The 192,375-nt window shown below is 56.5% G+C and carries 178 protein-coding genes, 2 tRNA genes, 1 pseudogene and 1 riboswitch (1 of these 182 running past the window's edge); of the genes and pseudogenes, 109 read left to right on the top strand and 72 right to left on the bottom strand.

What is annotated here, in order from left to right; genetic code table 11:
- Positions 1 to 510 precede the first annotated feature (510 nt).
- Positions 511 to 2,130 (top strand): GMC family oxidoreductase, encoded by a 1,620-nt coding sequence (locus GS646_RS17530; RefSeq protein ID WP_171184786.1) that lies wholly within the window; start codon positions 511 to 513, stop codon positions 2,128 to 2,130.
- Positions 2,131 to 2,134: 4 nt separating this feature from the next.
- Here the strand turns inward: GS646_RS17530 and GS646_RS17525 are convergent, their stop codons facing one another.
- On the bottom strand, positions 2,135 to 2,980 hold the full coding sequence (locus GS646_RS17525) for an SDR family oxidoreductase (RefSeq protein WP_171184784.1): 846 nt from the start codon (positions 2,978 to 2,980) through the stop codon (positions 2,135 to 2,137).
- Positions 2,981 to 3,068: 88 nt separating this feature from the next.
- Here GS646_RS17525 and GS646_RS17520 point away from each other — a divergent pair, with 88 nt between their 5' ends.
- Positions 3,069 to 3,701: a class I SAM-dependent methyltransferase gene (locus GS646_RS17520; protein ID WP_171184782.1), complete on the top strand. Its 633-nt coding sequence runs from the start codon at positions 3,069 to 3,071 to the stop codon at positions 3,699 to 3,701.
- Positions 3,702 to 3,725: 24 nt separating this feature from the next.
- Here the strand turns inward: GS646_RS17520 and GS646_RS17515 are convergent, their stop codons facing one another.
- Positions 3,726 to 4,715 carry a sterol desaturase family protein gene (locus GS646_RS17515; RefSeq protein ID WP_171648146.1) on the bottom strand — a complete coding sequence of 330 codons (990 nt, stop codon included), beginning with the start codon at positions 4,713 to 4,715 and terminating at the stop codon, positions 3,726 to 3,728.
- Between the two features lie 23 nt (positions 4,716 to 4,738).
- Positions 4,739 to 5,494 (bottom strand): class II aldolase and adducin N-terminal domain-containing protein, encoded by a 756-nt coding sequence (locus tag GS646_RS17510; RefSeq protein WP_171184778.1) that lies wholly within the window; start codon positions 5,492 to 5,494, stop codon positions 4,739 to 4,741.
- A gap of 114 nt (positions 5,495 to 5,608) precedes the next feature.
- On the opposite strand from GS646_RS17510, the gene GS646_RS17505 reads away from it, so the two are divergent.
- The 4 genes from GS646_RS17505 (at position 5,609) to GS646_RS17490 (ending at position 10,323) form a co-directional block, all read left to right on the top strand.
- On the top strand, positions 5,609 to 6,478 hold the full coding sequence (locus GS646_RS17505; protein WP_171648148.1) for a LysR family transcriptional regulator: 870 nt from the start codon (positions 5,609 to 5,611) through the stop codon (positions 6,476 to 6,478).
- 164 nt (positions 6,479 to 6,642) lie between these two features.
- Positions 6,643 to 8,445 carry an adenine deaminase gene (gene ade, locus GS646_RS17500; RefSeq protein ID WP_171648150.1) on the top strand — a complete coding sequence of 601 codons (1,803 nt, stop codon included), beginning with the start codon at positions 6,643 to 6,645 and terminating at the stop codon, positions 8,443 to 8,445.
- Entirely contained in the window at positions 8,442 to 9,905 is a 1,464-nt protein-coding gene (locus GS646_RS17495; RefSeq protein ID WP_171648152.1) for an AMP nucleosidase, read from the top strand. The genes ade and GS646_RS17495 overlap by 4 nt, the downstream gene beginning before the upstream one ends.
- Before the next feature lie 130 nt (positions 9,906 to 10,035).
- Positions 10,036 to 10,323, top strand: a complete 288-nt coding sequence (locus GS646_RS17490; RefSeq protein WP_068347305.1) for an HU family DNA-binding protein — start codon at positions 10,036 to 10,038, stop codon at positions 10,321 to 10,323.
- 57 nt (positions 10,324 to 10,380) lie between these two features.
- Here the strand turns inward: GS646_RS17490 and GS646_RS17485 are convergent, their stop codons facing one another.
- Positions 10,381 to 10,614, bottom strand: a complete 234-nt coding sequence (locus GS646_RS17485; protein ID WP_171092684.1) for a hypothetical protein — start codon at positions 10,612 to 10,614, stop codon at positions 10,381 to 10,383.
- Positions 10,615 to 10,729: 115 nt separating this feature from the next.
- Entirely contained in the window at positions 10,730 to 11,926 is a 1,197-nt protein-coding gene (locus tag GS646_RS17480) for a BCCT family transporter (protein ID WP_171093338.1), read from the bottom strand.
- 182 nt (positions 11,927 to 12,108) lie between these two features.
- On the opposite strand from GS646_RS17480, the gene GS646_RS17475 reads away from it, so the two are divergent.
- The gene (locus tag GS646_RS17475; protein WP_171184772.1) at positions 12,109 to 12,996 is read left to right on the top strand and encodes a DMT family transporter; all 888 of its coding nucleotides are present in this window, start codon (positions 12,109 to 12,111) and stop codon (positions 12,994 to 12,996) included.
- Here GS646_RS17475 and GS646_RS17470 read toward each other — a convergent pair.
- Positions 12,972 to 13,493 carry a glutathione peroxidase gene (locus GS646_RS17470; RefSeq protein WP_171648154.1) on the bottom strand — a complete coding sequence of 174 codons (522 nt, stop codon included), beginning with the start codon at positions 13,491 to 13,493 and terminating at the stop codon, positions 12,972 to 12,974. The two genes, GS646_RS17475 and GS646_RS17470, sit on opposite strands and share 25 nt — an antisense overlap.
- Positions 13,494 to 13,637: 144 nt before the next feature.
- Between GS646_RS17470 and msrB the strand changes: the two genes are divergently transcribed.
- Complete coding sequence (gene msrB, locus GS646_RS17465; protein ID WP_171184768.1) at positions 13,638 to 14,084, top strand: peptide-methionine (R)-S-oxide reductase MsrB; 447 nt, start codon at positions 13,638 to 13,640, stop codon at positions 14,082 to 14,084.
- The gene (msrA, locus tag GS646_RS17460; RefSeq protein WP_171092693.1) at positions 14,084 to 14,596 is read left to right on the top strand and encodes a peptide-methionine (S)-S-oxide reductase MsrA; all 513 of its coding nucleotides are present in this window, start codon (positions 14,084 to 14,086) and stop codon (positions 14,594 to 14,596) included. The genes msrB and msrA (GS646_RS17460) overlap by 1 nt, the downstream gene beginning before the upstream one ends.
- A 39-nt stretch (positions 14,597 to 14,635) precedes the next feature.
- Here the strand turns inward: msrA (GS646_RS17460) and GS646_RS17455 are convergent, their stop codons facing one another.
- The 7 genes from GS646_RS17455 to GS646_RS17425 all read right to left on the bottom strand — a co-directional run bounded on the left by GS646_RS17455 (position 14,636) and on the right by GS646_RS17425 (position 26,460).
- Positions 14,636 to 16,639 carry a hydantoinase/oxoprolinase family protein gene (locus GS646_RS17455; protein ID WP_171184766.1) on the bottom strand — a complete coding sequence of 668 codons (2,004 nt, stop codon included), beginning with the start codon at positions 16,637 to 16,639 and terminating at the stop codon, positions 14,636 to 14,638.
- 72 nt (positions 16,640 to 16,711) lie between these two features.
- Positions 16,712 to 17,749: a tRNA epoxyqueuosine(34) reductase QueG gene (gene queG, locus GS646_RS17450; protein ID WP_171184764.1), complete on the bottom strand. Its 1,038-nt coding sequence runs from the start codon at positions 17,747 to 17,749 to the stop codon at positions 16,712 to 16,714.
- Positions 17,750 to 17,820: 71 nt separating this feature from the next.
- The gene (locus GS646_RS17445) at positions 17,821 to 18,486 is read right to left on the bottom strand and encodes a glutathione S-transferase family protein (protein WP_171093340.1); all 666 of its coding nucleotides are present in this window, start codon (positions 18,484 to 18,486) and stop codon (positions 17,821 to 17,823) included.
- A 58-nt stretch (positions 18,487 to 18,544) separates the two neighbouring features.
- Complete coding sequence (gene mtgA, locus GS646_RS17440; RefSeq protein WP_171184762.1) at positions 18,545 to 19,279, bottom strand: monofunctional biosynthetic peptidoglycan transglycosylase; 735 nt, start codon at positions 19,277 to 19,279, stop codon at positions 18,545 to 18,547.
- A 39-nt stretch (positions 19,280 to 19,318) separates the two neighbouring features.
- Complete coding sequence (locus tag GS646_RS17435; RefSeq protein WP_171184760.1) at positions 19,319 to 20,233, bottom strand: Hint domain-containing protein; 915 nt, start codon at positions 20,231 to 20,233, stop codon at positions 19,319 to 19,321.
- A 202-nt stretch (positions 20,234 to 20,435) separates the two neighbouring features.
- Entirely contained in the window at positions 20,436 to 24,968 is a 4,533-nt protein-coding gene (gltB, locus tag GS646_RS17430) for a glutamate synthase large subunit (RefSeq protein WP_171184758.1), read from the bottom strand.
- A 58-nt stretch (positions 24,969 to 25,026) separates the two neighbouring features.
- On the bottom strand, positions 25,027 to 26,460 hold the full coding sequence (locus GS646_RS17425; RefSeq protein ID WP_171648156.1) for an FAD-dependent oxidoreductase: 1,434 nt from the start codon (positions 26,458 to 26,460) through the stop codon (positions 25,027 to 25,029).
- Between the two features lie 229 nt (positions 26,461 to 26,689).
- Here GS646_RS17425 and GS646_RS17420 point away from each other — a divergent pair, with 229 nt between their 5' ends.
- The gene (locus GS646_RS17420) at positions 26,690 to 27,493 is read left to right on the top strand and encodes an undecaprenyl-diphosphate phosphatase (RefSeq protein WP_171184754.1); all 804 of its coding nucleotides are present in this window, start codon (positions 26,690 to 26,692) and stop codon (positions 27,491 to 27,493) included.
- On the opposite strand, the gene GS646_RS17415 is transcribed toward GS646_RS17420, so the two are convergent.
- Complete coding sequence (locus tag GS646_RS17415) at positions 27,484 to 28,476, bottom strand: complex I NDUFA9 subunit family protein (protein WP_171184752.1); 993 nt, start codon at positions 28,474 to 28,476, stop codon at positions 27,484 to 27,486. The two genes, GS646_RS17420 and GS646_RS17415, sit on opposite strands and share 10 nt — an antisense overlap.
- 201 nt (positions 28,477 to 28,677) lie before the next feature.
- Here GS646_RS17415 and GS646_RS17410 point away from each other — a divergent pair.
- Positions 28,678 to 28,764, top strand: a tRNA-Leu gene (locus GS646_RS17410).
- A 297-nt stretch (positions 28,765 to 29,061) separates the two neighbouring features.
- On the opposite strand, the gene GS646_RS17405 is transcribed toward GS646_RS17410, so the two are convergent.
- The gene (locus tag GS646_RS17405; protein WP_171184750.1) at positions 29,062 to 30,555 is read right to left on the bottom strand and encodes a heme biosynthesis protein HemY; all 1,494 of its coding nucleotides are present in this window, start codon (positions 30,553 to 30,555) and stop codon (positions 29,062 to 29,064) included.
- Between the two features lie 10 nt (positions 30,556 to 30,565).
- The gene (locus GS646_RS17400) at positions 30,566 to 31,543 is read right to left on the bottom strand and encodes a COG4223 family protein (protein ID WP_171679260.1); all 978 of its coding nucleotides are present in this window, start codon (positions 31,541 to 31,543) and stop codon (positions 30,566 to 30,568) included.
- Positions 31,544 to 31,565: 22 nt separating this feature from the next.
- On the opposite strand from GS646_RS17400, the gene GS646_RS22965 reads away from it, so the two are divergent.
- On the top strand, positions 31,566 to 32,003 hold the full coding sequence (locus tag GS646_RS22965) for a hypothetical protein (RefSeq protein ID WP_253759614.1): 438 nt from the start codon (positions 31,566 to 31,568) through the stop codon (positions 32,001 to 32,003).
- 18 nt (positions 32,004 to 32,021) lie between these two features.
- Here the strand turns inward: GS646_RS22965 and GS646_RS17390 are convergent, their stop codons facing one another.
- Positions 32,022 to 32,735 (bottom strand): uroporphyrinogen-III synthase, encoded by a 714-nt coding sequence (locus GS646_RS17390; protein WP_171184746.1) that lies wholly within the window; start codon positions 32,733 to 32,735, stop codon positions 32,022 to 32,024.
- Positions 32,736 to 32,834: 99 nt separating this feature from the next.
- Between GS646_RS17390 and tsaD the strand changes: the two genes are divergently transcribed.
- The 5 genes from tsaD to GS646_RS17365 all read left to right on the top strand — a co-directional run bounded on the left by tsaD (position 32,835) and on the right by GS646_RS17365 (position 36,921).
- The gene (tsaD, locus tag GS646_RS17385; RefSeq protein ID WP_171184744.1) at positions 32,835 to 33,932 is read left to right on the top strand and encodes a tRNA (adenosine(37)-N6)-threonylcarbamoyltransferase complex transferase subunit TsaD; all 1,098 of its coding nucleotides are present in this window, start codon (positions 32,835 to 32,837) and stop codon (positions 33,930 to 33,932) included.
- Positions 33,929 to 34,891: an NAD(P)H-dependent glycerol-3-phosphate dehydrogenase gene (locus tag GS646_RS17380; protein ID WP_171184743.1), complete on the top strand. Its 963-nt coding sequence runs from the start codon at positions 33,929 to 33,931 to the stop codon at positions 34,889 to 34,891. Before tsaD ends, GS646_RS17380 begins: the two co-directional genes overlap by 4 nt.
- A complete protein-coding gene (locus GS646_RS17375) occupies positions 34,892 to 35,161 on the top strand; it encodes a YciI family protein (protein WP_171184741.1) in 270 nt (89 codons plus the stop codon).
- Positions 35,161 to 35,583, top strand: a complete 423-nt coding sequence (locus tag GS646_RS17370; protein ID WP_171184807.1) for an EVE domain-containing protein — start codon at positions 35,161 to 35,163, stop codon at positions 35,581 to 35,583. The genes GS646_RS17375 and GS646_RS17370 overlap by 1 nt, the downstream gene beginning before the upstream one ends.
- A gap of 162 nt (positions 35,584 to 35,745) precedes the next feature.
- Positions 35,746 to 36,921, top strand: a complete 1,176-nt coding sequence (locus GS646_RS17365) for a hypothetical protein (protein ID WP_171184739.1) — start codon at positions 35,746 to 35,748, stop codon at positions 36,919 to 36,921.
- Between the two features lie 217 nt (positions 36,922 to 37,138).
- On the opposite strand, the gene GS646_RS17360 is transcribed toward GS646_RS17365, so the two are convergent.
- The 4 genes from GS646_RS17360 to GS646_RS17345 form a co-directional block, all read right to left on the bottom strand.
- Positions 37,139 to 37,480, bottom strand: a complete 342-nt coding sequence (locus tag GS646_RS17360) for a DUF2853 family protein (protein ID WP_171184737.1) — start codon at positions 37,478 to 37,480, stop codon at positions 37,139 to 37,141.
- Positions 37,481 to 37,621: 141 nt separating this feature from the next.
- Positions 37,622 to 38,371 (bottom strand): extensin family protein, encoded by a 750-nt coding sequence (locus GS646_RS17355; RefSeq protein ID WP_171184735.1) that lies wholly within the window; start codon positions 38,369 to 38,371, stop codon positions 37,622 to 37,624.
- A 13-nt stretch (positions 38,372 to 38,384) separates the two neighbouring features.
- Positions 38,385 to 39,773 (bottom strand): adenosylhomocysteinase, encoded by a 1,389-nt coding sequence (gene ahcY, locus GS646_RS17350; protein WP_171093342.1) that lies wholly within the window; start codon positions 39,771 to 39,773, stop codon positions 38,385 to 38,387.
- Between the two features lie 104 nt (positions 39,774 to 39,877).
- Entirely contained in the window at positions 39,878 to 40,192 is a 315-nt protein-coding gene (locus tag GS646_RS17345) for a hypothetical protein (RefSeq protein ID WP_171092729.1), read from the bottom strand.
- A 206-nt stretch (positions 40,193 to 40,398) separates the two neighbouring features.
- Here GS646_RS17345 and GS646_RS17340 point away from each other — a divergent pair, with 206 nt between their 5' ends.
- Both GS646_RS17340 and GS646_RS17335 read left to right on the top strand, forming a co-directional pair.
- A complete protein-coding gene (locus GS646_RS17340; protein WP_171184731.1) occupies positions 40,399 to 40,992 on the top strand; it encodes an HD domain-containing protein in 594 nt (197 codons plus the stop codon).
- Between the two features lie 33 nt (positions 40,993 to 41,025).
- Entirely contained in the window at positions 41,026 to 41,748 is a 723-nt protein-coding gene (locus GS646_RS17335; protein WP_171184729.1) for a GDSL-type esterase/lipase family protein, read from the top strand.
- A gap of 47 nt (positions 41,749 to 41,795) precedes the next feature.
- Here GS646_RS17335 and GS646_RS17330 read toward each other — a convergent pair.
- Positions 41,796 to 41,870, bottom strand: a pseudogene (locus tag GS646_RS17330) (two-component system response regulator); the annotation flags it as partial.
- A 250-nt stretch (positions 41,871 to 42,120) separates the two neighbouring features.
- Here GS646_RS17330 and GS646_RS17325 point away from each other — a divergent pair.
- The gene (locus GS646_RS17325) at positions 42,121 to 42,615 is read left to right on the top strand and encodes a CHAP domain-containing protein (protein WP_371732110.1); all 495 of its coding nucleotides are present in this window, start codon (positions 42,121 to 42,123) and stop codon (positions 42,613 to 42,615) included.
- Positions 42,616 to 42,666: 51 nt separating this feature from the next.
- Here the strand turns inward: GS646_RS17325 and GS646_RS17320 are convergent, their stop codons facing one another.
- Positions 42,667 to 43,221, bottom strand: coding sequence for an ActR/PrrA/RegA family redox response regulator transcription factor (locus tag GS646_RS17320; protein WP_050604676.1), 555 nt, complete (start codon positions 43,219 to 43,221; stop codon positions 42,667 to 42,669).
- An 80-nt stretch (positions 43,222 to 43,301) separates the two neighbouring features.
- On the bottom strand, positions 43,302 to 43,928 hold the full coding sequence (locus tag GS646_RS17315; protein WP_171184727.1) for an SCO family protein: 627 nt from the start codon (positions 43,926 to 43,928) through the stop codon (positions 43,302 to 43,304).
- A 91-nt stretch (positions 43,929 to 44,019) separates the two neighbouring features.
- Here GS646_RS17315 and regB point away from each other — a divergent pair, with 91 nt between their 5' ends.
- The 10 genes from regB to GS646_RS17265 all read left to right on the top strand — a co-directional run bounded on the left by regB (position 44,020) and on the right by GS646_RS17265 (position 56,622).
- Positions 44,020 to 45,417 carry a sensor histidine kinase RegB gene (gene regB, locus GS646_RS17310; protein WP_171092738.1) on the top strand — a complete coding sequence of 466 codons (1,398 nt, stop codon included), beginning with the start codon at positions 44,020 to 44,022 and terminating at the stop codon, positions 45,415 to 45,417.
- A 66-nt stretch (positions 45,418 to 45,483) separates the two neighbouring features.
- Positions 45,484 to 46,989, top strand: a complete 1,506-nt coding sequence (locus GS646_RS17305) for a PAS-domain containing protein (protein WP_171184725.1) — start codon at positions 45,484 to 45,486, stop codon at positions 46,987 to 46,989.
- 41 nt (positions 46,990 to 47,030) lie between these two features.
- The gene (gene tsaE / locus GS646_RS17300) at positions 47,031 to 47,504 is read left to right on the top strand and encodes a tRNA (adenosine(37)-N6)-threonylcarbamoyltransferase complex ATPase subunit type 1 TsaE (RefSeq protein WP_171648158.1); all 474 of its coding nucleotides are present in this window, start codon (positions 47,031 to 47,033) and stop codon (positions 47,502 to 47,504) included.
- A complete protein-coding gene (locus GS646_RS17295) occupies positions 47,501 to 48,505 on the top strand; it encodes an aminoglycoside phosphotransferase family protein (RefSeq protein WP_171184720.1) in 1,005 nt (334 codons plus the stop codon). Before tsaE ends, GS646_RS17295 begins: the two co-directional genes overlap by 4 nt.
- Positions 48,502 to 49,188, top strand: a complete 687-nt coding sequence (locus tag GS646_RS17290) for a nucleotidyltransferase family protein (protein WP_171184718.1) — start codon at positions 48,502 to 48,504, stop codon at positions 49,186 to 49,188. Before GS646_RS17295 ends, GS646_RS17290 begins: the two co-directional genes overlap by 4 nt.
- The gene (gene addB, locus GS646_RS17285) at positions 49,181 to 52,105 is read left to right on the top strand and encodes a double-strand break repair protein AddB (protein WP_171184716.1); all 2,925 of its coding nucleotides are present in this window, start codon (positions 49,181 to 49,183) and stop codon (positions 52,103 to 52,105) included. Before GS646_RS17290 ends, addB begins: the two co-directional genes overlap by 8 nt.
- Positions 52,102 to 55,458, top strand: coding sequence for a double-strand break repair helicase AddA (gene addA / locus GS646_RS17280; RefSeq protein ID WP_171648160.1), 3,357 nt, complete (start codon positions 52,102 to 52,104; stop codon positions 55,456 to 55,458). The genes addB and addA overlap by 4 nt, the downstream gene beginning before the upstream one ends.
- 59 nt (positions 55,459 to 55,517) lie before the next feature.
- Complete coding sequence (trxA, locus tag GS646_RS17275; RefSeq protein WP_152459632.1) at positions 55,518 to 55,838, top strand: thioredoxin; 321 nt, start codon at positions 55,518 to 55,520, stop codon at positions 55,836 to 55,838.
- Positions 55,839 to 55,912: 74 nt separating this feature from the next.
- Positions 55,913 to 56,263, top strand: a complete 351-nt coding sequence (locus tag GS646_RS17270) for a Lin0512 family protein (protein ID WP_171648162.1) — start codon at positions 55,913 to 55,915, stop codon at positions 56,261 to 56,263.
- The gene (locus tag GS646_RS17265) at positions 56,260 to 56,622 is read left to right on the top strand and encodes a Lin0512 family protein (protein ID WP_171184710.1); all 363 of its coding nucleotides are present in this window, start codon (positions 56,260 to 56,262) and stop codon (positions 56,620 to 56,622) included. Before GS646_RS17270 ends, GS646_RS17265 begins: the two co-directional genes overlap by 4 nt.
- A 61-nt stretch (positions 56,623 to 56,683) precedes the next feature.
- Here GS646_RS17265 and GS646_RS17260 read toward each other — a convergent pair whose 3' ends face one another.
- Positions 56,684 to 56,878 (bottom strand): DUF1127 domain-containing protein, encoded by a 195-nt coding sequence (locus tag GS646_RS17260; protein ID WP_171092756.1) that lies wholly within the window; start codon positions 56,876 to 56,878, stop codon positions 56,684 to 56,686.
- A gap of 197 nt (positions 56,879 to 57,075) precedes the next feature.
- Here GS646_RS17260 and hslV point away from each other — a divergent pair, with 197 nt between their 5' ends.
- Positions 57,076 to 57,633, top strand: coding sequence for an ATP-dependent protease subunit HslV (hslV, locus tag GS646_RS17255; RefSeq protein ID WP_171184709.1), 558 nt, complete (start codon positions 57,076 to 57,078; stop codon positions 57,631 to 57,633).
- Here hslV and GS646_RS17250 read toward each other — a convergent pair.
- Positions 57,625 to 58,866 (bottom strand): MFS transporter, encoded by a 1,242-nt coding sequence (locus GS646_RS17250; protein WP_171184707.1) that lies wholly within the window; start codon positions 58,864 to 58,866, stop codon positions 57,625 to 57,627. The genes hslV and GS646_RS17250 overlap by 9 nt on opposite strands.
- Before the next feature lie 209 nt (positions 58,867 to 59,075).
- Positions 59,076 to 59,477, bottom strand: a complete 402-nt coding sequence (locus GS646_RS17245) for a DM13 domain-containing protein (protein ID WP_171092762.1) — start codon at positions 59,475 to 59,477, stop codon at positions 59,076 to 59,078.
- A gap of 198 nt (positions 59,478 to 59,675) precedes the next feature.
- Between GS646_RS17245 and hslU the strand changes: the two genes are divergently transcribed.
- The 3 genes from hslU (at position 59,676) to GS646_RS17230 (ending at position 63,399) form a co-directional block, all read left to right on the top strand.
- Positions 59,676 to 60,983 carry an ATP-dependent protease ATPase subunit HslU gene (gene hslU / locus GS646_RS17240; protein WP_171184706.1) on the top strand — a complete coding sequence of 436 codons (1,308 nt, stop codon included), beginning with the start codon at positions 59,676 to 59,678 and terminating at the stop codon, positions 60,981 to 60,983.
- A 98-nt stretch (positions 60,984 to 61,081) separates the two neighbouring features.
- Positions 61,082 to 62,182: an alpha/beta fold hydrolase gene (locus GS646_RS17235; RefSeq protein ID WP_171184703.1), complete on the top strand. Its 1,101-nt coding sequence runs from the start codon at positions 61,082 to 61,084 to the stop codon at positions 62,180 to 62,182.
- Positions 62,179 to 63,399, top strand: a complete 1,221-nt coding sequence (locus GS646_RS17230; protein ID WP_171184701.1) for an MFS transporter — start codon at positions 62,179 to 62,181, stop codon at positions 63,397 to 63,399. Before GS646_RS17235 ends, GS646_RS17230 begins: the two co-directional genes overlap by 4 nt.
- Here GS646_RS17230 and GS646_RS17225 read toward each other — a convergent pair.
- Genes GS646_RS17225 through GS646_RS17215 form a run of 3 tightly spaced genes read right to left on the bottom strand, consistent with a single transcriptional unit; the run spans position 63,396 to position 65,676 of the window.
- Complete coding sequence (locus GS646_RS17225; RefSeq protein WP_171092771.1) at positions 63,396 to 63,983, bottom strand: Smr/MutS family protein; 588 nt, start codon at positions 63,981 to 63,983, stop codon at positions 63,396 to 63,398. The genes GS646_RS17230 and GS646_RS17225 overlap by 4 nt on opposite strands.
- Complete coding sequence (locus GS646_RS17220; RefSeq protein WP_171648164.1) at positions 63,983 to 65,020, bottom strand: murein transglycosylase A; 1,038 nt, start codon at positions 65,018 to 65,020, stop codon at positions 63,983 to 63,985. Before GS646_RS17220 ends, GS646_RS17225 begins: the two co-directional genes overlap by 1 nt.
- Positions 65,017 to 65,676: a Tim44/TimA family putative adaptor protein gene (locus GS646_RS17215; protein ID WP_171092775.1), complete on the bottom strand. Its 660-nt coding sequence runs from the start codon at positions 65,674 to 65,676 to the stop codon at positions 65,017 to 65,019. The genes GS646_RS17220 and GS646_RS17215 overlap by 4 nt, the downstream gene beginning before the upstream one ends.
- Before the next feature lie 108 nt (positions 65,677 to 65,784).
- On the opposite strand from GS646_RS17215, the gene GS646_RS17210 reads away from it, so the two are divergent.
- Positions 65,785 to 66,285, top strand: a complete 501-nt coding sequence (locus GS646_RS17210) for an FxsA family protein (RefSeq protein WP_171184697.1) — start codon at positions 65,785 to 65,787, stop codon at positions 66,283 to 66,285.
- A gap of 54 nt (positions 66,286 to 66,339) precedes the next feature.
- Positions 66,340 to 66,840, top strand: coding sequence for a protein-export chaperone SecB (secB, locus tag GS646_RS17205; RefSeq protein WP_171184696.1), 501 nt, complete (start codon positions 66,340 to 66,342; stop codon positions 66,838 to 66,840).
- Positions 66,841 to 66,864: 24 nt separating this feature from the next.
- Here secB and dnaQ read toward each other — a convergent pair whose 3' ends face one another.
- Genes dnaQ through GS646_RS17185 form a run of 4 tightly spaced genes read right to left on the bottom strand, consistent with a single transcriptional unit; the run spans position 66,865 to position 69,599 of the window.
- Complete coding sequence (gene dnaQ / locus GS646_RS17200; RefSeq protein WP_171184694.1) at positions 66,865 to 67,587, bottom strand: DNA polymerase III subunit epsilon; 723 nt, start codon at positions 67,585 to 67,587, stop codon at positions 66,865 to 66,867.
- A complete protein-coding gene (gene coaE, locus GS646_RS17195) occupies positions 67,580 to 68,173 on the bottom strand; it encodes a dephospho-CoA kinase (protein WP_171184693.1) in 594 nt (197 codons plus the stop codon). Before coaE ends, dnaQ begins: the two co-directional genes overlap by 8 nt.
- The gene (locus GS646_RS17190; RefSeq protein WP_171184691.1) at positions 68,170 to 69,003 is read right to left on the bottom strand and encodes a shikimate dehydrogenase; all 834 of its coding nucleotides are present in this window, start codon (positions 69,001 to 69,003) and stop codon (positions 68,170 to 68,172) included. The genes coaE and GS646_RS17190 overlap by 4 nt, the downstream gene beginning before the upstream one ends.
- The gene (locus tag GS646_RS17185) at positions 69,000 to 69,599 is read right to left on the bottom strand and encodes a nucleoside triphosphate pyrophosphatase (RefSeq protein WP_171648166.1); all 600 of its coding nucleotides are present in this window, start codon (positions 69,597 to 69,599) and stop codon (positions 69,000 to 69,002) included. Before GS646_RS17185 ends, GS646_RS17190 begins: the two co-directional genes overlap by 4 nt.
- 407 nt (positions 69,600 to 70,006) lie before the next feature.
- Here GS646_RS17185 and GS646_RS17180 point away from each other — a divergent pair, with 407 nt between their 5' ends.
- From GS646_RS17180 to GS646_RS17150, 7 genes are all read left to right on the top strand, one after another.
- Positions 70,007 to 70,456, top strand: coding sequence for a CopD family protein (locus GS646_RS17180; RefSeq protein WP_171184687.1), 450 nt, complete (start codon positions 70,007 to 70,009; stop codon positions 70,454 to 70,456).
- Positions 70,457 to 70,578: 122 nt separating this feature from the next.
- Complete coding sequence (gene rho / locus GS646_RS17175) at positions 70,579 to 71,850, top strand: transcription termination factor Rho (protein WP_171648168.1); 1,272 nt, start codon at positions 70,579 to 70,581, stop codon at positions 71,848 to 71,850.
- A gap of 31 nt (positions 71,851 to 71,881) precedes the next feature.
- Positions 71,882 to 73,168 carry a tRNA uridine-5-carboxymethylaminomethyl(34) synthesis GTPase MnmE gene (mnmE, locus tag GS646_RS17170; protein ID WP_171648171.1) on the top strand — a complete coding sequence of 429 codons (1,287 nt, stop codon included), beginning with the start codon at positions 71,882 to 71,884 and terminating at the stop codon, positions 73,166 to 73,168.
- A gap of 12 nt (positions 73,169 to 73,180) precedes the next feature.
- Complete coding sequence (gene mnmG / locus GS646_RS17165; protein ID WP_171184683.1) at positions 73,181 to 75,049, top strand: tRNA uridine-5-carboxymethylaminomethyl(34) synthesis enzyme MnmG; 1,869 nt, start codon at positions 73,181 to 73,183, stop codon at positions 75,047 to 75,049.
- Complete coding sequence (gene rsmG, locus GS646_RS17160) at positions 75,046 to 75,666, top strand: 16S rRNA (guanine(527)-N(7))-methyltransferase RsmG (protein ID WP_171184681.1); 621 nt, start codon at positions 75,046 to 75,048, stop codon at positions 75,664 to 75,666. The genes mnmG and rsmG overlap by 4 nt, the downstream gene beginning before the upstream one ends.
- Complete coding sequence (locus tag GS646_RS17155) at positions 75,659 to 76,462, top strand: AAA family ATPase (protein WP_171184679.1); 804 nt, start codon at positions 75,659 to 75,661, stop codon at positions 76,460 to 76,462. Before rsmG ends, GS646_RS17155 begins: the two co-directional genes overlap by 8 nt.
- A gap of 20 nt (positions 76,463 to 76,482) precedes the next feature.
- The gene (locus GS646_RS17150) at positions 76,483 to 77,379 is read left to right on the top strand and encodes a ParB/RepB/Spo0J family partition protein (RefSeq protein WP_171184677.1); all 897 of its coding nucleotides are present in this window, start codon (positions 76,483 to 76,485) and stop codon (positions 77,377 to 77,379) included.
- Here GS646_RS17150 and GS646_RS17145 read toward each other — a convergent pair.
- The 4 genes from GS646_RS17145 to rph are packed head-to-tail and all read right to left on the bottom strand — an operon-like array spanning position 77,369 to position 80,193.
- The gene (locus GS646_RS17145; RefSeq protein ID WP_171184675.1) at positions 77,369 to 77,722 is read right to left on the bottom strand and encodes a YbaN family protein; all 354 of its coding nucleotides are present in this window, start codon (positions 77,720 to 77,722) and stop codon (positions 77,369 to 77,371) included. The genes GS646_RS17150 and GS646_RS17145 overlap by 11 nt on opposite strands.
- 2 nt (positions 77,723 to 77,724) lie before the next feature.
- Positions 77,725 to 78,879 carry a radical SAM family heme chaperone HemW gene (gene hemW, locus GS646_RS17140; RefSeq protein ID WP_171648173.1) on the bottom strand — a complete coding sequence of 385 codons (1,155 nt, stop codon included), beginning with the start codon at positions 78,877 to 78,879 and terminating at the stop codon, positions 77,725 to 77,727.
- Entirely contained in the window at positions 78,869 to 79,483 is a 615-nt protein-coding gene (rdgB, locus tag GS646_RS17135; RefSeq protein ID WP_171184672.1) for an RdgB/HAM1 family non-canonical purine NTP pyrophosphatase, read from the bottom strand. The genes hemW and rdgB overlap by 11 nt, the downstream gene beginning before the upstream one ends.
- A complete protein-coding gene (rph, locus tag GS646_RS17130; RefSeq protein WP_171184670.1) occupies positions 79,480 to 80,193 on the bottom strand; it encodes a ribonuclease PH in 714 nt (237 codons plus the stop codon). Before rph ends, rdgB begins: the two co-directional genes overlap by 4 nt.
- A gap of 112 nt (positions 80,194 to 80,305) precedes the next feature.
- Here rph and hrcA point away from each other — a divergent pair, with 112 nt between their 5' ends.
- A complete protein-coding gene (hrcA, locus tag GS646_RS17125; protein WP_171184668.1) occupies positions 80,306 to 81,370 on the top strand; it encodes a heat-inducible transcriptional repressor HrcA in 1,065 nt (354 codons plus the stop codon).
- A gap of 10 nt (positions 81,371 to 81,380) precedes the next feature.
- Positions 81,381 to 81,944 (top strand): nucleotide exchange factor GrpE, encoded by a 564-nt coding sequence (locus GS646_RS17120; protein ID WP_171092810.1) that lies wholly within the window; start codon positions 81,381 to 81,383, stop codon positions 81,942 to 81,944.
- 58 nt (positions 81,945 to 82,002) lie between these two features.
- On the opposite strand, the gene mutS is transcribed toward GS646_RS17120, so the two are convergent.
- Complete coding sequence (mutS, locus tag GS646_RS17115; protein ID WP_171648243.1) at positions 82,003 to 84,618, bottom strand: DNA mismatch repair protein MutS; 2,616 nt, start codon at positions 84,616 to 84,618, stop codon at positions 82,003 to 82,005.
- 162 nt (positions 84,619 to 84,780) lie between these two features.
- Between mutS and GS646_RS17110 the strand changes: the two genes are divergently transcribed.
- Positions 84,781 to 87,036, top strand: coding sequence for an NADP-dependent malic enzyme (locus tag GS646_RS17110; protein ID WP_171092812.1), 2,256 nt, complete (start codon positions 84,781 to 84,783; stop codon positions 87,034 to 87,036).
- Positions 87,037 to 87,039: 3 nt separating this feature from the next.
- Positions 87,040 to 87,912 carry a ribokinase gene (locus GS646_RS17105; protein WP_171184666.1) on the top strand — a complete coding sequence of 291 codons (873 nt, stop codon included), beginning with the start codon at positions 87,040 to 87,042 and terminating at the stop codon, positions 87,910 to 87,912.
- On the opposite strand, the gene msrA (GS646_RS17100) is transcribed toward GS646_RS17105, so the two are convergent.
- Positions 87,909 to 88,580 carry a peptide-methionine (S)-S-oxide reductase MsrA gene (gene msrA, locus GS646_RS17100; RefSeq protein WP_171648175.1) on the bottom strand — a complete coding sequence of 224 codons (672 nt, stop codon included), beginning with the start codon at positions 88,578 to 88,580 and terminating at the stop codon, positions 87,909 to 87,911. The two genes, GS646_RS17105 and msrA (GS646_RS17100), sit on opposite strands and share 4 nt — an antisense overlap.
- Before the next feature lie 181 nt (positions 88,581 to 88,761).
- Between msrA (GS646_RS17100) and GS646_RS17095 the strand changes: the two genes are divergently transcribed.
- The 8 genes from GS646_RS17095 to GS646_RS17060 all read left to right on the top strand — a co-directional run bounded on the left by GS646_RS17095 (position 88,762) and on the right by GS646_RS17060 (position 97,403).
- Positions 88,762 to 89,778: a GlxA family transcriptional regulator gene (locus tag GS646_RS17095; RefSeq protein ID WP_171648177.1), complete on the top strand. Its 1,017-nt coding sequence runs from the start codon at positions 88,762 to 88,764 to the stop codon at positions 89,776 to 89,778.
- A gap of 140 nt (positions 89,779 to 89,918) precedes the next feature.
- Positions 89,919 to 91,058 carry an SRPBCC family protein gene (locus tag GS646_RS17090; RefSeq protein WP_171184660.1) on the top strand — a complete coding sequence of 380 codons (1,140 nt, stop codon included), beginning with the start codon at positions 89,919 to 89,921 and terminating at the stop codon, positions 91,056 to 91,058.
- Positions 91,055 to 92,590: a choline-sulfatase gene (gene betC / locus GS646_RS17085; protein WP_171184658.1), complete on the top strand. Its 1,536-nt coding sequence runs from the start codon at positions 91,055 to 91,057 to the stop codon at positions 92,588 to 92,590. The genes GS646_RS17090 and betC overlap by 4 nt, the downstream gene beginning before the upstream one ends.
- The gene (locus GS646_RS17080) at positions 92,587 to 93,381 is read left to right on the top strand and encodes an SDR family NAD(P)-dependent oxidoreductase (protein ID WP_171184656.1); all 795 of its coding nucleotides are present in this window, start codon (positions 92,587 to 92,589) and stop codon (positions 93,379 to 93,381) included. The genes betC and GS646_RS17080 overlap by 4 nt, the downstream gene beginning before the upstream one ends.
- Positions 93,378 to 94,307, top strand: coding sequence for a 3-keto-5-aminohexanoate cleavage protein (locus tag GS646_RS17075; RefSeq protein ID WP_171648179.1), 930 nt, complete (start codon positions 93,378 to 93,380; stop codon positions 94,305 to 94,307). The genes GS646_RS17080 and GS646_RS17075 overlap by 4 nt, the downstream gene beginning before the upstream one ends.
- A gap of 11 nt (positions 94,308 to 94,318) precedes the next feature.
- Positions 94,319 to 95,737: a gamma-aminobutyraldehyde dehydrogenase gene (locus GS646_RS17070; RefSeq protein ID WP_171648181.1), complete on the top strand. Its 1,419-nt coding sequence runs from the start codon at positions 94,319 to 94,321 to the stop codon at positions 95,735 to 95,737.
- A complete protein-coding gene (locus GS646_RS17065) occupies positions 95,737 to 96,477 on the top strand; it encodes an SDR family NAD(P)-dependent oxidoreductase (protein ID WP_171184650.1) in 741 nt (246 codons plus the stop codon). Before GS646_RS17070 ends, GS646_RS17065 begins: the two co-directional genes overlap by 1 nt.
- Positions 96,477 to 97,403 (top strand): 3-hydroxyacyl-CoA dehydrogenase NAD-binding domain-containing protein, encoded by a 927-nt coding sequence (locus GS646_RS17060; protein WP_171648183.1) that lies wholly within the window; start codon positions 96,477 to 96,479, stop codon positions 97,401 to 97,403. Before GS646_RS17065 ends, GS646_RS17060 begins: the two co-directional genes overlap by 1 nt.
- 2 nt (positions 97,404 to 97,405) lie before the next feature.
- Here GS646_RS17060 and GS646_RS17055 read toward each other — a convergent pair whose 3' ends face one another.
- From GS646_RS17055 to GS646_RS17045, 3 genes are all read right to left on the bottom strand, one after another.
- On the bottom strand, positions 97,406 to 97,687 hold the full coding sequence (locus tag GS646_RS17055) for an SCP2 sterol-binding domain-containing protein (protein WP_171648185.1): 282 nt from the start codon (positions 97,685 to 97,687) through the stop codon (positions 97,406 to 97,408).
- Between the two features lie 79 nt (positions 97,688 to 97,766).
- Entirely contained in the window at positions 97,767 to 98,171 is a 405-nt protein-coding gene (locus GS646_RS17050) for a DUF1810 domain-containing protein (protein WP_171184801.1), read from the bottom strand.
- A gap of 32 nt (positions 98,172 to 98,203) precedes the next feature.
- The gene (locus GS646_RS17045; RefSeq protein ID WP_171092834.1) at positions 98,204 to 99,430 is read right to left on the bottom strand and encodes an argininosuccinate synthase; all 1,227 of its coding nucleotides are present in this window, start codon (positions 99,428 to 99,430) and stop codon (positions 98,204 to 98,206) included.
- Positions 99,431 to 99,571: 141 nt separating this feature from the next.
- Between GS646_RS17045 and GS646_RS17040 the strand changes: the two genes are divergently transcribed.
- Positions 99,572 to 100,339 carry a hypothetical protein gene (locus GS646_RS17040; protein WP_171184644.1) on the top strand — a complete coding sequence of 256 codons (768 nt, stop codon included), beginning with the start codon at positions 99,572 to 99,574 and terminating at the stop codon, positions 100,337 to 100,339.
- 58 nt (positions 100,340 to 100,397) lie between these two features.
- Positions 100,398 to 101,624: a threonine ammonia-lyase IlvA gene (gene ilvA, locus GS646_RS17035; protein WP_171184643.1), complete on the top strand. Its 1,227-nt coding sequence runs from the start codon at positions 100,398 to 100,400 to the stop codon at positions 101,622 to 101,624.
- On the opposite strand, the gene GS646_RS17030 is transcribed toward ilvA, so the two are convergent.
- Positions 101,621 to 101,950, bottom strand: coding sequence for an Hpt domain-containing protein (locus tag GS646_RS17030; protein WP_171648187.1), 330 nt, complete (start codon positions 101,948 to 101,950; stop codon positions 101,621 to 101,623). The genes ilvA and GS646_RS17030 overlap by 4 nt on opposite strands.
- A gap of 163 nt (positions 101,951 to 102,113) precedes the next feature.
- Here GS646_RS17030 and GS646_RS17025 point away from each other — a divergent pair, with 163 nt between their 5' ends.
- Entirely contained in the window at positions 102,114 to 103,388 is a 1,275-nt protein-coding gene (locus GS646_RS17025) for a PP2C family protein-serine/threonine phosphatase (RefSeq protein WP_171092842.1), read from the top strand.
- Here GS646_RS17025 and GS646_RS17020 read toward each other — a convergent pair.
- The gene (locus tag GS646_RS17020) at positions 103,385 to 103,831 is read right to left on the bottom strand and encodes an NUDIX hydrolase (protein ID WP_171184639.1); all 447 of its coding nucleotides are present in this window, start codon (positions 103,829 to 103,831) and stop codon (positions 103,385 to 103,387) included. The genes GS646_RS17025 and GS646_RS17020 overlap by 4 nt on opposite strands.
- 76 nt (positions 103,832 to 103,907) lie before the next feature.
- On the opposite strand from GS646_RS17020, the gene GS646_RS17015 reads away from it, so the two are divergent.
- The 8 genes from GS646_RS17015 to GS646_RS16980 all read left to right on the top strand — a co-directional run bounded on the left by GS646_RS17015 (position 103,908) and on the right by GS646_RS16980 (position 113,250).
- The gene (locus GS646_RS17015) at positions 103,908 to 104,894 is read left to right on the top strand and encodes an Hsp33 family molecular chaperone HslO (protein WP_171184637.1); all 987 of its coding nucleotides are present in this window, start codon (positions 103,908 to 103,910) and stop codon (positions 104,892 to 104,894) included.
- Complete coding sequence (locus GS646_RS17010; protein WP_171184636.1) at positions 104,887 to 105,483, top strand: CoA pyrophosphatase; 597 nt, start codon at positions 104,887 to 104,889, stop codon at positions 105,481 to 105,483. Before GS646_RS17015 ends, GS646_RS17010 begins: the two co-directional genes overlap by 8 nt.
- Positions 105,480 to 106,634, top strand: a complete 1,155-nt coding sequence (locus GS646_RS17005; protein WP_171184634.1) for a CCA tRNA nucleotidyltransferase — start codon at positions 105,480 to 105,482, stop codon at positions 106,632 to 106,634. The genes GS646_RS17010 and GS646_RS17005 overlap by 4 nt, the downstream gene beginning before the upstream one ends.
- A 191-nt stretch (positions 106,635 to 106,825) precedes the next feature.
- Complete coding sequence (locus tag GS646_RS17000; RefSeq protein WP_171184631.1) at positions 106,826 to 108,664, top strand: ABC transporter ATP-binding protein; 1,839 nt, start codon at positions 106,826 to 106,828, stop codon at positions 108,662 to 108,664.
- Positions 108,661 to 110,493 carry an ABC transporter ATP-binding protein gene (locus GS646_RS16995; protein WP_171648189.1) on the top strand — a complete coding sequence of 611 codons (1,833 nt, stop codon included), beginning with the start codon at positions 108,661 to 108,663 and terminating at the stop codon, positions 110,491 to 110,493. Before GS646_RS17000 ends, GS646_RS16995 begins: the two co-directional genes overlap by 4 nt.
- 140 nt (positions 110,494 to 110,633) lie before the next feature.
- The gene (locus tag GS646_RS16990; RefSeq protein ID WP_171184627.1) at positions 110,634 to 111,863 is read left to right on the top strand and encodes a class I SAM-dependent RNA methyltransferase; all 1,230 of its coding nucleotides are present in this window, start codon (positions 110,634 to 110,636) and stop codon (positions 111,861 to 111,863) included.
- 21 nt (positions 111,864 to 111,884) lie between these two features.
- Positions 111,885 to 112,670 carry an ion transporter gene (locus GS646_RS16985; protein ID WP_171648191.1) on the top strand — a complete coding sequence of 262 codons (786 nt, stop codon included), beginning with the start codon at positions 111,885 to 111,887 and terminating at the stop codon, positions 112,668 to 112,670.
- Between the two features lie 61 nt (positions 112,671 to 112,731).
- A complete protein-coding gene (locus tag GS646_RS16980) occupies positions 112,732 to 113,250 on the top strand; it encodes a murein L,D-transpeptidase family protein (RefSeq protein WP_171092861.1) in 519 nt (172 codons plus the stop codon).
- On the opposite strand, the gene GS646_RS16975 is transcribed toward GS646_RS16980, so the two are convergent.
- From GS646_RS16975 to cysQ, 7 genes are all read right to left on the bottom strand, one after another.
- A complete protein-coding gene (locus GS646_RS16975) occupies positions 113,234 to 114,685 on the bottom strand; it encodes a nodulation protein NodH (protein ID WP_171184626.1) in 1,452 nt (483 codons plus the stop codon). The genes GS646_RS16980 and GS646_RS16975 overlap by 17 nt on opposite strands.
- Before the next feature lie 6 nt (positions 114,686 to 114,691).
- A complete protein-coding gene (locus tag GS646_RS16970; RefSeq protein ID WP_171184624.1) occupies positions 114,692 to 116,392 on the bottom strand; it encodes a beta-1,6-N-acetylglucosaminyltransferase in 1,701 nt (566 codons plus the stop codon).
- Positions 116,389 to 117,375 (bottom strand): glycosyltransferase family 2 protein, encoded by a 987-nt coding sequence (locus tag GS646_RS16965; protein WP_171184799.1) that lies wholly within the window; start codon positions 117,373 to 117,375, stop codon positions 116,389 to 116,391. The genes GS646_RS16970 and GS646_RS16965 overlap by 4 nt, the downstream gene beginning before the upstream one ends.
- Positions 117,376 to 117,556: 181 nt before the next feature.
- On the bottom strand, positions 117,557 to 118,603 hold the full coding sequence (locus GS646_RS16960; RefSeq protein WP_171648193.1) for a glycosyltransferase family 2 protein: 1,047 nt from the start codon (positions 118,601 to 118,603) through the stop codon (positions 117,557 to 117,559).
- A gap of 7 nt (positions 118,604 to 118,610) precedes the next feature.
- Positions 118,611 to 119,594, bottom strand: a complete 984-nt coding sequence (gene galE, locus GS646_RS16955; RefSeq protein ID WP_171092869.1) for a UDP-glucose 4-epimerase GalE — start codon at positions 119,592 to 119,594, stop codon at positions 118,611 to 118,613.
- A 71-nt stretch (positions 119,595 to 119,665) separates the two neighbouring features.
- Complete coding sequence (locus GS646_RS16950) at positions 119,666 to 120,466, bottom strand: manno-octulosonate cytidylyltransferase (RefSeq protein WP_171092871.1); 801 nt, start codon at positions 120,464 to 120,466, stop codon at positions 119,666 to 119,668.
- A complete protein-coding gene (cysQ, locus tag GS646_RS16945) occupies positions 120,466 to 121,263 on the bottom strand; it encodes a 3'(2'),5'-bisphosphate nucleotidase CysQ (RefSeq protein WP_171648195.1) in 798 nt (265 codons plus the stop codon). The genes GS646_RS16950 and cysQ overlap by 1 nt, the downstream gene beginning before the upstream one ends.
- A gap of 121 nt (positions 121,264 to 121,384) precedes the next feature.
- Between cysQ and GS646_RS16940 the strand changes: the two genes are divergently transcribed.
- Positions 121,385 to 122,209, top strand: a complete 825-nt coding sequence (locus tag GS646_RS16940) for an ABC transporter permease (RefSeq protein WP_171184616.1) — start codon at positions 121,385 to 121,387, stop codon at positions 122,207 to 122,209.
- Here GS646_RS16940 and GS646_RS16935 read toward each other — a convergent pair.
- Positions 122,206 to 122,808 (bottom strand): alpha-ketoglutarate-dependent dioxygenase AlkB, encoded by a 603-nt coding sequence (locus GS646_RS16935; RefSeq protein ID WP_171184614.1) that lies wholly within the window; start codon positions 122,806 to 122,808, stop codon positions 122,206 to 122,208. The genes GS646_RS16940 and GS646_RS16935 overlap by 4 nt on opposite strands.
- A gap of 212 nt (positions 122,809 to 123,020) precedes the next feature.
- Here GS646_RS16935 and dnaK point away from each other — a divergent pair, with 212 nt between their 5' ends.
- Complete coding sequence (gene dnaK, locus GS646_RS16930; protein ID WP_171092878.1) at positions 123,021 to 124,928, top strand: molecular chaperone DnaK; 1,908 nt, start codon at positions 123,021 to 123,023, stop codon at positions 124,926 to 124,928.
- A 74-nt stretch (positions 124,929 to 125,002) separates the two neighbouring features.
- On the top strand, positions 125,003 to 126,151 hold the full coding sequence (gene dnaJ, locus GS646_RS16925; protein ID WP_171092880.1) for a molecular chaperone DnaJ: 1,149 nt from the start codon (positions 125,003 to 125,005) through the stop codon (positions 126,149 to 126,151).
- Positions 126,152 to 126,226: 75 nt separating this feature from the next.
- Here the strand turns inward: dnaJ and GS646_RS16920 are convergent, their stop codons facing one another.
- On the bottom strand, positions 126,227 to 127,531 hold the full coding sequence (locus tag GS646_RS16920; protein ID WP_171184612.1) for an FAD-binding oxidoreductase: 1,305 nt from the start codon (positions 127,529 to 127,531) through the stop codon (positions 126,227 to 126,229).
- Positions 127,532 to 127,579: 48 nt separating this feature from the next.
- Positions 127,580 to 128,368, bottom strand: a complete 789-nt coding sequence (locus tag GS646_RS16915; protein ID WP_171184610.1) for an IclR family transcriptional regulator — start codon at positions 128,366 to 128,368, stop codon at positions 127,580 to 127,582.
- A gap of 291 nt (positions 128,369 to 128,659) precedes the next feature.
- On the opposite strand from GS646_RS16915, the gene GS646_RS16910 reads away from it, so the two are divergent.
- The 14 genes from GS646_RS16910 (at position 128,660) to radC (ending at position 140,344) form a co-directional block, all read left to right on the top strand.
- Positions 128,660 to 129,661, top strand: a complete 1,002-nt coding sequence (locus GS646_RS16910) for an ABC transporter substrate-binding protein (RefSeq protein WP_171184608.1) — start codon at positions 128,660 to 128,662, stop codon at positions 129,659 to 129,661.
- Between the two features lie 101 nt (positions 129,662 to 129,762).
- Positions 129,763 to 130,569 carry a taurine ABC transporter ATP-binding protein gene (locus GS646_RS16905; RefSeq protein ID WP_171092888.1) on the top strand — a complete coding sequence of 269 codons (807 nt, stop codon included), beginning with the start codon at positions 129,763 to 129,765 and terminating at the stop codon, positions 130,567 to 130,569.
- A complete protein-coding gene (locus tag GS646_RS16900; RefSeq protein WP_171648197.1) occupies positions 130,566 to 131,834 on the top strand; it encodes an ABC transporter permease subunit in 1,269 nt (422 codons plus the stop codon). The genes GS646_RS16905 and GS646_RS16900 overlap by 4 nt, the downstream gene beginning before the upstream one ends.
- 207 nt (positions 131,835 to 132,041) lie before the next feature.
- Positions 132,042 to 132,148, top strand: a riboswitch (TPP riboswitch).
- Between the two features lie 44 nt (positions 132,149 to 132,192).
- A complete protein-coding gene (gene thiD / locus GS646_RS16895) occupies positions 132,193 to 132,996 on the top strand; it encodes a bifunctional hydroxymethylpyrimidine kinase/phosphomethylpyrimidine kinase (RefSeq protein WP_171184605.1) in 804 nt (267 codons plus the stop codon).
- Complete coding sequence (gene thiO, locus GS646_RS16890) at positions 132,993 to 133,970, top strand: glycine oxidase ThiO (RefSeq protein ID WP_171184603.1); 978 nt, start codon at positions 132,993 to 132,995, stop codon at positions 133,968 to 133,970. The genes thiD and thiO overlap by 4 nt, the downstream gene beginning before the upstream one ends.
- Positions 133,954 to 134,148 carry a sulfur carrier protein ThiS gene (gene thiS, locus GS646_RS16885; protein WP_171184601.1) on the top strand — a complete coding sequence of 65 codons (195 nt, stop codon included), beginning with the start codon at positions 133,954 to 133,956 and terminating at the stop codon, positions 134,146 to 134,148. The genes thiO and thiS overlap by 17 nt, the downstream gene beginning before the upstream one ends.
- Positions 134,149 to 134,150: 2 nt before the next feature.
- Positions 134,151 to 134,915, top strand: a complete 765-nt coding sequence (locus GS646_RS16880) for a thiazole synthase (RefSeq protein ID WP_171184599.1) — start codon at positions 134,151 to 134,153, stop codon at positions 134,913 to 134,915.
- Positions 134,912 to 135,508, top strand: coding sequence for a thiamine phosphate synthase (locus GS646_RS16875; protein ID WP_171184597.1), 597 nt, complete (start codon positions 134,912 to 134,914; stop codon positions 135,506 to 135,508). Before GS646_RS16880 ends, GS646_RS16875 begins: the two co-directional genes overlap by 4 nt.
- A complete protein-coding gene (locus GS646_RS16870) occupies positions 135,505 to 136,470 on the top strand; it encodes a HesA/MoeB/ThiF family protein (RefSeq protein WP_171648199.1) in 966 nt (321 codons plus the stop codon). The genes GS646_RS16875 and GS646_RS16870 overlap by 4 nt, the downstream gene beginning before the upstream one ends.
- Positions 136,471 to 136,490: 20 nt before the next feature.
- Entirely contained in the window at positions 136,491 to 137,426 is a 936-nt protein-coding gene (locus tag GS646_RS16865; RefSeq protein ID WP_171092905.1) for an ABC transporter substrate-binding protein, read from the top strand.
- Positions 137,423 to 138,097, top strand: coding sequence for a thiaminase II (gene tenA / locus GS646_RS16860; protein WP_171184593.1), 675 nt, complete (start codon positions 137,423 to 137,425; stop codon positions 138,095 to 138,097). The genes GS646_RS16865 and tenA overlap by 4 nt, the downstream gene beginning before the upstream one ends.
- Complete coding sequence (locus GS646_RS16855) at positions 138,094 to 138,822, top strand: ATP-binding cassette domain-containing protein (RefSeq protein ID WP_171648201.1); 729 nt, start codon at positions 138,094 to 138,096, stop codon at positions 138,820 to 138,822. Before tenA ends, GS646_RS16855 begins: the two co-directional genes overlap by 4 nt.
- Positions 138,819 to 139,553, top strand: a complete 735-nt coding sequence (locus tag GS646_RS16850) for an ABC transporter permease (protein ID WP_171184589.1) — start codon at positions 138,819 to 138,821, stop codon at positions 139,551 to 139,553. Before GS646_RS16855 ends, GS646_RS16850 begins: the two co-directional genes overlap by 4 nt.
- 35 nt (positions 139,554 to 139,588) lie before the next feature.
- Positions 139,589 to 140,344, top strand: coding sequence for a DNA repair protein RadC (gene radC / locus GS646_RS16845; protein ID WP_171648203.1), 756 nt, complete (start codon positions 139,589 to 139,591; stop codon positions 140,342 to 140,344).
- A 3-nt stretch (positions 140,345 to 140,347) separates the two neighbouring features.
- Here radC and GS646_RS16840 read toward each other — a convergent pair whose 3' ends face one another.
- From GS646_RS16840 to secA, 3 genes are all read right to left on the bottom strand, one after another.
- The gene (locus GS646_RS16840; RefSeq protein ID WP_171648205.1) at positions 140,348 to 141,898 is read right to left on the bottom strand and encodes a phosphate ABC transporter substrate-binding/OmpA family protein; all 1,551 of its coding nucleotides are present in this window, start codon (positions 141,896 to 141,898) and stop codon (positions 140,348 to 140,350) included.
- A gap of 24 nt (positions 141,899 to 141,922) precedes the next feature.
- Positions 141,923 to 142,840, bottom strand: coding sequence for a hypothetical protein (locus GS646_RS16835; protein ID WP_171648207.1), 918 nt, complete (start codon positions 142,838 to 142,840; stop codon positions 141,923 to 141,925).
- Positions 142,841 to 142,940: 100 nt separating this feature from the next.
- Positions 142,941 to 145,658, bottom strand: coding sequence for a preprotein translocase subunit SecA (gene secA, locus GS646_RS16830; protein WP_171184581.1), 2,718 nt, complete (start codon positions 145,656 to 145,658; stop codon positions 142,941 to 142,943).
- Positions 145,659 to 145,834: 176 nt separating this feature from the next.
- Here secA and GS646_RS16825 point away from each other — a divergent pair, with 176 nt between their 5' ends.
- The 3 genes from GS646_RS16825 to mutT are packed head-to-tail and all read left to right on the top strand — an operon-like array spanning position 145,835 to position 148,311.
- Positions 145,835 to 146,683, top strand: coding sequence for a peptidylprolyl isomerase (locus GS646_RS16825; RefSeq protein ID WP_171648209.1), 849 nt, complete (start codon positions 145,835 to 145,837; stop codon positions 146,681 to 146,683).
- A gap of 6 nt (positions 146,684 to 146,689) precedes the next feature.
- Positions 146,690 to 147,916, top strand: coding sequence for a bifunctional glutamate N-acetyltransferase/amino-acid acetyltransferase ArgJ (argJ, locus tag GS646_RS16820; protein ID WP_171184577.1), 1,227 nt, complete (start codon positions 146,690 to 146,692; stop codon positions 147,914 to 147,916).
- Positions 147,913 to 148,311: an 8-oxo-dGTP diphosphatase MutT gene (mutT, locus tag GS646_RS16815; RefSeq protein ID WP_171184575.1), complete on the top strand. Its 399-nt coding sequence runs from the start codon at positions 147,913 to 147,915 to the stop codon at positions 148,309 to 148,311. The genes argJ and mutT overlap by 4 nt, the downstream gene beginning before the upstream one ends.
- Before the next feature lie 99 nt (positions 148,312 to 148,410).
- Here the strand turns inward: mutT and GS646_RS16810 are convergent, their stop codons facing one another.
- Complete coding sequence (locus GS646_RS16810; RefSeq protein WP_171648211.1) at positions 148,411 to 148,776, bottom strand: cupin; 366 nt, start codon at positions 148,774 to 148,776, stop codon at positions 148,411 to 148,413.
- 323 nt (positions 148,777 to 149,099) lie between these two features.
- On the opposite strand from GS646_RS16810, the gene GS646_RS16805 reads away from it, so the two are divergent.
- The 10 genes from GS646_RS16805 (at position 149,100) to GS646_RS16760 (ending at position 160,043) form a co-directional block, all read left to right on the top strand.
- The gene (locus GS646_RS16805) at positions 149,100 to 151,064 is read left to right on the top strand and encodes an AMP-binding protein (RefSeq protein WP_171184797.1); all 1,965 of its coding nucleotides are present in this window, start codon (positions 149,100 to 149,102) and stop codon (positions 151,062 to 151,064) included.
- Positions 151,065 to 151,116: 52 nt separating this feature from the next.
- Complete coding sequence (locus GS646_RS16800; protein WP_171184573.1) at positions 151,117 to 151,935, top strand: ABC transporter ATP-binding protein; 819 nt, start codon at positions 151,117 to 151,119, stop codon at positions 151,933 to 151,935.
- A 29-nt stretch (positions 151,936 to 151,964) separates the two neighbouring features.
- Complete coding sequence (locus GS646_RS16795; RefSeq protein WP_171092928.1) at positions 151,965 to 152,951, top strand: branched-chain amino acid ABC transporter permease; 987 nt, start codon at positions 151,965 to 151,967, stop codon at positions 152,949 to 152,951.
- 3 nt (positions 152,952 to 152,954) lie between these two features.
- The gene (locus GS646_RS16790; protein WP_171178538.1) at positions 152,955 to 153,212 is read left to right on the top strand and encodes a hypothetical protein; all 258 of its coding nucleotides are present in this window, start codon (positions 152,955 to 152,957) and stop codon (positions 153,210 to 153,212) included.
- A gap of 3 nt (positions 153,213 to 153,215) precedes the next feature.
- Positions 153,216 to 154,292 carry a branched-chain amino acid ABC transporter permease gene (locus tag GS646_RS16785; protein ID WP_171178536.1) on the top strand — a complete coding sequence of 359 codons (1,077 nt, stop codon included), beginning with the start codon at positions 153,216 to 153,218 and terminating at the stop codon, positions 154,290 to 154,292.
- Positions 154,293 to 154,366: 74 nt separating this feature from the next.
- Positions 154,367 to 155,650 carry an ABC transporter substrate-binding protein gene (locus GS646_RS16780; RefSeq protein ID WP_171092935.1) on the top strand — a complete coding sequence of 428 codons (1,284 nt, stop codon included), beginning with the start codon at positions 154,367 to 154,369 and terminating at the stop codon, positions 155,648 to 155,650.
- 111 nt (positions 155,651 to 155,761) lie between these two features.
- The gene (locus GS646_RS16775; RefSeq protein ID WP_171092937.1) at positions 155,762 to 156,595 is read left to right on the top strand and encodes an ABC transporter ATP-binding protein; all 834 of its coding nucleotides are present in this window, start codon (positions 155,762 to 155,764) and stop codon (positions 156,593 to 156,595) included.
- A 19-nt stretch (positions 156,596 to 156,614) separates the two neighbouring features.
- Positions 156,615 to 157,832 (top strand): phenylacetate--CoA ligase family protein, encoded by a 1,218-nt coding sequence (locus GS646_RS16770; RefSeq protein WP_171184571.1) that lies wholly within the window; start codon positions 156,615 to 156,617, stop codon positions 157,830 to 157,832.
- Between the two features lie 122 nt (positions 157,833 to 157,954).
- Complete coding sequence (locus GS646_RS16765) at positions 157,955 to 159,619, top strand: iron ABC transporter permease (protein WP_171648213.1); 1,665 nt, start codon at positions 157,955 to 157,957, stop codon at positions 159,617 to 159,619.
- Positions 159,620 to 159,692: 73 nt separating this feature from the next.
- Positions 159,693 to 160,043: a DUF2794 domain-containing protein gene (locus tag GS646_RS16760; RefSeq protein ID WP_171092942.1), complete on the top strand. Its 351-nt coding sequence runs from the start codon at positions 159,693 to 159,695 to the stop codon at positions 160,041 to 160,043.
- Here the strand turns inward: GS646_RS16760 and GS646_RS16755 are convergent.
- The 3 genes from GS646_RS16755 to GS646_RS16745 all read right to left on the bottom strand — a co-directional run bounded on the left by GS646_RS16755 (position 160,040) and on the right by GS646_RS16745 (position 162,609).
- Complete coding sequence (locus tag GS646_RS16755; protein WP_171184567.1) at positions 160,040 to 160,777, bottom strand: C40 family peptidase; 738 nt, start codon at positions 160,775 to 160,777, stop codon at positions 160,040 to 160,042. The genes GS646_RS16760 and GS646_RS16755 overlap by 4 nt on opposite strands.
- Positions 160,774 to 162,156, bottom strand: coding sequence for a M17 family metallopeptidase (locus tag GS646_RS16750; protein ID WP_171648215.1), 1,383 nt, complete (start codon positions 162,154 to 162,156; stop codon positions 160,774 to 160,776). Before GS646_RS16750 ends, GS646_RS16755 begins: the two co-directional genes overlap by 4 nt.
- A gap of 63 nt (positions 162,157 to 162,219) precedes the next feature.
- Positions 162,220 to 162,609, bottom strand: a complete 390-nt coding sequence (locus GS646_RS16745) for a hypothetical protein (RefSeq protein WP_171184563.1) — start codon at positions 162,607 to 162,609, stop codon at positions 162,220 to 162,222.
- 144 nt (positions 162,610 to 162,753) lie between these two features.
- On the opposite strand from GS646_RS16745, the gene GS646_RS16740 reads away from it, so the two are divergent.
- Both GS646_RS16740 and GS646_RS16735 read left to right on the top strand, forming a co-directional pair.
- Positions 162,754 to 163,404 carry a carbonic anhydrase gene (locus GS646_RS16740; protein ID WP_171092950.1) on the top strand — a complete coding sequence of 217 codons (651 nt, stop codon included), beginning with the start codon at positions 162,754 to 162,756 and terminating at the stop codon, positions 163,402 to 163,404.
- 99 nt (positions 163,405 to 163,503) lie between these two features.
- Positions 163,504 to 164,040, top strand: a complete 537-nt coding sequence (locus tag GS646_RS16735) for an SRPBCC family protein (RefSeq protein WP_171184561.1) — start codon at positions 163,504 to 163,506, stop codon at positions 164,038 to 164,040.
- Positions 164,041 to 164,081: 41 nt separating this feature from the next.
- Here GS646_RS16735 and GS646_RS16730 read toward each other — a convergent pair whose 3' ends face one another.
- Positions 164,082 to 164,999 (bottom strand): endonuclease/exonuclease/phosphatase family protein, encoded by a 918-nt coding sequence (locus tag GS646_RS16730; protein ID WP_171678564.1) that lies wholly within the window; start codon positions 164,997 to 164,999, stop codon positions 164,082 to 164,084.
- Between the two features lie 493 nt (positions 165,000 to 165,492).
- On the opposite strand from GS646_RS16730, the gene GS646_RS16725 reads away from it, so the two are divergent.
- The 3 genes from GS646_RS16725 (at position 165,493) to GS646_RS16715 (ending at position 167,214) form a co-directional block, all read left to right on the top strand.
- Complete coding sequence (locus GS646_RS16725) at positions 165,493 to 165,810, top strand: hypothetical protein (RefSeq protein ID WP_253758697.1); 318 nt, start codon at positions 165,493 to 165,495, stop codon at positions 165,808 to 165,810.
- A gap of 123 nt (positions 165,811 to 165,933) precedes the next feature.
- Positions 165,934 to 166,587: a HupE/UreJ family protein gene (locus GS646_RS16720; protein ID WP_253746717.1), complete on the top strand. Its 654-nt coding sequence runs from the start codon at positions 165,934 to 165,936 to the stop codon at positions 166,585 to 166,587.
- A 12-nt stretch (positions 166,588 to 166,599) separates the two neighbouring features.
- Entirely contained in the window at positions 166,600 to 167,214 is a 615-nt protein-coding gene (locus tag GS646_RS16715) for a transmembrane anchor protein (RefSeq protein ID WP_171184554.1), read from the top strand.
- Between the two features lie 272 nt (positions 167,215 to 167,486).
- On the opposite strand, the gene GS646_RS16710 is transcribed toward GS646_RS16715, so the two are convergent.
- The 3 genes from GS646_RS16710 to GS646_RS16700 form a co-directional block, all read right to left on the bottom strand.
- The gene (locus GS646_RS16710) at positions 167,487 to 168,509 is read right to left on the bottom strand and encodes an aspartate-semialdehyde dehydrogenase (RefSeq protein WP_171184551.1); all 1,023 of its coding nucleotides are present in this window, start codon (positions 168,507 to 168,509) and stop codon (positions 167,487 to 167,489) included.
- Between the two features lie 103 nt (positions 168,510 to 168,612).
- The gene (locus GS646_RS16705) at positions 168,613 to 169,644 is read right to left on the bottom strand and encodes a glycosyltransferase family 4 protein (protein WP_171184549.1); all 1,032 of its coding nucleotides are present in this window, start codon (positions 169,642 to 169,644) and stop codon (positions 168,613 to 168,615) included.
- Between the two features lie 21 nt (positions 169,645 to 169,665).
- The gene (locus GS646_RS16700; protein ID WP_171648219.1) at positions 169,666 to 170,838 is read right to left on the bottom strand and encodes an MFS transporter; all 1,173 of its coding nucleotides are present in this window, start codon (positions 170,836 to 170,838) and stop codon (positions 169,666 to 169,668) included.
- A gap of 139 nt (positions 170,839 to 170,977) precedes the next feature.
- Here GS646_RS16700 and GS646_RS16695 point away from each other — a divergent pair, with 139 nt between their 5' ends.
- Positions 170,978 to 172,120 carry a DUF3095 domain-containing protein gene (locus tag GS646_RS16695; protein ID WP_171648221.1) on the top strand — a complete coding sequence of 381 codons (1,143 nt, stop codon included), beginning with the start codon at positions 170,978 to 170,980 and terminating at the stop codon, positions 172,118 to 172,120.
- A 4-nt stretch (positions 172,121 to 172,124) separates the two neighbouring features.
- On the opposite strand, the gene GS646_RS16690 is transcribed toward GS646_RS16695, so the two are convergent.
- Positions 172,125 to 172,895 (bottom strand): HpcH/HpaI aldolase/citrate lyase family protein, encoded by a 771-nt coding sequence (locus tag GS646_RS16690; protein WP_171648223.1) that lies wholly within the window; start codon positions 172,893 to 172,895, stop codon positions 172,125 to 172,127.
- A 219-nt stretch (positions 172,896 to 173,114) separates the two neighbouring features.
- Between GS646_RS16690 and hpaR the strand changes: the two genes are divergently transcribed.
- Both hpaR and GS646_RS16680 read left to right on the top strand, forming a co-directional pair.
- Positions 173,115 to 173,549: a homoprotocatechuate degradation operon regulator HpaR gene (gene hpaR, locus GS646_RS16685; protein WP_171184541.1), complete on the top strand. Its 435-nt coding sequence runs from the start codon at positions 173,115 to 173,117 to the stop codon at positions 173,547 to 173,549.
- 578 nt (positions 173,550 to 174,127) lie between these two features.
- Positions 174,128 to 174,826 carry a fumarylacetoacetate hydrolase family protein gene (locus tag GS646_RS16680; RefSeq protein WP_171648225.1) on the top strand — a complete coding sequence of 233 codons (699 nt, stop codon included), beginning with the start codon at positions 174,128 to 174,130 and terminating at the stop codon, positions 174,824 to 174,826.
- Positions 174,827 to 174,829: 3 nt separating this feature from the next.
- On the opposite strand, the gene GS646_RS16675 is transcribed toward GS646_RS16680, so the two are convergent.
- On the bottom strand, positions 174,830 to 175,999 hold the full coding sequence (locus tag GS646_RS16675) for a winged helix-turn-helix domain-containing protein (RefSeq protein WP_253758700.1): 1,170 nt from the start codon (positions 175,997 to 175,999) through the stop codon (positions 174,830 to 174,832).
- A 47-nt stretch (positions 176,000 to 176,046) separates the two neighbouring features.
- The gene (locus tag GS646_RS16670) at positions 176,047 to 177,072 is read right to left on the bottom strand and encodes a LacI family DNA-binding transcriptional regulator (protein WP_171092978.1); all 1,026 of its coding nucleotides are present in this window, start codon (positions 177,070 to 177,072) and stop codon (positions 176,047 to 176,049) included.
- A gap of 115 nt (positions 177,073 to 177,187) precedes the next feature.
- Between GS646_RS16670 and GS646_RS16665 the strand changes: the two genes are divergently transcribed.
- Positions 177,188 to 177,264 (top strand) — tRNA-Arg (locus GS646_RS16665).
- Between the two features lie 97 nt (positions 177,265 to 177,361).
- Positions 177,362 to 178,723, top strand: coding sequence for a tyrosine-type recombinase/integrase (locus tag GS646_RS16660; protein ID WP_216602073.1), 1,362 nt, complete (start codon positions 177,362 to 177,364; stop codon positions 178,721 to 178,723).
- Between the two features lie 53 nt (positions 178,724 to 178,776).
- Here the strand turns inward: GS646_RS16660 and GS646_RS16655 are convergent, their stop codons facing one another.
- The 3 genes from GS646_RS16655 to GS646_RS16645 form a co-directional block, all read right to left on the bottom strand.
- The gene (locus tag GS646_RS16655; RefSeq protein WP_171648231.1) at positions 178,777 to 182,031 is read right to left on the bottom strand and encodes a BPTD_3080 family restriction endonuclease; all 3,255 of its coding nucleotides are present in this window, start codon (positions 182,029 to 182,031) and stop codon (positions 178,777 to 178,779) included.
- 1 nt (position 182,032) lies between these two features.
- Positions 182,033 to 184,873 (bottom strand): site-specific DNA-methyltransferase, encoded by a 2,841-nt coding sequence (locus GS646_RS16650; protein WP_253746713.1) that lies wholly within the window; start codon positions 184,871 to 184,873, stop codon positions 182,033 to 182,035.
- A gap of 280 nt (positions 184,874 to 185,153) precedes the next feature.
- Entirely contained in the window at positions 185,154 to 185,903 is a 750-nt protein-coding gene (locus GS646_RS16645) for a hypothetical protein (RefSeq protein ID WP_171648235.1), read from the bottom strand.
- Positions 185,904 to 186,079: 176 nt separating this feature from the next.
- Between GS646_RS16645 and GS646_RS16640 the strand changes: the two genes are divergently transcribed.
- The 3 genes from GS646_RS16640 to GS646_RS16630 form a co-directional block, all read left to right on the top strand.
- Positions 186,080 to 186,718 carry a recombinase family protein gene (locus tag GS646_RS16640; protein WP_171648237.1) on the top strand — a complete coding sequence of 213 codons (639 nt, stop codon included), beginning with the start codon at positions 186,080 to 186,082 and terminating at the stop codon, positions 186,716 to 186,718.
- Between the two features lie 858 nt (positions 186,719 to 187,576).
- A complete protein-coding gene (locus GS646_RS16635; RefSeq protein ID WP_171648239.1) occupies positions 187,577 to 188,461 on the top strand; it encodes a hypothetical protein in 885 nt (294 codons plus the stop codon).
- Positions 188,462 to 190,437: 1,976 nt separating this feature from the next.
- Positions 190,438 to 192,375 carry the 5' portion of an SEL1-like repeat protein gene (locus tag GS646_RS16630; protein WP_171679259.1) on the top strand. The gene runs 759 nt beyond the window's last position, so only the first 1,938 of its 2,697 coding nucleotides appear in the window; its start codon is at positions 190,438 to 190,440; the stop codon falls past the right edge of the window.

The raw sequence follows: 192,375 nt of genomic DNA, 5'->3' as shown, positions 1-192,375 counted from the left end.
CGTTGCGCCAATAACCTCAGCGCGCCCGCCTAACCACCTTCCCAAGATGCCCCCGGTCTCTCCCGAGCGTCACCGCCGCTTCCGCAGCGTCCCAGTGCCTCAGCAGCGCCGGTGAAGGGGTATTTACGGATTAGGTCTGGGACCTGCAACCCCCATTTTGAAAAAACTTCACATTTCCCATCGTTTTCTTCAGTTCATTAATTAAAACAACATATTACGTTAATAAATCAATCTCGCAGATGTACTTTGAGCGCTTAGGAAACCTGAGAAACTAGGCGAAACGAGCCTCAGAGGCGGAATCGCGGTGCGCAGAGGATCATCGACGCCCCAAAAGCCATTGCGAGCCCCGGTCCGCATCGGTCGAATATTGGAACAACAACTTAAAGGCCCTGGTAACTGACTTGGGGTTATAATTGTTTTTTTACTAAAATCCCGCAGTGTTCCCCAAACCGCTAGATCAGGACGCCAAAGACCCAGCGGCCACTGCTGAAAGAAGTTGGGAGCACAGTATTGCAATTCGACTATGTCATCGTTGGCGGAGGTTCTGCGGGATCTGTACTGGCACATCGCCTCAGCGAAGATCCCAGCATACGCGTGTGTGTGCTTGAGGCTGGAGGTCGCGGCGATGGCATGGTTGTCAGGGTACCGTCCGCTGTTGTTGCAGCTTTGCCGGGGCGTCCTCGAATTAACAACTGGGCCTTCGAGACCGTTCCGCAGCCCGGTTTGAATGGACGCAGGGGCTATCAACCACGTGGTAAGGCCCTGGGCGGTTCAAGTGCGATCAATGCGATGCTTTATATCCGGGGGCAACGACAAGACTATGATGGATGGGCGGACCTGGGGTGCGATGGGTGGGATTGGACCAGCGTATTGCCTTATTTTAAACGCGCTGAGAATAACGAGCAAGGCGCAGATGACATGCATGGCGATAGCGGACCTCTGCATGTCTCGCACCAAAAAGAACCGCGCCCTGTAACCCGCGCCTTTGTTGAAGCCGCTGAGCAATTGCAACACCACAGCACAGACGATTTCAATCGCGGTGATAATGAAGGCGTCGGGCTTTATCAGGTCACGCAGTTTCACGATCCGGCAAAGAATGGCGAGCGTTGCTCTGCGGCGGCGGCGTATCTGTTTCCAGCACTGAGCCGCCCCAACCTGACCGTCGTCACACATGCCCATGTCAAAGAACTGACGTTCGAAGGAAGACGTGCCAGCGGAGTGACCTATCAGAAAAAAGGCAAAGGCGCAGATTTCACTGTGACAGCCACGCGCGAAGTCTTGCTGTGCGCCGGTGCGTTGAAGTCGCCGCAACTGTTACAGCTATCCGGCATAGGTGCGGAAGCTGATCTGAAACCGCACGGAATCGCCATACGTCATGAGTTGCCGGGCGTTGGACAAAACCTGCAGGACCATCTGGACTTCATTCTCACGTACCGCAGCAAAGACACAAACACGTTCGGCATAGGACCTGTGGGGGCCGCCCGACTGCTTGGACATATTCACAGGTGGCGCAAGACAGGTGTATCCATGGCTGCCACCCCGTTTGCCGAAGGCGCGGCTTTTCTGAAAACCAGTCCAGATCTCGAGCGCCCGGATATTCAGCTGCATTTCACTATCGCAATGGTCGATGATCACGCTCGCAAACTGCACTACGGATACGGATATGGTTGCCATATCTGCAAGTTGCGCCCGGACAGCCGCGGAACAGTTGGGCTGCGCAGTGCTGACCCGATGGACACACCCAACATCGACCCGGCCTTTCTGTCAGACGACAGGGATATTGAGACCATGATCAAAGGGGCGCGTATGACACGGGACATCCTCGAAGCGCCCGCTTTGGCGAAATACCGACACAAAGAGATGTTCGGAACAGACACAGCCCAATCTGACGCGGATTGGGAAAAGCACATCCGCGCCCGCGCCGATACAATTTATCACCCGGTCGGCACCTGCAAAATGGGGCAGGACCCGATGGCGGTGGTGGATCCCGAACTGCGCGTACATGGCATAGAAGGGCTGCGCGTAGTCGACGCGTCGGTCATGCCAACACTTGTGTCTGGCAATACAAACGCGCCAACCATCATGATTGCGGAAAAAGCGGCGGACATGATCAAGGCAGCAGCGTGTTAAAGTGCTATTGGCCTTTCATCAAAGCGTCTAACCCGACCCTGTAGTTGGGGTAGATCAATCTCACGCCCAACTCGTCCTTGATCCGACTGTTCCGCACACGCTTGTTCTCATTATAGAAGCTGCGCGCCATTGGCGTCAGGTCGGCTTCTTCAAAGGATACCGCCGGCGGAAGGGGAAGACCTTGTAACTCAGCAGCGTAACCGATGACGTCCTGGGGCGGTACGGGTTCATCGTCACATACATTGTAGACGCGACCCGGGTTGGGGTTGGTCATCGAGGCGTCGAGGATTTGCGCGATGTCTTCCACGTGAATGCGCGAAAACACCTGCCCCGGCTTGATGATACGCCGCAACCCACCGCGTTTAAGCTTGGAAAAGGGGCCTCGGCCCGGGCCATAGATGCCAGCCAGCCGGAAGATATGTACCGGCAGGCCGGGAATAGATGACCATTGCTGCTCGGCCAGCATGCGCCATTTGCCGCGTTTGGCGGTCGGAGCCGGAGGCGTGTCTTCGTCAACCCATCCGCCTTGATGATCACCATAAACGGCAGTTGTCGACAAATACCCAACCCATGTGAATTGAGCCGCGCGGCGGGCAATTTCCTCACCCAGCGCCGCCAAAACCGGATCGCCTTCTGCATTCGGGGCGGTCGAAATCAGCAGATGCGTCACCCCATCCAGAGTCGGTTCCTGTCCAGGCCAGACCAACGGCTCGGCACCCGAGTCTCGGATGGCTGCCATGCCTTCGTTGTCACGTGTGGTGCCAAAAATGCGCCAGCCTTTCGGAGCAATATGTCGGGACAGGGCCTGTGCGGAATAACCATGGCCAAATGAGAAAAGCGTCTGAGTCATGCCCCTTTGATGGGCCTCAGTGCAAAGGGATGCAAGCGCTGCATGGACGCACTTGAATCGAATCTTTGGATGCGGCTTTCTGTTGGGTATGAGCGACAAGAAACCCGATTTGCATTCGGCCTATGCGCTGAACTCCCCAAATGAACACAAGCGCCTCTATGCGGAGTGGGCCGGGGATTATGATGATGGCTTCGCCGCGCGCGAGGATTACCAGCTTCACACCCACACCGCACGCGCATTCGTGGGTGCAGGCGGTCAGGGCCCGGTTCTGGATGTCGGCGCGGGCACAGGTCTTTGCGGCGCAGTGTTGTCCGGGCTCGGCGTTGGGCCTATTGATGCGACCGATATCAGCGCGGAAATGCTGGATCAGGCCATGCGCAAGGATATCTACCGCGACGCGATCGAAGCAGACTTGACCCAGGGCATTCCGGTACCGCGTGAAAGCTATTCCGGCATCGTCTCATCCGGGACCTTCACCCACGGCCATCTCGGCCCCGAGGTCTTTCCCGCGCTTTTGCGTGTCGCACGGCCTGGTGCGCAGTTCGCTCTTTCGATCAATGCCCGTCATTTCGAAAAACTGGGCTTCGCAGAAAAACTGCGTCAATTGGAACAGGGTCAGATTCGAAATCTGACACTGCCCAAAGTTCGTATTTATGGCGATCTTGCTGCTGGCCCCAACAAAGACGATACGGCGTTCATTGCTTTGTTTGAGCGGGTTTAAACTGAGGTAATCAGACCGAAACCATCAGGTGTACATCTGCTTTTTGTACGCGCGCGTACGCGTCGTCGCCTCAGCCGAGCCATCGTGGTAGGTGCCGAACCACTTGTCGAACGGGATTTCGGACGTGCCGTAGTTGCACTCGAAATACCTGTGGTGAAGCTGGTGGAAGAAATCCCCAGCTCGCGCGGCCTCGGTCTCGCCAGCTTTCAATTTTTCGAACCCTGAATGGGACAGAACCGGGCTGATCTGCTGGAATGAACTGTGAAACAGCAGATGCAGCGGATGAGACGGCACAATCAGGTGGATGAAGTAGGTGGTGAAATAAAGCAGGTTTTCATACCAGTGGTTCGAAATCCCAGACCAGGGCCCGATATTGACATTGCGGTGATGCACGGCGTGGACGTGTTTGTATAGCTTTGGGTGATGCTCTAGCCGGTGCACCCAGTAAAAGTGCAGGCCGGACCACATCGGAATGAACATCATCCACAATACGAACCAAACCGGAGCTTCAGCCCAGGTGATCGTCGGCGCCCAGCCATTGGCCATGGCCCAGTAGATGATCCACTGATAAACGGTGGCCACTGTCATGGCGCTGCCCAGCGTCCACCAGATATTGTCCCAAACCTGATTGCGGAAGGTAAACGTTCCGTTGTTCCGCGTCAGATCCCGCCGGTCGAACTTCTTATACATGCCCTGCCCTTTGCGCATGTAAAGCCACCAATGCAGCCCCCCAGCCACCAGGATTTGCGGCACCATGTTCAACAGCCAGATCCGAAACATCCAGCCGGGCGCAAAGCTCTGCATTGTCTCTAATGCAGGGAAAAAGAAGGCATAGGCAATTACCGCCAGGACCATGCACAAGGTCAGGGACGTGATTTGCAGCCACGCGCCGCTGTACCATTTCAGAACAGCCGCGGGGCGCGGTGGCCAGCTGAACAAAGGGTTCAGACCCACGGGGCCTTCGGGGTGATAGTGCCAGCGGGCGGTTTCGGGATCCGGGGCGATATCCGTCATGATGCTCTCTTTAGGATGTGCAGTCAGGTTGCGTAGTCTGATTCCTCTGCGTCGAGAATCGCCTTGATCTCACGCAGGTGGGCTTCGGCCTGGTCGGGGTAGTCGTCCAGTTCTTGTGCAGTTTTCTCGGCAATCTCATCCGAAAGCACACGCAGGGGCAGGCCCGTTTGCAATGCGCGGATATACGTCTCGGCCGCGCGTTCAAAGTAATACAGCCGGTTGAACGTATCTGCGGGATCGCTGCCGATGATCAGCACGCCATGATTGCCCATGATCATGACCTTTTTCTTTGGGTCCGTCAGCATCCCGGCACAGCGTTCGCCTTCGCTTTCGAAGGCTAGCCCGCCGAACTCTTGATCAATCACATAGCGATTGTAGAAGGTTGCCGTGTTCTGATCGATCGGCGGCAAGGTGCTGTCGGCCAACGAAGCCAGAACTGTCGCAAAGATCGAATGCACGTGCATGACGCAACGCGCATGCGGACAGTGGCGATGAATTGACCCATGCAACCCCCATGCGGTGGGGTCCGGCGCGCCGGGTTGGGACATCACGTCAGGATCGTTGGCATCCAACAACAACAAGTCTGACGCGCGAATGCGCGAGAAATGCGCCTGATTGGGATTCATCAGGAACTGCGTACCGTCCTCGTTCACTGCAAGGCTGAAATGGTTGGCGACGGCCTCGTGCATGTTCAGCCGCGCGGTCCAGCGGAACGCGGCAGCCATATCCACACGCTCGGACCAGTGATCGATATTGGGGCGAAGGTTGGTAACACTCATGCGGCGGCTCCTGTTGCGGTTGACCTTGGATAAAGCCTGCATTTGACTTGCGCGTTTGACCAACGAAAAAAACAAAGCTATCCCATTAGCTGAACTTATGTCGGGGTTATGTCGATGCAGAACAAACTGCCTCCGCTGGGCTGGCTGCGCACGTTTGAGGCCGCAGCACGGCATCTGTCTTTCACCGGCGCAGCGCGGGATCTGAACATGACGCAAAGCGCTGTCAGTCAGCAGATAAAATCGTTGGAAGGCCATCTGGGGCAGCCTTTATTCTTGCGCCGCCCCAAAGCGTTAGAACTGACCGAGGCCGGAATCACCTATTTGCCAGTAGTCCGAGAAGCGTTTCGGACGCTTATGCGCGGCACACAGGCTGTCACCGGTGCGCAGCCAAACGCTGTTCAGGTGCAATGCAACATCAGCTTTGCCGTCAATTGGCTGGCCCCGCGCCTGCCGATGTTTCAGGCCGAGCATCCTGATGTACAGTTAAATATCTTCACCGAACTCTGGGAACCGCGAGAGATGGCCGAAGGCGCTGCGGTTGAGATTCGTTTCTCGTTGCGCCCATCGGACACCACCCGGACCGAGATGCTGCGCACTGAACACTATTATCCGGTCTGTGCCCCAGGGTATCAGGTGAGTCTGGACGATCTTCAGGAAAAGCCATTGTTCGATTGCTCCAATCTGCTGTCCAATTGGTCAAGCTGGGCAGAAGAACAGGGTCTAACATGGGGAAACCCATCGATTACCTATGCAACAACCTATCTGGTTTGCCTTTCTGCAGCCATGGCGGGCGGGGGCCTGTGCCTTGCGCATGACGCCATTGCACACCACCTGATCGAACGCGGGCAGCTTGTCGCGCCGTTTGAACATCGCGCGCCGATGCCCGAGGCATATTATCTGCTGTTGTCCCCGCAGGCCGAGGACACGCCCGGAGCTGTGGCCTTTGCGAATTGGATTCGGCGCGAGATTGCGCCAGCCACGTAACCCGGCAAGCTTTCGCCTTTGCCCAAGGTCACTGCGCACCTGTCCAATGGCCGGGCGGCATGGGCGCGCTGCAAGTGGATGCAGGACAAGCAGGAATTTATGATCTGTTTGTGACAGCGCAGAACCGGGGTTGCACCCGCTGGCGCATTCGTGAAAGTTGAGCCATGGAATACACACCCTTCCCCAGCTGGCCCGACGTCGCCCCCAAATTGATCGCAGTTGCCGCCGGACGCGACGCCGCCGACACCGTAATTCAGGGCGGAATCTGGGTAAACGTACATACACGCGAACTGTTGCCGGATCATTCGGTTGCGATTGCAGCCGGGCGGATTGCTTTTGTCGGGCCCGACGCCTCGCACTGCATAGGCCCGGAAACACAGATCATCGAAGCGCGTGGCAGCTATATTCTGCCCGGCCTGTGCGACGCGCATATGCACATCGAATCTGGTATGCTCACCCCTGCCGAATTCGCACGCGCGGTCATCCCGCACGGTACGACCAGCATGTTCACCGATCCGCATGAGATCGCTAACGTGCTTGGTCTGGACGGTGTGCGCATGATGCATGACGAAGCCATGATGCAGCCGGTCAATATCTTCACCCAGATGCCGTCCTGCGCGCCATCTGCGCCGGGGCTGGAAACGACCGGTTATGAAATCACGCCCGAAGATGTGACGGAAGCCATGAACTGGCCCGGTATCATCGGGCTGGGTGAAATGATGAATTTTCCCGGCGTGATCCATGGCGACCCCAAAATGCTGGCCGAGATTGCAGCCACGCAACGGGCGGGTAAAACCGTGGGCGGACATTACGCTTCGCCCGATTTAGGGTCTGATTTTGCAGCCTATGTGGCCGGTGGACCAGCGGATGATCACGAAGGCACCTGCGAAGCCGACGCCATTGCCCGGGTGCGGCAGGGAATGCGGTCGATGATGCGTTTGGGATCAGCCTGGTATGATGTCGAAAGTCAGATCACCGCCGTGACCGAGAAAGGGCTGGATCCGCGTAACTTCATTCTGTGCACCGACGATTGCCACTCGGGCACGTTGGTCAATGACGGGCATATGAACCGTGTCGTGCGCCACGCCATTGCCTGTGGATGTGACCCTTTGATCGCGCTGCAAATGGCAACGATCAATACAGCCACACATTTCGGGCTGGAACGTGAAATCGGGTCTGTGACACCGGGGCGCAGGGCAGACATCCTTCTCAGCTCGGACCTGACGAGCTTGCCGATCGAAACAGTGATCGCCCGTGGGAAAGTGGTTGCGGAAAACGGTAAGATTGCGGTGGATTGCCCGCATTTGAACTGGCCCGAAAAGGCACGTAACACCGTTCACTTGGGGCACGATCTGAGCGCGACCGATTTTGAGATCAAGGCCCCGGACGGGGCGAACCGGGTGCAGGCTAATGTTATCGGTGTGGTGGAAAACCAGGCCCCGACCAAAGCGTTGAAATCTGAACTGCCGATCATAGGTGGGCTGGTCGAGGGCGAAGGTGATGTCTGCCAGATCGCTTTGGTCGAGCGGCACCGCGCGACAGGTGGTGTGACCAACGCATTTGTCTCGGGTTTCGGCTATCAGGTCAAGATGGCCATGGCCTCGACCGTGGCGCATGACAGTCATCATATGATTGTTGTCGGCACGGACCGGGAACAGATGGCCTTGGCCGCCAACCGTCTGGCCGAAGTGGGTGGTGGCATCACTCTGTTCCGTGACGGGCAGGAACTGGCTTTGGTGGAGTTACCCATCGCTGGCCTGATGTCCGACAGCCCCGCCGCCGAGGTCGCAGCCAAAGCCGATAGGATGGTGCAAGCCATGCAGGACTGCGGTTGTCATCTGAACAACGCGTATATGCAGCACTCACTACTGGCGCTGGTCGTGATTCCAGAGCTTCGAATCTCGGACCTCGGGCTGGTGGACGTACGCACCTTTGAAAAAATCGACCTTTTGGAACCTTCGGCATGACGACACTTCTGACCCCTGAATCACAAGCGCCAGAGCAATTCACCGATCCGGCAGCCGCCGTTGCTCGTCTGGAAGAGCTTTACACACAAGCCACGGAATTCCTGTGCGAAAGCTTTTCCAAGGCGATGCAGGAAGGTGCCCCATCCGCACGATACAGAGCCTATTACCCGGAAATTCGCATCCGAACGTCCACATACGCGCAGGTCGACAGCCGCCTGAGCTTTGGCCACGTTTCTGAACCCGGTGTCCATGCCACCACCGTGACACGGCCCGATCTGTTCCGGTCTTACTTAACCCAACAGATCGCTTTGTTGATCAAGAATCACGGCCAGCCGGTTACAATTTCAGCCTCGGACACACCAATCCCGGTGCATTTCGCAGTGGCGAACAACTCTGATCTGGTTGTGCCCCATCAGGGCGCGGCCGCGTTTACACTGCGCGATGTGTTTGACGTGCCGGATCTGAGCACCACCAACGACGACATCGTCAACGGTGTACACGATCACGAGGACGTCGTCGGTCCCTTGTCGCTGTTTACCGCCCAACGCGTGGATTATTCGCTGGCCCGTCTGGCGCATTACACGGCGACCGATGCAAGCCATTTCCAAAATCATGTGCTGTTCACGAACTACCAGTTCTATGTCTCAGAGTTCGAAAACTACGCCCGCGAGCAATTGGCAGATCCCGCCAGCGGTTATACCAGCTTTGTCTCAACCGGAAATGCAGAGATCACAGACCCAGAGGCAGCGATCGAACGACCGCTGAAACTGCCGCAGATGCCGACCTATCACCTCAAGCGGGAAGACGGTTCGGGGATCACTCTGGTTAATATCGGCGTTGGCCCGTCCAACGCAAAAACCGCAACAGACCATATCGCCGTTCTGCGCCCTCATGCCTGGTTGATGGTTGGCCATTGCGCCGGGTTGCGTAACACGCAAGCCTTGGGCGACTTTGTACTGGCCCATGCCTATCTGCGTGACGACAAGGTTCTGGACGACGATTTGCCTGTCTGGGTTCCGATTCCTCCGTTGGCCGAGGTTCAGGTGGCGCTGGAACGCGCCGTGGCTGAGGTAACTGAGTTGGAAGGGTATGAGCTGAAACGGATCATGCGGACAGGAACTGTGGCCTCGGTCGATAACCGCAACTGGGAATTGCGTGATCAAACCGGCCCGGTCCAGCGTCTCAGCCAATCGCGTGCAATTGCGCTGGATATGGAGAGCGCGACCATTGCTGCAAACGGCTATCGCTTCCGCGTACCCTACGGCACTTTGCTGTGCGTTTCGGACAAGCCGTTGCACGGTGAACTGAAATTGCCAGGTATGGCATCGTCCTTCTATACCACTCAGGTCAGCCGTCATCTGGCCATCGGTATCAAGGCGATGGAGCACTTGCGCGGCATGCCGCTTGAGCGGTTACACAGCCGGAAATTGCGTTCCTTTGACGAAACAGCCTTCCTCTGACGCAAAAAAGCAACGTTTTCCCCATATTTTTAGGGGTTTCAGCGCTACTATTCGTTGTGTTCGCCCACAATATCCCGTTACAGTTACGCGGTGAGGCCCTATAGATCGGGCACGTTAAGGAGACCAAGAAATGGCAAAGCCTATGACTAAGACTCAGCTGGTTGCTGCTCTCGCTGAGGAAATGGGAACCGACAAGAAATCCGCGAACGCGGCGCTGGAGGCCATCACCGGCCTGATCACCCGCGAAGTTTCTGCCGGTGGCGCAGTGACGCTGCCCGGCGTCGGCAAAATCTACTGCCGCGAGCGCCCCGAGCGTCAGGTCCGCAACCCGGCCACTGGTGAAACCTTCACCAAAGAAGCCGACAAGGTTGTGAAAATGACCATCGCGAAAGCGCTGAAGGACAGCGTGAACGGCTAAGTTCCGTTTTTTCGACATGATCAAGGGCCGCCAATTGGGGGCCCTTTTTCTTTGGCCTCAATGCAAGCTCAGCAAGACCTCCAGGTCACGGCGGCTCAACCGCTCCATCAGCGACCGTTCGTCAGACGTCAGCTTCGCGTCACCGCGAATATACTTTTCCAGATGCAAGGCAATGTCACTAGTCGGTCTGTAATACAGATCAGGATCAAGTTGGCTAAGTGCTTCGACCAGACGCATCAGAATTTTCTTCTGTTTCTCTGAGTCAAGATCTTTGCGTTTTTCTTCCAGCACTCTGCACACCTTTCGTCTTTCCCGGTGAAACATAGGGCAAACCTGATGGTCGCCAAGATGCAACGAAAAAGGGGCACCTTTGGGGTGCCCCTCAGATCAGTGATTTGATCGACGATTAGTGAACCGTCTCAACCTTATGGAAGTCCAGATCGCGGCCTTCAGGCATCGCATCGATGCTCAACACCTCTTTGCGCTTTGTGATCAGGATATAGACCACGCAGGCCAGATACAGACCAACAACCACCGCGCCGATCCACTGGATTTGAAGCCACTGGCTTTGGAAAAGCAAAGTCAGGACGAACAGCAGCACGACGTTGCCCGCCACATATGGGGCCTTACCGAACCGCTCAACCGTCATGTTCAGGTTGTCTGTGTAGAGGCGGATCAGCGAGTCGAGCGAGTTGATCACAAAGGTTACGCCAACGATCACCATCGCGATGTTGGTGATACCAGCGGTGCTGATGCCGTTGAGGTGGTAATAGTACAGAACCGTGAACCAGATACCCAGCGGGATGGACGGAAAGATCAACAGTGCCGCCAGCAATTGCCACGTGGTCAGACCGCCCACAAAGCGCGAGGTGAACTGACCGATCATGATCGACCAAGCGAACCACCAGAACAGGTAAAAGGCGTGATAGTCGGTCAGCGGCAGGACAAACTTGTGCAGGTTGGCGAAATAGGCACCAATATTGCTGCCGGTTTCCACAAACCCGGTTACGCCCATGCCTGCTGCGGCCCACATACCGATGATCAAAGCCAGGAACAGGAAGGTCGAACCCACCGACAGGATGCGTACGTATTTCAGGTCAGTCGACGAATAGGCCGCCGCCAGGATGACCACAAATACAATGATGTAGAACGTGGTTACGACCGATTCGCCGTCTCCGACCTCGGGCAGGTAGCCGGGCAGATAGATCAGGAACAGGCTGGCGGTGAAAGCGCAGGTGCCAATGATGACCACGTTGTTGATCAGCTTGACCAGTGGGATTTCAAAGAACTTCACGCGCGGCTCGATGACGCAGAAATAGAAGGCTGTCAGGAAGTAGAACGCCCAGATCAGAAAGCCCCAGAACCCAAACTCGATCGCCAGCGGATTGGCGAATGCATAAGCAGGGTCTTCGGCATAGCCGCCGAATTCGGTCAGCGGGAACATGATCAGGCCGACATCCAGACCGGATGTGAACAGGATCGCGATGAACGTGAACAGATGAACCGGTGTCACACCAACGCAACGCAGGTTCCACCATTTCACGACGAAGAAAGCGACCAGGCCCAATGCCAGCAGGACGCCAAAAGATAGTATGTACTCCAGAAGCACTGACAAACCTCCCTTGTTTGGTCAGATCGTCACGCCGTTATAGTTTATTGGCTGATCAATCAATAAAAACATGCACAAATCACACCGCATGTTACCTGCGTGTCTTTTTTGGCGCAGGCAACTTGCAGCGAGTGGGAAAATCGGGAACAGTCCGCCCAACATGACAGGGGGTCTCCATGGATCTGCGCGCCATAGCCATGGGGCTTACATTTGCTCTGATCTGGTCGTCTGCCTTTACCTCGGCGCGTATTATCGTTGCAGATGCCTCACCTTTGTTTTCGCTGGCCTTGCGGTTTCTGATCTCCGGTGTTCTGGGCGTGATGATTGCAAGGGCGATGGGCCAAAGCTGGCACCTGACCCGGAACCAGTGGCGCGCAACGATCCTGTTCGGAATTTGCCAAAATGCCCTTTATTTGGGTCTAAACTTCTATGCCATGCAAACGGTAGAAGCCTCGGTCGCCGCCATTATCGCATCCACAATGCCCTTGTTGGTGGCGCTGGCAGGGTGGTTGATTTTCAAGGAGAGGTTACGCCCGCTTGGCATACTTGGTTTGTTCGCAGGTTTCGCAGGTGTTGCGCTGATCATGAGCAGTCGGGTCAGTGCGGGTGTCGATATGTTCGGGGTCGCACTTTGCGGTATCGGAGCCCTAGCGTTGACATTTGCCACGCTCGCGGTTCGCGGCGCGACGTCTGGTGGGAACTTTATGATGGTGGTGGGGCTTCAAATGTTGGTTGGCTCAGCGGCCTTGTTTGTCGCAGCACCTATCTTTGAAACCATTTATATCCACCCGACTCTGCCACTGGCGCTGGCGTTCACTTATACCACTTTGTTCCCCGGGCTGCTCGCGACGCTGATTTGGTTCTTGCTGCTGGACCGCATTGGTGCCGTCAGGGCGGCAACATTTCATTTCCTCAACCCTGTATTCGGGGTCACAATCGCGGCGATCCTGCTGGGCGAAAAGTTAGGAGCCATGGATGCCGTTGGCGTGGGCGTCACAACACTTGGCATTCTTGCCGTCCAACTCTCGCGGCAACCCGCTCAGGGCAGCAAAGCTTCGACCTGAGACAACAGCTTGCGAGAATCGGGTTTGACGTTCGAACCATAGGTCGCAACCACTTCGCCCGCTGGATCGATCAGGATCTTGTTAAAGTTCCACTTGGGCGTGAACCCAGTCTGGGCGGCGACGGCTTTGTAAAACGGGTGGGCGTCTTTTCCCTTAACCGGCGTAATATCTGTCATCGGCAACGTCAGCCCATAGTTCATCTCGCAGAACTGTTTTACCTCTTCGGCGGACCCAAGTTCCTGATTGAACGAATCTGAGGGGACCGCGAGAACGACCAACCCTTTGTCGGAATAGGCGTCAAATACCTTTTGTAGGGCCTCATATTGCCCGGTGAAGCCACAGTGTGACGCGGTATTGACCACCAGTACCGGTTGGCCACGCCAATCTTCAATGGCCAATGTTCCCCCGTCGATCGAGGCGAACTCACCGGTCACCGGCGCGGCCTGAACGGCACGTCCCAGTAAGATCAGGGCAGTCAAAAGCAGCAATCTGAACATGTCTTGTCCTCCCTTTAAATCTGATACGCGGTTCGTCAGCAGTCAGATCACTTGCACGACTACGAGAGCCGGTTGAAATATCGCTTTGCTTTCCCCTCTGCAGTCCCCAAATTATGGCACAATACTTTACCAGCCGGAGGATCCATGACCCGCTATACCAAAGACCCCACGGCCATCGCTGCGCTTTCGCCCGAAGAGTTTCACGTCACTCAACGCAGTGGGACTGAACGTCCAGGCACCGGAAAATACCTGAACAACAAGGAACCGGGGATCTATGTGGACATCGTATCAGGTGAGCCGCTTTTCGCCTCGACCCACAAATACGAATCCGGGTGCGGCTGGCCCAGTTTTACCAAGCCGATCATCCATGAACATGTAGAAGAGTTTCGCGATACAACGCATGGTATGATCCGGACCGAGGTCCGCTCGAAACACGGCGACAGCCATCTGGGGCATGTCTTCCCCGACGGTCCACGCGAACATGGCGGGCTACGCTATTGCATCAACTCCGCCTCTCTTCGGTTCGTCCATCGCGATGAAATGGAAGCCGAAGGATATGGCGAATATCTGATTCATGTGGAGGACATCTGATGACCGAACAACGCGCTGTACTGGCCGGAGGCTGCTTTTGGGGCATGCAGGACCTGATCCGCAAAATGCCGGGCGTTTCACGCACCCGCGTCGGTTACACCGGCGGCGATGTGCCCAACGCGACCTATCGCAACCACGGTACCCACGCCGAAGGGATCGAGATCTGGTTTGATCCGTCGCAGATCAGCTATCGCGACCTGTTGGAGTTCTTTTTCCAAATCCACGATCCGACTACGATTAACCGTCAAGGCAACGATCGCGGCATGAGCTATCGCTCGGCAATCTATTATGTGGACGACGCTCAGCAGCAGGTTGCGGTCGATACCATCGCTGACGTGAACGCCAGTGGCCTGTGGCCCGGCAAGGTCGTGACCGAAGTTGAACCTGTCGGAGATTTCTGGGAGGCCGAGCCAGAGCATCAGGATTATCTGGAGCGCATTCCGAACGGCTATACCTGCCACTTCCCGCGCCCGGATTGGGTCCTTCCTAAACGCGCCAGCGCCGCAGAATAAAGCACCACCTGCCCGGCCCCTCTGAACTCTTCAGGGGGGCTAGCCTGTCGCCACCCTTGGTCGCCCGCTTGCCTCGACCGTAATCATGGCTTCGACAAAAACATCCTTGGCCTCGACCCGCGCCGTTTTGATATCGCGATCCACGATCACCCGGATATCTTCCGCGCCAGCTTCTCTGACTGCACTCTCGGCTTCGAATTTCAAAACCCGTTCCAACAACGCCAGCGCTTCATCCGATGCAGAAAAATCCTGTGGCCCGTCCTCAAGATGCACACGATACCGCCCTTCGGTCGGTGACGTGACCGTACCAGACCGCCGCAATGTCAGTCTTCCAACAACCGCGCCGATCGCATTCGCTACGCCAGCGTGCTCGGGCAGGATCATGCGACAATGCAACCGCTCGCCCACTGCGGGGTAATAGCTGGGGGCTGACGCTCCAAGGCCCACCACATCCACGTTCAACGCGGCATTTAACGACAACAACCCACGATGTTGCGCCAACCCACGCTGCGTCAACACATGCCGCGCCAATTCCTGGGGTGACAATCCGAAATCATCCTGCTCTTCATCAAAAGCAGCCTCTAACAAGGTCAAACTGGTCTGTTCCGTCAATTGATCCACGATCATCTGCGCCAATGCCTCTGGCGAATTTGCCAGCATGTCCCCGGATCCGACCCGTTTCCGGGCCACCAGTTCCAAGGCCTTGCGTGCAGCTTCAGAATCCCAAGCATCGACGCGGCCTAATACATGACTCGCGTCCGACGGCGTCACGCCCGAGACCTGAATGATCCCGCGGTCGACCAAGCGATTCATTGCGCCATTCTCCATCCGCGACCGCAGCAGTGCGCCAAGCGGAAGAACCTGATCGCCCAGACGTTCCAACAACATCTCTTCCCGAGCGCCGACACCATCCGCATGCACACCCGGCACGCGTCGTACAAATCGGGTGTCGTGCTCGCCCACCGTGGTCGCCCGCAATTGTTCGTCCAGAATGGCGTGCACAACCTCAGGCGCTTCCGCTGCGATCAATGACACAGGCAAAACGCGCCGGGGGCCCAGAAACACGCCGCCCTGCAACCCTTCGGTCACAACATGAACCTGGCTGTCCCCACCCAAACCATGTGTGCGCATCGCCACAGCCTCGACCATGGTTCGAAATCCACCGACTTGCGCGCCGCCCGGATCAATAGCTGGCTTGCCGTCCCGGATCAGCGCTACATCAGTTGTGGTGCCTCCGACATCCGACACCAGCGCATTGTCAGCCCCGGTCAGCCAGCGCGCGCCGACAATCGAAGCCGCCGGACCACTCAGGATGGTCTCAATCGGGCGCTGCCGCGCCTGTTCGGCGCTCATCAAAGCTCCATCGCCGCGAACCACCATCATCGGGGCCGAGATTCCCAGAACGCGCAATTGATCTTGCGCGCGTCCGATCAAGCGGTCGATCATTCCGATCAATCGCGCATTCAGTACCGCCGTCACAGCACGTTTCGGCCCGTTCAACTTGGCCGACAAATGATGCGAACATGTCACCGGCGCACCGGTCCTTTCAGATACGATCCGCGCCGCTTCCAGCTCATGCGCTGGGTTTCGGGTTGCGAACTGGGCCGCAATCGCAAAGCCAGAAATCCCTTTGTGAGTGTCTAAAAACTGCTCCAAACCGGCAGTATCCAGCGGCGCAGCCTCGCTGCCGGAATGTGTATGACCACCCGCAATCACAAGCGCCGGGTCATCTTTCAGCGCGTTCTTCAGACCATGCTTTACAAGATCACTCGTCTTGAACCCGATATAGATCAGCGCGACACGCCCACCCTGCCCTTCAACCAAAGCATTTGTGGCCAGTGTCGTGGACAAAGACGCCATCGCGATCTGATCCGGCGAGACCTGCGCGTCTTCCAACACGACAGAGATCGCCTTGCCCACACCGATGGCCAAATCCGCACGCGTGGTCAGCGACTTGGCCGAGGCGATCACCTCTTTCTCATCCCGGATCAACACCGCATCGGTATAGGTTCCGCCCGTATCCACCCCCAAAGACAGAGTCATCGGGTCCTCCTTACTTTTCGCTGCGAATGGGTGTAGCGGTTATGCGCGACGCGTCCAGCCTGTTTGCGGCATTTATGACAGCTGTTCCACCGCCCAGCGCGCCGCGTCGGCCACGGTTTCATCCGGGTCGCTTGTCAACACCTGTGCAACCGGCCTCAAGTTTGACTGCCCCGAGTTTCCAATGGCGTAAAGCACATTCCGGACGAACCGATCCCGCCCGATGCGCTTGATGGGCGAACCAGAGAACTTCGCACGAAAGGCCGCATCATCTAGCGCCGCCAGCTCTGCCAGCGACGGTGCTTTCAGATCAGCCCGGGCGGCATAGCGTATATCGCTGGCGGCGACAGCAAACTTGTTCCAGGGACAAGCCGCCAAGCAGTCATCGCAACCATAGATCCGATTGCCCATCTTATTGCGCAACTCGGGCTCCACTGGACCCTTGTGCTCAATGGTCAGGTACGAAATGCACCGCCGTGCATCCAATTGATACGGGGCCGGAAACGCATCGGTCGGGCAGCTGTCCAGACAGGCGCGACACGAACCACAGTGATCTACTTCCGGCGCATCCGACGGCAGCTCAATTGTGGTAAAAACAGAGCCTATAAAAGCCCAATTCCCCCATTCACGACCTACAAGGTTGGTATGCTTACCCTGCCAACCAAGGCCAGCAGCATGCCCCAAGGCTTTTTCCGGAACCGGAGCGGTGTCGACAAAAACCTTCACTTCGCCCCCCGCTTCAGCAATCAGCCATCGCGCCAATCGCTTGAGGCGTTTCTTGACCAGATCATGGTAATCCTTGTTCTGTGCATAAACGGAAATAGCGCCGCGATCCGGATGGTTCAGAACCTCTGTCGGGTTATGCTCTGGCGTGTAGCTTTCAGCCAACATGATCACAGACCGCGCCTCAGGCCACAGGGCGGCGGGATCACCGCGCCAATGCACCCGCTCAGCCATCCACCCCATCTGTCCGTGATACCCGGCCTCCAAAAACGCCCCAAGGCGCTCAGGCACTTGCGGAACATCCCATGGACGGCACACACGGCACGACACAAACCCCTCTGTCAGGGCCTGTTGCACCAGCTTTTCCTTCAGATCTGATCCGCTCTTCATCTGGCCAAAAATACCTTCGGGGGAATCGCGCCCGCGGCGCGATGGGGGCAGACAGCCCCCTGCTGAACCTATCAGAAATCCAGATCGGCGTAATGAGGCGGCGGCCGAAACCCTGGCACCTGATCCGCCAGAATGGACCGAAACGCCGGGCGCGACTTGATCTTCGCGTACCAATCTTTGACCACCTGGCTGCGGTTCCAGTCTACGTCCGAGATATAATCCAACGCCGACAAATGTGCCGCCGCCGCGAAATCGGCCAAAGTCATTTGATCCCCGGCCAGCCATCGGCGGTGATCCAGCAGCCAGGCCATATAGTCCAGATGATACTTGATCGCCTTGGCACCCTGTTTGACATTTTTACTGTCCGGGTATCCCTGACCGGTCACCTTCTTGTTCACCCGCTCATATAAAAGCTTCGATGTCACTTCGTGATGGAACTTGTCGTCAAACCATCCCACAAGGCGACGAACTTCAAACCGGGCTTCGGGGTTTTTCGGCATCAAGGGCGGTTCGGGGCGGGTTTCTTCGATATATTCGCAGATCGCCGCACTTTCCGACATGATTTGCCCATCCAGACGCAACACCGGCACTTTTCCCGCCGGATTTCGGCGCAGAAAGTCCGGATCCTGTTCCCAATATCGCTCCTCGACCAATTCAACTTCGATCTTCTTCTCGGCCAAAGACAATCGGACCTTTCGGCAATACGGAGAGAGGGGAACGTGAAACAGACGCGCCATGGGCTTCCAATCGAACCAGTGAATACCCGACTGATTTAGCCTTTGACCGCGGCTGGTTTCAATCCTCGAAACAATCTGCGCGACCATCTGCGCGGATGGTGGCCGCCCCGTCCAGAATCGAAGCCGCGCGCCGACGCGTGCGCACACTTGGGTCTGTGACCGAACGATTGCGAGGTGATGGCAGAATGGCAGCAATCCGGGCCGCCTGAACAGAAGTCAATTGCGCAGCACTTCGGTTGAAATAGCGCTGTGCCGCTGCTTCAACGCCAAACACGCCGTTACCGGTTTCTGCAACGTTCAGATAGACCTCGAGAATACGCTGCTTGCTCCAGAAGATCTCAACCACCGGGGTGATTGAGGTTTCCATCGCCTTCCTCACCCAGCTGCGCCCTTGCCAGAGAAACACGTTCTTTACCACCTGCTGCGTGATGGTCGACGCACCGCGATTGCCGCCGCCTTCCAATGCGTCACGTATGGCTTCAACATCGAATCCCCAGTGCTGGCAGAAATTCGCATCTTCCGCCGCGACGACCGATCGGGCCATGATCGGGGAAATCTCTTCTATCGGAACCCACTCGCGTTCAACTTTGCCCAACCGCCGCCACTCGGACCATATGGTGTGGGTTACCGGCGGGTTTACAACCGAATAGAACAAGACCAAGGCGACCACGAGGCCGGCAATCGCCAAAGCGGCACGTGTCGCCCAACGACGGACCGTTTGGGCCACAGTTGATTTCCGTTTGGTCGCCTTACTTTTTTTTCCGCCTGATTTGCGGGCTGCTTTCTTCGCCATATCTCAGCTATACGACGCGTCGCCGGGGTTTGAAACGGCCTAAATTCCCAAGGCGCGCGCCTCTCGCGGGTGGACGACCGGGCGCGCCGTTTCCAGCGACATCGGGTCCGCTCCGGCCAGTTCAGGAAACAGGTGCAACACTTCGCTTTGGGTCTCTCGGTTCGCGGCCGTCAAAGCATGACCCGGATAATAGCTTTCACTTTTTGCCCCATTGGCGATGACGATTTCATGCCTCTTGAACAGCAGGTGAACATATTCCACCTCCCCGCCTTCAACGCGGGTCACTGTATCGCCGTTGACAAGAACATGGGCCGCGATCAGCGCCTCGGCGTGTCCAAACAAGTAGGATGCGCGCCAATCCTCGATCAGCATTCTATGCTGCGGCGAGACAAGAAGCGGACAGTCCAGATCGAAAACGCCTGCCTCAAATCGGATTGGGGCCAGTTTCCCTTTGGCCTCGACCCTTGTGCGCCCAACCCAGATCAAGGGCTGAGGGCCATGGTCCAGTGTCGTGACCAGATCACCAGCTTTCAGGTCTTCCACCGCGCGGTCCCCGTCAGGGGTTGCAATCATAGTGCCCGGCGTGAAACAGGGCGGACCCAGAGTACCAACATCCAGCGGTCCCTGTGTGTTGACGAAACTTGTCGAAACCAACGTCCCTGGCTGTAAAACCTGACCGTCTGTCGGGGTGAACACCCGAGACCCATCGGCCAGATAGAACGTGGTTCCAACATAGGTGACATTGCCAACTCCGGTCACATTGATGGTGACCGTATCCCCTGGCCATGATGATGTGACGTCCTGCCCATTGACAGTATCACCACTGGGCGCATCGATTTCGTTGTCATCATTGACGTCCGTGAAATCGATACTGGCGACCGCAATTGCCGTTCCCACAGGCGGAGGGTTCGCCGGATCAAAGGTATAAAATTGGTCGCGATAATTTGTTGGCATTCTGCTGCCCCCGGTTTACGCCACGGGACATCTGAAGCAGCCCATGGTTTTCGCTCGAATTCCGGGGAAGATTGGCGAAATTCCGTTGCACAGGCAAGAATCCCGAAAAAACAGTGTAAACAAACCAGGCCCCGCGTGGTGCAAATGACACGCGAGGCCTGTTTTTTAGTGCTTTTCAGCCGGTAAAGCTTTGCAGCAGGCTTTATTCTGCTGGAACTGCGGTGGCTTCGATGCTCAGCGGATGGCTCAGCTTATTCAGCATCTCTTTGGGGCAAACTTGAAGGAAGTTGCCTTTTTCAACGTCCCAATGTTGCAAGATGTCTGCGGCTTTCCGGCTATAGGTCTCTTCTGCGTGGCGTATGATCAGCGACTTCAGCTGTTCTTCCCAATGCGCGACAGAAACCGGGCAGGTGACAAGGGTTTCCATGTTCATCAGCGCTTGGGCTTTGCCTTCGGGATCATACAGATAGGCCATGCCACCTGTCATGCCGGCACCAAAATTGGCACCGATGTCGCCAAGGATCACCGCAACACCACCTGTCATGTATTCACAGCCATTCGAGCCACAGCCCTCGATCACCACCTTGGCGCCCGAGTTGCGCACGGCGAACCGCTCGCCCGCTCGACCGGCAGCAAACAGATGGCCATCGGTTGCACCGTACAAAACGGTGTTGCCGATGATGGTGTTCTCGTCTGCTTTCAGTGGGCTGACCTGCGGTGGGCGTACAACGATCATGCCACCCGAAAGTCCCTTGCCGACATAGTCGTTGGCATCGCCCGAAACTTCCAGCTTCAGACCCGGCGCGGCAAATGCACCCAACGACTGACCGGCTGACCCTTGCAGTTTCACGTGCAGGTGGTCGTCCTGGAACGTATTCCGCATACCAAAATTCTGAACGATATGACTGGAGACACGAGTACCCACCGTCCGATGCGTGTTCTGCACCGCGTAAGACAGTTGCATCTTCTCGCCGTCCTTCAGGAACCGCGCCGCGTCGCGCACGATTTCGGCGTCCAGAGTATCGGGTACTGCATTCCGATCCTTGTCGCGGTTGTAGACGATGTTGTGTGCACCATCGACGGTGATCAGCAACGGGTTCAGGTCCAGATCATCCAGATGTGCAGACCCACGGCTGACCTGAGCCAGCAGGTCAGCACGGCCGATGATCTCATCCATCGAGCGTGCACCAAGGCTGGCCAAAAGCTCGCGCACTTCCTGCGCGTAGAAGGTGATCAGGTTCACCACCTTGTCCGCATTTCCGGTGAACTTGGCGCGCAGGCTTTCGTCTTGCGTACACACACCAACCGGACAGGTGTTCGATTGGCACTGACGCACCATGATACAGCCCATCGCAATCAGCGCAGCAGTGCCGATCCCGTATTCTTCGGCCCCCATCATCGCAGCCATGACAATGTCACGTCCAGTGCGCAGGCCACCATCGGTCCGCAAGGTCACGCGGTCGCGCAGGTTGTTCATCGCCAACACCTGGTGCGCCTCGGTCAGGCCCATCTCCCACGGTAGGCCCGCGTATTTGATCGAGGTCGCAGGTGACGCACCAGTTCCGCCATTGTGACCCGAAATAAGGATAATATCGGCTTTTGCCTTGGCCACACCGGCAGCAATTGTGCCAACGCCCGAAGATGCAACCAGCTTGACTGTCACCTTGCAACGCGGGTTGATCTGCTTGAGGTCATAGATCAACTGCGCCAGATCCTCGATCGAGTAGATATCGTGGTGCGGCGGCGGTGAGATCAGCGTCACGCCCTTGGTCGAATGGCGCAGACGCGCGATCAGGTCCGTGACCTTCATGCCCGGCAGCTGACCACCTTCACCCGGTTTGGCACCTTGCGCCACCTTGATCTCCAGCTCTTCGCACTGGTTCAGGTATTCGGCGGTTACGCCAAACCGGCCCGAAGCCACCTGTTTGATCTTGGCGGATGGGTTGTCGCCATTGGGCTCGGGCACGAAATGCGCCGGATCTTCGCCACCCTCGCCTGAATCAGACTTCGCACCAATCCGGTTCATCGCCACGTTCAACGTCTTATGCGCCTCGGGGCTGAGTGCACCCAAAGACATGCCCGGCGTGACAAAGCGCTTGCGGATCGAGGTGATCGATTCGACCTCTTCAATCGGGATTGGTTTGCTCATGGGCTTAAAGTCCATCAGGTCACGCAAGTGGATCGGCGGGTTCGATTGCATCTTGGCCGAATACTGCTTCCACAACTCATAGGAAGCGCGGTTACAGGCCATTTGCATCATGTGCATCGAGGTCGCTTCCCACGCGTGGGTTTCACCCGATTTCCTCGCCTTGTAGAAACCACCAATTGGCAGAACATCCAGACCGCTTTCCCAAGCCTTGGCGTGGATGTCTTCAAGCTTGGCTTGAATACCCGTCACACCGATACCTGAAATCCGACTGGTCATGCCCGGGAAATACTCGGCCACCATGGCGCGGCTGAGGCCCACGGCCTCAAAGTTCAGCCCGCCACGATACGACGAGATCACCGAAATACCCATCTTGGCCATAATCTTCAGCAGGCCCTGATCGATAGCTTCGCGATAACGGGCGACATTTTCGGTCAGGGTTCCGTCCAACAGACCGCGATCAATGCGATCGGACAGAGAGTCTTCGGCCAGATAAGCATTAACAACGGTCGCACCGCACCCGATCAGTACGGCAAAGTAATGCGGGTCGATACATTCAGCGGAACGCACGTTCAAAGAGCAGAACGTCCGCAGCCCTTGCCGGGTCAGGTGTGAGTGAATTGCACTGGTTGCCAAAATCATCGGCATCGCAATCCGGCCTTCGCCCGTGTTCATGTCAGACAACACGATATGTCCTGCACCGGACCGCACGGCTTCTTCTGATTCGGCTCTAACACGGGCCAAAGCGGCGCTCAGCGCACCACGGCCAGGTTTAAAGCTACAGTCGATTTCAACCAGGGGCGCGTCAAAATTCTCGACCAACTTGTCCCATTGCGCGTTTCCAACAAAGGGGCTTTCCAGAACGATGATCTCGGTCTGGCTGCTATCCTCATCCAACACGTTCTTGAGGTTGGCAAAGCGCGTTTTCAGCGACATCACCCGGTATTCGCGCAAACTGTCGATCGGTGGGTTGGTCACCTGACTAAAGTTCTGACGGAAGAAATGGCTAAGCGGGCGGTACTGTTTCGACAAAACAGCCGAGGGCGTGTCGTCCCCCATTGAAGCAAGTGCTTCTTTGCCATCCTCGGCCATCGGGGCAAGGATCTGCTCTAGCTCTTCGACCGAATACCCCGCAGCGATCTGACGCTTACGCAGCTCTTCGCCAGAAAAAATCGGGGCTTCGCTGACACCGGCCAACGTGTCGTCCAGATCGTTGATCTTGCCAACCCACTCACCAAAGGGCAACGCACGTGCCAGTTTGTCCTTGATCTGTCTGTCGCGGTACAGCTTGCCTTTCTTCATGTCCACGGCCAGCATCTGACCGGGGCCAAGCGCGCCTTTTTCAGTGACGCTTGCCTCGTCGATCGGAACCATTCCCGCCTCGGACCCTGCAATGACAAGCCCGTCACCGGTAACCACATAGCGCATCGGGCGCAGACCGTTCCGATCCAGACCGGCACAGACCCAACGACCATCGGTCATCGCCAGTGCAGCAGGTCCATCCCACGGCTCCATCACCGAGTTGCAGTAGGAATACATGTCGCGCCACGCCTGAGGCAGCTCTACCGCCTGTTTGGACCAGCTTTCCGGGACCAGCATGGTTTTCGCCATGGGCGCAGATCGGCCCGCACGCACTAAAACCTCGAAAACCGAGTCTAATGCGGCCGAATCCGACGATCCGCCAGCGATGATCGGCTTGATGTCTTCAGCGTAATCACCAAAAGAACCGCTGGCCATGCGGATCTCATGGCTTTTCATCCAATTTATATTGCCTTTCAGCGTGTTGATCTCGCCGTTATGGGCCAACATTCGGAAGGGTTGAGCCAGCCACCACTGCGGGAACGTATTGGTGGAGTAACGCTGGTGATAGATCGCAAAAGCGGACTCAAAACGCTCGTCCATCAGGTCGGGATAGAACACGGCGACCTGTTCGGCCAGCATCATGCCCTTGTAGATGATCGAACGGCAGGACAACGACGCCAGATAAAGCCCTGAAATACCCGCGGCAGTCGCGGCTTTTTCGATGCGGCGCCGGATCACGTATAGCTCACGCTCAAATGTCTCTTCGTCCACACCCTTGGAGTTCGAGATCAGAATCTGTTCGATCTCGGGGCGGGTCGCATTGGCTTTTTCGCCCAGGCAAGTCACATCGACCGGCACGTGACGCCAGCCATAGATGTAGTAGCCCATGCGCAGAACTTCGGTTTCCACGATGGTCCGGCAGCTTTCCTGTGCACCAAAATCTGTGCGCGGCAGGAATACCTGGCCCACAGCGATAAGCTCGTCCAGTTTGGGTTCGTGCCCCGTACGGCGAATTTGGTCATAAAAGAAGGGAACAGGGATCTGAACGTGAATACCCGCGCCGTCGCCGGTTTTACCGTCAGCGTCCACAGCACCACGGTGCCAAATCGCCTTTAGTGCATCAATCCCCGCGTCCACCACCTTGCGTGACGGCTTACCATCTACAGATACAACTAGGCCCACACCACACGATGAATGCTCTTCTTCCTTGGAATAGAGACCGTTTTCCGCCATCCATTCGCGTTTGGCTTCCTCGGCTCGGACCCAGTCGGCATCATATTTGGTCATTGGATGTTTCCTTCTTTCAAGGGGACGTCTTGGCGTCGAACCCTGATAATCCTTGAGCTTATTCGGCTGCGATGGCCGCTTTGGCATTGAAACGGTCGATGATCGCGTCGGCACAGTCGCGACCGTCGCGGATCGCCCAGACGACCAGCGATGCACCGCGCACGATATCACCAATGGCATAGACGCCATCCATTTCGGTCTCACCTGTCTGGAATGCAGCCTTAACGGTGCCCCAGCGTGTCACAGGCAAATCCGGTTGGCCGAACAGAGTGGGCAGGTCCTCAGGCTCAAAACCCAACGCCTTGATGACCAGATCGGCCTCTTCCACATAGTCCGCACCTTCGATGACTTCCGGAGCCTGACGGCCCGAAGCATCGGGTTGCCCCAGACGCATCTTCTGCACCATCACGCCGGTTACTTTGTCGTCACCGGTGAACCCTTTGGGCGCGCTGAGCCATTCAAAGACGACGCCTTCTTCCTCGGCATTTTGTGTTTCACGTTGCGAGCCAGGCATATTGGCACGGTCGCGTCGGTACAGACATTTGACCGAGGTCGCGCCCTGACGGATCGAGGTACGCACACAGTCCATTGCCGTGTCGCCGCCACCGATCACAACCACTTTCTTGCCTTCAGCATTCAGGCGGCCATTGTCGAAGTCTTCTACGTCGTCGCCAAAGCTTTTACGGTTCGAGGCGGTCAGGAAATCGATGGCTTTCTCGATTCCACCCAACCCACTTCCTGGCATGGACAAGTCACGCGATTTATAAACGCCAGTTGCAATGATAACCGCGTCATGCTTGGCATGGATTTCCGCAAATTTCTCGGCGTCGACGTCGCAGTTCAGCTCAAATGTCACGCCGCCTTCAAACAGCAGATCGTTGCGCCGTTGCACAACGTCCTTTTCAAGCTTGAAACCCGGAATACCATACATCAACAATCCACCCGCACGATCATAGCGGTCGTAGACAGTGACCTGAATTCCGGCGCGGCGCAGCATGTCTGCAGCAGCCAAGCCACCTGGGCCACCACCGATGATACCCACACTTTCGCTGCGCTCTGCGGTTGGCGCGACAGGCTTCACCCAGCCTTTGTCCCAAGCGGTGTCGGTGATGTATTTCTCGATCGTGCCGATGGTCACGGTGCCATGACCCGATTGTTCGATCACACAATTGCCTTCGCACAAACGGTCCTGCGGGCAGATACGGCCGCAGATCTCGGGGAAGGTATTGGTCGCCTGGCTGGTCTGATACGCCTCTTCCAGACGACCGGTGGCCGTTAGGTTCAGCCAGTCGGGGATGTTGTTGTGCAGCGGGCAGTGTGACTGGCAATAGGGCACGCCACATTGGCTGCACCGGCTGGCTTGTTCTTCCGCTTTGGCAGCGGCATATTCCGCATAGATCTCGTTGAAGTCTTCCTTGCGCACATCAGCGGCGCGTTTTTCCGGCATGTCCCGGTCGATCTGCACAAATTTCAGCATCGGTTGCTTGGCCACGGGTCAGACTCCATGAATTGGCTTGGTCCGGTCTCTTTACGAAATAGTCTTTCGGATTAAAAGTCAATTATACTGACCTAAATTGAGAAAATCGGCCATCTGCAAGTCAATTTCAGAAAAAGTAACCGAATTTTAGTTCCGCTTCGGACCTATTTGTGTGCTTTCTTTTCTTGCACCACCCTTATACCCATACAAGGAAAGCAATAGTGACCGTAACTCGGCAGGGCAGATGAGTCTTTTCCACCTGATTCTCGTAGCAATTATTCAGGGAATCACTGAGTTTTTGCCCATATCTTCATCAGGTCACCTGATCCTTTTGCCAAACCTGACGGGCCTGCAGGATCAGGGGCAAACCATAGACGTTGCGGTGCATGTGGGAACCCTTGGCGCGGTCGTTCTGTATTTCTGGCCGGACGTTAAACGCGCCATTTCGGGCCTACCGCATGCCTTGATTGGCCGTACTGACACAGAACAAGCACGCTTAGCCCTGGGCTTGATCATCGCAACAATCCCGACGGTGATCGCAGGCTTGATCCTGTATATGACCGGGCTGAGTGAGGCCATGCGTTCGATCACAGTAATTGGTTGGACCATGTTGGGTTTCGGTCTGTTGCTGTATTGGATGGACCAGAAAGCCCCACAAACCAAAGAAACCGCAGATTGGGGCGTACGCGACGCGTTCACTATGGGGTTGTGGCAGGTTCTTGCCCTGATTCCCGGCACGTCGCGGTCTGGAATAACCATCACTGGCGCGCGCCAGTTAGGCTATACCCGCGAAGACGGCGCGCGGATTGCCATGTTGATGTCGATCCCGACGATCCTTGCCTCTGGCACCTTGCTTTCTTTGGATGTGATAGGAAACGCCGACGCACAGTTGGCGCGCGACGGCGCCATTGCTGCGGTGTTTGCTTTTATCTCAGCTCTTTTGGCACTCAGCCTGATGATGCGGCTACTGCGCAGCGTCAGCTTCACACCCTACGTCATCTACCGCGTCATTCTTGGCGCGATCCTGCTGTTCATGGCCTACAGCTGATCAGTCCGCAGGTTCTTCGCCGAATTCTGAATCTCGTCATACTGACCCGAGGGGCGGAACTTCCACAAGTATTCCGGCAGCACAGATTCCAACGTGGTCGGCGTGATCTCAAGATCGGCGAAAGACCTTGCTCCATCTGACACCACATTGTCGTTCCGCAGGTTCTTCAGCTGATCGCGGGTCAGAATGTTGTTCGGGAACAACTGGAAACTGACAAACTTCACGACATCCAGAACACCCGCCATGATCCGCGCGGCAAAGAACGGCATACCGATGATAACGCGACGACGATGGATCACTTCCAGCATCTGCTGCATCAAAGCGCGGAAGGTTTTGACCTCGGGGCCACCCAGCTCATACACGCCAGGTTCGGCCTGCCCCAGAACGCCTTTGACCGCGGCCTTGGCCACATCATCCACAAAAACCGGCTGGAATTTGGTTTCGGCCCCAACCAATGGCAGGAACGGCCCCATGCGCGTCATACCGGCGAAGCGGTTGAAGAATTGATCCTCTGTGCCAAAAATCACGGAAGGCCGAAGGATCACCGCGTTCGGCATATGCTTCAACACGCCCTTTTCACCCTGCGCCTTGGTCTGAGAGTATTCGCTGGCGGCGTTGGCGTCAGCGCCAATGGCCGAGACATGAACCATCCGTTCAATCCCCTGCTCAGCCGCCAATCGCGCAATACGCTCGGCCCCTTCGGCCTGTACAGCACCAAAATCGTTTTTGCCCAGTTCGTTCAGAACACCAACGCAGTTGACCACAGCATCCGCACTGTGCATGGCCAACGCAACGGACGCGTCATCGCGGATGTTGCACAACACCGGTTCGACTTGGCCGACGACGCCATAGGGCTTCACGAACATCGCCTCGTTCGGGCGGCGCACTGCTACCCGTACACGCCACCCCTCACTTGCCATGCGCCGCGCGATGTAGCGACCGACAAATCCCGATCCGCCATAAATCGTCACCAGTTTCGACATGAGAGGGCTCCTGCTGAGAAATTGCGCCCTAGACCTAACGCCCGCAAGCCTTCCTAACAAGGCGCTAATTCGCCGCGTGAGGAGTGAAATGCGCCGAGCCAATTCAGCGGCCTAGAAGCAAATTCAAAAAACTTTCAAAAATCTCTGCGAATCTGGTTGACGCCCTCCGCCACTGGGCTTAAACGCCCCCTCACGACACCTGCCCAGGTGGCGGAATTGGTAGACGCGCTAGCTTCAGGTGCTAGTGTCCGTATGGACGTGGAGGTTCGAGTCCTCTCCTGGGCACCAAATTTCTTCCTAACATGCTGAAAATAAACGCGGTTGCGGTAAAGCGTGCCTGTCTACGTTAAGCTCTGTTTGCGTTGTGCGTCCTGTTCTGATCCCTGCTCCGGGTGCAAAGCAAAACGTCACGGCTTGCCCTTAAACACATCGCTAAAAGTCCGAAAATGAAGCGGATCAAGGTATTCGCAATTCGGAGGAGCTGACTGCGCCCTAGCTTTCAACGCAGAAAAGCCTCCGATCAGCGACCGGAGGCTCAAAGGCACACTGATTCAGATGTGATGACCAAATTGGTCTGAGTCAGGCTCAGGCCTGTTTCTGAACTTCGGTCTCTTCTGCAACTTCGACGGGCTCCGCAGTCGCTTCAACCGTTTCAGTCTCGTCCAGCGGCTCTGCCTCTTCCGGATCGTCCGTCTTGTCTTCAAGTGCACCCACGATCAGTGGCAACATGTGAACACCGGTCGCGCTTGCGATCTCGGGCGTCTGGGGCGTTTGCCAGCTGAGCGTATCGAAGCTGCCGCAATTCTGGCAAACCGGGGCCCATTCGGGTTGGATGTCATGACAATTGTCACACACCCACTGCGGACCACGCGGTGCGTTGAGCGCCTTTGCCAGCCAGCCCTGTACAACAGCGTCCGTAGCACCTTCGCCGCGCTCAATGGCGGCCATCAACGTGAAAGCACGCGCATCTCCTTGTTTTTCCACCACATCTCCCAGCGCACGGCGGGCTTCAGGGAAATCTTCGGCTACGATGTTCAACTCGGCAAGAATCAAACGGGTTTCCAAATTCTCGGGATGAATGCGGGTCAGCGCGGTAAAACGCTTGAGCCTTTCCGCAGGCGTTTCATCCGGCGCAATCTCGGCAAAGGCATGGGCCAAATCTGGATGAGGTTGCGCCTCCCAAGCCTTTTTCAGAATCTTGGTCGCGGGGCGGGGTTTGCCTTTGGCGATGTAAGCACGGGCGGCCATGGCCGCGGCAGGCACCAGATCAGGTGACAGTCGATTGGCCTCGATCGCGTGTTCCTGCTGTTCTACGCTCGCATCTTCGTTCAGAATATCCTTCGCTTCGGACAAAGCCAAAACCGCGTCGCGGCGCTTGAACACGTCTCGCGGCAGATAGCCCGCTTTCAATTTGGAAGACAGGGTCGAGCGTGCCCCGGCCCAGTCCTGGGCCTTGGTTTGCAGGTTCAGCAAAACGTCTTGCGTTTCTTCATGGCGCGGTTTGATTGCCAAAGCCTTTTCGGCCAGCTTGCGGGCCGTTTCATCATCACCTTCAGCCAGCTTCTGCTTCATGATCCCGCGTACGCCGACAAAACGGGTCGCGTTGTTGGTGACAAGTTTCTTGTAGGTTTCAGCCGCTTTCTTGGTGTCGCCCGTCATCTCGGCCGCCTGCGCCACCAACAGATTTGTCAGTTCCGGCTTGTTCAGCAGCTTCTCGGCCTTGTTGGCTTTGGTCATTGCTGCGCGCCCCTCACCCGAAGCCAGTGCCATCAGACCATCCGACAACGCCTGATACCCGCGCTGTTCGCGGCTGCGGTCGAAATATCGCGACAGGGCCGTTTCATCGCCGTTGAGGAACTTAAGCGTGGCAACCAAAAGGCTGAGCAGTTTGAAGAACAGCCAAACCGCAAATACCAGCACGCCCAGCGCAATCACGGACTGCAATGGCCCAAGCGTGAATTCCGTGCCCGCAACGGTGATCTGCACCCCACCGCTGGTTTGCATCAGGAACTGACCGCCCAGCGCCAGCAGGCCAATAATCGCAACAAAAACGAGGATCTTAAACAGTGACCACAGCATGGCAGGTCCTTCAGTTCGAGTTCAGGCCAGAAGCCAAAGTATTCGCCGCATCGACGGCAGCGACCCGTGTCTGAGCCGCCTGCTCCCAATCGGCCATCGCGGTCTGCGCCGCTTCGGGAAGTGATTTCAGCTCGCTCAACGCTTTGGACAGGTCTCCGTCCGCCAGCGCAGCCTGAGCGCGCGACAGAACGGCGTCCGGCCCATCCCCTTCTTGTGGCGTGACCGAACGCGCACCCGTTTGCCGTTGCAAAAAGGCAATCAGGCCGGTGCCCTTGTCCGCATCACGCGCGTTTGCCAAAGCATTTCGGGCTGCTGGCTCAAAAGAAGCCCGAAGTGACGACAAGGTTTCCACACCTTTGTCAGCCGGCGCGCTCAATGCGTCAGGCACATCGACACCACCCGCCTTCAATTCCGCAACCAGTTCGGAATAGGGTTGGCCCGCATCCAACTGCCCATGCACACGAGACAGAACCGCAGCATTTGATGCCGTCTGAGCTTCGGCAGATGCTTTCGCCTCGAGCGCTTGCGCGTCCGACACCATCTTTTCGACCTCAGCCCGTTGCGCCGCCAGCGAATCCTGAAGCTTTTTCAGCTCAGCCTCAAATGCGGCAGTGGCCTCGGGTGATGCGTTGGCTTCGATTGGGGCTTTCTCAAGCGTTGCGATCCGTTCCGATAAAGGCGTGACCTGACCGGACAGCGCATCAACTGATGATTTGACCGCGTTCAGGTCACCTTCGACCGGTGCCAGCTTGTCAGACAGGGCTTTGACCTGATCGGTCAGACCAGAAACGTCTGGAGTGTTTGCCAGCGTCTGAGACAGCTTCGCAATCTGATCCGACTGATCCGCCAGTTTCGATTCCAGTGCCGCCAGAGCGTCCGAGTTGTCGGTTCCACCCGGTAACAGCCCACCATTGCCCAGCGCAAATCCGACTACAGCGGCGACAGCACCGCCCAGCAAAGCGGGCACAAATCCACCGCGCTTTTCCACCACACGCTCGACAGTTTTTTCTTTGACCGGAGCGGTATCTTCCGGCGGTACTTCGGCTTCGGCTTCGGCTTCGGCTTCGGCTTCGGCTTCGGCTTCGGCTTCGGCTTCGGCTTCGGCTTCGGCTTCGGCTTCGGCTTCGGCTTCGGCTTTCGGCTTCGGCTTCGGCTTCGGCTTCGGCTTCGGCTTCGGCTTCGGCTTCGGCTTCGGCTTCGGCTTCGGCTTCGGCTTCGGCTTCGGCTTCGGCTTCGGCTTCGGCTTCGGCTTCGGCTTCGGCTTCGGCTTCGGCTTCGGCTTCGGAAAGGTCTTCTGCTACAGGTTCATCGGGGTCAACAGGCGTATCTTCCTGTTGCAGCTCGGATTCAACAACGTCGTCTGCCTTGGGGTCTTCCACCGGCTTTTCCTCGGATTTCTTCTTACCAGCCACCGCAATATTCCCCTTATCGAATCCAAATTCAGATGAATAACAGCCCAAGTTAAGTTAATCGGGGACCTCGCCTCCCTCAACCCGCAACACATGTTTTACAAGCTTTTTAACTGCCTTACGCATTTTCTTGGGTGTCGGCGCTTTGGCGATCTTTAGGTGCGCATAGTCCATGGAATAAAGGGGATCGGCCGTTGCCTGACTGATTGCGGCAAGCCAAAGCGGCGCTGAGCCGGACCAAATATCGGCAAAATGTCGCGCCGTGCGCGGCGAAAATAATGGGGCGATGACTGGCAAATTTCGGTCTGCGGCGTCTGCCGCCTCGGGTGTTAGCGGCAACAGAAGCTGCTGATAAACCGGCTGCTCGCGCACAGTCAGACCGGATTCGGTAAGTCGAGCCGCGATATTGCCGCGAGTGTGCTCGCCCCGTAAATGCAACAAAGGGCTGTCGGGCCGATTCTTCAGCAAATATCCCACAAGCTCTTCGGCTGCGGCCCCAACCATCTCGGCCTGCCAGCCGTAACCTTTGGCGGTCCCGGTCGTCGACGGACCGACGCAATAAGCAGGCAACGTGCGATCAACACCTTTGGAAGCCGCCGCATTCACCGCGTTGGCCGAGGTGAAAATCAGGCCCTTCACTCCCTCTGTTTCGACCGCGACGCTCAAGGGTCGGATCTCGAGAATAGGAGAATAGATAACCTGAACCCGGGATCTGACGCGGGTTGGCAACTGCGCGACAAACCGTTTCGAGGCTGCACGCGGGCGGGTCATCAACAAATACAACGTATGGCGCCTTGGCCCTTGAGGATTGTTTGCATCCGCGCAGGGTGATACCCCGCCGTTGATGACATGATGCAACGGATCAGGGTGATGGTGCAAACACTTACCGTGCTGGGTTTGGAAAGTAGCTGTGACGACACGGCTGCCGCCGTTGTGCGCCAAACCGAAGGCGCGCATGCTGAAATCCTGTCGTCGGTGGTACATGGTCAAACCGATCTGCACAGCGCCTATGGCGGTGTTGTGCCCGAAATCGCCGCGCGTGCGCATGCGGAAAAGCTGGACATCTGCGTAAAACAAGCGCTGGAGGCCGCTGACCTTGATCTGCGCGATATGGATGCCATAGCCGTCACAGCGGGCCCTGGCCTGATAGGCGGCGTCATGTCTGGCGTCATGTGCGCCAAAGGGCTGAGTGCCGCGACCGGTTTGCCCCTGATAGGCGTCAATCACCTTGCCGGGCACGCGCTGACACCGCGCCTGACAGACGGGATCAGCTTTCCCTATTTGATGCTTCTGGTCTCTGGCGGCCATTGCCAATACCTGATTGCTCACGGACCCGAGCAATTCACGCGCCTTGGCGGCACAATTGATGACGCGCCCGGAGAAGCCTTCGACAAAACAGCGCGCCTTCTGGGCCTGCCACAACCCGGTGGTCCGTCTGTTGAAGCTGAGGCCCGCGCAGGGGATCCCAAACGCTTTCGCTTTCCCCGGCCGCTGCTGGACCGGCCCGGTTGCGATCTGTCCTTCTCGGGGTTGAAAACGGCTTTGATGCGGATGCGCGACCAGATCGTTGCCGAAAAGGGCGGGCTGACCCGTCAGGACCGCGCGGATTTATGCGCCGGATTCCAACAAGCGATTGTGGACACCTTGGCCGAGAAAACCCGACGCGCGATGGACCAGTATCTGGTCCTCAACCCTTCCGAACCCGTCATCGCCGTTGCCGGAGGCGTCGCGGCAAATTCGGCTATTCGAGCTGCGTTAGAGACTGTTTGTGCGGAAAAAGGCACGCGATTCACGGCCCCGCCGCTGCCCTTGTGCACAGACAACGCCGCCATGATCGCCTATGCCGGGCTGGAGCGTTTTCGCACCGGCGCGCGCGACGGTCTGGACCTGACCGCACGTCCCCGTTGGCCTCTGGATCAGCGCAGCCCCGCAATGCTGGGCAGTGGCAAGAAAGGGGCCAAGGCATGAGCATTTCTGTCCTGGGCTCTGGCGCATTTGGAACCGCACTGGCGATTTCATTGGCGGGCAATGGGCAGGTTACGCTGTGGTCGCGTGACGAAAACCAAGCGCGACAAATGCAAGAGGCACGAAGAAACGAGGCCCGCCTGCCCGGTGTAACCTTGCCGCCAAACATTGCCGCTACGGCAGATATACAGGAAGCGTGCACAGCAGATACACTTCTTCTGGCTGTGCCGATGCAGAAACTGCGACAGGCTTTGACGGATCATGCACCCTTGTTGCAGGGCAAAACACTGGTTGCCTGCTGCAAAGGGATCGAATTGTCCACGGGCCTCGGACCGATAGCCGTGATTGAAAGCGTTGTACCAAATGCCAACATCGCGCTGCTGACCGGGCCCAGCTTTGCTGACGACATCGCACGCGGCCTGCCAACTGCGCTGACACTGGCATGTGCAGATGCCCAGATCGGCAAAACGCTGCAAGCCGAACTAACAACGACAAATCTTCGTCTTTATCGCACGACCGACACGGTTGGGGCCGAGCTAGGCGGTGCGCTAAAAAACGTTATGGCCATCGCATGCGGCGCGACAATGGGGGCCGGATTGGGCGACAGTGCGCGCGCGGCATTGCTGACCCGCGGCTTTGTTGAGATGCAGCGATTCGCCACGGCCCGGGGCGCGCGCCCTGATACTCTGATGGGATTGTCGGGACTGGGTGACCTTGTTCTGACCTGTTCGTCTGACTTGTCGCGAAATTACCGTTTTGGCCTGAGTTTGGGTCTAAACCAGAGTTTTGACAGCCAGACGACAGTCGAAGGTGTCGCCACAGCGCGCGCCATGTCGGACATCGCTGAAAAAGAAGGGTTGGACATGCCTATCAGCACTACGGTGGCGGATCTGAGCCACGGTGCATACAGTGTGTCTGAGGCCATTCAAACCTTGCTCAATCGACCCCTTAAGGAGGAATAAATGCTGATCGCTCTCATCGCCAAAGACAAGCCCGACGCGCAGCAAACCAGGCTGGACAACCGCGCCGCTCACCTAGCTTATATCGAAGAGACGGGCGTGGTTTCTCAGGCGGGGCCCCTGTTGAATGGTGATGCTATGATCGGGTCGTTGATCATTTTGGACGTCGCCGATACCGCCGCCGCGCAGACCTGGGCCGACAATGACCCCTATGCCAAGGCGGGGTTGTTTCAATCGGTTGAGCTGATTCCATGGAAAAAGGTGATCGGCTGATGGCGTATTGGCTGTTCAAGTCCGAACCTTCAACCTGGAGCTGGAACCAGCAATCCGCAAAAGGGGATAGCGGCGAGGAATGGGATGGCGTGCGAAACTATCAGGCGCGCAATTTCATGCGGCAGATGGCCGTTGGGGATCGCGGGTTCTTTTACCACTCGCAAAAAGACAAATCAGTGGTAGGCATCGTCGAGGTCTGCGCCGAAGCTCATCCAGATAGCACCACCGATGATGATCGATGGGAATGCGTGGACATCAAGGCAGTTCGTCCCTTTGCCAAACCGGTGACGCTGGACCAGATCAAGGGGGACGAACGTCTAGCTGAAATGGTGCTAGTCAAGAACTCGCGCTTGTCGGTGCAGCCGGTGACTGAGGACGAATGGAAGGTGATTTGCGCATTGGGCGACACGCAGCCTGATTGACGTGCAAACCTTGTGTCTGGCGTAAAACTTCTCAAGCGCTCGACAAAATGCTATGTTTCTCTGGGCTTCGCCGGGTGGGGGCTTGCCATCTGCTGTTTTTTGTAATCGCAGACGCTTGGTGGTGTTCGAATAAAATTCGGTCTTTCTTGAAAGTGTGACCCCATGTCTGACGTTAAAGGCGGCAGTGGGATTCTCGAAGACGCCGTCGCTGCGAAGAACACAAAAACCTGGGAAGCGCGCCTGAAAGAGGCGCGCGAAAAGCGTGCAAACGCGCTGGCTGATGGAAAGGTCGAAGCGCGCGAACCACCGCGCTTGAAACCAACTGAGACAGACCTTCTACCGCCAACAGATGACACTGAGATCGACGAGATCGTGTCCGAACGGGTGCGCTCACTCCACCTGGATGAACCTGTCAGCAAACCGCCTTCGAAAAGCCGAATCCCAATTATTGTGGCGGCTCTGTTATGTGGGGCTTTGCTGCATTGGGCAGGAACAAAGCTGATTGAAGCCCAACAGTCCACGCCCAAAAACTCCGTCGTGCAGTCGAATGATCCTGGCGACGAACCTGCATTGGACGAAACACTTTCGCCTACAGCGGCATCAACCGAACAAATTCCAGAGGATCCTGCTGCGCCCGCGCTTGAAGAAGAAATCCAAGCTCCGATTCTTGAGAAAAAGCCAGTTCCGCCTCCCATTGAAATTGATGAAACACCACTGCAAGAAACCGAAGCGTCACTTGCCCCGCCAATTGTGTTTCTTCCCGCCTCACTTGAACCTGTTTTGGAGGATCCGGAAACGCTTGCCAAACCGGTGTCATTTTCAGTTCCCGTTGCGCCGCCATATCCCGATTCCGGCCTGCTGAAAAAGCGTAGTTCTTTGCAGCCGACACAAGCAGTCTTCGACCCATTGCCCAAAGAGATCACGCAATCAGCGACTCCAAATTACTCTGAGGTAAAACCACTTCAACCCGCTAAACCTTCGATCGACCTTGAAGTGTCACTGTTCGTTCCGGCACGGGTTTCGCAAGACACCAGCGACCGGGCATTCGAACTATTGAACGAAAGCCAGGCGAATGTGGTTGCGACGGCGCGCGTAGGCTATCGGATCAGAGAAACTCAGGTGCGGTATTATCACCCCGCAGACGCCGAGAACGCCGATCTTGCTGCCAAGGCTTTGGGTGGTATTGCGCGGGACTTCACAGGTTCTGGCAGCAAAACACGCCCTGGACGCATTGAAGTCTATCTGGCTGGCTCGGGTGGAGGGGTAAGCCGCGAGTCAGACCGGCAACCGACAAGCTTCGAGACCTTTATAGACCGCATACTCAATGAGCTTAGGTAATAAATAAGGGAAGGTTCTGACGGTGCAGAACCTTCCCTACCCCCGCGTGCTCCCTACTCACCACACGCGTATGGAAATGTCTGGTTCTGACCGTCCTGGTCACAGTTTGAACTTAGCCCAACCGTTGCCGGTGGTTCAAACGTCAAATATTTAAACTACGATTCAAATGAGAAACGCCCGCCGAAGAAGACGGGCGTTGCATGAATTTATCGACAAATCAGCCGTATACCGCTTCTTTGCCAAAATGCTTAGTCAGCATGTAATAAACCACGGCGCGGTATTTGTTGCGCTCGGACATGCCGTAGGTTTCCATGGCTTTGTTGATCCCCTCCATCAGTTCCGGCCCGTCGGCCAGACCCAACTTTTTGATCAGGAAGTTGTTCTTGACTGTTTCCAGTTCGGAGTCTTGGCTGGCTGCAACTGTTGCCGCGTCTGCGTCGTAAATCGCCGGACCGCAACCGATGGTGACCTTGGTCAACAGGTCCATATCGGGGTCCATCCCACATTTGCTTTTCAAATCTTCTGCGTATTTAGCGATCAACTCGTCGCGCTTGCCCATATCCCAGTCTCCTTAATCCATAAATCCGGCAATCCTCACCGATGGCCGGAAGAGTAGCCGCGTCCACGGTTTTTCCAAAAGGAAAAAAATCCGCGATTTCTCCCCCCAAAATCGCGTTTGGAACAGTAACTGCCAAAAGGTCTATCGGCAGTATCCCCAACCGGGGCCTTGCAAGTGGAAATGGTCCGCGTGCAAACGATTGAAATCAGGGCCAAGAACAACGCGAAACCACTCGCAAGCCCCGCGCCAGATCTGGCGCAGAAAAGCGGCTTCCGGTTCTGCGCCCTGCCAGTCAGACAACAAGGTCAGCGTTCGACCATCAGCCGTATCCATACCGATAATGTCGATCGAGTCCGCGCGGGCGTGGCTGCTCCAACCGCTGTTTTCACCCTGCGCGGTGCGCATACGGCGGCAGTTATAGCTGCCGATGTGACGCAATCGGGTTATGTCGGTCCCAAGCAGATCGCGCGCAGCGGGTTGCACAACGTGGTGTTCCCACATGGCCAGGCGCAAGGTGGTGGTGCAGCTGGTTTCCACAGGCTCCATTCGCGCCGTGACCAGTTGCGACAGCAAACCCCGGCCGCTGATGCCACAATTCTGATCGACAACCAGATCCTGCATTGCCGGGAATTGCACACCAGCCTCTGCCAAAGCCGCCCGGCACTGTGCCTCATGCGCCAGCGCGCGATTCAGCTGCCATTTTGTGACCGGCGTCACCGGCGCGCTGATTTTCAGATCGCGCAACGGATTCCAATAAGAAGGCACCGGAGTATTGGGATGCGCCAGCAGCCACCATCCCCCTCCGCCCAACAGGATCACCACGACTGCCAGCCGGAAAATGAAAGACGCCGCCGAGTACAAAAACCGGCGGCGTCCAGAAGTCTGCGTCATCGTCAGACAGTGCTTAGTAGCGGTAGTGTTCCGGCTTGTAGGGACCTTCCGGCTTCACACCGATATAGGCAGCCTGATCGGCGTCCATCTGGGTCAGCTTCACGCCGATGCGATCCAGGTGCAGGCGGGCCACTTTCTCATCCAGATGCTTGGGCAGGATGTAGACCTCGTTGTTGTACTGATCGCCTTTGGTAAACAGCTCGATCTGCGCCAGAACCTGGTTGGTAAAGGATGCCGACATCACGAACGAGGGGTGCCCAGTGGCGTTGCCGAGGTTCAGCAGACGGCCTTCGGACAGCAGAATGATGCGGTTGCCCGAAGGCATCTCGATCATGTCCACCTGTTCCTTGATGTTGGTCCATTTGTGGTTCTTCAGGCTGGCAACCTGGATTTCATTGTCAAAGTGACCGATGTTGCCAACGATCGCCATGTCCTTCATCGCGCGCATATGCTCGATGCGGATCACGTCCTTGTTGCCGGTGGTGGTGATAAAGATATCCGCGCTGGCAACTTCGTCTTCCAACAGGGTGACTTCGAAACCGTCCATCGCAGCCTGAAGGGCGCAGATCGGGTCAACTTCGGTGACCTTCACGCGGGCACCGGCGCCGCGCAGCGAAGCGGCCGAGCCTTTGCCCACGTCGCCGTAACCGCAAACCACGGCAACCTTGCCGGCCATCATGGTGTCAGTGGCGCGACGGATGCCGTCGACCAGCGACTCTTTGCAGCCGTATTTGTTGTCAAATTTCGACTTGGTGACCGAGTCATTCACGTTGATCGCAGGGAACGGCAGGTGGCCGTCTTTCACCAGCTGATACAGGCGGTTCACACCAGTGGTGGTTTCCTCGGACACACCCTGAATTTGGTCGCGCATCTTGGTGAACCAGCCCGGCGATGCTTCCATGCGTTTGGCGATCTGCTTCTTGATCACCTCTTCCTCTTCCGAGCCCGGAACAGGGATAATGTCTTCACCCGCCTCAGCGCGAGCACCCAGCAGGATGTAAAGCGTCGCGTCGCCGCCATCATCCAGGATCATGTTCGGGCCTTCGTCGAACAGGAAGGACTTGTCCAGATAATCCCAATGCTCTTCCAGCGTCTGACCTTTGATGGCGAAAACAGGAATACCGGCCTCAGCAATCGCAGCAGCCGCGTGGTCTTGGGTCGAGAAGATGTTGCACGAGGCCCAGCGCACATCCGCGCCCAGCGCCACCAGCGTTTCGATCAGAACGGCAGTTTGGATGGTCATGTGCAGCGATCCAACGATACGCGCACCTTTCAGAGGTTTGCTTTCACCGTATTCTGCACGCAGGGACATCAGCCCCGGCATTTCGGTTTCAGCAATGTCCAATTCCTTACGACCAAACCCGGCCAGTGAAATGTCCTTAACGATATAGTCCCCAGCCATCAGGCGCTCCATTTTTCTGGTTTTACTCAGTCCCGGCTGCCCCTAGCATTCCTTGGGGCAGGTGGCAATGTCGATGAGTTGAAACCGAAGGCTAAGGGCTGATGTCAGCTTGGGGTGCCGTCAATTTTTATCTTTGGTATTGCTTCAAAAAAATCCGTGCCAACGGCAACAATACAGCTGATGCCATTCGCATTGGTGACCAGAACGGTATAACTACCGGTTTTCTTCGAGGTCCAAACCTCCATCACCGATTGCGCACCGCGCGTCTTTTGCAAGCCACCAAAGGCCAATTCCTCGGCGTAGCTTTCCTGCAATTTGGTGATGATCGATTCTCGCTCTGCGCAGTTTTGGGCAAAAGCAGGTGGGGCTGTGGCAGCCATACCAAAGGTCAATGTAATGGCGAACAAACGCTTGAACATGGCGAACTCCTTTCGTATCGCGTTTCGCTTGCGAGAGGAGCACACCGGGAGAAGCGTGTGCCCCCCTCGGTTTTAATGTCGGGATCGAGTGGTGATGTTTCAAAGCACGAACGCTCAAGAAAACGTTGGCAGCTAGTGATCCTGACAGGTACATCATAGCAGAAAAATACGATTTTTATGTGTCCGACTTCACAAGGCATGGCAAAATGGCAACACAACCCCGAGCATGGCAGAGGATGCTGTCAGGCCGCAGGCTGGACCTGCTGGACCCGACCCCAGTGGATATCGAGATCGAAGATATCGCGCACGGACTGGCCTTTGTGGCGCGCTGGAACGGTCAAACCAATGGTGATTTTGCCTATTCCGTGGCCGAGCATTCCTTGCTGGTAGAAGAGATATTTGGTCGAATTTCGCCCAAAGCGCCAATCAAATGGCGGCTGGCCGCGCTGTTACACGATGCGCCGGAATATGTGATCGGCGACATGATCTCGCCGGTCAAATCCGCCGTCGGCCCGGATTATGGCGCACTGGATGACCGTCTGGCGGCGGCGATCCACATCCGGTTCGGCTTGCCTGCCGAAGTTCCGAAGACGGTGAAACGGCAGATTAAGAAGGCAGACAAGATCAGCGCATGGATGGAGGCGACGCAGATTGCGGGCTTTTCAGAGGCCGAGGCCACCAAGTTTTTTGGTCGTCCGGACAAAGCAGTAATGGAAGGACTGACTATTACCTTGCGCCCGCCAATTGAGGTGCGGCAAGCCTATACCGCACGGCATGAAGACCTGCTGTCACAGCTGTAGCAGGCGGTTCGAGCGACAAATGGTGGTAAAGAGATGAAGAAACAGATGGGAATCCAGCTTCTACTGCTCACTAATCTGCTTCTGTTTTTGACTCTTACTGCCGTTTTGATCAAAACCGGATACCTTTCAAAAACAATCCGCAAATTCAGCGGAGCTTCCATTCCCGTAACTGAAACCAATCACTACAAGCGTATGGTCTGGTTGCACGAACGGCCAACTTCTCAGGCATTGGCTTCACCCGATATTCAAATCGCTTTTATCGGCGATTCCATCATTGAAGGGTGGCTGACCAGTAACGTGGTCAAAAACTCTCTGAACCTGGGGATTAGCCGTGACACAACGCCGGGTCTGATTGCAAGGGTTAACCCAGAACTCATAGCGCATATTCCGGTCTGGTATCTGGCGATCGGCGTCAATGATGCAATGACTAACACTCCCGTGGAAGAGGTTCCGGGCTTTGTCGCGCAGCTTGCGGACACTTTTGCACCCGCCAACACATTGATCTGGAGCGCTGTTCTGCCCGTTAAAGACGCAACCTGGACGCCCGAGAACGAGGCGTTCCGATCCGCTTTTAACGCTGCTGCACAACAAGCCTGTGCAAACATGAAGACCTGTACCTTTCTCGCACCGCCACTTGAATACGGTGATAACGTCCGCGACTGGACATCAGACGGGTTGCATCCCAATGCACTCGGGTACGCGCATCTCGCCCGACAGCTCTGTGCTCACGTTCCGTGCCAATCAAATCAACCGTGACAAAGATCAGTCAGCGCTTTGGTCTGTGTGCTAAGACAAAGACGCCCCTAACGCGGGCTGCGCTTTGCGAAAATCCACTGCAACGTCCGACGATGCATGTTCAGACATCGTGTCGTCTCGGACGAACTACCCAAGCTCAGTATTAAACACTTCGGTTTTTTAGTCGTCTTCGGGACCCGCTATTGTCTTAACGACGCAACAGAGAACCGGCGAAATCTTGCCGCGTATTTGCAGACCTCTTTTCACAGCCCGCACGTTAGCCCTAAAACTCACATGTCTTCGAATGGGCAGTGAAGATTCTTGAACACAGGCATACGCAAAACAGACACGAATTGGCCGCGTTTGTCCGGCACAACCCGAGCCGCAATTGCGGTGGGGTTTTTGAGTCTGATTTCTGCGTGCGCCCACGGCCCAACCGATGCGCAGCTTGACCCGGACCGTCAGTTGATGGCGCTACGCGAGGTCTCGCAAAAGCAGTCCCGCGGGCAAAGGGTGTGGTGCGTGCCCTATGCGCGCAACCTCAGCGGTATCGAAATTCGTGGAAACGCCAAGGATTGGTGGGGCAAGGCGCGCAGTGCGTTTGATCGGGGCAACGAGCCGGTTGTTGGTTCTGTCATGTCGTTTCGGGCAACACGCGGGATGCCACTTGGCCATGTGGCTGTCGTATCCGATGTTGTCACCGAGCGCGAAGTCATCGTGAACCACGCCAATTGGCACCGCAACAAAGTGTCATTGAAGATGGGCGTCAGAGACGTGTCCAAAAACAATGACTGGACGCTGGTACGGGTCGAAAGCCTTCCGGGTCAATATGGCAGCTTGTACCCGGTAAACGGGTTCATTTATCCGAATCCTGACGCGCAGCCCTAATTTGGATCCTCCGAAGAGGACCCTGATCGGACCGAACCCAACGGCTTTTCTCTATCTGGGGCTGCGCTTTGCCAAAATCCGCTGCAACGTCCGGCGGTGCATGTTCAACCGTCGCGCCGTCTCCGAGACGTTCCGATCACATAGCTCATAAACCCGCTGGATGTGTTCCCAGCGCACGCGATCTGCGCTCATGGGGTTTTCCGGCGGCGGCGGCAGTTCATCGCCCTTGGCCAGCAGCGCGTTGGTAATGTCAGTCGCATCGGCGGGTTTGGACAGATAATCTGTTGCACCGATCTTCACGGCGGCCACGGCAGTCGCAATTGCGCCATAGCCCGTCAGAACCACGACCCGGCTGTCCGGGCGTTTTTCGCGCAGCACTTCAACCACGTCCAGGCCGTTGCCATCCTCAAGCCGCAGGTCAACCACGGCATAAGCCGGGGGGCGTGCAGTAGAAATAGCGCGGCCTGCTGCGACGGATCCGGCGGTTTCAACTTCGAACCCACGCTTTTCCATGGCCTTGGCCAAACGTCTCAGAAACGGCTCGTCATCATCCACCAGAAGCAGGGATTTATCAGGGCCAATATCAAGCTGAGAACTGTCTGCCATACTTAGGTCTTTCTGCTATTTCATGCCGTTGGCTTGAACATGAGTAATAGCAGCGCGGGAACAAAGGTCAAACAACCTTGTTACGAAGCGGCCTGATCCAAAAAGCATCCGACCTTGTCCGCCATTTGCTCGGCCGTGTCATCGCGCTTGAAAAATTCAAGAAAACCATGCTCGGGCGTGACCAGATATGTGAAGGTGGAGTGATCGACCAAATAGTACTCGTCGCTTTTGTCATGCGCCTTGTAATAGGTCTTGTAAGCCTTGCTTGCCGCCTTCACTTGCTCGGGCGAGCCTGTCAGCGCGATGGTCTTGCCCCCTAGGTTGAAGGCATAGTCATCCACCACCTCTGGCGTGTCACGTTCGGGGTCGATTGAAATGAACAGCGGCGTCGTGGAATACCCGCGCTCGGCCAAGATATCCACGGCGTCAGCATTGCGCGACATGTCAAAAGGACAGACATCCGGGCAGAACGTGTAGCCGAAATAAACCAGCGTCGGCTCGGTGATCACATCTGCGTCAGTCACCGTTTCGCCCTTGCCATTGACCAGCTCAAACGGCCCACCGATAGTGGCCGCTCCCCCTGCGATCTGGCTGGACCGGCACTGCGCAAACTGGTCATCAGAACCGCTGCCCCGCGTCAAAAGCCACATGGCCCCAAGGCCAATTGCCAATACAACAGTTGCGAGAATTGCGTATAGACGGGTCATTTCAGTGTTCCGGTCACAAGGGGGTTGTTGATCGTTTCGGCCGGGACACCTATCAAGATGATCAGCCTTTGCAACAGGACATAAGGAACCGATGGCAGAATCCAACCAGACTTTTTGGCGCGGCCAGGAACGGAGCAGCTGGATTCGCCTGCGCACTCTGATCCTGTTGCGATGGGTGGCCATCATTGGCCAATTCACAGCCATTACTGTTGCCCAGCAATATTACGATGTGCAGTTGCAGCTGGGCCTGTGCTATCTGGCCATCGGCATTTCGGTCATGGGCAACCTGACGGCCATCCTTTTGTTCCCACAGAACAAGCGTCTGACCGAGTTTGAAAATTTTTTGATGGTTCTGTTTGACCTCTTGCAGTTGTCCATATTGCTGTACCTGACCGGTGGGCTGAACAATCCGTTTGCGCTTCTGCTGTTGGGTCCAGTCACGATCTCGGCCAATGTCATGAGCACGCGTTCGACCCTGATCGTTGGCGCGGTGGCGATTGTGCTGACGACCCTGCTGGCCGAGTTCCATCTGCCACTGCGCACCAGCCTGGGGCTGGTTCTGGATATTCCGGATATTCTTCTGTTCGGCAATTGGGCCGCGATCGTCATCGCTATTGTTTTTATCGGAGCTTATTCCCACCGCGTCAGCGCTGAGGTTCAGTCCATGTCTGAAGCATTGGCTGCGACGCACATGGCCCTGGCGCGTGAACAGAAGTTGACTGATTTGGGTGGCGTTGTTGCGGCCGCCGCGCACGAGTTGGGCACGCCGCTGGCGACAATCAAACTGACCAGCGCGGAACTGATCGAGGAACTGGACGACCACCCCGACCTCAAGGAAGACGCCGCTTTGATCCGCGAGCAGGCCGACCGGTGCCGGGACATTCTAAGGGACATGGGCCGGGCTGGTAAGGACGACCTTCATTTGCGGCAGGCCCCGCTTTCGACCGTGGTGAATGAAGCCGCAGAACCACATGTCGGCCGCGGTAAAGAGGTCCACTTTTACGAAGGGCCGGCGCAGGACGGGGATGTGCAACAGCCTTCAATCCTGCGAAAGCCTGAAATCATCCACGGATTGCGAAACCTGATTCAGAATGCAGTGGATTTTGCACGGTATAATGTCTGGGTCGAGGCTGAATGGACCGACAACCTTATCACCGTCAGTATTATGGACGACGGACGCGGATATCCATCTCATATGATTGGTCGCATCGGTGATCCCTTTATGCGACGCAGGCGGGCAGAAACGGACCAGAAGGCCCGCCCTGAATATGAAGGCATGGGCCTTGGCCTGTTCATCGCCAAAACCTTGCTGGAACGCAGTGGTGCTGAATTGGAGTTCGCCAATGGCGCTGATCCCTATCAACGCCTGACTGACGACCCCGCACGCAGAGGCGCCATTGTCAAAGTCTCCTGGCCACGCAAGCTGATTGACGCACAAAAAGGCGATACGCCTGTCCCATCGGGTCTGAACGAACGCATTCAGGTGTGAGTTAAGAGACCGTTAACCAATCATGCTCATAGTCCAAGCGGGTTGGAGTCTGCTTTGGGGAACACAATGGCCGATTGGATCATTCTGGCCGCGATCAGCATTGTCTCGGGCTGTTTTGCCGTTCAGTGGCTCTTACCGCGTCGTGCGCAAAGGGACTTTGCGTTTGGGCTATTTTCAAACACCTCATTGTTTGACGCAGTGTTTCTGTTCGACGAAGAAAGGCTGATCAGCCATTCCGACATCGCCCTGGCGGGTTTCGAACATGTGAGAAACTGGGCCGACTTGCGCCGATTGCTACAAAGGGATTTCCCGACCTTTCCGGAATCTCCGGGCGCTGTGCGCGATAAGGGATATGTTGTGGTGTCTCCTATCGACTGCACTGTCGAGCGCGATGTTCTTTGCGAGTGGATTGACGGAATTGTCCGTGTCCGCCTGCGTGAAGCTGCCAAGGCCAAGCCCGCAGGGTCAGAAGCGCAGAACGATCCAACCCGGCTGGCCATGGATCAGGCCCCATACCCAGTGTGGCTGCTGGGTCAGAACAACCGGGTGCAATGGTGCAACGCCGCCTATGTCACACTCGTGCGCAAAGCACGCGATCAGGACACCGACCTGACCGACCCCTTATTCCCTTCAACGCCCGAGGAACGATCCGTTGGAAAGACCAGAGTGTCTGTTGAAGTTTCAGGCAGCTGTAACAAGCTTTGGTTCGATCTGACTCAGGTAGAACACGCGTCCGGCCACCTGTGTTATGCCGTCGACATCAACGCCATCGTCCAAGCAGAAACCGCCCAGCGCAAATTTGTCCAGACGATGACCAAGACCTTTGCGCAGCTATCAATCGGCTTGGCCATTTTCGATCGCAACAGGCAACTTGCACTGTTCAATCCAGCTTTGATCGACCTGACCACCCTACCGCCAGATTTTCTAAGCTGTCGTCCGAGTCTAAGCAGCTTTTTCGACCGCCTTCGGGATCAGCACATGATGCCCGAGCCCAAGAACTATCGCAGTTGGCGGCGCCAGATGAATGACCTTCTCGAGGCTGCAGAAGATGGAAACTATCACGAGACATGGTCGCTCCCATCCGGTTCAGTCTATTCGGTCAGTGGTCGACCACATCCCGACGGGGCCGTGGCGTTCTTGTTTGAGGACATCACAGCCGAGATCACCCTGACGCGCCGCTTTCGGTCTGAAATGGACCTTATGCAGTCCATACTGGACAAGCTTGCAGATGGAATAGCCGTGTTTGCAGATGACGGCACCCTGGCATTGACCAACTACGCGTATCAAAAACTTTGGGGTGACGCAGAAGATGCCGGTTTTCAAACTGACACGGCCACAGATGTCACACGACGCTGGCAGGATCTCTGTCTTGCAACCCCGATACTGGGCGAGATCAGGGATTTCTTGGAAATGCGTGATGATCGGGCTGAATGGACGGCTGAAATTCATTTGAGAACCGGTACCCCTATTCAATGCACGGTCACTCCGCTCCAGAACGGCGCGACCATAGTTCGTTTTTCCATTTCTAGAATCCCGTCGAAAATCCAGCAGATAGAACAGATCAGCGCCTGAACCGGGTTGCAGCCCGTCAGACGCAAGGCCATTGTGGCGCCATGACGACAAAGCCGCGATCCCTGACGTTTCAGTCCCCCGAAGAAACCGCCAATTTCGCCGAGCGTATTGGTGCAAACCTGCAATCGGGCGATGTTGTGTTGTTGGAAGGTGAGATCGGCAGCGGCAAGACACATTTTGCGCGCGCGCTTATTCAGTCGCTCATGTCTGAGCCCGAAGATGTCCCTTCGCCTACGTTTACCTTGGTGCAGGTCTACGATACGCCAATTGGTGAAATCTGGCACAGCGATCTCTATCGTCTGAGTGCGGTAGACGAGGTTGAGGAACTGGGCCTGATTGACGCTTTCGAAACCGCTATCTGCCTTGTCGAATGGCCTGACAAACTTGGTCCACTTACACCAGGTGCCGCTTTGAGATTGACCTTTGAAACAGACCCTAACACAGAAGATTTGCGCCATCTGACCCTATCATGGCTTGATCCGAAATGGACAAAGAAACTGGAGACCTTCGGATGACAAACAGGACGGTCCTTGCCGAGGCCCTGATTGCTCAAACCCAATGGGCTGAGGCCACCCGTGCACCGCTAGCGGGCGACGCTTCGGACCGCCGCTACGAACGGCTGACCGACCAGGCCAGCGGACAAACGGCCGTTTTGATGGATGCACCACCTGAAAAATGCGAGGATGTCGAGGACTTTGTGCGCATCGGGAATTACCTGCGTTCGGTTGGCCTGAGCGCGCCTGAGATCTACGCAGAAGATGCGCAATACGGTTTTCTGTTGCTGGAAGATTTGGGTGACGATCTTTTTAGCCGGGTGCTGGCAAAGGATCCTTCGAAGGAACGTGTTTTGTATGAAGCGGCAACAGACGTTTTGCTGCACCTGCATCAAGCGCCGTCTTTGTCTTTGACATCCTTTGACCCGCCGCTGATGACCGAACTGTGCACGCTGGCCTTTACAAGTTACGCGGCCGGAATTGTGGGGTCTTACGACGCACGTGCACTAAGCCGGTTTGAACACCGTTTCGCGGATGTTCTGCACCGCGAAACATCAGGTGCGAAAGTGGTCGCGCTCAGGGACTATCACGCGGAAAATCTGATTTGGCTCCCGGATCGCGACGGGCTAAAACGCGTTGGCCTGCTGGACTTCCAATCAGCCGTTCTGGCGCATCCCGCCTATGATCTGGTCTCCTTGCTGCAGGACATTCGCCGCAAGGTCTCTCCCGGGGTCGAAATGCAGATGATCAATCGGTATATTGCGGCCTCTGGCATGGACGATCACGATTTTCGCACCGCTTACAGCGTGCTGGGCGCACAACGGAACCTGCGCATTTTAGGTGTGTTCGCACGCCTTGCCACGGACTTTGGCAAACCGCACTACGTGGACATGATACCAGCGGTCTGGGACCATCTGATGCGCGATCTGGATCATCCGGCCCTGGTGTCGATCGCACCGTTGCTGCACGAGGCTTTGCCCAGCCCAACCCCCGAAAACTTGAACAAGCTGAGGGTGCAATGACCGGTTCACCCTTTGGCGTGATGCTGTTTGCAGCAGGGTTTGGCACACGTATGGGCGCTTTGACCAAGGACCGTCCCAAGCCGTTGATCAACGTGTCCGGGCGTCCTCTGATTGATCACGCGCTGGATCTTGTTTACGAACTTGACCCTGTGCGCATCGTGGCGAACGTGCATTACCACGCCGATCAACTGTATGCGCATCTCAACCCCAAAGGGGTATTAATCTCACGCGAAGAGCCAGAGATTCTGGAAACCGGCGGCGGATTAAGAGCCGCCCTGCCCTTGTTGGGCACCGACCCCGTTTTCACACTGAACACCGACGCCATCTGGTCGGGGCCAAACCCTCTGACCCTGTTGCAGAAAGCGTGGGATCCGACCCGTATGGATGCGCTTTTGATGTGTGTTCCTATTGCCCAAGCCACTGGTCACACGGGGGACGGAGATTTCTCGGCCGACGCGGACGGGCGTATCACGCGCGGGCCGGGTTTGGTCTATGGGGGGGCGCAGATTATCAAAACGGATGGACTGCAGGCATTCCCGCAATCCGCGTTCTCGTTGAATCTGCTTTGGAACCAGATGCACGATCAAAATCGCCTGTTTGCTATAGAGTATCCGGGGCGATGGTGTGACGTCGGTCGCCCTGAAGGGATCGCCCTGGCCGAAGGTCTGCTGACAGATGTTTGAACCCAGCACCCTGCCCCGTGTCTTTGCTGTGCCGCCCGGCACAGATTTCCCGAAAGCACTGGTGGATGGCCTGCGGCAGCGCTGCTCTGGCCCGCCAGAAGCCTTGGCGCGGGTGGAATTGGTTCTGAATACAAGGCGTATGGAACGGCGCGTTCGCGAGCTGTTCAATCAAGGGTCGCCCTGCCTGCTGCCACGCCTGTCGCTGGTCACGGATTTGGGGGAAAGCGTTGATTTGGCAAAGATTCCCCCTGCCATTCCACCGCTTCGACGACGTCTGGAACTCACGCAGCTGGTGGCCAAACTGCTGGAGCAACAGCCGGATCTGGCGGCGCGCTCTTCGGTCTTCGACCTCTCGGACAGCTTGGCGGCCCTCATTGATGAAATGCAGGGCGAAAGTGTGTCGCCCGAGGCCATTCGGCAGTTGGATGTCAGCGACATGTCGGGGCATTGGGCACGAGCGCAGGCTTTCATTGGCATTGCAGACCACTTCATCGATACCGGCGCACAAACGATGGATGCACAAGCCCGCCAACGCCGCGTTGTCGAAAACCTGATCGCGCGCTGGCAGGAGAATCCTCCGCAGCACCCAGTCATTCTGGCAGGCTCCACCGGGTCGCGCGGAACAACCTTGATGCTGATGGAGGCCATAGCGCGACTGTCACAAGGGGCACTGGTTCTGCCGGGCTATGACTTCGACCAGCCCGATCATGTATGGCAAGGGTTGGACGATGCACTGACATCGGAAGACCACCCACAATACCGGTTCCGCAAACTCATGCGTGCGCTGGATCTTGCGCCTGATCAGGTTGCTGCATGGACTGACTTGTCCTCGCCTTCACGCGCGCGCAACCGTTTGGTTTCGCTCGCTTTACGCCCGGCACCGGTAACTGACGCCTGGATGACCGAAGGGCCTGAACTTACCGACCTGGAGGGTGCAACCAAAGCCCTGACTCTGGTCGAGGCGCAATCGCCCCGCGCCGAAGCTTTGACCATCGCCTTGCGCCTGCGACAAGCCGCTGAAGACGGTCAAACCGCTGCCCTGATCACACCGGATCGCATGTTGACCCGTCAGGTCAGCGCCGCACTCGATCGGTGGAATATCCTACCGGATGACAGTGCGGGCTTGCCTCTGCAACTCTCACCGCCCGGTCGTTTTCTGCGCCATGTGGCCAACTTGTTCACGCGCCGCCTTGAAGGCGAGGCGTTGCTGACGCTGCTGAAACACCCGCTGTGCCATGACGGCGGTGAGCGTGGCACTCATCTGTTGCATACGCGTGATCTGGAGCTGGACCTTCGCCGCCATGGCCCGCCATTCCCCGACAGTATCAGCCTGACGGCATTTGCGATCCGCAAAGAAGCACCTGAAAGCTGGGTCAAATGGGTCGTACATCACCTTTGCGACCAGCAAATCAGCGGCGAGCTGCATCTTTCCGACTGGGTAGACCGGCTGACTACACTGGCCGAAGCGATCTCGGCTGGCAGCACAGGTGAAACCGGCACGCTTTGGGACAAAAACGCAGGTCAAAAGGCGCTGGCGGTCGTGAACTCTCTCAGAGATGAAGCGCAGCATGGTGGCCCGATGACGGCACATGATTTCGCCGATTTTCTGGGCGCGCTTTTGGCCAGCGAAGAGGTTCGTGATCGCGATGCCCCGCATCCACATATCATGATCTGGGGTACCCTTGAGGCGCGAGTGCAAGGTGCCGACCTGCTGATTCTGGGCGGTTTGAATGAAGGAAGCTGGCCCGAGGCCCCGTCGCCAGATCCGTGGCTGAACCGCCAGATGCGCGACAAGGCCGGGTTGCTGCTGCCTGAACGTCGGATCGGTTTGTCGGCACATGATTTCCAGCAAGCCGTCGGCGCGCCCGAGGTTTGGCTGACCCGCGCGACCCGCTCGGATGACGCGGAAACGGTGCCGTCGCGCTGGCTCAACCGGCTGACAAACCTGTTGCAAGGGTTGCCGGAGCAGGGCGGTCGCAACGCTCTGGAAGAAATGGGTGCGCGTGGTCAGCGCTGGCTGGACTGGTCAGAAGCTTTGGAAGAAGCGCCACGCATTGAACCCGCGCCTCGCCCGTCGCCTCGCCCGCCGGTCGCTGCACGCCCACGTCGCTTGTCAGTGACCGAAATCAAGCGGCTGATCCGCGATCCTTATGCGATCTATGCCAAACACGTGTTGCGCCTGAAACCGCTTGACCCCTTGGTGCAGGCCCCCGATGCCTTGCTGCGGGGCATCGTGATCCATGAAATCCTTGAACATTTCGTTAAAGACAGCGTTCTCGACAGCGCTTTGCTGACACGTGAGAATTTCCTCAAGCGGGCGCACAGCCTTCTGGAACAGCATGTGGCCTGGCCCACCGCCCGCAAACTCTGGTTGGCCCGGTTGGAACGGATCGCAGACGAATTCCTGAGCGCTGAACTCTCGCGCCGGGGTGACGGCGGGCCAATTGCGTTTGAAGCAGCTATGAAACTGGTGCTGAACCCTCTGGATTTTACCATCGTCGGACGTGCGGACCGGATTGATCGCAACAGCTGGGGCGCGCTGCGGATCATCGATTACAAAACCGGCGCGCCGCCCACAGAAAGTCAGCAATCCAAGTTCGACAAACAGCTGCTGATCGAGGCGGCCATGGCCGAGCAGGGCGGTATCGAAGGCATTGACCCGATAGACGTAGCCGAAGCCATCTTCATCGGCATGGGCGGCAGTTACAAAGAGGTTGCCGCACCCTTGATCACAGAGCCAACCGATAAAGTTATTGCTGAATTAAAAGAGCTGATTTCAGCTTATTTAGAGCCTGATCAGGGGTTTTCATCCCGTCGGATGCTGCACAAAGACACAGATATCGGCGACTATGATCATCTGGCACGGTTCGGCGAATGGGACCGAACCGCTGAAACTTGCCCTGAGGACCTGAAATGAGCCCGCGAAACGATGCAACCGAACGGCAAGTGCAGGCGGCGCGACCGGATGCCTCAACCTGGCTGGCGGCTAACGCGGGGTCGGGTAAAACGCGGGTTCTGACCGACCGCGTGGCGCGCCTGTTGCTGGGCGGGGTCCAACCGCGGCACATTCTGTGCCTGACCTATACCAAGGCGGCCGCCAGCGAGATGCAGAACAGATTGTTCAAGCGCCTTGGTGAGTGGGCAATGCTGGAAAATGCTGCTCTTTTGGAGCAATTGACCGATCTGGGCGTGCCCGGCGACATCGACTCGGACAGATTGGCGCAAGCCCGCACTTTGTTTGCCCGCGCCATCGAAACGCCGGGTGGTCTGAAAATCCAGACCATTCACTCGTTCTGCGCCTCGTTGCTGCGGCGGTTCCCGCTGGAGGCTGGGGTCAGCCCTCAGTTCTCCGAAATGGAAGACCGCGCAGCAGCGCTTTTGCGGGAAGAAATCGTCGAGGACTTCGCCGAAGGTCCGCAGGCCGGGTTGATTGAAGATGTAGCCCGGTTCGTGACCGATACGGGCTTTGACAAATTGACCGCCGCGATCACGCACAGGTGCAACCTGTTTGCACTGCCATTGGGCTGGTCCGACCTATTGAAACGGTTCGATCTTCCGGATGGCTTTGACGAAACGGACCTGGCCGAGCGGGTGTTTCTGGGCGGCGAAGTCGAATTGATCCAGTCCATGCTGCCCGCTTTGACAGAAAGCGGCGTCAACGATGCCAAGGCAGCGGCCAAGCTGGCCAGTTTCACCGAAGCGCGATTGATGCATCTGCCGATGCTGGAGAGCGTATTCCTAACCGGAGCTAAAGCTAAGGAACCTTTCACCGCCAAGATCAACGGGTTTCCAACCAAACCCCTGCGTGAGGGCGAGCTGGCCGACCGGATGCCGCAATTGAAATCCTTCATGCTGCGGGTCGAGTCCGCGCGCGAACAGCGCCTTGCCTTGGTCGCGGCACAGAAAACCGCCGTCCTGCACCGCTTTGCCGCAGCCTTCCTGCCAGAGTACGAGCGACGCAAGCAATTGCGGGGCTGGCTGGACTTCGACGACCTGATCCTGCGCGCGCGGCAAGTGCTGAATGACCCGGCGGTGGCCGAATGGGTGCTGTATCGGTTAGACGGCGGCATCGACCATATTCTGGTGGACGAAGCACAGGACACCAGTCCGGACCAATGGGACGTGGTCGAGAAGCTGGCGCAGGAATTCACCAGCGGGGAAGGGGCCCGATCCGGGGTTGAGCGCACTATTTTTGTGGTCGGCGACAAGAAACAGTCGATCTATTCCTTTCAGGGCGCCGACCCGCAGGCGTTTGACAGAATGCAGGAAGAGTTTGGCCGGAAACTGGCTGAATCAGACTCTAAATTGCGGGATATGACGCTGGAATATTCGTTCCGCTCCTCCAGCGCCATCCTGTCTTTGGTCGATATTCTTTTTGAAAACCGGATCGAGGCAGGGTTTCACAAGGACAGCCAGCACCGTGCTTTCAAAGCTGACCTGCCAGGCCGGGTTGATCTTTGGCCTGTCGTGGAAAAGGTCGAAGAGGCCGAGGAGGGCGACTGGACCGATCCGGTGGATCGCCCCGGTGCGCGGCACCATACCGTCATTCTGGCCGAACAGGTTGCACAGTCGATCAAGGCCATGATCGAACGGGGCGAAACGATCCCTGAGGATGACAAGAACGGCACGTTTGTAAGACGAAAGGTGAAACCGGGAGATTTCCTGATCCTTGTGCAGCGGCGGTCAGACCTGTTTGCCGAAATCATCCGCGCCTGCAAATCTGCCGGGCTGCCCATCGCCGGGGCCGACCGGCTTAAGGTGGGCGCTGAACTGGCGGTCAAAGACCTCGCTGCGCTGCTGAGCTTTCTGGCCACGCCCGAAGACAGCCTGTCGCTGGCAACGGTTCTGAAATCCCCTTTGTTCGGATGGTCTGAACAGCAGCTTTTCGATCTGGCGCACCGGCGGCAGGAGCAATTCCTCTGGGCCGCGCTGCGCAAGCGGGCTGAGGAATTTCCCGAAACGCTCGCCATTTTGAACGATTTGCGCAGCCAGATCGATTTTTTGCGCCCCTATGACCTGATCGAACGCATTCTGACCCGCCATGACGGGCGGCGAAAGCTGTTAGGCCGCCTGGGGGCCGAAGCGGAAGACGGCATCAACGCGTTGCTGTCTCAGGCGCTGGCCTATGAACGAACGGATATCCCCAGCCTGACTGGGTTTTTGGTCTGGATGCAGACCGACGATCTGGAAATCAAACGGCAGATGAGCGGTTTGGGCAATATGGTCCGCGTGATGACCGTGCATGGATCAAAGGGTCTTGAGGCCCCGGTCGTGATCCTGCCGGATACCGGCAAACGCCAAGCACCGCGCGATGCCGAGATCATGGTGACCGAAGGCATTCCGCTGTGGAAAGTGTCGGCAGATGTCTCGCCCAAACTGATCGCTCAGGCGCGGGAAGAGGCGCGCACGCGTGAGGAGAATGAACGGCTCCGGCTTCTATATGTGGCTCTAACACGGGCCGAAAAGTGGTTAATCGTGGCCGCAGCCGGCGAATTGGGGAAAGACGGCAACAGCTGGTATCAAATGGTCGAGGCAGCGATGGAGAGGGCCGGAGCCGCGCAGCTGCCGGGTTCCGACATTCGCCGCCTGTCTCAGGGGGATTGGGGTGCGCTGCCTTTGGTCGATCAGCCGCAAATGGCGACTGAACGATCCGAGTTACCAGACATGTTTCGACATCCGGCACCCGAACCCGCTGAACCCACAAGCACGCTCAGCCCTTCGGATCTGGGGGGGGCCAAAGCGTTACCCGGTGATGCCGGTTTGGATGAAGACGCTGCGAAACTGCGTGGAACACGTCTGCATCTGCTGCTGGAACACTTGCCGATAGCTGAACCGGAGATTTGGCCCGAACTTTGCGCGCGGCTGCTACCCGATATGCAGGACACAGACCGGCAAGAGCTTTTGACCGAAGCCACCCGGGTTCTGACGGCTGAACCGGTGAGGGATATTTTTGCTCCTGAAACTCTGGCCGAAGTTCCAGTAACTGCAGATTTGAATGGGCAGCGCATGCATGGGGTCATCGACCGGCTCATCGTTTCGGATACGGACGTGCAAGTGATTGATTTTAAAACAAATGCAACTGTTCCAAATCGCGTTGATGACTGCCCAGAGGGCCTGTTACGCCAAATGGGGGCCTATGCGCAGGCGCTTGCTCAGATCTATCCTGACCGCAGCATTCGAACCGCCATTCTTTGGACCCGAACCGCGAACCTCATGTGGTTGCCACACGATCTTGTGACGGATGCCCTGACCCGCGCTCGGATACCTTGACCTTACCCCACGCGGCACCTACGTTCTGTTCCCGAGTTACCCCATTCAGGAGACAGAATATGTCGACCGTAGCCGTTACCGACGACACCTTTGACGCCGAAGTCAAGAACTCGACCGTTCCCGTGGTCGTGGACTTCTGGGCAGAATGGTGCGGCCCCTGCAAGCAAATCGGCCCCGCACTGGAAGAGCTGGCCGCCGAGTATGGCGACAAGGTGAAAATCGCCAAGGTGGATGTGGACAGCAACCCGAACTCTGCCGCTGCGATGGGCGTACGCGGTATCCCCGCGCTGTTCATCTTCAAGGACGGTCAGGTTGTTTCCAACCGCGCAGGTGCAGCACCCAAGGCCGCACTGCAAAGCTGGATCGACGAATCCATCTGATCTGGTCCTAGCAGAACGTTTCAAAGGCGCCTCAGATCGGGGCGCCTTTTTTGTTTTATATGTCGGAGAAACCAATGGCAAAAACGCGTGTTCTTGTAGAATTCGGCATGGGTACATCCCTGCGCCGAATGGACTATACCGAGGCGTCGTTACGGGCGATCAAGGATGCGCTGTGGCACAACTCGGTCAACATGGCCGAACTGTTCGGGTTTCCTAAAGAGGCAATGATCATCGATGCCGAAATCGGGGTGCAGAAACCAGATCAGGTGGACACTGACGCGCTGAAGGCAATCTTTCCTTATGGTCAGCCGAATATCACCGTCACCAAAGGTGGGCTGGATATCGAAAAGCCACATGGGGACGGGTGCACGGTCATCGCAAACGCCGCCCTGATCGTTTCCTTTGACATGGAGCCCGCGCAATGAGTGAAAAACGCATCATTCTGGAGATGGGAACGGGCAACGACCTATACGGTCAGGATTATACCAAAGCGGCGCGCCGCGCGGTGCAGGATGCGTTGCATCATTCATCAATCACACTGTTTTCCAAACTGGGTATTGATCATTCCCAAATGCGTGTCAGCGTGACCATTGGTGTCCAAAAGCCTGATCAGGTGGATTGTGATCTGGTTGCTGCCGATCTGCCGCGGGGCCGTGCCGAAGTACGCGCGGTCAAAGGCGGGCTGGACGTGATGGATAACGAGGCCGGCACTAAACACGTGGTTGCAACCGCAGCGGTCGAAGCATTTCTACCCGACTTGTCGGGGAAATACGTACAAAGCTGACAAAGAAAAAGCCGCTCGGGGTTCCGGGCGGCTGTTCCAATTCGGTAATCCAGACGAAGGATCAGATATTTGCGATGCTTTCGCGGGTCAGACCGATGTCTTCCAGCTGTGCGTCGCTGAGCTCCGACAGAAGGTTCCGTGTTTTACGTGCGTCGTTCCATTTCGCAACAGATTTGACGACGTTTGAGAACGCGTCCGCCACGTGCAGGATGGTAGCTGCTCCGAGCGGCGCATGAATGTTAGCTGTGGTTGCCATGTGCGCAGTCCTTAGATGTGAAACAGCCGACCCGTTGTCGGTTGTAAGCCTCATGTAGTCCCGCGCGCTTGGACTCACAATTGCTGGTCTGGTAACCCCGGATTGCATTTTCTGCATATCTTTTGGGCACTTTAAGAACGGGTTGCGCCAACACCTTACCCGGCCCATATATACCGCCAGCGAAAACGGAGACGATCATGGCAGATAACGACTTTCCCGGTTGGCACGGCACGACGATCATTGGCGTCAAAAAGAACGGTCAGGTTGTCATAGCCGGTGATGGTCAGGTCAGCCTTGGTCAGACCGTGATCAAGGGAACGGCCCGCAAAGTACGCCGTTTGTCGCCCGGCGGATTCGAGGTTGTGGCAGGTTTTGCCGGATCGACCGCAGATGCTTTCACACTGCTGGAACGTTTGGAAGCCAAGCTTGAGGCCACACCCGGCCAACTGGCCCGCGCTTCGGTCGAACTGGCCAAGGACTGGCGCACCGACAAATACCTACAAAAGCTTGAGGCGATGCTGATCGTCACCGACGGCAAGGATTTGCTGGTCATCACTGGGGCAGGGGACGTGCTGGAGCCTGAGCACAACGTGGCGGCCATCGGATCGGGCGGGAACTTTGCACTAGCCGCGGCCCGCGCGATGATGGACAGCGACAAAGAAGCCGAGCAGGTAGCGCGCAAAGCCATGGCGATTGCCGCCGATATTTGCGTTTATACAAACGGCAATCTGACGGTTGAAACCATTTCAGGCTAACAATGCCTTGATCTCTTTCCCTTTCCAGCGACGGTGCATTCCGATCAGGCCGAAGATCGCAGCGATGACCACGATGTAGTAAGGCACGCGGATGTCGATGCTCATCAACCCGCCGCCGATCAGGGACATAATCCCACCCGCCAGACAGAAGACCGCCGTGGTCACGCCCATGACCCAGCCTTGGTCCGTCTCACTGACGCTGGACGAGAACAGGCCCAGCATGGTTGGATATGCGACACCGAACAGGAAGTAAAAGAAGAAGACCGGCACATAGCTGAGCACACCGCTGGGGCTGAAGGCAAAGGCCAGGCCGCAAATCACCATCACGATGAGAGACGTATAGATGATCTGGTGTTTGCTGAAACGTTCTTGCGCGGGCTTGACGAGGAAAGTGCTCGAGAACGCCAGCGCAAAGCCGATCACCACCATGGCCATGCTGCCACCGATCACACCGTATCCAAATGCGCTCGTCAGAAAGTTGTCGACGAAAACATAGAAAGTGACGTTGGCGATCATGAAGAATGCGTAAACCGGCAGGATTTTCAGAACCATCGGATGCCCACGCACGGCGATCAGGCTGTCGGTGATATCACGTGGGCGGAATACAAAGGGTTCGCGCTCGGTCCGGGTGTCCTTGAAGAAGGTTGTGACCAGGAAGATGGCAATCAGAACCAGAACAAATGCGCCGTAGAACGGGGTTTTCAGGGTTGCGTAACTGCCCAACAAGGCCGCGTCGGACAGGACCGCTCCGATAATCGGGCCGCCCACCAGACCAAAGCTGACGCCAGTCACGATATAGCCCATGTTGCGGTCGCGGTCGGCCGCATCGGTGCTGCCATCAATCATCGCCGCCTGCGCGATGGGCTGATTGCCAGCCGTGAACCCGGTGATCGAGCGCCCGACGATCAGCAGCAACAGGCTATTCATGTAAAGCGCCGCGATGGTCAGCGCATAACCGATCAGTGCTCCACCCAGACAGACCAACAGCGCGTTCTTGCGCCCGATAGAATCCGAGACCTTCGAGACGTAAACGACCCCAAGAAACCAGGACAGGAAGAAACATCCAATCACGAGGCCATAATAAAAGTGGCGTCGCCCCACTGGTGTGCTGTCCGGCAGGAACCCGGACTTGGTCTCCATGATGAGCGAGTTGATGATTGGAAAGACCAGACCTTGCCCGATCAGGTCGACAAATACCACGAACAATAAGGTGATCTTGGCAATCTTGGTCATAAAAACGCCCCCGGTTCCAATACCTTGGGGCAAGTGTAACAGACAGTTGCTCTGTTACCTAAAGCGTTTCGGGTTTTGTCTGAATAATCCTGCGGCGCGAATGTCCTGAGAACGCTTGAAGAATGGCAGGGTATTCACGTCGCAAGTTAAAGCCGAAACGCTGTTAAGCCGTGTCAGAGGCCGGGGGGGTCGGCCTCTGACCTGAGTGGTTACTTCAGTGATGCAACGCCCAGCGGCACACCGGCGACTTCGCACCAGATGTACACTTCGTTGTAACCCGACACATCCATGGTCGGCGGCACGGCATAAGATTGCTTGCCGGTTAGGTGCAGCAGTGCGCCCAGTTTGCTGTCGGGGGCATATTTGCCATCCTTACCAAATGCGACACGCGGGTCGGGGCCGTTGTCCAGCGAGAAATCCTCGCCCAGTTCAACGATATAACGGTCGCCATCCTTGACCAGTTTCACCGAACCGGTGGTGATGTGGTTCGAGCGACCCTCGAACGAGCCTTTCTTTTTGGCGCCGCCGGCCAGGGCAGTGGTGGTACCGGCCAGGGTGAGCGCTGCGCCCGTGGCAGCAGCTTTCACAAAAAGCGATCGACGAGTCATCATGATTTGATATCTCCATTGATAGATGCAGGCAGGTTTGCCCGTCGCAAAAACTATGCCGTACGTGCTGCACCCATGGCGATTCACATCGGCACGAATTTCCGTGTGCACCCCGTGAGTTGGCGTGAGTTTTCCGTGATCAGCTTGTGTTTTCCCGTCTTATGATTAGGTTCCGTTTCGAAACAACCGGATTGAATACACATGACCGACCTGACCCCGCGCGAGATTGTCTCGGAACTGGACCGCTTTATTATTGGCCAGAAGGATGCCAAACGAGCGGTGGCCGTTGCCTTGCGTAATCGTTGGCGGCGCAAACAGCTGGCGGACGACATTCGGGACGAAGTCTACCCCAAGAACATTCTCATGATCGGCCCGACCGGTGTCGGCAAGACCGAGATCAGCCGACGTCTGGCCAAACTGGCCCGTGCGCCCTTTATCAAGGTCGAGGCCACAAAGTTCACCGAGGTTGGTTATGTCGGTCGAGATGTCGAGCAAATCGTTCGTGATCTGGCGGATGCAGCCATTGTCCAAACCCGCGAATACATGCGAGAGGATGTTAAGGCGCGCGCGCATCAGGCCGCCGAAGATCGCGTGATTGCCGCAATAGCAGGCGAAGACGCCCGCGAAGGCACGCGCGAGATGTTTCGCAAGAAACTGAAAGCCGGAGAACTGGATGACACGGTGATCGAGCTGGAGCTCTCCGACACTTCAAACCCGATGCCGATGTTCGACATTCCCGGTCAGCCGGGCAGTCAGATGGGCATGATGAATCTGGGTGACATTTTCGGTAAAGCGTTTGGCGGACGAACCGTTAAGAAACGCATGACGGTCGCTGAAAGCTATGACGCGCTGATCGGAGAAGAGGCCGACAAGCTGCTGGATGACGAAACCGTCAATCGGGTTGCCCTCGAGGCGGTCGAGCAAAACGGGATCGTTTTCCTTGATGAGATCGACAAGGTCTGCGCCCGTTCGGACGCGCGCGGTGGCGATGTCAGCCGCGAAGGGGTGCAGCGCGACCTGCTACCTCTGATCGAAGGCACCACCGTCAGCACCAAACACGGCCCGGTAAAAACCGACCATATCCTGTTCATCGCCTCAGGCGCGTTCCACATCGCCAAACCTTCGGACCTTCTGCCAGAACTGCAGGGCCGTCTGCCCATCCGCGTTGAACTGCGTGCGCTCACCGAAGAGGACTTCGTGCGCATTCTAACCGAAACCGACAACGCCCTGACCAGACAGTACACCGCCCTGATGGGGACCGAAGAGGTCACGGTCAGCTTTACTGAAGACGGCATTGCCGCACTGGCTAGGATTGCTGCAGACGTGAACCAGAGCGTTGAAAATATCGGCGCGCGGCGGCTTTACACGGTGATGGAGCGCGTGTTCGAAGACCTCTCATTTGCTGCACCGGACAAGGCCGGAACAGAGATCACTGTCGATGCGCAATTCGTCAGTGACAATCTTGGTGAATTGACCAAGTCCGCAGACCTGAGCCGCTACGTTTTGTAACAGGGCCAGCCGTTTTTTGCCGCTCTTTCAGACGTTCGACGCTGGACGCTGAGCGAGAATAAGATAGCGTAAGCACGATTCAACCCGAGGGCTGGCACGTGCTGCGCTATTTCATCGTCTTACTCTTGTCCCTTTCGCTGAGCGCCTGTGTTGATCGGACTGTGTCCGAAATTGTTCCATCGGCTGTGGCTGTTGGTACACCTGAAACGATTTTTGCCAGTACGACCCGAGCGCGCGAAGTCGATGGATCTTATGGATTCCGGCGTGGCGAGTCGCTCCAGTTTCTGGAAACGACTGTTTCCATTCCGCCGACACATACTCCGGGTACGCTTAAATTCTCATATGCAAACCCCAACCCGCAGAAAGAATTTGTTCTGACAGGCGTGACAGAGTTGAACGGCCCGCAAGGTCTGCGCGAACACCTGCGCGGTCAGGACGACGTTACGATTTTTGTACACGGCTATAACTCGACTCAGACCGAAACGATCTTCCGCGCCGCTCAACTGACCCATGACATCGGTCTTCCGGGATCGACGCTGGTGTATTCATGGCCTAGCCGAGCAACCGGCTATGGGTATGCCTATGACCTGGACAGCATGCTGTTCGCCCGCGACGGGCTGGAGCAGACCATCCGCGAACTCAAGGCCATGGGCGTAAAGCGCGTTATTCTGGTTGCACATTCCATGGGCGGCGCCTTGTCGATGGAAATGATGCGACAAGCTGAGCTGCAGGAACCCGGGTGGGCGAAAAGAAACCTCGAAGGTGTCGTGCTGATCTCACCGGATCTGGATCTGGATCTGTTTCGCTCGCAAATGAAACGCATCGACAATCCACCCGACCCGTTTCTTGTTATGGTATCCCAAAAGGACAAAATCCTGAATATCTCGGCTCGTCTGCGCGGCACTGATGAGGGTGAAAGGCTTGGAAACATCAGCTCGATCACCTCGCTTGAAGAATTCCCGATCAGCGTGATCGATACCACCGCTTTCAACAGCGATGCTGCGTCCTCGCATTTCGTCGCCGCAACCTCTCCGGCGCTGCTGTCGATCCTCAGCTCGTTGCGGCGCATCAACAGCACGTTCGGGCGCGAAGATCGGCAGGCCATCGATATTCTCGTGCCGCCCAGCGAACGCAATCCCGATGGCGCCACTGAAATTGTATTGACCGAAACCGGACAGGCCGAGGTGACCACACCGTGACGCAGTTTAATCTGCGTCGGTTTCTAACTGACAATGCGGCGTGGTTGGGAGCCGGAGTCCTGCTGACCTTCCTGTCCAGTTTTGGGCAGACCTTCTTTATCTCGGTCTTTGCCGGTGAAATTCGCACTGCTTACGGCCTCAGCCACGGGGCCTGGGGTGGGTTGTATTCTCTGGGCACGCTCGTAGCAGCACTGGTGATGATCTGGGCGGGCGGGCTGACAGATGTTTTCCGCGTCCGAATGTTGGGACCTGTGGTTCTGGCCGGGTTGGCGTTGGCGGCACTGGCCATGTCGCTGAACAGCTGGGTATTGCTGCTGCCCGCGGTGATCTTTCTTTTGCGCCTGTTTGGGCAAGGCATGAGCACCCATCTTGCGATGGTTGCAATGGCCCGTTGGTTCACCGCAACACGGGGCAAGGCCTTGTCCATTGCTTCGGTCGGGTACGCGATCGGAGAGGCGCTGCTGCCGCTGGCATTTGTCACCGCCATGGTGTTTCTGGACTGGCGGTGGCTGTGGGGGCTTGCAGCCATTATCGTTTTGCTGGGTATTCCAATTCTGATGCGCCTTCTCAGGGAAGAACGCACCCCGCAAAGCCTTGCCAGCGAATATTCAGCCACCGGTATGCAAGGCCGTCACTGGACACGACGTGATGCGCTGAAACACCCGTTGTTCTGGTTTATGGCGCCCGCCGTCCTTGGGCCGTCGGCTTTTGTCACGGCCTTCTTTTTTCATCAGGTCCATTTGGCTGAAGTGAAAGGATGGGCTCATATCCAATTGGTCGCCTTGTTTCCCGTTTATACCGGGGTATCGCTGCTTTCGATGTTTGCGGCCGGCTGGGCGTTGGACAAATGGGGCACAGCACGGATGATACCCTATTACCAGCTGCCGATTGCGCTGGGTTTTGTGACTCTTGCCCTGACGACCTCGATTGCCGGGGCGACGCTTGGGCTGGTTCTTCTGGCGCTCACCGCCGGGGCAAACAGCACGTTGCCCAGCGCCTTCTGGGCCGAGTTCTACGGCACCCGACACATCGGTGCGATCAAAGCGATGGCAACAGCGGTCATGGTTCTGGGTTCGGCGATCGGTCCGGGTCTGACCGGAGTGCTGATCGATTGGGGCGTTTCGTTGGATACTCAGTTCCTGTGGACCGGAGGATTTTTTGTTCTGGTCTGCACGCTGGTCCGTGTTGGTGTAACCCGTGCGGCACGATCCCTTTAGCGAAGACGCCGCAAGTAAACGTAATAAGCTCCATCCCCACCATGGCTTATGTGGGCGGGCGTAACCTGCATCACCGCCTGCGCCAGTGGCGGAATGGTCAGCCAATGCGGCACCTGATTTCGGAGTACTCCGCGTGGGGTCGGAATCGGGCCCGGTTCGTCCCGATCCTTTCCTTTGCCGGTCACAACCAAAACCAACCGTTTGCCTTGTGCCTGCGCTGTCAGGACAAAACGGATCAGCGCGGGATGCGCCGTGTCGACCCGCATGCCGTGCAAGTCCAGTTTGCTTTCCGGTTTGAGCTTACCGCGCTTCATTCGGCCAAAAGCTTTGTTGTCCATCTGAACCGGCGTTCTGCGCAGCGCATCTGTGACCGATGGCTTCAAATCATTTGGCTTAGGTTTTGTCTGATGAGTCTCACCAATTTCAAACGCTTCGAACCGAGGTCTCGGCGTTTTTTTCGGCTTGGGTTTCGGCAATGAGGTCGGATGCACCGTCTGTGGAATTTCCGGATGCATCCGTTCGGCTTGTTTGGCGACCTTGCGCCAAAGCTCGATCTCTTCAGTCGTCAGTTTGCGCCGGGTCATCAGAATTCGTCCGGCAGCAGGGCATAGGCCCGCTGAATCGGCAACAAAACGACCATCCGACCCGGATCTTTTAACCTGCCCGCAGCTTGCCCGGCTTCGTCACCCGTTCCGAAAAAGATGTCTGCCCGCTGGGCACCCTTGATGGCGGCCCCAGTGTCCTGCGCGATCATCAGGCGACGCATCGGGTTTTTGCCGTCCTTCTCAACCCAGACCGGCGCCCCCAATGGCGTATAGGCCGGATCCGCCGCAATGCTGCGCATCGTTGTAATCGATCGGTTCATGGCCCCCAATGGCCCAAGTTCGGGCGCAACGCGCGAGACTTCACGAAAGAAAACATAGGAAGGATTGTGGAACAGCAGCTCGGCACCGGCCTCAGGGTTCTTGCGCACCCACGCCCGGATCATCTGAGCACTGACCTCATGCGCGCCTAAAATCCCGCGCCGAACCAGTTCGACACCGATGGATCTGTACGGATGACCGTTTGCGCCCCCGTATCCCACACGCAAGGCACCACCATCGGGCAGCCGCACACGTCCCGAACCCTGAATTTGCAGGAAAAACAGCTCGACCGGGTCATCGACCCAAGCAATTTCAAGCCCGCGACCCTGCATCACATCACCAGTCAGGATTTCCCGACGGCTGAGCCATGGCCCATCTCGCGCTTCGGGGGGCATCTTGTAAATGGGGTACTTGAAACGATCAGTCCGGCTGCGCGCACCATCAAGTTCGGGTTCAAAATACCCCGTGAACAAGGCGTCTTTGCCATCCTCGACCAACACGGGGCGAAAAAAGAGTTCAAAAAACGCTCGCGCAGCATCCGCTTCATATGTCCCGGCAACTCCGCATAATGCACGCCAGTCCGGGTCCTTCAGATCGCCACAAGTATTCAGAAAAACGGAAAGGGCCGCGCCGTGGTCATCTTCGGCCCAGCCCTGAAGATCGTCAAACGACAGAATGGATCGCGTTGCCTCGGCTCCGGCAGCGCTGGCGGCGGTCATTGCACCCACCAGAAAAAGCGACCGGAGCGTGGCAATCATGCGTCCGTGGCAACAAGCAGCCAGTTCGGATCGTCCTTGCCCATCACACGGGCAAAGGTCCAGCTGTCCTTTTGGCGTTTCACTGTGTTGGGGTTGCCCTCGACAATATCACCGCCGCGATCCCGCACGACCGAGGTCAGTTCACCCACGAATTTCATGGTGATCTCGGCCTCATTGGTGTCTTTGTCGAACTTAACATCCGACAGGGTAGTTTCCCGTACACCGATAAATTCAGCTTCGATGGTCAGGCCCTGATCTTCGCGGGCAGCGACGACCGAGACGAATGTTTCAAATACCTCTTCCGATAGGAACGGCTGGATTTCGTCCAGGTTGCCTTTTTCGAACCCCATCACAATCATCTCATAGGCACCGCGTGCACCCTGAACAAATTCATTGACAGAAAAGGCGGGCTCAACCCGTTTCATCGCGGCCAGGGTTTGCGCCTGTTCGCTGTCTTCGGCGACATGGTCAGTGATGTCATGATCCGGGCCGCCTTCGATCACCTCGAAATCGCGACGCGATTTATGCGCTTCAGGCTGTTGCTGCAAAGGTGGTTTCTCAAAACCTTCACGCGTACCCAATACGCTTTTGAGGCGCAGGATCAGGAAAACGGCAATTCCGGCCAGGACCAGTAGCTGGATCATGGGTTCGTTCATTTCATCCTCTTTTCAGAACCGCGACTTTGTATACGCGGCCTCATGCCACTATGTAGGTGAGCGTGGGTGGCAAGTCCACAGCCCGGCCTAAGGGAAAGGATAGCGCAAATGTATCTGTTCTTGGCATTTTTATTGGTGCCCATCATTGAGATCGCTCTGTTTATTCAGGTAGGTGGTCTGATTGGACTTTGGCCAACTCTTGCCATCGTTGTGCTGACCGCCGTTCTGGGCACGGTTCTGGTGCGGACACAAGGTCGCATGGCATTGATAAATTTGCAGCGATCGTTCGCTGAACTGGATGACCCAACCGAACCTTTGGCCCACGGTGCTATGATCCTTTTGTCCGGCGCATTGCTGCTGACACCGGGATTTTTCACCGATGCCATAGGATTTGCCTTGCTGGTACCGGGCGTTCGTGTCGCTGTTTTCCGCTACCTGAAGTCGAAAGTCACCGTGGCACAGTTTCAGATGGGACCGGGCACAGGGTTTCAACCGAGACAAAACCCTTTCGAGCAGGGGGACATCATTGACGGTGAATTCAGCGAAGTTCGCCCGAAAAAAGACCCTTCAAAGCCGTCGAAATGGGTGGAAGGGCCCCACCAGCATTGAGGTGCCGCGCCCAACTTGCTAAGCAGTGGCGAAGTTTAATTTTGGAGTAGATCCATGGCCGAAGAAAACGCTGCAGAAAACACTGCGGCCCAAGCCGCCCCGCAGGTTCAAATGCGGGTTCTGGGGCAGTTCATCCGCGATATGTCCTTTGAAAACGTGATGGCGCAAAAGGGTGTGTCAGGCGACGTGCAGCCGGAAATCGCGGTTCAGGTGAACCTGGACGCGAAAAAGCGCAGCGCTGAACATCAGTTTGAAGTGTCCATTAAGCTGAACCTGACATCCAAAGCCAAAGGCATGGATGATGTGCTGTTCCTGTGCGAACTGGACTATTGCGGGCTGTTCCACGTGGAAGGCGTGCCAGAAGATCAGATGCACCCGTTCCTGATGATCGAATGCCCGCGGATGCTGTTCCCGTTCCTGCGCCGCATTGTCAGCGACATCACCCGTGATGGCGGCTTCCCACCGGTGAACCTGGACAATATCGATTTCGTGGCGCTGTATCGCAACGAATTGATGCGTCGTCAGGCCGCTCAGACCGAAAAGACCGACGCCTAAGGCTTTGACCCGCGCCTGACCGGATCAGGCGCGGGTCCACAGAGCGCTTTCGCCCAACTTCTCTACAAACGCTTCGTGTGCTGCGCGTTCATCTTCGGTGATCCGGGATGGCAATGCTGCGCTACGCGGTGTTGGTCGCCAGTCTTCGCCTCCACCGGATGCAGATGATGCGGACGTGGACAGGCCAAAATCAGGCTGCCGCCCTCCGATCAGCTCAAGATAAACCTCGGCCAGTATTTCAGAGTCGAGCAAAGCGCCGTGCAGAACACGGTTCGAGTTGTCGATGTTGAAACGTCGGCAGAGCGCATCTAGGGAAGCCGGAGAACCGGGAAACCGTTTGCGGGCGATTGCCAGCGTATCCAGCGCTTGTTCCATCGGGATCAACGGCGCGCCCATCCACTTCAGTTCAGCGTTCAGGAACTTCATGTCGAACGATGCGTTGTGGATCACCAACCGCGCATCCCCAACAAATTCACGAAACCCGTGACCCACCTTGGCAAACACCGGTTTGTCTTTCAGCGTTACCTCACCCTTTTCCGGTGGACGCGGGTTTTCCAACAGGTCTGGGCCGATGCCATGGACGCCAAACGCCTCATCCGGCATACCGCGTTCAGGGTTGATATAGACGTGATAGGTTTCACCCGTCGCGACGTGGTTCCACAGCTCAACGGCACCAATCTCAACAATCCGGTCCCCGCTTTCGGGATCGAATCCGGTGGTTTCGGTATCGAGTACGATCTCACGCATCTTTCATCCCCGCCCGTATCTGCCTGACCACATCCTGCACCTGCTGACGGGCATGGTCCAGCGTGTCTGTTACGATTACAAAATCGGACCGCGCGCATTTCTCATCATTCGACATCTGCTTGGCGCGGATCTGTTCGAACTGCGCCTCGGACATGGTTCCCCGTTCCATAACGCGGCGCTTTTGTTCGTCAGCCGGGATCGAAACGCAGGCGACGGCGTCCATGGCTGCATCTCCGCCTGTTTCGAAAAGAAGAGGTATGTCGAACACCGATATGTCGCTCGTTGTGTTTTCACGAAATACCGCGCGATCTTTCGCAACCAGAGGATGCACAATCGCTTCGATTGCTTTCAACGCTTCGGGATCGGCAGCAATGATCTGCTTTAACGCGTCTCGGCTTACAGCTCCGTCGACAATCGCACCAGCGAAGGCTGCTCGCATTGGTTCAACCGCAGCACCTCCGGACGCGTACAACCGGTGCACTGCCGCGTCAGCATCCCACAAAGCACAGCCTTCTTCGACAAACATCTGTGCTGTGGTGCTTTTCCCCATGCCGATAGAACCGGTCAGGCCAAGGGCAAAACTCATGCCAAAGCCGCCGCGCGCGTCTCTGCATCCACTTCGGGACGCACGCCAAACCACCGCTCAAACCCCGGAACCGCCTGATGCAACAACATGCCCAAACCATCAACCGTCGTGCATCCTGCTTCTTCCGCGGTTTTCAGAAGGTTTGTCTTTAACGGGGCATAGACCAGATCCGTGACCACGGCGCCGGGCTGCAACCCATCCAGAGGAACCCGCAATTCCGGCTGGCCCTGCATCCCCAATGAGGTCGTGTTGACCACCAGTTCCGCATTTTCGATGACGTTTCCGGCCTGAACCCAATCAACAACGCGGATTCGTTGGCCAAATTCCTCTTTCAGATGATCGGCACGGGCACGCGTTCGATTGGTCAACAGGATTTCCGGCACACCTGCATCGGACAAGGCTTGCAGAACAGCGCGCGCCGCCCCGCCGGCCCCAAACACTACGGCCGGGCCGTCTTTGGCATTCCAGTCGGGGGCACCGCTGCGCAGGTTTTCCATGAAACCATACCCATCAGTGTTATCTGCATGGATCGAGCCATCTTCGCGGAACACCAGTGTATTCGCAGCGCCGATCACCGTTGCGCGGTCGGATACGTGATCCGCGATCTTCAACGCTGCTTCCTTGTGAGGAACAGTCACATTGGCCCCGACAAAACCTGCTTTGGGCAGCGTACGTAGCACGGTTTCCAGATCGGCAGGTGCAACATCCATGGGAATGTAATGCCCGGCAAGGCCATACGTCTTCAGCCAATGGCCATGCAGTTTGGGGGAACGCGAATGCCCAATGGGATGTCCGATCACCCCGGCCAGTGGAACCCGGTAGTCCGTCATTGATCGATCACCCCTTTGACAGCCAGAAAATTGAGAAGCTCCAACAAGGGCATACCCAAAACGTTAAAATAGTCGCCGTCAATGGTGGCGAACAGCCGGACACCTTCTTCTTCCAGCTTATATGCTCCAACGGCATGGCGGATACTGTCCCAGTTCCGTGAAACATAATCCTTCAAATAGGCATCAGAGCTGGCCCGCATCCGCAACCGTACCTGTCCTATATGCCGCCAAATCGGTTCGCCCTCCTGATAGATCACGGCCGCAGACAAAAGCATGTGCCGTTTGCCGCGCATCTCTTTTAGCTGAGCGACTGCCTGTTCCGGGGTTTCAGGTTTTGATAGCAGCTGACCGTCAAAATCCAGAACCTGATCACACCCCAGCACCATAGCGCCAGGGTTTTTGTCACTGACCTTGCGCGCTTTCATTTCAGCAAGCGTGTCGGCAATATCCCGTGGTGACGCGTTTTCAGCCAGCAAGGCGCGCTTGGCTGTGTCTTCATCCACGCGCGCGGTTTGAACGGTGAATGGTACACCTGCATTCTCAAGCAGCTGCGCCCGTATCGCAGATCCCGATGCCAGAAGAATGGGGACAGACATGTGGAAAACCCCGTGTGCAAGTCGATGAGAGTTCTGGGGTGCTTTGTATGGTTTTCCGGTTGACACGCAACCCCGGGAAAATCGTGTCAAAGATCCCCGAGTCGCTCAAATCCCATCCAGCCGGGACAAGGATAAGTCTGATCACCGGGATAACTGAACCATCCCATGATAACCAAAGATTTACCCCCAGATCATCCGCCTCTTGTTTTAGGCTAATACATTGTTTTTAAATCTAAAAAATATAACTTCAACAGAATCATCAGAAAGTGAGATTGTTTTGCCCACCTTGGGGAAAACACATGGATAAAACAGTAATCCACGGTTTTTGAACGCCCTACAAAACCATCTTCCTTTTTCTTTTCTTATTTTTTTATTAGGGAGAGTTCCGAACAACACTCGGAGCCAAAATGACTGATCTTCTTTTCACGCTGTACCCGTGGGTGAAGTCACTTCATATCATGGCCGTAATCTCGTGGATGGCAGGTCTGTTCTATCTACCACGCTTGTTCGTCTATCACGTTGAGAAAGTTCAGGCTGTCGACGGGGCACAAGAAATTTTCTTTGAAATGGAAGAAAAGCTGCTGCGTGTCATTATGCGCCCTGCGATGATCGTGGCGTGGGTGTGTGGCCTGATCATGGTGTTTACGCCGGGTATTGTTGGATGGGATTGGTCCTGGCCTTGGGTCAAAGGTGCAGCCGTGATCGGCATGACCTGGTTCCATCACTGGCTGATGGCCCGGCGCAAGGATTTCCTGGAAGGCCAAAATAAGCTCACTGGGCGGCAGTATCGCATGATGAACGAGGTTCCGACCGTTTTGATGGTTATCATCGTTCTGGCGGTCATTCTGAAGTTCTGAAGGCACGTTTGACTCCGAAAGCTGTCGCGCTTATGTAAGGATCAACACGCCCGTCCGGGCGGCGTATCTTCCGTACTGAAATTCCACTTCGTGCCGCGCTGATCGCGGTGAAGGTATATATCATGACAACTGACGCCCTGAATCTGGCCGACCTGAAAGCCAAAAGCCCCAAAGACCTTCTGGCGATGGCCGAAGAGCTGGAGATCGAAAACGCCTCGACCATGCGGAAAGGTGAGATGATGTTCCAGATTCTGCGCGAACGCGCAGATGAGGGCTGGACCGTTGGCGGTGACGGCGTGCTGGAAGTCCTGCAAGACGGCTTCGGCTTCCTACGCTCGCCCGAGGCGAACTATCTGCCTGGTCCCGACGATATCTATGTCTCGCCCGATATGATCCGTCAGCACTCGCTGCGCACCGGCGACACGGTCGAAGGTGAGATTAAAGCGCCCGACGATAACGAGCGTTACTTTGCGCTGACCAAGGTCACCAAGATCAACTTTGAAGATCCTGAAAAGGCCAAGCACAAGATCCTGTTCGACAACCTGACGCCTCTGTACCCGGATGAACGTCTGAAGATGGAGATCGAAGATCCGACCGTCAAGGACAAGTCGGCGCGTGTGATCGACCTTGTGTCACCCATCGGTAAAGGCCAGCGCTCGCTGATCGTGGCGCCTCCGCGGACCGGTAAGACGGTGATCCTGCAAAACATCGCGCACTCGATCGAACAGAACCATCCAGAGTGTTACCTGATCGTCCTTCTGATCGACGAACGCCCGGAAGAGGTGACGGACATGCAGCGTTCGGTGAAGGGTGAGGTTGTGTCCTCGACCTTTGACGAACCGGCAACGCGCCACGTGGCCGTATCCGAAATGGTGATCGAAAAAGCCAAGCGTTTGGTTGAACATAAACGAGATGTTGTTATTCTTCTCGATTCAATCACAAGACTTGGTAGAGCGTTTAACACCGTGGTGCCATCCTCAGGTAAGGTTCTCACCGGTGGTGTGGACGCCAACGCTCTGCAACGGCCCAAGCGGTTCTTTGGTGCGGCACGGAATATCGAAGAGGGTGGTTCGCTGACCATCATCGCCACCGCGCTGATCGACACCGGCAGCCGGATGGACGAGGTGATCTTTGAAGAATTCAAAGGCACCGGTAACTCGGAAATCGTTCTGGATCGTAAAATCGCAGACAAACGCGTGTTCCCGGCTATCGACATCCTCAAGTCCGGTACCCGGAAAGAGGACCTGCTGGTCGACAAGGGCGATCTGGCCAAGACCTTCGTTCTGCGCCGTATCCTCAACCCGATGGGTACCACCGACGCAATCGAGTTCCTGCTGTCGAAGTTGAAACAGACCAAGACAAACGGCGAGTTCTTCGATTCGATGAACACCTGACACAGGTCTTAGACCCAAGCGAGGCCTTCGAATGGATACGATATTCGCCTTGGCCAGCGCGCAAGGTAAAGCTGGAGTGGCTGTGATCCGCCTCTCCGGCCCTGACTCTCATTTTGCAGCGGCACGCCTTACAAGGGATGCGCTTCCAAAACGTGGCATGGTCCTGCGCACGTTGCGGGACGAGAAAGGTGCGCGTTTGGATGACGGGTTGGTTCTGACATTCCAAGCCCCGGCCAGTTTCACCGGAGAGGATGTGGCGGAGCTGCAAATCCATGGCAGCACCGCGTCTGTTAACGCCGTGCTGCGGTGTTTATCAGACATTGACGGCTTGCGCATCGCCGAACCGGGTGAGTTCACGCGCCGGGCACTTGAAAACGGTAAGATGGACCTGACTCAGGTCGAAGGTCTGGCGGATCTGATAGACGCGGAAACCGAAGCTCAGCGTAAGCAGGCCCAAACCATTCTGGCTGGCGAACTGGGTACACTGGCAGAACGGTGGCGCCGGGATTTGATACGAACAGCGTCCTTGTTGGAAGCTGTCATCGACTTTGCCGATGAAGAGGTGCCAACAGATGTGACACCTGAAGTACGAGAACTAATCCATGGTGTGATGTCAGACCTCAGACGTGAGGCCGACGGTGTGAAAATCGCTGAGCGTATCCGGACAGGGTTTGAAGTCGCAATTGTTGGTCTTCCGAATGCAGGAAAGTCCACTCTTCTAAATGCGCTGGCCGGTCGGAAGGCGGCGATTACCTCGGAATACGCTGGAACCACGCGGGATGTGATCGAAGTGCGAATGGATCTGGCAGGATTGCCAGTGACCTTGTTGGACACGGCCGGGTTGAGAGAAACCGAAGATCACGTCGAAAACCTGGGCATCGAGCTGGCACGCGGAAGAGCGGAGGCGGCCGACCTTCGTGTTTTTCTATCGGAAAAGCCGGAAGAATTGGGTGTTGGGATGCAAGCTGGTGACATTCATGTTCTGCCCAAAGCTGATCTTCGAGGTGATGAAGGTCTGGGTGTATCTGGCAAGACTGGGCAGGGGATTGATGCGCTCGTTAACCAGATTTCGCGTGTTTTGAGTGAACGAACTACTACCCATGGTATCGCTACGCGGGAACGCCATCGCGTGGCAATTGGTCGGGCACTGGATTCGCTTCAATCTGCAATCGCGGTTCTGGAATCAGGTCCGGACCTGTATGATATCGCGGCAGAAGAGCTTAGAACTGCCATTCGAGCTCTTGAATCTCTGGTTGGTAGAATAGATGTCGAAACACTGCTGGACGAAATCTTCTCTAGCTTCTGTTTGGGAAAGTAAGGAGTGTTTCACGTGAAACATTCAAAGTTCGATGTGATCGTTATTGGAGCCGGGCACGCCGGTACCGAGGCTGCGCACGCGTCTGCCAGGATGGGGGCAAGTACCGCGCTGGTAACGCTGTCTGCATCAGATATCGGAGTTATGTCCTGCAATCCTGCAATTGGTGGTTTAGGGAAAGGCCATCTGGTACGCGAGATTGACGCCCTGGACGGCGTTATGGGACGTGTTGCAGACCAAGCTGGCATTCAGTTCCGTCTGCTGAATCGCCGAAAGGGTCCTGCGGTGCAGGGCCCCAGGACGCAAGCGGACCGCGCCCTTTACCGGGCAGCAATGCAAAAAGAAACACAAGTTCAACCCAACCTGTCTGTTATTGTCGGTGAGGTCGTTGATTTTATCATGGACGGCTCGCGCGTTTCCGGAGTTTCGCTTGCGGATGGCTCAGAGATTTCCGCGCGCGCCGTCATTCTGACCTCTGGCACGTTTTTACGCGGTGTTATTCATATCGGAGATGTATCTCGCCCCGGTGGCCGCATGGGTGATCGCCCTTCCATCAAGCTTGCGGAACGTTTGGATAGTTATGATCTGCCACTGGGTCGGTTGAAAACAGGCACGCCGCCGCGTTTGGATGGGCGGACAATCGACTGGTCTGATCTCGAGCGTCAAGACGGGGACGAAGAGCCAACACTGTTTTCGTTTCTATCGACAGACGTGGTGGCACCTCAGATTTCTTGTGGAATCACGCATACCAACGCGAAAACGCACGAGATTATTGAGGCCAATCTTTCGAAGTCAGCCATGTATGGCGGTCATATTGACGGCATCGGTCCTCGGTATTGCCCCTCTATTGAGGATAAAATTGTGCGGTTTTCTGACAAGGAATCGCATCAGATTTTCCTGGAACCCGAAGGCGTGAATGATCATACGATTTACCCCAATGGTATCTCAACATCATTACCTCAAGACGTGCAGTTGCAATATGTTCGGTCCATCAAAGGCCTTGAAAACGCAGAGATCCTGCAGCCCGGATACGCAATTGAGTATGACTACGTTGACCCTCGTGTCTTGACCGCGACTCTGTCGCTGCCCGATGTTCCCGGGTTGTATTTGGCGGGCCAGATCAATGGAACAACGGGTTATGAGGAAGCAGCTGCTCAGGGGATGGTCGCTGGCCTTAATGCCGCGCTGGAGGTTCAAGGCCGTGATCCTGTGCATTTCACCAGATCTGACAGCTATATTGGCGTAATGATAGATGATCTGACGACGCGTGGCGTGGCTGAACCATATCGTATGTTTACCTCACGAGCTGAATTCCGTCTGTCCTTGCGCGCGGATAACGCAGATCAGCGTTTGACACCGATTGGCATTGATCTTGGATGCGTTGGGTCCAGCCGTCGGCTGCATTTCGAAGACAAGATGGCTCAACTTGATGCAGTAAAAACCAAATTGGCAGAACGTACCTATACACCAAAAGAAGTGTTGTCCGCCGGAATAAACGTTAACCAGGATGGAAATCGCAGGGATGGAATGGCGATCTTGGCTTTTCCGGACGTATCCTTCGATAGCTTATTGCCTTTGATTCCGGATCTCCAAGACGTAGACCAAAAGATCAGACTACAGATTGAGCGCGACGCGCTTTACGCAAACTATATTGCGCGTCAGAAACGTGATGTGGAAGCAATGAAGCGGGATGAATCCTACGTAATTCCCCGGAATTTCGATTATTTCGCGTTGGATGGTCTATCTTCCGAGATGAAACAAAAGCTCTCGCAAGCTAAGCCCGAAAACATTGCGCAGGCGGGTCGTGTAGAAGGGGTTACACCTGCTGCGCTGACCCTTGTTCTTGCAAAACTCCGCCGCGACCAGAGGGTTCGACAGGCATGACGCCCGACTATTCTGCATTTGAACGGTTGAATGTTTCACGTGAAACATTCGAGCGCCTGGAGGCCTACGTTGAACTGGTGAAGCGTTGGAATCCCAAGATCAATCTTGTGTCTCGCAACAGTCTTGAACACATTTGGGAGCGCCACATTTTTGACTCCGTACAAGTTTTCGGCTGCGCGGAACAGTTCGTAAGCTGGGTGGATTTAGGCAGTGGGGGCGGGTTTCCGGGTATGGTTTGTGCGTTGATCGCGGCAGATCAGTCACCAAAATCGCAATTTACATTTGTTGAAAGCGATCAACGGAAGTCTGCCTTCTTACGTAGTGTTGCTCGGGAGTGTGGAATTAAATGCCGCGTGATTTCCAAACGAATCGAAAGTGTCGATCCATTGGGTGCCGATGTTCTTTCAGCGCGCGCATTGGCAGAGTTGCGGGTGTTATTGTCGTTCTGTGACAGGCATTTAAGTAAAAATGGCACGGCCTTGTTGCCCAAAGGCGCAAACTGGAAAAAAGAACTGTCAGATGCGCAAGAGGAATGGAATTTCCACGCCGAGCCGATTACAAGTTTAACTGAACCTCAGGCCGTTATCCTTAAAATCAAAGGAGTATCACGTGGTTGATCTGTCCCGACCTTCAGGACCTCGGATTATTGCGGTCGCCAATCAGAAGGGCGGAGTGGGGAAGACAACGACGGCGATCAATCTGGCAGCAGGGCTGGCGGAATCCGGTTGTCGGGTTCTGGTGGTTGATCTTGACCCTCAAGGGAATGCGTCCACCGGATTGGGTGTAGAGGATCGGGATTGGACAACCTATGATCTCATCCTGGACGACGCGCCGTTGGAGGCTGTTGTTCAAGAGACCGAGATCGAAAACCTTCTGGTTGTTCCGGCAACCGTTGATCTGAGTTCTGCCGACATTGAATTGATATCCAATGAGAAGCGCAGTTATTTATTGCACGATGCGTTGCGGCAAACTGCGGTTGATGCTTTCAACCTTGATTTCATCCTTATCGATTGCCCACCATCTTTGAACCTGTTGACCGTCAATGCAATGGTGGCGGCACATTCCGTCCTTGTTCCGCTGCAAAGTGAGTTCTTTGCCCTGGAAGGTTTGTCGCAACTAATGCTGACGATCAGGGAAGTTCGGCAAACCGCAAATCCTGACCTGAGAATCGAAGGTGTTGTGTTGACCATGTATGACAACCGCAACAACTTGTCCCGTCAGGTTGAAAAGGATGCGCGTGACAATCTGGGTGAGATGGTCTTTAAGACAAAGATACCCAGAAACGTGCGGGTCAGTGAGGCTCCGTCATATGCGTTGCCGGTCTTGCAATATGACTCGGGTTCGCTTGGCGCGATGGCTTATCGGCATCTGGCCCGCGAGATCATGCACAAGAACAATAAAACCGCTGCGTAGGCGGAAGTGAGGAGGGCGACATGAGCGCCAAGAAAGCAAAAACCCGAGGTTTGGGGCGCGGCCTGTCAGCCCTTATGGCGGATGTGAACCCCGAAGCAGAAGGGCGGGTGCCAACCGAAGCGCGCCGGCCTGATCTGAAAGTTCCAATCGAAAAGCTGAAAGCGAACCCCAATCAGCCGCGCCGCACGTTCCTGCCCGAGCAGCTGGACGAGCTGGCTGCCTCGGTCAAGGAAAAGGGCATTATCCAGCCTTTGATTGTCCGGTCGACCGGAGCTGATGAATACGAAATCGTTGCAGGGGAACGTCGTTGGCGGGCGGCGCAAATGGCGCAGCTGCATGATATTCCGGTTATTGTGCGCGATTTTGACGACACCGAAGTTCTGGAAGTTGCGATTATCGAAAACATCCAGCGCGCTGACCTGAACGCCGTGGAAGAGGCCGCTGGCTACAAGCAGCTAATGGATCGTTTTGGCCACACGCAGGAAAAGCTGGCTGAAGCTTTGGGTAAGAGCCGTAGCCATATTGCAAATCTTCTGCGTCTTTTGTCCTTGCCAATGGATGTTCAAACCCTTGTTATTGAAGGAAAAATATCTGCTGGACATGCGCGAGCTCTGATTACAGCCGAAAACCCTTCGGAATTGGCGAAGCAGATCGTCAAAGAGGGGCTTTCGGTGCGTGCAACCGAAGCTTTGGTCAAAAAACAACAACAAGGTGACGCCGAACGCCCTGCGCCTCGGTCCAGAAATCTTGATGCGGGCAAGGATGCCGATACGCGGGCGTTGGAAAAAGACCTGTCTGCAATTCTGGCGATGAAGGTCTCGATCAATCACAAGGCTGGAACAGAAACGGGCCAGGTTGTTCTGACGTATGAGAACCTGGACCAGCTTGACGATTTGTGCGCCAAGCTCAGCCGTTAGGCCGCGTCCAGATAAAGACCAATACACCGCCCAGGACAACGGCTTGAATGGCCAAAACGAAAACTGGGGCGGACATCCAAATTGAGAGACCAAAAACGGCGGCGACGGAAACAGTTGCCGCCTTTTTTGCCGCAGGCCGTATAGCACCAGAGCTTTGCCAATCTTGTATCAACGGTCCGAACAGTTGGTGAGTCAGCAGCCAAGTGTGAAGACGCGAAGATGATCTGGCAAAGAAGAACGCTGCCAATAGCAGGAATGGCACGGTTGGCAGAAGGGGAAGAACAACCCCAACCATCGCCAGAGCAACGCATAATAATCCCAGTCCTGCCCACAGGTAGTGCATGGCTAGCTCAATAGTTCCCGGATGACGGCATTCAGAACGGCCCGGCCGTCCGCAGTCGCCCGAAGCCTGTCGTTACTATGTTCAATCATTTTAATTTCCGAGAGATGATCAATAGTGTTCTTTGGAAGTTTTCGACCGGATAGGGTTTCCCATCTGTCTATATTTAGCCCCTCTGAAATTCTCATACCCATCATAAGGTACTCGTTTGCCTGATCTTCGTAGGACAGTAACGTTCTATCTTTTTCCCCGTTGCTGCGCTCGGCAGCATCAAGCCAACGTTGCGGATTCAGGTATGTTTCGGTTGCGTATCTTTGGGCGTTCAAGGTGACCCGTCCATGAGCACCTGGTCCGATGCCGACATAGTCTCCGTAACGCCAATAGGTCAGGTTGTGTTGGGATTCCGCGCCTGCGCGCGCATGATTGGATACTTCATAGGCGGGCAAACCGTGGGCTTCGCAAATGTCCTGCGTGATCAGATACATGTCGGCGGCGCTGTCATCCTCGGGCAAGCCACGCAGTTTTCCAACGGCATAGCGATCACCAAAAGCCGTTCCGTCCTCGATCGTCAATTGGTACAGCGACAGGTGGTCCACGGCCATTGACAGGGCCTCGTTCAGCTCCGTGCGCCAAGCTTCGGGTGTTTGGTGCTGTCTGGCATAGATCAGGTCAAAACTCACACGATCAAAGCAGGCACGTGCAATGTCAAATGCCGCTCGGGCCTCGGTGACTGTGTGGATCCGGCCCAGCCGACGCAAATCTTCGTCATTCAGGGCCTGAACGCCCATCGAGATTCGATTTACGCCTGCATCTCGATAAGCCGCGAACCGACCAGCTTCGACCGATCCGGGATTGGCCTCGAGCGTGATTTCCATGTCATTGGACGGGTGCCAGAGCGCGCGCGCCTCATCAATCACGTCAGAAACGGTTTCCGGGTCCATCAGAGACGGGGTGCCACCCCCAAAGAAAATCGTGTTCAGTACCCGACCCGGCGTTTCAGAGGCAGCGCGGCGCAGCTCGCTCAGATAAGCAGTAAGCCATTGTTTCTGGTCTATTTTCTTTGAAACATGGCTGTTGAAGTCACAATAGGGGCATTTGGCCTCGCAAAAAGGCCAATGGATATAAAGGCCAAAGCCCCCGTTGCGCCAATCATCCGCCAAAGCAGCCTTTCACGAACTTCTCAACCGCGCGGCCGCGGTGGCTGATCTTGTTCTTTTCCCAGCGATCCATTTCGGCAAAGGTAATGTCGTGCCCGTCCGGAACAAACATCGGGTCATAGCCGAATCCATCCTTGCCGCGGATCGGCCAGACCAGGTGGCCCGGGGCGATGCCTTCGAAAACTTCATCATGTCCGTCGGGCCAGGCCAGAACCAATGTACAACGAAATTGCGCAGTGCGTGGGTGAGGGGCGTTTTTAGCCTCCAGCTCATTATGTGCGCGGGTCATGGCCAATAGGAAATCGCGACCATTTGCCGTTTCCGCCCAATCAGCAGTGTAAACCCCCGGCGCGCCGTCCAGCGCGTCGATGGTGATCCCGGAATCGTCCGACAGGGCAGGCAGGCCGGTGGCTTTGGCGGCGGCATGGGCTTTGATCCGCGCGTTGCCGACAAATGTGTCTTCGGTCTCTTCCGGCTCGGGCAGGTTCATCTCGCCCGCGCCGACGACAGTGACGCCAAAAGGTTCGAGGAGATGCGCCATCTCCTCAAGCTTGCCTTTGTTGTGGGTGGCAACCAGCAGCCTGTCCCCATCGAACTTACGGGTCATGCGGTTGCGGCCTTTTGCGCGGCAGCCAATTCGCCGACGCCTTTTTCGGCGAGATCCATCAGCTGATCCATTTGCGCGCGGCTAAAGACCGAGCCTTCGGCGCTCATCTGCACTTCGATCAGCTTGCCGGATCCGGTCATGATGAAGTTGCCATCAACACCCGCTTCGCTGTCTTCCGGGTAATCCAGATCCAGAACTGGCTGACCAGCATAAATACCGCAGGACACAGCCGCAACTGGATCCACCAGGGGATCAGAGATGACGTCGCCCGCTTTCATCAGCTTGTTCACGGCCAGACGCAGGGCCACCCAGCCGCCGGTGATCGACGCGCATCGGGTGCCGCCATCGGCTTGGATCACGTCGCAGTCCACAGTGATCTGACGCTCACCCAACGCGACCCGATCCACACCAGCGCGTAGGGCGCGGCCGATCAGGCGCTGGATTTCCACGGTGCGACCACCTTGCTTGCCGCTGGCAGCTTCGCGCCGCATTCGGGTGTTGGTGGCGCGGGGCAGCATACCGTATTCTGCCGTGACCCAACCCAGGCCCGAGCCTTTTATAAAGGGCGGCACGCGATCTTCGATCGTTGCGGTGCAAAGCACATGAGTGTCGCCCATTTTGATCAGGCAGGAACCTTCGGCATGTTTGGTGAACCCCGTTTCGATTGAAACGGTGCGCATTTCGCTTAAATCTCTTCCAGAGGGTCGCATCGGAATTCCTTTGTTTGCTGGGTTGGGGATAACGCCCCGCAGCGTTACGATGCAACCCCGATTGACCTTTCATTTGCCTGCTATTTAATGACGAACGAGCAGGGGACGACGCATGAGCGAAGCGAGCAAGATTCTGGATGAGATGAACGACCGGTCGCGCGAAGTGTTTCGGTTGATTGTCGAGAGTTATCTAGAAAGCGGTGAGCCGGTTGGCAGCCGCACCTTGACGCGTACCTTGTCCGAAAAAGTCAGCGCCGCGACCGTTCGCAATGTGATGCAGGATCTGGAATTTTTGGGCCTTCTGGACAGCCCACATGTCAGTGCAGGTCGAATTCCAACGCAGCAGGGCTTGCGGATGTTTGTGGACGGGTTGCTTGAAGTTGGCGATCTGGGTGCCGATGATCGGCAGAAACTGGAACAGACATTAGGCTCTAACACGGGCGATGTGGGTGGGATGCTCGACCGAGTGGGCTCTGCTTTGTCACACGTGACACAAGGCGCCTCGCTGGTTTTGACGCCCAAGCATGAATCGGAAATCAAACATATCGAGTTCGTTTCTCTGGGTCATGACCGGGCTTTGGTGGTTCTGGTTTTCTCGGATGGTCATGTGGAAAACCGTCTGTTCACCCCGCCAGCGGGGCAAACCCCCAGTTCAATGCGCGAGGCGGCGAATTTCCTCAATGCGCTGATCGAGGGGCGGACCCTTGGCGAAGTGCGTCGGCAGATGCAGACGCAGATCGATGCACGCAAGCAGGAAATAGACATTCTGGCGCGTGAGATGGTGGAAAGCGGAATGGCTGCCTGGGACGGAGACGGCGGCGACTCGGCCCGATTGATCGTGCGTGGGCGGGCGAATCTGTTGAACGAACCGGGTCAGGCCGAGGAGCTTGACCGGATTCGGACCCTGTTTGACGATCTGGAACGCAAACGTGACATCGCGGAATTCCTTGAATTGACCGAGGATGGCGAAGGTGTGCGCATTTTTATTGGGTCTGAGAACAAACTTTTCTCACTTTCGGGTTCCTCTTTGGTGGTGTCTCCATATATGAACGCTGATCGTAAGATAATCGGTGCGGTCGGGGTCATCGGGCCCACGCGTCTGAATTATGGACGGATCGTGCCGATCGTGGATTATACGGCGCAACTGGTCGGTAAGTTGATATCCGACCGGAGCTAGAGGGTAAGAGATGGCAGAGCCCAAGAACGAAGATTTTCTGGACGACATCATGGCTGCGGAAGCGGAAGAGCTGGCCGAAGAGTTTGCAGAGATCAGCGAGGAAGCGCTGGAGCTCGATGAGCTGCGCGCCGAGCGGGATGACTATAAAGACAAGTTCATGCGCGCGCTGGCGGATGCTGAGAATGCGCGTAAGCGCGGCGACAAGGCGCGCCGGGATGCGGAACAGTATGGCGGGTCGAAGCTGGCCCGAGACATGCTGCCGGTTTATGACAACATGAAGCGTGCGCTTGAAGCTGCGACGGATGAGCAGAAAGAAGTGGCCGCTGGGTTGCTGGAAGGTGTCGAACTGACCATGCGTGCGCTGAAGGACGTGTTCCAGAAGCACGGGATTGAAGTGATCACGCCTGAGGTCGGAGACCGGTTCGATCCAAACGTGCATGAGGCGATGTTCGAAGCGCCGGTGCCCGGCACCAGGGCGGGGGACATCATTCAGGTGTCTGCCGAAGGGTTCATGTTGCATGACCGCCTGCTGCGTCCGGCGCAGGTTGGCGTGTCGTCGACGCCTGCAAGCTGATTGGCCCCTGCGAGGCGAAGCCTTCGGCGAGAGTATTTTGGAAAAGATGAAGGGGCGGTCAGGATCTGGCCGCCTCTTTCAGCTTGTAGATCAGATCGAGTGCTTCACGAGGAGTGAGCTCGTCCGGTAAGATATCATCCAACATATCCGTGACAGGCGAGGCCCTAGGGGCAGGTGGCGGGGGTGGCGGCGCGGCTGAAAACAGCGGCAGATCATCGATCAGAGCTTTTTGCTTTCCACCTTCGCGTTCGGTTTTCTCGAGTTGATCCAGAACGACACGGGCGCGTTCGACAACCGAGGCTGGCAGGCCGGCAAGTTGGGCGACTTGCACACCATAGGACCGGTCTGCAGCGCCCTTGTGAACCTCGTGCAGGAAGATCACCTCGCCTTCCCATTCTTTGACAGCAACGGTTGCGTTATCCACGCCTTCCAGCTTACCGGCCAGAGCTGTGAGCTCATGATAGTGCGTGGCAAACAGAGCGCGGCATTTGTTGGAGGCGTGCAGATGTTCCAGTGTGGCCCACGCGATTGAGAGGCCGTCATAGGTGGCGGTGCCACGTCCGATTTCGTCCAGAATAACCAGCGCGCGTTCATCGGCCTGGTTCAGAATCGCGGCAGTTTCGACCATTTCGACCATGAAGGTCGAACGACCCCGAGCCAGATCATCCGATGCACCAACGCGGCTGAACAATTGACTTACGACGCCGATACGGGCGTGTTCGGCGGGTACATAGCTTCCCATCTGAGCCAGAAGCGCGATCAGGGCGTTCTGGCGCAGGAAAGTCGATTTACCGGCCATATTGGGGCCGGTCAGCAACCAGATGGCGGCACCCTGTTCAGCGCTAAGATCGCAGTCGTTGGCGACAAAGGCATCGCCACTTTGCTGACGCAAGGCGTGCTCCACAACCGGATGGCGGCCGCCGTGCACGCTGAACGCGCGTGATGTGTCCACATGTGGGCGACACCAGTTTTCCCCACGCGCCAGATCGGACAGTGCCGTTGTCAAATCCAGCTCGGCCAACCCTCGAGCGGCTTGGTTGAGACGGGCTGCCAAGGTCAAAATCTGATCAGAAAGCTTTTGATAGAGCCGCTTTTCAATCTCAAGCGCCAGATTGCCAGCGTTCAGGATGCGGGTTTCGATCTCTGACAGTTCGACGGTCGTAAATCGTACCTGATTGGCGGTCGTCTGACGGTGGATATAGGTTTTGCTGAACGGCGGGTTCAGCATCTTCTCGGCGTGGGTCGCCGTGGTTTCGATGAAATACCCCAGCACATTGTTGTGCTTGATCTTCAGCGAGGCGATACCAGTGTGTTCCGCGTATTTTTGCTGATATCCGGCAATGACCGAGCGACCTTCGTCCCGAAGGGTGCGCGCCTCATCCAGTTCAGTATCAAAGCCAGGGGCGATGAAACCACCATCGCGCGCCAGCAAGGGTGGTTCGGCGACAAGTGCCTCGTCGAGCAGGCCGAGAAGGTCATCAAACCCGGTCAGGTTTTGGACGGCGGTCGATAACAGTACTGGCAAATCTTGGGTTTCGCACAATTCTGCAATTTTAGCCGCCTGCGCCAACCCGTTTCGAATGGCAGCCAGATCGCGCGGACCGCCTCGGTCCAGCGACAGCCGCGACAAGGCGCGGTCCAGATCCGGTGTTTTGCGCAGTGCTTCACGCAGGTCTGACGCAATCAGGCTGTCCTCAACTGCGAAGCTTACCGCATCCAGGCGCGCATGGATCACTTCCAGATTGCGCGATGGGCTGGACAGGCGTTGTTCCAGCAACCGTGCGCCACCGGGTGTGACGGTGCGGTCGACCACAGACAACAACGATCCGGCGCGACCACCTGAGAGCGACCGCGTCAGTTCCAGATTGCGGCGTGTTGCAGCATCAATTTGAACAACGCGGTCTTCTGATTCCTTGAGAGGGGTCTGCAGTAGAGGCAATTTGCCCTTTTGCGTGATCTCAAGGTAATCGATCAGTGCACCCATTGCCGAGACTTCGGCTCGACCGAAGTTCCCGAATGCATCCAAAGCACCGACGTGAAACAAACCGCATATGCGTTTTTCCGCCGCTGTGCTGTCAAAACTGGCACGTCCCACCGGCGTCAGAGAAATCCCAAGATCGCGAACAGGTTCGTGCAACTTGTCTTGCGCCCCGTCTGCAACGATCAACTCGGACGGGGCCAGCCGTGCCAGTTCCGGGCTAAGGCGCGCGCCGGTCAAAGGCATCACGTGAAATGCACCGGTCGAGATATCGGCCCAGGCCAAAGCGGCCTCGTCCCGAACTTCGGCATAGGAGGCCAGAAAGTTGTGGCGGCGGGCCTCCAGCAGGGCGTCCTCGGTCAGCGTGCCGGGCGTCACCAGACGCACAACATCGCGCTTTACGACTGATTTAGAGCCTCTTTTCTTCGCTTCGGCAGGGCTTTCCATTTGTTCGCAGACAGCGACGCGAAAGCCTTTGCGGATCAGGGTCAGCAAATACCCTTCGGCTGAATGCACTGGCACACCGCACATGGGAATATCGTTGCCATTGTGTTTGCCGCGCTTGGTCAGGGCGATGTCCAGCGCTTCGGCGGCATTGACGGCATCTTCGAAGAACATTTCGTAGAAATCGCCCATGCGATAGAACAGCAATGCATCGGCGTGGGCCTCTTTGATTTCGAGATATTGCGCCATCATCGGCGTGACTGTGGACAAAGGTGGCCCCCTTTTGGCGTTTCCGGGCGTGACCTTACAAACCCGGCCCCTGCGACGAAAGGCGAAAACGTATTGTCGTTGAGGCGCGCCCCTGCCTGCGCTATGAGGCAACAGCCCAACAGATGCAAAGAAACGACATTTCCGATGCCCAAAGCGAAGATCACCAAAGAAGAGGCGCTGGCCTTTCACCTGGACCCCACCCCCGGCAAATGGGAAGTGCAAGCCACTGTTCCCATGACCACGCAGCGAGACCTGTCACTGGCTTACAGCCCCGGTGTGGCTGTTCCCTGTGAAGCCATCGCCGAAGCGCCTGAGACTGCTTATGACTATACCAACAAGGGCAATCTGGTGGCTGTGATCTCGAACGGGACGGCGGTACTTGGTCTGGGAAACCTTGGCGCGCTGGGCTCAAAACCGGTGATGGAAGGGAAATCCGTTCTGTTCAAGCGGTTCGCTGATGTGAACTCGATCGACATCGAGCTGGACACCGAAGACCCGGATGAGTTCTGCCGTGCGGTGCGTCTGATGGGACCGACTTTTGGTGGCATCAATCTGGAAGACATCAAAGCGCCCGAATGTTTCATCATCGAGCAGCGCCTGAAGGAAGAGATGGATATCCCTGTCTTCCATGATGACCAGCATGGCACGGCCGTGATTTGTGCTGCGGGTTTGCTGAATGCGCTGCACATCTCGGGCAAGAAGATCGAGGATGTAAAGATTGTCCTGAACGGTGCGGGCGCGGCAGGGATCGCTTGTATCGAGTTGCTGAAAGCGATGGGCGCACGGCACGAGAATTGCATCGTCTGTGACACCAAAGGCGTTATTTATCAGGGCCGGACCGAAGGTATGAACCAGTGGAAGTCCGCCCACGCCATCACCACGGATTTGCGTACGCTGGAAGATGCGATGAAGGACGCGGATGTGTTTCTTGGCGTGTCGGTCAAAGGCGCGGTCACACAAGAAATGGTCGCCAGCATGGCGGACAACCCGGTGATTTTCGCGATGGCGAACCCTGACCCCGAGATCACGCCGGAAGAAGCGCACGAGGTTCGCGTGGATGCTATCGTTGCCACCGGGCGCAGCGATTACCCCAATCAGGTCAACAACGTGCTTGGCTTCCCCTATCTGTTTCGTGGCGCTTTGGACATCCATGCCCGTGCCATCAATGACGAGATGAAGATTGCCTGCGCCCATGCGCTCGCCAATCTGGCGCGCGAGGATGTACCGGATGAGGTCGCCATGGCCTATGGCAAATCTCTGACGTTCGGGCGCGATTATATCATCCCGACACCGTTTGACCCGCGGCTGATCCACCGTATTCCACCAGCCGTTGCCAAGGCCGGAATGGATACTGGTGCAGCGCGGCGTCCGATCATTGATATGGACGCGTATGAACTAAGCCTGAAATCTCGCATGGATCCGACCGCGAGCATCCTGCGCGGTTTGAACGCCCGTGCGCGTCAGGCCCAAAGCCGGATGATCTTTGCCGAGGGCGACGATCCACGGGTGCTGCGCGCTGCGGTCATGTATCAGCGTTCAGGCTTTGGTAAAGCGCTTGTGGTCGGTCGGGCAGATGACGTCAAAGACAAGCTGGAAGCCACAGGTCTTGGGGATGCGGTACGAGAAATCGAGGTTGTGAACGCCGCAAATACCAGCCATCTCGAAACCTATTCCAATTTCCTCTATGAGCGCCTGCAGCGTAAGGGTTTTGACCGCAAGGACATTCACCGTCTTGCCGCACGGGATCGGCATGTGTTTTCTTCGTTGATGCTGGCACATGGTCACGGGGATGGGCTGGTCACGGGCGCGACGCGTAAGTCGGCCCACGTGCTGGACCGGATCAACCACGTCTTTGATGCCGATGCTGCGCACGGGGCTGCTGGTGTGACGGCCCTCTTGCATAAAGGTCGGATTGTCTTGATTGGGGACACCCTAGTGCATGAATGGCCGGACGAAAACGATCTGGCCAATATCGCCGAGCGTTCCGCAGCCGTCGCCCGACACATGGGTCTGGAGCCACGGGTTGCGTTTGTCAGTTTCTCGACCTTTGGTTACCCGGTCTCGGAACGCGCCGAAAAGATGCACCGCGCGCCCGCAGTGTTGGACCAGCGCGGCGTGGATTTCGAGTATGAAGGCGAAATGACGGTTGATGTGGCCCTGAACGTGGATCAGCAAGCAGCTTATCCTTTCCAGCGTCTGACAGGTCCGGCGAACATCTTGATCGTTCCGGCGCGGCACTCAGCCTCGATCTCAACCAAGCTGATGCAGGAAATGGGTGGCGCGACCGTGATTGGCCCGATCCTGTCGGGCGTGGATAAGCCAATTCAGATCTGTTCCACCGTCTCGACTGCGAATGACATTCTCAACATGGCCATTCTGGCCTCATGCGATATTGGATAAGTCATGACGATCTGGAACCTCGGCTCGATCAACGCGGATATGGTTTATGACCTGCCGCATTTGCCTGCGCCGGGGGAAACTCTGGCCGCCCTTGGACTGGACCGGTTTCTGGGCGGCAAGGGGGCCAATATGTCGGTTGCAGCGGCACGGGCGGGTGCGCGTGTCAGCCATATTGGCGCTGTCGGCCATGATGGGCGCTGGGCGAAAGACCGATTGACTGAATATGGCGTGGATACGCGTTATATTTCAGAGGCAGATGTACCAACCGGGCACGCGATTATTGCCGTGGATGCTGAGGGCGAAAACCTGATCATCCTGTATCCCGGTGCCAATCATGCGTTAGAGGTCAGCGATCTGGGACAAGCTCTGTCGTCGGCAAGCACGGGTGACCTGCTGATCCTGCAGAATGAAACCAACGCACAGGTTGAAGCCGCGCAGTTGGGGCACCGGATGGGATTGACCGTGTGCTATGCCGCTGCTCCGTTTCAGGCCCAGGCGGTAAAGGCGGTTCTGCCTTATCTGGATTTTCTGATCCTCAACGAGGTCGAGGCTGACCAGCTACGTCAGGAAACCGGGTTAAATGCCGCTGACCTGCCAGTGCGGCACGTGATTGTCACGCTGGGTTCAAAAGGCGCGCGGTATTTGCAGAATGGCAGTGATCCGGTCGAGTTCGAAGCGCAAAAGGTGCGGGCCGTCGACACCACGGGGGCGGGCGATACGTTCACCGGCTATGTACTGGCAGGCATGGATCGTGGGATGCCGATGGAACAGGCTATTCTGCAAGCAAACCGCGCCGCGGCCCTGATGGTCACGCGGCACGGAACGGCTGATGTTATCCCCGATTTAAAAGAGGTGCGCGACGCGTCCTTTGACTAAGATCCGACAAACGGCGCGTCAGAACCCCAAAGCTGTTTGACGCGTGCGTCACGGCCGCAGGCTTTGCGGTAAGCTTTGTACGCACTGTGCTGTCGCTTGGGCCCAAAGCGGGTGAAGATCAGTTTGTTCCCCTTGTAGTAATCCTGATGATACGCCTCGGCTGGGTAAAAAGTTCCTTCGCTGAGGATTGGTGTTACCACTGTCTGGCCCAAGGCCCGCTGCGCATCTGCTTTTGCCTTCTCGGCCAAAGCTTTTTCCCCTGTGTTAGAGACGAATATTGCAGTGCGGTAGCTATCACCGCGATCGCAGAATTGACCCCCGGCATCTGTGGGGTCGACCGAGCGGAAGAACATGTTCAGAAGCGTTTCACGTGAGACTTGAGCTGGATTGAACGTGATCTGAACCGCCTCATAATGGCCGGTTCCTCCTTTTGAGACCTGATCATAGGTGGGATTTGCTGATTTGCCGCCGGTATAGCCTGAAACAGCCTCGATGACGCCGGGGACAGACTCAAAATCAGATTCAACGCACCAGAAACATCCTCCGGCTACTGTCAGAGTTTCTGTTCCTGCCGCCGGCGCGGGCAAAGCGCGCAACATCGCCGCCAGTGCGATCAGCGTGAACAGAAGGGCTGGTTTTAGCGTGTCGAGGTAAGCAGTCCGTGTCATGTCAGGTCTCCTTTCACGACCAAGGTGACCCGACTTGGATCAACATGCAATTGCCTGACATCCCATGTCACGCGCTGGTGAGGCGAGTTTATCAAATTCAGCCAAGTCCGAAGAAACCTTGTGTATCGCAGTCAAAAGACCTTTTCTGAGATGTGGTGATGCAAGGTTGGATTCAGGATCGATGACACAGGAGATGCAGGTTTCGACGCGCGTGCTGGTCATAGTTGCGCCCAGCTTCAATATGGCGGCCACCATGGCGTTCATAGATCCGTTTCGCGCCGCCAACTATCTGGATGGAAAGCCTTATTTCAAATGGGACTTCGTGTCAGAAGCAGGTGGTTTCTGTGTGTCCAGCAACGGTGCTGGCATCGAAACTCAATCGCTTGACGCGCTTTCGTTCACCGAGGCCGACATTGTCATTGTATCTTCCAGTTGGACACCGGAACGGCACCTGACGTCCAAACTGGGAACAGCTTTGCGCCAACTTGCGCGCAGCGGCGCGACTTTGGGCGCTTTGGATACGGGCGCCTTCATACTGGCGCAGGCCGGGTTGTTGAGCGGACGGCGCGCCACCGTTCATTATGAGCATATCGATGCCTTGCAGGAGCTTTATCCAGAGGTAGAGGTTGTTGAGAATCTCTATGTTATGGACGGCAATCGGCTTACGTGTTGCGGTGGGTCTGCAGCAACTGACTTTGGGTTGCAAATCCTTCAGGGGATACATGGCAGCGCGCTTGCCAACGCTGCAGCCAGATACGTGTTTCACGACCGTTTGCGCGGCCCTGCCGAACAACAACAGCCCCAAAGAACCGAGCCTTTGGGAACGACAGTGCCTGCCAAGCTTAAAACGGCGATTCAGGTGATGGAGGCCAATCTTGAGGAACCGATTCCCGTTCCCCAGATTTGCAAGCGCGCGGGAATCTCTCATCGCCAACTGGATCGGCTGTTCGCGACCTACATCAAGAAAACGCCCGCGCTTTACTATCGTGACATTCGCTTGGATCGGGCGCGTGGCCTGGTCACGCAGACCGAGCTTCCCATTGCAGAGGTCGCCCTGGCGTCGGGTTTTTCCAGCCCCGTGCATTTCAGCCGGGCTTATAAAGAAAGATTTGGCCTGCCCCCGACGCGCGACCGGGTCGAGGGCAGGGTTCCATTCGAATTCCGCGCCTGGCCAATGCATCGCAAGCCCAAAGATTGATACCTTCGGAATCACCAATTTGGCCAAAATAGAAAACAATAGGGCGGAAAAAGTTAAGTAACGAGCAAAGACTCAGAAGATCATACGCGCCACACGTCAATCATTGGGGCAAAGCCTGTCCCTGAGCTGTGGAGCCACCCATGAGCCAGCTGCCGTCCAAAACCCAGTTCGAGCGGATTTCCGATGGTTTTAGCACCGATCCTTTCAATACCAGTTCCCTGAAGGCCGAAGCCTATGTCGATCCGTCCTGGTATCAGGTCGATCAAAACGAAGTGCTAGCCAAGACCTGGCAATGGGTGTGCCACGTTGAAAAGCTGCGCGCTCCGGGGTCATACACAACCGTCGAAATCGCCGGACGTCCGATTGCTGTCGTGCGCGACCGCGAGGGCACACTGCGTGCGTTCTATAATGTCTGCAAACACCGCGCCCATCATTTGCTGTCGGGCGAGGGCGAAACCACACGCATCATGTGCCCGTATCACGCATGGGTTTACAAACTGGACGGCCAATTGGTGCGTGCGCCCGAGACTGAGAACCTGGTTAATTTTAAAACATCGGATATCTGCCTGGACCAAGTACAGGTCGAAGAGTTTGCGGGGTTTATTTACGTCAACTTAAACCCTAACGCAGCACCTTTGCGCGAAGTTTCCGGGAATCTGGAAACCGAAATCCGCCACTGGGCACCGGATATCGAGCAACTGACATTTGGTCACCGCCTGACCTATGACATCAAGTCGAACTGGAAGAACGTCGTCGACAACTTCCTTGAATGCTATCACTGCCCGACAGCGCACAAGGATTTCTGTGATCTGGTCGATATGGACACCTACAAGGTGACTACATACGGCATCTACTCCAGCCATATGGCCGAGGCGGGTAAGGGTGCCAACACCGCTTATGACGTGTCCAATGCCACAGTACGAACCCATGCAGTTTGGTGGTTGTGGCCCACGACATGTCTGATGCGCTACCCGGGGCGGTCTTCGATGATCGTGCTGAATATCATCCCGATAGGTCCTGACCGAACGCTCGAAACCTATGATTTCTTCCTTGAAACCCCGGAACCTGATGAGGCCGAGCTGGAAGCAATCCGGTATCTTGATGAGGTTCTGCAACGCGAAGACATCGACATTGTCGAAAGCGTTCAACGCGGGATGAACACCCCGGCGTTTACGCAAGGTCGGATCGTGCATGATCCTAATGGTTCGGGCAAATCAGAACATGCGGTGCATCATTTCCACGGGCTTGTATTGGATGCATATGCAAAGGCCGCACCGTGACACGGCCGAACATCGTTGTGATTATGGCCGATCAACTGGCGCCGCATTTTTGCGGCGCGTACGGCCATCCAACGGTCAAGACCCCGAACATCGACGCGCTTGCCGCGCGCGGGATGCGATTTGACGCGGCCTATTGCAACTCACCCCTCTGCGCGCCGTCCCGATTTGCGTTCATGTCCGGGCAGCTGATCAGCCGGATCGCTGCTTATGACAACGCCAGCGAGTTTCGCGCATCGGTCCCGACCTTTGCGCATTACCTAAAGGCGTTAGGCTACCGGACCTGCCTGTCGGGCAAGATGCATTTTGTTGGGCCGGATCAGAAACACGGGTTTCAGGACCGTGTGACAACCGACATTTACCCCGCCGACTTTGCCTGGACCCCGGACTGGGAAGCCCCGGATGAACGGATCGAAAAATGGTATCACAACATGCAAACGGTCAAGGAAAGTGGCGAGGCAGTCGCTACCTTCCAGACGGATTATGACGACGAGGTCGAATTTGCCGCGCGTCGCTGGTTGATCGACAGGGGCCGCGATCGGGCGGCTGGGGATAATGCTCCGTTCTGTATGGTGGCCAGCTTCATTCATCCCCATGACCCCTATGTGGCCAAACCGGAATGGTGGAACCTGTATTCCGACGCAGACGTCCCGATGCCGGAGTTTACACTGACGCCCGAGGAGCAAGACCCGTTTTCACGTCGAGTTATGGATGGGATCGAGGCAAGCTATGTCCCTCTGACCGAGGAAGAAATCCGCCGCGCGCGTCGCGCTTATCTGGCCAATGTCAGTTACTTTGACAGCAAGGTCGGCGCGATGGTCAAAGCCATGGAAGACATCGGTGCGTTAGACAATACCATCGTCATCATCACCGCAGACCACGGCGATATGCTGGGTGAGCGTGGGTTGTGGTACAAGATGAATTTCTTTGAACACTCGGCCCGAGTGCCGCTGATCATGGCGGGTCCCGGTGTTGCCAAAGGCTGGGCTGCCAACGCCTGTTCCCTGCTCGATCTTCTGCCTACATTCGTGGACATCGCCGGCGGTTCTGACGCGATCTTCGGGGAACCGATTGATGGCCGATCCTTGATGCCTCTTGCGCGCGGAGAATCTGACCCTGTGGATGAAGCCATCGGTGAGTATTGCGCCGAGATGACGCCTTATCCGGTATTCATGATCCGACGCGGCCCGTTGAAGTATATTCACTGCGACCCGGACCCACCTCAGCTTTATGACCTGTTCAGGGATCCGTTGGAAAAGGTGAATGTGGCAGATGACCCGGCTTACGCTGAACAGTCCGCACAGTTTGCTGAAGACGTGGCGCGACGTTGGAACAGCGAAAGCCTACGTGCGGATGTCATTGCGACGCAAAAGTCCCGGCGCACCTTGCACGCCGCGATGGAGGCGGGTGCCGGAGAGGCCTGGGATTACACCCCGCCGCGCGACGCAACGCAGGAATATGTACGCAATCACATGGATTGGACGGTTGCAGCGACTCGCTATCGCTATCCGCCATTGAAGGAGACCAAAGAATGATGCTGGTCGGCAAAACAGCGCTTGTAACCGGTGGGCGCGGCGGGATCGGGCGCGCGATCGTGGCACGTTTTCTGCGCGAAGGCGCGCGGGTTTACGCGGCTGATCTGACGCCCGAAGGATCCTTGTCAGCCCATGACGACGACGGCAGCATCTTTGTGAAACTGGACGTCACGCAAGAAGCTGATGCAATAGCCGCGATGGAACAGGTTGGGGCCGAGGCTGGCCAATTGGATGTTTTGGTTAACGCCGCTGGCATCGAGATTGAAAAGACGATTGAACAGACCACGTTGGAGGAATGGAACCTGTCCTTCGCTGTGAATGTCACGGGCACGTTTTTGACCTCAAAACACGCGTTGCCGCTGTTGCGCAAAGGGGCCGCGTCGGGAACATCAGCCTCGATTATCAATTTCGGGAGTTACGATGGGTTCATTGCGGACCCCGGCCTTGCAGCCTATTGCGCGACCAAAGGTGCGGTTCATGCCTTGACGCGTGCGATGGCGTGTGATCACGGGCCGGAGGGTATTCGCGTGAATGCCATATGCCCCGGCTATGTCGACACACCCATGTTGCAAAGCTTCTTCACGGGCGATGGCTCGGGTGGCGGCGGCAAGACCATTGACCAGTTACAGCAAGCCGTGCGTGACGTGCACCCGATGCGCACTTATGGCACGCCGGATGATATCGCCAATCTGGTGAATTGGCTGGCTTCGGACGAGGCGCGCTATGCAAGCGGTCAACTTTGGGTTCTGGACGGAGGGCTGAGCGCGCAAGTCCAGCAGATGAAGCTATGAGCAAACCGGTTATCATTACATGTGCTCCAACTGGTGGGATTCATACGCCGACCATGTCAGAACACTTGCCCATCACGCCAAACGAAATCACCGAGGCCAGTATTGGTGCCGTCGAGGCCGGGGCTTCGATCATCCATCTTCATGCCCGCAATCCGGAAAACGGTCGACCAGATCCGGACCCTGACCTTTTTATGCAGTTCCTGCCTCGCATCAAACAAGCAACCGGTGCTGTGATGAATGTCTCAACCGGTGGAGGGTTGGGCATGACCCGCGAAGAACGCCTGCGTGCGGCACTACGGGCCAGCCCCGAAATGGCCAGCATGAACATGGGCTCGATGAACTTCGGCATCTTCCCTATGATGCAGAAATATTCAGGCTGGAAACATGACTGGGAACCTGAGTTTCTGGACATGACCCGCGACTTCATTTTCCGCAACACGTTTGCCGATATCGAATATGCGATGAAGGAACTGGGTGAAGGTCACGGCACGAAGTTCGAGTTTGAATGCTACGATCTGGGGCACCTCTACAACCTGGCTTGGGTGGTAGATCAAGGCTGGGTGAAACCGCCGTTTTTCATCCAGATGGTGTTTGGCATTCTGGGTGGCGTGGGGGCTGATCCCGACAACCTGATGCACATGCACACAATTGCCGAAAAGTTGTTTGGAAACAGCTATGAATGGTCGGTGCTGGCCGCAGGTCGCCACCAGATGGCCTTCACGACACAGGCTGCGATCCTTGGTGGCAATGTACGGGTTGGGCTGGAAGACAGCCTTTACATCGGGCCCGGCGAAAAAGCGAAGTCCAACGCTGATCAGGTCCGCAAGATTCGCTCAATCATCGAAAATCTTGGCCTGACAGTCGCTACACCGGACGAGGCCCGCCAACGGCTGGGTCTGAAGGGCAACGACCAGACAGCTTTTTGACGGGGGACGACATGCAGACAAAGATGCTGATTGACGGACAGATGGTAGAAGGTCAGGGCGATGCTCTGCCCGTTCTGGATCCATCTACCGGTGAAACCGTGGCCCATGTGCCCGAAGCGACGCCTGAGCAGATCGAAGCTGCAACGCGTGCTGCCCATGAAGCCTTTGACGCCTATCGGCTTGTTTCGCCTTCCGAACGGTCGGGATATCTGCACGCGATTGCGGATGTAATGGAAGAAAACATCGATGAATTGGCCGAGTTAGAGACGCTTGATGTTGGCAAGCCATGGCCGATGGCCCGCGATGAAGAGATGCCTCTGACCATCGACACTTTCCGTTTCATGGCCGGTGCCGCGCGCACGATAAGCGGGTCGGTGGCCGGAGAATACGCGACGGGCCACACGTCAATGATCCGCAAGGATCCGATTGGCCCAGTGGCTTCCATCGCGCCATGGAACTATCCGCTTATGATGGCGGCATGGAAGATCGCTGCCCCCCTGGCGGCGGGCTGCACCATTGTTATGAAACCATCCGAAATCACGCCGCTGGCCACGCTGCGGCTGGCAGAGTTGCTGGCAGATGTATTGCCCAAAGGTGTGTTGAACGTAGTCCATGGTCGGGGCATGTCGGTTGGTGACAGCCTGATCAATGACCCTCGGATTGAAGGGATCTCAATCACCGGCTCACCTGCGACCGGAATGGCCGCGATGCGGGCAGCATCCAACCAGATCCGCCATGTACATCTGGAACTTGGGGGCAAGGCACCGGTCATCGTGTTCAATGATGCTGATATCGACGCCGTGGCCGAGACGATCCGATACGGTTCGTTCTTCAACGCAGGTCAGGATTGTGCGCAGCCCTGTCGGGTGATGGTGCAGGATGATGTATACGACAAAGTGGTTGCTGCCGTCGCTGATCAGGTTGGTCAGATCAGGATCGGTGCGCCAAAGGCCGAAGGCACAGAAATGGGGCCTATCGTATCAACAGCCCAACGGGACCGGGTTGCGGGATTTGTCGACCGCGCCCGCAGCAGCGCTGAAATCGCCGTAGGTGGCAAGGTTGGTGAAGGGGAAGGGTTCTTCTATCAGCCGACCGTCGTCGCAAATGTGGATAATAACGCTGAGATCGCGTGTAGCGAGGTGTTCGGCCCGGTCGTGACTCTGTCGCGATTTACCGAGGCGGACGAAGCCTTTCGGATTGCAAACGCGGGGCGGTACGGGTTGGCGTCGTCTGTCTGGACCAAAGATGTCTCGACCGCGATGAAAATGACGGCGCAGCTGCGGTACGGCATGACCTGGGTGAATACGCACGGAATGCCAGCGGCGGAAATGCCCTGGGCTGCGATGAAAGGGTCTGGCACGGGTTGTGACATGTCGGTTTATGCGCTGGATGCTTATACGTCCGTGCGCCATGTGATGGTGGCACACTGATGCGGTTGGCTGGGAAAAGAGCGCTGGTGACAGGTGGGCGGCAAGGCATTGGTCGCGGAATAGTCGAGGCCTTTCGCCGTGAAGGCGCAACAGTGACGACATGCGGGCGCGGGGCGCGGCCCGATGGGCTGGCTGACGACATCATCTGGTATCCGCTGGATGTCACGGACACGGACGCCGTCGAAGCGTTGGCCGAAGCCACAGATGGCACCGACATTCTGGTGAATAATGCTGGTGTGCAGGTTGAAAAGACTGTTCCAGACAGCTCGGATGCGGATTGGGACGCTGTGATAGGCACCAATTGCAAGGGCGTCTTCAATATGTGCCGGGCTTACATACCTCGGATGGATGAGGGCGCTGCGATCATTAATATAGGCTCTATTTCAGGGAATATCGCCGATCCGTCCATGGCGCTTTACAACGCGTCCAAGGCATTTGTGCATGGCTTGACCCGTTCTATTGCGGTCGATCACGGGCCAAAGATCCGCTGCAACGCAATTTGCCCCGGATGGATTGAAACAGGAATGCTGGACGCCGGGTTCGAGCTGGCTAACGACCCCGACGCCGCGCGAAGGGATGCAATCGCCCGCCATGCGGCGCGCCGCTTTGGCAAGCCCGAGGATATCGCGAGTATGGCGGTCTGGCTGGCTTCGGATGAGGCAAGCTTTGCGACAGGTCAGCTTTTCACCGTGGATGGCGGCATGACGGCAGCTTCACCTTTGAACCCGGGATTGTTCTGATGGAAATACAACACACGGCCTGCTTGGGCGGAGGCGTCATTGGTGCCAGTTGGGCGGCGCTTTTTCTTGCATCCGGGCGTTCTGTTGCCCTTTTTGATCCTGACCCGGACGTCGAAAAGAAAGTACGCCAGTATGTAGAAAATGCATGGCCGACACTGGATGCCTTAGGTCTGACGGGCAACGGAAACCCGGACGCCATCACGTTTCATTCAAGCGCTGCTGCCGCAGTGGCTGATGCGGGATTTGTTCAGGAAAACGTGCCTGAGCGTTTGCAGATCAAACATGCAACCTTTGCCGAGATTGAGCCAGCTTTGTCCACGGGCGCGATCGTCGCCAGCTCTGCATCGGGTCTAACTCTGGGGCAAATGCAGCCCGGCTGGTCTGACCCGTCGCATTTTGTGTTAGGGCATCCCTTCAATCCACCGCACCTGATACCGCTGGTTGAGGTGATGGGGAATGAAAAAACCGCCGATGGCGTCGTTGACGTGGCGCAGGCGTTTTATGAAAGCGTGGGCAAGACCACGATCCGGGTCAACAAAGAGGTGCCCGGCCATGTTGCCAACCGGCTGCAAGCCGCGTTGTGGCGTGAAGCAATCCACCTTGTTGTTTCGGGGGTTGCATCAGTTGAGGACGTGGACAAGGCCGTCTGGGCCGGACCGGGTGTCAGGTGGGCGGCGATGGGGCCGACCATGTTATTCAATCTCGGCGCGGGGGAAGGTGGGTTGAAGGCGTTCTGCGACCACTTTACCGATACGTTCAACGGCTGGTGGGACGATCTGGGTCAGGTCTATTTAACAGATGAAGTCGCTCAGCAACTTGCTGATGGTGTGAAAGATGAGGCCGCAGGGAAAACCCAAGCCGAGCTGTCCGGGCAACGGGACGCTTTGATCCTGGCGATGCAGAAATCTATTGCAGATTTGCGCTGAACTTAGCCCAACAGCTGACCCAGCTTCATCGCGACGCCCATATTGCCCGAGATCTTGAGCTTGCCCATAGCGACACCCGTCATCGGGTTCAGTTTCCCGGTCAGCAGCTTGGTCAGGTTGTCTTGTGAGATACGGATGGTGCAATCCGTGTCCTGATCCTGCGTCGTGGCCTGATTGTCGGCCAGAACAATCACCCCGTCTGCGCCACAGTCGAATTTCAACGAGCCATCAAAGGTTTTGCCGTTCAGGCTCTTTTGAATTCCATCAGCGATGTCTTGAAGCATCCGGGTTCCTTTCGCAGTTTCCGAATGCGTAAAGGGTCAGACGGCGCGCAGGCAAGGCTGACCCAACGGGAGCTTGGCTTTATGACGCACCAAGTATCTGGGTTGTCCGATCACAGGCTTGACCATCGTAAAAGGCGTCGAGAACGGCCTGAAATTCGACCGGAGCATCCGCGACAGAAGAAAACAGCGTCATCGAAGATCGCAACTTCTTTGCATCAACCCCACCCAGGACGTCAGCCGCATCTCGCCCTTTGTGCAACAGCATCAGCGACGCCGCTTCTGTCAGCCGACGGCGCAGTTCGGGGTGGGCCAGATAGCTCGTTGCTTCGTCCAGATCTTCGATGCCGTAAAGCTGCGCCATATGGGATTGGCCCAGCTCGGCCAGTTGCGGAAACACAAACCACATCCAGTGGCTGGTTTTCTGCCCCTGTTCCAATTCACGCAGGACATCGGCCCAAACCGTGTCCTGCGCCTCGATGAACATATCGAGTTCGTCGTCGGTATCGTCGTCGTCGATCACTTGGACAAACGCTTGTCGCGTGCGGCCAGCAGTTTCAGGCGCAGGGCGTTCAGCTGGATGAAACCGGCTGCGTCTGTCTGATCGTATGCACCAGCGTCTTCCTCAAATGTCACATGCGCCTCGGAATACAGCGAGTGATCCGACCAGCGTCCTACGGTCGAGGCCAGACCCTTGTACAGCTTCACACGAACGGTGCCGGTGACGTGCTCTTGCGATTTGTCGATGGCGGCTTGCAGCATCTCACGCTCGGGCGAATACCAGAAGCCGTTATAGATCAGCTCGGCATATTGCGGCATCAGCTGGTCTTTCAGGTGCATCGCGCCGCGGTCCATGGTGATGGATTCGATCCCGCGATGCGCTTCCAGCAGGATGGTGCCGCCCGGTGTTTCATAGATGCCGCGCGACTTCATGCCCACGAAGCGGCCTTCGACCAGATCCAGACGGCCAATGCCGTGCTTGCCGCCATATTCGTTCAGCTTGGTCAGGATGGTGGCCGGGCTCATCGCCTCGCCATTGATGCTGACCGCGTCGCCTTTTTCAAAGCCGATCTCGATGAACTCGGGCTCGTTTGGCGCATCCTCGGGGTGGACGGTGCGCTGATAGACATAGTCGGGTGCCATATCGGCAGGGTCTTCCAGAACCTTACCCTCGGACGAGGTGTGCAGCAGGTTCGCATCGACCGAGAAGGGCGCCTCGCCGCGCTTGTCCTTGGCAATCGGGATCTGGTTTTGTTCGGCGAACTCCAGCAGCTTGGTGCGGCTGGTCAAGTCCCATTCACGCCAGGGGGCAATGACCTTGATTTCGGGGTTCAGCGCGTATGCTGCCAGTTCGAACCGCACCTGATCGTTGCCCTTGCCGGTCGCGCCGTGGGCCACGGCATCGGCGCCGGTGGCTTCGGCGATCTCAACCAGACGTTTCGAGATCAGCGGGCGCGCGATGGACGTACCCAGCAGATACAGCCCTTCATACTGCGCGTTGGCGCGGAACATTGGGAACACGAAGTCGCGTACAAATTCTTCGCGGATGTCCTCGATATAGATGTTCTCGGGCTTGATCCCCAGCAGCTCGGCCTTCTGGCGTGCGGGCTCTAGCTCTTCTCCCTGACCCAGATCGGCGGTGAAGGTCACGACCTCACACCCATACTCGGTCTGCAGCCATTTCAGAATGATCGAGGTATCAAGGCCACCGGAATAGGCCAGAACAACTTTCTTGGGCGCGGACATCTGACTTCCCTTTATGCGTAGAACGATTGGCCCCTAGCGGGTTTTGAACGCGGGGGCAAGCTGTGTGGATTGACGCAGAGCGGGAATTAAGGTGAAACATACGCAATTAAAACAATGTTTGGTTGAAGGGGCAGTATTCGGATGTTGGGATGGCAGATTTTTGTGCATTCGGTGCGGATGGTTTTTGGAAATCTCAAGCAGGTGCTACAGATCACATTTGGTCCTGCGTTGATTGCCACCGCGTTGATTGTCGCATTGTTCATGGTGTCAGGCGTTCCGCTGGAAGCGTTTGAAGCAGAAACGGGAGAATTGCCGCCCGGCACGTCGCCTGGCTCTATCCTGCTTTTGGTTTTTGGGCTGATTGCGGTGATCTTTGTAACCATGTTCTGGATTGCGGTGTCGTGGCACAGGTTCATTCTGCTGGAAGAGTATCCCAACGGTATATTGCCAACATTCCGTTCTGACCGAATTCTCGCATATTTCGGGCGCGCTATATTGCTTGTACTATTGATGGCAATCGCGTGGCTTCCGGGTGGCGTGGTTCTCGGCACTTTCGTTCAAAGTTCGCCTGTTCTCGGAATTCTATTGCTTGTTGCATATCTTCTGTTTCTGGCCGTTTGCTTGTATCGTCTTTCCATTATTTTGCCCGCAGCAGCTATTGGCAGCCCCATAACACTTGGCGAAGCTTGGAAAAACACAGCAGGAACTGCCGGTGCGATTCTAGTCCTGCTCATCGTAGCCTTTCTGTTTCAGTTTGCTGTTCAGCTTGTTTTTACATTGCTGGCCTTCATTCCGGTTCTGGGGATATTGCTGACCGTGTTTTTCGGCACGCTTATCCTTCCGATGATCAATGTCAGCATTTTTACAACCATGTACGGCGTGTTCATCGAAAAACGCGAACTCTCCTGACCCGCGTACACATATGTATTCCTTGCCCTTAACGCGGTGATGCGGCAGTGAAACGGTCATGACTGATTTCATGACCCGCGCCCGCGCCGCCGAACAGGCGATGCGCTCTGTGTTTCCAGCAACGCCGTTGCAGCGGAACGCCCATTTGTCCGACCGTTATGGTGCGGACATCTGGCTCAAACGCGAAGACCTCAGCCCGGTGCGGTCGTACAAGATCCGGGGCGCGTTCAATGCGATGCGCAAGCAGCAGGGCCAGGATCTGTTCGTTTGTGCCAGTGCGGGTAATCACGCGCAGGGCGTGGCGTTCATGTGCAAGCATCTGGGGGTCAAAGGCGTGATCTTCATGCCGGTCACGACGCCACAGCAGAAAATCCAAAAGACCCGAATCTTTGGCGGCGACAATATCGAGATTCACCTGACCGGCGATTATTTTGATGACACGCTGGCTGCTGCCCAAGCTTGGTGCACACAGCAGGGCGGGCATTTCCTGTCACCGTTTGACGACGCGGATGTAATCGAAGGTCAGGCCTCATTGGCGGTTGAGATCGAAGAGCAACTGGGCGGTGTACCGGATCATGTCGTTTTGCCGGTTGGTGGTGGCGGAATGTCCTCCGGCGTGGCGACGTGGTTCGGGGATCGCAGTCATTGCTTGTTTGTCGAGCCCGCTGGAGGCGCGTGTCTGCGTGCTGCCTTGGCGGCAGGGCATCCCGTTGCGCTGGATCATGTGGATACCTTCGTCGATGGCGCGGCGGTCGGACGAATTGGTGAGAAGCCGTTCGAACTGCTCAAGTCGCGGCATCTGTCGGATGTGCTGGTCCTGTCCGAAGACCGTATCTGCGCCACCATGATTGAGATGCTGAATGTCGAAGGCATCGTGCTTGAACCGGCTGGGGCTTTGGCGATTGAAGCAGTGGGCGATGTTCAAAGCTTTGTGCGCGGCAAGACCGTAGTCTGCGTGACGTCCGGCGGGAATTTCGATTTCGAACGTTTGCCCGAGGTCAAAGAACGCGCGCAGCGCTATTCCGGGGTGAAAAAGTACTTCATCCTGCGCTTGCCGCAGCGCCCGGGGGCATTGAAAGAGTTTCTGGGCATTCTTGGCCCCGAAGATGACATCGCCCGCTTTGAATACATGAAGAAATCAGCGCGCAATTTCGGCTCGGTTCTGATCGGGATTGAAACCCGCAAACCTGAAAACTTCATGCGTCTGTTTGCGCATCTGGACGAGGCCGGGTTCACCTATACCGACATCACCGAAGATGAGACACTGGCGCAGTTTGTAATCTAACTCAGGTTTTCGCACAGCTCTGATACGAATTTGAGTTTCGAGCTTTCAAAAACGGCTAACAAAGCTGGCAGATCAACCTCCGCTCCCTGTCCTGCGGCAGCCTGCCGTTCGCCGTCCTGACAGAGTTTCGAGAACTGATCGAAGCCAAGGCTGAGCGCACTTCCCTTCAGAAAATGCAGGTTTTGTTCCAATTCGATCCGGTTGGTGTCGTGATGCAGGCGCGCAATGACCTCTTGCACCTCTTCCAGAAAAATCTCGACCACCTCGTCAAATTCATTCGGGCCAACTTCGTCCCGCAATTGCCTGACTCTGTCCCAGTGGATCATGATGCGCTACCCGTCGACCAATCTGTAAGGTTCTGGGTAAGCCACGGCTGGTAAAAGCCCAGTTAACGGCAATGTCTGAACGTGAGTCATGTCTTCACCGGATGTTAAACCCGCGAAGGCTAGGGTCGCCCTGACCGGTCAATCTCATGAGAGCAGAGGGTAAATGGTGCCAGGGGCGAGTCTTGAGGACACCAGATCAGATCTGGACTTCGGCGCGATCCGCAAGGTGCTGGTTGTGGATGACAGCCGTTTGCAGCGGCGCATCCTTGTGGCTTCGCTCAGAAAATGGGGGTTTGACGTAGTCGAGGCTGATACCGGCGAGGCCGCGTTGGAGCTGTGTCGGACAGACCCGCCCGACCTTGTGCTCAGCGACTGGGTTATGCCGGGGATGAGCGGGCTGGAGTTCTGCTGCGCATTTCGCGCTCTGGAAACGGATCAATACAGCTATTTCATCCTGCTGACTTCCAAAAGCGAAAAGCAAGAGGTGGCACGCGGTCTGGATGCCGGGGCGGATGATTTTCTGATCAAACCTCTGGAAGCCGACGAACTCCGGGCGCGCATTTCCGCCGGGGCGCGTATTCTGGACATGCAGCGCGAGCTTTCGCAGAAAAACCGCCTGATCGAATCCGCGTTGGAAGAGCTGAAACTGGCGCATGACGCGATCGACAAAGATCTGATGCAGGCGCGTAAGATTCAGGAATCTCTGATGCCCGAGCTATCGCGGGATTTTGGCAACTCGCGCGTCAGCCTTTTGCTAAAGCCATGCGGCCATATTGGCGGCGATCTTGTTGGCATGTTCTCGCCCGGTGTGAATCGGTTGGGGTTCTACAGCATTGATGTGTCCGGCCACGGCATCACTTCGGCCATGATGACGGCCCGATTGGGTGGCTATCTGTCCAGCAAGCACTTTGACCAGAACGTTGCGATGGAACAGCGGTTCAACAAGTTCTACGCGCTCTTGCCGCCCGAGGATGTCGCCAAAACGCTCAACTCCCGCCTGATGGCAGATACGGGGATCGAAGAATATTTTACGATGGTCTATGCCATTGTTGACCTGCGCAACGGGCTTATGAAGATGGTGCAGGCCGGGCATCCCCACCCCCTTTTGTTACGCAAAGATGGCAGCAGTGAATTTCTGGGCGATGGTGGTTTGCCCATAGGCTTGATCGAGGATGCGGGCTTCCATCAGATCGAAACGAAACTGCAACCCGGGGACAAGCTGTTGTTGTATTCTGACGGGTTTACCGAATGCCCTCTGGCAGATGGTGGCCTGTTGGATGAAGGCGGTTTGCAAGAAATGGCGCAAAACTGTGTTTCAGAAAATGGCGGGTCCGAGTTTCTGGATGACATGTTTTGGCGACTGACCCAGGTTATGTCGCCCAAAGAAGGAATCGGCGATGACGTTTCGGCCGTGTTCTTCGAATATAACGGCCCTTAAAGCGACCAAAGATGCAACTTGGCAAAATGTCGGTCACCGTCATTGCCAAGCTTTACCACCGCATCTGACGCATCTATCCATCGTGCTTCGTGAAACGCCTCGGCTGGTGGTCCGATGCGGCGGACGGGACGCGCGCGATAGATCATGCAGACCTTTTCCGCCCACAGATCGTATTCAGGCAAATAGGTAAAGCGGCGAAAGGTACCGACCCGGCGCGGGTTGGCAACCAGCCAGCCTGTTTCTTCGTATACCTCGCGATGCAGGGCCGTGATTGGCGATTCGCCCGGATCAATTCCTCCGCCCGGCAGTTGCAGCTCTGGGTTGAGGCTGTCGTCATACCATGTCACCAGCAATGATCGTCCACGAGGCAAAAGCACGTACACGCCGGGTCGTTGCGTGTATTTCTGCCCTGCCTGAGGGGTTTCGCCAAACCGTCTGATCATGTATGGCCCCTTAAAACCCAATCTGTACGACCTATATGGTGCCGGTATGCCAACCTGTGGCGTGTAAGGAAACCCCATGTCTCTTGGAACAAAAATCGCGTGGGACGATACCGTCCTGCCCTTTCAACTTGATGCATCCGACATGCGCGGCCGCGTGGCCCGTTTGGATGGCGTGCTGGATGGCATCCTGAAGCAGCACGACTATCCGCCGCAAGTCGAAGCACTGGTGGCTGAAATGGCCTTGCTGACCGCGTTGATCGGCCAGACCGTTGCGTTGCGCTGGAAGCTGTCGTTGCAGGTGCAGTCCAAAGGGGCGGTGCGCATGATCGCAACCGACTATTACGCGCCGCAGGAAGAAGGCCAAGCCGCCCAAATCCGCGCATATGCCAGCTTTGACCGCGACCGGCTGACCGACGCGGCACCTTTTGATCAGGTGGGCGAGGGGTATTTTGCCATCATGATCGACCAGGGCGAAGGCACGCAGCCGTATCAGGGCATCACGCCGCTGGCGGGTGGATCGCTGAGCGCATGTGCCGAGGCGTATTTCGCCCAGTCTGAGCAGCTGCCGACGCGGTTTTCGCTGAGCTTTGGTAAATCGACCGAGCCCGGCGTGGGTGAGCATTGGCGCGCCGGCGGCATCATGTTGCAGCACATGCCCAAAGCCTCGCCCTTTGCAGCATCTGGCGAAGGTACCGGTGAGATCCTGACCGCCAGCGATCTGGTAGACGGCGAAGAGGGTGAGAACTGGGGCCGCGTCAATATCCTGCTGGATACTGTCGAGGATCTGGAAATGATCGGCCCTTCGGTTGCGCCGACCGACCTTTTGGTTCGCCTGTTCCACGAGGAACAGCCGCGTGTCTATGACGCGCAGTCGGTTCAATTTGGCTGTACCTGCTCCGAGGACCGAGTGCGCCAGAGCCTGTCGATCTATTCGGCGAAGGACATCGAAAAGATGACAACACCGGAAGGTCTGGTCACGGCTGATTGTCAGTTCTGTGGTGCGCATTACGTGCTGGATCCGGCAACTGTGGGCTTTGAAGCCGAAGACAGCGAAGGTGCATGATCCGGTTGAACAGATCCGGGCGGCCTTGCGCCGCCCCGGTCACGGGTCCAGCGACTTTGACCTGAACCCCGACACCGTTCTGCCACCCGGGCGGCGGCTGCGCCCAGCCGGTGTTCTGGTGGCCATCTCTCTGGCTTATGAAGCGCCTCGGGTGATCCTGACCAAACGGTCCTCAGCCCTGAAGCATCACCCCGGTCAGATCGCATTTCCGGGCGGTAAGCAGGATGAAAGTGACGCCGACGTAACCGCGGCAGCCCTGCGCGAGGCGCAGGAAGAGATTGGGCTGCCCGTTGACCAGCCCGAGGTTTTGGGGTTTCTGCCCATGCATGAAACGGTCACCTCTTTCAACGTCACCCCTGTGGTCGCAATCGTGCGAGACACATTCAAGCCTGTGCCCGAGCCCGGCGAGGTGGACGAGGTTTTCTCGACCCCTCTTGCCCATCTTCTAAATCCCGAGAATTATCTGATTGAGTCGCGTCGCTGGCGTGGTCAGAAACGCAGATACTACGCAGTTCCGTACGGCCCTTATTATATTTGGGGCGCGACGGCCCGCATATTGCGCGGGCTTGCAGCACGGGTGAATGAATGATGCAGATAAACGAGCCTTGGGTCAGTGAACCAGCGACCCAACTGGTGTGCGCCGCCCTGACTGCTTCTGGTGCGCAGGCACTTTTTGTGGGTGGCTGTGTGCGCAACGCGCTTTTGGGCGCACCTGTCTCGGATATTGATATTGCCACCGACGCGCGACCCCAGCAGGTTGTTGAGATGGCGCAGGCTGCGGGGCTCAAGGCTATTCCAACGGGCATCGATCACGGTACGATCACGGTCGTCAGTGCCGGTATCCCTCACGAGATCACCACTTTCCGACGTGACGTGGAAACCGACGGGCGGCGCGCTGTTGTTGCGTTCTCTGATCACGTCGAGGAAGACGCGGCCCGGCGCGATTTCACCATGAACGCGATCTACGCACGGCCCGATGGCGCAGTGTTAGACCCGCTCGGTGGATTACCCGACCTACAGGCACGTCGGGTTCGGTTCATTGGAACGGCAGAGAATCGTATCCGCGAAGATTATTTGCGCTCGCTTCGGTATTTCCGATTTCATGCCTGGTATGGTGACGCGGGCGCTGGATTTGATCCCGACGCTCTGGCTGCCATTGGTGCCAATCTTGATGGGTTGAAATCACTGTCGCGCGAACGGGTCGGGGCGGAACTGCTGAAACTACTGGCAGCGCCCGATCCCGCCCCTGCCATTGCAACAATGCGCAGCACGGGTGTCTTGGCACAGTTGTTGCCGGGTGCAAATGACCGATCCCTTTCGCCTCTTGTCGCCCTCGAACAAGCCGCAGGTGCTGATCCCGATCCGGTGCGACGGCTGGCAGCCATTGCCACGCCCGAAGACGCAGCGACATTGCGGTTGAGCCGTTCGCAGCTGCAACGTCTGACCCGGATGCGAGAGGAGGCACAAGCCACCACCAGCGTGGCCGAGTTGGGCTATCGCTATGGCGATGAAGGCGGTTTGCACGAGACACTTCTGCGTTGCGCCTTTTTGGAACAACCTTGGTCCGAAGACCTGAGGCATGACTTACATACAGGGGCGGCTGCCCGTTTCCCAATTCAAGCCAAAGATCTGATCCCCACCTTCACAGGCCCAGCGCTGGGCCAGAAACTGGCCGAGCTTGAAAGCCGCTGGATCGCGTCCGGCTTTGCGTTGTCGCGCGAGGAGTTGCTGGCAAGTTAGCGCTAAGTCTCAAAAGGGGATGACAAATCAAAAAGATTGTGCTTACGTGCGGCTGTCACATGGATGGAGGACAGCGAATGTATTACGGGATCTGGTTCGGCTAAAGCCAGGACACTTGCCCCGTAAAGGGTGGTGTTCAGGCGCCATTCTTCTTCGCACGTCTACATTTCTGCTCAATCGGAGCACTCTCCATGTTTCGCTATTTTGAAAACCTCATTGACCCTTTTGTCGCCTACAAAGAGTCCAACGCGCCACCGACAAAGCTGTGGCCGTTCATGCTGGACTATTCCCGGCCGTTTTTCCGCGTGTTTGTCTGGGCCACGCTGCTATCCATTGTTGTGGCGGGGGTTGAGGTCGGTCTGATCTATTACATGGGGCGCGTCGTAGATTTGCTTGTCGGCTCTCCCACCGAAGTCTGGCAGGATCACGGGACCGAATTGCTGCTGATGGCGGCGTTCATCCTTCTGCTGCGGCCGGTTCTGCATATTCTGGATGTGCTGGTGATCAACAATGCGATCCTACCTCAATACGGCACTCTGTTCCGCTGGCGGGCGCATAAACACGTTTTGCGTCAGTCGGTCAGTTGGTTTGAAAACGATTTTGCCGGGCGGATTGCCAACCGGATCATGCAGACACCGCCTGCCGCAGGTGAGGTGGTCTTTCAGGTCTTTGACGCGATTTCCTTCTCGCTCGCTTATCTGATTGGGGCTGCTGTCTTGCTGATGGCCGCCGATCCGCGGCTTCTATTGCCGTTGGTTATCTGGTTTGCGCTATATGCGGTGTTGGTCCGATGGGCGATCGTGCGTGTTGGTCCGGCGTCCAAGGCGGCATCTGATGCACGTTCGACTGTGACGGGGCGTGTGGTCGACAGCTACACAAACATCCATTCGGTCAAAATGTTCGCGCATGCGGATCAAGAAATGACCTATGCCCGCGAGGCAATCGAAGAAACCCGCCGAACCGTGCAGGTTGAGATGCGGATTTTCACCATTATGGATGCGTTTCTGGTCACTCTGAACGGCTTTTTGATCGTCGGGGTAGTTGGTTGGGCGATTGTGCTTTGGATGCAGGGCCAAGCCTCGGTTGGCGTGGTCGCAGCGGCAACCGCGTTGACCCTGCGCCTGAATGCCATGACCGGATGGATCATGTGGGCGCTGACCAGCCTGTTCCGCCAGCTTGGCGTAGTTGCCGAGGGGTTGGAGACGATTGCCCAGCCGATCCAGTTGCTGGATGCGCCTGATGCCAAGTCGCTAAAGCTGAACAAAGGCGAGATCGAAATCCGCGACCTGTCGCACCATTACGGCCGTGAAACCGGTGGCCTGGACCATATCAACCTGACCATTCAGCCCGGCGAAAAGATCGGTCTGATTGGGCGGTCTGGCGCTGGTAAATCGACCCTCGTCAAGCTGCTTTTACGGTTTTATGACGTCGAACGCGGTGCGATTCTGATTGACGGGCAGAACATCGCGGATGTCACGCAGGACAGCCTGCGCAGCCATATCGGCATGGTTCAGCAGGACAGCGCTTTGCTGCACCGGTCGGTTCGGGACAACATCCTTTATGGACGCCCCAACGCGACCGAAGCACAGATGATAGAGGCCGCCAAGCAGGCCGAAGCGCATGACTTCATCCTTGACCTGCAAGATCCGCAGGGACGCACCGGGTACGATGCGCATGTTGGAGAGCGTGGTGTAAAGCTGTCCGGCGGGCAGCGGCAGCGCGTGACACTGGCGCGGGTGATCCTAAAAGATGCACCGATTTTGTTGTTGGATGAGGCGACATCCGCCCTAGATTCCGAGGTTGAAGCGTCAATTCAGGAAACCCTTTACGGCATGATGCAAGGCAAAACCGTGATCGCCATTGCGCACAGGCTCAGCACGATCGCGCAAATGGACCGTATTCTGGTCATGGACGGTGGCCGTATCGTTGAAGAAGGCGCGCATTCTGACCTTCTGGCGCAAGGTGGCCTTTACGCGCAGTTCTGGGCGCGGCAATCTGGCGGCTTCATGAATCCGGAGGCCGCGGAATGAGGGTTGCTGACCTCATCCAACCGTTCAAAACCACTGAAACGCCCCCACCACAGACGTTGGGGGCGTTCATTCGCTGGAGTCTGTCCGGGGCCTGGCCGATGTTGTTTGTTGCAGCCTTCTTCTCGGCCACAGCCGGTGCGATGGAGGCTGGCACGGCCTGGATTTTGGGTCGCGTGATTGATGTGGCAACGTCCAGTGGTCCGGAACAGTTTCTGACCGCGCAAAACATGTGGATGATTTTCGGCGCGGTTGCGTTCTTTATGCTGGTGCGTCCGATCTTGTTTGGCCTGTCGTCCCTGTCGAACAACTACATCGTTATGCCCAACATCACCCCTTTGGTGTTGGCCAAGCTGAACCGTTGGACGCTGGGCCAGTCGGTGACATATTTCGACGATGATTTTGCTGGGCGCATTGCGCAGAAGCAGATGCAAACGTCGAACGCGATGGCTTCCGTCGTGTCGGAAACGATCAGCGCGATTGTGTTTGCTTTGGCGTCTTTGGCAGGATCTTTGTTTTTGTTAGGGTCTATTCACCCGCTTGCGATGCTGCCCTTTGCCGCTTGGTTAGTTGTCTATTTTATGCTGGTCCGTTGGTATCTGCCGCGTATCCGAAAACGTTCAGCCGCACGGGCCGGGGCGCGGGCTATGGTGTCGGGGCAGGTGGTCGATACGATCACCAATATCAAGACTGTAAAGCTGTTTGCGCATTCCGCTTTCGAAGATCAGGCTGCGCGCGACTCGATGGTGGAACTGCGTGAACGGTCGCTGGATTTTGGAAAACTGTCCGCCAGTTTCCGGTTCATCCTGATGACGCTGGCCGGGGTACTGCCCGTGCTGCTGTTGGGCGCAACGCTATGGTTATGGCAACTCGGTATGGCCACTGCAGGGGATATTGTTGCGGCCGGGGCGGTCTCAATCCGCATCGCGCAAATGACGGGTTGGGTCAGTTTCACGCTGATGGGTCTGTATGCCAACGTGGGCGAAATCGAAAACGGGATGAAAACGCTGGCCAAGCGGGACCGGGTCGAAGACGCGGGGGGCGCAAAAGAACTGGAAGTGCACGACGGATCTATTTCGTTCGAGCATGTCAGTTTTGCATATGGTCGGGATGTTGGTGGCGTCATCGATCTGTCCCTGACCATAAAACCCGGTGAAAAGCTGGGTATTGTTGGCGCTTCAGGGGCGGGGAAATCGACGCTCGTGTCCTTGCTGCTTCGACTCTATGACAGGGAAAATGGCGATATTTGTATTGACGGGCAGGACGTGTCGCAGGTGACACAAGACAGCCTGCGCCGCCAGATCGGTATGGTCACGCAGGAAACGGCGATGTTCAACCGTTCGGCGCGCGAAAACATCCTGTACGGTCGCCCAGATGCGTCCGAGGATGAGATGATCACCGCCGCGAAAAAGGCCGAGGCGCATGAATTCATCCTCAGCCTTGAGGATGCCAACGGTCGCCAAGGCTATGACGCTCATCTGGGCGAAAGGGGTGTAAAGCTCAGCGGCGGGCAGCGTCAGCGGATCGCTTTGGCCCGTGCCATTCTGAAGGACGCGCCGATTTTAGTTCTGGACGAAGCAACCTCGGCGCTGGATTCCGAGGTCGAAGCCTCGATTCAGACCGCGCTGCATCGGGTGATGGAAGGTAAGACCGTTCTGGCCATTGCGCACCGCCTGTCCACCCTCAGCGAGATGGATCGGATCGTTGTTCTGGACCAGGGGCGGATTGTCGAAAGCGGAACACATGAGGCGCTGCTGGATCACGGCGGTCTGTATGCGCGGTTCTGGCACCGTCAATCAGGCGGCTTTATTCAGGCAGAAGCTGCGGAATAAGGACCTTTGCGGCTTTCTTAACCACACCGTGTCGGAATGCGCGTTCGACCGGAGGGAGAGGCAGCGTATTGCGATTCAATGCAAGCGCAAAGTGCCCTAAGGGGTTTTGTTGACGTGAAAGCCCGGTTATCAGGCCCCTCATGACGCAGCAATTCACAATCACAAGGCTAGGGCATCAGGGCGATGGTATTGCCGATGGCCCCATCTATGCCCCGCGCACGCTGCCCGGTGAGGTCGTAAGCGGCACTTTGACGGGTCAAGTGCTGACCGATATCCGGGTGGAAACGCCATCCGAAGATCGGGTCAAGGCGCCGTGTCGCCATTACAAAGCCTGTGGCGGGTGTCAGTTGCAGCATGCCTCTGACGCCTTTGTGGCCGATTGGAAGCTTGAAATTGTGCGCAACGCCTTGGCCGCGCAGGGTCTGGATGCACAGATGCGCCCGATCCACACGTCACCCGAACAGTCGCGCAGGCGTGCAACGGTTGCTGTAAGACGAACAAAAAAGGGCACATTGGCAGGGTTTCATGGTCGCGCGTCGGACACGATCACGGAAATCCCCGACTGCCGGTTGCTGGATCCCGAGTTGATCGCGGCCATTCCTGTGGCCGAGGCGCTGGTTGTTCTGGGCGGAAGCCGTAAGGGTGTTCTGGCGGTAACACTTACACTCTCCGAAGGGGGGTTGGATGTAGCCGTCAAAGGCGGCAAACCATTGGACGGGCCGCTGGAACTGGCGCTCGCTCAAGCGACAGAGAAACACGGATTGGCGCGGCTGAGTTGGGATGATGAAGTGATCGCCATGCGACAAGCACCGCTTCAACGTTTTGGAACGGCTGAAGTCACACCGCCACCCGGCGCCTTCCTGCAGGCAACAAAGGACGGAGAACAGGCTCTATTACAGGCTGTTTCAGAGGCCACACAGGGTGCCAAGCGCGTTGTCGATCTGTTTGCAGGTAGCGGTACGTTTTCCCTTCCATTGGCCGAAACTGCTGAGGTTCACGCTGTGGAAGGCGAGTCCGCCATGGTTCAGGCATTGGATCAGGGTTGGCGCAAGGCGCATGGTTTGAAGCGCGTAACGACTGAGGCCCGCGACCTGTTCCGTCGTCCATTGATGCCCGATGAGTTGAAGGCGTTTGACGCGATCGTGTTGGATCCACCCCGTGCCGGAGCCGAGGCGCAGGTGGAAGAACTGGCCAAAGCAAAGCGCCCGGTGATTGCTTACGTTTCGTGCAACCCGGTGAGCTTTGCACGGGACGCGAAAATCCTTGTTAACGCAGGCTACACCCTTGAATGGGTACAGGTCGTTGACCAATTTCGATGGTCGTCACATACGGAACTTGCTGCGCGGTTTGTCCTGAACGCCGCATCTTGACCAGACAGGAGAACGCGACACATGGGTGTCAAACAGCGCTTGCTGACCATCATCGAAGCCCCGGCTTTCGGACGTTTCATCACAGCTGTCATCATTTTCAACGCGATTCTCTTGGGGATGGAGACGTCGCCCACCCTGATGGAGGCAGCAGGACCGCTGATTGTCACGCTGGACAAGCTGTGCCTTGCGATCTTTGTCGCTGAGATCACGATGAAGCTGATTGCGACCGGGCGCAGGTTCTTTGCCAGCGGTTGGAATATTTTCGACTTTCTTATCGTGGGCATCGCGCTTGTCCCCAGTGCCGGCAGTTTGTCTGTGCTGCGGGCTCTGCGAATTCTGCGCGTGTTGCGGGTAATCTCTGTTGCGCCCCGTCTACGGCGCGTGGTCGAAGGATTCATTTCGGCCCTGCCAGGGATGGCCAGTGTCTTCCTGCTGATGGCCATCCTGTTCTACATCGGTGCGGTGATCTCGACCAAGCTGTTCTCGGTGTCATTTCCCGTCTGGTTCGGTGATCTGGGCCTGTCGGCTTACACCCTGTTCCAGATCATGACGTTGGAAAGCTGGTCCATGGGCATCGTCCGCCCCGTGATGGAGGTTTATCCCTACGCATGGCTGTTTTTTGTGCCATTTATCATGGTCACGACCTTTGCCGTGGTGAACCTGCTGGTCGGTCTGATCGTGAACTCGATGCAGGATGCCCATCATGCAGAAGACGAGGTTAAAACCGACGCCTATCGTGATGAGGTGCTGGAACGGCTGGAAAATATCGAACGTCGCCTGACCGAGCAGATAAACAGCAAAAAGTGATTTCCGTTTCTGAAGGTTTTTGGCATATTAATCTCCAAAAAACAGAGCAGGCAGTGAAAAAATGGATCGTCGAGCATTCGGATTGGGGGTGATGGCAACGCTGAGCCTTTCGGCTTGTGCCTCAGCCAGCCCAAGATTTCTGACATATAATGGGCCCGAAGTGACCTCTTTGGTGGTCAACAAGGGCGCGCGCAAACTCTATCTGCTGCATCATGAGCAGGTATTGCGTGAATATGAAGTTGATTTGGGCTTTGCGCCACGCGGAACAAAGACCAAGAAAGGCGATGGTCGAACGCCCGAGGGCAGCTATCTGATCGATCGCCGGAATCCCCGCAGCCGTTATCATTTGTCGCTGGGCATCTCGTACCCCAACTCTCAGGATGTCGCGCAGGCCAAGGCAGCGGGCGTTGATCCGGGGGGCGATATTTTCATCCACGGCCAGCCCAATCTTCGGTCCGAGTTCAAGCGTGCTCGCAAAACGCCGGATTGGACGGCGGGATGCATCGCGGTCAAGAATGACGAGATGGAAGAGATCTATGCCATGGTGAACAAAGGTACGCTTATCACCTTGCGCCCTTAGTGGCGTCCGGCGCCCAGGCACCAAACCCAAACACTTCATAGTCGCGCTGGTAGACCTCTGCTGCCAGCGCCTCAAGCTCTGCGTCGTAAATCTGGCTCAACGTAAATGGCACATCGGGTGCGCATGGGCCCGGCTCGGGCGGGTTCGAAAGTCCAACTTCGCGTGCCAGTGCGGGAAGTGCTGTTGCCAACTCGTCCTCTCGCAGGATCAGGTCCGGCAAAAGGAAACTGGCAATCCCGTCCAAAACCCGGGATTGGCTGCACCACGTCCCATCAACGCGGATTGGTGTCTGACCGTTCAGGTTGAGGCGCAAGAAGCCCAGAAAAGCCGCAAATGCATCGCGGTGCTGCTCGACCGAATAATTCGTGTCCCGCACCTGTCCGGGGATTGGCATCTTGAGCCGATTGCGAAGATAGTTTCGCACCATTTTATAACTGCCCGGTCCTGTGCTCAGGATGTGTTGGCAAAATGCCGTATGCGCCCGTGCCAGCGGGTGTCGCAGGACGGCGAACTTTCGATGACCGGGATGATCCTTCAGCCAGGTTCGGATTTGTTTTCTGTTTCGATCGGTGATCAAATCGTCGTCCTCGCTGCCATCCAAATCGGCCAACCATTGGCTTAAAACAGGCTCTAATCCGTTGCGAATGGGCAAATACATCAGGGCTGATTTTGACGCTGCGATGTATTGCGGTACGGCGGCCCCACGTTGCGGCTCAAAGCCCTTGGTCTCATGCAATCCAAAGCGGTCGACATCCCTCAAAGCTTGGGTCATTTCTTCGGGGTTGGTGACTTTTGAAACCGCAGGGGCCGGGTTTTGTGGTTTCAGCGTATCATCCAGCCGGGTCAAACGCGCTTTTACCCCCAGCCATGCCGCCAGACCGTTTAGAACGTCCAACTCGGTCAGATCATCATAGGTGATGAAAAACGCGTTCTGACCCGTCTTCTGCAAATGTCGCCTCAGCATGTGCTGGTGGCTTTGGATCTGATCCAGATAGTCCGCGAATTCTTGCGTATCAAAAGCAATCTCGGCCTCGACGCGCCGTTTGACGTTTTTAAGCAACCATTGCTGGGTTGCCCGCGCGATTTTCAGCGAAAGGTAACTGTCCAGAGGGTTGCGTGTCAGAATGATCTTGGCGCAGCGAGGGTCATTCAGGACCGGTTTCAGGATGCGTGGGTCATGTTCTTGGAAATATCGGAACCCGTTGATGTCACCGGGGGCCGAGCGAATGGCCTTGAGCAACTTTGCCGGATCCGCGTCACGGTCTCCCAACGACAGGCCCAGCAGAGTTTCAGATTTCAGATTACCGGCAAAATGTGGATTAAAGGCCTCACCATGGCAGGTCACGCCGTCCAGCGCGTTCAGGTTTGCCTCTAGCAAATTCGATCCTGTGCGCATGGCCGCCAGTACGACGAAGTAATCATAGTTGGCTGCCATCGACCGTCACTGCACCAGATAGGGTTTGCGGAAAGGTTTTGTTTGCCGACCAAACACATCGTCGGATGGGAAATCTCCCATTAGATAAGGATGCATGCCCTGGTTCTTGAGGTTTTGCAGGAACTTTCCGAACCCGGACAAGTCAACCATGGTGGGCACTTCTGTCAGGTGGCTGGCCTGATTTGCACCGATCTCGTCCAGGATCGTCTGCAACGGATCCATCGGCGATTCAATGAAATCAGCCAAAGTCCAGTTGCGCATACGGGCTTTGGTCCAGACCGAGGTCATCACCTCAAGCTGTTTGGTTTCAATCTGCTGCAACCGCGCGGCTTCACATCGGATTTCCGAAAAGTTCAGGTTTGACCGAAACAGTGGAATTGCCCACGCCCCAGTGATAATCGAAATCTGAGCATTCTTGTCACGTGCGAGAAGCCAGTTGATTTCCTGTGTGTCCCGAGGGCTGAACTGAAAACACTGCCGTTCACCCCGCGTGTTCCAGATCAAACTAGACAGGAAAGCTGTGGGGTTATAGTCGCGCAACGATGCGCAATCGCTTAGGGCCCCGTTTGTTATGGTTTCGCCCTGTGCAAATTCGGCCCGGTCGGGTCCAAACAGATGGCCATGGACCTTTGTGCCTGTGGCCGTTGCTAGCCAGGTTTCGAAATCCTCAAACAATTCAGAAAAACCCTGAAACACGGAATAGGGCGAAGATGTCAGGCCGTTTTCGCTGCCATGTCGTGGAAAGCGGCTTTGCATATACAGTCCGTCGCGCCCACGTGTTCGTCTTTCAACGGCTTTCGAGAATATGCGATCAATCTTGCCGGGGTTGGGTTCTGCCGGTTTCATAGCGCTGGTCTGGTCCGTCAGAAACGCCTGATACAACCGCTCTGCCTGAGGCCAGATTTTGCGGGCGACAAAGCAATCCGAGCGTCGCAACAATTGGAGGTGGTCGTCGTAGAAAATATGCGGGCGGCCCTGATAGTCGAACTTGGAAAGGGTTAAGGACCGGCTTTCTATATGTGTGGAATACTGCCGGGCCAGGGTTTGGAAATAGCTTTCGTCCGGGATCCAAACATGACGGAAATACAGGTCATACTGCTTGCGCTTGGGGTCCTGAAGAATAGCCGACAGCGTTTGGCGGGTAAGGCACCACCACTGGCTGCCCATATGTGGCACCAACCCGTCGGGAATGCGCCTGCGATACCCCACCGCACGTTGCAGCCTGACGTAAGCGTCAAAAAGCTTGCGTTGTTTGCGCCAGGAAAACGGGAACCTCAGGGTAAATCGCTCATGGTCCAGCCCTCCAATCGTCCAGCTGACGTCGGATGTTGTCGCGCTCTCGATAAAATCAACACGGGGTCGGTCGGCCAGGTAATCGATCAGTTCCTGAACGGGCCGCAACGGCAGGCAGGCCCCTGAGGACAGAAACACATGCCGTACGTCTGGGAATTGGTCCAGCATCACCTCGGATGCGCTTTGTGAGGCGGCAACGATGCCCCATCCCCCCCAATCGCACTTGTGGCGTTCAGAAAACACAATCTTGGGATCGTTCGAGCAGGACGCTTTAAAGCGCGTATAGACACCGTCGGCTACTTTGCGGTCCACATGGATCACGACCGGGCATCCTGCGGCCGTCCAGTGACGCGCCACCTGTTCCGCTCGGTCCAGCGAAGTATGGACCAACATGACGATGCCCAGACCGCTCATGCCCAGTTTCCCTTGGACATCAGGCCCAGAATCTCAAGTTGCCTCCAGTTTATGTATGCCTCGGACCATTCGCACCAGAAAACCGGCTTTTCCTCTAGCTGCGCAGCGTAGGCTTTGTATTCACCCGAACCGCGATAATGCTGACCACGTTCCAGTTCCTCGCGTGCCTTGTCGCCAAGGGTGTTGATCAGTTTGGCATGAAGCAGGGACCCGCTGGCTTTTTCTCCGCCCCATTCGTCATAAACCTGGTTCAATCCACGGGGTAAAAGTGAATGTGTCGAGCTGACATAGACATACCGCCGATCCCATTTGACCAAGGGAATCTTGTTCAACGCCGGAGCCTTGGATGGGTTTTCTCGGAAAAACACGCGCGCCCTGGGGCCACCTTGAATCCAAAGGTTTTTGTAATCCGGGTTTTTGGTGATCATGTAGTTCCCGGGATCGAACCAACGCGCGATTTCGAACGGGTCCTGACCTTCTCGGTAGGGTTCGGCATCGACAGGACCTTCAGGGTACATGTCGATCAACATGGTTCCAAAACTGCGCACGGCGCTGCCATCCAGCCAATCCGTCAAGGCACGGATCGGGCGGGTATCGCAATACGGATAGATGAAGAACTCGTCTGGATCGACGGTCAGAACCCAATGACCATGGGCGTATTTGCGCAGGATATAGTTTGACCAGTCCAGACCATATCCCGCGCGTTTGTAACTGGTTGTTGTCCGCCAAACCGACACGTCGGCCTGTTCTTTCAGGAACTCAAAGCTTCCGTCATCGCTGTTGTTGTCGACGAACAGAAAGTGGTCGATGCCAAGCTTGCGGTAATATTCCAGAAAAAAGGGCAGGCGGATTTTTTCGTTGCGGATAACGCTCATCAACAGGATGTCGTCGCGCCGAATTGCTGATGTGTTGACGCTGGCAGGTTTGAGTTCACGGCGTCGCCTGAGGCAACGCAAAATACGGCGCTTGCGCCGCAATCTCATTTTGTAGGACTCAAACAGGCTCACGTGACTGCCCAACCCTTTTTATAACGCGAGCTTTCCCCGACCTCGTCTTTGTTGGTGGCACGACAAGGCATTACCGGTTTATGCCACTTTTGCATCTTCTGAGGCAACAATTTAGAACCCAGTAAAGGTAAACGTGTCGTTGACCGATGCGTTTTCATTACCGGACCCAGCCTTGATCTGACATTAGCCCCAATCCTTGCAACTGTGCCCAGCCAGTGTATTGCACCGATTGTGGTGTCCACATGTCCGGTTGATTAAGGATGCCGTCATAATACGCGCCGAATTGGTTCGGATCATGAAAGTGCTGGCGTCGTCGCTTTTCGGATCTGGACTTTTCAACAACCCCGGGCAGGAATTTCGTGTGAAGCAACACCCCAGAAGGCGCCGAACCGCCCGGCCCGTCATACGCGTTGTTCAGGTGGCGCGGCAGGGCGGAATGGCATGAGTTCACATATGCATAGCGTCGCGACCAGCGCATCAGGGGGAGTTTGTTCAGTGTCGGTGACCGTTGCCGGGTCGTGCTGAAAAACATCCGTTCCCGAACCCCACCCTGAACCCAAAGATTGCCCATCGGGCTTTGTCTTTGGGCGCGATAGGGGCCGGCATCGAACCAACACAGCAGATTTGTTGGGTCGGTATCTGGATCATAGGTGTCACGGCCCAACGGACCTTTGGGATAGAGGTCCAGCATCAACGCGCCAAAACCCACCCGGCCTTGTTGGTCCAACCAGGCCGTCAAATCCTGCAGGGGCCGGGTATCGCACTGGGAATAAATCAACAGTTCATCCGCATCGACCATCAGACACCAGTGATTGTGCCCATATCGCATCTGAAGCCAGGTTAGCCAATCCAGTCCAAACCGAGATCCCCGATAACTGGAGTAGGTTTGCCAGACAGATACATCTGGTTGATCCAGCAAAAGCTCAGTGGAACCGTCATCGCTGCCGTTGTCGACGATCAGAAAATGACGCACACCCAATTGACGATAGTGACGAAAGAACCAGGGCAGGCGGGTAATCTCGTTGCGCAAGGTGATAAAGGCCAGCACATCGCCCGCGTGGATTTCGCGGGTTTGGTCTTTCAGGCACGCCAATTGGTGCCGACTGCGCAAGGACCGCCACAGCAGCCGTCGACGTTTCCAACGCAGCAGATACTTTTGCCGCCAACTGATCAGGGGCAGGTTCTGCAGGGAGTCGGAGGTCACGGACGGCTCATTTTTCGTAATGGCCGTTCTGATGCCAGCGCCAGGCGTCCGCTATCATCGTCTCTAACGTTGAGCGTTTTGGCGTCCATCCCAGTTCGGTTTCGGCCCGCACAGAGCCCGAGACCAGCTTGGTGCAATCGCCCGCCCGACGCGGCCCGGTTGAATAAGGCACGGGGCGATTTGTGACAGATTTGGATTGCTCGATCACCTCAAGCACGGAAAATCCCGATCCGGTGCCCAGGTTGAAGACACGGCTTTCCTTGCCTTGTTCCAGCCAGTCCAATCCCAGCACATGCGCGTCGACCAGATCGCAGACATGTACATAGTCGCGGATACATGTGCCGTCGGGTGTGTCGTAATCGGTGCCAAAGACGGTCAGGCCCTCACGCTTTCCGTCAATCGCATCCAGCATCAGGGGGATCAGGTGGGTCTCGGGTCGGTGGAATTCGCCCACCTCTCCTTCCGGGTCTGCCCCGGCGACATTGAAATAGCGAAAGATGACATGGCGCAGGCCGTGGGCCGCTTCGAAATCATTCAGAATGTCCTCGATTGCGCGTTTTGAGGCACCATAGGCGTTCAGAGGATACTGCGCAGTGGATTCATCCAGAACCACGTTGTCATGCTCGCCATAGGTGGCGCATGTGGATGAGAACACGAAATCCAGGCACCCGGCTGCAACCGCAGCTTCGATCAAGGTCAACGAACCCGTGACGTTGTTTGACCAATACAGCCCGGGCTGGCGCATTGCGTCACCCACTTGGCTGAGGGCCGCAAAGTGCATTACCGCGGCTGGTTTGTGTTTGGCAAACACCTGATCCAGACGGTCCCGGTCCAGCAGGTCGCCTTGCTCAAACGGTCCGTATTTCACCGCATCCTGCCAACCTGTGACCAGGTTGTCGTAGGTCACCGGGACGTAGCCTGCCTTCGCCAGCGCCTTGCACGCGTGCGAGCCGATATACCCGGCGCCGCCAGTTACGAGGATAGTTGTCATTGTGCGTCCTTTGGAACCAAATTGCTTGTATAAAAGATGTGGGGGCCGCCGGATGTCATGGGGAAAATTGGTTACTCCAGCCCCATCGCCGCCATCATCTCTTCAATTTTGGGCACGTCCTGCGGGTTGTTCAGCTCCCAGAACTGGCGCCCTTTGGCTTCGACCTCGACACATAGGACCTTGCGGCCGTTCTCCATGAACCTGAGTTGCTCCAGCCCTTCCAGTTGTTCCAGGGGGCCAGTGGGCCAGCCTGGATATGCCGCAAGCGCATCGGGCCGATAAGCATATACACCCACGTGATGAAACACTGGGGTCGGTTCGTCGCCCGCATAGATCTGCGATGTAAACGGTACGACCTCTTTCGAGAAATACATCGCGCTGTGATCGCGCCCGAATACGGCCGTTGTCCCACCAACACGGTCATGCTTACGGTCGTTCAGCAGACTGTTCAGCGCGTCGCCGTCGCAGCGCAGAACGGGTGTCGCAACACCGGCATCTGGTGCGGCGCGCAAACCTGCGATCAGGTCTTCGACAAACCAGTGCGGCGTCAGCGGTGCATCGCCTTGCAGGTTGACCACGATATCATGCCCACCCCCCAGAATTTCATGCGCTTCGGCACAACGTTCGGTGCCATTCTGACAATTCTCAGAGGTCATGACCACTTCGGCTCCAAACCCCTCCGAGACCTCGCGGATACGGTCGTCGTCCGTTGCAACGACCACCCGATCAACGCCCGACACAGACTTGGCCGCACGCCAGGACCGTTCGATCAACGTCATAGCCGTACCTGTGGCACCAGATAGCGGCACCAATGGTTTGCCCGGATAGCGGGTCGAAGCGTATCGGGCAGGGATGGCAATCAGAACAGACATCAGGCTTCCTTCAGTTCAACACCCGGAGCGTAGGCGATAAAAAACGGGTTGGCATATCCTTCTTTGCCATAGAGCAGCGGCGAATGGTCGTCAAAACGCACAACCCGGCCACCGGCGCCAGCCAAAACCGCGTGGCCCGCTGCGGTGTCCCATTCCATTGTGCGCCCAACGCGCGGGTAGACATCCGCCTCACCTGTCGCCACCAGGCAGAACTTGAGAGACGACCCGGCGCTTTTGCTGTCCTTGGTCTGGTATTTGTTGATGTAGTCCTCGGTCGCCTGATCCCTGTGGGATTTCGAAGCCACCAGAAAAAGTGCAGAATTGTCCGGTTTAGAGACTGATATTTCAGTCAGCACACCGGGTGTGTCCTTGTCAAACGCGCCTGTTTCCTCGACCGACCGGCCGTCAGCTTGCGTATAGAACATACGCCCCCGTGCTGGCGCATACACCACGCCACGCGTTGGCGTGCCATTTTCAACCAGCGCAATGTTGACGGTAAAATCACCACGGCGGTTGATGAATTCCTTGGTGCCATCCAGTGGATCCACAATCAGAAAAGTATCGCCTTTTTCCGAGTGTGACGCGGCCTGCTCTTCAGTAACCAGCAGGATGTCTGGGAAAGCTGCGCGCAAACCGGCGGAGATCAATGCGTCCGCAGCCTCATCCGCTTCGGTTACCGGGCTGGAGTCCGATTTGACTTTGACATCAAAATCATCCGCCTCATAGATCTCCATGATCTTGTCACCTGCTTCTAGGGCCAGACGTCGGATGACCGGGATAAGCGCGTCGTAAGTCACAAAAATGCTCCGTTCCTGTGGTTTGTTGATCCAAACTCATGACCGACTTATGATGCGGCGGTTACGGAACGGCAAGATATTCATGCCAGATTGAGGGCGGCGAGGCAGGAAAGACCTTCGAGTGTATTACTTCAAGCGTAATCAATCGCTGCTGGGCGGCGCGTTTACAACTGCTGAACTGGTGTTCCATGCAGTCGTCAGGAACGTACGCTCGCAACATCCGAATGCGGTGATCGCAATTCTGATGAACATCGTGCAGCTGGTTGTGATGTGCATGGTGTTCTACCTGCTCATAACGCTGATGGGCCGGGGTGGCATTGCCAAGATCAGGGGTGAATTCCTGCTGTATATCTTGTCCGGCGTCTTTCCATTCATGATCCACATACAGTCGATTGGGGCAATCTCGGGGGTTGGTGCTGCCAACAACCCAATGACGCTGCATTCACCAATGAACGTAATGGTTCTGATCTTATCGGCCGCTTTCAGCACTCTGTACAAGCAGGTGATGGCGATGTTCGTCCTTCTGTTCATATACAGTGTCGCGGTCGCTCCGTTAGAGATTGAGAACCCTGGTGGCGCCTTTGGTATGGTGCTGCTGGCGTGGTTTACGGGGTGCGCGATCGGACTTGTGTTCATGGCCATCAAGCCCTGGTTCCCGAAAACTGTTTCCATGCTGACGAATATTTATCGGCGGATGAACATGATTTTCTCGGGAAAGATGTTTGTCGCAAACACTATGGGTGGTTGGTTGTTGATGATGTTTGCGTGGAATCCGCTTTTCCACATCATCGATCAATGTCGCGGCTTCATTTTCCGCAACTACTTCACCCGTAATACCAGTTGGGAGTACGCGGTGTGGGTTGGGATCGCCCTTTTGATGATCGGATTGATGGGTGAGTTCTTTACGCGCCAGCATGTTTCGCAAAGCTGGAACGCCCGCCGTTAACGCGCCACCCGCAATGTCAGATTGATCCGCCCGCCCTTGGGCAATAAGCGCGACGATCCGAACCTGATCCGGTCCACCCCGTGATATGCCAACCGTGCGGGCCCACCCATAACGACCACATCCCCCGAGCTCAGCCAGATCGACTCGGTCTTGCCGCCGCGGGTCGTGTTGCCAATGCGAAACAGGGCGTCATCGCCCAGAGAAACTGACAACACGGGCCAGGAAAAATCAGCCTCGTCCTTGTCCTGATGCAGGCCCATCTTTGCGCCTTCGCCATAGTAATTGACCAAACAGCAATCCGGTTCACGTTCCGTACTGACCAAGTCATGCCAGATACCCAAAATACTGTCGGGAATGCCGGGCCAAACTCCGCCCTTGGGATGCTGTTCCTGATAGCGATAGCCTGCCTTGTCTGTCACCCAACCCAAATCCCCGGCCGATGTCATACGCACCGACATTTCTTTGCCCGAAGGCGTAACGGGGCGAAACAAGGGTGCCGCTTTCAGAATCGGTCGCAAATCGGCAATGACCTGCGTCTGAGCGGCAGGATCCAGATAGCCTTTTCTGATATCGAACCCACGCAAAACCAGCCGCGCCATTCCGGAAACCCCAATCCTTTCCAAATCCTTGCCAAAAAAGGCCACAGATTCCCGAAAACCTGCCTTTTACGGTGCTTGCAGGCCCTTGGTCTGGCCCTTATATACGCCGGGACGCGCGATGGTAGTGCTGTCGCGCACATCAGATCGGGGACAGGATGCCGTAACGGGTCCGGTTCTCGGGACATCGCCTTGAAGAGAAAGGGATTGCAAAAATGGGAAAAGTAATCGGGATTGACCTCGGTACCACCAACTCGTGTGTGGCCATCATGGACGGCTCGCAGCCGAAGGTCATCGAAAACGCTGAAGGGGCGCGGACCACGCCCTCGATCGTCGCCTTCACCGAAGATGAGCGACTGGTCGGTCAGCCTGCAAAACGTCAGGCGGTCACCAACCCCGACAACACGATCTTTGGCGTCAAGCGTCTGATCGGTCGTCGCGTGGATGATGCTGAAGTCGAAAAAGACAAGAAAATGGTGCCGTATGCCATTGTTGATGGCGGCAACGGCGACGCGTGGGTCGAAGCCCGCGGCGAAAAATACTCTCCAAGCCAGATCTCGGCCTTCACTCTGGGTAAGATGAAGGAAACGGCTGAAAGCTATCTGGGTGAGGAAGTCACGCAAGCGGTCATCACCGTACCGGCCTACTTCAACGACGCACAACGTCAGGCCACCAAAGACGCCGGTAAAATCGCTGGTCTGGAAGTGCTGCGGATCATCAACGAACCGACAGCGGCTGCTCTGGCCTATGGTCTGGACAAGGAAGAAACCCAAACCATCGCGGTGTATGACCTTGGTGGTGGTACCTTCGACGTGACCATCCTGGAAATCGATGACGGCCTGTTCGAGGTGAAGTCGACCAACGGTGACACCTTCCTGGGTGGTGAAGACTTTGACATGCGCATCGTCAACTACCTGGCGGATGAGTTCAAAAAGGAACACGGCGTCGATCTGTCCCAAGACAAGATGGCGCTGCAGCGTCTGAAAGAAGCTGCTGAAAAAGCCAAGATCGAACTGTCGTCGACCTCGCAGACCGAAATCAACCAGCCGTTCATCTCGATGGGTTCGAACGGTCAGCCGCTGCACATGGTCATGAAACTGACCCGTGCCAAGTTGGAATCGCTGGTTGCGGACCTGATCAAGAAGTCGATGAAGCCTTGCGCCGCTGCTCTTAAAGACGCCGGCCTGTCGGCTGCTGACGTTGACGAAGTTGTTCTGGTCGGTGGTATGACCCGGATGCCGAAAGTGATCGAAGAGGTCACCAAGTTCTTCGGTAAAGAGCCGCACAAGGGTGTGAACCCGGACGAAGTGGTTGCCATGGGCGCCGCCATTCAGGCCGGTGTTCTGCAAGGCGACGTCAAAGACGTTGTTCTGCTGGACGTGACCCCGCTGTCGCTGGGCATCGAGACGCTGGGTGGCGTGTTCACCCGCCTGATCGACCGCAACACGACGATCCCGACCAAGAAGTCTCAGGTCTTCTCGACCGCCGAGGACAACCAGAATGCCGTGACCATCCGCGTGTTCCAGGGTGAGCGTGAAATGGCTGCGGACAACAAGATCCTGGGTCAGTTCAACCTCGAAGACATCCCACCGGCACCGCGCGGTATGCCTCAGATCGAGGTGACGTTTGACATCGACGCCAACGGTATTGTCTCGGTTTCGGCCAAAGACAAAGGCACCGGCAAAGAGCAGAAGATCACCATCCAGGCTTCGGGCGGTCTGTCCGACGAGGATATCGAAAAGATGGTCAAGGACGCCGAAGAGAACGCGGAAGCCGACAAGGAACGCCGCGAGCTGGTCGACGCAAAGAACCAGGCGGAAAGCCTCATCCACTCGACCGAGAAGTCGATGGAAGAGCATTCCGACAAGGTCGACCCGACCACCATCGAAGCCATCGAGCTGGCGATTGCCGCACTGAAGGACGAGTTGGAAACCGAGAATGCCGACAAGATCAAGTCGGGCATCCAGAACGTCACCGAAGCGGCCATGAAGCTGGGCGAAGCCATCTACAAGGCGCAAGCCGAAGAGGGCGAAGATGAGCCTGCCGCCGCAGATGCCGCACCGGGCGATGATGACATTGTCGACGCCGAGTTCGAAGATCTGGACGACGACAAGCGTAAGTAACGGGTAACCGGGCCAATCTGGGCCGGTCCGCTCGCCGGGCCGGCCCGATTACGTTGAGGCAGAAGGAAACACTGATGTCAAAACGCGACTATTACGATGTGCTCGGCGTAGCCAAGGGTGCATCGGCGGACGAGATCAAAAAAGGTTTTCGCAAGAAAGCCAAAGAGTTGCATCCCGACCGCAACAAAGACAACCCGGATGCCGAGGCGCAGTTCAAGGAAGCGAACGAAGCCTATGACGTGTTGAAGGACGCCGAGCGCAAGGCCGCTTATGACCGTTTTGGCCATGCCGCTTTTGAAAACGGCATGGGCGGCGGCGGGCGTCCCGGCGGCGGCTTTGGTCAGGGCGACTTTTCCAGCGCGTTCTCGGACGTTTTCGATGATCTGTTCGGCGATTTCATGGGCGGTCAACGCGGTGGTGGCGGCGGGCGTCGTGCCGCGCGCGGATCAGACCTGCGCTACAATCTGCGCGTGACGCTGGAAGAGGCGTTCTCGGGCCTGCAGAAAACCATTAACGTCCCTACCGCTGTGGCCTGTTCGTCCTGTGACGGAACCGGCGCTGAAGGTGGCGTTGAACCGACAACCTGCCCCACCTGTTCAGGCATGGGTAAGGTGCGGGCGCAACAGGGCTTCTTTACGGTCGAGCGCACCTGCCCGACATGTTCAGGGCTGGGTCAGATCATCAAGAACCCCTGCAAATCCTGCCAGGGATCAGGTCGTGTCGAAAAAGACCGTGCCTTGTCCGTCAATATCCCGGCTGGTGTTGAAACCGGAACACGGATTCGGCTGGCTGGCGAGGGCGAAGCTGGGATGCGCGGTGGTCCTCCGGGCGATCTCTATATCTTTGTCGAGGTCTCTGACCACAAGCTGTTCGAACGCGACAGCGTAAACCTCTATTGCCGGGTTCCGGTCAGCATGGCCAAGGCGGCGCTGGGCGGTTCGATCGAAGTGCCGACCATTGATGGCGGACGGGGGCGTGTCCAGATTCCGGCAGGCAGTCAGTCAGGTCGCCAAATGCGCCTGCGTGGCAAGGGTATGCCCGCGCTGCGTGGTGGTGGCGTTGGTGACATGTTCATCGAACTGGCGGTGGAAACTCCGGTCAACCTGACCAGCCGCCAGAAAGAGCTGCTGCGTGAGTTTGAGGACCTGGGCGAAGACAACCACCCGGAATCCAAAAGCTTTTTCTCTTCCGTCAAATCCTTCTGGGACGGAATGAAAGGCTGAGACTGAGGCGGCGATTGCCGCCTCTTTTACGTTTTGGCAGTTGTGAAAACCAACACGACACGGTGTCGTTTGGCGCTATCTGGTTTCCAGCCAATCCATCAAACGCATCGACCAGATCGCCGTTCCCAAACCTGCAACCTTGAACGGGCGATAGGACATGGTTCGCACAGGGGTTGTTGGAAAGGTCAAAGACTCAGGGTCAGCGCCCAAGGCACGCTCTGCCAGAACACGGCCCATCACATGTGACATGGCAACGCCGCGTCCGTTGTATCCTAGCCCGATTAAAAGACCCGGCTGAGGTTCATGCAGGTGGGGCAGGTGGTCGTCTGTTACCGCAATGCGCCCTCCCCAGCGATGGGACCAATTGGCACCTTTCAACTGAGGGAAAACGCGTTCGGCGTCTCGTTGAAGCCAATCGAAACCGCCCAAGTTGCCTGCGCCATCCACACGCCCCAACCCACCGTAAACCAACCGATTGTCCGGCTCTCGCCGTGCGTACATGATGATACGTCGGCTGTCCGAGATCGTGTGTCCCTGCGGCAGGATCGAAGCGATGACGTCTTCCGGCAACGGGTCTGTTGCGATCTGAATCGGGGTCAGGGGTAAGATGCTGTTGGGTAGTTTCGGCACCAGCGGGCCGGTATAGCCGTTGGTTGCAACAGTCACAGTGTCGGACGTGACCGACCCGTGATCCGTGCGCAGTTGCCACTTGCCGCCTACCTTGTTCATCGAGGTGACAGCGCTGTTTCCGAAAATTGAAACGCCACGTTGTTGGGCAGCACCTGCGACTCCTTGCGCCAGCATCATTGGCTGTACCGCGCCGCCGCGTGGGGTCACGACGCCACTGGAATAGGCAGTTGTGCCTGATGCGATTCGCAGATCATCCCCGCGCAAAATCTCCATTCCTGCGCCAAAGTCGTTCCAGGCTTTCACATCTGCCTCGGCCTTGCGCAACGCCCGGTCATTATGCAGCACGCGCAACCACCCTTTTTGCCGGGCCTGGCACGGGATTTGATAGGTGTCGATCAGGGTAAACAATTCGTCTGCGGAATTCAGCGACGCTTCGGTCAGGCGTTCAAAATATGTCTGTCCAAGCATACGCCGTAAGTCTTTGGGCGAGTTGAAGGGCAGCATCGGATTAACCTGCCCGCCCGTGCGACCCGAAGCACCCCAGCCGACGTCACCGGCATCAAGCACAACAACAGACGTTCCTGCTTCGGCAAGGGCCAGCGCTGCACGCAGGCCAGTAAAGCCAGCGCCTATGATGACCACATCCGCCCGCAGATCGCCGGACAATTGCGGACTGTCGAGCTTCTTTGGTGCCGTGGTTGCCCAAAGCGAATTTGGCCGTGTCGCCACGGCGGGCGGCGTTGCAAGCATTTTACTCTCGCATTACGGAACATTTATTCCATTATTCGATAGTAAAACTCAGGTCGTCAAGCCGAAGTTTTCGGGTGCTTCACCTCCGATCTGGTCGCAGATCTCGGCGGCGGTTTGTTTCAGCAAGTTGAGATTTGCGCGCAATTCGTCAGGTGTGTTTTCTGCCGTCAAAGTCCACATTGACAAGCAGGCGGCTACTTTACCCTGTTCATTCCAGATCGGGACGGACATGCCCATGACCTGCAGGAACTCTTCTTTGACGACCATCGCGTAACCCTGGCTTCGAACGACATCAAGATCCGCTTCAAGCTCAGGCAGGTGGGTTCTGGTGAACTCGGTGAACTTTTCCAACCCAGATGACCCCAGTACGGAATTGCGCTGCTTTTCAGTCATAAACGCCAGGAAAACCTTGCCTGCGGCGGTGCAATGTAGCGGCGCGTGGTCACCTGTTCGCGCAGCATATCGAATCGCGACATGGTTGGACGTTCGCAGGTACAGAATGGTATCGCCATCCAGAACGGACAGCGCAATGTTCATACCGGTCACTTCGCTGAGGCGGTCAACGGGTTCGGCGACAACTTGCTGAAGATCGGGGTGGCGGAACCCTGCACGCGCCCATGCCTGAAACCGCGGCCCGGGTTTGTAGGTTCTGCCGGTTTTCTCATACTCGACCAGACCTTCGCTTTGCAGAACGGCAAGGACGCGATGGCACGAACTTTTGACAAAGCCCGTCTGTGCGACAATGTCTGAAAACACCATCGGCCGTTTCGCATGGGTTAGGACATCCATGATCCTTGCGCATTTTGCGACGATGGAACTGTCTGTGGGTCTTGCCATACCTGATCTCACATCTACTACATTGCAGAACTACGACGAGATTTTGTTCATTTCAAGCTTTTGAGCGCTTGTTTATGTATAGTTGAACAATAAACAGTTGACGGAAAGAACGCGCACTCTCTAGTGTTTTATTCCAGAACAACTGTTCTGCACCACGATAGAGCGAAGGGCTTCAAGGTAAGCGGTGTGCAAAAGACTCGGCACCGTGTCGCAAGACGCAACCAACGCTCCCTCAAAAGATAAAACGGCGGTTCGCGCTGAAAACAAAAAGTGACCCAACCGGAGGATACTATGAAGAAGACACTCGCTACTCTCGCCGCGACCAGTGTGCTTGCACTGACAAGCCATGCGGTACTTGCGCAGGATCTGGAAGAAATCACAGTCGCATACTTCCTGGAATGGCCCCTGCCCATGCTGGAAGCCAAAGCCAACGGAACCTATGACGAAGCGCTTGGCCTCAAGGTCAACTGGGTGAGTTTTGAAACCGGCACCGCGATGAGCGCGGCGATGGCTTCGGGCGACGTACAGATTGCGGTCAGCCAGGGCATTCCGCCTTTCGTTGTTGCCGCATCCGCCGGCCAGGCGATTCAGGTGGTTGATGTCGCCGTGACGTATTCCGAGAATGACAACTGTGTCGTGTCGGAAGCGCTGGAGATCGACAAGGAAAACGCCAGCGAACTGGCGGGCAAAAAGGTCGCTGTTCCGCTGGGTACAGCTGCGCATTATGGCTTCCTGCGCCAGATGGATCATTTCGGAATCGACTTGGCCAGCCTTGAAGTTGTCGACATGGCCCCGCCTGAAGGTGCGGCAGCCCTGAGCCAGGGCGCGGTTGATTTCGCCTGCGGATATGGCGGCGGTCTGTCCCGTATGAAAGAACACGGGAACGTTCTATTGACTGGTGCCGAGAAAGAAGAACTGGGCATTCTTGTGTTCGACGTAACCTCGTCCCCGGAAAGCTTTATCTCGGAAAATCCGGAACTGGTCGCACAGTTCCTGCAGGTAACTGCAGATGCAAACGAGCGCTGGAACTCGGGTGCCGGCGGTGATGCGATGCTTGAGGTTATTGCCAAGGAATCCGGCATGGACCTTGATGGCGCACGCGCCGCTATTGGGACAATGGGCTTCCCCAGCATGGATGATCAGCTGTCCGAGAAATGGCTGGGCGGCAATGTGCAGACCTTTATGAAGGGTGTGGCCGACGTGTTTGTCGAAGCCGGCAGCATCGACGGTGCGCTGGACAGCTATGCCAACTCGGTCAACACTGAACCGATGACGATTGCCGACGGCAAGTAACAGAGTCCGGCGTGGCGCATTTCGATGCGCCCGCCGGTGCTGACCCGGCAATTGGGCGCGCCGCCCGCGCGTGAGGGCGCCTGTATCAAAGAGAGACGGATATGACAGGTTTATCCATCGAAAACATCTCTATGCGCTTCGACCTGCCCAATGGAACGGCAGTGCAGGCGTTGAAAGATGTCACGTTGCATCTGAACGAAGGCGAGTTGATGAGCGTGCTGGGCCCCTCGGGCTGCGGCAAGACCACACTGCTGAACATCGTTGCGGGTTTTCTGGCCCCGACCGAAGGGCAGATTGTGATGAATGGCCACACGGTCACTGGCCCTGATGCCGAGCGTGGCATGGTGTTTCAAAAAGGCGCTTTGTTCGAATGGATGAGCGTGCGTGACAATGTAAGTTTTGGTCCCCGGATGAAGGGCCAGAAGGAAGCGCAATACGCGGCCGAAGTCGATCATCTGCTTGAGGTCGTGGGCCTTCAGGACTTCAAGGAAAAGGCGATCTATGAATTGTCTGGCGGGATGCAGCAGCGTGTGGCGCTGGCGCGATGTCTGGCCAATGACCCCGATGTCATCCTGATGGACGAACCGCTGGGTGCGCTGGACGCGCTGACCCGTGAAAAAATGCAATCGCTGGTTTTGAAACTTTGGAAAGAGACCGGCAAGACTATCATCCTGATCACCCACTCTGTCGAAGAGGCGCTGCTGCTGGGTGAGCGTCTGTTGGTGATGGCACCTAGACCGGGGCGCATTCACAAGGAATATCGCCTTCCCTTCGCAGATATGGGCGTCGACCAGGATCTGCGTGAGGTCAAGAAACACCCTGACTTCGCCACCAACCGCGAAGAGATTCTGGGCATGATCTGGGACATGGAAGAAGAAATCATGGGTCGGACGGAGGCAGCGCAATGATCCCCATTCTGATCTATATCGCGATATTCATCGGCGCTTTCTTTGTGGTCAAACTGGTGACTGCAGGCACAGACCGCCATGATTTCACATCTCTAAAGACGGTCACCTTTGGCGATGAAAGCGCCGTTGTCTCGGATCGTAAGGCGTCAATCATCTCAATCATCGCCATCTTCGTGCTATGGGGCGCATTCACCGGGTCGGCCTTGTTGCCGTCGTTCTTGCACGCGCCGGGGCCGTATGTCGGAGAAGGTACGTTCACCTACACGGTGGAAACGGCAGATGGTCAGACCGATGACGCCACGGTGACGGTAATTGTACACCCTGCGGACGCACCGGTGGACGAACCCGAGGTCGCACCCGGCGACGGATTTGCCAAAGACGATGCCGTAGTGGTTCAGGCTTATCGCAGCAAACTGGCCCGTCTTGACCGAAATGATGAGGTCGGCCGCGACGAGGGGGCCAAGATCGTTGCTGTGAATGGTCAGCCGATTGAACCGGGTGGCGTCGTGAACACCGATTTCGGCCGTGTGGTCATGTCGCAGCGTGGCACACTCAATATTGACCCGGACAAAGGCTGGCAGATGGAACCGATCTGGCTGCCCGCACCGGAAAACGTTTTCGAACGGCTGGGCGAGATTGCCAGCGAAGGCTTCCGGAACTTCACCCTTTGGGAGCATCTGGGCTATTCGCTGTTCCGCGTGATCGTGGGCTTCCTTCTGGGATCGCTTGTGGGCATTCCGTTGGGATATGCAATGGGCCTGTCCAACTGGTTCCGTGGATGGTTCGACCCGATCGTCGAATTCATGCGCCCGGTTCCGCCGCTGGCCTTGATCCCGCTGGTGATCATCTGGGCCGGGATTGGTGAGGGCGGCAAGATCATCCTGCTGTTCCTGGCGGCGCTGTGGATCATGGCGATTGCGGCCCGTTCTGGTGTGTCCGGCGTGAACATCTCGAAGGTACACGCGGCCTATTCCCTTGGGGCGTCAAAGTGGCAGGTGATGCGCTATGTGATCATCCCCAACTCGCTGCCCGAGATCTTCACCGGTGCGCGGGTTGCGATGGGCGTCTGCTGGGGCACGGTTGTTGCTGCAGAACTGGTCGCTGCTGAAAAAGGGGCTGGCATGATGATCATGGTTGCCTCGAAATTTCAGAACACCGACATCGTGATCATGGGTATCATCCTGATTGGCGTCATCGGCTTCGGTATCGACATGCTGATGCGCTGGGCCGAACGTGTTCTGGTGCCCTGGAAAGGTAAAAGCTGATCGATTTGAATCAGACGTCAACGCGCGTCTGATTGCTTTTAGACCGATAAAAGGCGCGGTTTCCCGGTCCCGGGTGCCGCGCCTCTTTCATTGTGCGCCTGCCGCCCTGCTATGCGTGTGACAAAACGGGTCAGCGATATATCCAGTTTGCAGGCTGATTACGCCCAATTGGCTCTTGCGTTTGGCGTCGGCGGCTGAGATTGTCTGCGCCAACCGTTGGGGTGCCCTGATCGCAGGGCTGAGAGGCGCGGCTGCGCTAACCCATCGAACCTGATCCGGGCAATTCCGGCGTAGGGAACGGTCTTATGAATGCAGACAGTTTTCCTACATCGTTGCCCAAAGAAGATGGAGCGACGACATGGCTGCAATTGCCTTGACCATTGCGGGATCCGACAGCGGCGGCGGTGCCGGGATACAGGCCGATCTGAAGGCCATGTCAGCACTTGGTGTTTTTGGGGCCAGCGTGATCACCGCTGTCACCGCACAGAACACACAGGCCGTCACAGCGGTGCATGGTATCCCTCTGGACGTGATCGAGGCGCAAATTCACGCAGTGCTGGGCGATCTGGACGTCAAAGCCGTAAAGATCGGTATGCTGGCTACACCCGAGATCATTCAATCCGTTGCCAAGGGGCTGGCTGACTTTCAAGGCCCCATTGTTCTGGACCCGGTGATGATCGCCAAGTCCGGTGACGCCTTGCTGGCGCAAGAGGCAATTCAAACCTTGCGCGATATGCTGTTGCCGATGGCGACGGTTTTGACCCCAAATCTGCCCGAAGCCGCTTGCCTGTTGGATGCACAAGAGGCCGAAACGCCCGAGGAGATGGCCGCTCAGGGTCAGGCTCTTTGCGCCTTGGGTGCGCGCGCTGTGGTGATGAAAGGCGGTCATGGTGCGGGCGAGGTGTGTCATGATTTGCTGATCGACCCGACAGGTATCGTGGCAGAGTTTCTGGCCCCGCGCCTGAACACCAAAAACACGCATGGGACCGGATGCACCTTGTCATCCTCGATTGCCGCTGGTTTAGCAAAGGGTCTGCCTTTGAAGGAGGCCGCTGCGCAGGCGCATGAATACCTGCAAGGCGCGATTGGACGCGCAGATGAGCTGAACGTGGGTTCCGGGCATGGTCCGGTGCATCATTTCCATCAGGTCTGGCCCAAGTGACCGTCTGGTCTGTCATAGGAGCCGGGGTTGCCGGTCTGGCCGTCGCCAGCGAACTGGTGTCGCGCGGCGCGAAGGTGCAGGTGTTTGATCCCGGCGGCCCGCCTGGCCCGCACGGGTGTTCGTGGTGGGCCGGGGGCATGCTGGCCCCCTGGTGTGAATATGAAAACGCGGAAGAACCGGTGCTGAGACTGGGTCAGCAGGCAATCGACTGGTGGGCTGGTCGCACACAGGTACAGCGGTGCGGTACGCTGGTTGTCGCCAATACACGAGACCTGCCCGACCTGCGCAGGTTTGCGCGCCGGACTGAGGCGTTTGTTGATGTAGATCGCGCGAAACTCACTGAGTTAGAGCCTGACCTACACGGGTTTGGGAAGGGCCTGTTCTTTGACCAAGAAGCTCATCTTGACCCCCGTCAGGCGTTGCAGGACCTCTATCGAGGTCTGAAAGATCAAGGGGTGGAGTTCCACCGGAAACTGGCCCCAGCACAACTTGGAAACGCAATCGACTGCCGCGGCTTGCACGCGCGCGAATATCTTCACGATCTGCGGGGCGTGAAGGGCGAGATGCTGGTCGTACGCTGCCCCGACGTGACGCTGAACCGTCCTGTGCGCCTGTTGCACCCTCGAATGCCGCTTTACATCGTGCCGAGGGGCGATGGCATCTACATGCTGGGTGCGACCATGATCGAAAGCGAAGACAGCAGCCGCATCACGGCCCGGTCCATGCTGGAACTGCTCAGCGCGGCTTATGCCCTGAACCCGGCCTTTGGTGAGGCTGAGGTGCTGGAAATCGGCGTCGACCTGCGCCCCGCCTTTCCCGATAATTTGCCCCGCATCCGCCGCTTGGGCAGGACAATCTATGCCAACGGGCTTTATCGACACGGTTACCTGCTGGCCCCGGCGTTGGCGCAGGGTGTGGCGGATCTGGCGTTGGACAACACACATTCGGAGATGGTCGATGAAGATCGTGCTTAACGGAGAGGCGCGGGACGTACGCGCCGAAACCCTGGCCGAGCTGCTGGACGAATGCGGCTTCACTGGCCGCGTTGCCACCGCAGTGAACGAGGATTTCGTGCCGTCCAGTCTACGCATTGCGCACGAACTGGCCGATGGCGACCGGGTCGAAGTTGTTGCACCGATGCAGGGAGGGTGAGCATGAAGACCTTCTACGGAACCGAACTGCCCAACCCTTTGATGCTCGGCACGGCCCAGTATCCCAGCCCGGCCATTTTGGAGCAGGCTTTCCGCGACAGTGGTGCGGGTGTTGCAACCGTATCCTTGCGCCGTGAATCCGGTGCCGGGCAGACCTTTTGGCAGATGATCCGGGAACTGGGCGTCCTGATCCTGCCCAACACCGCTGGTTGCCACACAGTGAAAGAGGCTGTGACCACGGCCCATATGGCCCGTGAGGTGTTTGAGACCCCGTGGATCAAGCTGGAACTGATTGGACACACCGACAGCCTGCAACCGGATGTGTTCCAGTTGGTCGAAGCCGCCCGCATCCTGACTGAAGACGGGTTTCAGGTTTTTCCCTATACCACCGATGATCTGATCGTGGGCGAACGCCTGCTGGAAGCAGGGTGCGAGGTGCTGATGCCTTGGGGCGCGCCGATTGGGTCTGGGCGTGGTCTGAACAACGAATATGCCTTGCGCGCGATGCGGGCCGAGTTTCCGGACGTTCCACTGGTGGTCGATGCCGGTATTGGCCTGCCCAGCCATGCGGCCCACGCGATGGAGCTGGGCTATGACGCCGTGCTGTTGAACACTGCCGTGGCTCGCGCCGGGGATCCTGTTCTGATGGCCAAAGCGATGGCGCAGGCGACGCTGGCCGGGCAGTTGGCCCATCAGGCTGACCCGATCGAGGCGCGCGATATGGCTGAACCTTCTACCCCTGTTGTTGGAAAGGCATTCCTGTCATGACGCTGGACCGTTTTTATCCGATCTTCGATCACTCGGACTGGCTGCGACGGATGTTGCCGCTGGGTATCAAGCTGGTGCAGCTGCGCGTCAAGGATCAGCCGGATGATGAGGTGCGCGACCAGATAGCGGCTTCGCGCGATTTGTGCCGCGATCATGGGTCGGTTCTGGTGATCAATGATTACTGGCAACATGCCATTGATCTGGGGTGCGACTGGGTTCATCTGGGGCAAGAGGATCTGGACGATGCAGATCTGAAAGCCATCCGAAAAGCGGGTCTAAAGCTGGGCGTTTCTACCCATGACGATGATGAGCTTGAGCGCGTGTTGGCCATGGATCCCGACTATGTGGCGTTAGGGCCCGTCTATCCAACCATCCTGAAAAAGATGAAATGGCATCAACAGGGCCTGCCCCGCGTGACCGAATGGAAGGCTCGCGTTGGCGACATTCCCTTGGTGGGCATCGGTGGTATGAGTGTTGAGCGCGCGGCAGGTGTTATAGAGGCCGGGGCCGATATTGTCTCGGCCGTGACGGACATTACTCTGAATGCTGACCCCGAAGCGCGGGTGCGCGCGTGGATCGAGGCCACGCGATGAGCCGCTATGCCCGTCAGACGCTTTTGCCAGAAGTGGGCGAAGAAGGGCAGGGTCGCCTGACTTCGGCTCATGTTCTCGTGGTTGGCGCGGGCGGGTTGGCCGCGCCGGTCCTTCCGCTTTTGGCCGGGGCTGGTTTGGGGCAGATCACGATTGTAGATGGTGACAACGTGGACCTGTCGAATCTGCATCGGCAAACCTTGTTTGCTGAGGCCGATTGCGGACAGCCCAAGGCAGAGCGGGCCGCCGACCGGTGCCGCGCGTTGAATTCCGAGGTTGAAGTTGTTGCCTTCAATCACGCGCTTACCAGTGAAAATGCGGCCTCTCTGGTCGCGCAAGCCGATGCCGTTTTGGATTGCGCTGACAGTCACGCGGCCAGCTATATCCTGTCGGACACGTGCCTGGAGCAAGACAAACCGTTGATCAGCGCATCGGTTCTGGGGCTTTCCGGCTATGTCGGCGGGTTCTGTGGCGGTGCGCCATCCCTGCGCGCTGTGTTCCCGGATGCGCCGGACAGTGGGGCCAGTTGCGCGACAGCGGGCGTTCTGGGTCCTGTGGTTGGCGTGATCGGGGCGATGCAGGCGCAGATGGTGCTGAACCTGATCCTCGGGTTGGAGCCGTCACCTTTGGGGCAGATGGTGCAGTATGACGCGCGTACCCTGCGCAGTACTGGGTTCCGGTTTGACGATGCACCCGAGCCGAATACGTGCTTTCGGTTCCTCTCTGCCAGTCAACTGACGGATACCGACCAGATCGTGGAGCTGCGCGGTGTCGAAGAAGCGCCGATTGCAACCCATCCAAACGCCGCTCGCTTTTTGCCGAATGAACTTCACAAGTTAGACCCTAACAAAGGCAAAAGGCTTGCACTTTGCTGCGCGACGGGCCTGCGGTCTTGGCGCGCCGCCGAACAGTTACAACCAGATTGGCCGGGCGAGATCGTCCTTGTCGCGGCCTCAACCTCGTGAGTGAAAAGGAAACGCGAGACATGAAAAAGCTGATGACAGCCATTGCCCTTCTGGCCGCCGTGCCAGCTTGGGCCGAAGACAAGATGACCGTTCTGCTGGATTGGTTTATCAACCCTGACCACGGCCCTATTATTGTGGCGCAGGAAAACGGCTATTTCGCCGAGCAGGGGCTTGAGGTTGAAATCGTCCCACCTGCGGACCCGTCCGCCCCGCCGCGTCTGGTAGCTGCCGGTCAGGCAGAACTGGCCGTGTCGTATCAGCCGCAGCTACATCTGCAAATCCACGAGGGCCTGCCCCTGAAACGCGTTGGCACGCTGGTTGCAACACCCTTGAACTGCCTTTTGGTGCTGGAAGACGGCCCGATCAAATCGCCCGCCGACCTCAAGGGCAAGAAGATCGGTTTCTCTGTCGCAGGTGTCGAAGAGGCCATCCTTGGCACCGTTCTGGGCAAATATGACGTTGCTCTGGACGATGTGGAGCTGATCAACGTCAACTTCTCGCTCTCGCCCTCGCTGATGACCGGTCAGGTCGACGCGGTTATCGGGGCTTACCGTAACTTTGAACTCAACCAGATGGATATCGAAGGTCGTCCGGGCACTTGTTTTTACATCGAGGAAGAAGGCGTGCCATCCTACGACGAACTGATTTATGTCGCCAACCCCGAGACGATGGACAAAGACAAGATCGCCCGCTTTTTGGCCGCGACCGAAAAGGCGACCCAGTATATCGTCAACAACCCGGAAAAAAGCTGGGAGATCTTCGCAAGCACGTCACCTGAACTGCAAGATGAGCTGAACGCCCGCGCCTGGGTCGACACGCTGCCACGTTTTGCACTGCGCCCCGCAGGCTTTGATGCCGGTCGCTATGCCCGGTTCGAGGCGTTCCTGAATGAAAGCGGCATGATCGACAGTATCCTTCCGGTCAGTGATCTGACCATCGACGTGACCGCGCAATGAACGGGTATGGCAAAGCCTTCACGCTGATGCGTGATGCGGCGCAGGGGCCGTGGCGGGACTATACCCGCCACGCCTTTGTCGAAGGAATGAAAGACGGCACGCTGCCGCGTGAGGCGTTTCTTCACTATCTGCGACAGGATTACGTGTTTCTGATCCATTTTTCTCGTGCCTGGGCTTTGGCGGTAGTGAAATCGGAAACGCATTCCGAAATGCTGACAGCGGTTGGCACCGTGAACGCTTTGGTCGCGGAAGAAATGCAACTGCACATCGGTATCTGTGAGGCTGCTGGAATCTCACAGGATGAATTGTTCGCCACCCCCGAGCGCGCCGAAAATCTTGCATATACGCGGTTCGTCCTCGAAGCGGGATACAGCGGCGATCTGCTGGACCTGCTGGCAGCGTTGGCCCCCTGCGTTATGGGCTATGGCGAGATCGGTGCGCGGTTGGCGGAGGAAGCGACGTCCGAGACCTATCGCGACTGGATCAACACCTATGCCGGTGAAGAGTATCAAGGCGCGTGCCAAGCGGTAGGTGAGTTGCTGGATTCGGCTCTAACACGGCGACTTGGGGGAGATTTTGAATCTTCGCCCCGCTGGGATCGTTTGTGCCAAACCTTCCGAACGGCGACGGAATTGGAAGTGAATTTCTGGCAAATGGGACTGACCCCGTGACCCCTGCGCCTGATCTGACCATAAACGGGTCTGCCAAAATCGACGGCGCAACCCTGTTCGCTCCGTTGACCCTGACCCTTGGGGCAGGGGCATGGACCTGTTTGCTGGGCGGATCGGGCGTGGGAAAAACGACCGTTTTGCGGTTGATTGCCGGGCTGGAAACCGGGGCCAAGTTCTCGGGCCAGATAACAGCAAGCGACGGTTTGCCGGTCTCGGATCGGGTGGCTTACATGGCGCAGGACGACTTACTTCTGCCTTGGGCGACTGTGGCGCAGAACGTTTCACTTGGTGCGCGGCTGCGGGGCGAAAAGCCTGATCTGGATCGGCGTGACCGCCTGATCAAACGGATGCGCCTGCAGGATCACATGACCAAGAAACCGACCGAGCTGTCGGGGGGCCAAAGACAGCGCGTCGCGCTGGCCCGTACGCTGATGGAAGATCGGCCTATCGTGCTGTTGGATGAGCCGTTTTCAGCGCTCGACGCCCGGACCCGCGCCGATATGCAGGATTTGGCGGCCGAGGCTCTGGCAGGGCGAACTGTCCTTTTGGTCACGCATGACCCCGGTGAAGCCGCGCGCTTGGGGCAGTCCATTGTTGTCATGACCGAACACGGCCTGACCCCTTGCGACCCGCCTCATGCTCCGGCCCCACGCAGCGTGGATGATCTGGAAACGCTGGAAACTCAGGGTGCGTTGCTGCGACTTCTGCGGGAGGACGCAGTATGAAGTACCTGTCGGCCCTCGCAGCTACACTGTTTGCATTGATCATGTGGCAAGGGATCGTGACCCTGACAGGTTTGCCAAAATTCATTCTGCCCGGCCCCGCTTTGGTGGCCGAAACCTGGTGGCAAAACAGATGGTTGATCGCCGAACATGCGTGGATCACCGCAGTTGAAGTTGTCATAGGCTTGGCTGTCGGAACGGTTCTGGGCGTCATCACAGCGCTTCAATTGGCGAATTCGCGCGCCGCGCGGGTTTTGGTGCAGCCCATGCTGGTGTTCACTCAGGCGCTGCCGGTTTTTGCACTGGCACCGTTGCTGACCCTGTGGCTTGGCTATGGTCTGTGGTCCAAGGTCGCGATGGCGGTGCTGATCATCTATTTCCCGATCACCTCGTCGTTTTTTGATGGGCTGATGCGTACGCCACCGGGTTATCTGGATCTGGCGCGCACGATGCAGGCCAGCAAACGGTCGGTGCTGTGGCACATCCGTATTCCGGCGGCGCTGCCTTCGCTGGCTTCGGGCATGCGTCTGGCGGCGGTTTATGCTCCGATCGGGGCGGTGATTGGCGAATGGGTCGGCTCGTCGCAAGGTTTGGGCTATCTGATGCTGCTGGCCAATGGCCGCGCCAAGACCGACCTGATGTTTGCGGCAATGCTGACGCTGGGTGTGTTCTCGATCCTTCTGCATATGATCGTCCGCCGCGCCACCGCGCGCATGGCAGGCGAGGCGCGTTAACCAATCAGAAACCGATTCTGCGTCAGGGTGAAGCTATGACCCAGAACGCCTTTGCCGAAGCCCCTATGCTGTTTGACACGGACGAAGCGCCCGCGCAGCCGCTGCCCTCTGGTCGGTTACCCTCCTACATCAAAGACCATCGCAAGCGGCTGCGCGAACGGTTCATGGCAGGTGGGTCAGCGGCAATGCCGGATTACGAGTTGCTGGAACTGGTGCTGTTCCGATCCATCCCGCGACAAGACGTGAAGCCGCTGGCGCGTGCGTTGATGGATGCGTTTGGCGATTTCAACCGCGTGTTGACCGCGCCCGAAGAACGACTGCGGCAGATCAAGGGCGTGGGCGATTCGGTGGTCACCGACCTTAAAATCCTTGAGGCTTGCGCCCACAGGATGGCGTGTGCGCGGGTGATGCAGCGGCATGTGATCTCGGGCTGGGATGCGCTGCTGGACTATTGTCACACCACCATGGCCCATCGTGAGACCGAGCAGTTTCGGGTGTTTTATCTGGATCGAAAAAACGTTCTGATCGCAGATGAAGAGCAAGCCAAAGGCACCGTTGATCACGTGCCGGTCTATCCGCGCGAGGTTGCCAAACGCGCGCTGGAGTTGAATGCTTCGGCTTTGATTTTGGTCCATAACCATCCGTCTGGTGACCCAACGCCTTCGCAGTCGGATATAGATATGACCAACCGTATTCAGGATGCGTGTTCGGCGTTGGGGCTAACCTTGCACGATCATCTGATCATTGGGAAATCGACCGAATTGAGTTTTCGGTCGGAAGGATTCCTGTAGCGCTTACTGAACCCAGATTTCGACCCGACGGTTAACTTTGCGGCCCCATTCGGTGTCATCGCACGCCATTGGCATCGCTTCACCAAACCCTTCGGCAGATATCTCGATACCCTCGGGCAATGACGATTCCATTGCCGCCAGCACAGTATTTCTCACGGTTTGAGCGCGCCGCAAGGCGATGCGGGCATTGGCAGCGGCCCCGCCATCACCGTCGCTGAAGCCAGCAAACACCAGCTTGCGCGCCTTCAGCGTTCCGGTTTCAAGCATTTGCGCCAAGTGTTGAATGTTTGAACGAGACTGCGCATCGGGCCGCGATGATCCGGGTTCAAACCGAACGGACAAGGACAGGCGCGACAGCGGACGCAGCGTGTCGATCATACGCTGCAATTCTTCCAGTTCGACCTCAGCGCCGCCGGTAACAATAGCGTTGGCAAGCCGGTCGCCCTGCACGCCAATTGGCAGAGTTTCAGGCGATTGATCCACATAACCAGCGCCCCGTATCGCCATCTGTGCGCCGGGGCCTTGGGTATATGCCAGAAACTGCCGCGCGATCCGTGGCAGGCGTCGATCCGGCAGGTAGAGGAACATCGGCAGGGTCAGCGGATAATCCTCGGTCTTGATTGATTGTCGGGTGGCGGCAAGCGGATGCCCGCAGCCTCCGGTCAACGGCAGGGGGCGCGTGCCATCAGCTGTGGCTTTGCTGGCTATCCCAATTGAAAAGGGGTCTTTGGCCACAGCATCTGTCAGATCGCGGATTCGGCTGTGCGGGATCGCTGTCGGTGATAACTCCGCGTCCACGGTTTTCAGGACCTGGTCTTCAACAGCTTGTGCAAGCCCGGATCCCATTTCCGGGACATGCAGGGCAATCGTTGCGTCCGGGCCGCCCAAATCCATCCAATTGGTCACATCCCCGGATAGAACGCGGGCCAAATCCGCCATCGAGATTTGCTGCATCATGCTGTCGGCAGCGACCACCGGGACCATAGCGTCCAACGCAATGACGCGCGAGCGCCGCGCCCGCTTCAGATCGCCCAGACCTGTGGCTTCGGCTTCCTCTCGTTCTGACTCGCGCACCTCCCGCTGGGCCATCACAATATCTGTCTGACCCGCAACCAGATCCCTGAACCCACGCGCCGTTGTTCCAACGTCAAAATAAAACCGTGCAAGTGGTGCTGAGCGGTCAGCCTGCCTGAGCTCATAGACAAAGCTGTCCGAATCTACGCGGGCTGGGGTTGCTGTTAGGTTCTCTTGCTGTGCGAACCCTATAATGAGTGCGGGAAGAACCGTTTCAGCCATAACGGATGAGCCGGAAAACCACAGCTCAGCAACAAAATCCGTCAGGTTTGGACAGGCGGGGCCGTCGCAGGTGACGCCAGAGCCATCTACTGTCAGCGGGCCAAACTGAGTCTCAACGCGATAAAACTCGCCGTCAAAACCCAGCAGATTGCCGGTTATTTCGACCTTGCCGTCATGCGACGTCAGCGTGATGTCCTGCGCCAAAGCGCCGGTGGCAAATGAAATCAGCGCAGCTGCCGCTACACGGAATAATGTCATAAGAGAGTCAAACCTGCCTGCGGATTACTTTGCCGCGATTGTCAGGTCTGAGAGCAGATTATTCAACACCAGAAACTCACCTGCGTGTGAACAATCGGGCAGGTCCAGCGACATGTCGCGGGATCGTAGGCGGCGGTCTGACAAAAGTTCTAACGCTTGCACGTTCAGAGTATGCCCGCAATTTGCCTCGGTCACTTCTGCTTCGACCGTCAGATCGATTGTGCCAGACTGATCTGAAGCGCCGGACGGGAAGGAATAAACTTCGATATTCTGCGTTTTGCTCAATCCCTGTTGACCAAGTCGCACAATGTCGCCTGTTCCTTGCGCCGAAGCATCATCCCACACGTGGCCATCGCCGCCATAGCTGGCGCCGAACTCCAGAGCATGGATCTGCAATTCGGTCTCACCCTGCCATTGCAGGGCAACGCGATTGTACTTGGCAATGTCAGAAACGTGAGTGGTGGCGACAGTGCCGGTTTCGTCTTCGAATGAAATCAGAAAAATCGCATATTCCGACAAGGTCGGGATCGTCATTTGCAGCGCACCGGACGTGTCAGTCATCTGACTTACCGTCAGGCCGCTATGATGGACCTCGACCCGTTCTTCCGCGTTACAAGGCGCTTTAAGTGTCAGGCGGGCCATCGCGCCCGGAACAGCGGTAGCGCGGGCGCTGATGTTGCAATCTGTCGGTCTGACCGCAGAGGGAACCCCACGAGGTACAGGAGGTGCATTGCCGGGAATTGCGTCAGACGGTGTGGCCGAGGTCAAAACGATATCCTCCAGCCCGGACAAAACCGAAGACTGTTCTGATGCCGATGCGACATCAATACCCGCCTGCGCGGCGTTACGCTGCGCAGAAGGTCCGTTTTGCATCAGGTAGCCGATGCCCAAAGCACATGCCACCGTTCCGCACATGGTCACGTAGTTGCGAACTACAAACAAGACACCCTCCCCAGTTGAAGGAGCAGCTTGCACTCTCGCTACGAATCGCGGCTAATTTGTGGCCGCGAGGCGGACTCATTGTGAACAGAGGGCGTTAACGTTAGGTCAATCGACCGTGGCAGTGTTTGAACTTTTTGCCGGACCCGCAGGGGCAGGGATCGTTCCGCGACGGGTTCCCCCAGGTTGACGGGTCAGTCTCATCAAACCCGGGCAACGCATCGCCAGATGCCGCAGCTTCGGCTTTGGCTTCTGCCTGACCAGCGGCTTTGTCCACCGCCTGTTGCGCCTGTGCCTGCTGTGCCGCCATCTGGGCAAGCATCTCTTTCTGCTCTTCCTCAGTCAGGGGGCGCACGCGCGACAATTGCTGCGTGACGGTTTCGCGCAAGCTGTCCAGCATCCCTTCGAACAACTGGAAGCTTTCGTTTTTGTATTCGTTCAGCGGATCGCGCTGGGCGTAACCGCGAAAACCGACAACCGAACGCAAATGTTCCAGCGTCAACAAGTGCTCGCGCCATTTGCTGTCGATGGTTTGCAGCAATACCTGTTTTTCGATGTTGCGCATGTTTTCCGGACCAAAGGCGACGGCTTTTTGCGCCATCATCTCATCTGCGGTCTTGATGAGACGCTCGCGCACCTGTTCGTCGTCCACGCCTTCCTCAGCGGCCCAGTCCTGAACCGGCGCGTCGACGGTCAGCTTGTCTTTGATTGCTTCATGCAGCCCGTCTGTATCCCACTGGTCCGCATAGGACTTTGGCGGCATATATTCGTCGATCAGATCGTCGATCACCTGTTCACGCATATCCGAGACGATCTCGGACAAGTCATTGGCTGACATGATTTCGCGGCGTTGGCTAAAGATCACCTTACGCTGATCGTTCATCACGTCGTCGAACTTGAGAACGTTTTTCCGCATGTCAAAGTTGCGGCCTTCGACCTTAGATTGCGCACGTTCCAGCGACTTGTTCACCCAAGGGTGGACGATCGCCTCGCCTTCTTTCATGCCTAGCGTCGTCAGAACCTTGTCCAGACGTTCCGAGCCAAAGATACGCATCAAATCGTCTTCAAGGCTCAGGTAGAACACAGTGCGGCCCGGATCGCCCTGACGGCCCGAACGACCACGCAGCTGGTTGTCGATGCGGCGGCTTTCGTGGCGTTCAGACGCCATGACGTACAGGCCGCCCGCCGCCAGAACCTTTTCTTTTTCCTCAGCGTGGCGCGCTTCTTCTGCGGCCCGCAGTTCGGATGGATCAGCCTCGGGGTTTTCGGCCAGTGCCTTCAGTACTTTCATTTCGACATTGCCGCCGAGTTGAATGTCGGTACCACGACCGGCCATGTTTGTGGCAATTGTCACGGCACCCAAACGGCCTGCATCCGCAACGATTTGCGCCTCTTGCTCGTGCTGACGGGCGTTCAGAACATTGTGCTCGATGCCTTCTTTGGTCAGCATTTGGCTCAACAGTTCAGATTTCTCAATGGACGTAGTGCCCAGCAAAACAGGCTGGCCTTTTTCCTGAGCCTTTTGGGTTTCGCTGATCATTGCACCGTATTTTTCCATTGCGGTGCGATAGACCTGATCGTCCTCGTCGATCCGGGCAATTGGCTTGTTGGTTGGAACCTCGATCACGCCCAGACCGTAGATTTCCTGAAATTCCTCAGCCTCGGTCAACGCGGTCCCGGTCATACCGCCCAGCTTGTCATACAGGCGGAAGTAGTTCTGGAAGGTCACGCTGGCCAGCGTCACGTTTTCGGGCTGGATCTGCACACCTTCCTTGGCCTCAATCGCCTGGTGCAGGCCTTCAGACAGGCGGCGGCCCGGCATCATGCGGCCGGTGAACTCGTCGATCAGAACAACGTTGCCGTCACGCACGATGTAGTCTTTGTCGCGTTGGAACAACTTGTGTGCGCGAAGGCCCTGATTGACGTGGTGCACGACTGTCGTGCTTTCCGGGTCATACAAGGAATGGCCTTCTGGTATCAGCCCGGTCTCAAGCAGCTGAGCTTCCAGAAACTCGTTGCCCTCATCGGTGAACGTCACATTGCGCGACTTTTCATCCAGCGTGAAATGATCATCGCTGAGCGTTGGAATCAGCGCGTCAATCGCGGTGTACAGATCCGAGCGGTCCTGTGCGGGTCCCGAGATGATCAGCGGCGTCCGCGCCTCGTCGATCAGAATCGAGTCGACCTCGTCCACAATCGCGAAGTTGTGGTGTTTCTGATAAACCTGTTCCAGATCTGCCTTCATGTTGTCGCGCAGATAATCGAAACCCAGTTCGTTGTTGGTGGCGTAGGTGATGTCGCACTTATATGCGGCCATCTTTTCTGGATCGGGCTGACCCGACCAGATCACGCCCGTGGTCATGCCCACAGCGGCAAATACTTTGCCCATCCATTCCGAGTCGCGCTTGGCCAGGTATTCGTTCACTGTGACCACATGCACACCCTTGCCGGTCAGCGCGTTCAGATAGGCAGGGAAGGTTGCAACCAGTGTCTTACCTTCACCCGTCTTCATTTCCGAGATGTTGCCCTGATGCAGGAAGATGCCGCCCATCAACTGCACGTCAAAGCCGCGCAGGCCCAAAGCACGCTTGGCCCCTTCGCGCACGTTTGCAAAGGCTTCGGGCAGCAGATCATCCAGGCTTTCGCCATCCAGAGCGCGCTTGCGTAGTTCCTCGGTCTTGTCGATCAGGCCCTGATCCGACAGTTTTTCAAACTCTGGCTCCAATGCGTTGATCTTTTCGATCAGGGGGCGGGTCGCCTTGATCTTGCGGTCGTTCGGTGTTCCGAACACCTTTTTGGCGAGCGTTCCGAGTCCCAGCATGTTCACTCCAGCGGATCTGTTCTTGTCTTGGTTTCGACAGGCTTGCCCACCTTGCGCGCAACCCATAGATACGGGGGGTGAAAGGCGGCCCTGTCCAAGGCTTCAAAGCGATGTAAGCGGCAGGTTCCAGAGTGTCAACGCTGCGCCCTGTCGCGGCAAGGAAATAGGATGATTCAATGCCCAAAGGCCTCACTTTTCTGCCATCGCTGGCTCTGACTGCCATGATGGCACTGCCGCTGGCCGCCGAAACCAAGCCCGACGCGTCCACAGTTTTGGCACGTGTGAATGGCGACGAAATCACACTTGGTCACTTGATTGCGACCGTTGCTGCGCTGCCTCAGCAGTACCTGCAGGCTGAAGATGATGTTCTGTTCGACTTTGTGCTGGAGCAGATGATTCAACAGCAACTGCTGGGCCAGCAGCAGGAAGATCTGACCACCGAAAACGCCCTGCGGTTGGAAAATGAAAAACGCTCGTTGCGTGCAGTACAGACTGTCACTGCGTTGACGGAAGCTGCCGTCACGGATGAGGCCATTCAGGCGGCCTATGATGCGCAGTTCAAAGATTTCGCGGGCGAAGATGAATTTGACGCCAGCCATATTCTGGTCGAGACCGAGGAAAAAGCAAAAGAGCTGAAGGCGCAGTTGGATGATGGTGCCGACTTTGCCGAGCTTGCACGCGAGAACTCGACCGGACCGTCCGGCCCAAACGGAGGTGCGCTTGGCTGGTTCGGCAAAGGCCAGATGGTACCCGAATTCGAAGGTGCCGTGATCGCGTTGGAAAAAGGGCAGATCTCGGACCCGGTTCAGACCCAATTTGGCTGGCATCTGGTCAAGCTGAACGACAAGCGCAAGACCGAAGCGCCTGAATTGGACGTTGTGCGCGAAGAGCTTGTGCAGACGATCCAGCAGGAGGCCATTCAGGCCCGCATTGATGAACTGACGCAGCAGGCTCAGATCGAGCGTCCCGCATTGAAAGGCGCAGGCCCCGAGATCATGCGCCAACTGGATCTGATTCAGGAGTAAAGACCCGTGGCCAAGATCACCAAGGTTTCGCCGCTGGCCCCAGCGTCTTTCCCCGATTTGCCCGCGATTGACGGTGTGCGTTTCGCAACTGTCGAGGCCGGCGTGCGTTATCAGGGCCGTACCGACGTCATGCTGGCGGTTCTGGACCCAGGCACTTCGGCGGCCGGGGTCTTTACCCGCTCGGCCACACGGGCTGCGCCGGTGCTGGATTGTCAGGACAAGATCGGTGGGTCCAGCGAAGGGCCTGCGGCGATCCTGGTGAACTCGGGCAATGCCAATGCCTTTACAGGTCACTATGGCCAGACCTCGGTGGCCGAAGTGACACAAGCCGTGTCCAAGGCCACTGGCGTTCCGGTAGAACGTGTCTTTACCTCGTCCACCGGCGTGATCGGCGAACCGCTGCCGCATGACCGTATTGTATCGCAGCTTGAGACGTTGAAATCCGGCCTGAGCCGCCATGCCATCGAGGATGCGGCACGGGCCATCATGACCACCGACACCTTCCCTAAGGGCGCATCAGCGCAGGTCGAGATTGGCGGAAAAACAGTCTCTATTGCGGGGATTGCGAAGGGATCCGGCATGATCGCGCCCGATATGGCGACGATGCTGGTCTATATCTTCACCGACGCACAGGTCGAGCAATCGGCGCTGCAGTCCATGCTGAGCGCGCAGACTGACCGGACCTTCAACTGCATTACCGTAGACAGCGATACGTCGACCTCGGACAGCCTTTTGCTGTGCGCCACCGGGGCATCTGGCGTGGACGCCACTGGCAATTTCGCCTTTGCCGAGGCTTTGGAAACCGTGATGCTGGATCTCGCGCAACAGGTCGTGCGTGACGGGGAAGGGGCAACGAAATTCGTAGAAATTCGTTTGACCGGAGCCGCTACGGACGCCGACGCCAAAACCCACGGGCTGGCCATCGCCAACTCTCCGCTGGTCAAAACCGCCATCGCGGGCGAGGACCCCAACTGGGGTCGTATCGTCATGGCCATTGGCAAATCTGGCGCGGCGGCGGATCGTGACCTGCTGAGCATCTCGTTCGGCGACATTCTTGTGGCGGAAAAAGGTTGGGTCAGCCCTGACTACCGTGAGGAGGATGCGGCCGAATATATGAAGGGTCAGGACCTTGTGATCGCGGTCGATCTGGGGCTGGGCGAGGGTAAATCCACCGTCTGGACCTGCGACCTGACCCATGGATATATCGAGATCAACGCGGATTACCGTTCATGAAGACAGTGTTAGTGTCTGCCGTTGCCCTGATCGACATTGAGGGCCGCGTCCTGCTGGCCCAACGTCCCGAGGGCAAATCCATGGCCGGTCTGTGGGAATTCCCCGGCGGAAAAATCGAACCCGGCGAAACCCCCGAAGCCGCGCTGATCCGCGAATTGCATGAGGAACTGGGCATCGACACCTGGGCCTCGTGCCTTGCGCCGCTGACCTTTGCCAGCCACAGCTACGATGATTTCCACCTTCTGATGCCTCTGTTTGCCTGCCGCAAGTGGGAGGGGATACCGCAGTCCAATGAAGGTCAGGCGCTGAAATGGGTGCGCGCGAATGATCTGCGGAACTACCCGATGCCTGCGGCGGATGTGCCATTGATCCCGATATTGCGGGATTGGTTGTAGGTTCGAGCAGCGTTTTTGTACCTAAGAAGCGTATCCGACTTAGACCTAACTTAGTTTTTTTATGATCTGTCCTGATCGCAACGATCGCGCGGGCCAGGATCATTCATATTGTATAATCACCGCTTCGAAATCGCCTCGGCTGATCACCTCTGTGTGATGGCCTTTCCCGTGTTTGTCTTCCATGTGCCACACGTCACCTGGCCTGATTTCCCGAGCTTCACCATCGCTTGCGGTAACTTTCACCGCGCCTTTCAAGCAGATGAGTCTTTGTTTGACAGGTGTAGGATGAATTGGCTCGTTCCACCCCGCCCTCAACCTGAGAAATAGAACTTGTCGGGCGGACTCTGGTTCCGAAATCTCGATCTCTCGGGCCGGTGGGGCAAAGCTGCGTTCGTTCAGAATCACGGGCACATCTTCCCAATGGCTTTCGCCTTTGTGATCAGAGAAAAGTTTGAAAAAATGCACAAGTCGATCCCTTCAAATTTGGTCATTGCTGATCACATGATAGGAGAAAATCCGTCCTGCAGATCAAGAGATCAAACCTGATTTTCCTGCCAAAAACCGCCAACCGCCAATGAATTCTGGCAGGTTGCACAGCTTGTACAGCTCGAAACACCGTCCATCCAGCCCTGTTACAATTCGTAAGAATTGAGAAAACATCAGGCAAAACTTGACGTTGATCTTTCCTGCGTCCCTTATCGGGGCATCGACAACTGGGGCGTGTTCCCGATCTGTCGTTTCCGGCTCGGAGGAGGGGCCGGATGGGGAGGAGAAAAAGATTGGCTCAGATGCAGTCGGGCGCTGAGGGGTTAAGCTCCCTTCCGGCGCTGTTACACCGCAACGTGACCCAGTTCGGGGATGCCCCGGCCTATCGGGAAAAGGAATTCGGGATCTGGCAATGCTGGACCTGGGCGGAAGCCGCCAAGGAAATCCGCGCGATTGCGCTTGGGTTTTTGGAATTGGGTGTTGAGAAAGGCGACCATATCGCCGTCATAGGCCGCAACCGTCCCGCGCATTACTGGTCGATGGTGGCTGCGCAGATGGTCGGCGCAGTTCCGGTGCCCCTGTATCAGGACTCGGTCGCCGAAGAGATGGCCTATGTGCTGGAACACTGTGGTGCGAAATACGTCGTGTGCGGTGATCAAGAGCAGGTCGACAAGGTCATCGAAATTCAGGAAAACCTGCATCAGGTCAAACACATCCTCTATACCGACAAGCGTGGAATGCGGAAGTATGACCATTCCCAGATGAACGCGCTTGAGGACATCATGGCCGAGGGCAGTGCCGGTCATGCACGATTTGATGCGGAACTGGACAAGCGCATCGCTGCGATCACTTACGACGATACCTGCGTGATGCTTTATACTTCGGGCACCACGGGCAAACCCAAGGGTGTGGTGTTGTCGAACCGTAATGTTATCGAGAGCGCCAAGAACTCAGCCGAGTTTGATCATCTGACGCGGAACGAAGACATTCTCTCTTACCTGCCGATGGCCTGGGTCGGAGATTTCATTTTCTCGATTGGTCAGGCCTATTGGTGCGGTTTCTGCGTGAACTGCCCCGAAAGCGCCGACACGATGATGACGGACCTGCGCGAGATCGGGCCGACCTATTTCTTCGCACCGCCGCGCGTGTTCGAAACGCAGCTGACCAATGTGATGATCCGGATGGAGGATGCGGGCAAGCTGAAGCAGCGCATGTTCCACCACTTCATGGCGCACGCCAAGAAGGTCGGAGGATTGCTGCTGGATGGCAAACCGGTGGGCTTTGGCGATAAGCTGAAATACGCGTTGGGCAATATGCTGGTCTACGGCCCGCTCAAGGATACGTTGGGCTATGGCCGTTTTCGCGTCGGCTATACCGCGGGTGAGGCGATTGGGCCGGAAATCTTTGATTTCTACCGCTCTTTGGGCATCAACCTGAAACAGCTTTACGGTCAGACCGAGGCAACCGTCTTCATCACCGTGCAGCCCGATGGTGAAGTGCGCGCCGACACAGTTGGGGTTCCCGCACCGGATGTGGAGCTGAAGATCGACGACAAGGGTGAGATTCACTACCGCTCGCCCGGTGTGTTTGTTGAGTATTACAACAATCCCGATTCGACGGCCTCGACCAAAGATGCCGAGGGGTGGGTGGCCACCGGGGATGCGGGGTTCATTGAAGAGACCTCGGGTCACTTGCGGATCATCGACCGGGCCAAGGACGTGGGCAAAATGGCCGATGGGTCGATGTTTGCGCCGAAGTATGTCGAGAACAAGCTGAAGTTCTATCCCGATATCCTTGAGGTCGTGCTGTTCGGAAACGGCAAGGATCGCTGCGTGGCCTTCATCAATATCGATCTCACGGCGGTCGGAAACTGGGCAGAACGTAACAACGTGGCCTACGCGTCATATCAGGAACTGGCAGGTCATCCCCGCGTGTTAGAGACGATTCGAAGCCACGTGGAAGAGGTCAACAAGTCGGTCGCGGCAGATGAAATGCTGTCGGGCTGCCAGGTGCATCGCTTTGTGGTTCTGCACAAGGAACTGGATGCTGATGATGGCGAGATGACCCGGACCCGCAAAGTGCGTCGCGGCTTTGTCGAGGACAAGTTCCACGACATCATTGCCGCGCTATATGACGGGTCCAAGAGCGTTTCGACCACCACCGAAGTGACCTATGAGGATGGCCGCAAGGGCTCGATCAGCGCGACGCTGGAGATCGTAGACGCGCCGGTTGTGCCGGTCGCGCAACACAAGGTTGCGGCGGAATGAGCGCCGCTCGACCTGTCGCCCGTCGTCTCGTTTTCGTGTCAGGGAGTAACTGATGCTGGATAATTCCGAAGGATATGTCACCGAAGACGGCCGCAAGATCGGCGGTGTGGTGATGGAGATGAAGAACATCACCCTGCGCTTTGGCGGTGTGGTGGCGATCAAGGATATCTCGTTCGACATTCGCGAGGGTGAGATCCGGGCGATCATCGGCCCGAACGGCGCGGGTAAGTCCTCGATGCTGAACGTGATCTCGGGCTTTTATGTGCCGCAAGAGGGAGAGGTCTGGTTCCACGGCTCAAAACGCCCGCCAATGCGGCCTTTTGAGGTGGCGCAGCAGGGCATCGCGCGGACGTTCCAGAACATTGCTCTGTTTGAAGGCATGAGCGTTCTGGACAACGTGATGACCGGGCGGCTGAGCTTTATGAAAACCAACATGTTTCAGCAGGCGTGGTGGAAGGGCAAGGCTGAGGCGGAAGAGACGGAGAACCGTGAGGCGGTCGAGAAGATTATCGATTTCCTTGAGATTCAGCACATCCGCAAAACGCCGGTGTCCCGCCTGCCCTATGGTTTGAAAAAACGCGTTGAATTGGCGCGAGCGCTGGCGGCGGAACCCAAGCTGCTGCTGCTGGATGAACCCATGGCAGGCATGAACGTTGAAGAGAAAGAGGACATGAGCCGCTTTATCCTCGACGTGAATGATGAGTTTGGCACAACGATTGCTCTGATCGAACACGACATGGGCGTCGTGATGGACCTGAGTGACCGGGTGGTTGTGATGGATTACGGCAAGAAGATCGGGGACGGCACACCTGATGAGGTGCGCAACAATCAAGAGGTCATCGACGCCTATCTGGGGGTCAGCCATGATTGATATCCAGACAGATATTTGGGGAGGCGCAGATGCCTGAACAACTCGTATTTGCGATGGAGGTCATCCTCAACGGTCTCATGGCCGGGGTGCTCTATGCTCTGGTCGCGCTGGGCTTTGTGCTGATCTACAAGGCTTCGGGGATTTTCAATTATGCGCAGGGGGTTATGGCCCTGTTCGCAGCGATGACGCTGGTTGGGATCATGAAGGGTCAGGTGCCGTTTGCGCATCTGATCAACGCGATTTTCGGAACGCATATCCACTACTTTGGATGGAACGTACCCGCTTTGGTGGCGATTATCCTTACAATGGCGGTGATGGTTCTGCTGGCCTGGGCGGTACAACGTTTTGTAATGCGCCATCTGGTCGGACAAGAGCCGATCATCCTGTTCATGGCGACCATCGGTCTGGCCTATTTCCTTGAGGGCGTGGCCGACCTGATGTGGGGGTCCGAAATCAAGACGCTGGATGTGGGGCTGCCTCAGGGGATCAACCTGTGGATCGACGAGACGACCTTTAACATCTTCGATTACGGCTTCTTCATCGACAATCTGGACATCGTGGCGACGGTCATCGCGGCGCTTCTGGTGGCTGCCTTGGTGGCGTTCAGCCAATACACCAAACAGGGCCGTGCGATGCGCGCGGTGGCGGATGACCATCAGGCGGCGCTGTCGGTTGGCATTTCTCTGAACTTTATCTGGATCATGGTCTGGTCGGTCGCGGGCTTTGTCGCGCTGGTCGCGGGGATCATGTGGGGCACCAAATCTGGTGTGCAATTCTCGCTGTCTTTGATCGCGCTCAAGGCGCTGCCGGTGCTGATGCTGGGTGGGTTTACCTCGATCCCCGGCGCCATTGTGGGCGGGCTGATCATCGGTGTGGGCGAGAAACTCTTTGAATTCGCGCTTGGCCCCGCCTTGGGCGGCGCGACCGAGAACTGGTTTGCCTATGTTCTTGCACTGATCTTCCTGGTGTTTCGACCGCAAGGTCTGTTCGGCGAGAAGATCATTGAGAGGGTGTAGTGCATGACCAAGCTGATCGCCATCATCAACGTGATCGCATGGGCAGGTTTCTGGGCCTTCGGGTATATCGCCCTGACCTCGGATGATCTGACCGAAGGCCAGCTGACCATCGCCGCGATCCTAGCCTTTGCGGGCCTGATCATGGGGGTCCTGGCCTACTTGAAACTGGTGCGCGCCTCGGAGGCGAGCGGATACGCCAAAGGATCCAACCAACTAGACGCCGCAGCCCGGAACCGGGCACAGGAAGAATGGGGAAAGTAAGACATGTTCTATCGTGAAGCCGGGGATTTCAAAACCTCGTACATTGATGACAGCCAGACCTTCCCGATCAAGTTCGACCGGTACCGGTATTACGTCGTCCTGGCCGTGGCTTTTGGGATCATTCCCTTCATCATCAACGACTATTGGGCCAACGCGCTGCTGCTGCCGTTCCTGATCTATGCGATTGCCGCGATCGGGCTGAACATTCTGGTGGGCTATTGCGGACAGGTCAGCCTGGGCACCGGTGGTTTCATGGCGGTCGGGGCCTATGCCTGCTACAAGCTGATGACCGCTTTCCCCGATGTCAGCATGTTCATCCACGTGATCCTCGCCGGGGGCATCACAGCCTTTGTGGGCGTCTTGTTTGGCCTGCCCTCACTGCGGATCAAAGGGTTTTATCTGGCCGTGGCCACGTTGGCGGCACAGTTCTTTCTGGTGTGGCTCTTCAACAGGGTGCCGTGGTTCTACAACTATTCCGCATCAGGTCAGATCAACGCGCCCGAGCGGGACGTGTTCGGCATCATCATCACCGGTCCGAATGCGCCGGCCTGGGCCACATACCTGTTCTGCCTGATCTTCCTGACAGTCTGCGCCATCATTGCGCGTAACCTGACCCGTGGAACAACAGGTCGGACCTGGATGGCGATCCGCGACATGGACATCGCAGCCGAAATCATTGGAGTGAACCCGCTCAAGGCCAAGCTCACGGCATTTGCCGTCAGTTCGTTCTTTGTCGGCATCTCGGGCGCGCTGTTCTTTGCGGTTTACCTGGGTGCAGTCGAAGTGGGCGAGGTCTTCGGTATCCAGAAATCATTCCTGGTGCTCTTCATGGTGATTATTGGCGGGTTAGGCTCGATCTTTGGGTCATTCGCCGGGGCGGCCTTCCTGGTTTTGCTGCCTGTGGTTCTAAAGCTGCTTGGTGTCGACCTGCTTGGCTGGCCGACAGATATCGTGGCGCACCTGAACCTCGTGATTGTGGGTGCACTGATCATCATGTTCCTGATCCTCGAACCGCACGGGCTGGCCCAATTGTGGCGCGTTGCGAAAGAGAAACTCAGACTCTGGCCATTCCCGCACTAAGGGACTGGCCCAAGGAAAAGACAGGCGGAAAGCCTGAAACACAACATCGGATCAATCAAGGGAGGAGACACCCGATGAACAAGAAACTGGCAACCCTGGCGCTGGGCGCCGTGATGGCCGCAGGTCCGGTCATGGCCGACCTTGTGTTCCCGTCGCTCAGCTACCGGACTGGCCCTTATGCTGCAGGCGGTATCCCGTTTGCTGACGGCTACGCCGACTATTTCACCCTGCTGAACGAGCGCGATGGCGGCATCGGTGGCGTTCCGGCCCGCGTGCTGGAATGCGAAACCGGGTATAACACCGAAAAAGGTGTGGAATGCTATGAATCGACCAAAGGCGAAGGCGCGCTGGTTTATCAGCCGTTGTCGACCGGCATTACCTATCAGCTGATTCCCAAGGTGACCGCAGACGGCATTCCGCTGCACACGATGGGATATGGCCGAACCTCGGCGGCGAACGGTAAAGTGTTCAGCCACGTGTTCAACTATCCTGCCAACTACTGGAATGGCGCGTCAGGCGCGATCAACTATCTTCTGGAATCAAATGGCGGAGATCTGAGCGGCAAGAAGATCGCGCTGGTCTATCACAACTCGGCTTACGGCAAAGAGCCGATCCGCACGCTCGAGACACTGGCCGAGAAGCATGGCTATGACCTGACACTGCTTCCTGTCGACCACCCTGGTCAGGAACAAAAGTCGCAATGGCTGCAAATTCGTCGTGAAAAGCCTGACTTTGTCATCATGTGGGGCTGGGGTGTCATGAACCAGGTTGCGGTTCAGGAAGCTGCCAATATCCGCTTCCCGATGGAAAACTTCATCGGTGTATGGTGGTCCGGCGCTGAATTCGACGTGCAACCCGCAGGTGAAAAGGCCACCGGTTACAAGGCGCTGACCTTCACCGGGCTGGGTGACGATTACCCAGTTTATGACGATCTGCAGAAATATGTTGTCGATTCTGGCAAGGCCGCAGGTGCGGGTGATCAGCTGGGCACGGTGCAATACAACCGTGGTCTTTATGCAGCGATGCTTGCCGCTGAAGCGGTGAAAACCGCGCAAGAGATGCACGGCACCGCAGATATCGACGCGTCGATGATGCGCGATGGCATGGAAGCGCTTGAAATCACCAACGCCAAGATGGAAGCGCTGGGCATGGCCGGGTTTGGACCTGAATTCGCGGTCTCGTGTGACAATCACGGCGGTCCGGGTCTTGTCGGTGTTGTCCAGTGGGATGCAGCCGCTGGAACATGGAACCCTGTTCAGGATTTCAAGCCAACTGACGTCGAGGTCATCAACGCGCTGATCGAGGAAGACTCGGCAGCCTATGCGGCCGAAAACAACATCTCGCAGCGCTGCGAGTAAACCAACCCAGTGTCCCGGAACCTATCCGGGGCACCCTAACATTCGGAGTGGCGGTTTCGCTGCCGCTCCTTACAGACGCCCCAAGCTGGGCAGGCATGAGGACACGCGCTGATGCTGGATGCGGCAAATACCACTGACGTGCAGGCGGAAACCCTGCTTGAAGTCAACAATATCGAGGTGATCTACAATCACGTAATCCTCGTGCTGAAGGGCGTCAGCCTGACTGTGCCCAAAGGCGGTATCACGGCATTGCTGGGAGGCAATGGCGCTGGCAAGACGACAACCCTCAAGGCTGTGTCAAACCTGCTGCATTCGGAACGGGGTGAGGTCACCAAAGGCTCGATCAAGTATCGCGGTCAAAGCGTACATGAAAGCGACCCGGCTGATCTGGTGGAAAAGGGCGTCATCCAGGTGATGGAAGGTCGCCACTGTTTTGAACATCTGACTGTTGAAGAAAACCTGCTGACGGGGGCCTATACCCGCAAAGATGGGTCTGCAGCGATCCAGCAGGATCTGGAACTGGTCTACAACTATTTCCCGCGTCTAAAAGAACGCCGCAAGTCACAAGCGGGCTATACCTCGGGCGGTGAACAGCAAATGGTTGCCATGGGTCGGGCCTTGATGTCGCGGCCCGAAACGATCCTGTTGGACGAGCCCTCGATGGGTCTTGCGCCGCAGCTGGTCGAAGAGATTTTTGGCATTGTGAAAGACCTCAATGAGAAAGAGGGTGTGTCTTTCCTGCTGGCTGAGCAGAACACCAACGTGGCTCTGCGGTTTGCGCATTACGGATACATTTTGGAATCCGGACGCGTGGTGATGGATGGCCCTGCTGCCGAGCTGCGCGAGAACCCGGATGTTAAAGAATTCTACCTCGGCATGTCAGATGAAGGCCGCAAAAGCTTCCGTGACGTGCGGTCTTACCGCCGTCGCAAGAGGTGGCTGTGAGCGGATGGAGGATATTGCGATGACCTATTTCGATTCACTCGAAACCCGTTCGGCAGACCAACGCGCCTCCGATCAGGCGGTAGCACTTGTAGAACAGATCAAGCGCGTGTCATCCGCGCCCGGGTTCGCGGCGCATCTGACGGATTCAGACACTAATAAAGTGGTTTCGACCGAAGATTTGCCGCTTTTGCCGGTGTTGCGAAAGTCGGACCTGACCCGCGCGCAGGCAGAACGGCCGCCCTTCGGTGGGTTTACGGTGAAGCCCGCGCGGCATTTTCATCATGTATTCCAGTCGCCGGGCCCAATTTATGAACCGGGCAGCACGGATCACGACTGGTGGCGCATGGGGCGGTTCCTGAATGCTGCGGGTGTAGGCGCCGGTGATATTGTGCAGAACTGCTTTGGCTATCACCTGACCCCGGCGGGCATGATCTTTGAAAACGGAGCCCGTGCAGTCGGGGCGGCGGTTCTGCCAGCTGGAACTGGTCAGACCGAGTTGCAGGTTACAGCCGCGCGGGATGTCGGTTGTACGGCCTACGCAGGAACGCCGGATTATCTGAAAGTCATTCTGGACAAAGCCGATGAGATGGGCGTTTCGCTGAATTTCTCGAAAGCTGCTGTTGGCGGCGGGGCGCTGTTTCCGTCATTGCGTCAGGAATATGCGGATCGCGGAATTTCGTGCCTGCAATGTTATGCGACGGCGGATCTTGGTAACATCGCCTACGAAAGCGCAGCAATGGAAGGGATGATCATCGACGAACATGTGATCGTCGAGATTGTCACCCCCGGAACTGGTATACCGGTCGCCCCGGGTGAAGTGGGTGAGGTTGTTGTGACCTCTTTGAACCCTGATTACCCGCTCATCCGCTTTGCGACAGGGGATCTGTCGGCGGTGATGCCGGGGGTTTCGCCTTGTGGCCGCACCAACACGAGGATCAAGGGCTGGATGGGCCGCGCGGACCAGACCACCAAGATCAAAGGTATGTTCGTGCGCCCGGAACAGGTAGCGGCACTGGTCGACAAACATGACGAGATTGTCAAAGCCCGCGTCATCGCGATGCGTCAAGGCGAGATGGACACGATGACCGTACAAATCGAAAGCGCAGGCGGGGATAACCCGGCCTATGCTAAGTCGGTGGCCGAAGTGCTGAAGCTGAAAGGCGCGATCGAGGTTGTAGCCCCGGGCTCACTTCCCAAAGACGGTTTGGTCATCGAGGATCAAAGGGTCTACGAATAGCTGCAAAAAACACGTCTGCGGCGTTAAATGCCGCAGATTTGTTGCCGGGTGCACTGGTGTTTCCGAGTTTTTTGGTCGATTAAAGGCGGACCTTTCGCCTTTGCCAGTCACAAGCCGGGATGATGGCCCAGATCGAATACTCACAAAACGGATCGCGCAATCGTGGCGTACGCGGGACCCGCCTGCTGGCTGGGATCGCTTACCTTGTGGCGGCGGCTTGCCTGCTGCCCATGGTTGCGGTGGTGCTGGCAGCGGTGACGGGTGGGACCGATACGATCTCGCACCTGATGCAAACCGTTCTGCCGAGTTATACGGTGACCACCCTGATCCTTGTGGTGCTTGTCGCAACAGGTACGTTCTGCATCGGCACCGGCGCGGCCTGGCTGGTGACGATGACCCGATTTCCGGGTGTGAGGTTTCTTGAGATTGCCCTGGTTCTACCATTGGCTTTCCCGGCCTATGTTCTGGCTTATGCCTACACGTTCATTCTGGACCATCCGGGGATCGTACAAAGCACATTGCGGGACGTAACGGGCTGGGGTCCGCGCGACTATTGGTTCCCGGAAATACGCTCGACCGAAGGTGCAGCGGTGATGCTGATCCTTGTTCTGTACCCCTATGTCTATCTGCTGGCGCGTGCCGCGTTTCTGCAGCAAAGCGCAACGGCGTTTTTGGCGGCCCGGGCGTTGGGGAACAACCCGTGGCTGGCGTTTCGGCGCGTTTCGTTGCCAATGGCACGGCCGGCGATTGCGGGCGGCGTTCTGTTGGCGGTGATGGAGACCATCGCGGATTTTGGCACCGTTTCGTATTTCGGCGTGCAGACCTTTGCGACCGGTATCTACACCAGTTGGTTTTCCATGGCGGACCGCGCGGCGGCGGCGCAATTGGCGCTGTGCCTTCTGGTCTTTGCCTTGGTCATGGCTATGGCTGAACGCACCCAACGCGGAAAGGCGAAGTATTATCAGGCAGGAAAACAACATGTGGCGCAACCGGCAGCCAATCTGACGGGCCTGCGCGCCTTTGGGGCCTTTCTGCTGTGTGCGATACCGGTTCTGTTCGGGTTCTTGCTGCCTGTGATCATTCTGGTCGAGATGGGGCTGGAATCGGAACAAAACCTACTGTCGCGGCGCTATATCGAGTTTATCCAGAACTCGCTGACTCTGGCCGGAACGGCAGCGGTCATCACTGTCTTTGCGGCGATCAGCATCGGGTTCTTCCAACGTCTCAGGCCCGGACGGGCGTCCTCTGCGACGGCTTATCTGGCGCGGTTGGGATATGCCGTGCCGGGGGGCGTGATTGCGGTGGGTCTGATCGTACCGTTCGCCGGGTTCGACAATGCGCTGGATGCCTGGATGCGCAAGACATTCGATGTATCCACCGGATTGCTGGTCACAGGTTCGATCTGGTTGCTTGTCGCTGCCTATATGGTGCGGTTCCTGGCAGCCGCGCTCAGCGCCTATGAAGGGGGTCAAAGCACGGTGCACGCCAATATGGATGCTGCTGCGAGGTCACTGGGTCAGTCACCGCTGGGGACCTTGCGGCGTGTTCATTTGCCTATTCTGACGCCTTCCCTGTTGACGGCGCTCTTGATCGTATTCGTGGACGTAATGAAAGAATTGCCCGCCACGCTGATCATGCGGCCGTTCAACTTCGATACCTTGGCGGTGCAAGCCTACAGGTTGGCTTCGGATGAGCGGTTGGAGGGCGCGGCAGTGCCATCACTGGTCATTCTGGCCGTTGGTTTGTTGCCGGTGATCCTGATTTGCCGTCAGGTTGGTCGGCGGTAACACTTCTGCCTGAATTACCAAGTTGTAACGCATCAGGCTTGATTCAAACGCGATTTCCGGCAAGGCTGGAAGTATGAATATGCAGCCTCCCAGCCGGTTCTCGGCAAGTGCAGCGCAGATGCCCGTCGCCTTTGACCGGCATGAGATGTCCCAAATCCTGTCCGTTTATGGCCGGATGGTCGCCGCCGGAGAATGGCGGGACTACGGTATCTCGAACCTGCGCGACATGGCAGTGTTCTCGATCTTTCGGCGCACTGCTGAACATCCGATCTATCGTGTCGAAAAACATCCGCGGCTTAGGTCCCGACAGGGGATGTATTCTGTTGTTGGTATGGATGGCCGCATCCTAAAACGCGGCCACGATTTGCGTGCGGTTCTTCGGGTGTTGGAGCGTAAGCTGATCCGCGCAGTTAAGCCCGATTAGAGCCTTTTGTGGGCCGTGACCGGACCATCACCCTGCGCCTGAATACGCTCAATAGCCTGATCCATAGGTTCAAACACTACCGCCATATGGCTGGCGTTGGCGTGCAAAATCATATTGTCTCCGGATACCCAGGCCACATGACCTTTCCAGAACAACAAATCGCCCCTTTGCGCTGCTGACCCGTCAGCGAGTGTCGTGCCCAAAGCAGTTTCCTGATCGCCGCTGTCGCCGGGGCAAGGCACGCCGCAGGCCAAGAGCGCTGCTTGGACAAGCCCGGAACAATCGATACCAAGCCGGCTGTTTCCGCCCCACAAATAGGGCGTCCCAAGGAATAACTCGGCCACTGCGACCGGGTCCTGCGAGGTCTCAGAGATTGGTGCGGTGTGTATCTTCGGAACAAAGCCCAATTCGGTTTCCAGATAGCGATCTGTTTCCGCCAATACATGGATCTTGCTTCCGAAGCTGAGCGATACCAGATCGCGGCTTTTGAAGTCTGCGCTTTCATAGGCATGAGTCGCCGGGGCTTTAATCCAATGGGTGGCGGGGATGTCATGGGTCAATTGATCTGTTTGCAGCCAGCCAGTGTACCCGTCTTTGTCCGCGATGACCCTGATCCAGCCGTCCTTTTCATCTGCGACCTGAACCGTATCACCGAAAAGCACCTGCCTGTCGCGGGGCCCTTCAGGGTCGCGCAAAAGATCGACCACAGGCTTGGATATGCGCAGGCGAGTCATAGGCCCAACATCTCGGGCAAAGCGTTCAGAATCGCGCGCGGCCCTTGACCCAGACCACCCTTGCTGCGCCCGGGTTCCTTGCTGGGCTGCCACGCATAGATGTCGAAATGGACATAGCGGCGCGATCCTACGAACCTGCGCAGAAACAAGGCAGCGGTGATCGAACCTGCAAACCCGCCCGAGGGCGCATTGTCCAGATCAGCGATGCCGGGTTCGATCATCGCCTCGTAAGGTGCGTGAAACGGCATACGCCAGACCGGATCGGCCGACGCCTTCGCGGATTGCGACAGAGCCGAAACGCAAGTTTCATCATCCGTGTAAAACGGGGCCAAGTCGGGGCCAACGGCGACGCGCGCCGCGCCGGTCAGCGTGGCCATCGAGATCACCAGATCGGGCTCACCCTCATCCGCGAACGTCAGAGCATCGGCCAGAACCAAACGCCCTTCGGCGTCGGTGTTGTTGATCTCAACCGTCAGCCCCTTGCGTGAGGTCAGGATGTCACCGGGCCGGAAGGCGTTGCCCGCAACCGCGTTCTCGACAGCCGGGATCAGGACGCGCAGCTGCACCGGCAGATTCAGCGCCATAATCATGCGCGCCAATCCAAGCACATTGGCGGCCCCACCCATGTCTTTTTTCATCAGGCCCATCGAAGCACCCGGTTTCAGGTTCAACCCCCCTGTGTCAAAACACACGCCCTTGCCCACAAGCGTCAGTTTGGGGCCGCTGCTGCCCCAGTTCAGCTCGATCAATCGCGGGGCCTGTTCCGCGGCCCGCCCGACCGTGTGGATCATCGGGAAGTTCTGATCTAACAGCGTGTCACCCAGGGTAACGTTGCACGCAGCGCCAAATTCTCCGGCCAATGCCTCTGCCGCCTGTTGCAACTGCTCGGGTCCCATATCTGACGCCGGTGTATTGACCAGATCGCGCGTAAAAGCCTCGGCCTGCGCCATTGCTTCGATGCGCGCCGCATCCACCCCATCCGGTGCGACCAAAGCCGCTGATTCGCCGGATTGTGAGGCATAGCGATCAAAGGCATAGCCAGACATCAGCCAGCCAAAACACTCAATCTCTAACCGATCCGAAGGGAGGCCAGACGCGATATGATAGACGCCTTCCGGCAGGGACAGGGCAGCAGCGGCCAGTGGGAACCGTTTGCGCGCGCGCTTTTCATCGGTTCCGTATCCGGCCAGCGCCATCTCTGCTGTGCCAGTTGCATCGGGAACCAACAATGTCTGACCCAGCGCCGCTGAAAACCCGTTTACTGCGACCCAGGATTGCACGTGCTGCGTCTGTTCTTGCAGCCACGCTTCAAGGTCCGGTTGGGGGATTACATGAAGCGGTATCGAGGTGTCGGAGGATGCGGCAAAGGACAGAGTCATATGTGTCTCAGAAGTTGATTTCTAAGCCCAGACTAGCCGCGCCTGATCCGCCTGCAACCCCTGTCAGACGGAAAGATCCTGTTGATCCCACACGGCCGTCAAAGAGCGTTCACCGACGCGGATCAGCCGCGCCAACGTTGCACCCGCTGCTACCGCATCACCGGCATCGACGGTTTGGGCCACATCAGCGGCTACACGCGCCAGCGCCGTCATCCCGACTTGCTCAGAGATTGCGACCAACGATTTGGCACATTTGCGAAGATCGGCCCATTCGCGATGCCGCCAGTGCCGTTCGCAGTTTGAAAGGCGTACAGCCAGTTCTTCAACCGTGCGGCACAGCACGTCCAGCGCGTTCTTGTCCCCCAATTGGCGGTATAGCCCATTGAGTTGATCCGGGTCCAGCCGGACGGATTCTTTGTGTTCAAGCGTTGTAATCTTATCCACCACATTCACCCTAGTTTTAACGCCCCCACGGCGTGGAACTGATATTGGAGGTAAATTCCTTTGCAAAACCTTGCGGGGAAATCGGATAATGGGTCGAATTTTCCTTGAATTCGGTTTAGAGCGTCCTAAAGCGAGAAGAACTGGGACATCATAATGGACTTTGCCAAGCCTTTGCCGACCTATCTGGTCAAGCGGTATCACGGGTGGAAAGCCACAACTTATTCCGAGAACCAGGTTTGGTACAAGCGGTTGGCAGAAGAAGGGCAACGCCCCCGCGCGATGGTGATTTCCTGCTGTGACAGCCGGGTTCATGTGACCTCGATGTTCGGGGCCGACCAGGGTGATTTCTTTATTCACCGAAATATCGCCAATCTGGTTCCACCCTACGCGCCTGATGGTGATCACCACGGCACCAGTGCCGCAATTGAATACGCCGTTACCGCGCTGAAGGTCGCGCATCTGATCGTGTTGGGCCATTCGCAATGTGGCGGCGTTCAGGGATGCATCGACATGTGCAAGGGCGAAGCGCCGCAACTGGAAGCCAAAGAAAGCTTTGTTGGCCGTTGGATGGACATCCTAAAACCAAAATACGGGCTGGTCGCGGACATCGAAGACCCGGTCGATCAAGCCAGGCAATTCGAACGCCAGGCGGTTGTGGCATCTTTGGAAAACCTGATGACCTTCCCGTTTATCTCTTCGGCGGTCGAAGAGGGCGCGCTGAGCCTGCATGGTTTGTGGACTGATATCGGCGCGGGTGGTCTGGAATGCTTTGATCCCCATCAAAAGAAGTTTGTCTCGGTCTGACACCAATCTGACATCGAAGAAACGAAACGCATTACGGTTCTGATTCAGAGCCGCAATCCTGTATGATATGTGCATGCGTTTCCAGTTTCGGAGATTGAGATGAAAGTTTTTTTACGCATTCTGGCGGGATTGGGCCTGCTTGTTGTTGCGCTGATCGCGGTGTCGTATCTGTTGCCCGGCAAGGCCGAAGTGTCCCGCAGCATCACCATCGATGCGCCAGCCGAGGCGATTTTTCCCTACGTGAATTCCATGCAAGAGACGGAACAATGGTCTCCTTGGCTGCACCGTGATCCTGACACCCAACTCACCTATTCCGGACCCGACAGTGGGGTCGGAAACACTCTGAACTGGGCCTCAGACCATCCACAGGTTGGTACTGGTTCGCAGGTGATCGTCGAAAGTACTGAGAATCAGCAGGTCCTAACGGAACTGGATTTCGGTCCGATGGGGACAGCCTCGGCGTTCTTCCTGTTGGAACCGGATGGAGGGGCGACATTGGTGACCTGGGGCTTTGAATCTAATTTGGGTCTTAATCCGATGTCCAGATGGATGGGGTTGATGATGGATAATTGGGTGGGCGGCGACTACCAGCGCGGCTTGACCAATTTGAAAACGCTGGTCGAAAACAACAGTTGATCACGCGCATTAAACTTGCCCTGAACAGCGGTGTTTAGACACTATTCAATGCGAAATCGGGCAAGTTTCCCAAGATGATCCGATCCCATGAACGGGCGCAGTTCGACAGTTCCGGTTGTGCCTTTGGGAAACAGCAGGTTGTCTATCGGTAACGGCACCTTCCAACTGCCGAGGTTATGCGTGTTCAGCGCAGTTCCGAAACTTTGATTGTCTGCCGCCGCCGCAATCCTTTGGACGCTGGCCCCCCAAGGCACCATATTGAAATCCCCCGCGATCAGGACAGGTCCGTCCAGATCCGCGATGCGATCCGCGATAACCTGGCTTTGTTGTGCCTGATCGTATGGAAACGGCCATTTCAGGTGCACCGAAACGATCCAAACCGCAGTCTCATCGGGTGCCTCGACCTGTACGCCGACCAATCCACTGCCCTTAAGGCAAAACTCTGAGTTTTCGACGATAGGCAGTGTCGTCAGGATGGCAACGCTCTGCTCGGGGCGAAAGCTGCATACGGCCTTGGATGGATAGTGTTCGAAGAGGTTGTTCATGTATTTTTGGTTGTGACTGGATACTTCCTGCAATGTCACGATCTGGGCGTTGGAGGCGATGATATCGTCCGCCAAAGGATAGCGAGGCCAAGCCCTGCTCATCAGATTCTTTTGGTACAGCGTCAGGCAGGTTCCATTGCATTCCGCAGAGGGTGCAGCATAGCTGGCGGCAATGGAGCCGAGAGCCATCACAGCAACAGCCAAGGTTGTCAGAGCCATGTATCTTGCGCGCAAGTAGAGCAGCAACCCCGCACAAGGCAAAAGTAAAACCCCCGCCTGCGGACGCAACAGGGCAACCGAGTCCCCCACCGCAAAAATCTGTCCGGTAAAGCCAACAACGACAAGCGCCATCAGAATACACGCGCATCCGACGGTCAGAGTTCTGCCAATTCTGCGTTTGGTCGAAACCTGCATGCTTGCCTCAGCCACCTTGCGCGGGACACTGCCTGTGGGGTGTTGGGTTACTTCTGCCGCAGTCAAGGTTCTGTATTTAGGTGGCAAGCGCGCCTGTTTTTGTCAACTGGTTGGGGGAACCTGCCGCGTTCGGGGCCGGTCTTTGAAAACGTTTCGTTAGAAGAGCCGACGAGTATGGTTGATGAGTCAGTATGTGCTGAGTGAGAGGAATGGGAGGTTGGATGTGGAACTGTATTGAGGGGCGAGGTCCGTTTGGAGCCGATCGTGACCGATGCTGCAAGAGGAACGAAAGGCAGCTATGCGGAGTTATCGCTTCGGGTGCCGTAGCAGGCCCAAGGCAGCCCAATCTATACGATGGTCTGTTGTCCGGAATTGACCACGTGGCGCACACTACGGTAGAAGTTAACAAAATCATGGCGGCCGCATAAAGGCTGCGATCACCGGGCAGACAGATGTGATGAAACAGGCTTACGAGCACATTCAGAGAGTTGGCTTGGCTGCCCTCTGTCTAGCGTTGGTCGTTTGGTCCGTAACGCCATCATTCTCTCATGCACCGGCGATATTTGAGACGATCCAAGACCATCTTGAAATGGTTGAAGATCATGGCCATTCACATGGCTTCGAAGAAGACCTATTCTGGGCGATGCACGGCCATAGCCACGATGTGGCGGATCATGACCACAATCAGGCGTTTCTTACCAGCGGCCCCGGCATCGCACCTGAATTGCACCTAGGCGAGGCCTGGCGACGGCTGGCTTCCGCCAACGGCCCCACCCGTCAGTTCCGAATAGACCGACCTCCGCGCGCTTGATCGGCTCTGCGCGGCTCTCGCGCACCACTGATCAATCCAACTACTATGCGGAGTTAATCCATGAGAACCTTCATTGAAGGCGTTAGGCGCAGTTCTAAGCGTCTCGCGTTCTTCGTCCTATCCATGTTGTTGCTATCGACAAGCGCAGCATTGGCGCATGATGTTACGCCCGGCGATGCTGGCTACATCCAAGAAATCTGGGGCGTGCACATCATCCCCTTCATGTATCTCGGGGCCAAACACATGGTGACGGGCTACGACCATATCCTGTTCCTCCTCGGCGTCGTCTTCTTCCTCCATCGGTCGAAAGACGTTGCAGTCTACGTGAGCCTCTTTGCCGTGGGGCATTCCATCACGATGCTTGCAGGCGTCTGGTTTGGCTGGGGCATCAGTTCATACATTGTCGATGCCATCATCGGGCTGTCGGTAGTCTACAAGGCGCTCGACAACCTCGGGGCCTATCAGCGGTGGTTCGGTTTCCAGCCTAATACCAAGGCGGCGACTTTCATCTTTGGCCTGTTTCACGGCACTGGCTTGGCCACGAAGATATTGGACTATCAGATCGCACCTGACGGGCTTCTGCCCAACCTTCTAGCGTTCAATGTTGGCGTTGAGATCGGTCAACTGCTGGCACTCGCAGCCATCCTCATCGTCATGGGGTACTGGCGAAAGAGCGCCAAGTTCTTCGAACAAGCCTACACCGTCAATGTCGTCATGATGACCATCGGCTTTGTGCTGATGGGGTACCAACTCACTGGCTACTTCGTGGCCGCATAAGGAACAGCACAGATGTTTAATGCAAAAAAACCGAGCCTCGAAGAGTTGCCAAGCTCAGCCCAACTCCTTCGGTCCACCATCATCGCGGCTGTCAGCGCCGTGGCAATACTGGTCGCTGTTGTGCTGCCTGCGGAATACGGGATCGATCCAACGGGTGCAGGCCGCGTGCTTGGCCTGACTGAGATGGGTGAAATCAAGCAGGAACTGGCGGATGAAGCCGAACAAGACCAACAGCTTCATGGGCCTGACCAGTCGTCCAGCCTGCTAGGCGACATCTTTGGTCTGTTTGTTGGAACAGCGCACGCTCAAGAAGCGTGGCGGGACACAATCACATTCACGCTTGAACCGGGTGAGTTCACCGAGATCAAGGCAACCATGGAAGAGGGGGCGACACTTTTCTACGCGTGGGTGGCAGATGGTGGTCGGATCAACTTCGATCTCCATGCACATGCGGGCGACCAAAACGTGACCTACGAGAAAGGGCGTGGTCAAACGGAAGGCGAGGGCAGTTTTGAAACCCCCTTCGCCGGTGATCACGGCTGGTTCTGGCGCAATAGGGACGATGATCCAGTTACAATCACGCTCAACCTGAATGGCGCTTACTCGGACATTGTTCGAAGCGAGTGATATCGCAAGCCGCGCATCAAAAAAGTGGTGCGCGGCATCAATGCGGTCATTCGCTGCTTTGCTGTCAACGGCCGTTTGGTCCGCATCGCTGCCATCCGTCGCACTATGAACCGCAAGTCCGGTGAATGTCCGCCTGGTGGCCTAAATAGCTTGCCACAAAAAAACGTAGGCGCAGCTAAAGCCAGTTTCGGTTTGCAATCTGGGCTTACAGAAACAAAAAACCCGCTGACCAAACAGCGGGTTTCTTTTTAGTCTTTGGCAGGATTGAACCGTCAGCCCTTTTTCAGAACCTCACGACCCAGCAGCTCGGCGATCTGGACAGCGTTCAGGGCGGCACCCTTGCGCAGGTTGTCCGAGACGCACCACAGGTTGATGCCGTTTTCCACGGTCGAATCCTGACGGATACGGCTAATGAATGTGGCGAAGTCGCCCGCGCATTCGATGGGCGAGACGTAGCCACCAGCCTCGCGCTTGTCGATCACCATGATGCCTGGTGCTTCGCGCAGGATGTCGCGGGCTTCGTCTTCGTCCAGGAATTCTTCGAACTCGATATTTACGGCCTCGGAATGGCCGACGAAAACCGGAACGCGGACACAGGTGGCTGTAACCTTGATCGAGGGATCGACGATCTTCTTGGTCTCGACCACCATCTTCCACTCTTCCTTGGTCGAGCCGTCTTCCATGAAGACGTCGATTTGGGGAATGACGTTGAACGCGATTTGCTTCTGGAACTTCTTCGGCTCAACCTCGGTGGTTGGGTTGTAGATGGCTTTGGTCTGATCCCAAAGCTCATCCATGCCGTCCTTACCGGCACCCGACACCGACTGATAGGTCGAGACAACCACGCGCTTGATTTTGGCGCGGTCATGCAGCGGCTTCAGCGCGACAACCATCTGCGCGGTCGAGCAGTTGGGGTTGGCAATGATGTTCTTGTTTTTATAGTCGTGGATCGCCTCGGGGTTACATTCCGGCACGATCAGCGGAATGTCCGGGTCATAGCGATAAAGCGACGAGTTATCGATCACCACGCAGCCCGCAGCTGCGGCCTTGGGGGCATAGGTTTTGGTGGCGTCCGAGCCGATGGCGAACAAAGCCATGTCCCAGCCGGTGAAGTCGAACGTGTCGATGTCCTGGGTCGTCAGTGTCTTGTCGCCAAAGCTCACCTCTGTGCCCAAGGAACGACGGCTTGCCAGAGCGGCAAGTTCATCGACCGGGAACTGGCGTTCCGCCAGGATGTTCAGCATTTCGCGGCCCACGTTACCCGTGGCGCCGGCGACAACGACGCGATAGCCCATTTCATGTCTCCAAAGTTAAGGACGCGCGTTCATAGCTGCGTTGCGGCGAAGAAAAAAGGGCTTTTGGTGTGGAATCGAACGTTTGACGTCGAATTGAAGCGCATCAGGCGTTCAGAAGTCGCTGGTAGAGCGCAACCAACGTCTCTGCTTCACCGTGAATATCGAAATTCTGTTCGATATGGGCGCGGGCGGCCTGACTGGCCTTCGACAGGGAATCACGGTTTTCCAGCATCTCCGCCGCTGCATCGGCCAGCGCTGGAATGTCGTCGGGGGCTACGACCCGGCCCAGCGAGGGGTCGGTCACGATCTCGGAAAACGCGCCAACATCCGTTGCCACAACCGGCACGCCGCAAGCCATGGCTTCTAGGGGGGTGAGCCCGAACCCCTCCCACCGCTGCGGCGCGATGAACAGGTCCAGAACCTGATACCATTCGGCAATTTGATCAACCGTGACCTCGGGCATGAAAAGGATGCGATCAGAGAGTCCCGCCTTCGCGACCTTGTCTTTCAGCTCGGCCAGAAATGCGGTGTGCTTTTCGGTGGCCCGGCCCATGACGATGCCCGACACGTCGTCGAACTGCCCACACAGATCGATCATCGCGTCAACAAAGGCATCTGTACCTTTTTGGTGCCGGATGCGGCCGTAGCATCCCAACAGCAGCCCGTCCGGCAGCCCCAGTTTCGCGCGAACGGCGGCCTTGTCCTGTGGGGGCGTAAAGTCCTCAAGGTTGATGCCATGCATGACAACCTGTGCGTCGCGTTCAAGATACCCGGCGGTTTTTTGCGATGTCGCTACAATCGCGTCCATCTTGCCAATCAGCCATTTGGTATATCCCGTGTGGGGGCGTTGGGATGCGCTGGTGAACAGCAGTTTGAGTTTCAAGCGGAACACGTTCCGCAGGATCAGACCCAGAAGCATCTCGGTGTTGCGGCGGGCGTGCCAAACGCGTGTTGGACGGCGTGACAGAAAGGGCAGGCGACCCAGCGGGATATGCGGGATGTCAGCAGGCAGGCCCGGACCCGTTGCGGCGATGTTGATGGAGTGTGCCTGCAGCGGAACCAGCCTTGCGATGGTTGCGGTCACGCCCGAAAGCCTGCGTTTCAGATTTGGGGCTATGACGACGGGGTCTTTCACCGGGCTCTCCTGATGGCTGCTTCAGTCGACACTATCCCGGCTGAATAGATAGATCACGCAACCAATGGCAAGCGATATGGCAAAAAACCCGAATATCGCTGTGTAAGGCGCAGTTGACCCTGTCTGAACGGTGGCTGCATGAATCCGGCCGGTGACGAACTGGGCGACGCCCACACCGCCGATCCCGAACAAGTTCAGAAGAGTTACGCCGCGGCCGACCAGATGCGGCGGAACGAAAGCCCGCCCATGGGCCATGATGACCGGAAAGCTGGCCCCGGCAAAGCCGATGACGGCCAGCAGCAGCACAGACAGCCAGATTGCGTTGTCAATCCACAGGCACAGCAAAGTCAACGCTGCGGCCCCCAGCGCATTGCCTGCAAAAATTACCCATTTTCGAGTGCCAAATATGCGATCCAACGGCCCATAGACAAATGTGCCAGCAATCATTGCGGCCCCCATGATCAGGGTCGCGGTGCCGATTTGTGTTGTGCTTAAACCGAAGACATCGTTCAGATATGGCCCGGCCCAAAGACCACGCAAAGCGGCAGAGGGTGCGTATGCGACCAACATCAGCGGCAGGATCAGCCAAAGCGTGGGTTCTTTCAACAGGTCCAGCAAAGACCCCTTGTGATCCGTTTTGGCCTTCTCTGGGTCGTGTACGGTCAGCCAAATACCAACCGCAATAGCAGCGGACATACTGGCCAGACCCACCATTGTAGCACGCCACCCCATCCACTCTACAGCAAGGGCTGTCGGGTATGATGCCACAAGATTACCGACCGACCCTACACCCAGCATCACAGCAGCCAATGTGGCAAACTGAGCAGGAGGGTATTCACGAGCGAAGATGAAATATGAGGCCATAAGAACAGGAGAGCACCCAACACCGATCAGCCCCATGGCAATGCTGATGTGCAGTGGCGATGAAGCAGCCGCAAAAACTCCGGCACCTCCTGCGCCACCAATCAACAGCAGTACCGCTGCGGTCAGCCGTGGGCCAACCCGATCCAGCGCCCAGCCGACCGGGATTTGCATCGCGGCAAAAATCAGAAACCAAAGGCCCGAGGCAAATGCCAGATCTTCAGGCGTTGCGCCGATGTCCCGTTCCAGATCGAGGCTGAGAACAGCCAGAAACGCGCGGAAAAATTGGCTGAGCACATAGCCCAGGCATAAAACCACCAAACCTGCCTGCATAACCTGCCCCTTTTTGCGCACTTTAGGCAAAGGCTTGGCATGCCATGATGCAACGCACAAGCGTGTGTAGTATGTTTCAGAAACGCGACTTGGACCAACGTCCACCTAATTTATGCTCAACATTGATTTGAGGGGGACCATGAAAGACCTCCATTCCGAGTTTTATGAAAACCTTCCCCTCTTGCGGGATTTTACCTTGGTTGCGGATCCGGCACGGTTTTCGGCTGTCCCGGACGATTGGGTATTGGGTGTTGCAGACATCGTCGATTCAACCGGTGAAATCGCGCGGGGCCGGTACAAAACGGTCAACACGGTCGGAGCCGCCGTGATTTCAGCGATGATCAACGCCATGGACGGTAAGCTGTTTCCTTATGTCTTTGGCGGTGACGGCGCTGGTTTCGCCGTGCCACCCAGTCAGGTCGACGCGGCACGCGATGCTTTGGCCGCGTTGCGAAGCTGGGCGGAGGAAGAGTTTTCCATGCCGCTGCGCGCAGCATTGGTATCGGTGGCAGATATCCGAGCCGCCGGCCGAGACTTGCGTGTTGCCCGCTATGCGCCATCAACCGGTGTGGATTATGCAATGTTTTCAGGCGGCGGCTTGGCCTGGGCCGAGGCTGAGATGAAAGCAGGACGCAATATGATTGAGCGTGCCGAGACGGGGGTACAGCCGGATTTGACCGGCCTGTCCTGCAGGTGGTCCAACAGTATGGCACGGCATGGTCAGATCGTCTCGCTGGTTGTGGAGCCCACGGCGTCGGCCACAGAACGTGACTTTGCCGATCTTGCCCAATCTGTGCTGTCCATGTCGGAGCAACTGGAGCGCGCGGGTCATCCTGTGCCCGAGAACGGCCCGCCCATGAAATGGCCACCACCGGGCTTGGAGATTGATGCCCATGTGTCGCGCAACGGACGGAATATGATGCTGCAAAAAATCGTTTTGCTGTTTCAGAATTTGCTTATTGCGATCTTGTTTAAATCGGGAAAGCGCATGGGCCAGTTCGAGCCGGACCACTACAAGCACATGGTCAGTAGCAATGCGGACTTTCGCAAGTTTGACGACGGTTTGAAAATGACGCTGGATTGCGACCCGTCCACGCTGAAGCGTATCGAACAGATGCTGGAAGAGGCGCGGGCGCGTGGTAAAATCATGTATGGGCTGCACGCACAAGACGAAGCGATGATGACATGCATTGTGCCCTCGGCCACGCGCGACGACCACATGCATTTTGTTGATGGCGCTTCCGGTGGGTACGCTCAGGCCGCTGCAGCCATGCGCTCCTGAAAGCTCACATTTCCTTCCACTGCTCCGACAGTGAACGGGCCGCCTGCGCCAGCAGCATCACGTCAATGCCAACGGCCAGGAACTGTGCCCCCATATCCTTATAGGCTTGCCGTGCTTCGTCATTGGTTGCAAGGATGCCCGGTGCTTTGCCGGCGGCCTTGATCCGCGCCAAAGCGTCACTGATGACCTTGCGCATCTCGGGCGCGGCGCTGTTGCCCTGATACCCCATGTCGGTGGACAGGTCGGCGGGGCCGATGAACACACCATCAACGCCGTCGACTTGCAGGATGTCATCCAATGCGGCCAATCCGGCGCGGGTTTCAACCTGCAACAGCAAACAGATCTCTTGATCTGCCGTCTGTATATAGTCCGAAACAGATCCGTACATCGTCGCGCGTGACGCCATCGCGCCTACGCCGCGTATACCGGTTGGAGGATAGCGACACGCACGAACCAGTTCACGGGCCTGTTCGGCGCTTTCGACGATCGGCACCAAAACGGTCTGCGCCCCGGCATCCAGAACCATCTTGATCAACCACGTTTCGCCGATTGGAATGCGGACCACCGGATGTGACGGGCTGGCCGCCAATGCCATCAGCTGATCCCGAATCGAGCGGATGTCATTTGGAGCGTGCTCTCCGTCAATCACCAACCAATCGAAGCCTGCGGTCCCCATGATCTCAGCTGTGACAGGTTCGGCAAAACTCATCCAACATCCAATCTGGGTTTTTCCCTGATTTAGAGCCTTTTTAAACGCGTTTTCGGGGGCAGCCATTGGGTCTCTCTTTGTCACATATCCAAGGTTTTCAAAGGACTCCGGTTGGGCCCTTTGTGCATCTTCTCTGATGGTTTTGAATTGTCCAGCGGGAATGTGAAACTGTCAGGGGCGTTGTTGAATTTGACAGGTCCGTTTGTTGTCTTGATTGGGTTCGGCGTATTCACGAGAACGTGCGGTTTGCTTGCGAAAAAGCTGAAATTCGGCGATAATTTTAGCATGACCGACGATCTACCACTGACGTCGCGATCTTTGCCCATTGCGCTTTTGCGCGCGCGGGAAAAGGTTATGGGACCCATCCGTGCCATGCTGGCTGACGCTGGTGTCACCGAACAGCAATGGCGTGTCTTGCGTGTCTTAAACGAAGAGGGTCCGCAGGAACCAACGCATCTGGCTGATCGCGCCTGCCTTTTGTTGCCCAGCCTCACGCGGATTTTGCAGAAACTTGAGCAGCGCGGATTGATCTCAAGGCGTTCCCATCCTGCAGATCGCCGTCGGCAGATTGTTAAAATCAGCGCAAGCGGCGTTCAGGTCATTCGCGCCAATCTCTCTGTAAGTATCGCACAGGCGGAACGCATTCGATCTCAGCTTGGGGCTGAAAAGCATGAGCTTTTGCTGGACCTTCTGAACGACTTGAAGGATCTCGACCCCTGACCAAGGTCTACTTTATGGGACTTTGTCAGGGACCCCGCCGGAGAATGTAGGGGGGTCTCCGACGGGGCGGCCAGACTCGGACTGGATATTATGTGCCTGGCCCGAGGCCGGTTGCGTCACGTGTAGCCTGACGGTCCGGCCTGCGCTTCGGAGTGTATGCCGAGCCAAGAAAGGCTCTAATCAAGGCATTTTGCCCAAGGGGTGGGTGTATGCCTTTGCTCTCCGAAATAAGTGTTGCCAAATGCCGACTGATAAGTGGTTCCGAAATGTTGCCCAGGCAGGTCGGTTCGCCATAGAAGCAAGTTTGGATTTCGGGCGTTCGTTAGGTCGGCTTCACAACTTTCAAGTTAGGAGATAGTTCAACTTATGCCTGAGCCAAGTCGTATGTGTTCTTCCCCAGACGATGCCATAAAGGCGGAAGCAAACTGGCTTGGAAACGGGCTTTGTGTTGGCCACCTGAATTGAGCGACTTCGCGCTGAAACATCGCAATAGTCTTGGCGAGTTCCGGCGTGTTTTTCTGTATTGCTGACCGGCCCGACGCTCGTAAGATGAAGCAGCGCAATTGTCAGAGAGCACCATGTCAAACAGCCTTTTTTCTCTTCCTGACCCGGTCACTATCCCTGTTATTGGCAAAACGGCCGCGTATCCCGTTGGTCGCATATTCTGCGTTGGTCGAAATTATGCTGCCCACGCGGCTGAAATGGGAAACGAGGTCGATCGCGAAGCGCCGTTTTACTTCATCAAGTCAGCCGCAAACGCGGTTTTGTCCGGGGCAAAGGTTCCGTACCCTGCGGGCACTGAGAATTATCACCATGAAATGGAACTGGCGTTGGCCATCGGGAAGCCAGTGTTCCGCGCGAGCAGTACACAGGCTTGGGACGCTGTATACGCTTATGGCTGCGCCCTCGACATGACCCGGCGTGACCTGCAGATACGAGAGCGGAACAAGCAGCGCCCCTGGGATCTGGGTAAAGATGTCGAATACGGCGCTGTATTTGCCCCTCTGACATTAGCCGAAGATTGGTCTCCGGACGCGGACAAGCACATCCGGCTTCGTGTGAATGCTGAGATAAGTCAGGATGCGACGCTTGAGGAACTGATTTGGAAGATTGATGAAATCATCTGCCATCTGTCTGGCTTTTATCACCTGCACCCCGGCGATCTGATCTTGACGGGCACACCGGCGGGTGTTGGACCGGTCGTGGCAGGGGATGTTCTGAACGGTGAGATTGACGGGCTCGCGCCGATCGAATTGACCCTGACGGATGCAGAATAGACCCTATTTAGGGTCTTTTAGCCAGTTGTTGGCAAACTCGACATGCGTCACACCAGCCAACCGGCGTACCCGGTCCAGTTCGGCGTTCAGGCGTCGGGTACGGGCGTCGGACCAGCGTATTCCGCGCTCGGGCCAAAGGGCTTTGACGTGCAACATGTCGCAATCGCGATGCGCTTTCATGTCAATACGGCCAATCAAACGATCACCTTCAAGCAGGGGAAACACGTAGTAACCATAGCTGCGCTTGGGTTCTGGTACGAAGACTTCGATGCGATAGTGAAACCCGAACAGCCGCTCGGCCCGGTTCCGGTCGCGCAACATGGGATCAAACGGGCTAAGCACGCGAATGCGCCCCGGCGGCGGGGGCAGGTCCAAACTCTGGTCCGCCAGGTCTGGGCGGGCAAAGACCTTGCGGTGCCGCCCATCCGCGCAGGTGATTTCGATCTCTTCTATATCGCCTTTGGTCAGTGCCTTTGCGCACCAGTTTTTGGCTTCTGCTGCGCTGACCGTGTCCCAGAACGCTGCCAATTCGCCCGATGTTGCAAATCCAAGCCGGTCAAGTGCTGCGTTGCAAAGCCAATCCACAGTCGCTTCTGCATCGCAATGCATGTTTCCCGGACAAAGTTGGGTTTCAATAACCCGCTCTGTTAGGTCATAGCGTTTCTGAAACCCGTCGCGGCCAACAACTGTAAGCGCGCCAGACCGCCACAAAAACTCCAAGGCGGTTTTTGACGGGTGCCAATCCCACCAACCGCCCGAGCCTTTCTTTTCGTCCTTGCCCACGTCCGAAGAGGATACCGGCCCATTGTCTCGGATGTGCTGCAACACCGTTTCAAACTGTTGTTCGAACCCATCCCGTCGCCAGTTCTTCCACCGTGCCTTCAGCAAATCTGCGTCGCGCTGAAAACGTAGATGCCAATGCGGGTAGAACTCCATCGGGATCACGGCCGCATCATGCGTCCAATGTTCGAACAGCTCTTTTTCCCTTTCATAGAGCCTTTTGAGGTTCGCACTGCGATAGCTGGGTCTGCGAGAGAACAGGATCAAATCGTGGGCGCGAGCAACCGTATTGATACTGTCAAGCTGCACAAAACCAAGCCTCTGGATCAGATCCAGAAGCGCATCGCCTTTGGCCTCACCCGATGGCTGTTCTGCCAGCGCGTGGCGGTCCATGAAAACGGCCCGAGCCGTTCGGTTATCGAGCCGTTTGAGGGGTGCCGTCATCGCCGTTTGAGGGTGTCGCCAAAGCTGATCTTGGGTGTCAGTGTCGCGCGTGTTTCAATCTCAGAATCGGGGTCTTTCAGGCGTTCGGCGATGATTTGGGCGGCGTGGCGGCCAATCTCAAGCCGGCAGGCATCCATCGTCGCAAGCTTGCGCGGAAGACCTTGCAACAACTCGACATTGTTAAACCCGGCCAACCCGATCTGTCCCGGGATGTCGATGCCTTGCTCAAGCAAGTACAACAAGCCACCCGCACCGATCATATCGTTGGAATAATACAGAAAATCCAGATCGGGAGAACGTTCCAACATCGCCTGCGTCATCTCGCGCCCCTTCGCAAGGGCCGACCCGCCGGAATAAAACTCGCGGTCTTCGATTTCGATCCCGTGCTTGCCCAATACCTCAGTGAAGCCTTCGAATCGCTTCCGGGCGCGGTGATCCAGAGGCATCTTGGTGCCCATGAAGCCGATATGCTGATACCCGGCCTTGAGGATCGCCTGCGCCATCTCGCGCCCGGCGCGACGGTGCGAGATGCCGACCATCGCATCCACTGGCTTGCCGTCGGTATCCATGATCTCGACCACAGGAATGCCCGCTGAATCCAGCATGGCGCGTGCGGCTTCAGTATGTTCCAGCCCTGCAATGATCACGCCTGAAGGCCGCCACGAAAGCATCTCGTACAGCACTTTTTCTTCTTTTTCGGGCAGGTAGTCGGTCACACCCACAACAGGCTGCAGTTCGGTGTCTTCCAGCACCTGATTAATGCCTGTCAGAACCTCAGGAAACACCATGTTCGACAGCGAAGGGATAATGACCGCGACCAGATTGACCCGGCTGGACGCTAGAGCGCCCGCGATCTTGTTGGGGACATAGCCAAGCTCTTTTGCGGCGGCCAGAACGCGGGTGCGGGTGGCGTCTGACACGTCCCCCCGGTTCCGCAGCACCCGGCTTACCGTCATTTCGGATACTCCAGAAGCCTCGGACACATCGCGAAGGGTAAGCGGGCGTTTGGATTCACTGTTCACGGGAGGCACCTGTGTTGTTGTTTTGCCCGATGGTAGCGTGAACAAGTCTGCGTGTACAACAATTGTGCAAAGCCGATGACAACCCGGAAAATCCCGGTTACAGAAGGCCACACACGGCCCCGTGGCTCAACTGGATAGAGCAGCCCCCTCCTAAGGGGCAGGTTGCAGGTTCGAATCCTGCCGGGGTCGCCACTCCAAAAAATAATTGCAAATCAAGGCACTTATTGGGTAGTGGGAACCAAGGGGTGGTACAAAGGACACCACTGAGGGACACTACCGGAGTGCAGCATTGCAATACATCGAGCAACCGAAGGGGCCGGGGACGGCCTACCGCTTTAGGATGAAAACGCCCAAAAACTTGCGCGGAACACCGAATCCATGGACGGATGACAAGCCATTTGGGGCGTGGATCATCAGGTCCATGAGTGGTGAACGGCACCTGCCGAGTGCTAGGAAGCTGCGGGACATATTTTTGGCGGAGGTCCGCAAGCTAGAGATCGAATATCGGGTGCGGCAGAGGTTCAGCTTGGAGAGGGCGGAGACGTGGGCCGAGGCATTGCGGACAGAACGCGACCAGACCCTTGTCCGTGATCTCATCTATGAAGAGGCCGAGATGGCACCGGAAGGAGAGCGGAAGGCTTTTCTGAAGGTAGCGACGGCGACGACCCTGCCGCTGTCAAGGGCACTGGAGCAGTATCTCGAGGCAAGGGCGCCAGATAACCCCTACGGCAACAAGCCGCTTGGCAAGACCTCCGCCAATGAGGTGGTAACGGCGGTCAACTATCTTTGCGCGTTTTGTGACACGACACCCGACGCACTCTTTCTCGACGACATCACTCCGGAACTGGTGGCCGCGTTCCAGCACGAATTCCTTCCCAAGCAGACCTCCAAGAAGACCGGGAGGGGCCTTACCCCGGCGACCGTGGCAAAGCTCATCGGTATGCTTCGGGGCCTCTGGCGTTGGGCGTTGGCAAGAAAGAAGGTGAAGCTGGAGAGCAATCCGTTCAAGCCGCCCGAGGATGATCTGCCAAAGGCGAAGAAGCGGAGCGAACCGAAGCGTGACCAGTTCAAGCCCGAAGAGGTCCAAAAGGTTCTCGAAGCGGTCCCCCAAGGTGACAGAATGGGTGACCTCTTTCGCGTCGGCTTGGTTACCGGGGCGCGTGTGACTGAGATTGCGAAGGTGACCGCATTGGACACGAAGGAGGACGGTTCGGTCTTTCTCATTGCGGGTGGCAAGACCGACAATGCGAAACGAGTCGTCCCTGTGCCAGAGGTCGCCCAGCCAATCGTCGCACGCCTTCGAGCTGAAGCCATCACCGGAGAGCATGAGCGTTTATTTAACGCCTTCCCCATTAATGCATCAACAGGCACCGCTAAGTCCGCCTCCAAGGCTTTCACAGGGTTGCGCCGGAAGGTGCTAGGGAGGGAAACCGACGAGCGCTTGGCATTCCACTCCCTCCGGCATACTTGGAAGACGCTCTCACGCAGGGCTGGTCTATCAATCGACGACGCCCACGATCTAGGTGGGTGGGCCGGGGTTAAGAGAACTTCCGACCCATATGACCACGGCCTGAATGAAAGCGAACTTGCTGCGGCGCAGGAAAAGGTAGCCACGATATTGCGCAATGAAGCGTTTTTGGAAGGTTTTTGAGATAACTGCCAAGGCTTGGTCGGGTGGCCTTTAGCGGCAACCGCTTAAACCATCTACAAGTCATCCGCAGCCTTCACTCCCCTCAGTTCATCTTCAATTTCCCTTTCATCCCTGATGTGGAAGTCAATTTGGATGGGTTTAGGTGTTCCTTCTCCATCTTTAGGAGCGTTCTCTAACACCTGCTCGATTACGTGCTGAATATCGCTTGAGATAACTGGGAGCGCTTCTTTGAAGGAGGGATAGGCGGCTATTGCCCCATAGGTGCCGAGCAAGAAGTGTCCGAATAGAGCAGCTCTCGCAAGAATGCTTCCTTCGACAATGTCTACCAGCTCAACACTGATTTGGGACAGGGCAATACCTGCTTCGCCGTAGCGGAACGAATAGTTTGTTTCCTTCGAGAGAAACGTATTTCTCAGCGCCGTTACGTATTGTTCAACCCATTTTTCGGCCCGTGGGTCATCGATCGAGCCCTCAAGTCGAATAATCAGTTTTGCGATTTCCAGCTTCTTCACATTTGAGTCGTCATCCAAGTTTTCCAGAATATTGTCCACATCTGTTGGGCTGTATGCCACGTCCCAGCGCCATTTGCCAAACCGACCGTCTTCATTGACTGCCGCAACCCACTCTTCCAAGGCTGAATGTTTGGCGTCGTTTTGTGCGGACTTTTGCCCTTTGATTTCCAAAACGAGGTTTTGACCTTGTTTCGACTTTACTAAGAAATCCGGGATGTAGCGACGCCTCGAACCATTCCATAAGTAGAAAATCTCTAAGCCTAGATGATCGTTTTTTGCGTAAGACTGGACACTTTCTGATCTCTCCAGTGCGTTTGCCGCATACCCTTCCCAACCCGCGTCACCCACCACGTGACTGATATGGGATTTATGGGCCACCACTGTCGGTTTGGTCGTATACCAAGTCCGCATATCCCCCGTTCGGCCAACAGGCCGTTCCTCGTCAAATACTGGGACGACAGCAGTTCTGTTTTCTTGTCGAATGTATTGGCTGACATGTTGAACAACGGTGTCGATATTCAGCCCAATCAGAATTCGCTTCCGCAATGGGTCCTGGTGAAACAGCGACGGTATCACCAGTGCGTCAGAAGCTAGGAACGTCTCGACGAGCTTGATCAGTTGTTTGAGCAGCAGTTCTTCCCGTCCCACAAAGCTTGGCGCTAAGTCTGCGAAGGCTTTACGTGCCGCTAAAAAGATCAGCCTTTGAAGTCGGAACCCCTCAGGCACCTTCTCCAAGTCAATCGGGACGATCTGGCTCATGTCAGATGCCCCGTTCATCGCGGGCGCAATCTCCGCAGAAATCACAGTTGCGGCAGGATCAAGTTCGAGAGCGGGAACCGCATCCCAGTCCACCACTAAATGGTGCTGCAGAACATGCTCAACACGCAGAATGTTAGGCCAGCGCAGTTCATGTTCTGCCCGCTCTTTTACGACCTCAATCTGAGTGCTGGGCTTTGGAGGCTTGGGCGGAGTTGGGTCGTCAGAGTTATCTTGGTAGATGGACAACGGCACACCGAAGACGTTCACATACTCTGTCACGAACAAGCCGTCTCTATCGCCGCCGATCTCCTTGTCGTAGGATACGCGCCGCAGACCTCGCCCGATAACCTGCTCGCACAACAGCTGAGACGTGAAGGCGCGCAATCCCATGATGTGCGTTACGTTCTTGGCGTCCCACCCTTCTGAGAGCATCGCGACGGAAATGACGTTCTGAAGATCTTGACCAGCGCCGTTGCGTTTGCCGACGTTGTCTACGATCTCTCTAAGTAGCTCCTCTTTCTTGCCCTCAAGCAAATCGCTTTTGATTGTCTCGGGTATACTTGCGGCTTTAACAATTTCGTGAAGCCTTTCCTCATATGGTTTGTCGGCGGTGGCTTTATCCCCGACCTCCGCCTTTTCGAGGACCTTGCTGTCTACTCTGAGGGTCTTCGCTGGAGCCTGCATTTCCGGCCAATAGGCGTCGCCGCTATTGAAATAGTATTCAATGCGAGCCGCCGTTTCGGTTCGGTTGCAAACGGTGAGAAGAACGGGCGGCGAATGCATGCCTTGTTTCTCCCAGTCCTGCAGTGTCGCTCGCCAATCTGCGCCTAAGAGCGTGTATGCCTGCTGAACTAGCTGAGGCAGCGGTTCATGAGGCTCGGCCTTCCGGTTCAGGTCCTCCGAGACTGATTTGTCTCTGTAGATGTGATAGAGCTTTGGCCTGAGAGTCGCGGCGTCTGGAATTGCATCGTCTCTGACCACCACGCGCGGTGTTTTCACCAAGCCCGCTTCAATCGCGTCGTTGAGACCGAAGTCTGAGATAATCCAAGTGAAGAGAGCGTGGTCTGATGCTGCCATGCCGGACGGCGAGAACGGTGTCGCCGACAAGTCGAAACAACGCGAGATGCGCCGGGTCTTGTAGATGCGGTCCAGACCCTCGACCCACCTTGTCGCCTCGTCAGGGTCGAGGCCCATGGCCTTTGCCTTGTTCTTCCCGACCTTGTCGCGCGGGTTCTCCCGATAGGCATGGTGTGCTTCATCGTTGATAACGACAATGTCTTTGAACTCTGCCAGTTTCCCGAGAACACGGCGAGTGAATGCCTCGTCGGTTTCAGGGCCCTTCTTGACGACGGACCTTTCTGGCTCCTTTGCGGGCATCAGTGAGTGCCAGTTTTCAATCAGCACCTCGGCCTGATTGAGTTTCTGCCGCATAGCGTTGTCTGGGCAGATATTGAACTCGTCGTAGTAGCTGTCATCAGCTGGGATAAGAACCTGAAGTCGCCCCTTTACGGTCAACCCCGGGGCTACGATAAAGATGGCCCGACTGAAGTCCTTGTTGCGTTTGGGATAGGTGAGGGCGTTCAGAACCTGCCACGCGATGATCATAGCCATGACAGTCGTCTTGCCAGAGCCGGTCGCCATCTTGTTACACAGACGCTCCCATGGCCCACCATCGCCTTGGATGTGAATGCCTTGCTTGTATTCGGCGGCTCCCTCCACCCACCAGATGAGTGTCTCAATCGCCTCTAGTTGGCAGAAGTAGAACTGCAGTTCCCGTGCCGTTTCGTCGTGCCAATGCTCAAGCAACTTACGCGTCACAATGGTGATGCCGGGGTATCCAGCCTCACGCCACTGGTCGACACGTTCGCGAATGATGTTGACCAGTTCGATCTCTTCAACCCGACGGGTTTGGTCACGCGTGTTGATGATCTCGTAGCTCGCGGGCCGCCGCTCATGGCGCAATTCCAGCGTGCCGTCGTTAACCTTGTGCCAATACTTGTTTGGCCGCTCTGTTGGCTTGTTGATGATCAATGACATATCAGCCGCCCAAAGGAATGATCTTCAGGCTTTCGATGCCCCGATCATCAACGATCTTCACCGCGATCTTCTCGTATTCACCTGCCTCGAAAGGCAAGGAAACGGTGCCGTGAAACTGGTCCAGTAAGTCTTCGTCCAGTTCCGAACGAAGGGTCTTCTTGAGCCTGTTCCAACCGTCCTTCGCTCCCGCCATAGGGAAGAAGACCTGATGTGGGAACAGGGACCGTTCGTTGTAATTCGTATCGAGTGACCACATGGCGATCTTGCCCTTGCCGCCGCTGTCAAGTTCACCCGTCTTGGTGTTGAAGTAGTCGAAGCCGTTCACCTCGACTTCCCATTTGCCGTCGTTGAGTTTCCTAAGGTCCACGTCAGGTTGACCCATGAGCCAGAAGCTCTGGTTGCTCGCTCGCTTCTTCTTCAAATCCTCGGTTAGCAGGTCGGTGTTCATCTGGGCCTTGAGCAGTGTGACGCCGGGCCAGTCGAGTTCGTCGATGTCTTTGGCTGCCTCTGGATCGAAGGTGAAGGCGCAGAAGACGACGACCTTGGGCGTTGGGCGCAGCTTTTCGGCCTCTTGGAGGGCGAGCTCGACTTGACGCTGTTCCAGCGCGGCGTGCTCTGGGCCGAAGCTGATGACAACGCGATCTCCACTCTCCGCAAGCGAGCCGCTCGCGTGCAGGTTCCGCAGGTCAGGGAAGACCTCAAGGTCCGCAAAGGTTAGCATCTGCCCGCCCTTACCTCGTATGCCTGTTTTGAGAAGCTCGTCGCGCCAGAGCGATTGCCGCGATGTTTCTCCGGAACGGGCCAATGAGGCGTCCGGTTCTTCCACGGGTTTTTCGTCATCGAGTCCCATGACAATCGGCGCAGGGACGGCCTCAACCGTGAACTTTCCGGATACCCGGAGCTTTGTGTTGTCAATCTTCGGCTTGTCGTAGAGCGTCTCCTGATCGGCATGGGAAGCGACGCTCTCGTCCATACGAGCCTGCATCTGTCGCCGCGCGGTGTGGAAGGCTTCAAACGGCTCTTTGGCGGTGTCTGGCCAGTCCTCGGGCCAGTCGAATGGGACCTCCCATTCAAACAGCGTTTCACCCTCGGAGAATTTCAAACGTTTCCCTTTGCGAGCACCTTGAGGTGCCGTCAGGTCATTAGGAGGGGATAACAAAAGGGCCTCGTTCAGCTGGCTGAGCGCATTCTCGATCTTCGGATGGTCTTCCTCGTAAATCGCGTCGATGTCAGGGTTGTTGGCGATGTTCTTGAGCGTGATGTGCGGCACGGTTTCATAGTCGAAGCCGCCTTTCAGTCCCTCATGCGGATAGCGCAGTGTGTAGTAATCAAAGCTGGCCGTCATTAGCCGCCGCTTTGCTAAAGTCACAGCAACGCGTGATGTGTCGCAAGTTATCCACCGGCGTCCCCATTTTTCAGCAACAAATGCGGTGGTTCCCGAACCGCAAGTAGGGTCGAAGACCAAATCCCCAGGGTCAGTAGTCATCAGGAGGCAACGTTCGATCACCGTGCGCGTTGTTTGAACCACGTAATCCTTGGTCTCAAACTCAATGGTGTCGTGCCATGAGTTCACTTGCGATAGATAGCCAAAATCATTGAAGAACATCTTGAAATATGGTTTGGCTCCGGGCTTGTATAGACGGGATGCCTTTTTCAGCCTTTCTACACCCTCAAAGGTTGTTCTCCAGCTCTTGGCCCGTTTCTTTTGCTCCTCTCCGAAGAGTTCAAAATCAAAAGTGCAGCTTTCCGTGTAGCCTGATGAAAGCAAGTCTGACCTTTTGAACACGCCCCCTATCTCGGTAGCGTATTCAGGGTTCTCAAGCTCTTCTTTGGTGGTGCTACGGAAATGTGTGGGAGAGAGGGCCACATTCTTAAACTCCGAACCTTCGCCTGATTTCTTCCTTACAAGCAGGTTTCGATACTTTGGCGACGCAGCGGAGTCGCGAAAATACCAGATAATGTAGTCGTAGATTGACTCGATCCGCCCAGACTCGAGCGGCATCATGCTGCGATAGTTTATGATGGCAACGAAGTTTTCGGGCCCGAATACCTCGTCCATTAGTTCCCTTATGTGGTGAAGGTTTTCGTCGCTGATCTGAACGAAAATACTGCCAGTTTTGCTAAGCAACTCCCGAGATAGCAGAAGCCTGTCGCGCATATAGGCCAAGTAAGAATGAAGGCCTAACTCCCAAGTGTCTCGAAAGGCCTTAATCATCTCGGGCTCTTGAGTAAGGTCTTCGTCCTTTCCGTCTTCGACTTTCCGTTTGTTGGTGAATGGTTGGAAGTTTGACCCGTATTTGATGCCATAGGGCGGGTCGATGTAGATCATCTGAACTTGCCCCCGCATGCTCTCTTTCTGGAGCAGCGAATTCATCACCAACAGGCTGTCGCCAGTGATAAGCCGGTTCGACCAGTCCTTGTCATGCTTGTAGAAGCCTAGAGCCTCTCTCAGCGGCTTCTCCTCAAAGGATGGGTGGAAGAAGTCCAGCTGCTCTTCCGCCATACTCTGACCGTTGGCGAGCTTCTTCTTCACGCCATCGAGGATGGTCGCAGGGTCGACGCGTTCGTGCACATGCAGCGAAACTGTGTCGATCTCGAAAGATGTCCGCTCGGCTTTGCCTGTCCAGTTTAGATATGGTTCCTGCAGTCGCCTAAGCTCTAGTAGAGCAGTCTTCATCACCTGTTCATCGCCGCTTGCCAGCGCGTCGTCGATTAGCTTCTCAATCTCCGCGCGGCCAACATCAAACTGCAACTCCGGCGACAGGTGCGGGTCATACGACCATGCAGTCTTGCCGACCTCCGGGTCGTTCTCGGGCTTCACAAGCCCGACCTCAGGGTTCATGACCCGTCGGTCGTCATGCGTGTAGGGAGCCACTTGAGGTGGCGTTTTGGGTGCTCGCGCCATTTTTGCCTTTACTGCTCAATGAGGACTGGAATGTCTTTTTGCTTAGAAATCAGCGTCAAGGACAATAAAGCAGTACAGCGCACATCGTGCAACAACTGTCGATTGCAATTTCCTGATACAGACCAAATCAGTTTCAACCGAAAAATCTGAGCGGCCCAGTTAGATAAAGACGAAGCCGAAATCCCCCCGTGTGGCCTCTTGTCAACATCCGTCACACTCACCAATCAGTAATCCACTCGGCAAGACTTTCCAAACGATGCCCTGCGGCGACGAGGATACTTTCCGTCCTCCCGGATAGGTCGAGCGCTGGCAAGTCGTTTACATAGTCGGATGCGTATGCCCAAGCATCCGCCGGAGCTGCCATCATACCGGTCCAGATTTCTTCCTTGGTGGGTAAGTCTTCTGCCTCTGGTATCAGTTCGGAGCAATTAAATGCTTCCATAGCTTGTTTTTGTCCTGTTTCTGGATCGTCAGGATTTGCTATCGCGCCCTCCAAACCAGCCATGTCGCGGGCAGTGTCACAGGCGTCTTGAACTTCTAGTGCCAGCCCACCCGCGATAACGGCGACGCCGACGAGCGGTATCGCCTCCCCGAAAGCCGTAGAGACATTCCTTGCAGCACCTCTGGCCATTCTCGACGACACACGTTTTGACGTTTTTCGCACAACTCCAAGTGATGCTTGTTTCGTAGCGAGCTTTTCACCAGCCTCTCTTGCCGCGACAGTGCTCAAGCCAACAGCTGAAGCAACTGACGAAACTGCTGTGTAGACCCCGCTTATCGTCACTGTTGCGATGTTGAAGGCCAGTGAGATCAGTAGAGCTAATGTAAGTATGAATTTGGAAGTCAGTCGAATTGCTCGGAACATATTTGCACTCTGCATTGTGATTGATGTCACATGGATGCTCGAAGAGGGCATTGCTTTTGATTGTCTGCCGATTTTGCTTGAAGTTCGGACAAACATGTTCATTTGGCAGGGCCTGTGCCTTGAGTTCCACCAGTTATTCGAAGGTGATGACCAAATTGCTCATTAGGGTATGCCACAGCGAACACCTCAACATTGACTATAAGGACCGTTCATAAGGGTTGACCTGCCTTTATGAACAGGTCACCTATGTGACCAATACTCTTGTGAACAGGTGACCAATGTCCAAAACTATTCTCTACGTCCGCGTTTCCACAACCGAACAGACAAGCGACCACCAGCTTGAGCAGGCCCGCAAGGCAGGCTTCCAAGTTGATGATGTCGTAACCGATCATGGCACCTCAGGGGTCACGACAAAGCTGGCAGAGCGCGAAGGCGGCAAACGGCTATTCGATATGCTGCGTGAAGGGGACACGTTGGTGGTCCGTTGGGTGGACCGTCTTGGGCGCAACTATCAGGACGTGACAGACACCATTCGGGAGTTCATCAACCGAGGTGTGACGATCAAGACCGTGATCAACAACATGGTCTTCGATGGGAAAACCACAGACCCCACTCAGAAGGCCATCAGGGACGCGCTGATTGGCTTCATGGCGGCGATGGCGGAAGCGCAGGCAGAGGCCAACAAAGAGACTCAAAGGGCCGGTATAGCACACCACAAGGCCACCTCTCCCGAGAAGTTTAAAGGGCGAAAGCCAAACTTCGATAGGGCCAGCTTTGATGCGGTGCAGGCGATGCTGAATGCAGGACAAGGACACTCGGTTATCGCAAAGGCCACAGGCGTAAACCGGAACGCTGTGATCAGAATTGCTCAAGACCCAGCCAAGGCTGAAGCAGCATTGGTAAAATGGGGGATGTGATGCTTGCAACCCACGGCAAGCCTAAAACACCGTCAAAAGTTGCAGACCAGACTAAGGCAATTCCACTTGATCGGTGACGTTACGTTGCAACCTGCAACCTGTATTGGGTCAGCAGAGCGGCGGGGTACAGGCTGGCCAAAGAGACGACGTGAGGACGAAACTCAATTCACCCCCATACATGCAGAAAGTAAGCGGTCAGTGAGCAACAGTCATCGCTCATACAAGAATAAACTAATTTACCCACACTATAGCTATACTGAATGCTCGTCGGCGGGTCGGAGTTATCACCCATAATAGCCCCTACGCACCGCTCGCCTTTGGGTCAGAGTTAACCCTCATACAAGCCGTAACAGAACGCGCCCAGTAGCTCGAAGTTATCGCTCATAATAGCCCTACCTGTCGGCCAGATAGGATCAATTCACCCCCACTATAGCCGTACACAGAATTTCCGAATTGCCTCGTTTCATGGAAGGGCGAGGCGATGTCAGCATGGCGTTGTCACCGACCGACAGGAAGACTAACAGCGGACCATCTGTGGTAGGGCGTCCTGTGTGCTGGACGTCTCACCCTAGCATTCCCCGTGAGTTGCCCCCTGGGTTTCCCTGAAGTGGAACCTATCGGGCACATCATGTGTGTTTCCCTAATTTATTGTTTTGAGATGGCGGGGCTTAGGTCCCGTCAAACCTTTCCGGCATGCCCCTGCATCAGGGCGCTATCGATTGAAATGCCAAGTTGCACGCAAGGAAGTGGAGTGAGGGGTCCTCTGATGGGCTGTCCGAGAATACCCACCCCAGAAAAATCCACCCCTGCCCTTAAAGTTATTCTTACCACCCATCCCCAACATCTACGGAGATCAACATGCGAACCGATGCTATCGGCAGACCATTGTTCGACGAAAATTCGTTGAATCACGTCACTCTCATCTTCAACGATCTTCTGATCGACAATCATCCAATCAACGTCATCACGTCAGGCGGTAGAAAGTGGTTATATGCACCCGACGCCTTGTCCGCTGCTGGTGTGCCTGAGGCTAAGTCAGGCGGGTACAGCAAGACCATTGGCCGTATTCATGACATGGATAAAGTGAAGATCGCTGAAACCCCTTTTTCATTCGATGACAAGCGAAAGAACAGGGGGTCTCTCATCTCACCGTGTGCCATCACAGCATTGCTGCACAAGACCAGCAGAGGGCGAAACCCTATCGCCACACTTGGCTTTGTAGAATGGATGAATAAGCATGTGCTGGAGGGGCAATCAGCGGAGCATTGGTCTCCCCAAAAACCAATCGGTCTTGAGCCTGTATTCCGTGAAGCTAAACAACCTCAGCCAACTCAGGACAACACTGAACGCGACCCCTTGGCACCCATCGGTCTATACAGATGGACAAATGATAATCGGCCTTTAGGTGGTGATGAGGTGCAGTTTTGCCTCTGTCAGAAAACATGCCGTTGCCAGCTAATGGAGATAGAACCATACGCCCACAACGGTGGTGATGTGCTGGATGTCTATGACGACTTTGAACCAACCACAGCATGGCCAAAGGTCTGGGACAAGGTGTCCCGTGAAGGTGCCCGAGCAGACTATTTCAACGTGACCCTAATGGGACCATTCGGCCACCACCAGCATCACCATTACGTAATGCATGGATCTGGGGTTCGAGTCCCTTCTGCGGCACCACTTGATCCAGAAGAACCTAATAAAACATTAGGATTACCGAAAAAATGGGTCAGCGAGCCCCATTGAAAGCCCCATCTTCGAGTCGCGATACCTCGCTTTTCCCTCGTGTTCCCAATAAGCAAAAAAAAGCCCCGATTTGGAGCGCTTTCTTTGTGGCAGCAAGTAAGGCAGTAGGACTAACTACCCGCCTTGACGGTCAAAGTTGGTAACTTCAGAGTTTCCCATTTGCGATTTCCGTTTCCTAAAGTTCGGTTGTGTAGTTGGTCTTTGCGCAAAGGGCTGCCTTGCGCGTAGGCACGGTGACTAAAACATTGGTGACTATGATTGGTTGGCTGTATCAATTCGTGTCCGCCCTGCTTTCTGTCGCGGCCTTCGATTGAGATCCTTCGGGTACATGCTTCGGTTCGTGGTCAGCGCGACGGCTGCCAACATAATGCTGGTTCGATGTAATTCCGATGTGCCCATCTCAAACGTGTGCTTGGTTTCGGCGGCCCTCGTTGCAATGACCGAGTTTCTGTCGTTTGGTAATTTAGTGGGCCGGCGAGGCATCGAACCCGAACGACGGAAACTCTACTTGGCTCAGCACCTCTGAGCTGCCATCAGAACGTAGAACACGGTGGCAATCTGCGCCACGGTATCTTTGTCAAGCCATCCGAAACAACTACAGCCATACGTTAAAGCCAATCCCAAATAGCTGAAGCGATGAGACGACGCGGCATGTACGGCTTTCTTGAGGATTAATATCAGACGCTCTATCATTACTATTCCTTTCAAGTTTTGAGCGTCGGGCCCGACGTGTTTGAATTTCAGAACACTTAAAAAATATTCGGATTGACATAGTTAGAATAGCGAAGAGGAGCGAAGACTTCGCTCGATTTCGGGAGTACCAAGTGAAGACGTTTGCCCAAATTCTAATTGATCGGGTTGATGATCTCAGGGGCGCTGGGACCAAACGATCTATGGCGCTAGAAAGCATCGCCAAACTCGCAGGACTTTCAAAAAAAACTTTGGAGAAGTGGCGAAACGGCGACACGATCGAACCTACTCGTTACAACGCTATTGCTGTAATCAAGGCAAGCGGTTCGCTGTCATCTGAAGAAGCAGAAAGAGAGTACGAGTGCTTACTGGCGGACTACGAGAGTGACGCGGGTACCATCAAGACCAAATTTGAACGAGAACCTCTCAACGCGAGAAAGCCATCAAATCACCAGCTCACACTTTCCAACCCGCCGGCAGACCGGCGTGCAAGCCATTACGCTAGTCGATCGACGAGAGTTCGCGGTCGGGACGACCAGCAGAAACGTTTGCTATCATTTCTTGAGTCAGTAGGCGATTTTCGATGGCTGCAGATCGCTGGGGAGGGCGGGCAGGGGAAAAGCCGCCTTGCGCTTGAACTTTGGCGGAAGAGCTCAACCTCATGGCATTGTGGCCTTCTGGAATCAAGCGACGTCGCCGCATTCAACAATAGATGGGCAGAATGGCAACCACATCTCCCAACACTAATGATTGCCGACTACGTGGTTGGTCGTGAATCCGAGCTTAGGCCTATCATACAACAATTGGCAAAGCGAACCGACCTGCGTCAACCAGTGCGACTTCTGCTACTCGAGCGAAAACCTTGGGACCAGAGCAGCATCCAGGATGCCGTAGGTGATCGGGCAGAGTGGTTCGTTGCACTAAATGAAAGGCATGATGGAGCTGATGCGGCGATCGCAGAAACTAGGTTTCAAGACGAGAGTGGTACCAACGGGGTCATAGAACTCCTACGGCTTTCACCTGAAGATTTAGCTCGGGTCGCTGTTGAGGTAGCACAACGTCCCTTGCTCAACCAAGACCATATCAAGCGACAGCTGGCCGAAATAGACCGTGAGGGCCGGCCACTTTATGCTTGTTTCTTGGGCGAAGTGCTCAAGGATAACCCCAACCTTGGCCTTATAAGTATCGAAAAACTGCTTGACGAGGTTCTCGAAAAAAATCGTGCAAGACGATGGCATTCTACTTTTGGTAACTCAACTCCTTGGATTGGTGAGGATGTGCCAGCAATGCGCTTGGCGGTTCTGGCAACAATGACGGATGGTATCGAGTTTTCGGAACATGGTGCGCAAACAAACACTTTCGATGCAAAACCAGCGTGTTGGCGGGAAGCCTGTGCCGTGACAGATGGAATTCTTCCTCCGGCTGGACCACCAAAGAGTATTCCCGCTTTACAGCCTGATATTCTTGGGGAGTGGTTCGTACTACGCTCCGTCGAAAAAGGACTGCCTTTGGAACCCGTGGTCATGGCAGCGTGGAACGCCGCACCAGAAAAAATGGCTGCCTTTTTGCAACGGTTGTCAAGAGATTTTGCTCGGTCTCCCAAAACATCAGCTTTCTTCGAAGTTGAAGCTCAAACAGACATTGCGCACCGTGCGCTCTCCAATGTCTCTGAAGCAGCGATGGGAAATTTCTTTCGAGCACATCAAATTCCGCCAAAGAGTCTGGTAAATGCACTGCATCAGGCCGCCACTGCAGGCGATGCCAAAGCAATGAACGCGTGGGGATATTGCCTGAAACATGGCTTCGGCGTCGATCAAGACGAGTGTGATTCAGCATACTGGTACCTCAAGGGCGCTGAGGCAGGTAACCCTGCCGCGATGCATGGTACTGGACTTTGTTACCTACGCGGTATTGGTGTCGAGAAAAATCCGGCTGAGGCCGTGAACTGGTTTCGGAAAGGGGCAGAGGCTGGTGGTCCAAGATCTATGAACAGCCTTGGACACTGTTACAAAAGCGGTCTTGGTGTCGAGAAAAATCCGGCTGAGGCCGTGAACTGGTTTCGGAAAGGCGCAAAAGTTGGCTTCGGCGGCGCTATGTCCAGTCTCGGCTTTTGTTACGAGACCGGCTTCGGGGTCGAGAAAGACCTCGCTGAAGCCATGGACTGGTACCGAAAGGGGGCAGAGGCAGGCAACGGCTTTGCTATGATTGACCTAGGCCGCTGCTATGGAGCCGGTATTGGTGTCGAGAAAAATCCGGCTGAGGCCGTGAATTGGTTTCGGAAAGGGGCAGAGGCAGGCCACCCAGACGCGATGACCTACCTTGGACACTGCTACGAGACCGGCTTCGGGGTCGAAAAAGACCTCGCTGAAGCCATGGACTGGTACCGAAAGGGTGCAGAGGCAGGCGCTGGCTTTGCTATGTATAGCCTTGGCCGCTGCTATAGAGCCGGTCTTGGTGTCGAGAAAAATCCGGCTGAGGCCGTGAATTGGTTTCGGAAAGGGGCAGAGGCAGGCCACCCAGACGCGATGACCAACCTTGGACACTGCTACGAGGACGGTTTAGGGGTCGAAAAAGACCTCGCTGAGGCCATGGACTGGTACCGAAAGGGGGCAGAGGCAGGCGCTGGCTTTGCTATGTATAGCCTAGGCCGCTGCTATAGGGCCGGTCTTGGTGTCGAGAAAAATCCGGCTGAGGCCGTGAATTGGTTTCGGAAAGGGGCAGAGGCAGGCCACCCAGACGCGATGACCAACCTTGGACACTGCTACGAGGACGGTTTAGGGGTCGAAAAAGACCTCGCTGAGGCCATGGACTGGTACCGAAAGGGTGCAGAGGCAGGCGCTGGCCTTGCTATGTATAGCCTAGGCCGCTGCTATAGAGCCGGACTTGGTGTCGAGAAAAATCCGGCTGAGGCCGTGAACTGGTTTCGGAAAGCGGCAGTGGCTGGTAGTCCAAGTTCTATGTCCAGTCTTGGCGTTTGTTACGAGACCGGCTTCGGAGTCGAGAAAGACCTCGCTCAAGCCATGGACTGGTACCGAAAGGGTGCAGAGGCAGGCCACAGCTTTGCTATGTATAGCCTTGGCCGCTGCTATAGGGCCGGTCTTAGTGTCGAGAAAAATCCGGCTGAGGCCGTGAACTGGTTTCGGAAAGGGGCAGAGGCAGGCCACCCAGACGCGATGACCTACCTTGGACACTGCTACGAGACCGGCTTCGGGGTCGAAAAAGAC

It is taken from the genome of Ruegeria sp. HKCCD4315 (assembly GCF_013112245.1).
Lineage (GTDB): Bacteria > Pseudomonadota > Alphaproteobacteria > Rhodobacterales > Rhodobacteraceae > Ruegeria.
Note: the sequence above shows the minus strand (reverse complement) of the source record. Positions and strands in the feature narration are given on the sequence as shown.

Coding starts and splice junctions, on each gene's coding strand:
- GS646_RS17525 (WP_171184784.1), bottom strand. CDS start 2,980: ATGACTCAGACGCTTTTCTCATTTGGCCATGGTTATTCCGCACAGGCC.
- GS646_RS17520 (WP_171184782.1), top strand. CDS start 3,069: ATGAGCGACAAGAAACCCGATTTGCATTCGGCCTATGCGCTGAACTCC.
- GS646_RS17515 (WP_171648146.1), bottom strand. CDS start 4,715: ATGACGGATATCGCCCCGGATCCCGAAACCGCCCGCTGGCACTATCAC.
- GS646_RS17510 (WP_171184778.1), bottom strand. CDS start 5,494: ATGAGTGTTACCAACCTTCGCCCCAATATCGATCACTGGTCCGAGCGT.
- GS646_RS17505 (WP_171648148.1), top strand. CDS start 5,609: ATGCAGAACAAACTGCCTCCGCTGGGCTGGCTGCGCACGTTTGAGGCC.
- ade (WP_171648150.1), top strand. CDS start 6,643: ATGGAATACACACCCTTCCCCAGCTGGCCCGACGTCGCCCCCAAATTG.
- GS646_RS17495 (WP_171648152.1), top strand. CDS start 8,442: ATGACGACACTTCTGACCCCTGAATCACAAGCGCCAGAGCAATTCACC.
- GS646_RS17490 (WP_068347305.1), top strand. CDS start 10,036: ATGGCAAAGCCTATGACTAAGACTCAGCTGGTTGCTGCTCTCGCTGAG.
- GS646_RS17475 (WP_171184772.1), top strand. CDS start 12,109: ATGGATCTGCGCGCCATAGCCATGGGGCTTACATTTGCTCTGATCTGG.
- GS646_RS17470 (WP_171648154.1), bottom strand. CDS start 13,493: ATGTTCAGATTGCTGCTTTTGACTGCCCTGATCTTACTGGGACGTGCC.
- msrB (WP_171184768.1), top strand. CDS start 13,638: ATGACCCGCTATACCAAAGACCCCACGGCCATCGCTGCGCTTTCGCCC.
- msrA (WP_171092693.1), top strand. CDS start 14,084: ATGACCGAACAACGCGCTGTACTGGCCGGAGGCTGCTTTTGGGGCATG.
- GS646_RS17455 (WP_171184766.1), bottom strand. CDS start 16,639: ATGACTCTGTCTTTGGGGGTGGATACGGGCGGAACCTATACCGATGCG.
- queG (WP_171184764.1), bottom strand. CDS start 17,749: ATGAAGAGCGGATCAGATCTGAAGGAAAAGCTGGTGCAACAGGCCCTG.
- GS646_RS17445 (WP_171093340.1), bottom strand. CDS start 18,486: ATGGCGCGTCTGTTTCACGTTCCCCTCTCTCCGTATTGCCGAAAGGTC.
- mtgA (WP_171184762.1), bottom strand. CDS start 19,279: ATGGCGAAGAAAGCAGCCCGCAAATCAGGCGGAAAAAAAAGTAAGGCG.
- GS646_RS17435 (WP_171184760.1), bottom strand. CDS start 20,233: ATGCCAACAAATTATCGCGACCAATTTTATACCTTTGATCCGGCGAAC.
- gltB (WP_171184758.1), bottom strand. CDS start 24,968: ATGACCAAATATGATGCCGACTGGGTCCGAGCCGAGGAAGCCAAACGC.
- GS646_RS17420 (WP_171184754.1), top strand. CDS start 26,690: ATGAGTCTTTTCCACCTGATTCTCGTAGCAATTATTCAGGGAATCACT.
- GS646_RS17415 (WP_171184752.1), bottom strand. CDS start 28,476: ATGTCGAAACTGGTGACGATTTATGGCGGATCGGGATTTGTCGGTCGC.
- GS646_RS17405 (WP_171184750.1), bottom strand. CDS start 30,555: ATGCTGTGGTCACTGTTTAAGATCCTCGTTTTTGTTGCGATTATTGGC.
- GS646_RS17390 (WP_171184746.1), bottom strand. CDS start 32,735: ATGACCCGCCCGCGTGCAGCCTCGAAACGGTTTGTCGCGCAGTTGCCA.
- tsaD (WP_171184744.1), top strand. CDS start 32,835: ATGGTGCAAACACTTACCGTGCTGGGTTTGGAAAGTAGCTGTGACGAC.
- GS646_RS17380 (WP_171184743.1), top strand. CDS start 33,929: ATGAGCATTTCTGTCCTGGGCTCTGGCGCATTTGGAACCGCACTGGCG.
- GS646_RS17375 (WP_171184741.1), top strand. CDS start 34,892: ATGCTGATCGCTCTCATCGCCAAAGACAAGCCCGACGCGCAGCAAACC.
- GS646_RS17370 (WP_171184807.1), top strand. CDS start 35,161: ATGGCGTATTGGCTGTTCAAGTCCGAACCTTCAACCTGGAGCTGGAAC.
- GS646_RS17365 (WP_171184739.1), top strand. CDS start 35,746: ATGTCTGACGTTAAAGGCGGCAGTGGGATTCTCGAAGACGCCGTCGCT.
- GS646_RS17360 (WP_171184737.1), bottom strand. CDS start 37,480: ATGGGCAAGCGCGACGAGTTGATCGCTAAATACGCAGAAGATTTGAAA.
- GS646_RS17355 (WP_171184735.1), bottom strand. CDS start 38,371: ATGACGCAGACTTCTGGACGCCGCCGGTTTTTGTACTCGGCGGCGTCT.
- ahcY (WP_171093342.1), bottom strand. CDS start 39,773: ATGGCTGGGGACTATATCGTTAAGGACATTTCACTGGCCGGGTTTGGT.
- GS646_RS17345 (WP_171092729.1), bottom strand. CDS start 40,192: ATGTTCAAGCGTTTGTTCGCCATTACATTGACCTTTGGTATGGCTGCC.
- GS646_RS17340 (WP_171184731.1), top strand. CDS start 40,399: ATGGCAACACAACCCCGAGCATGGCAGAGGATGCTGTCAGGCCGCAGG.
- GS646_RS17335 (WP_171184729.1), top strand. CDS start 41,026: ATGAAGAAACAGATGGGAATCCAGCTTCTACTGCTCACTAATCTGCTT.
- GS646_RS17320 (WP_050604676.1), bottom strand. CDS start 43,221: ATGGCAGACAGTTCTCAGCTTGATATTGGCCCTGATAAATCCCTGCTT.
- GS646_RS17315 (WP_171184727.1), bottom strand. CDS start 43,928: ATGACCCGTCTATACGCAATTCTCGCAACTGTTGTATTGGCAATTGGC.
- regB (WP_171092738.1), top strand. CDS start 44,020: ATGGCAGAATCCAACCAGACTTTTTGGCGCGGCCAGGAACGGAGCAGC.
- GS646_RS17305 (WP_171184725.1), top strand. CDS start 45,484: ATGGCCGATTGGATCATTCTGGCCGCGATCAGCATTGTCTCGGGCTGT.
- tsaE (WP_171648158.1), top strand. CDS start 47,031: ATGACGACAAAGCCGCGATCCCTGACGTTTCAGTCCCCCGAAGAAACC.
- GS646_RS17295 (WP_171184720.1), top strand. CDS start 47,501: ATGACAAACAGGACGGTCCTTGCCGAGGCCCTGATTGCTCAAACCCAA.
- GS646_RS17290 (WP_171184718.1), top strand. CDS start 48,502: ATGACCGGTTCACCCTTTGGCGTGATGCTGTTTGCAGCAGGGTTTGGC.
- addB (WP_171184716.1), top strand. CDS start 49,181: ATGTTTGAACCCAGCACCCTGCCCCGTGTCTTTGCTGTGCCGCCCGGC.
- addA (WP_171648160.1), top strand. CDS start 52,102: ATGAGCCCGCGAAACGATGCAACCGAACGGCAAGTGCAGGCGGCGCGA.
- trxA (WP_152459632.1), top strand. CDS start 55,518: ATGTCGACCGTAGCCGTTACCGACGACACCTTTGACGCCGAAGTCAAG.
- GS646_RS17270 (WP_171648162.1), top strand. CDS start 55,913: ATGGCAAAAACGCGTGTTCTTGTAGAATTCGGCATGGGTACATCCCTG.
- GS646_RS17265 (WP_171184710.1), top strand. CDS start 56,260: ATGAGTGAAAAACGCATCATTCTGGAGATGGGAACGGGCAACGACCTA.
- GS646_RS17260 (WP_171092756.1), bottom strand. CDS start 56,878: ATGGCAACCACAGCTAACATTCATGCGCCGCTCGGAGCAGCTACCATC.
- hslV (WP_171184709.1), top strand. CDS start 57,076: ATGGCAGATAACGACTTTCCCGGTTGGCACGGCACGACGATCATTGGC.
- GS646_RS17250 (WP_171184707.1), bottom strand. CDS start 58,866: ATGACCAAGATTGCCAAGATCACCTTATTGTTCGTGGTATTTGTCGAC.
- GS646_RS17245 (WP_171092762.1), bottom strand. CDS start 59,477: ATGATGACTCGTCGATCGCTTTTTGTGAAAGCTGCTGCCACGGGCGCA.
- hslU (WP_171184706.1), top strand. CDS start 59,676: ATGACCGACCTGACCCCGCGCGAGATTGTCTCGGAACTGGACCGCTTT.
- GS646_RS17225 (WP_171092771.1), bottom strand. CDS start 63,983: ATGACCCGGCGCAAACTGACGACTGAAGAGATCGAGCTTTGGCGCAAG.
- GS646_RS17220 (WP_171648164.1), bottom strand. CDS start 65,020: ATGATTGCCACGCTCCGGTCGCTTTTTCTGGTGGGTGCAATGACCGCC.
- GS646_RS17215 (WP_171092775.1), bottom strand. CDS start 65,676: ATGAACGAACCCATGATCCAGCTACTGGTCCTGGCCGGAATTGCCGTT.
- GS646_RS17210 (WP_171184697.1), top strand. CDS start 65,785: ATGTATCTGTTCTTGGCATTTTTATTGGTGCCCATCATTGAGATCGCT.
- secB (WP_171184696.1), top strand. CDS start 66,340: ATGGCCGAAGAAAACGCTGCAGAAAACACTGCGGCCCAAGCCGCCCCG.
- dnaQ (WP_171184694.1), bottom strand. CDS start 67,587: ATGCGTGAGATCGTACTCGATACCGAAACCACCGGATTCGATCCCGAA.
- coaE (WP_171184693.1), bottom strand. CDS start 68,173: ATGAGTTTTGCCCTTGGCCTGACCGGTTCTATCGGCATGGGGAAAAGC.
- GS646_RS17190 (WP_171184691.1), bottom strand. CDS start 69,003: ATGACGGACTACCGGGTTCCACTGGCCGGGGTGATCGGACATCCCATT.
- GS646_RS17185 (WP_171648166.1), bottom strand. CDS start 69,599: ATGTCTGTCCCCATTCTTCTGGCATCGGGATCTGCGATACGGGCGCAG.
- GS646_RS17180 (WP_171184687.1), top strand. CDS start 70,007: ATGACTGATCTTCTTTTCACGCTGTACCCGTGGGTGAAGTCACTTCAT.
- rho (WP_171648168.1), top strand. CDS start 70,579: ATGACAACTGACGCCCTGAATCTGGCCGACCTGAAAGCCAAAAGCCCC.
- mnmE (WP_171648171.1), top strand. CDS start 71,882: ATGGATACGATATTCGCCTTGGCCAGCGCGCAAGGTAAAGCTGGAGTG.
- rsmG (WP_171184681.1), top strand. CDS start 75,046: ATGACGCCCGACTATTCTGCATTTGAACGGTTGAATGTTTCACGTGAA.
- GS646_RS17150 (WP_171184677.1), top strand. CDS start 76,483: ATGAGCGCCAAGAAAGCAAAAACCCGAGGTTTGGGGCGCGGCCTGTCA.
- GS646_RS17145 (WP_171184675.1), bottom strand. CDS start 77,722: ATGCACTACCTGTGGGCAGGACTGGGATTATTATGCGTTGCTCTGGCG.
- rdgB (WP_171184672.1), bottom strand. CDS start 79,483: ATGACCCGTAAGTTCGATGGGGACAGGCTGCTGGTTGCCACCCACAAC.
- rph (WP_171184670.1), bottom strand. CDS start 80,193: ATGCGACCCTCTGGAAGAGATTTAAGCGAAATGCGCACCGTTTCAATC.
- hrcA (WP_171184668.1), top strand. CDS start 80,306: ATGAGCGAAGCGAGCAAGATTCTGGATGAGATGAACGACCGGTCGCGC.
- GS646_RS17120 (WP_171092810.1), top strand. CDS start 81,381: ATGGCAGAGCCCAAGAACGAAGATTTTCTGGACGACATCATGGCTGCG.
- mutS (WP_171648243.1), bottom strand. CDS start 84,618: ATGATGGCGCAATATCTCGAAATCAAAGAGGCCCACGCCGATGCATTG.
- GS646_RS17110 (WP_171092812.1), top strand. CDS start 84,781: ATGCCCAAAGCGAAGATCACCAAAGAAGAGGCGCTGGCCTTTCACCTG.
- GS646_RS17105 (WP_171184666.1), top strand. CDS start 87,040: ATGACGATCTGGAACCTCGGCTCGATCAACGCGGATATGGTTTATGAC.
- msrA (WP_171648175.1), bottom strand. CDS start 88,580: ATGACACGGACTGCTTACCTCGACACGCTAAAACCAGCCCTTCTGTTC.
- GS646_RS17095 (WP_171648177.1), top strand. CDS start 88,762: ATGACACAGGAGATGCAGGTTTCGACGCGCGTGCTGGTCATAGTTGCG.
- GS646_RS17090 (WP_171184660.1), top strand. CDS start 89,919: ATGAGCCAGCTGCCGTCCAAAACCCAGTTCGAGCGGATTTCCGATGGT.
- GS646_RS17080 (WP_171184656.1), top strand. CDS start 92,587: ATGATGCTGGTCGGCAAAACAGCGCTTGTAACCGGTGGGCGCGGCGGG.
- GS646_RS17075 (WP_171648179.1), top strand. CDS start 93,378: ATGAGCAAACCGGTTATCATTACATGTGCTCCAACTGGTGGGATTCAT.
- GS646_RS17070 (WP_171648181.1), top strand. CDS start 94,319: ATGCAGACAAAGATGCTGATTGACGGACAGATGGTAGAAGGTCAGGGC.
- GS646_RS17065 (WP_171184650.1), top strand. CDS start 95,737: ATGCGGTTGGCTGGGAAAAGAGCGCTGGTGACAGGTGGGCGGCAAGGC.
- GS646_RS17060 (WP_171648183.1), top strand. CDS start 96,477: ATGGAAATACAACACACGGCCTGCTTGGGCGGAGGCGTCATTGGTGCC.
- GS646_RS17055 (WP_171648185.1), bottom strand. CDS start 97,687: ATGCTTCAAGACATCGCTGATGGAATTCAAAAGAGCCTGAACGGCAAA.
- GS646_RS17050 (WP_171184801.1), bottom strand. CDS start 98,171: ATGTTCATCGAGGCGCAGGACACGGTTTGGGCCGATGTCCTGCGTGAA.
- GS646_RS17045 (WP_171092834.1), bottom strand. CDS start 99,430: ATGTCCGCGCCCAAGAAAGTTGTTCTGGCCTATTCCGGTGGCCTTGAT.
- GS646_RS17040 (WP_171184644.1), top strand. CDS start 99,572: ATGTTGGGATGGCAGATTTTTGTGCATTCGGTGCGGATGGTTTTTGGA.
- ilvA (WP_171184643.1), top strand. CDS start 100,398: ATGACTGATTTCATGACCCGCGCCCGCGCCGCCGAACAGGCGATGCGC.
- GS646_RS17030 (WP_171648187.1), bottom strand. CDS start 101,950: ATGATCCACTGGGACAGAGTCAGGCAATTGCGGGACGAAGTTGGCCCG.
- GS646_RS17025 (WP_171092842.1), top strand. CDS start 102,114: ATGGTGCCAGGGGCGAGTCTTGAGGACACCAGATCAGATCTGGACTTC.
- GS646_RS17020 (WP_171184639.1), bottom strand. CDS start 103,831: ATGATCAGACGGTTTGGCGAAACCCCTCAGGCAGGGCAGAAATACACG.
- GS646_RS17015 (WP_171184637.1), top strand. CDS start 103,908: ATGTCTCTTGGAACAAAAATCGCGTGGGACGATACCGTCCTGCCCTTT.
- GS646_RS17005 (WP_171184634.1), top strand. CDS start 105,480: ATGATGCAGATAAACGAGCCTTGGGTCAGTGAACCAGCGACCCAACTG.
- GS646_RS17000 (WP_171184631.1), top strand. CDS start 106,826: ATGTTTCGCTATTTTGAAAACCTCATTGACCCTTTTGTCGCCTACAAA.
- GS646_RS16995 (WP_171648189.1), top strand. CDS start 108,661: ATGAGGGTTGCTGACCTCATCCAACCGTTCAAAACCACTGAAACGCCC.
- GS646_RS16990 (WP_171184627.1), top strand. CDS start 110,634: ATGACGCAGCAATTCACAATCACAAGGCTAGGGCATCAGGGCGATGGT.
- GS646_RS16985 (WP_171648191.1), top strand. CDS start 111,885: ATGGGTGTCAAACAGCGCTTGCTGACCATCATCGAAGCCCCGGCTTTC.
- GS646_RS16980 (WP_171092861.1), top strand. CDS start 112,732: ATGGATCGTCGAGCATTCGGATTGGGGGTGATGGCAACGCTGAGCCTT.
- GS646_RS16975 (WP_171184626.1), bottom strand. CDS start 114,685: ATGGCAGCCAACTATGATTACTTCGTCGTACTGGCGGCCATGCGCACA.
- GS646_RS16970 (WP_171184624.1), bottom strand. CDS start 116,392: ATGAGCGGTCTGGGCATCGTCATGTTGGTCCATACTTCGCTGGACCGA.
- GS646_RS16965 (WP_171184799.1), bottom strand. CDS start 117,375: ATGAGATTGCGGCGCAAGCGCCGTATTTTGCGTTGCCTCAGGCGACGC.
- galE (WP_171092869.1), bottom strand. CDS start 119,594: ATGACAACTATCCTCGTAACTGGCGGCGCCGGGTATATCGGCTCGCAC.
- GS646_RS16950 (WP_171092871.1), bottom strand. CDS start 120,466: ATGTCTGTTCTGATTGCCATCCCTGCCCGATACGCTTCGACCCGCTAT.
- GS646_RS16935 (WP_171184614.1), bottom strand. CDS start 122,808: ATGGCGCGGCTGGTTTTGCGTGGGTTCGATATCAGAAAAGGCTATCTG.
- dnaK (WP_171092878.1), top strand. CDS start 123,021: ATGGGAAAAGTAATCGGGATTGACCTCGGTACCACCAACTCGTGTGTG.
- dnaJ (WP_171092880.1), top strand. CDS start 125,003: ATGTCAAAACGCGACTATTACGATGTGCTCGGCGTAGCCAAGGGTGCA.
- GS646_RS16920 (WP_171184612.1), bottom strand. CDS start 127,531: ATGCTTGCAACGCCGCCCGCCGTGGCGACACGGCCAAATTCGCTTTGG.
- GS646_RS16915 (WP_171184610.1), bottom strand. CDS start 128,368: ATGGCAAGACCCACAGACAGTTCCATCGTCGCAAAATGCGCAAGGATC.
- GS646_RS16910 (WP_171184608.1), top strand. CDS start 128,660: ATGAAGAAGACACTCGCTACTCTCGCCGCGACCAGTGTGCTTGCACTG.
- GS646_RS16905 (WP_171092888.1), top strand. CDS start 129,763: ATGACAGGTTTATCCATCGAAAACATCTCTATGCGCTTCGACCTGCCC.
- GS646_RS16900 (WP_171648197.1), top strand. CDS start 130,566: ATGATCCCCATTCTGATCTATATCGCGATATTCATCGGCGCTTTCTTT.
- thiD (WP_171184605.1), top strand. CDS start 132,193: ATGGCTGCAATTGCCTTGACCATTGCGGGATCCGACAGCGGCGGCGGT.
- thiS (WP_171184601.1), top strand. CDS start 133,954: ATGAAGATCGTGCTTAACGGAGAGGCGCGGGACGTACGCGCCGAAACC.
- GS646_RS16880 (WP_171184599.1), top strand. CDS start 134,151: ATGAAGACCTTCTACGGAACCGAACTGCCCAACCCTTTGATGCTCGGC.
- GS646_RS16875 (WP_171184597.1), top strand. CDS start 134,912: ATGACGCTGGACCGTTTTTATCCGATCTTCGATCACTCGGACTGGCTG.
- GS646_RS16870 (WP_171648199.1), top strand. CDS start 135,505: ATGAGCCGCTATGCCCGTCAGACGCTTTTGCCAGAAGTGGGCGAAGAA.
- GS646_RS16865 (WP_171092905.1), top strand. CDS start 136,491: ATGAAAAAGCTGATGACAGCCATTGCCCTTCTGGCCGCCGTGCCAGCT.
- tenA (WP_171184593.1), top strand. CDS start 137,423: ATGAACGGGTATGGCAAAGCCTTCACGCTGATGCGTGATGCGGCGCAG.
- GS646_RS16850 (WP_171184589.1), top strand. CDS start 138,819: ATGAAGTACCTGTCGGCCCTCGCAGCTACACTGTTTGCATTGATCATG.
- radC (WP_171648203.1), top strand. CDS start 139,589: ATGACCCAGAACGCCTTTGCCGAAGCCCCTATGCTGTTTGACACGGAC.
- GS646_RS16840 (WP_171648205.1), bottom strand. CDS start 141,898: ATGACATTATTCCGTGTAGCGGCAGCTGCGCTGATTTCATTTGCCACC.
- secA (WP_171184581.1), bottom strand. CDS start 145,658: ATGCTGGGACTCGGAACGCTCGCCAAAAAGGTGTTCGGAACACCGAAC.
- GS646_RS16825 (WP_171648209.1), top strand. CDS start 145,835: ATGCCCAAAGGCCTCACTTTTCTGCCATCGCTGGCTCTGACTGCCATG.
- mutT (WP_171184575.1), top strand. CDS start 147,913: ATGAAGACAGTGTTAGTGTCTGCCGTTGCCCTGATCGACATTGAGGGC.
- GS646_RS16805 (WP_171184797.1), top strand. CDS start 149,100: ATGCAGTCGGGCGCTGAGGGGTTAAGCTCCCTTCCGGCGCTGTTACAC.
- GS646_RS16800 (WP_171184573.1), top strand. CDS start 151,117: ATGCTGGATAATTCCGAAGGATATGTCACCGAAGACGGCCGCAAGATC.
- GS646_RS16795 (WP_171092928.1), top strand. CDS start 151,965: ATGCCTGAACAACTCGTATTTGCGATGGAGGTCATCCTCAACGGTCTC.
- GS646_RS16790 (WP_171178538.1), top strand. CDS start 152,955: ATGACCAAGCTGATCGCCATCATCAACGTGATCGCATGGGCAGGTTTC.
- GS646_RS16785 (WP_171178536.1), top strand. CDS start 153,216: ATGTTCTATCGTGAAGCCGGGGATTTCAAAACCTCGTACATTGATGAC.
- GS646_RS16780 (WP_171092935.1), top strand. CDS start 154,367: ATGAACAAGAAACTGGCAACCCTGGCGCTGGGCGCCGTGATGGCCGCA.
- GS646_RS16775 (WP_171092937.1), top strand. CDS start 155,762: ATGCTGGATGCGGCAAATACCACTGACGTGCAGGCGGAAACCCTGCTT.
- GS646_RS16770 (WP_171184571.1), top strand. CDS start 156,615: ATGACCTATTTCGATTCACTCGAAACCCGTTCGGCAGACCAACGCGCC.
- GS646_RS16765 (WP_171648213.1), top strand. CDS start 157,955: ATGGCCCAGATCGAATACTCACAAAACGGATCGCGCAATCGTGGCGTA.
- GS646_RS16760 (WP_171092942.1), top strand. CDS start 159,693: ATGAATATGCAGCCTCCCAGCCGGTTCTCGGCAAGTGCAGCGCAGATG.
- GS646_RS16755 (WP_171184567.1), bottom strand. CDS start 160,777: ATGACTCGCCTGCGCATATCCAAGCCTGTGGTCGATCTTTTGCGCGAC.
- GS646_RS16750 (WP_171648215.1), bottom strand. CDS start 162,156: ATGACTCTGTCCTTTGCCGCATCCTCCGACACCTCGATACCGCTTCAT.
- GS646_RS16740 (WP_171092950.1), top strand. CDS start 162,754: ATGGACTTTGCCAAGCCTTTGCCGACCTATCTGGTCAAGCGGTATCAC.
- GS646_RS16735 (WP_171184561.1), top strand. CDS start 163,504: ATGAAAGTTTTTTTACGCATTCTGGCGGGATTGGGCCTGCTTGTTGTT.
- GS646_RS16730 (WP_171678564.1), bottom strand. CDS start 164,999: ATGCAGGTTTCGACCAAACGCAGAATTGGCAGAACTCTGACCGTCGGA.
- GS646_RS16720 (WP_253746717.1), top strand. CDS start 165,934: ATGTTGTTGCTATCGACAAGCGCAGCATTGGCGCATGATGTTACGCCC.
- GS646_RS16715 (WP_171184554.1), top strand. CDS start 166,600: ATGTTTAATGCAAAAAAACCGAGCCTCGAAGAGTTGCCAAGCTCAGCC.
- GS646_RS16710 (WP_171184551.1), bottom strand. CDS start 168,509: ATGGGCTATCGCGTCGTTGTCGCCGGCGCCACGGGTAACGTGGGCCGC.
- GS646_RS16700 (WP_171648219.1), bottom strand. CDS start 170,838: ATGCAGGCAGGTTTGGTGGTTTTATGCCTGGGCTATGTGCTCAGCCAA.
- GS646_RS16695 (WP_171648221.1), top strand. CDS start 170,978: ATGAAAGACCTCCATTCCGAGTTTTATGAAAACCTTCCCCTCTTGCGG.
- GS646_RS16690 (WP_171648223.1), bottom strand. CDS start 172,895: ATGGCTGCCCCCGAAAACGCGTTTAAAAAGGCTCTAAATCAGGGAAAA.
- hpaR (WP_171184541.1), top strand. CDS start 173,115: ATGACCGACGATCTACCACTGACGTCGCGATCTTTGCCCATTGCGCTT.
- GS646_RS16680 (WP_171648225.1), top strand. CDS start 174,128: ATGTCAAACAGCCTTTTTTCTCTTCCTGACCCGGTCACTATCCCTGTT.
- GS646_RS16675 (WP_253758700.1), bottom strand. CDS start 175,999: ATGGACCGCCACGCGCTGGCAGAACAGCCATCGGGTGAGGCCAAAGGC.
- GS646_RS16655 (WP_171648231.1), bottom strand. CDS start 182,031: ATGTCATTGATCATCAACAAGCCAACAGAGCGGCCAAACAAGTATTGG.
- GS646_RS16650 (WP_253746713.1), bottom strand. CDS start 184,873: ATGAACCCTGAGGTCGGGCTTGTGAAGCCCGAGAACGACCCGGAGGTC.
- GS646_RS16645 (WP_171648235.1), bottom strand. CDS start 185,903: ATGAACATGTTTGTCCGAACTTCAAGCAAAATCGGCAGACAATCAAAA.
- GS646_RS16640 (WP_171648237.1), top strand. CDS start 186,080: ATGTCCAAAACTATTCTCTACGTCCGCGTTTCCACAACCGAACAGACA.
- GS646_RS16635 (WP_171648239.1), top strand. CDS start 187,577: ATGCGAACCGATGCTATCGGCAGACCATTGTTCGACGAAAATTCGTTG.